This is a genomic window from Terrabacter koreensis, from assembly GCF_054783315.1.
The window spans coordinates 1524119-1753076 of record NZ_BAAGQU010000004.1 but is presented as its reverse complement, the minus strand read 5'-3'; the positions used below and the strand labels follow the sequence as shown (position 1 = coordinate 1753076).

Genomic DNA, 228958 nt, shown 5'->3' with positions numbered 1-228958 from the left:
ACGTCTCGCCGTGCCCGTCGAGCGGGCTCTCGGGCAGGTCCGACCGCTCGTCGGCGACCGACTCCTCAGCGTTGACGTTGCCCACCATCGATCCCCTTCTCGACGTGTACCGGCGGAGGGAGTCGCGCCGGCAGGGACACATCGTAAGCACGCGACGCTGTGCGGCGCCGTGACTCCCCCCAACCCGGCCCGGGTCAGCGGTCGACGGAGGCGTCGCGTCGGTTGTCGGGCGAGGACTCGCGGGCGTGGTTGAGCCGCGCGTTGCGCCGCCCGTAGGCGAAGTAGACGGTGAAGCCGAGCAGCATCCAGACGAGGAACCGCAGCCAGGTCTCGATCGAGAGGTTCGTCATGAGGTAGAGACAGGCCAGGGCGGACAGGGCAGGCACGACGGGCGAGAGCGGCACGCGGAAAGGTCGGCGCAGACCGGGCTTGGTCCGCCGGAGGATCGGCACGGCGATCGAGACGACGACGAAGGCGAACAGCGTCCCGATGCTGACGAGGTCGGCCAGCACCTTGAGCGGTAGGAAGCCGGCGAGCAGGGCGATGAGCACGACGGTGCCGATGGTGATCTTCCACGGCGTGCCCCACCGCGGGTGGACGGCGGCGACCGAGCGCGGGATGAGCCCGTCGCGGCCCATCGAGAAGCCGATGCGGCCCATGGCGACGATGTCGACGAGGATGACGGACGTGAGTCCGGCGACGGCGGCGACGGAGATGAGCGCGGCCGCCCAGCCGGCGCCGACCGCCTCGAAGGCGCTCGCGATCGGGGCACCTTCGTTGAGCTGCCCGTAGGGCACCATCCCCGTGATGACGAACGAGACGCCGACGTAGAGCAGCGTGCACACGCCCAGCGTGCCGAGCAGGCCGAGTGGGAGGTCACGGGCCGGGCGTCGGGTCTCCTCGCCGAGGTTGGCGACGGCCTCGAAGCCGGTGTAGGCGAAGAAGACCACCGCGGCGGCCGTGAGCACCCCGGCCAGGCCGAAGGCGGTCGGTTCGATGCCGAAGAGGGCCTGGCTCAGCGGCTGCTGGAGGCCCGAGGTGTCGGCGGGCACCGGCTTCGCTGCCGGGATGAAGGGGGTGAGGTTGGCGGCCTTGACGAAGAAGGCACCCACCACGACGACGAAGACGCACACGAGCACCTTGACCGCGACGAGGATGTTCGTCAGGCGCGCGCTCTCGCGGATGCCCACCACCGCCACGACGCCGAGCAGCACGACGATCGCCATGGCGCCGACGTTGACCGGCGCCGTTTCGCCGAAGAGTGAGGTGGGCAGGTCGAAGAGTTCCTGGAGGTAGCCGGACCAGCCGCGGGCCACGACGGCCGCTCCGAGGGCGAACTCGAGGATGAGGTCCCAGCCGATGATCCAGGCGAACAGCTCGCCGATGGTGGCGTACGCGTACGTGTAGGCGGAGCCCGCCGTGGGCACGGCCGACGCGAGCTCGGCGTAGCAGAGCGCGGCGAGGAGGCTGACCAGCCCGGCGACGGCGAAGGAGATGACGACGCCGGGGCCGGCGTGGTTCTTCGCCTCGATGCCCGTCAGCGTGAAGATGCCGGTGCCGATGACGATCCCGATGCCGAAGCCCATGAGGTCCCGCGCCCCGAGCCGCCGCTTGAGGCGCCCGTGACCACCACCGTCACCCGGGCTGCCCTCGCCGTCGGGCCCACCCGCCTGGGCCAGAACGTCCTCGACGGGCTTGGTGCGCAGGACTGAGTGGTCTGGAGACGTCGACATGTCGTGGGACATACCCGGCAGGCCGTGGCCGGCGATGGTGTCAGGCGTCGATGCGCTCGCGGTCGATCTCGGCCGCGGACTCGATGATGAAGTCCTTGCGCGGGGCCACCTCGTTGCCCATGAGCAGCTCGAAGACACGCTCGGCGGCCTCGAGGTCACGCATCGTGACCTTGCGCAGGGTGCGGTGGCGCGGGTCCATCGTCGTGTCGGCGAGCTGGTCGGCGTCCATCTCGCCGAGGCCCTTGTAGCGCTGCATCGGCTGCTTGATCTTCTTGCCGGACTTCTCGAGCCGCGCCACGGTGCGGCGCATCTCGTTCTCGTTGTAGGTGTAGATCAGGTCGTTCTTCTTGGCGCCCGCGTTGATCACCTCGAGGCGGTGCAGCGGCGGCATCGCCGCGTAGACGCGTCCGGCGTCGACGAGCGGACGCATGTAGCGGAAGAAGAGGGTCAGCAGCAGCGTGCGGATGTGGGCGCCGTCGACGTCGGCGTCGGTCATGATGATGACCTTGCCGTAGCGGGCCGCCGCGAGGTCGAAGCTGCGCCCCGACCCGGCACCGATCACCTGGATGATCGACGCGCACTCGGCGTTCTTGAGCATGTCGGAGACGGACGCCTTCTGGACGTTGAGGATCTTGCCGCGGATCGGCAGCAGCGCCTGGAACTCCGAGCTGCGGGCCTCCTTCGCGGTGCCCATCGCCGAGTCCCCCTCGACGATGAACAGCTCGGAGCGCTCGACGTCGGTGGTGCGGCAGTCGCGCAGCTTCGAGGGCAGCGTGGAGCTCTCGAGGGCGTTCTTGCGACGCTGGGTCTCCTTGTGCAGCCGCGCGCTGATGCGCGACTTCATCTCGGAGACGATCTTCTCGAGCAGCAGCGCGGACTGCTGCTTGTCGCCGCGCTTGGTCGACGTGAGCTGCGCGGTCAGCTCCTTCTCGACGACCTTGGCCACGATGGCGCGCACGGCGTTGGTGCCGAGGACCTCCTTCGTCTGGCCCTCGAACTGCGGCTCGGCGAGGCGCACCGTGACGACGGCGGTCATGCCGGCGAGGATGTCGTCCTTCTCCGGCTTGTCGTTGCCGACCTTGAGCCGGCGGGCGTTGACCTCGAGCTGCTTGCGGAACACCTTGAGCAGCGACTGCTCGAACCCCGCGACGTGGGTGCCGCCCTTGGGGGTGGTGATGATGTTGACGAACGACTGGAGCTTGGTGTCGTAGCCCTGGCCCCAGCGCAGCGCCACCTCGACGGCGCACTCGCGCTCGAGCTCGGTCGGGGTCATGTGGCCGTTGACGTCGAGCACCGGCACCGTCTCGGTGAAGGTGCCGGACCCCTCGAGCCGCCACACGTCGGTGATCGGGGTGTCGGGAGCGAGGAACTCGACGAAGTCGGTGATGCCGCCGTCGTGCTGGAAGACCTCCTCGACCGGGCCCTCCTCGCCGGCCGTGCCCTTGAGGCGGCGCTCGTCGCGGATGACGAGCCGCAGCCCCGGCACGAGGAACGACGTCTGGCGGGCGCGCCCGAGGATGGCGGCGTAGTCGAGCTCGGCGTCCTTGAGGAAGATCTGTCGGTCGGGCCAGAAGCGGACGCGCGAGCCGGTGACCCCGCGCTTGGCCTTGCCGACGACGGGAAGGGCGCTCTTGCGCTCGTAGGGCGTGAACGCGGCCTCCGGCGAGTGCGGCGCACCCTTGACGTCGGTGAAGGTGCCGGGCTCGCCGCGCCGGAAGCTCATGCCGTACGTCTTGCCGGCCCGGTCGACCTCGACGTCGAGGCGGGCCGAGAGGGCGTTGACGACAGAGGCGCCGACACCGTGCAGACCACCCGTGGCCGCGTAGGACGCACCACCGAACTTGCCGCCCGCGTGCAGCTTGGTGAAGACGACCTCGACACCGGAGAGGCCCGTGCGGGGCTCGATGTCGACGGGGATGCCGCGGCCGTTGTCGCGCACCTCGATCGACCCGTCGGCGGCGAGGATGACCTCGATGCCGGTGCAGACGCCCGCCAGCGCCTCGTCGACGGCGTTGTCGATGATCTCCCACAGGCAGTGCATGAGGCCGCGCTGGTCGGTCGAGCCGATGTACATGCCGGGACGCTTGCGCACGGCCTCGAGGCCCTCGAGGACCTGGAGGTGGCGGGCGGTGTAGTCGCCGTTGCCGGAGGGAGCAGGACGGGAGGCGGAGGCCACGTGTGTCGATCTCTTTCGTTCGGGTCAGCAGCCAGCGGGTCAGGCTGTGGAGGGCTGGCAGGGGCAGCCTAGTCACCCGCGCCGACGGCCCCGTGGAGGCTCGCTGGCCACGGCCACCCGCCCGGCAGGCAGGCCGAGCGGGTATGGGACTGGGTGACGACCAATCCGTATCGCGGGGGCCCGGCGAATCTCTGACACGTAACGATGTTGGTCCGAAGGCGTCTCACTTACCGAGCCTCACCATCGGGAAGCATTCCGCGTGATTCACTGTTGGAACGTCCGCGAGGCGAGAGTGGTGCACCGAGAGGACCCCTCGAGCGTCGTAGGTACATGGCAGGGTTTCCCTCCGGGGGACCCCCGAGGGAGGAAAGAGGCGAAATACGAATGACGACAGCACTGGCACCCGAACTGACCGCTGCTGACCGCTGCGACCGATGTGGGGCTCAGGCCTACATCCGCGCCCGCCTCGTTTCCGGCGGAGAGCTGCTCTTCTGCGCGCACCACGGACGGGAGCACCTCCCGGCCCTGAAGGACAAGGCGCTCGACATCCGCGACGAGACGGACCGGCTCAACGAGATCCCGGCCTCCGCCCCGGTCGACGAACGCTGAGACCAGCAGAGACACCAGACCCGGCCCTTCCTGACCCCATCTCGACCCGAACGCCGCCGACGGCACCCTCGTGATCACCGCGACGAACGTCATCGTCCTGCTCGCGATGCTCGTGGGGACCGTCGGCATCGTCGTCCCGGTGCTTCCGGGACTGTTCGTGGTCTGGGGGGCGACGCTCGTGTGGGCGTTCGAACGTCAGGACGGGCCGGGTTGGCTCGTTCTCGGCCTCGCCACCGTCGCGTATGCCGTGGGCCTCGTCGCGCAGTACCTGCTCCCGGGGCGCCGGATGAGGTCGGCGGGCGTGGAGGGCTGGATCGTGGCCGTGGCCCTGGCGGTCGCCGTCGTCGGATTCTTTGTCGTCCCGGTCGTGGGGGCGCCGATCGGCTTCGTCGTCGCCGTCTACCTGCTCGAACGGGTCAAGCACCGTGAGCACGGTGCGGCCTGGCGCGCCACGACCCAGGCGATGCGCGCGGTGGCACTCAACGTCGGCATCGAGCTGGCGACGGCGTTCGCCATCATCGCGACGTGGGCCGTCGCGGTCTACCTCACACGGCCCTAGCGGTCACAGGGTGCCGGCGCTCGCCTGTCGGCCGGTCACCACTGGTCGCGGCGACGCTTCTCCCAGCGCTCCTCGAGGCGCTCCATGAAGCTCGCCTGCTTCGCGGGGGCAGCCTTGCCCTTGCCCGCACGCGGCTTGGGGGTGCCGTCGGAACCGACCGCTGCCAGCTTGGTCTTCGAAGGCGTGATCGCGTAGACGATGCCGGCGACCATGATCGCGAAGCCCACCGCGCCGAGCCAGATGGCGCTGCTCATCGCAGAGAACACGACGAGGGCCAGTCCGGCCACGCCGGCGATGACACCGGCGACCACGCGCCCTCGACCGAGACCTCGAGACTTCGTCTTCTCGATGCGCGACGCAAAGCGCGGGTCTTCGGCGTAGAGGGCTTCCTCCATCTGCTGGAGGAGTGCTTCCTCGTGTTCCGAGAGTGCCACTCGGCACCTCCCTGGTGCGAAATCGACTGTGCCCGAATCGTATGTCGGAAACGGCCGACGCGGACTTCTTTACCTCAGGATAGGTCTCGCCGCTCACGAAAGGAACCCGAGGGTCGGTCAGGCATCAGGCTCGCCGGCCGCACGGATCCGGCCCCGAAGCGTGCGCTCGCCCGGTCGACCGCACGGTCGGCCTCGCGCCACCCGTGCTCGGGCTCGTCGAGGGTGGCCTGGATGGGTGCTACGGCCGACGGGACGAGGCCTTCCAGGCGCACCCCGACGAGCCGGATGCGGGCCCGCTGGAGGCCGAGCCGGTCGTAGAGCTCGCGGGCGGTCGCGAAGATGTCGCGTGAGACGTCGGTGTGGTGACGCAGCGTCTTGGCGCGGGTGATCGTCGTGAAGTCGGCGAACCTGACCTTGATGTTGACGGTGCGCCCCGTCATCCCGGCCGACCTGGCCCGGGCCGCGGTGCGGTCGGAGAGGCGCAGCAGCTCGCGGTGGATGCGGACCGGGTCGTCGATGTCGTGAGCGAACGTCTCGTCGGCACCGATCGACTTCTCGCGGCGCTCGGGGACGACGGGGCGCGGGTCACGCCCCCAGGCCAGGTCGTGCAGGCTGCGGCCGGCGACGTCGCCGAGAGCCCGCTGCAGGGTCTCGACGGGCGTGTGCGCGAGGTCGGCGACCGACCGCAGGCCGAGCCGGTGCAGGTGCTCCTCGGTCTTGTCGCCGACGCCCCAGATGGCACCGACGGGCAGCTGGTGCAGGAACGAGACCACCTCGTCGCGGGGCACGACGATGAGCCCGTCGGGCTTGGCGAGGTTGGAGGCGAGCTTGGCGACGAACTTCGTGGCGGCCACGCCGACCGAGCAGGTGATGCCCTGCTCGTCGGCGATGGTGTCACGCAGCTGCTCGGCGATCCGCGTGGGACGTCCGAGCCGGCGTACGGCGCCGGAGACGTCGAGGAAGGCCTCGTCGAGCGAGAGCGGCTCGACGCTGTCGGTGATCGTCGCGAAGGTCGCCATGACGGCCTCGGAGATCGCGGCGTAGCGGCGGTGGTCGGGCTCGATGATGACGGCCTGGGGGCACAGCCGCTGGGCCCGGGCCATCGGCATCGCTGAGGTGACCCCGAAGGCGCGTGCCTCGTAGGTGGCCGAGAGCACGACGGAGCGGCCGCTCGCGCCGCCGATGATGACCGGCTTGCCGCGCAGGTCGGGTCGCGAGATGAGCGACGCGGACGCGTAGAAGGCGTCCATGTCGACGTGCAGCACGGTGCAGCCGGTGTCGTCGGGCGGCTCGGAGCTGCCCCGGGTCGGGGCGGTGAACTGGCGACGGCTCATGCGGCACCCCCCGGCCCGGAGGACCGGGTGGGCCGGCCGGCCCCGATCACCGGGTCAGTCGCGGCGCGCGACGACGTGCAGGGCATTGCCGAGGGTGCGGAGGAACTCGCGCCCCGGGCCGGAGACGAGCAGGTCGTCGAGCTCGGCCAGGGCGGCGCGGTCGGCCTCGGAGTCGATGAGCGAGGCCGGCACGAGGTGTCCGAGGATGTTGGTGCCGCGCACCACCACGTCGGTGAAGCCGGCGTCGGCAAGCAGGGTCTCGAGCTGCTCGACGTCGAAGCGGCGCGGGAGCGGGTCGGTGCTCCCCCACCGGCCGGTGGGGTCGACGAGGGCTGCGCGCGCCTGGGCGAACTCACCCGCGATGGCCTTGGCGAAGACGACGGCCAGGCGTCCGGAGACGAGGAGCGAGAGCACTCCGCCCCGGCCGAGGACCTGGGCGATGGCGCGCAGCGTGGCCGCTGGGTCGTCGACGAACTCGAGGGTGCCGTGGCAGCAGGCGAGGTCGACGTGCCGGCCGGCGAGGATGCCGTCGAGGGAGTCGCCGTCGCCCTGGACGCCGGTGACGCGGTCCACGATGCCGGCCTCACGGGCCCGGCGGGCCAGCGAGGCGAGCGCGTCGGGACTGGGGTCGACGACGGTGACCCGGTGACCGGCCTCGGCGAGCGGGACGGCGACACCGCCCGTGCCGCCGCCCAGGTCGAGCACCTCGAGCGGGCGACCGAGCCGGGTGCCGCACTCGTCGGCGATGCGGCCCACGGCGGAGACGACGGCCGACGGTCGGGCCGCTCCGCGTCGCTGGCGGGGCTGGTCGTCGGGCACGGGATCCTCCGTCGGGGAGCGTGGTTCGCGCCGTCTCGCAGGTGGTGGCGCATGGGGTTCGTGTGCATGCTCACCCTAGTGCCCCGAACTTCCCGGACTGGCGTGCCACAGCTTGCGCGGCGGGCCACCGACGGTGTCGGCTGGCACGAGGGCGCTGGTGCCGCGCGCTCCCCTGACGTCGTCGCCTGCGGGCTTGATGTCGGCGTACGGCGACTGCTTGAACCCCGAGGCGTGGACGAGCACCCGGCGGCCGTCGGGGCCCTCGCCCACGCCGGCCGGCGCGCCGTCTCGACCGGCCAGGGCTCCGGCCCGCTCCCAGGCGGCCCGGTCGGCGGCGTCGAGTGCGTCGCGCACCGCGGTGATGCCGCCGGCGGTCCAGGCCTCCTGCAGACCCGAGAGCTCCCACGCTCCCGTGGCCCGGATCGAGACGCCCTTGGGGCCGGTGCGCCGCACCGTGCCACGACAGAGGAGCAGCCACGAGTGGAAGACGGTGGCTGCATACGGACCCTGGACGTCCTCGAAGAAGGTGAGGTCGGCAGGTCCGGTCGCGTCGTCGAGGGTGAGGAAGACGACGCGGCGGCCGGTGCGGATGGGCGGGGTCTGCGTGGCGACCTTGACTCCCGCGACCCACACCTCGCGGCCGCTGCGCCCCGAGAGCAGGTCGCGCGCCCGGGTGACGCCGAGGGCGTCGAGCATCGGGGCGTAGAAGTCGACGACGTGCCCGCTCGCGTCGAGGCCGAGCACCTCGAGCTCGGCACGGACCCGCTCGGGGCCGGTCATCTCGGGCAGCCCGCTCGTCGCGGTGAGGCGGGGCGTGTCGCCGAGGTCGAGCGTCAGCTGGGTCGCGACGTGCTCGGGCGCGCCGGCGGAGGCCTGCGACTGGGCGGCGGCCAGGGCCCGGATGTCACCGGTGGCCGAGACCGACGTGACGCGGCCCCGCGACGAACGGGAGCGGCTCGCGGCCGAGACCCTCGCCCGGGACGAGTGCTGCGAGGCCGACCAGCGGTCGAGCTCGGCGACGTGGAGCAGCAGGTCTCGCCGGGTGACCCGGCCCCGCCGGCCGAGACCGCTGCGGGAGCGCCCCACCACCTCGGGACCGCTCTCGCCGCGACGGGGCGGGCTGCCGAGGTCGATGTCGTGCAGGGCGTCGAAGCCACCGGCGAGCACGAGCTTCTCGGCGACGGGCCGCGACACGTGGGCCCGCTGCCAGAAGTCGGAGAGGCTGGAGTACGGCTGACCGGCGACGATCCGGGCCACCTCGGCCTCGCTGATGCCGTGGACGTCGGCGAGGGAGAGCCGGATCGCCTCGCCGCCGTCGTCGGTGCGCTCGAAGCGGTAGGCGCCGGTCGACGCGTTGACGTCGAGCCCGAGGACCGCGATGCCGAAGGAACGCGCGTCGTCGAGGATCAGCCGCTTGGGGTACATGCCGGGGTCGTGGGTCAGCACCCCGGCGAGGAAGGCGGCCGGGTGGTGCGCCTTGAGCCAGGCCGACTGGTAGGTCGGCAGCGCGAAGGCGGCCGCATGCGCCTTGCAGAACCCGAACGACGCGAAGGCCTTGAGGACCTCCCAGATCTTGTCGGCGACGTCGGGTGCGTAGCCGCGGGCCAGGGCGGCCGGGCGCCACCACCGTTCGATCTGGCGCTGGCCGTCGGGGGTGCCGAGCGCGCGGCGCACCTCGTCGGCCTGCGCGAGGGTCACGCCCGTCGTCTCGGCGACGATCATGAGGACCTGCTCGTGGAAGACGACGACGCCCTCGGTCTCCTCGAGCGCGGGGATGAGCGTCGGGTGGAGGAAGGAGGGGTCCTTCCAGCCCTGCCTCGCGTTGAGGAACGGGATGATCATGTCGCTCTTGACGGGCCCGGGACGGAAGAGCGAGATGTCGATGATGAGGTCGTCGAAGGTCTGCGGCCCGAACTTGCCGATGAGCTCGCGCTGGCCGGGACTCTCGATCTGGAAGCAGCCGAGGGTCCGGGTCGAGCGGACGAGCTCGAAGGTCTGCTCGTCGTCGAAGGGAACCTGGCTCTCGTCGTCGAGGTCGAGGGCTGTGCCGTCGACGCGCTCGACCTCGTCGACCGCGTGGGCCATCGCCGACTGCATGCGGATGCCGAGGACGTCGAGCTTGAGCAGTCCCATCTCCTCGACGTCGTCCTTGTCGAACTGGCTCATCGGGAAGCCGAGCCAGCTGGCCTCGACCGGGGTGCGGTCGAGCAGGACCGAGTCGGAGAGCACGACGCCGCACGGGTGCAGGGCGATGTGGCGGGGCAGGCCGTCGAGCCGCTCGACGATGTCGAACATCAGCTGCAGACGGGGCACGTCGAGGCCGGACGCGCGCAGCTCGGGCAGCTCGGCCAGGGCGTTGCGCACGTTGCGGGCGGCGATGTGCGGGAACGCCTTGGCCATCGCGTCGACCTCGGGCGGAGGCAGGCCGAGCGCGGCGCCGGCGTCGCGGATCGCGTGACGCACCCGGTAGGTGTCCATCATCGAGACGCAGGTGACCCGCTCGCCGCCGAAGTGGTCGAGGATGCGTTCGTAGATCTCGGTGCGCCGGGCCGACTCGACGTCGATGTCGATGTCGGGCAGCTCGGCTCGCAGCGGTGAGCAGAAGCGCTCCATGAGCAGGTTGTGACGCATCGGGTCGACCCCGGAGATGCCGAGGAGGTAGTTGACGAGGGACCCGGCCCCGGAGCCGCGGGCCGCGACCCGCACCCCCATCTCACGGATGAGGTCGCAGACCTGGGCGACGGTGAGGAAGTAGGTCGCGTAGCCGAGCGTCTCGATGACGCCGAGCTCGTCCTCGAGCCGGTCGCTGACGGCCCCGAGCTCGCTCTCGGACCGACCGGGGTAGCGGGTCGCGATGGACTCGCGGCACCGGCGGGCGAGGACGTGGTGCGGGTTGGTGCCCGGGCGGATGCCCAGCACGCCGGGCTCGGGCAGGTGGACCGAGCCGATGCCGAGGTCGGAACGGGGGTCCTGGATGCACTCGGTGGCGAGCGCCGTGGTGCGGGCGAGCAGCTCGCGCGACTGCTCGCGTGCCAGCGACCCGCCACCGACGAGCCCGGGGCCCGAGACCTGCACGACGTCGAGGGCGAGGGCCTGCATGAGCGGTGTCGGGGACAGGTGACCCGCCGTGGTGACGCGGTCGAGGTGGCGCGCGTCGAGGGCGACGAGCCGGCGCGCGGCGTCGAGGACGTCGACGATGGCGGCGTCCTGCGGGTCGGCGTGGCGCACCGCCGCCGTGATCACGCTGGGCACACCGACCTCGCGCGCGAGGGCGAGCATCCGCCCCGCCTGGCCGAGGCTGCCCGGCTGGTGCTCGGGGCCGCCGTGGCAGACGACCTCGACGACGGCCGCCCCGCGCGGCAGCAGCGCGACCCAGCGCTCCAGCGCGGCCCTGGCCCGGTCGCGTCGCTTGGCGAGCACCTCGCGCCCGACGTCGGAGTCGGGGCCGAGCAGCACGACGAGCCGGGAGGGCCCGCCGTCGTCCGCCGAGCGCGCGTGCTCGGCGACGAGGCTCGCGGTGGTGACCGGGTTGCCGCGCTCGCCACGCAGGTGGGTGGCGGTGACGAGCCGACAGAGGGCGCCCCAGCCCTCCCCGGGTGCGAGACCGGTGGCGCTCCCCCGGGCCAGCACCGTGACGCGAGGCAGTCGGGGGTCCACGAGAGCCCCACCTCGGACGGGGGTGCGCACGGGACGCTGCCGCTCGGGGCGCTCCGGCCCGAGGGCGAGGTCGACGCCGAGGATCGGGGCGATGTCGTGCTCCATGCAGGAGCGCACGAACTTCACCGCGCCGTAGAGCCCGTCGCGGTCGGTCAGCGCGAGGGCCGGCTGCCCGAAGGCCGCGGCTCGCTCGACGAGCTGGTGCGGCTTGGCCGTGCCGTAGCGCATGGAGTAGCCCGACGCGACGTGCAGGTGGACGAAGCCGTGAGTGGTGGTGGAAGAGGTGGTGGTCATGCTGCTCACGCGGTGTTCGCCCGGCTCCTCGGGACGGGGGCGGGCGAGACGGGGGTGATCGACTGCGGCAGCGGGATCGTCGCCGGGACCCCGAGGAGGTCCTGGACGATCTCGAGGAACATCTCGGCCTGGCGCAGCAGGTCGTCGGCCTCGCGGGCGCTGATGTGACCGCCACGGTCGATGACCGACCGGTGGGCCGAGCAGGCGGCGAAGAAGGCGGCCCACTCCCCCAGCTCGGGAGCCACCCCGGGCAGGACCTGCCAGACGCTGCGCGGCCGGGATCGGGGTGACGGGACGGTGCGGGCGGCGACGAGGGCAGCCGCAGCCCGCAGGGCACCGAGGTGGGAGTCGCGGTAGCGCTCGGACGCATCGCTCGTGCGGCACGCGGACTCGAGGGTCGCGCGGCCCCGCTCGAGCAGGTCGAGCACGGCGGCCGAGATGGGTGGACGTCGCAGGTCGTGGGTGGTGGTCATGGTGGTGGCTCTCCTCTCTCGTCTCATGTCGGCTCAGTCGGAGACCCGGACGAGCGACCACTGGTCGCCCAAAGGGGACTCGTCGTGGGCGAGGTCGTAGACCCCGGGGGCGAAGGACCACCCCGGGCTCGCCTCGACCCGCCAGACGTGCTGCTCGGACGCCGCAGCGACCAGCGTCTCGCCGGGCCGCACCTGCGCCTCGTCGGCCTCGAGCGCATCGCGCCACCAAGCGCGCCGCTCACGCCACTGGGCCAGGACGCTGCGCACGACGTAGAGGCGACCGCGCCAGATGAACGCCTCCGGCGCCGTCCCCGCCGGGGACCCGAGCGCCTTCGCGTCCTTCTCGCCACCCTTCTCCGGACCGACCTCGCGGGCGGTCTCCCACTCCTGCTCTCTTCTCCGGACCCTCACCTGGACGGAGTCACTGAACCTGCGCACCACGACACGTCTCCCTCGGACACGTCGGGCCGGACATCACGACCCGAGCCACCCGCGCCCCACACGAGCAGCCCGACAACCAACCGACGACTTGACTGACGAAACCAACAGAGTTCGAACACTTGTTCGATGGGAAGAGCGTAACCCCCGGCGCCGACAGCGTGTCAAGAACGACCGGAACCGCGTCACGACCACAACCGTCGCCTGCCGTTCACCCTCGCGTCGGCCGACGACCGGAACGGGCGAACAGGGTGGGTCCATGAGACTCGGACGTTTCCTCATCACCCTCACCCCGACCCTGCTCGTCACCGCCGTCCTCGCCACGACGAGCAGCCCCTCCACGGCGACCGCCCTCGAGGCCACCGGCAACCCGCACCGTGCCACCGCCCAACCCCTCGAGCGGGCCCACGCCCACAACGACTACGAGCACGCGCGCCCGCTCGCCGATGCGCTGGACCACGGCTTCACCTCCGTCGAGGCCGACGTCTGGCTCGTCGACGGTGAGCTCTACCTCGGCCACGACGGCCCCGACCTGACCCGCACCCTCCGCAGCCACTACCTCGACCCGCTCGCGAAACGGTTCCGCGCCAACGGCGGGTCGATCTACCCCGGCTGGAACGGCGACCTGCGCCTGCTCATCGACGTCAAGTCGGACGGCAGCGCCACCTGGCCGGTGATCGAGCGCCAGCTGTCGGCGTACCCCGAGCTGGTGACCGCCTTCCGCCAGGGCCGGGTGCAGCACCGGGCCGTCACCGCCGTCGTCTCCGGCAACCGCGACCTGCCCGCCATGCAGGCCGCGACGACGCGCTGGTCCTTCTACGACGGGCGTCTCAGCGACCTCGGCAAGGGCATCTCACCGACGCTCATGCCCCTCGTCAGCAACAACTGGTCGGCCGTCGGCTACACGGGCGGGCCGTTCACCGAGGCCCATCGCGCCCTCCTCCGCGCCTACGTGACCCGAGCCCACGCGGAGGGCTACGAGATCCGCTTCTGGGCGACGCCTGACACCCCGGGCGCGACGCGCGACACGGTCTGGGCCGAGGAGCTCGCGGCCGACGTCGACGCCTACAACACCGACGACCTCGCAGGCCTCCGGTCCTGGCTGCTCACCCACGACCCGCAGGAGGGCTGACCTGAGGCGCACGCCCGGCATACGGGGACGAAACGGGCGAACCTGAGTAATCGTGCTCAGGTTCGCCCGTGCGGCCCTCGGCAGAGTTGGGGACTGCGGGTCCGGTCCGCGAACGGAGGGGTGCAGGGGTCCTGTCCGCTCACGGATCGGGCCCGTTCCGCTGCCCACGCACCCACCGAAGGCCCCCACGGCGCCAGCGCGTCCCGTTGCGTGCCCTGCGGGAATACGGGAGCGTCAGTGACGTTGGACCTGAGCTCGGCCGTCCGGCCCGGGCATGGACGCACCGGCGCACCCGCGACCGGCGCACGACAGAAGGAGCGTCGTGGGCGCCGAGCTCATCCCCATGGCCTTCACCACCGGGTGGGGCAGCGGGGTCAACGCGTATGCCGTCGTGCTCGTCCTCGGACTGGCCGACAAGATCTTCAACCTCAGCCAGGTCCCGAACGCCCTGGCCCGCACCGACGTGCTCATCGGCGCCGGCATCCTCTTCGCCGTCGAGATGCTCGCCGACAAGATCCCCTACGTCGACTCGGTCTGGGACTCGGTGCACACGGTCGTCAGACCCGCCGTGGGCGCCACCATCGGCTATCTCATCGGCCACGAGACGGCCGGGCTCGACGCGGCCATCGGGGCGGCCACCGGTGGGGTCACGGCGCTGATCTCGCACGGCATCAAGGCCGGCCTGCGCGCCGCGGTCAACACCTCCCCCGAGCCGGCGAGCAACATCGTCGTCAGCACGACCGAGGACGTCACGGTCACGGGCGTCACCGCCCTCGCCATCGCGCACCCCTGGTGGGCCGCCACCATCGCGTTCGTGCTCCTCGCCCTCGGAGCCTTCCTCGTCTACAAGCTCGCGGGCCGCATCCGCCGCTACAAGCGGCGCTACGACGCCTGGGGCGAACGCGTGGGCGTCGCCCAACCGTCGGGCAGAGCCGTCGGAGCCGCCACCGACCCAGCCACCGACCAAGCCACCGACCCAGGTCCCGACCACGGTCGCCGTCGGGGATGGGGCCTCGGCCGCGCGGCCGACCCACGCCCCGAGCGCCCCGTCGACCGCCCGTTCGACCAGGAGACCTGACCCGCGCTCGTCCCACAGCAGCGCACAGCGACTCACAGCACGCGCCCACGCCGGCGAGGGCGCCGGCACAGGCCCGGCTCCGACGGTGGACCCAGCTGGCACGAGGCCAGCCCATCGAAGGAGTGGAACGCATGAAGAACAAGACCATCGCTCTGGCCGGCGCCGGCATCGTGGCCGCGTCGGCGCTCGCGCTCGGCGGGGCCGCCCTCGCGAGCGCCGACGAGACCACCGGGTCGAGCAGCAGTGTCGCCGCGAACGGCGCCGGCTACGGCCTGCTCGGCGAGGGAACGGCAGGCGCGCCGGGCGACCGCGCCAACGGCAACGGCAACACCGACCCGAGCAAGCCGATGCGCTCGGACGAGCAGCTGCTCACGGGCGACACCGCCGCGAAGGTGACAGCTGCCGCCAAGGCGAAGGAGCCGACCGCGACGATCGAGCGCGTCGAGACCGACTCCGACGGCGTCTACGAGGCGCACATGGTGCGGACCGACGGCACGCACGTCATCGTGCAGGTCGACGCCTCGTTCACCGTGACCGACGTCCAGGAGGGCGGCCAGGGGCCCGGCGGGCCGGGGGGCCGGGGCGACCACGACGGCGACGGCCCGCAGGCCCAGCCGGGCGAGGGCGGGACGCCGACCTCGCCGAACGGCGCGACGACCCCGTCGGCCACCACCTGACCGACCTCCACCGCCCCAACCGCCTCCACCGAGGGCGGTCGACCTCACCGGGGTCGGCCGTCCCGCGGTGAGCGCCTCAGAGGTTGCCGAAGACCTCGAGCGTGGCCGACGAGCGGTTCATGGTGATGAAGTGGATGCCGGGGGCTCCCTCGTCGAGGAGCCGCTGGGACGACTCTGTAGCGATGGCCAGCCCCTCGGCGCGCACCGCGTCCGCGTCGTCACCGTGCCGGTCGAGGCGGTCGGTGACGGCGGCCGGCATGGGCTGGCCGGCGAGCTGTGCCATGCGCACCACCTGGCGCGCGTTCGTGATCGGCATGATCGCCGGCACCACGGGCAGGTGCGAGCCGCGCCGCGCGAGCTCGTCGCGCAGCCGGAGGTAGTTGTCGACGTCGAAGACCATCTGGGTGATGGCGAACTGCGCCCCGGCCTGCTCCTTGCGCACGAGCGTCCGGGCGTCCTCCTCGACGCTGCGCGACTCGGGGTGGCCGTCGGGGAACGCCGCGACCCCCACGGTGAAGTCGCCCAGGCCCTTGACGAGCGAGACGAGCTCGTCGGCGTGGTCGAGGCCCTCGGGATGGGCGACCCACGGCTGGCCCAGGCCGCCCTGCGGGTCGCCGCGGAGGGCCAGGATGTTGCGGACCCCCGCGGCGGCATACGCCCCGACGATGCTGCGCAGCTCGGTGACGGAGTGACCCACGCAGGTCAGGTGCGCCATCGGCGTCAGCGAGGTCTCCTCGAGCACCCGCTGGGTGAGGCGCACCGTGCGCCCACGGGTGCTGCCGCCCGCGCCGTAGGTGATCGACACGAAGCTCGGCGAGAGCTTCTCGAGCCGGCGGATCGCGTCCCAGAGCTGCGCCTCGGCGGCGTCGTCCTTGGGCGGGAAGAACTCGAAGCTGAAGGTGGGCGTGTCGGCCTCGATCATCGCCGGGATGGACCGGGTGAACCGTTCTGCCCGTGCCATGGAGGATGCCGTGCCGTGTGCCATGCCGCACACCTTAGGCGGAGCGTGCCCGCGCTGCGTGGGCTGTTCACGCCGCGGCCGGCGCGCCGCGTAGGCTGACGACGATTCCCGCGACTCGATGGAGGACCTCGTGCAGACCCCCACCGACCTCGACGCGCTGCGCCGTCGGGTCCAGCAGGCGATCGACGGGCAGATCGCCGGGGCCACCCAGTCGCTCGCCGCGATCGGTGAGGAGACGGCGCCGCTCGTGTCCGCCGTGTCGAACCTGCTCTCCGGGGGCAAGGGCCTGCGCGCCGGCTTCCTCTACTGGGGCTACCGCGCCGCTGGTGGCGACGACTCGGACGCCCTCGTGCGCCTCGCCGCGAGCATGGAGTTCTTCCAGGGTGCGGCGCTCCTCCACGACGACGTCATGGACCGCAGCGACACCCGACGAGGTATGCCGTCGGCGCACCGGGCCGTGGCCGGCCTGCACCAGGAGCGTGGTTGGGCGGGTGACGCGGACCGTTTCGGCGAGGGCACCGCCATCCTCGCCGGTGACCTGTGCCTCACGTGGTGCGACGAGCTGTACGCGACGTGCGGCCTCCCGGGCGACGAGCTCGTGCGCGGGCGTCGTCTCTTCGACCTGATGCGCACGCAGCTGATGGGTGGCCAGTTCCTCGACCTGCTCGAGTCGGCCCGCGGCTGGCACGGCCTCGACCTCGAGGAGAGGGTGGCCTCGGCGCGCAAGGTCATCCGTTTCAAGAGCGCGAAGTACACGATCGAGCACCCGCTGCTCATCGGGGCCCTCGTCGGGGGCGCCCCGCAGGAGTCCCTCGCCCCGCTGTCCGACTACGGCCTGGCCCTCGGCGAGGCGTTCCAGCTGCGCGACGACCTGCTCGGCGTGTTCGGCGACCCCGAGGCGACCGGAAAGCCCGCCGGGGACGACCTGCGCGAGGGCAAGCGGACGGTGCTCGTCGCGTACGCCCTCGACGCGGCGTCAGCCAGCGACCGGGCGACGGTGGAGTCGCTGCTCGGCCGCGACGACCTGGAGCTCGCCGGGGTGGAGGCGATCCGGGGCGTGCTCGTCGACACGGGGGCCGTCGACCGGGTCGAGGGCCTGATCACCGCGCTCGCCGACGACGCCCGCAAGGCGGTCGAGCGGGCTCGTGAGACCGGCCACTACGACTCGCCCGCGCTCGACGTGCTCGAGGCGCTCGTCGCGGTCTCGACGGCGCGGCACTCCTGACGCACCGCGTCCAAGGCCTGCTAGAAGGCGAGCTCCTGGGCCCGCCGGCGGATCTCGGTCTTGTGCCCTGCTCGGAGGGCGTCGATGGGTGCGCCCTCGACGGGCAGGGTCGCGTCGGGGGTGAAGAGCCACTCGATGATCTCGGTGTCGTCCATGCCGCCGTCGGCCAGCACGGTGAACGTCCCGCGCAGCTCGGGCCGGGGCCCGCTCTCGTCGACGAACTTGGCGGGGATCGCCGTCACCTTGCGCTCGCCGATGCGGGCGGCGAGCACCTCTCGGTCGGCCATCATCTGGCGTACGCGCGACAGCGGCACGCCGAGCCGCTCGGCGGCGTCGGGCACGGTCAGCCACTCCCCGACCAACGTCTCGAGGTCGGTGTCGCCGGTGGTGGTCTCGTCGGGCTGCACGGGAGTGTCGCTCACGGGCACGAGTCTGCCACCCGTCAGGGTGAGGCGTGCACCCGCCGCCACCGCGCGCCTCGGAGCGTCCCGAAGGGCGTCCCTCGTCGTCCTGGTGGAGCTTCGGACGGGCGTGGGGCCATGAATTACACCGATGTATTTTTAGTTTAGTGCTCAAATGTGCGCTATCGTCACAGACGCCACAGCAACCACAGATGCCACACTGGCCCCCTCTGGCCTGACGCGCCCACCCTTCCGACGCCCCTCCACGTCTTCTGCACCGTCTCCTGCACCAGAACCGGGCTCCAGGAAAGGACTCCACCTCATGCCCTTCGCCGACGTCGCCGCACTCGCCGTGCCCGCCCACGCGGTCGTGGCTCCCGTGGCCGCCACGCCCTGGAAGACCATCACGGTCCGGCCGGGCGACACGCTCTGGCACCTCGCCATCGCCAACCACACCAGCGTGCGTGCCATCGCCCAGAAGAACCGGCTCGCGCTCGGCGGCGCGCTGATCCACCCCGGGCAGAAGCTGCTCGTCCCGGGGAAGGCCTCCCCCGCAACCGCGCAGCCGCGGTCGACCGCCGGGTCCGGCACGCGTACGGCGACGGCGGTGCGCCCCTCGTCGCGCGACGCGGTCCACGTGGTCCGCGCCGGCGACACGGTGAGCGACATCGCCGTGAAGTACCGCGTGTCGCTGACCAAGCTGCTCGCGGCGAACAGGCTCCGCAGCAGCGCCCTCATCTTCGTCGGCCAGAGGATCGTCGTGCCCGGGGCCGTGTCGGCGTCGGCGCCGGCCACCCCGGCCCCCAAGGCCGCCGCACCGAAGGGCTACTCCGTGTCGGCCAAGACGGCCAAGGCCGTCGCCGCCAGCAAGGCCAGGCTCGCCGCGGCCAAGGTGCCCACCCGCACCGAGACGTCGGCGATCATCCGGGCGACGGCGGCACGCCACGGGGTCGACCCCAAGCTCGCCCTCGCGATCGGGTGGCTGGAGTCCGGCTGGCACCAGCGGGCCGTCTCCTACACGAACGCCGTCGGGGTCATGCAGATCATGCCGACGTCGCAGACCTGGGCCTCCGAGCTGGCCGGCCGGTCGCTGGACCGTTTCGACACCCGCGACAACATCACGTCCGGCGTGCTGATCATCCGGTCCCTGCAGGCCAGCGCGGACTCGCGCGAGCAGGCCATCGCCGGGTACTACCAGGGTCTCTACTCAGTGCGCCAGAAGGGCCTCTACGAGGACACCAAGCAGTACGTCGCCAGCGTCATGGCCATCTACGACCGCCTCTGAGCGGGCCGCCGTGCGGCTGGCCTGCACGGGATGCGCCTGATCTGCCCGTAAACTTCGGTGCGTGACGTCCAGCGTGGCGGACGCCCTCGTCGGTCGGGTGATCGACGGCCGGTACCGCATCCTCTCCCACCTCGCAGACGGAGGCATGGCCTCTGTCTACGTGGCGCTGGACGCACGGCTCGACCGGGAGGTCGCACTCAAGATCATGCGCCCGGGGCTCGCGGCCGACGACGTCTTCGTCGAGCGCTTCCGCGCCGAGGCCCGCTCCGCCGCGCGGCTGAGCCACCCCAACGTGGTGGCCGTCTTCGACCAGGGTCAGGACGACGACGAGGTCTTCCTCGCGATGGAGCTCGTCGAGGGCAAGACCCTGCGTGACGTCATCCACGAAGAGGCCCCGCTCACCGCGCGCGAGGCCCTGGCCATCCTCGAGCCGATTTTGCTCGCGCTGCGCGCCGCGCACGCGGCGGGCATGATCCACCGCGACGTCAAGCCCGAGAACGTCATCGTCCGTCGCGACGGCGAGGTCAAGGTCGCCGACTTCGGGCTCGCCCGCGCGATCAGCAACCAGACCGCCACGAGCCAGACCGGCGTGCTGCTCGGCACCGTCTCGTACCTCTCGCCCGAGCAGGTCGAGAGCGGCGTGGCCGATCCCCGCAGCGACGTGTACGCCGCCGGCCTGCTGCTCTTCGAGATGCTCACCGGGCGCAAGGCGGTCACGGGCACCACGCCCATCCAGATCGCCTACAACCACGTGCACGGGTCCATCCCCGCCCCCTCGTCGGTCGTGCCGACCGTCCCGGCCGACCTCGACGCCCTCGTCGCCCGGGCCACGGCCGTCGAGCCCGACGACCGCTTCGAGTCCTCAGCAGCGTTCGTGGCCGCCGTCCGCTCGGTGCGACGTGTCCTCTCCGCCGGCGAGCTCGACCGCCGCGGCCCCGCGGCCGGCGAGGGCGCCGGGCCCGCGACCTCCGTGCTACCCGCCCTGTCGACGACCAGCCGGCTGCCCGCCGGCAGCGGCCGGGCCCCCGCGGAGGGCGCTCCCGAACGCAGCCGCACCCGTCCCACCGACGTACGCCGCTCCGGCGCCGTCGGCCTCGGCGGCCTGCCCGTGCACGACGACCCCCCGGGCCTCGAGCACACGGCCGCGATGCCCATCGACCGACGCCCGCGTCGTCGCCGGCGGTGGCCGCTCTGGGCTGCCGTCGTCCTCCTCGTGGCCGGCGTCGGCTTCGGCGGGTGGTGGTTCACCGCCGGACCGGGCGGTTCGACGACGGTCCCGGCGGTCGTGGGCCAGCAGGTCGTCCGCGCCGAGGACGCGATGACCCAGGCATCCCTGCGCATGGACACCGTCGAACAGTTCTCCGAGACGAAGGCCAAGGGCGTCGTGCTCCGGGTCGAGCCGGCGCCCGGCAGCGAGCTCGGCAAGCAGTCCGTGGTTCGCGTCACGGTCTCCAAGGGCAAGGAGCGCTACGCGGTCCCCCAGCTCGTCGGCACGAAGGTCACCGACTCCGGGCCCGCCCTCACCCCCGTCAACCTGCGCCTCGGGGCCACCCGCGAGGACTGGAGCGAGACCGTCCCCGAGGGCGTCGTCATCTCGCAGGAGCCTGCTGCGGGAGCGTCGGTGCGACGCAACGCGGAGGTGTCGGTCGTGGTCTCCAAGGGACGCGAGCCCATCAAGGTGCCGACGGTGAGCGGCGCCGGCTTCGACGCCGCATCGGCGGCGATCACGAAGGCGGGGCTCAAGGTCGCGCGCGCCGAGGACGTCAACAGCGACACCGTACCGGCGGGCCAGGTCGTCTCGCAGAAGCCCGCCAAGGGCACGCTGCACCGCGGCGACACGGTCACCGTCGTCGTGTCCAAAGGCCCGGTCATGGTGCCGGTGCCCAACGTCGTCGACCAGCAGGACACCGTCGCGGAGAAGGCCCTGACCGACCTCGGCTTCACGGTGCAGAAGCAGTACCCGTTCGGCGACCTCTTCGAGAAGAAGGTCCGCGCGCAGGACGTCCCAGCCGGCACCCCCGTGCCCAAGGGCAGCACCATCACCCTCACGATCGTCTGACACCGCCCGTGAAACCTGCGGCGCACACGCGTCTGGCCACGCTGCTGCTCGTCGCGCTGACGGCGGTCTGGGGTTCGACGTTCTTCCTCATCCGCGACCTCGTCGAGACCGTGCCGCCGGTCGACTTCCTCGCCGTCCGCTTCAGCCTCTCGGCGGTCATCATGGTCGTCGTCTTCTGGCGCCCCCTGCGTGCTCTGACGCGGCGACAGGTCCTCGTCGGGGTGGGGCTCGGCGCGCTCTACGGGCTGGCCCAGATCTTCCAGACGCAGGGCCTGTCGACCACGCCGGCCTCCGTGTCCGGCTTCATCACCGGCACCTACGTCGTGCTGACACCAGTCTTCACCGCGCTGCTCCTGCACGAGCGCGTGGCCGGGTCCACCTGGGCCGCAGTCGGTCTCGCGACGGTGGGCCTTGCGCTGCTCTCGCTCAACGGCTTCTCGGTCGGCGTCGGCGAGGCCATCACGCTGCTGGCCGCCGCCCTCTACGCCCTGCACATCGTGGGCCTGGGCCGCTACAGCGCCTCCGAGATCGCGACGGGCCTCTCGGTGGTGCAGATGGTCGTCATCGCGCTGCTCTGCGTCGTCGGCGCCGCGCCGGGCGGCATCGTGCTGCCCGACTCACCGGGCCGGTGGGCGTCGGTGCTCTACATGGTCGTCTTCGCCAGCATCCTCGCGCTGTGGGTGCAGACCTGGGCGCAGGCGCACATGCCGGCCACCCGGGCGGCCATCGTGATGACGCTCGAGCCGGTCTTCGCCGCCTTCTTCGCCGTCACGCTCGGCGACGAGACCGCGACGCTGCGCATGCTCGCCGGCGGCGCGCTCGTGCTCGCGGCCATGTATGCCGTCGAGCTCCTCGCCCGTCGACGCCCCGGGGAGCTGCCCGCCGAGGCCCTCCACCACGAGGTCTGACCTGCCAGAGGGGCGTCAGGAGGCGGGCGCGGACCGCAGGAGGGCCGTGAGCACGTCGATGGCGACGTCGGTGCCGGCGTCGTCGACGTCGAGGTGCCAGACGAGGCGCACGGCGCCCGGCCCGACGGCATACGTGCGCACACCTGCGGCGAGAGCCGCGTCGACGAAGGATGCGGACGTCCAGCCGGCGGCCGCGACGTCGACGATGACGATGTTCGTCTCGACGGTCGCGAGGTCGACCGACCCGGGTGCGGCCTCGGCCATGGCCTCGGCGGCCCGACGGGCGCGCGCGTGGTCGTCGGCGAGGCGCTCGACGTTGTGGTCGAGCGCGTAGAGGCCGGCCGCGGCGAGGATGCCGGCCTGCCGCATGCCGCCCCCGAAGCGCTTGCGCCAGATGCGCGACTCGGCCATGGCCGCGGCAGAGCCGGCGAGCACGCTGCCCACCGGCGCACCGAGGCCCTTGCTGAGGCACACCGAGACGGTGTCGAACTCGCGGCCGTAGTCGCCCACGGCGACGCCGGAGGCCACGTGGGCGTTGAAGAGCCTCGCGCCGTCGAGGTGCATGGCCACACCGCGCTCACGGGTGACGGTGCGCGCCCGGCGGATCTCGTCGAGCGACTGCACCGTTCCACCGCCGAAGTTGTGGGTGTTCTCGACGATCACCAGCGCCGTGCACACCTGGTAGGGACCGGCGCCCGTGATCATCAGCGCGCTCGCGTCGTCGGCCCGGAACCGGCCGCGCTCGGAGACCCAGGTGCGTGACGAGATGCCCGAGAGCACCGCCGCAGCACCCAGCTCGGCTCGCACCACGTGGGCCAGCGAGTCGCCGATGAGCTCCTCGCCCTGCCTGACGTGCAGGCGCACGCCGAGCTGGTTGGCCATCGAGCCCGACGGCGTGAAGAGGGCGTCCTCGTGGCCGAGCAGGTCAGCGACGCGCTCCTCGAGGGCCCGCAGGGTGGGGTCCTCACCGAAGACGTCGTCGCCGACCTCGGCGCTCGCCATGGCGGCGCGCATCGCCTCGGAGGGCTTCGTCAGGGTGTCGCTGAGCAGGTCCGCCTTGTAGGCGCTGGAGCTCGCTGGCGCCACGCTCAGGCCTGGCCGAGCATCTCGGCGACGACGAAGGCGAGCTCGAGGGACTGCTGGTGGTTCAGGCGCGGGTCGCACACGGACTCGTAGCGCTTCTCGAGGTCGGAGTCGATGATCTTCTCGGCACCGCCGAGGCACTCGGTCACGTCGTTGCCGGTGAGCTCGACGTGGATGCCGCCGGGGATCGTGCCGAGGGACTGGTGCACCTCGAAGAAGCCGCGGACCTCCTCGACGATGTCCTCGAAGTCGCGCGTCTTGTAGCCGGACGGGCTCTCGAACGTGTTGCCGTGCATGGGGTCGCAGATCCACGTCACGGTCGCACCGGACGCCGTCACCTTGTCGACGAGGGCCGGCAGGGCGTCGCGGATCGTGCCGGCGCCCATCCGCGTGATGAAGGTCAGGCGGCCCGGGGTGCGGTTCGGGTCGACCTTGTCGATGAGGCGCAGCACCTCGTCGATGTCGGCCTTGGGCCCGAGCTTGACGCCGATCGGGTTGCTGATGCGCGAGACGAAGTCGACGTGCGCCCCGTCGAGCTGACGAGTGCGCTCGCCGACCCAGACGAAGTGGCCCGAGGTGTCGTAGAGGCGGCCCGAGCGGGAGTCGATGCGGGTCAGCGGGCGCTCGTAGTCGAGCAGCAGCGCCTCGTGGGCGGCGAAGAACTCGACGGTGCGCATGGCGTCGAAGTCGGCGCCGCACGCCGCCATGAACCGCATCGCCTTGTCGATGTCCTTGGCGAGCTTCTCGTAGCGGGCGTTGGCGGAGTTGGCGACGAAGCCGCGGTTCCAGTCGTGCACGTGCCGCAGGTCGGCGAATCCGCCTGTGGTGAAAGCGCGCACGAGGTTCAGGGTGGCCGAGCTCGCGTGGTAGGCGCGGACGAGGCGCTGCGGGTCGGGGATGCGCGCGGCCTCGTGGAAGGCGAAGTCGTTGACCATGTCGCCACGGAACGCGGGCAGCGTGACGCCCTCGCGGGTCTCGACCGTCGAGCTGCGCGGCTTGGCGTACTGCCCGGCCATGCGGCCGATCTTGACGACCGGCACCGACGCGCCGTAGGTCAGCACGGCCGCCATCTGCAGGATCGTCTTGATGCGGTCGCGGATGTTGTCGGCCGTCGCGGACGCGAACGTCTCGGCGCAGTCGCCGCCCTGGAGCACGAACGCCTCGCCGACGGCGGCCTTCGCCATGCGGTCGGTGAGGATGTCGCACTCGCCGGCGAAGACGAGCGGAGGATACGAGGCGAGCGTCTCGATCACCTCGGCGAGCGCGGCGGTGTCGGGCCAGGCCGGCTGCTGCTGGGCCTCGAGCTCAGTGGCCGCAGCCGTGAGGGCGGCGAGGGCCTCGGACCCGTCAGCGGGTTCGAGACCGACATCGGCGGTGACGGTCCTCATGTTCACCCCGCAAGCGTAGACGCCGCCACGCACGCTCTTTGCACGGGTCCGCATCCCGAAACCTCCGGGCGCCCGAGAGCTCCCGTTGGCGTATGCCGTCAGGCGGGCGATGTGGGGTCGGCGAGGTCGAGGCCGCGCTCCATGGCGAAGCGGGCGAGCTCGACGCGGTTGTGCATCTGCAGCTTGCCGAAGATGTTCTGCACGTGGTTCTGGACGGTGCGGTGCGACAGGAACAGGGTGGCCGCGATCTCCTTGTAGCCCATGCCGGTCGCGACGTACTTGAGGATCTCGGTCTCGCGGTCGGTGAGCTCGGGGACAGGCCGTTCTGGTGTGCCGCCGCCGGCGGCCTTGACCCGCCGGAACTCCCCGAGCACGAGGCCGGCCAGCCCGGCGGTGAACACCGGTTCGCCGGCAGCGGTCGCCCGCACGGCGGCGAGGAACTCCTCCCGACCCGCCGACTTGACGAGGTAGCCGAGCGCTCCGGCCTTGACGGCGTCGAGGACGTCCTGGTGGTCGCCGCTCGCCGACAGGATGAGGATGCGGGTCGGCACCCCGGCCTGCGCGAGGGCCGCGCACACCTCCGCGCCGCTCAGCCCGGGCAGGTTCAGGTCGAGCACGAGCACGTCAGGCGTCGTGGCGCGGGTGCGAGCGAGGGCGGAGCGGCCGTCGTCGGCGGTGGCCAGCACCTCGAAGCCCGCGTCCACGAGGTCGCGGGCGACGGCGTCGCGCCACATCGGGTGGTCGTCGGCGACGACGACACTGATGTGTTCGGGCGGCGTGCTGCCGTCCTGGTGCATGGCGTCCTCCTGGTGCGTCACGGTGCCCCTCGTCGAGAGGGCCTGGTGTCCGGTTCGTCACCATGGTGACGGGTGGGACGTCGGTTCGTCCGGCGGTTCGGGATGCGCAGCTCGACCGTGGTGCCGCCCGCCGGCCCGGACGTGATGCTCGCGGAGCCGCCGAGGTCCGCGAGACGACCCCGGATGCTCGACGAGACACCGAGCCGGCCCTGCCCCACGGCCTCGTCGAGACGGCCCGCCGGGACACCCCGACCGGAGTCGCGGATCGTCACGGCGACGTCCTTGCCGTCGTCGTCGAGCAGCACCCACGCGCGGGCGCTCTCGCCTGCGTGCTGGCGCACGTTGTCGAGCGCGGCCTCGACGGCCGCGACGACCTCGTCGGCCACGCGGCGAGGCAGCAGCACCGCGTCGGCGGGCGCGACGAGCTGCACGCCGGCACGCTCGACGTGCCTGAGCAGGACGCGCAGGTCGGCGTCGCCACTGACCGCCCGCCCCACCTCGGCGAGATCGGTCTGGCTGACCAGCGTGCGCAGGATGGTCTCCTGCTCCCCCGCCATCGCCCCGAGGCGGGCAGCCTCGCCACCGAGTTCGGCGGCGCGGCGGTTGATGAACGCCAGCGTCTGCAGGACCCCGTCGTGCACCGTGCGCGCGAGACGGTCACGCTCGTTGCGCGCCGCGTCGAGTCGCATGGCCTCGGCCAGCGCCTCGTGGCTGGCGCGGGCCAGGTCGACGCAGTAGCCGATGCAGCCGCCGAGCAGCAGCCCGAAGATCGAGTTGGAGATGGTGTTGGCCGTCGGCTGCACGACCTCGACGAACGAGGTGGCCGCCACCAGCGACGCAGCAGCCAGACCCCCACGCCAGCCGCGCAGCACGGCGAACCCGACGACCGCAGCGGTGGGCCAGATCGACGGGATGGTCTTGGCACCTCCGGTGATGACCTCGGGATCGTCGACGAGGCGGGTCGCGAGGATCGCGCTGCAGCCGATGACGAGCTCGACGGTGTAGGCGCGCACGGTGCGCATCGGCCGCAGGGTCTGCACCGCCGTCCACGCGGCCAGGACCGCCAGCACGGCGACGGCTCCCCCGAGGCGCGCGATCTCGCCGTGGCGCCCCCACACCGCCCACGTCGCGTACGCGAGGGCGAGCCAGCGGAAGACGTCGACCGCTCGCCACAGGCCTCGGACGAGCACGTGCTCGTCATCGGCGAGGCGTGCGGGTCTCCCCCGCTCGCCCGCGGGTGAGGGGTCAAGCGACGCCGGGACGACGGCCGAGCCCGGGTCGACGGGTTCGCCACCGGCGTCGCGAGGCACGGTCATCGGCTCAGGAGGCGGCCACGACCGGCCCGTCGCCGTCGTCGTCGACGGGCTCCGAGCTCGTCGGGGTCGGGGTCGGGTCGGCGTCGGCAGACGGACGCGCCTTGCCCTCGGCAGCGTCGAGCGCCTCCTCCAGCTCCGGCGCGGCGCTCCCGGGCTTCGCAGCCTCCTGCAGCTCCCGCGCCTTGGCGCGGGCCGCCGAGACGAGACGGTCCTTCATCGACGTGGCGTACATGTCGACGTACTCCTGGCCGGAGAGCAGCATCAGCTCGTACATGATCTCGTCGGTGATCGAGCGCAGGACGAAACGGTCGTCCTCCATGCCCTCGTAGCGTGAGAAGTCGAGGGGCTTGCCCACGCGGACGCCGACCCGCATGATGCGCGGGATCACCTTGCCGGTGGGCTGCGCCTTGTCGGTGCCGATCATGGCGACGGGGATGACCGTGACCTTGCCCTCGAGCGCCATCCGGGCCACGCCGGTGCGGCCGCGGTAGAGCCGGCCGTCGGGCGAACGGGTGCCCTCGGGGTAGATGCCGAGCAGGTCGCCGCGGCGCAGGACCTTCAGGCCCGAGCTCAGCGCGGCGTTGCTCGCCTTGCCGCCCGACCGGTCGACGGGCAGCTGCCCGACACCCTTGAAGAAGGCGGCGGTCAGCCGGCCCTTGATGCCGCGACCGGTGAAGTAGTCGCTCTTCGCGAGGAACGTCACGCGCCGCGAGACGACGAGCGGCAGGAAGATCGAGTCGGAGAAGGAGAGGTGGTTGCTCGCGAAGATCGCGGCGCCCTCTTCGGGGATGTTCTCCTCCCCTTCCACCCACGGGCGGAAGAGGAGCTTGATGATCGGTCCGATGACGATCGTCTTGAGGAACCAGTAGAACAACCGCGTCCGCCTTCCATCAGTGACCGCTCGAACTCTACGACACTCGCGCACCCACATCCGCGCATGCGAGGATCGACAGGTACAGCCGATTCGTCCGAGGAGCCCCTCCGTGACCCCTGCGACGGTCCTCCCGACGCCCCGTCGGGCGCCCGCGTGCTCGCCGACGACCCCCGCCGGGAGCCGTCGTGGCTGACCGCGACCTCGACGCCGAGTTCGAGCGCATCATCGCGGGGTGGGACGACGAGGCCCCCGACCCGCAGCGCCGTGAGGCGGCGCCGTCACCCACGGATGCGACCGCGGCCGAGGCCCCGGCCGACGAGCCGTCCGACACCGCCTCCGACGGCGCCGATCCCACCGGCTCGGCCGTCGCGCTCGACCCCTCGCCGGCAGAGGCCCCGCCGTCCGCGTCACCGGACACCACCACGCCCGCAGGTGGCCGGCTCGAGCTGCCGATCGCTCCGACGACCTCGCACGCCTGGCGCGGGAGCACGCCCCGGCGCGACGACGCCGACGACCTGCTCGACGCGTCCGACGGCGACGACGACCACTTCGTGCCGCCGTCCGAGATCGACCTGCCCTCCGCCGAGACCGACCCGATGTTCTGGGCCATCGTCGGCGGACTGGTGGGTGGGCCGCTCCTGCTGCTCTACGTGCTGTTCTTCGACCGCGACGGCAGCGGCTGGTGGGTCGCGACGGCGCTCGCCATGGTCGTCGTCGGTTTCGTGCTGCTCGTGCTGCGGGGCGGTAACGAGCGCGACCCCTTCGACGACGGCACGCGGGTCTAGCCGGCCTGCTCCCGCACCGGTGCGGCCGCGAGGTCGAGGTCCACCCAGACGGGACGGTGGTCCGAGCCGCGGGCGAGGTCGCGTTCCTCGACCTCCGCAGGTTCGCTCACGGCGACCCCAAGACCCGGACTCGCGAAGACGACGTCGAGGGCGGCCGTCGGGGCCGCGGCCGGGAAGGTGGCGGTGTCACCCGACACGAGGCGCAGGCGGTCGGCTAGGACGGCGAAGGCCCGGCCGTCGCTGCCCTCGTTGAGGTCGCCCGCGACGACGACGTCGGACACCGACCCACGCGAGGACGTGTCGGACGCGTACCTCTCGAGCACCGCCGACGTATGCCGCAGCCGCTCGTCGGCGCGCAGGCCGAGGTGCACGCTGACGACCGTGACGGGTCGGCCCGTGGCCGCGCCGCCGGCGAGCTCCACGGTCGCGGCGGCATACCCTCTCGTGCGGTCGGGGAAGCGCACCGGCAGCCGTCCTCGACTACGCCCGACGAGGACCACTCGTGGACCGACGAGCACGGCCGTGCCGCCGGTGCCGAGACGCCCCCTGCCCCACGCCCTGCCCCACGCCATGCCGCACGCTTGTGCGAACCGCGGCAGCCTGACCTCGGTGGTGAGCCGGCGCGGGACCTCCTGGAGACAGAGCACGTCGGGCGCGACCGTCCGCACCACCCGCGCCGCGGCAGCGCGGTCGTCGCGCAGGTCGTGCACGTTGTAGCTCATGACCCGCAGCACGTTCCCGGGCCGGTCGCCGGGCACGGGTCAGCGGCCCGCCCGCGCCAGCTCGGCCGCCCCGATGAGGCCCGCGTCGCTGCCGAGGACGGCGCGCACGATCCTCGCCTCCGGTCGGTAGCCCCGACCTGGCAGCTGTCGCCGGAACGCCTCGCGGGCCGGGCCTATGAGCATCTCGTCGGCGGCGCTGACGCCCCCGCCGATGACGAACAGTCCGGGGTCGAAGGCCGCGGCGAGGTTGGCCAGGCCGATGCCCAGCCACCGCCCGATGTCGGCGAGCAGCTCGCGCGCGGTCGGGTCGCCGTCACGGGCGGCCTCGGTGATGAAGGGGCCGGTGAGCGCCGACCCGTCTCCACCGAGCCGCGAGAGCAGGTCGGCGACGACGGGTGATCCGGCGTCCATCATCGCGCGGGCCTCTCGGACCAGGGCGTTGCCGCTGGCGTACTGCTCCCAGCAGCCGCGGTTGCCGCACTCGCAGCGCACGCCGCCCGGCATGATCTGCATGTGGCCGAACTCGCCGGCGATGCCGTGACGGCCGCGCTGCACGTTGCCGTCGATGATGAGCGCGCCCCCGATCCCGGTGCCGAGCGTGATGACGACGACGTGCGACTCACCGCGGGCCGCGCCGAAGCACGCCTCGGCCCACGCGGCCGCGTTCGCGTCGTTGTCGACGGTGATCGGCAGCGCGATGCGCTGGGCGAGCGAGTCGCGCAGCGGCTCGTTGCGCCACGACAGGTGCGGCGCGAAGACGACCGTGGCGCGGTCCTCGGCGACGAAGCCGGCCGCACCGATGCCGACCGCCACGACGTCGTCGTCACCGACCTTCGACAGCAGCTCCTCGACCGACTCGACGATGGTGTTCTCCACGACCGAGGGCGACGTCGAGCGGTGCGGGGTGTCGCGACGGGTGCGGTGCGTGATGACACCGTTCTCGTCGACGACACCTCCGGCCACCTTGGTGCCGCCGATGTCGATGCCGATGGCCAGCCGTCTGCTCATCAGGGTCCTCCCGGCCGCGTCGTGTGGCGCTCGTCGTCGTTGCGCTCGTCGTCGTTGTGCTCGTCATCGCCATGGTCACCGCGCTCCTCGCGGCGTTCGCGCTGCGCGGTCGCCAGGTCACGCAGGGCCGTCGCCGCGAAGCCCACGAAGTCGGCGACCCGGTCGATGGTGTCGGGGTTGACCTGCTGCACGAAGGCGATCAGCTGGCAGACCGGGCAGACCCGGCACGCAGCGGGGGTCGTGCCGCCGCAGGTGCAGTCCGACCGGGCGGAGTGGCGATCGCCGGAGCCGTCAGGACGGTCGCTCGGGTCGGCGGCCGGGTGGTCGTGATGCGGCTGCTCGTGCGCTCGGTCGGCGGGGTGGCCGTTCGCGTCGGACGTGCCCGACGGCATACGCGAAGGGGCACCCCAGCCACGCTGGGAGAGCAGGTCGACGAGCAGCGCCGCCTCCTCGGCCACGGAGCCGGGGGCGCCACCGGCGCGGGATGCGTCGTTGGGCGTCACCGCGGCTCAGGCCTCGACGCGCTTCTTCAGCTCCTTGAGCGCGGTGTCGACGATGACCTTCTCCGCCTTGCGCTTGAGCAGCCCGATCATCGGGATCTTGACGTCGACCGCGAGACGGTAAGTGACCTTGGTGCCGTCGCCGTCGCTCGCCAGGGTGTAGGAGCCGTTCATCGCCTTGAGCACCTGCGCCGACACGAGCGACCAGGAGATGACTCCCGTGCCGTCCTCGACGACGTCCCACTCGTAGTCCAGGACGTAGGTGTCCTTGATCGCGCCGGCGTCGAGGGTGAACTGCACCTGGTCGGCCCAGCCGTCACCCTCCTCGGCGAGCACCGCGACGTCCTTCACCTCACCCGCCCACTCGGGGTAGGCCTCGAAGTCCGCGATGACGTCGAGCACCTCGCCCGGAGGTGCGTCGATGACGATGGAGGACTCGGTGCGATCGGCCATGCGCCGAAGGCTATCGCGTCACCTGTCGCACGACCGCCCACGCCCGGACGCCTGTCACGGCGCGTCGGCCGCGTGCGAAGATGTGGTCCGCCGGGTCCGCGAGGGCCGGCCGCGCCCCCGGATTCCGCTGTGACCTTCACGACGTGGCCCGGGCAGTTACCGCTCGGTAAGGTGCACCAGAACTTTCCCACGCGATCAGGAGTGACAGTGAAGGACAACGTCGTCGCCGCACTTGCCCCCGTCACGACGGACGGCAGCCTCGCCGACCTGCCGGCACGCAACGCCGCGGAGTCCGGGGCCGAGACGGCGTTCTCGCGCAAGACCCCCTCGGGCGGCTGGACCCACGTCACGTGGTCGCAGTTCGCCGCCGACGTCGCGGCCGTCGCCAAGGGCTTCATGGCCGAGGGCATCCAGCCCGGCGACCGCATCGCCCTCATGTCGCGCACCCGCTACGAGTGGACCCTCGTCGACTTCGCCGCCTGGAGCGCCGGCGCCGTCGTCGTCCCGATCTACGAGACCTCCTCCGCCGAGCAGGTGCAGTGGATCCTCTCCGACTCCGACGCGCACCTCGCCGTCGTCGAGACCCAGGCACACCGGTCCGTCGTCGAGCAGATCCGCGGCGACCTGCCGTCGCTGCGCGCCGTCGTCACCATCGAGGGCGGCGGGCTCGACGCCCTGCGCGAGAAGGGTGGCGAGGTCAGCGACGCCGACCTCGCCGAGCGCCGCTCGGGGCTCGACCGGCGCTCGCTCGCGACGATCATCTACACGTCCGGCACCACGGGCCGCCCCAAGGGCTGCGAGCTGACGCACGGCAACTTCCTCGACCTCGCCGAGAACGCCATCGAGAAGCTCGGGCAGGTCGTCCTCACCGACAACGCGTCGACTCTCCTCTTCCTGCCACTCGCCCACGTCTTCGCGCGGTTCATCGAGGTGCTCTGCGTGGCCGGCAAGGCGCGCATGGGTCACTCTGCCGACATCAAGACCCTCCTCGACGACTTCGCCGGGTTCCAGCCGACGTTCGTGCTCGCGGTGCCGCGCGTCTTCGAGAAGATCTTCAACTCGGCCGAGGCCAAGGCGTCCGCCGACGGCAAGGGCAAGATCTTCCTTCGCGCCGCCACCGTCGCCATCGCCTACAGCGAGGCCCTCGACGCCGGCGGCCCGGGCCTCGGGCTCCGCATCCAGCACGCGATCTTCGACCGCCTCGTCTACGGCAAGCTGCGCGCCGCCATGGGCGGCAAGGTGCGTTACGCGGTCTCGGGCGGAGCGCCCCTCGGCACCCGTCTCGGCCACTTCTACCGCGGCATCGGTGTCGTCATCCTCGAGGGCTACGGCCTCACCGAGACGACGGCCCCCGTCGCCGTGAACACCCCCGACCGCATCAAGATCGGCACGGTGGGACCGCCCCTGCCGGGCACCGGCATCCGCATCGCCGACGACGGCGAGATCCTGCTCAAGGGCGTCGGTGTCTTCGGCAGCTACCACGGCAACGCCACTGCCACGTCCGAGGCGCTCGTCGACGGCTGGTTCCACACCGGCGACCTCGGTGAGATGGACGACGACGGCTACCTGCGGATCACGGGCCGCAAGAAGGAGATCCTCGTGACGGCGGGCGGCAAGAACGTCGCCCCCGCCGTGCTGGAGGACCGCCTGCGCGCCCACCCGCTCGTGTCGCAGTGCATCGTGGTCGGCGACCAGAAGCCCTTCATCGGCGTGCTGCTGACGCTCGACGAGGAGATGTGGCCGCTCTGGGCCAAGACGCACGGGCTCGAGGACGTGACGCTCGAGCAGGCCCGCTCCCACCCCAAGGTGCTGGAGGCGCTCCAGGAGGCGGTCGACCGCGCGAACGAGGCCGTGTCGAAGGCCGAGTCCATCCGCAAGTTCACGGTGCTGCCCGGCGACTTCACCGAGGCGAACGGCTACCTCACGCCGTCGCTCAAGCTGAAGCGCAACGTCGTCATGAAGGACTTCGCCGACGACGTCGACGCGCTCTACGCCTGAACCCAAGGGTTGTTCGCAGCCGGGCGGCTCAGTGCAGCAGGCTCCGCAGCCGGGCCTGCCAGTCCTTGACGAGGCGACCTCGCGTGGTGCCCATCGTGGCCTGCAGCGCGGTGTCGACGACCGCTTCCCTGTCGTCGAGCCGGCCCGTGGGCACCGCGATACCGCCCGCCGCCGCGCGGTACAGCGCGACGACGGCCCGGGTGCCGTGCGCGTCGGCTAGCGAGCGCAGGGCCACCAGGGAGAGGCCGTATGCCGCCTGGAGCGTCTGCGTGCCCGGAGCGAAGTCGTCGTCACCCGGCAGGGCGCGCGGCATGCCACCAGCGCGCACGAGAGCGACCGCCGGACCGACCACGGCCCTTTCCGGCAGGTCGATCGGGCGGTAGGCGACGAGCTCGGCGAAGCCCTCCGAGAGCCAGACGGGCACCGCTCGGGTGGTCGAGCCGCGCACGGTGACGTGGGTCAGCTCATGGGTCATGACGACGTCGCGACCGTCGGACCGGAGCGACGTCCAGGCCCTGGGCACGAGGATGATGCGATCGGCACCCGCCGGCTCGCCCGGCGTCAACGGGCCGTCCGTGGCCGCCGCCACACCGCCGAGACCGTCGGGGCCAGCGGCGCGGCCCAGCAGCCGACCGGCGTCGGCATCGCTCGCCGGGGCGATCCACACTGCCGGCCGGGCACTCCCCCACACCGCCGCCACCCGTGAGGAAGCCGTGCGGGCACGGCGGGCGATCTCCTCGACCCGCGAGGCGCTGCCGACCGCGAGGACGAGCGCCGTCGGCGACCGCCGGACACGCAGACCGGCGAGGTCCCACGGCTGCGGACGCCCCGACGGCGCGCTCGCCGTGACCGTCAGTCGTTGCGGGACCGCCGGGTCGGCCTTGAACGTGAGGTCGAGGTCGAAGGATCGCGGCGCCGTGTCGAAGCCGCGGATCCTGTAGCTGAGGTCGACCCTGACGTCCCACTCGACCGACGTGCCGGCAGGGGCCGGCACCGGCGCGGTCGTCTCACGCAGGTCGTCCAGCTCGAGGTCTTCGACGCCGATGGCGCTCATCCGCTGGAGCACGGCCTGCTGGGTGGTGCGCAGGACGGTCCGGTTCGGGCCGCCCAGAGGCGCGAGCCAGGCGCGCTCATCGCCCCGGTGGGCGGCGGAGAGCCGGGCACGGACCAGGGCCGTGACGGCCTGCTGCCTGGCGGCCGCCCATCGTTCGGGCGGGATGTCCTCTGGGGCGCCGGGCCCAGGGGCGGCCGGGTCGGTGACAGAGACCGGGGCGGGTGGAGCGCTGCCCGGCGCGGCCGTGCCCGCCGGGGAGCCAGCCGTGCACCCGGCCAGTGCCAGGGACGCCGCGGCAGCGACGAGCGACCTGCCGAGACGCGTCCGGCTCGTGGCCGCGGTCGCTCTACGGGTCTGGCAGGGCACCGCGTCATCGTGCCACGCCCGCCCGTACCCCGTCTGACGCCGCGTGCGGGGGGGCCTGCTCAGACCGCCCAGCGGGCGCCGTGGGCCGGGGCGCGAACCCCTTCCTCGCGCTCGCGGTCGAGCTCGGCACGAGCGGCGTTCGCGGTCGCGGTCGTGACCAGGCCGGCCGCCAGGAAGGCCGACACGGCTCGCCGCTCGGCGCGGTCGAGGGGCACGGTGCCGGGCGGCGGGGCAGCAGGGTCGGCGAGCTGTGGACGCCCCGGGCCGCCGGTGCGCGCCCCCAGCTGCAGCGGGGTCTCGGCCAGCGCCGTCACCATGCAGTCAGCGCAGTGGACGTCCCGCACCGGGCAGGTCTGGCAGTCGACGAGCATCATCGTTGTTTCCACCCTTCGTCTCTCGTTGCGATCTGTCGTGAACGACGCTAGGGGCGCCCACCGACAACGCCGCTCGCGGACGAGCGGACGTCCTACCCCTCGGCGGGGGACGACGCGCCTCCGGGCCAATGTCGGCGCACCCGCCTACGGTCAGGGCATGCAGGCGATCCAGGCGACGTTCGACGACCTCGGCACCTCACTCGCCGGGGTCACCTTCGTCGTGGTCGACCTCGAGACCACCGGGGGCACGCCGGCCCAGTGCGGCATCACCGAGATCGGCGCGGTGAAGGTCCGTGGCGGCGAGGTGCTCGGCGAGTTCCAGACGCTCGTCAACCCGGCCGAGCCGATCCCGGCGTTCATCTCGGTGCTCACCGGCATCACCGACACCATGGTCCGCGACGCACCCCGCATCGAGAGCGCGCTGCCCGCCTTCCTCGAGTTCGCCGCGGGCAGCGTCCTCGTCGCCCACAACGCCGGCTTCGACATCGGCTTCCTCAGGGCCGCCGCGGCGCGGGTCGGTGCACCGTGGCCCGGGTTCGCCGTGCTCGACACGCTCCAGCTGGCTCGACAGCTCGTCGTGCGGGACGAGTCGCCCAACCACCGTCTCTCATCGCTCGCGCAGGTGTTCGGCGCCACCACCACGCCCGACCACCGCGCCCTGCACGACGCGCGCGCCACGGTCGACGTCCTCCACGGACTCATCGAGCGGGTCGGCAACCTCGGCGTCCACACGCTCGAGGAGCTCTCCAGCTACAGCTCGCGGGTCACCCCCTCGCAGCGCCGCAAGCGCTTCCTCGCCGACCCGCTGCCCAGCTCCCCCGGGGTCTACCTGTTCAAGGACGGCAACGACCGCGTCCTCTACGTCGGCACGAGCCGCGACATCCGCACCAGGGTCCGCAGCTACTTCACCGCCTCCGAGCAGCGCAGCCGCATGGCCGAGATGGTGCGCCTCGCCCACGTCGTCCACCCCATCGTCTGCCAGACCGCGCTCGAAGCCCAGGTGCGCGAGCTGCGGCTCATCGACGAGCACAAGCCGCGCTTCAACCGTCGGTCCAAGGACGGCCGCAAGGTGGTGTGGGTCAAGCTGACGCAGGAGCGCTTCCCACGCCTGTCCATCGTCAAGCAGGTGCGTGACGACGAGGCCCACTACATCGGTCCGTTCCGGTCACGGGTCACGGCTCAGGCCGCCGTCGACGCCGTCCACGAGGTGGTGCCCCTGCGGCAGTGCACCGGCAGGCTCACCGGTCGCGGCACTGCCTGCGCACTCGCCGACATGGGACGCTGCGGGGCTCCCTGCACCGGCGCCCAGTCCGAGGGCGACTACGCGGTCGTGGTGGCCGACTGCCGCGCCATCTTCACGGGCAACGCCCGTCCTGGCGCCGAGCTGCTGCGCGCACGCCTGGAGGAGCTCGCGTCGCAGGAGCGCTTCGAGGACGCTGCACGCGTGCGTGACCGGTTCCTGCAGCTCGTCCGGGGCGCTGCGCGCGCGCAGCGGCTCGCGCCGCTGACCCGCTCCCCCGAGATCGTCGCGGCCCGGCGCAGCGACGCCGGCGGTTGGGAGCTCGTCTGCATCCGGCACGGCCGGCTCGCCGGCACCGCGGTCAGTCCGCGCGGGGCCGACCCGATGCCCTACGTCGCCTCCGTGCAGGCCACGGCCGAGGTCGTGCCGCCGCCGACGTCCGAACGTCCCTCGGCCCTGACCGAGGAGACCGAGATCCTGCTGCGCTGGCTCGAGGCGCCGGGGGTGCGCATCGTCGAGCTCGACGGGCTGTGGACCTGCCCTGTCGGCGGCGCGGGGTCCGTGCGCACCGAGCTCGAGCCCGCGATCGCCTCAGCCCGCGACGTCGTCGGCTTCGACGACGACGTCGCGTCGCCAGGCGCGTCGGGACACGGCGGTCGTGTGGGTCACGGTGGTCGCGGTGGTGCTGGCGGTCGCCGCGACCGGCTGCGCCGTGCGGGATGACGGGCCCCATGACTGGCCGGGCGAGGTGCCGGGTGACGGGCCTGACCAGCGACGCGTGAGCACCGGCCGGTCGCCCGACGGCCTGCCGTGGGACCTGCCGGGTCGGGGGCTAGGGTGTGCATCGTGATCACCGCCATCGTCATGATCAGCTGCGAGGTCGACCGGATCCCCGAGGTGGCCGAAGCCGTCGCCGAGATCCCTGCCGTGTCGGAGGTCTACTCCGTGACCGGCGACGCCGACCTCATCGCCATGGTGCGGGTCAAGGCGCACGAGGAGTTCGCCGATGTCATCGCCGACCGGCTCAACAAGGTGCAGGGCATCGTCGGCACGTCGACCCACATCGCGTTCCGCACCTACTCCTCGCACGACCTCGAGGCGGCCTTCAGCCTCGGCCTCGAGGGCGAGTAGACGGACCCGCCGCCTGACGGGTCGGAGACGTCCGGCTCGGTGGGCGGCCCGGCGAGGCCGGTCGATTCCCGACGAGGCCGGTCGATTGCAGTCGAGGCCGATCGAGTCCCGGTCTAGCGGCGTGTGGCCGCCACCCAGCGATCCACGAGCGCGGCGGCCGCCCCGCTGTCGATGGCGTCCGCCGCGACGTCCATGGCCGCCCTGAGGTCCGCGTCGAAGGCTGCGGGCGAGGCGCCCGAGTCGGGACGGGTCAGCGCCAGGGCGATGCCCGCGTTGAGCAGCACCGCGTCGCGCACCGCGCCGGTGGCGCCGGCGAAGATGTCACGGACGACTCCCGCGTTGTGGACGGCGTCGCCGCCGCGCAGTGACTCGATGGGGTGCAGCTCGAGCCCGAGGCGGGCGGGGTCGACCGAGTGCTCGGTGACCGCGCCCCCGCGCACCCACCAGACGTGCGTCGTGGTGGAGACTGTGACCTCGTCGAGCCCGTCGTCGCCGCGGAACACGGCGGCGTCCTTGCCACGGTCGGCGAAGACCCCGGCGAGCAGCGGTGCCATGTGGGCGTCGGCGCAGCCCACGGCGGCATACGTCGGCTGCGCGGGGTTGGTGAGCGGCCCGAGGAAGTTGAAAGCGGTGCCGACGCCGAGGTCGCGACGCGGCACGGCGGTGTGACGGAACGACGGGTGGAAGGTCTGCGCGAAGCAGAACGTGATGCCGGCCTCTTCGGCGACCTCGACGACCCGCTCGGGGGGCAGCGACAGGTCGATGCCGAGGGCCTCGAGGACGTCGGCCGACCCGGACGACGAGGAGGCGGCCCGGTTGCCGTGCTTGACGAGGCGCACCCCGGCGGCCGCGGCGACCATCGACGACATCGTCGAGATGTTCACGGTGTGGGCGCGGTCGCCGCCCGTGCCGACGATGTCGAGGCTCGGGCCGGGCACCTCGATGCGCCGGGCGTGGGCGAGCATCTGCTCGGCCAGACCACGCATCTCGTCGATGCTCTCGCCCTTGGCCCGCAGGCCGATGAGGAAGCCCGCGACCTGCGAGGGGGTCGCCTCGCCCTCCATGATCTGGTTCATCGCCCACTCGGCCGTCGGGCGGTCGAGGTCACGACCGGCGATGAGGTCGGTGAGCAACCCGGGCCAGGAGGTGCCGTCCTGCCCCACGATCAGGCCGTGGGCACGCCCGCGCGAGCGAGCGTGGCGATGGCCGACGTCAGCGCGATCGGGTCGAGCGGGTGCGGCACGGCCAAGTCGGCCTGCGACCACGCCGCGAGCCAGCTGTCCTGCGGGCGACCCGTGAGGACGATGATGGGCGGGCACTCGAAGATCTCGTTCTTCAGCTGACGGGCCAGGCCGAGGCCGCCGACCTTGGCCGCCTCGCCGTCGAGCACGAGGATGTCGAAACGCTCGGAGTCGACCGACGAGATGACGGCGTCGGCGGTGGCGCACTCGTGCCAGCGGATCACCTCGACGTCCTTGGCGGGTCGGCGACCGACAGCGGCACGCACGGCGTCACGCGTGGTGAAGTCGTCGCTGTAGAGCAGCACGCTCACCTGGGCCACCCGCTTCGTCGACGCGGCGATCGTCGCGATCTCGGTGGGTGTTCCCTGCGCTGCACTGTCGTTCGAGGCGGTCATGCGCCCGATGCTACCGGGGACCCCACTCACCGCCGCACCGACCTCCCGGGTCTCGGACGGCGACGTGGCCCCCGCCGACGGCTGCTCGGGAGGGCGTGGGAGGGTGGCTCCCGGACGGCCCCCAGCACGGCTGTTCAGGGTTCGTGTCGGAATGGTCACGAATCCTCTACACACGCGCGAGAAACGGCCCCGTAGCGGGGGGTCCCTCGCACAGCCGGACAGGAATGTGGGAATAATGTCCAACGTGGCGACAGCATCAGCAGTTCCTTCAAGCGCAGTAGCGAGTTCGGCCCACCACGGACCGGCGACCCGCCCCAACATGGTTGCCGTCGGCACCATCGTGTGGCTCTCCTCGGAGCTCATGTTCTTCGCGGGTCTCTTCGCGGTGTACTTCCAGCTCCGATCGGTGCGCGGCGACCTCTGGGCCACGCAGACCGAGAAGCTGAACCTGCCCTTCGCGAGCGTCAACTGCCTCGTGCTCGTCATCTCCTCCGTGTGGTGCCAGCTCGGCGTCTGGAAGGCCGAGCGCGGCCAGAAGGCCCGCACCGGAAAGCTGCTCGACCTCAAGGGCTGGGGGATGCGCGAGTGGTACGTCCTCACGTACCTCTTCGGCGCGTTCTTCATCGCCGGCCAGGTCATGGAGTACGCCGAGCTCGTCCACGAGAACGTGACGCTCAGCTCCGACGCGTACGGCTCCGTCTTCTACATGGCGACCGGCTTCCACGGCCTCCACGTGACCGGCGGCCTCATCGCGTTCCTGCTCATCATCGCCCGCACGTTCACGACCCGCCGCTACACGCACGCGAACGCCACTGGCGCCGTCGTGACGTCGTACTACTGGCACTTCGTCGACGTCGTGTGGATCGCCCTCTTCGCGACCATCTACATCCTGCGCTGACCTGCGCAACCGTTTCGCCCTCATGAGCGCATCGCCTCACCCGACCACCACCACCATGGACGACAGGACCCCACAGTGAACGCCTTGGCCGCCCGACGTCGACACCCCGCCGCGATCGCGGTGCTGCTGCTGATCGGCCTTCTCGTCACCGGTGGCGCCTACTCCTTCCTGGCGCCCAAGGATGCCAACGCCGCCGCCCCGACGGCTGCCGCCGACGCGGTCTCCGAGGGCAAGGACCTCTTCGTCGCCAACTGCGCGTCGTGCCACGGCATCAACGCCCAGGGCACCAAGTCCGGCCCCTCCCTCGTCGGCGTCGGCGCCGCATCGGTCGACTTCCAGGTCGGCACCGGCCGTATGCCGCTCGCGGGCCCGAACGTCCAGGCGCCCGTCAACAAGGTGAAGTTCGACGACGAGCAGATCGCAGCCCTCGCCGCGTACGTCGCCTCGCTCGGCCCCGGCCCGTCGGTGCCCGAGAGCAAGTGGACGACCGTCCTCGAGCCCGGCACCCCCGAGAACAACAAGGCGATCGCCGAGGGCGGCGAGATCTTCCGCGTCAACTGCGCGATGTGCCACAACTTCGCCGGCGCCGGCGGCGCCCTGACGCGTGGAAAGTACGCTCCCGCGCTCGACCAGACGACGCCCAAGCACATCTACGAGGCGATGGTCAGCGGCCCCCAGTCGATGCCGGTGTTCAACGACACCAACCTGACGCCCGAGGCCAAGCAGAAGGTCATCTCCTACCTCAAGGCGCAGGAGTCGCAGACCAACGTCGGCGGCCTCACGCTGGGCAACCTCGGCCCCGTCTCCGAGGGCCTGTTCGCGTGGGTGTTCGCCCTCGGCATCCTCATCGGCTGCGCCGTCTGGCTCGGCAAGAAGGCCGCATGACCCCGCACTGCATCGTCCAGATCACGCACGACGACAGGACCACGACCCGATGAACGACCACGAGACCACGGACCACGGGACGAGCACCGCGCTCGTCCCTGCCGCCGGCGACGGGCACGACCTGCTCCCCGCGTCGATGATCCGCGACGCCGACCAGTTCGAGAACCCGGGCCTGCCGCCGCACGTCCACCGCGCCGCCGACGACCACCCCGACGCCGCCAAGCGCGCCGAGCGCCAGGTCGCGACGATGTTCGGTCTCTCGATGCTCGCGACGCTGGTCTTCCTCGTCAGCTACTTCGCGATCCCCGACGAGGCGACCTTCTTCTTCCCCGGCATCGGTGTGGCGAAGACGCAGAACGTCGTGCTCGGGCTCTCGCTCGGCTTCGCCATCTTCCTCATCGGCATCGGCGCCGTGCACTGGGCCAAGACGCTCATGTCCGACGAGGAGATCGTCGAGGAGCGCCACCTGCAGGCCTCCACCGGCGAGCAGCGCGCCAAGGCCGTCGCCATGGTCACGGCCGGCGTCGAGTCGACGCAGCTGACGCGTCGTCCCGTCCTCAAGTACACCCTCGGCGGAGCGCTCGGCCTCTTCGCCCTCCCCCTCGGCCTCCAGGTGGCCGGCTCGCTCGGCCCGGTCAACGTCGAGGAGCTCAAGCACACGATCTGGGACCCCGCCGAGAACGGCGGCAAGCCGATCCGTCTCATGCGCGACCCGGAGATGACCCCGATCCGCTTCGACGAGGTCACCAACGGCTCGGTCTTCCACGTGATGCCCGAGACCCTGCAGAAGCACATCGACGAGGGCAAGCACGTCCTCGAGGCCAAGGCCAAGGCCGCGGTCATCCTCATCCGCCTCGACCCCGACAAGATCAAGGTGCAGAAGGCCAAGGACTGGGGCGTCGACGGTGTCGTGGCCTACTCCAAGATCTGCACCCACGTCGGCTGCGCGGTCGGCCTGTACGAGCAGCAGACGCACCACCTGCTCTGCCCGTGCCACCAGTCGACCTTCGACCTCACCGAGGACTGCGCAGTCATCTTCGGCCCGGCCAAGCGGCCGCTGCCGCAACTCAAGATCACCGTGGACGACGCGGGCTACCTCGTCGCCCCCGAGGGCTTCCACGAGCCCGTCGGACCGAGCTTCTGGGAGCGTGCGCGATGAGCACCACCGACACCCGTCCCGCCGACGCCCTCCGCGCCGGCGACCGCCAGGCAGACGAACGCGCCTCCGCCACCAAGCCGCTCGGCGGCATCGCCGGCTGGGTCGACGACCGGGTCGGCGCCGCCAAGGGCGTCTCCTTCCTCGCGAAGAAGGTCTTCCCCGACCACTGGTCGTTCATGCTCGGCGAGATCGCGATGTACTCGATGATCGTCTGCCTGCTCACGGGAGCCTTCCTCACCTTCTGGTTCGTCCCGAGCGCCAGCCAGGTCGTCTATGACGGCAGCTACATCCCGCTCCAGGGCATGACCATGTCCGACGCCTACCGCTCCACGCTCGACATCTCGTTCGACATCCGCGGCGGCCTGCTCATCCGGCAGATCCACCACTGGGCCGCGCTGATCTTCGTCGTCTCGGTCTTCGTGCACATGGCCCGAGTCTTCTTCACCGGCGCCTTCCGCAAGCCGCGCGAGATCAACTGGGTCTTCGGCACCATCCTGTCGCTGCTCGCCTGCATCGAGGGCTTCGCCGGCTACTCCCTGCCCGACGACCTGCTCTCGGGCACCGGCATCCGCGCCATGAACGGCTTCATGCAGTCGGCCCCGGTCATCGGGTCCTACCTGTCCTACTTCGTCTTCGGCGGTGCGTTCCCGGGCGAGGCCATCATCCCGCGCCTCTACTCCGCGCACGTGCTGCTCATCCCGGCGATCCTCGTGGGCCTCTTCACGGCACACATCCTGCTCGTGTTCGTGCACAAGCACACCCAGTACCCCGGCCCGGGCCGCACGAACAACAACGTCGTGGGCTACCCGCTGCTGCCCGTGTACATCGCCAAGGCCGGCGGCTTCTTCTTCATCGTCTTCGGCGTGATCACGCTCATCTCGGCGGTCGTGACCATCAACCCGATCTGGGCGTACGGCCCCTATGACCCGTCGCCCATCACCGCCGGCTCCCAGCCGGACTGGTACATGGGCTTCGCCGACGGGGCGCTGCGTCTGCTCCCCGGGTTCCTCGAGTTCGAGACGTTCGGCTTCACGTGGAGCATGAACATCTTCCCGGGGTCGCTCGTCCTGCTGCCCGTGATGTGGACGATCATCGGGGCCTACCCCTTCGTCGAGGCCTGGGTCACGGGCGACAAGCGTGAGCACCACCTGCTCGACCGCCCGCGCAACGCACCGACGCGCACCGCGATCGGCGTCGCCGGCATCACGATGTACGTCGTGCTCTTCCTGGCCGCCGGCAACGACCTCATGGCCATCAAGCTGCACCTGTCGATCAACGACATCACCCAGACGCTGCGCGTGCTCTTCTTCATCGGGCCGCCCATCGCCTTCTGGATCACCAAGCGCATCTGCCTGAGCCTGCAGCGGGCCGACCGCCAGAAGGTGCTCCACGGTCGCGAGACCGGCACGATCTGGCGTCACGCCGACGGCAAGTTCGAGGAGATCCACGCGCCGCTCACGCCGCAGGAGCGCTGGGTCCTCGTCCAGCACGAGTCGCCCGAGCCGCTGCAGCTCACCGCGGGCACCGACGCCAACGGCGTCGACAGCCCGATCGCCCGCAAGGAGCGCCTGCGCGCGAAGTTCTCGAACTTCTACTTCAGGGACCGCGTCGCGCCAGCCACGCCGAGCGAGCTCGAGGCCGCGCACCACGAGCACGACGACCACGCCGCCGCCCCCTCGGGCGAGCACGAGGCCATCGAGGCCGGCGGTGCGGGCCGGGAGCGCGAGACCATCAAGGCGCGCAAGCACGACTGAGGCGCACCAGGCTCCACCTCGAAGGGGCGCGACCCGCACGGGTCGTGCCCCTTCGGCGTGTGTGAGACTGCATCCGTGGTCCAGCTCTCCGAAGCCGAGTTCGACGAGGCCGTCGGCGATGCCCTCGACTCCATCCCCCCGGGCCTGGCGCGTGCCATGGACAACGTCGTCGTGCTCGTCGAGGACGAGCCGCCGGCCGACGACCCCGACCTGCTCGGCGTCTACGACGGCACTCCCCTGACGGAGCGCGACGGCTGGTGGGCCGCTGGGGCGCTGCCCGACCGCATCACGATCTTCCGCGGGCCGCTCCAACGGATGTGCGAGACGGGCGACGAGCTGCGTGAGGAGATCGCCATCACCGTGGTGCACGAAGTGGCCCACCACTTCGGCATCGACGACGACCAGCTGCACGAGCTCGGCTGGGGCTGAGAGGGGACGGGCACAGGCCGGGCCGTTCGAGCCGGCCCCCCGTTACGCGTGCACGAGGGGTGGACAGAACCCTTTACCAGGCCTCCGAGGAGGTCTAACGTCGAGGGACACAACCGATCGGACGGAGGTGCCCTGGATGTTCACTCCCATACGATCGCACTGCGAGCCCGAAGGGCCGTGAAGAGCAGTGACGACTGAAGGGGAGGGCGCGCGCCCTCCCCTTCGTCATGTCCGGAGCCGGTGCGGGCCCTCGCACCAGGCGCGGGACCACCGGGATTTTCGATCCGACTCGCCACCATTTGCACCGAATCGTCCACAGCCACAAGGGGATCGAGGCATGGACGGTGCGCGTCCCGACCGGCAGACTGTGACTACGTAGGGGGATGGTCCACTCGGGGATCGAGAAGGATTCGCCGTGTCCCAGAAGGCTACGACCTCGCTCAACAGACGACTGCTGCCGCGTCGACGCACTGCCTCGCTCGGCTGGGCCCTCGTGGTCCTGCTCGCGCTCGCGATCCCCGTCCTGCTGCTGGAACGCACCGGGGTCCTCTCCGGCCTGCCGGTGCTGCACGTGCTGTCGCTGGCCACCGGGCTCATCGCGCTCTCCCTGCTCGTGGCGGCGTTCCTGCTGCCGTCGCGGGTGCGCACCCTGACGACGCAGCTGGGGATCGAGCGGGTGCTGCGGGCGCACCGGGCCCTGGCGATCGGCACGGGCGTCATCGTGCTCGCGCACCTCGTCTTCGCCGTGGCCCACTCCCCCAAGGGTCTCGCGCTGCTCGACCTGCGCGACGCCCCGCCGAGGGTGTGGTTCGCCCTCACCGCCACCGTCTCCCTCCTCGCCATCGTCGGGCTCGCCTGGACGCGCCGGCGTCGACGGCCGCGCTACGAGGGCTGGCGGCTCTCGCACATCATCTTGGCCAACGTCGTCGTGCTCGCGACCGCCATGCACGTGTGGCTGCTCGACGACCTCGTCAACAACGCGCTGGTCCTGCTGTGGTTCTCGGTGCTGGCCCTGGTCGTCGTGGGCCTGTGGGTCTACCGGTGGTGGTGGCGTCCGCGACGTCAGCGACAGAACGCGTACCTCATCGACGAGATCCGGCAGCACCCGGACAGCTCGGCGACGCTCGTGCTCCACGCAGACGGGCACGACGGGGTGCCGTTCCGGCCCGGCCAGTTCGCCTTCCTCAAGATCGGGTCGTCCCCGCACGTGTTCGAGGAGCACCCCTTCACGATCGCGTCCGCGGCCACCGAGCCGTGGCGCAAGGAGTTCACCATCAAGGCCCTCGGTGACTTCAGCGAGCTCGTGAGCGGCATGAGGGCGGGCCGCCGCGTCTACCTCGACGGCCCGCACGGCTCGTTCACCGTCGACGGCCTCGCCTCAGAGGCCATCGTCCTCATCGCGGGCGGGGTCGGGATCACGCCGATGCTCAGCATGGTTCGCACCCTCGCCGAGCGCCGCGACGAGCGCCCCATCGTCCTCTTCGTGGCGGGTCGTACCGCCGACGACCTGCTGCACCGGGAACGCCTCGACGGCGTCGTGCACGACCTCGACCTGCACATCGTGGAGATCCTGGAGGAGCCGCCGGAGAGGTGGGACGGCGAGGTCGGCTGGCTCAACCGCCCCATGCTGAAGCGCCACCTTCCGGCACGGCGTCGGAAGCTGCGCATCGACTACTTCATCTGCGGTCCGGGGCCCATGGTGGCCGCCGTGACCCGCACCCTGGAGGGTCTTGGGGTGCGCAACAGCCGCATCCACACGGAGCTGTTCGACGTCGTCTGACAGGGCGACCGGACGGAGAACGACAAGGGGCCCGGTCGCCGAGCGACCGGGCCCCTCCTCGACCCTGCCGGGCCGGACTGTCTTTTCAGATGGAGTACTCGCCGTGGAAGGACTCGAACACCCAGAGGCACACCGCGACGACACCGAAGAACGCGCCGATGATGAACAGCCACCAGCCGACGGCGAGACCGGCGAACATGATGGCGCCCGAGCCCGCGAGCCACAGCGGCGTCCACGAGCTCGCGACGAAGTAGCCGTAGTTGCCCTCGGCGTCCTCGATCTCACCCGACGCGTTGTCCTCGGGACGCAGCGGCAGCTTCTTGCCGGTCATCCAGAGGTAGAAGCCGCTGAGAGCGAAGAGCAGGGCGGTGAGCACCAGGGCGGTGACACCGATCGGCTCGGACCACTTGGACCAGAAACCGTAGATCAGCGTGACGGGCACGAAGAAGACGAACAGGTACAGGAAGAGCTTGGTCTCGACGCGCATCGGTCAGTCCTCACGCCTCTCGGTGCTGGTGGCCCGCTCGGAAGCCACGTCGGCCGGCCCCATCACCTGGACGAGGGTGTTGCGGTCTGCGATCGGGGCCCCACCGGCCACCGACTCGGGGTGGTGCAGGTCGAACGCCGGGCGCTCGGAACGGATGCGCGGCAGCGACGTGAAGTTGTGGCGCGGCGGCGGGCAGGACGTCGCCCACTCGAGCGAGGCGCCGTAGCCCCACGGGTCGTCGGACTTCACGAGCGGTGCCTTCTTCCACGTCTTCCACACGTTGTAGACGAACGGGATCATCGAGGCACCGAGCAGGAAGGCGCCGACGCTGGAGACGATGTTCGCCGCCTGGAAGCCTTCCTCCGGCAGGTAGTCGGCGTAGCGACGGGCCATCCCCTCGACACCGAGCCAGTGCTGGATGAGGAAGGTCATGTGGAAGCCGATGAAGAGCATCCAGAAGTGGATCTTGCCGAGCGTCTCGTCGAGCATCCGGCCGGTCAGCTTGGGCCACCAGAAGTAGTAGCCGGCGAACATCGCGAAGACCACGGTGCCGAAGACGGTGTAGTGGAAGTGCGCGACGACGAAGTAGCTGTCGGAGAGGTGGAAGTCGAGAGCCGGGCTGGACAGGATGATGCCGGTCAGGCCGCCGAAGAGGAAGGTCACGAGGAAGCCCATGGACCACAGCATCGGCGTGGCCATGACGACCTTGCCGCCCCACATCGTGCCGATCCAGTTGAAGAACTTCACACCGGTCGGCACGGCGATGAGCATCGTCATCACCGAGAAGAACGGTAGGAGCACTTGTCCGGTGACGTACATGTGGTGCGCCCAGACGCTCGCCGACAGCGCCGCGATGGCGATGGTGGCGAAGACCAGCGTCTTGTAGCCGAAGATCGGCTTGCGGGAGAAGACCGGCAGGACCTCGCTGATGATGCCGAAGAACGGCAGCGCGATGATGTAGACCTCCGGGTGGCCGAAGAACCAGAAGAGGTGCTGCCACAGCATCGCGCCGTTGTTCTCGGCGTCGAAGATGTGCATGCCGAACCGGCGGTCACCACCGAGCGCGAAGAGCGCCGCGGCGAGGATCGGGAAGACGAGGATCGCGAGCAGCGAGGTGATCAGCACCGTCCAGGTGAAGATCGGCATGCGGAACATCGTCATGCCGGGCGCACGCAGGCAGATGATCGTCGTGATGAAGTTGACGGCGCCGAGGATCGTGCCGAAACCACCCATGGCCAGACCGAAGACCCAGAGGTCACCACCGAGGCCGGGGCTGTAGCTGACGTCGGAGAGCGGCGCGTAGGCGAACCAGCCGAACGCGGCGGCACCCTGCGGCGTGAGGAAGCCGACGGACGCGATGAGGCCACCGAAGAGGTAGAGCCAGTACGCGAACATGTTGAGGCGCGGGAACGCGACGTCGGGAGCCCCGATCTGCAGCGGCATCACGGCGTTCGCGAAGCCGGCGAAGAGCGGCGTCGCGAAGAGCAGCAGCATGATCGTGCCGTGCATCGTGAAGAGCTGGTTGTACTGCTCGGGGTTGTCGACGACCTGCAGGCCCGGCGCGACGAGCTCGGCGCGGATGATCAGCGCCATGAGGCCGCCGAGCAGGAAGAAGACGAACGAGGTGATGAAGTAGAGGTTGCCGATGACCTTGTGGTCGGTCGTCGTGACCCACTTCACGAACGTCTGCCCCTTGGCCAGTCGCGGCCGGGACGCGGTGAGGGACGGGGACTGCGCCTCACGGTTGAGCGTTGCGGACGTCATCAGTTGCTCCCAGTGCGGGCGGGTGCGGGGATCTTGTCGATGTCGGACTGGACCATCTTCTCGCGGCTGACGTCGACGGGGATGAGGCCCTCCTGGCCGACGGACTTCAGACGAGCCATCTCCTGGTCGTACTCGGCCTGCGGGACGACCTTGACCATGAAGAGCATCTGCGAGTGGTAGGCGCCGCAGAGCTCGGCGCACTTGCCCTGGAAGGTGCCGGTCTGGGTGGGCGTCAGCTGGAACTTGTTGGTCTTGCCGGGCAGCATGTCCATCTTCATCATGAAGGCGGGCACCCAGAAGCTGTGGATCACGTCGCGGGCGTTGAGCACGAACTCGACGCGCTTGTTGACCGGCAGGTAGAGCACCGGCATCTGGGCGCGCTTGCCCTCGCTGCCGTCGAGCTCGGTGTGGACGCCGCTCTCGTGGACGTTCGAGTCGACGTAGTTGAAGTCCCAGCTCCACTGCTTGGCGACGACGCTGACCGTGAGGTCCTTCTTCGTGCTCGTGTCGACGAGGGCTGCCTCGTCACGCGCCGTGTAGTAGAAGAAGACGGCCACCATGAACACCGGGATGACGGTGTAGAGCAGCTCCATCGGCACGTTGTAGCGCAGCTGCACGGGCAGGGTCTCGTCGCCCTTGCGCTTGCGGTAGCGGACGGCGGCGTAGAGCATCAGGCCCCACGTGATGACACCGACGGCGAGCGTGGCGACCCAGCTGCCGATCCAGAGGTCGGTGACTCGCTGACCGCTGTCGGAAACCACCGGGGGCAGATAACCGTTGGACACCTGACCCTGGCAGCCGGCCAGGGCCAGGCTCGCGAGGGCCGCGAGTCCGGCGATGCGGACCGGCGTGCGTCGCCGCCTGGTCTCCCCTACCACTGGCGTCACCACCGGCGTCGCCGCTGGGGTGTCTTCGTGCTCAGGCACCAGGTGCACCTTTCGTTCCGTACGTGGGCGCGCGATGGGCGCGTCAAGCGTGGTTCACGTCAAACTCATAGGGCAGCCATGGCCCACTCGGGCAACCCTACCGTCCCTCTCGTCACGGTGTCCGCAGGGGGCGGCTAACGTTGCGACGTGGTCAGTCACGATCCGGGAACAAGGCCTGGACACGCTCCGGCAGACCCCGCCGCAGCGCCCGTCACACCCCCCTCGCCCCCCCGTCGACGCCTGCTCGACGCGGCTGCCGGCCCGCTGCACCCGGTCGCCCGCGACACGCTGCTGGCCGCCGTCGAGGTGGGGTGGGCCGACCCGGCGCGCCTGCACGCCGAAGGGCGGCGTGCGGCCGCCCTGCTCGACCGCGCGCGAGCCGTCGTGGCCGCGGGTCTGGGCGTGCGACCGAGCGAGGTCAGCTTCCTGCCGAGCGGCCCGACCGCCCTCTCCCGGGCCGTCGAAGGTGTGGCGTATGCCGGCCGGTGGCGTGGGGCGCGCACCGTGGCCTCCGCGGTGGAGCACTCCGCGGTGCTCGTGCCGGCCCGGGCGCGAGCCGCCGCGGCCGACGACGCCGCGCTGCTCGCCGAGGTCGCCGTCGACGCCACCGGCTGCATCGACCTCGACGCGTGGCGCGAGTCCCTCGAGGTGCCGGGCACCGTCGTCGCCGCCCTCCAGAGCGCCAACGGCGAGGTCGGCACCCGGCAGCCGCTCGGCGCCGCTCGCGAGGCCGCCGCAGCACACGGCATACCTCTGGTCGTCGATGCGATGGCCTCGCTCGGCCGCGACGACGTGCCCCACGACTGGGACGTCCTCGTCGGCGACGCCCGCTCGTGGGGTGGTCCGCCGCTCGGCGTCCTCGTCGTGAGGGAGGGCGTGCGGTGGCACTGGTCGGGGTCCCGGGCCGACGTCGAGCACGGCCGCTGGGACGTCTCCCCGTGGGTGCCGCTCGCTCTCGCTGCCGCCGAGGCGTGGCAGCAGACCGCGTCGAGTCGCCCGTCCGACGCGGCGACGGCGCGCGCGCTGGTCGACGACGTCCGCTCTGCCGCCGCCCTCGTGCCCGACACCCAGGTGGTCGGCGACGCCGAGGACCGGCTCCCCCACGTGGTGACCTTCTCGAGCCTCTACGTCGACGGCGAGGCCGTCGTCGGCGCCTTCGACGCCGCGGGCATCGCCGTTGCGAGCGGCTCCGCCTGCACGTCGAGCACCCTCGAGCCCAGCCACGTGCTCGCCGCGATGGGCGTGCTCACGCACGGCAACGTCCGCGTGACCCTTCCGCTGCCGGCCGTCTCGCCCACCCTCGCCGACGACGTCGCCACGTTCACCGAAGCACTGGCGCCGACGATCCGCTCGGTGCGCGACCAGCTGGGAGTCGGTGACCTGTGAGCCCGTCGGAAGCCCCCCACGACCGCGTGCTCGACGCGCGTGGCGAACGATGCCCCCTGCCCGTCATCCGGCTGGCACGGCTCGTCCGCGACGAGCCGGCGCTGCGGAGCGTGACGCTGCTCGCCACCGACCCGGCCGCCGCCCACGACGTGCCGGCCTGGTGCCGCATGCGGGGTCAGCGCCTGGTGGAGGCACGCGACGAGGGCGACCACACGGCATACGTGGTCGAGGTGGTCAGGCCCAGCACGCCGGCAGCGGAGCGCTGAGCACCTCCGGGAGCACCGCGAGGTACTCGTCGCGCGGGACCTCGCGCACCCCGAGCGTCGCCAGGTGCGGGGTCTGCCACTGGACGTCGACCAGCCGGCGCGGGTCGTCGTCGGCGCGCAGCAGCGAGCAGAGCCCGACGAGGGCCACCTTCGAGGCGTCGCGCGCGTGGTGGAACATCGACTCGCCCGCGAAGAGGCCGCCGATGGCGACGCCGTAGAGTCCCCCGACGAGCACACCGTCCTGCCACGTCTCCACCGAGTGCGCCCACCCGGCACGGTGCATCTCGTCGTAGGCCTCGACGATGTCGTCGGTGATCCAGCGGCCCTCGCGGTCGGGAGCCGCGCACGCCTCGACGACCGCGCGGAAGTCCGTGTCGACCCGGATCTCGAAGTGCCCCACCGCCTTGCGCAGCGAGCGGCTGACGACGAGCTCACGCGGGCGCAGGACCCCCCGCGGGTCGGGTGACCACCACCCGATGGGCGCGGCACCGTGGTCACCGATGCCCATCGGGAACACGCCGATGGAGTACGCCTCGAAGAGCGTCGCGACGTCGAGGTCGGCCCCGATGCCGATGAGGTCCTCCCCCGCCGGCACGCGGTCCAGCGCGAAGTCCCACGAGGTGGGTGGCGGAGGCGTGGGCACGGGGGCTCCCTGCTGTCGACGGGTGCGCTGTCGCGGGCGGTGGCCCGCCGGGCACCTCAGCGCCCGGGGGGCCGCCTCGTCACGGACGGGGGCAGGTGATGTGCGGGCCGATCTCGTCGGCCGACTCGCTGCCGTACGCGTCGGCGAGCCTCTCGAGGAAGCGCTCCTTGCCGAGGACGTACTCCTGCGTGCCGACCGTCTCGATGACGTAGGTCGCGAGCATCGAGCCCAGCTCGGCGCAGCGCTGGGCCGGCAGGCCGGCCGCAAGCCCCGTCAGGAAGCCTGCGCGGAAGGCGTCGCCGACACCCGTGGGGTCGGCCTTGCGCACCTCACGGGCGATGCCGACCTCGACGGTCTCGCTCTCGCCCCGCACCCGCACGGTGACGCCGTCCTTGCCCCGCGTCTTGACCTGCACCCGCACGCGGTCGGCGAGCTCGTCCTCGCTCCAGCCGGTCTTCTGGCAGGCCAGGTGGCTCTCGTACTCGTTGGTGAAGAGGTATTCGGCGCCGTCGATGAGCCGGGCGATCGTGGGCCCGTCGCAGAAGGCGAGCTGCTGCGACGGGTCGGCCGCGAACGGGATGCCGCGGGACCGGCACTCGTCGGAGTGGCGCAGCATCGCCTCGGGGTCGTTGGCGCCGACGACGACGAGGTCGAGCCCGCCGGCACGCTGGGCCACGGGCGCCAGCTCGATGTCGCGGGCCTCGGTCATGGCACCGGCGTAGAAGGTCGCGATCTGGGCCATGTCGCGGTCGGTCGTGCAGATGAAGCGGGCCGTGTGCTGCGACTCGGAGTAGTGCACCCCGCCGCAGTCGACGCCGTGGCGCTCGAGCCAGCTGCGGTAGTCGGTGAAGTCCTCGCCGACGGCGCCGACGAGCAGGGGCCGCTGCCCCAGGTTGGCCATGCCGAAGGCGATGTTGGCCGCCACGCCGCCCCGTCGCACCTGGAGGTCCTGGGTGAGGAAGGAGAGCGAGATCTTGTCGAGCTGCTCCACGACGAGCGAGTCGGCGAAGAGACCGTCGAAGGTCATCAGGTGGTCGGTGGCGATGGAACCGGTGATTGCGATCTGCACAGGCATGAACCTACCCGGCACGGCGGGTGCGCCGGTCACGGTCACCTGCTGCGGGGCAGCGCCGGGAACGGCGAAGGGCCCGACCGTGGCGGTCGGGCCCTTCGGGTGCGGCGTCGCCGGGACGCCGGACGGCTCAGCTGAAGGAGTCGCCGCAGGCGCAGCTGCTGCCCGCGTTGGGGTTGTCGATGGTGAAGCCCTGCTTCTCGATCGTGTCGGCGAAGTCGATCGTGGCGCCCTCGAGGTACGGGGAGCTCATCCGGTCGACGACGACCTCGACACCGTCGAAGTCGCGGACGAGGTCACCGTCGAGGGTGCGCTCGTCGAAGTAGAGCTGGTAGATCAGGCCGGAGCAGCCGCCCGGCTGGACGCCCACGCGCAGGCGGAGGTCGTCGCGCCCCTCCTGCTCGAGCAGGCTCTTCACCTTCGTGGCCGCGACGTCCGTCAGGACGACACCGTGGGCGGGAGCCTCGGTCTGAACCTCGGCGGGAGATGCGTTCGTCTCGACACTCATGTGTTGGTCCTTCACGTCGTGGAGCATGGGTCAGGAGTGACAACCCATGCCGTGTCGGATGTGTTCCCGACTCCCACAGGATACGTCGGGGCGCCGACGATCCGTGCATCGTGGCTCGCGTTGCGGCCCGGACGGCTCAGCACGTGGACGGGTCAGGACGTGGACGGCGACCACGTGCGCGCCACGCGCGCGGCCCGGGCGGCGAGGCGCTCGGCGGGGTCGGCGAGCGCCGCCGCGACCTGGTCGGGGCGCTCCGCCACCGCGTAGACGCCGGAGAGCCCGGCGGACATGGCCTCACGGCGACCCACGAGCGACTGGCCCGGCACCGCGACGACCGGGACGCCGACCCGTGCCGCCGCCTCGGCCACCCCCACCACGACCTTCCCGCGCAGCGACTGCCAGTCGAAGCTGCCCTCGCCCGTCACGACGAGGTCGGCACCGGCCACGAGGTCGGCGAAGCCCACGGCGTCGAGCACCGCCTCCACCCCGGAGACCCGGCGGCCGCCGAGCAGGTGGAGGGCGTAGCCGAGACCGCCCGCGGCGCCGGCGCCGGGCTCGCGCTCCGGCTTGAGCAGGGTGCCGGTCAGCAGGTCCCTGGCCGGCGGGCGCACGCGTGCGACCACGCTGGCGAAGTGGCCCAGCGCGTTCTCGAGGCGCTGCGCCTCCTCCTCGGTCGCGCCCTTCTGCGGGCCGAAGACGGCGCTCGCCCCCTTGAGACCGAGCAGGGGTGAGTCGACGTCGCTGGCGATGACGAGGTCGACGCCACGCAGGCGCGCGCGCGCCGCCTCGAGCCCGGCGACGTCGTCGGGGGTCGTCGCCTCCAGTGCCAGGCCACCGCGGCCGAGCCGTTCCGCCGGGCCGGTGCCGAGGGCCGCCAGCAGGCCGGCTCCCGCGTCGTTGGTGCCGGACCCGCCGAGGCCGACGACGATGCGGCGAGCCCCGGCGTCGAGCGCGGCGAGGACGAGGGTGCCGACGCCCAGCGTCGACGTGCGCGTGGGGTCGCGCTCGTCGGGTGCGAGCAGGTGCAGTCCCGCCGCCTGGGCGGACTCGACGTAGGCGGTGCGACCGCCCGCGCCGGTGGTCATGAGGATCGTCGCCGGCACCTCGCGCCCGAGGGGGTCGGTCGTGACGACGGCGTGAACCTCGCCGTCGAGGCTCTCGGCGAGGACGTCGACGAAGCCGGGACCGCCGTCCGAGAGGGGCACCAGCGTGAGCCGGTCGCTCGGCGCGGTGCGGGCCCAGCCCTCCGCCAGCGCCGCCGCGGCCTGGAGGGCGGTCAGGGTGCCGGTGTAGCAGTCCGGGGCGATGATCACGTGCACGAGCGGCATCCTCCCACCCCCCAACTCCCGATGCCCGGGGCTCGGGGGGGCGTATGCCGCCGGGCCGGGCCGGACGGCCCGGGCGGTGACGTCGGCTGTCCGGCGGGCGGCATACGATCTGGGCATGACGACGGCACCGGCCCCGCTCCCCCTCCTCGTGCTCGGGCAGGGCACCGACCTGCACACCGAGCGTGGGGTCGAGTGCCCCGGTGACCTCCCGGCCCCGTCCGACCCCGACCTGGTCGCCCGCGCCCGCGCCGCGAAGGCCGCGCTCGGCGACTCGGTCTTCGTGCTGGGGCACCACTACCAGCGCGACGAGGTCATCGAGTTCGCCGACGTCACCGGCGACTCCTTCAAGCTCGCGCGCGACGCCGCGGCACGGCCCGACGCCCCCTACATCGTCTTCTGCGGCGTGCACTTCATGGCCGAGTCCGCCGACATCCTGACGAGCGACGAGCAGACCGTCATCCTCCCCGACCTCGCTGCGGGCTGCTCGATGGCCGACATGGCCGCCATCGCCCAGGTCGAGGACTGCTGGGAGCAGCTGGCCGCGGCCGGCGTCGCCGAGCAGACGATCCCCGTCACCTACATGAACTCCTCGGCCGCCATCAAGGCGTTCACCGGGCGCCACGGCGGCACGATCTGCACCAGCTCCAACGCTCGCACCGCTCTTGACTGGGCCTTCGACCAGGTCGGTGGCGTCGGGCTGGACGGCACTGGCAGCGGCAAGGTGCTCTTCCTGCCCGACCAGCACCTGGGCCGCAACACCGCAGTGCGCGAGCTCGGCCTCTCGCTCGACGACTGCGTCGTCTGGGACCCGCACCGCCCGAACGGCGGCCTCACGCGCGAGCAGCTCGAGAACGCGCGGATGATCCTGTGGCGCGGGCACTGCTCGGTGCACGGCCGGTTCTCCGTCGAGGCCGTCGAGACGGCGCGCCGCGAGATCCCCGACGTCAAGGTGATCGTCCACCCCGAGTGCCGCTACGAGGTCGTCGAGCTCGCCGACGAGGTGGGCTCGACCGAGAAGATCATCCAGACGATCGCGGCCGCGCCCGACGGCACGTCATGGGTGGTCGGCACCGAGCTCAACCTCGTGCGGCGCCTTGCCACTCAGTTCCCCAACCAGCGGATCGCCTTCCTGGAGAAGAACGTCTGCTACTGCTCGACGATGAACCGCATCGACCTGCCACACCTCGTCTGGGCGCTCGAGTCGCTCGTCGAGGGCCGAGTCGTCAACCCGATCCACGTCGACCCGACGGTCGCGGCCGAGGCGCGCGCCGCGCTCGACCGGATGCTCGCCCTGCCCGGCAAGACCCACAAGGACTGAGCCGTGGCCCTGGTCCTCGACCGCATCGCCGTCATCTCCGACGTCCACGGCAACGTCACGGCCCTCGAGGCCGTCCTCGCCGACATCGAGGCGCGCGGCATCACGCGCATCCTCAACCTCGGCGACGTCGTCGGCAAGGGTCCCCGCGGCGCCGAGGCCATCAAACGCACCCGCGACACCTGCGAGGTCACGGTCCGGGGCAACTGGGACTCCCTCATCGGCGACTGGGAGGGCTTCGTCGGGCGCGGCGACGTGCCACGCTTCGAGGCCGGCCAGTGGACCCGTGACGAGCTCACCGACGAGGACGCGGCGTGGCTCGTGTCGCTGCCCAACGCGTACGACCTCGTCATGAGCGGCAAACGGATCCGGCTCTTCCACGCCTCGCAGACGAGCGAGTTCGTGCGCGTGCGCTGGGAGCACACCATGGACGAGTTCCGCGGGATGTTCACCAACACCGACTTCACCGGTCCCTGGGCACCGGCCCTCCCCGGTCACCCGTCGGACGCGTGGCCGGAGGGCACGACCCCCGACGTCGTCGGCTACGGCGACATCCACGGCGCCTACCTCGAGGCCGACGAGGGCCTCCTGCTCTTCAACGCCGGTGCCGTCGGCAACCACCTCGACGGGCCCACCGCGCCCTACTGCATCCTCGAGGGCGTCACGGACTCCCTTGTGCCGCAGAGCTTCTCGATCAACTTCGTGCGGGTCCCCTACGACATCGAGGCCGAGGTCGCCGCGGCCCGCGACCTCGGCATGCCCGATGTCGACGCGTACGCCCTCGAGCTGCGCGAGCAGCGCTACCGCGGCGCCGGCAAGCCCACCTCCTGACGAGAGGGCAGGCCTGCCGGCACACCGCGTGACTCAGGCGCGCGGCAGCGCGCCCAGGCGGGCCAGGAAGACCGCCTCGGCGACGCAGACCTTCTCGAACTCGCCCAGGTGCAGGGACTCGTTGGCACCGTGCGCGCGCGTGTCGGGGTCCTCGACGCCGGTGACGATGATCGCGGCGTCGGGGAAGCGTGCGGAGAAGTCCGAGATGAACGGGATCGACCCGCCGACACCCATGTCGACCGGCTCTGTGCCCCACGCGTCGGCGAAGGACGACCGCGCCTGGTCGTAGACGGGCCCGTCGGCGTCGGCGGCGAACCCGGAGCCGTGCTCCTCGAGCTCGATGGTGACCCGGGCACCCCACGGGGCGTTGGACTCGAGGTGCTCACGCACCCGCTCGAAGGCAGCCATGGGGTCCTGCGTGGGAGCCAGTCGCACCGAGATCTTGGCAGCGGCCTTGGCCGACAGGGTGTTCGAGGCCTTGTCGATGCTGGTGGCGTCGATGCCGATAGTCGTGATGGACGGCTTGTTCCAGAGGCGCGAGAGGATCGAGCCGGAGCCGATGAGCGAGACGCCGTCGAGCAGCCCCGACTCGTCGCGGAAACGCTTCTCGTCGTAGGGGATGTCGGCAGCCTCGCCGGCGTCGAGACCGGCGACTGCGACGTTGCCGTCGTCGTCGTGCAGGGAGGCGAGCAGCCGGACGAGCGCCGTGACGGCGTCGGGCGCGGCGCCGCCGAACATGCCCGAGTGGACCGAGTGGTCGAGGGTCTGCACCCGCACCACGACGCGGATGCCGCCGCGCAGCGTCGTCGTGAGCGCCGGGGTGCCGATGTCCCAGTTGCCGGAGTCGGCGATGACGATCGCGTCGGCAGCGAGGCGGTCGCCGTGCCTCTCGAGGATCGTGCCGAGGGAGGGGGAACCGGACTCCTCCTCCCCCTCGACGAAGACCGTCACCCCGACGGGCAGGTTGCCGGCGTGCGCCCGCAGCGCGGCGATGTGCGCCATCACGCCGGCCTTGTCGTCGGCTGCGCCTCGGCCGTAGAGCCTGCCGTCGCGCTCCTCGGGCTCGAACGGCGCGCTGTCCCAGTCGGCCTCGTCCCCAGAGGGCTGGACGTCGTGGTGCGCGTAGAGCGTGACGGTCGGGGCACCCTCGGGGCCGGCGATGTGCCCGATGACGGCCGGGCGACCGCCCTCGACGACGACCTCGACGTCGAGCCCTTCGCGGCGAAGCAGCTCGGCGACGGCGTCGGCGCTGCGCGCCACCTGGCTCTGGTCGAACGAGGACGCCGAGACGCTCGGGATGCGCACGAGCTGCTCGAGGTCGGCGCGGACCTGGGGCATGAGGTCTGCGACTCGGTCGCGCAGCTGCTGGATCTGGTCGGGGGTGAGTACGTCGGTGGTCACGAGCCCGACCCTACCGAGCCGGGTCCGTGCGGCGTCGGCCGTGGTGTGTACCTTCGCCCGATGGCAGACAACACGTTCGTGGCCGGTCAGCGCCCCTGGCTCCAACGGCTGGGCAACCTGCGCAACGTCGTCCGTCAGGAGCTGGTCACCCGGCAGCTCTCGGCCCACCTTCCCCGAGGGCCTCTCCGGGTGCTCGACGTCGGTGCCGGTCAGGGCACCCAGGCGCTGCACCTCGCGCGCCTCGGGCACGCGGTGACGGCCGTCGAGCCCGACGGCCGCATGCGGGCCGCGTTCGAGCAGGCGGCGGCCGGCCTCACCGCCGCCCAGCGGGACCACGTGACTCTCCTCGCCACCGACCTGGCCGGCCTCGCGAGCGTGACTCAGCCGACGGCGTACGACGTCGTCATGTGCCACGGCGTGCTCATGTACCTCCCCGAGAGCCGGTCGGCCATAGCCGCCCTCGCGCGCCGGGTCGCCCCCGGCGGCATCGTCTCGGTCGTGACCCGCAACGGCGACGCGATGGCCTGGCGGCCAGCCGCCCGCCACGACTGGCCCGCAGCGCTCGCCGCGCTCGACGAGACCCGCCGGGCCTCCGTGGAGGGACGAAGTGCCCGCTACCGCAACGAGATCGGCGTCGACGCCCGCGCCGACACGAGGGACTCCCTCACGGCCGACTGCGAGGCAGCAGGGCTCGAGGTCGTCGACTGGTACGGCATCCGGGTGGCCAGCGACGACGTCCCGGTCGACGAGCCCGCGCCCGAGGGGACCGACCTCGCCGCGCTCCTCGACGTCGAGGAGCGGCTCGGCTCGACCGACCCCTACCGCGCCCTCGGCACGCTCGTGCACGTCGTCGCCCGCCGGAGGGGGTGACGGTCTCGCCGGGTCGTGCTTGGCTCGGATCATGGACGCCGTCGACCGAGCCTTCGAGGCGGTGCCGCGCTCGGGCTTCCTCCCCCGACTGGCACGGTCGAGGGCGGCCCATGACGGCCCGATCCTCATCGGTCACGGCCAGACCAACTCGCAGCCGCGCACCGTCGCCGACATGCTCCGCCTCCTCGACGTCGAGCCGGGCCAGCGTGTCCTCGACGTCGGGTCCGGCTCCGGCTGGACGACGGCGCTGCTCGCCCACCTGACCGGGCCCGAGGGGTCCGTCGTCGGCGTGGAGCTGGAGCCGGACCTCGCCCGCTGGGGAGCAGCCAACGTCAGTGCCCTGCGTATGCCGTGGGCGAGCGTCCGCGAGGCCCTCCCGGACGTCCTCGGCGACCCCGAGCACGGACCCTGGGACCGCATCCTCGTGTCCGCCGAGGCCGATGAGCTGCCGCAGTCCCTCGTCGACCAGCTCGCCGACCCGGGCCGACTCGTCATCCCCGTCGCGGGCACCATGCTGCTCGTCGTCCGCACCGGCGAGACCGTGACGACGAGCCGACACGGGCGCTACCGGTTCGTCCCCCTGAGGCAGTCGCGCCGGCGCCGAACCTGAGGATCCGGTCGTCCTCGGTCGATGTATCCCCAATGGCACATTCCGGGGGAACGTGACTCTCTCCCTTCGCGACTCAACGGGGCGACACCGGGAATACCCTGAGTCCTGAGGTGCCGACACCAGAGGCTGGTCGTATGAGTGCCTTCCGGCCTCAGCCTCGAGGTGCGGACCTCCAGATGGAGGTCGGCAGGATGAACCGCATTGCTGACGCGCGAGCCACCCGACCCGCGGAGATCCTCTCGGCCGAGGACCTGCGAAAGACCTACGGGGACAGGGTGGCGCTCAAGGGCCTCACCTTCACGCTCGACGCCGGGAGGGTGCTGGGCTTCCTCGGCCCCAACGGCGCGGGCAAGACCACCTCGATCCGCATCCTCACCACCATCCTCCGGCCCACCGCCGGCCGGTTCGTCGTCGACGGCATCAGCTCCGAGCATCCCGTCGCCATCCGACGCCGCATCGGCGTCCTACCGGAGGGGCTCGGCTTCCCCAAGCAGATGACGGCCCGCGGCTACCTCGTCTACTTCGCGCAGCTCTACGGTCGGCCTTCCGCCGAGGCCCGACGGGTCGCGTCCGAGCTGCTCGAGGACGTCGGGCTGCAGAACCGGAAGGACTCGGACATCGGCTCCTTCAGCCACGGCATGCGCCAGCGGCTCGGCATCGCCCGGGCGCTCGTCAACGACCCCGCCGTGGTGTTCCTCGACGAGCCGACCCTCGGGCTCGACCCTCGCGGGCAGCGCGAGCTGCTGCAGCTCGTGCAGCGCATCGCCCGGGAGCGCAACAAGGGTGTCGTGCTGTGCAGCCACCTCCTGTCGGAGATCGAGGGTGTCTGCGACGACGTGGTCATCATGAACGCCGGGACCGTCGTCGCCAGGGGCACAGTCGCCGACGTCGTCGGGCAGGCGCACCCCGAGCTCGAGCACCTCGTGCGGGTGCGGGTGCCTCCCGACTCGGTCACCCGGGCCCGGGCCCTGCTGGAGGTGCTGCCCGGCGTCGAGGACGTTGCCCCCGCGACGGGTTCGCCGGGCTGGCTCGACGTCAGGCTGCGCGCCGACGGGGCGGGTCCGCCGGCCGGGACCAGGAACGACGTGCTCGAGACGCTCATCCGTGCCGGCGAGCCCGTCCTCGGGTTCGACAGCGGCGGCGGGCGGCTGGAGGACGTCTTCCTGCGGCTGACCGCCGAGGCCATCCGATGAGCGACCACGCCCGCACCCGCGGCACGAGCACAGCGGCGGTCGGTCGGTCGGCTCCCCCGTGGTGGCTGATCTGCAGGCAGGAGCTCGTCGAGATGTGGGCAGGAGGGCGCGTCCTCAGGTTCCTCACCCTCTACACGGTCCTCATGTCGGTGACGGCCTACCTGCTGGCGACGAACAACGACCTCAAGCTCGTGACGATGAAGGCCTCGGTCGTCGTCGCGGTCACCTCCACCATCACCTTCGGGCTGTTCATCGGCCTGGTCATCGGTGCCGAGAGCATCAGCGGGGAGCGGGAGCGCGCCACGCTCGAGCCCTGCTCCTCACGCCGTCCGGTCACCGGCAGATCGTGCTCGGGAAGTTCCTCGCCGCGCTCTCGCCCTGGCCGGCCGCCTTCGCCCTGTCCGTGCCGTACGTCGTCACGCTGTCGCACGGCGACCCCGTGGCGTGGACCGCCCTCTTCTGGAGCGCGGTGCTCGGGACCCTGCTGGCCGTCGCGTTCGTGGCGCTCGGGCTGCTGGTCAGCATCTGGTCCGACTCGAGCCGCGTCAGCCTCTTCGTGTGCCTGCTCGTCTACGCCGGGACGCTGATCCCCGCGCAGCTGCCAACCGAGTTCCTCGGCACCACAGGCGGGGTCGTGGTCTCGGCCCTCGACCCCGTGGAGTCCGCAAGCCTGCTGCTGACCAAGGTCGTCGACGAGGGCAGGTCGCTCGCCGAGGCATGGGTCTACGTGGTCGCCCCCACCGTGATGACGGTCGTCATCACGGTGGCGCTCTTCCTCCACTTCGCGCCGCGCGTTCGCCTTGCGGCGGAGTAACCAGTCCCGAGAGGCAGTGTCATGAGCGTCGCAGTCAAACAGGGCAGCGGACGGGTCGTGGTGGCGCAGCGCCGGGGCTCACTCCCCGTCTGGTGGCTCGTGCTGAGGCGCGAGTTCGTCGAACTGTGGACCGGCGGCCGCGTGCTGGTACTGCTCATCCTCTTCAGCCTCGTGATGTCGGTGACGTCGGTGCTGCGCGAGCTCGAGAGCGATCTGAGCCTGATCCCCCCGGTCGAGATGGCCTTCCTGACGATCCTCAGCGGCATCTCCTTCGGTCTCTTCGTCGGGATGGTCATCGGCGCCGACGGGGTCAGCGGTGAGCGCGAGCGCGCGACGCTGGAGCCGCTGCTGCTGACGCCTGCCGAGCCGCGGCAGATCATCCTGGGCAAGTTCCTCGCGGCCATGTCGCCGTGGCCCGTGACGTTCCTGCTGACGGTCCCCTACGTCGTGGTGCTCGCCCACGGCGACGAGAGCGTGCCGGAGGGCCTGCTGCTGGGCGCCCTCCTCGGCGGCCTGCTCGCCATCGCCTTCACCGGCTTCGGCATGCTGCTGAGCATCTGGGCGAGGTCCAACCGGGCGAGCCTGTTCGCGAGCCTCGTCGTCTACCTCGTCTTCCTCATCCCGACCCAGTGGCCCGGCAGCGCCCAGAAGGGCGACCTCGGTTACCTCATCCAGCAGTTCAACCCGCTGCAGGCCTCGAGCGAGTTCCTCGAGAAGGTGCTCGTCAACAACCGGACCGTCGCCGAGAAGATGCCCTACCTCCTGGCCGCGGTCTTCGCCGCCCTCGGGGTGCTGGCGGTGCTCTTCCTGTATGCCGCGCCGCGCGTCCGCCTGGACCGCGACGCCTCACGTCCCGGGCGCCCGAGGGCTGGGCACCTGTCGGGCGCCCTCGTCGTCGCGCTCGTCGGCGGCGTCACCCTCGCCCTCGTGGCCGGGCCGGCCCCCCGCGCGGCGGCGGCACCCGGAGCCGGCGGCCAGGGCCTGCAGATCTCGGTCGACCTGCAGTACAAGACGGTCAACGCGGGCGACGAGATCGAGTTCGACACCGTCGTGACCAACGCGGGGTCGACCGACACGGCTCCGCTCAACGTGGCGATGAACATCGTCAAGACGGGCAAGGGCGACCCGGTCGACCCGGAGGACTGGTCGCCCGAGCGCACCCAGCAGGTCGACGCCCTGGCACCGGGCGAGTCCAGCGACCAGACGTGGACGGTCGAGGCGATCCTCGAGGGCGACTACCTCGTCTACCTCACCGTCCTGCCCCAACCGAGCGGCCCGAACGCGACCTCCCAGCCCGTGTCGAGCCCCGGCATCCACCTCACGGTCAAGCCCTTCGCGACGACCAACCCGGGCGGCGTGCTGTCCGTCGCCATCGGAACGCCGGTCGCCCTGATGCTCATCACCGCCGTGCCGATGCTCCGTCGCCGACGGGCGCGGGGCCAGGCGTCCCCCGACGAGCCCTGACCGGCGTTCCGGGCACGCACCCGGCCCGCACCGCTCCTGCCAACGAGAGGAAGCGCACGATGACCACTGCAACCCGTCCGAGCCTCGTGCGGCGTCGTCGTCACCTGCTGGTGGCTGTGACCGGTTTCGCAGCCTGCAGCCTCCTCGTGGCCGCCTGCAGCGGCGGTGCGGAACCGACGGCGGCGCCCCCGGCGGATGCTTCGTCCGTCGCCTCCTCGACGTCGACGGGCCCCGACCCGGACGAGGTCGGCACCGCGACGCAGGACCCGGGCGCCACGCAGCCGGTCGCCCCGGGAACGGTCAGGGTCGAGGTCGGCTCGGCGCACGGGTCGACCGACTACCACTACGACAAGGTGCGGCTCGAGGAGCCGTCCGGCGTGAAGATCCGCCTGAAGTTCGTCAACCACACGGACGCCAAGGACGAGATCGGCCACAACTGGGTGCTGGTCAGGCCCGGCCAGGAGAACGAGGTCGTCGCGAGCGGCAAGGCAGCCGGGGACGACAAGGACTGGCTCGACGTCGACGACCCGGCGATCCTCGCCCACACCCGCCTCATCGAGGGCGGCCAGAGCAACACGGTCACCTTCCGGGCCCCGCCGGGCACGTACACCTACCTGTGCACCTTCCCCGAGCACTACGCGGGCGGCGAGAAGGGCACCCTCGTCATCAAGTAGCCGACGCACCCGGCCCGTCGCTCCCCGGGCGCGATGCGGGGCTACGCGCCGGTTCGGCTTAGAGTGGCCCCGTGTTCGGACGCAAGAAGACCCTCAACGACGAGCTCGCCAGCACGGTCGAGACCGACCCGGCCCGCCCCGGCGCCAAGAACCGGCCGACGCCGAAGCGCCGTGACCAGGAGGCCCTCAACAAGCGTCCGCTGATCGTCACCGACCGCAAGGCCGCCAGCCAGCAGGACAAGGCCGCCCGCCGCGAGGCGATGGCCAAGCAGCGCGCCGGCATGCTCGTGGGCGACGAGAAGTACCTCCCCGCACGCGACAAGGGCCCCCGCCGCCGGTTCATCCGCGACTCGGTCGACTCCCGCTGGAACATCGGCGAGTTCATGCTTCCGATCATGCTCATCGTGCTGCTGCTCAGCTTCGTGCGCACCAACTGGGCGCTGCTGCTCGTCTTCGTGCTCGTCTACGGCCTCATACTCGTGGCCATCGTCGACGCGGTGCTGATGTGGCGCCGCACCCGCCGCAAGGTCGAGGACCGGTTCGGGCAGGCCGAGAAGGGCGATGCGTGGTACGCCATCATGCGCGCCTTCCAGATGCGGCGCACGCGCATGCCGAAGCCGCAGGTCGACCGCGGCAACCCGCCGGCCTGACCGACCCGGCCACCCCGGCTCCACCGGCGGGCGGCGGGCCGGACCGCCCTGCTCGAGACCGTCAGGCCTGCAGGTCGGCGAACGCCAACGGCGCCCGCGTGACGGCATACGTCGCGAAGTAGAGCTTCTCCGCCGTGCCGTCCACTGCACGGACGACCTCGAGCACCTCGCCGCGCTCACGGCCCTCGACCGCGCGGAACCGGTCAGGCCCCTCGGCGGCATACCTCGTCTCCGACAACGGGTCGTCGTCGCTGAGACGCGACCACAGCTGCCCGCCGCGCACGAAGAAGGTCAGCGGCGCCCCCTCGGACCACCACAGTCCGAGCAGCTCGGTGAGCTGGGGCTGCTCGGCCTCGGGGACCCAGGCGCCCTGCAGCGACGGCTCGGCGTCGACGACGGCCTCGACGAGGTCGGTCGCCAGGGCCAGCGTCAGCGCTCCGGACGTCGCGTTGGCGAAGACGATCGCTCCGACCCCCTCCTTGCGCCGCACCCGCAGCCCGGTGAGGAAGCCGGGCATGGCTCCCCCGTGGCCGACGAAGACCCGGTCGCCACGACGGCCCATCCCGAAGCCCAGCCCGTAGGCGCCCGACCAGCCGTCGACGTCGGTCATGATGAGCGGCCGGCACATCTCGTCGAGGGTCTCGGGGCGCACGACGCGGTCGTCGGGAGCCGCGACGTAGGCGGCGTAGCGGGCCATGTCGGCCACCGTGGACCAGAGGCCCCCGAGGGGCGCCGTGGCGTTGAGGGTGAAGCGCGGCTCCTCGCGGGCAGTGCCGGCATACGGGTCGACCTGGTAGCCGCGGGCGCGGTCGTCGGCCGGGTCGAGTCCCGTGCGGGTCATGCCCAGGGGGTCGAGCACCCGTTCACGCACGACCGGCTCCCAGCCCTGGCCGGTGACGCGCTCGACGACCTGGCCCAGCAGGCCGTAGGCGAGGTTGGAGTAGTGGAAGGCGTGATGGGCAGGCAGCACCTGCTCGGCCTGCTCGACGCCGGCGAGAAAGGCGTCCCGCTCAGGCGCCTCGAGGGTCTCCCAGATGTTGCCGACGGGCTCGCGCTGCAGGCCGGACGCGTGGGCGAGCATCTGTCGCAAGGGGACCCGCCCGTGCCGGCTACCGGGCACGTACGCGTCGAGCGTGTCGTCGAGCGACAGCCGGCCCTCGTCGCGCAACGACATGACGGCAAGCGCCGTGAACGTCTTCGTGACCGACCCGATCATGAACTGGGTGTCGTCGTCGGCGGGGATCGACGGGGCGCCGAGACGGGCCGACCCGACGTGCGTCGACCACACGAGGGCACCGTCGCGCACGACGCCCACGCTGACGCCGGGCGCCCGCCAGGAACGCTGGGCGGCGACGACGCGACCGAGCAGCTCGCGCTCGAGGCCGGTCGACAGCCGCTCCGTCGAGGTTGCGGTCACTCGGACGCCCGCAGGCTCATCGGTCCGTAGACGACGGCGCCGTTCTCGCGCAGCGTGACGGCCTCGACGCCGCGCTCGAGCAGCTCGCGCCACGACTCGCCGAGGTAGCTCTCGGCGTCGCTCTGGGTGGGGAACCCGGTGGTCGTGAGCCCCTCCCCCTCCATCGCCTCACCGTGGGCGTCGAGGAACAGCCAGGTCCAGTCAGCGCTCATGCGGCCACCCTAGACGGCGCCGTGTTTGACGCGCGGCAGGCCACCGTGCCACGGTTCGCCTAACCGAAGGACGATGGGGCAAGCCGGTGCGACTCCGGCGCTGACCCGCAACCGTGATGCCGCTCCCGCCGCGACCAGGCGAGGGGTGACCAGCCGGAAAACCCGCGTCCCACCGGCTCCTTTGTCAGTCTGTCGTGGAATGCGGACCGGAGTCACCCGCCGGGCCGGCAGCAGCCACCAGTCCCGACACGGTGTCCGACCCGCGAGGAGGAAACGTGTCCCGTGCCCGTCGTGCCCCCCTGAGGGTCGTGCTCGCCACCCTGGTGGCGGCCTGCCTCGCCGCCCTGACCGTCGCGCCCGCGCACGCTGCCGCGTTCCGGTACTGGGGCTTCTACCAGCTCACGAACGGCGCCTGGGCCTTCGCGCAGAAGGGCTCGGACCAGACGGTCCCCAAGGACGGCAGCGTCGACGGCTGGCGCTTCGCCGTCGCCGACGAGGCCTCGACGCGCTTCCCCCGCGCGGTGCTGACCTTCGACCAGGTCTGCGGCACCACCGCGGCCGAGGCCGGCAAGAAGCGGGTCGGCGTCGTCGTCGACTTCGGCCGTCCGGCCGACTCCGCCGACAACGCGACCCCGCCCGAGCCCAAGGCGGTCTGCGCCGTCGTCGCGACCGATGCGACCAGCACGGCCGTGCTGGCCGCGGCCGGCGAGGTGCGCACCGAGAAGGGCCTGGTGTGCGGCGTGGCCGGCTACCCGGCCAAGGAGTGCGGCGCCCCCGTCCAGAACGTCACACCCGAGGCCAAGGCGGCAGACCAGCCCGTGACGATCGCCGTCCCGGCCGCGACGCCTGCAGCGGCCCCGTCCGCGGGCGCGACGGACGTGGCGGGCACCCCGCTCACCGCGTCGGACTCGGGGAGCAACGTGGCGGCATACGTCATCGCCGTGCTCGTGCTGCTCGCGCTCGCCGCCTACCTCGTCGTCCGCTCGCGCTCACGCGCCCGTCGGGGCGCCTGAGACCCGGAGGCGGACCTCGTCATGGCGCAGGCACGCGCTCGGCTCCAGCACCCCGCAGCCTGGTGGCTGTGGGGGCTGGGCCTCGCCACGGCTGCGTCACGCACGACCAACCCGGCCGTGCTCCTGCTCGTCATCGGCGCCTGCGTGGTCGTCGTGGGCGAGCGGCGCGACCCGGCCACCCCGAACCCGCTCCCGGCCTTCCTCGTCATCGGTGCGGTCGTCGTCGCCTTCCGCCTCGTGATGACCGCCGTGCTCGGCAACGGCATCGCGGGCGACACGGTGGTGGTCACCCTGCCGCGCATCCCGCTGCCGGACTGGGCGGCCAACGTGCGGCTCGGTGGCGCGGTGACGCTCGAGGCGCTGCTGTATGCCGCCTACGACGCCCTGCGCCTCGCCGCGATCCTCGCGTGCCTGGGCGCCGCCAACGCGTTGGCGAGCCCGCGGCGGCTGCTGCGCTACCTGCCCGCAACGCTCTACGACGTCGGCACCGCCGTCGTCGTCGGGCTGACGTTCGCCCCTCAGCTGCTCACCGACGCGCGCGAGGTGCGCGCGGCCCGCACGCTGCGCGGTCGCGACGGTCGCGGGCTGCGTGAGACGGCCCGACTCACCGTGCCGGTGCTCGAGACCGCCTTCGAGCGGTCCCTAGGGCTCGCCGCGTCGATGGAGTCGCGCGGCTACGGCCGGGCCGTCCGCTCGTCGGACGGCAGCCGGCGGACCGCCACCGGGCTCGCGCTCGCCGGGCTCGTCGGGGTGCTCGCCGGGCTCTACGGCCTGCTCGACGCCTCCGCGGGCGGACTGCTGGGCCTGCCGGTGCTCCTGCTCGGCGCCGTGCTCGCCGGCGCCAGCCTGCTCGTCGGCGCCTCGCGCGACGGGCGCTCCGGGCACCGCCGCGAGCGCTGGGCGTGGACCGAGACCGTGACCGTGGCTGCGGGCGCGGTGCCGGCGGCGGTCCTCGTCGTGGCCTCGGTGCAGGGCTGGGACGGTGTCGTGCCGTCGCAGCGGGCCGAGCTGCCCGCCCTGCCCCTGCTGGCGGTCGTGGCCGTCCTCGTCGCCGCAGTCCCCGCCTGGGTGACACCGCACCCCCGGGAGGCCGCGCCGTGATCACGTTCGAGCACGTGTCCGTCCAGTACGCGGGTGCCCCGGCCCCGAGCCTGCACGACGTCACGGTGGAGATACCCGAGGGCGAGCTGGTGCTCGTCGTCGGACCGACCGGCAGCGGCAAGTCGACGCTGCTGCGCACCGTCAACGGGCTCGTCCCGCACTTCAGCGGCGGCACGCTCACCGGGCGTGTCACCGTCGACGGGCTCGACACCGCCGAGCACCGGCCGCGTGACCTCGCCACCGTCGTCGGCCTCGTCGAGCAGAACCCGACCTCGACGTTCGTCACCGACGTCGTCGAGGACGAGGTCGCGTACGGCATGGAGACGATGGGGCTCGACCCGACGACGATCCGCCGCCGCGTCGAGGAGACCCTCGACCTCTTCGGCCTCACGCCGTTGCGCGGCCGGTCGCTCCGGGCTCTCTCGGGCGGCCAGCAGCAGCGCGTGGCGATCGCGGCCCTCTTCGCCGCCGGCCCGCGGGTCCTCGTCCTCGACGAGCCCACGTCCGCGCTGGATCCCGTTGCAGCGGAAGAGGTTCTCGCCTCTCTGCACCGCATCGTCCACGACCTCGGCGTCACCGTCGTGCTGGCCGAGCACCGCCTCGAACGCGTGGTCCACCACGCCGACCGGGTGCTGCTCGTCGACGAGGGGCACGTGTCCGAGCTGCTGGACCCCGCCGACGCGATGCTCCGCTCGCAGATCTACCCGCCCGTCGTCGGCCTCTCGCGGCTCGTCGGATGGTCGCCGACCCCGCTGTCGATCCGCGACGCTCGTCGCAAGGCGTCCTCCCTGCGGGAGGCGCTGGGTGGCGCGACGCCGGCCACCACCGCAGACCGGCGCGTCATCGGGCCCGGTGCCTCGGTCGTGCTCGACGGGGTGCGGGTCGCACGCGGCGGACGCACGGTGCTCGACGGCGTCGACCTCACCGTCTCGCGCGGTTCGGTCACCACCCTCATGGGGCGCAACGGCGCCGGCAAGTCGACCCTGCTCGGGGCGGTCGCGGCCCAGCACCGACTCGCCGCAGGCCGGGTCCGGCTGGGAGCCGCAGCGACCGACCCTCACGCCACGCCGGCCCGCGACCGGGTGCGCACCGTCGGGCTCGTGCCCCAGCAGCCCGAGATGCTCCTCTACTCCGACACCGTCGCCGGCGAGTGCGCCGCGGCGGACGCCGACTTCAGCGCGGCGCCGGGCACCTGCCGTGCGCTCCTCGACCGCATCTCCGGCGGCATCGACGCCGACACGCACCCCCGCGACCTGTCGGAGGGGCAGCGCCTCGAGCTCGCCCTCGCGGTCATCCTGTCCGGGTCCCCCGAGGTGCTCCTGCTCGACGAACCGACGCGGGGACTCGACTACGGCGCCAAGAAGAGGCTCGGTGAGGTGCTCGCCGGGCTCGCCTCGACCGGCACGACGGTGCTGCTCGCGACCCACGACGTCGAGCTGGCGGCCGAGATCGCCGACCGCGTCGTCATCCTCGCCGACGGTGAGGTCGTCACCGACGGTCCCGCGCGCGAGGTGCTTTCGTCGTCGCCCGCCTTCGCCCCGCAGGTGACCAAGGTGCTGCTCCCCCAGACCTGGCTCACGGTCGCCGAGGTCGCCGGCGCGCTCGCGAGGATCGCATGACCACCCGCCGCGTCATCCCGCTGCGCTGGCCGGCCGTCGTGGCGGTCGCAGTGGTGGGCATCGTCGGGCTGGTCGCGTTCACGTGGCCCTTCTTCGTCACCGGCGACTTCGCGCGCGACCACGGCAACGACGCGCCGTGGCTGTTCGCGCTGCTGCTCGCCCTCCTCGCCGTCGTCTGCCTCGCCGAGGTGACGGCCGGACGCCTCGACGCGAAGACGATCGCCGTGCTCGGGGTGGCCGCAGCGGCCGGCGGCGCCCTGCGCCTGCTCAGCGCGGGCACGGCCGGGCTCGAGCCGATGTTCTTCGTCGTCATCGTCGCGGGCTGCGTGCTGGGCCCCGGTGTCGGCTTCGTCTCCGGGGCGCTGGCGGTCACGGTCGGCGCCCTGCTGACCGGGGGCGTCGGGCCCTGGCTGCCCTTCCAGATGATCTGCGCCGGCGGCATCGGTCTCGGCGCAGGGCTGCTGCCGGTCCGCGCGGGCGGGCGCTCCGAGCGCTGGGTCGTGGCGGCGTACGCCCTGGTGACCGGGCTCGCCTACGGCGTCTTCATGAACCTCTGGTTCTGGCCGTTCCTCGGCACCGGCGCGCCGACCGGGATGGGCTTCGTGCCCGGCGCCCCGCTCGCCGAGAACCTCGGGCACTACGCGCTCTTCTACCTGACCACCTCGCTCGGCTGGGACCTGCCACGCGGCGTGCTCAACGCGGGACTCGTGCTGCTCGCCGGACCGGCGCTGCTCCGCGTGTTCCGTCGAGGCGCGCGACGCGCCGCGTTCGGGGTCCCGGTGGTCTTCGACCCTGCGGACGACAAGCACCTGCAGGGCGCCGGGGGCGCGCGATGACGGTTCCGCCGAGCCGCCGTGCCCCGACCACGACCCTCGTCACGGGGCCGGTGCGCAGCGGCAAGAGCCGGCACGCCGAGGACCTCCTGTGGCAGTCCGAGGCGGTCACCTACGTCGCCACCGGTCGCCGGGCCACGCCCGACGACCCCGAGTGGAGCCGTCGGCTGGCCGACCACCGGACCCGCAGACCGGCCTCGTGGCGCACCCTCGAGACCACGGACGTCGCCACCACGGTCGACGCCGCCACGGGGCCCGTCCTCGTGGACTGCCTCGGCACGTGGCTCACGGCGCTCGTCGACGAGACCGGCTGGGACGACCTCGTGGCCGCGGCCGACGTCGTGCGCGCAGCCGGCGAGCGGCTCGTCGGCTCACTCTGCGCTGCAACGGTGCCCGTGGTCGTCGTCACGAACGAGGTCGGCTGGTCGCTCGTGCCGACCACGGCGTCCGGACGGTTCTTCCAGGACGAGCTCGGGCGCCTCAACGCCGGGGTCGCGGCGGTATCGGCGCACGTGCACCTCGTCGTGGCGGGTCGCGTGCTCGACCTGTCGGACGCGCCGGTCGTGCCGTCGCAGCCGCGCCCCCGGACGCTCGATGCGTGACGCCTGGCGGCTCGCGCTCGGCACCTTCACCGCGCTGCGCGTCGGGGCACCGCGCCGGGTCGACGGTCGGGTGCTGGGCGGCGCCATGCTGCTCGCGCCGCTCACCGCGGCGCCCGCCGCAGTCGTCTGGGCCGGCCTCGGGCTGCTGGCCGGAGCACCGGTGCTGCCTCCAGCCGTGGCAGCCGTCCTCGCCGTCGTGGTCACCGCCCTCCTGTCCCGCGCGCTCCACCTCGACGGGCTCGCCGACCTCGCCGACGGCCTGACGTCCGGCCACGACCCGGCGCGCTCACTCGAGGTGATGCGCCGCGGCGACACCGGCCCCGCCGGAGCGGCCGCGCTGGTGCTCACGCTCCTCGTCGACGCCGCCTGTCTGGCAACGCTCCTCGCCTCAGGCGTCGGCACGTCACTGGCCGTGACCGCCCTCGTGGCGAGCAGGCTCGCGTGCGCCGTCTGCGCGAGACGCGGCACACCGGCCGCACGTCCCGAAGGCCTGGGCCGGGGCGTCGCCGGCACCGTGTCACGACCGGCACTGGCCCTCGTGCTCGGCGCCACAGCGCTGGTGGCGGCGGGCGCCGGTCAGCTCGTCGGCAACGCGGCCGCGCCGTCGCCGTATGCCGTGGCGGCAGGTCACGTGGCCGTCGTGGCGACCGCCGTCGCGGCCGCCGCGGCCGTCCGCCGTCACGCGACGCGACGGCTCGGTGGCGTCACCGGTGACGTCATCGGCGCAGCGATCGAGATCTCGCTCGCCGCCGCACTGGTCGCAGCCTCGATCGCCGCCTCCACCCTCGCCTGAGCTCTCGAGCGAAGGGGCGCGATGGCGGCCACCCGGCATACGCCCTCGAGGGGACTCAGCCCTCGCGAACCTGCACCTGGACGAACGGCGGCTTGACGACCGTCGCCTCGAGCGCACGACCACGCACGTCGATCGAGACCGTGTCGCCGTCGGCGACGTCAGGACGCAGGAGCGCCAACGCGATTCCCTGCTTCAGGGTCGGTGAGAACGTGCCCGAGGTGACCTCGCCGACGCTCTCGCCGTCGCGCGACACCGCGCAGTGGGCGCGCGGGATGCCGCGGCCCGTCACGAGCAGCCCGCGCATGAGGCGCTTGGGGTCGGCCTTCTCGGCCTCGAGCGCGGCCTTGCCCCAGAAGGTGTCCTTCTTCCAGCCGACCGCCCAGCCCGCCCGGGCCTGCACCGGGGAGATGTGGAGCGAGAGGTCCTGCCCGTGCAGGGGATAGCCCATCTCGGTGCGCAGCGTGTCACGCGCGCCGAGGCCGCACGGCTTGCCCTCGAAGGGCTCGATCGCGCCGACGAGAGCGTCCCAGAGAGCGGGCGCGTCGTCCCAGCGCGGCACGAGCTCGTAGCCGCGCTCGCCGGTGTAGCCGGTGCGGCACACGATGACCGGATGGCCCTGCCAGTCCGCCTCGACGAACGACATGTAGTCGTGGCCCGTCGGCAGTCCGAGCGACTCGAGCACCTCGTCGCTCCTGGTGCCCTGGACCGCGATGACGCCGAAGTCGTGGTGCAGGTTGGTGACCGTGATGCCCTCGGGGGCCGCTGCCTGCAGGCGCCGCACCACCTCGGCGGTGTTGGCGGCGTTGGGGATGAGGAAGACGTCGTCGTCGGACTTGAGGTAGACGATCAGGTCGTCGACCACCCCGCCCGAATCGTCGCAGCACAACGTGTACTGGGCGGAGCCCGGCTGGATGCGGCGAACGTCGTTGGTGAGGCACGCGTTGACGAAGTCGGCCGCACCGGGTCCCACCACCGACGCCTTGCCGAGGTGGCTCACGTCGAAGATGCCGACACGCTCGCGCACCGCGGTGTGCTCGGCGACGACGCCGCCGCCCGGGTACTCGATCGGCATGTCCCAGCCGCCGAAGTCAGCCATCTTCGCGCCGAGGGCGACGTGCCGGTCGTGAAGCGGGGAGGTCAGCTGGGCGCGGGCGCCCGACGTCTGTGTCGTCATGGGCGCCAACCTACCGCTCGGTGGGCGCGCCGCCCCCGCTCGTTATCATCGAACGCCGCCACCAGCGGCAGCGTGGCTGCGCCCTCCCGGGCGCCCGCGCACCCAGACTCACCCTGAGTCGCGCCGGCACCGCGCGACCTGGACGCACACCCGACGAAGGAGTCCTCGTGGCCAACCTGACCATCTCGAACCGCTCGGCCGCCGACACGCCCTGTGACGCGCTCGTCGTCGCGATCGTGCCGGGCGAGAGCGGCGCCGCCCTGGCCCCCGGGCACGGGCTGCCGCGCAAGACGGTCTCGCACCTCAAGTCGGTCGTCGCCGACCTCGAGCTCGCCGGCAAGGTTGGTGAGGTCACGACGCTCGCCGCCGTGCCCGAGGTGGCGGCCAAGCTGGTGGTGCTCGCCGGCGTGGGCGCCCTGTCGACCGAGCCGGCCGCCCTCGAGGAGGTCCGCAAGGGCCTCGGCGCGGCCATCCGCACGCTGGGCAAGAAGAAGAAGGTCGCGGTCGTCGTGCCCGGCACGTCCGTCGAGCTCGTCTCCGCCGTCGCGGAGGGCGCGGCCCTCGGGGCGTACGCCGTCTCGAAGGCGGGCACGACCAGCACCGATGCCGTCGCCGCAGTCGCGCTCGTGGGCCCGGCCGACGCGGCCTCCCGCAAGGCCGTCAAGCGCGCGGCAGCGCTCGGTGACGCCGTCGCGTACACCCGCGACCTGGTCAACCTGCCGCCCAACCTGCTCTACCCCGAGACGTTCGTCGACTCCCTCGCCGACCGCATCAAGGGCACGAAGGTCAAGCTCAAGTCCTACGACATGAAGGCGCTGCGCGCCGGCGGCTTCGGCGGCACGGTCGGCGTCGGCCAGGGCTCGGCCAACGAGCCACGCATCGCCGTGCTCAGCTACTCCCCCAGCCGCCCCAAGGCCTCCATCGCCTTCATCGGCAAGGGCATCACCTTCGACTCGGGCGGCCTGTGCATCAAGCCGGCCAACGGCATGCTCACGATGAAGTGCGACATGGCCGGCGCTGCGGCCGTCGCCGGGGCGGTCCTGGCCATCGCCGAGCTCGGCCTGCCGATCGCCGTCACCGGCTACCTCGGGCTGGCGGAGAACATGCCCAGCTCGACGGCCCAGCGCCCGAGCGACGTCGTGACGATGCGGGGCGGCAAGACGGTCGAGGTGCTCAACACCGACGCCGAGGGGCGCATGGTGCTCGGCGACTGCATCGCCCTCGCGTCCGAGACCTCGCCCGACGCGATCGTCGACGTCGCCACCCTCACCGGCGCCCAGGTCGTCGCGCTGGCCAACACGGCCGCCGTCATGTCCAACGACGACGCGTTCCGCACCCGCGTGCTCGATGCGGCGCGCACGGTCGGCGAGGCGATGTGGCCGATGCCGCTGCCGGTCGAGCTGCGCCCTGGCCTCGAGTCGATCAACGCCGACCTCGCCCACAAGGGCGGGGTCGAGGGCGGCATGCTCACGGCGGGACTGTTCCTGCAGGAGTTCGTCGGCGAGGGCATCCCCTGGAGCCACCTCGACATCGCCGGGCCGGCCTTCAACGACAAGGCTCCTGCCGGCTACTGGCCCAAGGGCGGCACCGGCTTCGGCGTGCGCACCCTCGTCGGCGTGGCCGAGTCCTACCTCTGACAGACCGCCCAACCGTCGAAGGGCCACTCGTGGCCCCCTCGTGGCCCCCTCGTGACAGTCGCGAGGCCAGGACGCGTCGCGCGTCCTGGCCTCTCGACACCGGTGAGGCAGCACGTCGTGGCCTCTCGACGGTTGGAGCCGGGGGGCTCAGCCGCCGGACTTGCGGCGGAACATCTGCTGGGCCTTGGCGGGCCCGTGCGCCCCATGCACCTTCGAACGGTCGTGGTCGTCGGAGACGTCCTTGCCGCCGTGCGCGTGCTTCTTGTCGAGCGCCGCACGGAACTTGGCCTTCATCTCTTCGCTCGGGCCGCTCTCTGAGCCGTCCTGCTTGGACATCGGTGGACCTCCTGTGTGCTGTGGCGCCGGATCCGGCACGGACTGAACGCTTTTCACCCTGTCAGGCGCGGGCGGGCGGGTCCACCCCTTTACCTCACGCGTCGCCCCGGCGGCGCCGCTTGCTCCACTCCCGCATGCGGTTGGGGTAGCCGGTCTTGTTGACGTCGTAGACGGGGACGCCGAGCTTCTGGCTGATGTCGAAGCCGTCCTTGGGCGAACCGACCGCGCGACGGGTCCACTCGCCGTCCCAGGCGATGAGCACGATGGTCGTCGTGGTGACGCTCGTGGCGGGTTCGACGTACGCCTCGACACCGCGCTTGGTCTCGACGAAGGCACGCAGATGCGCCTCGACCGCCTTGCGGTCGATCTCCATCTGCGGACCGTCGGAGCGGCCCTGACGGCCGTCGCCCTTGCGGCTGCTGCGGCGCGAGAACCAGCCCATGGCGGCACTGTACGTGGTCGCACCGTGCCTGCGAGGGGACCTCGCCGCGAGGCGTGACCTGCCTGTGACGTCCCAGTCGATCAATGACAAGATGCTGTGTGCACGCCCACCCGCACGTCCCCGGACTCCGCTGCACGACGGCCGGAACCGGCGATCCACCCGAAGGAGCCCATGCACATGTCGGCTGATGCCGCAGGCGACTACGACGTCGTCATCCTCGGTGGGGGGTCGGGCGGCTACGCCTGTGCCCTCCGGTCGGCAGAGCTGGGCCTCTCGGTGGCCCTCGTCGAGAAGGGCCGCCTCGGCGGCACCTGCCTGCACCAGGGCTGCATCCCGACGAAGGCGCTGCTGCACGCCGCAGAGGTCGCCGACGTCGCTCGTGAGGGCGCGTCGTTCGGCGTCAAGACGACGTTCGAGTCCGTCGACATGACCGGCGTCAACGCCTACAAGGACGGCGTCATCAGCCGCCTCTACAAGGGCCTGCAGGGCCTCGTGAAGGCCGCCAAGATCGAGTACGTCGAAGGCGCCGGCGTCCTCGACGGCCCGAACACCGTCGTCGTCGGCGACCGCCGCATCACCGGCCGCAACGTCGTCCTCGCGACCGGCAGCTATGCGAAGTCGCTCCCCGGCCTCGAGATCGGCGGCCGCATCATGACGAGCGAGCAGGCGCTCGCGATCGACCACGTCCCGGCCCGCGTCGTCGTGCTGGGCGGCGGCGTCATCGGCGTCGAGTTCGCCTCTGTCTTCAAGAGCTTCGGCTCCGAGGTGACGATCGTCGAGGCCCTCCCGCGACTCGTCGCCGCCGAGGACGAGACCATCAGCAAGCAACTCGAGCGGTCCTTCCGCAAGCGCAAGATCGCCTTCAAGACCGGCGTGCGGTTCGCCGGCGCCACCCAGCAGGGCGACGTCGTCACCGTCTCGCTCGAGTCGGGCGAGACGATCGAGGCCGACCTGCTGCTCGTCGCGGTCGGCCGCGGACCGGTCACCGAGGGCCTCGGCTACGAGGCCGCCGGCGTCACCGTCGACCGCGGCTTCGTGCCCACCGACGAGCGCCTCCGCACGAACGTCCCGTCGGTGTACGCCGTCGGCGACATCGTGCCCGGGCTGCAGCTCGCCCACCGCGGCTTCGCCCAGGGCATCTTCGTCGCCGAGGAGATCGCGGGCCTCTCGCCCGCCGTCATCGACGAGACCGGCATCCCGCGCGTCACCTACTGCGACCCCGAGATCGCCAGCGTCGGGCTCACCGAGGCGCAGGCCCGCGAGAAGCACGGCGACGTCGCGACCTACGAGTACAACCTCGGCGGCAACGGCAAGTCGCAGATCCTCGGCACGCAGGGCTTCGTCAAGCTCGTCCGCCAGGTCGACGGTCCGGTCGTCGGGGTCCACATGATCGGCGCCCGCATGGGCGAGCAGATCGGCGAGGCGCAGCTCATCGTGAACTGGGAGGCGCACCCCGAGGACGTCGCCGGTCTCATCCACGCGCACCCCACACAGAACGAGGCGCTCGGCGAGGCACACTTGGCCTTGGCGGGGAAGCCCCTGCACGCACACGCTTGAGCCAGACACTGGGAAGAGGAGAAAACACGTCATGTCAGAACGCGTGACCATGCCGGCCCTGGGTGAGTCAGTCACCGAGGGGACCGTCACCCGCTGGCTGAAGAGCGTCGGCGACCAGGTCGAGGTCGACGAGCCACTGCTCGAGGTCTCCACCGACAAGGTCGACACCGAGATCCCGTCCCCCGTGGCGGGCACGCTGCAGGAGATCCTGGCGCAGGAGGACGACACCGTCCCCGTGGGCGCCGACCTCGCCGTCATCGGCGACGGTGCCGCTCCCTCCGGCGGGGGCGACGCACCGGCGGCCGAGTCTGCTCCCGAGCCCGAGGCGGCCCAGGCGCCTGCGCCCGAGGCGCCGAGCACCGAGCAGGAGCCGCAGGCCGCGACGAGCGAGCCCGAGGCCGCCCAGGCCGAGCAGCCCCAGGCCGGCGCGTCGTCGTCCGAGGGCGGCGAGGGCCAGACCGTCACGATGCCCGCGCTCGGCGAGTCCGTCACCGAGGGCACCGTCACCCGCTGGCTCAAGGCCGAGGGCGACGAGGTCGCCGTCGACGAGCCGCTCCTCGAGGTCTCCACCGACAAGGTCGACACCGAGATCCCCTCCCCCGTGGCCGGCACGCTGACCAAGATCCTCGTCCAGGAGGACGACACGGTCCCGGTCGGCGCCGACCTCGCCGTCATCGGTGGCGCGCCGGCGTCCGCTCCGGCTCAGGAAGCCCCGCAGCAGGAAGCCCCGAAGGAGGAGGCTCCGCAGCAGGAAGCCCCGAAGCAGGACGCCCCGCAGCAGGACGCCCCGCAGCAGGACGCCGCGGCCCAGGCCGACGCCGCCGCCTCGCAGCCGGCCGCGTCCCCGTCTCCCGCGGCCCAGGCACCCGCCCAGGCGCAGGCCGAGTCGGGCGAGCAGCAGGCCGCAGGCCTGCCGGCCGACGCCGAGCGCCCCGCCGCTCAGCAGTCCCCCGAGGCGAGCACGACGTCGTCGGCGCCGTCACGTGACGACGCTGCCGCGTACGTCACCCCCCTCGTGCGCAAGCTGGCCTCCCAGCACGGCGTCGACCTCGGCTCGATCACGGGCACGGGCGTCGGCGGCCGCATCCGCAAGCAGGACGTGCTCGATGCCGCCGAGGCCGCCAAGGCACCGGCCGCGCCTGCCCCGGCTGCCGCTCCGGCCGCGTCGGCTCCCGCCCCGAGCGCGGCGCCGGCCCCGGCCGCAGCCGCGGTCTCGCCAAAGCGCGGCACGCGCGAGAAGATGAGCCGTCTGCGCAAGGTCATCGCCACGCGCATGGTCGAGTCGCTCCAGGTCTCGGCCCAGCTGACCACCGTCGTCGAGGTCGACCTCACGAAGGTCGCCCGGCTGCGCGCCAAGGTCAAGAACGACTTCGAGGCCCGCGAGGGCACGAAGCTCAGCTTCCTGCCGTTCCTGGCGCTGGCGGCCACCGAAGCGCTCAAGGCGCACCCGATGGTCAACGCCAGCATCGACGGCGACGAGATCGTCTACCACGGTACCGAGAACCTCTCGATCGCCGTCGACACCGAGAAGGGCCTGATCGTCCCGGTGGTCAAGAACGCCGGCGACCTCAACATCGCCGGGCTCGCCCGCGCGATCGCCGACGTTGCGGCGCGCACGCGCAGCAACAAGATCACGCCCGACGACCTCGCCGGTGGCACGTTCACCATCACCAACACCGGCAGCCGCGGTGCGCTCTTCGACACGCCGATCATCAACCAGCCTCAGGTCGCCATCCTCGGCACCGGTGCGATCGTCAAGCGCCCGGTCGTCGTCACCGACGCCGACGGCGGCGAGACCATCGCGATCCGCTCGATGATGTACCTCGCGCTGTCCTACGACCACCGCATCGTCGACGGCGCAGACGCCGCACGCTTCCTCGGCACGATGAAGGCACGTCTGGAAGAGGGGCGCTTCGAGGCCTGAGGCCCCAGCCACATGAGGAGCACGTCATGACGAGGCGCGTCGCCATCGCCGGTTCGTCCGGACTGATCGGCGGCGCGCTTCGTCGTCATCTCGAGGCGCGCGGTGACGAGGTGCTGCGCCTCGTGCGCCGCCGCGCCGACGGTCCGGGCGAGGTCGAGTGGAACCCTGCGAAGGGCGTCCTCGACGAGTCCGCGCTCGACCGCGTCGACGCGATCGTGAACCTCGCCGGGGTCGGCATCGGTGACCGTCGCTGGAACGCCGAGCACAAGCGCGAGGTCGAGCGGTCACGCACCGACGCGACCGGCACGATCGCGCGCGCCGTCGTGGCCCACCACGAGCGGACGGGCCGCGCCGTGAAGCTCGTCAACGGTTCGGCGGTGGGCTACTACGGCGACCGCGGCGACGAGGTGCTCACCGAGGACAGCCCGCCCGGCAGCGACTTCCTCGCCGGCGTGGTGACCCGGTGGGAGGGCGCTGCCCAGCCCGCTGTCGACGCCGCCCTCCCCGTGGCGTTCGTCCGCACCGGGCTCGTGATGGCTCGCGAGGGCGGCGCGTTCAAACCCGTCGTGCTGCTGGGCCGCCTGGGCCTCGGCGGGCCGATGGGCTCGGGCCGGGAGTGGTGGCCGTGGGTCACCCTCGTCGACGAGGTGCGCCTGCTGACCCACCTCGTGGACCACACCGAGCTGGTCGGGCCCTTCAACGCGGCGGCCCCGGGAGCCGCCCGGCAGAAGGAGATCGCAGCGGCGATCGGATCGGCCCTCTCGCGGCCGGCGATCCTGCCGGCGCCACAGTTCGCGCTGCGCGCCGTCATCGGCGAGTTCGCCGACTACGTGGTCGCGAGCCAGCGGATGCAGCCCGCTGCACTGCTCGCGAGCGGTTTCGAGTTCGAGCATCCCGACCTGACGAGCGCCGTCAGGTGGCTGGTGCAGTCGTGACGGCCGTGAGCCGCCAGCCCTGAGCACCCCGGGTCAGGGCGAAGTCGAGGAGCCTCCCGGTGTCGGCCGACCGCTGCGAGCGGGCGCCGTCGGCCGACACCACGACGTATGCCGTCCAGTCGACCCGGGCTCGCAGCACCGCGTGGCGGTCGTCGCCTGAGACGTGGAGCGCCTGGGCCACCTCGAGCCGCAGGCCCTCCCACCGCACTCCGGCCCGGCTCAGCCGCGCGACGAGGGCAGCATCGCTCGCCGCGCTCGCGGAACCGGGCGCGTGGACCGCGCCCAGAGCGCTGACGTCGCGGTTCACGAGCGCGGTCGCCCGACGGTCGCTCAGCGCCTGCAGGAGGTCCTCGGGTCGTCGCGCCGCACTGTCGGCGTCGAGGACGACGGGGACGAGTGCGGCCTGCCCGCCCGAGCTGGGCCGGCCGGCGTGAGCGGCGGGGCTTGCAGCGCCGGTGGGCCGTGCCAGGGTCGTCGCCACGGTTCTCGTCGCCGTCCTCGTTGCCGTGGTGGGCTCTGTCGGTGAGGGTCGGACGACCGGGGGCGCCGTCGCGACCCGCACGAGCGGGGCGCCCGGCTGCGTCTGCCGGGCCGCGAGGGCCCATCCGGCGACACCGAGCACGGGCACGGCCACGAGCGCGGCGGCGAGGACCCGCCGGCGCCAGCGGTGACCGACCGTGCTGCCCGCAGGTGGAGCGTCCCGGCCCGCCTGCGCCCGCAGCCGGTGGGTGAGGGCCGACGCCTCGTCGGCACCGACCACGACCTCGACGGGCTCGGCCGACGACGCCTCGTAGAAGCGCCGGGCCAGCTCGGCCGCTGAGGGCCGGCGCGCGGGGTCGGGGTCGATGGCCTGCGCGACGACCTCGGCGAGCTCGGGGCCGACGTGGCTCACGACGGTCTCGAGGTCGAGCCGCATCATCGTGTCGGGGGCGCCGTTGCCCGTCAGGCAGAACCACGCGACCGCGCCCAGCGCGTACACGTCGGCCGCCTCGCCGGGTGGGTCGCCGAGGAGCACCTCGGGCGCCACGAAACCCGGGGTGCCGTGGACCGCCCCGGGGTCGCGCCCGGCGACCCGAGCCGCCCCCAGGTCGAGCAGGACGGGTCGCCCCGCCCTGGTCAGCGTGATGTTGGAGGGTGAGATGTCGGCGTGCACGCCCCCGGCCGAGTGCAGGTGCGCGACCGCCTGGCTGATCGGCGTCAGCACGGTGACCACCTCGCCCGGGCGCAGGTGCCCGCGACTGGCGACCATTCCCCGCAGCACGGCGCCCCGGACGAGGTCGAAGACCAGCGCCTCGCGCCCGTCGGCGAGGGGGACGACCGACCGCAGCGTGACGAGATGGTCGTGCTGGACCGCGGTGAGGACCTGCTGCTCGACGAGCGCCTGCTGCGCATCGACCTCGTCGGGCGCCCGGTGCGGCACCTTGACCGCGACCGGCCGCCCGGTCGCGTCGACGCCCGCCCACACCACGGCTGACCCACCCGTGCCGATCACCGCGTCGAGGCGGTGCCCCGGCACGTCGGGGACCGTGTGGGGCGGGCTCTGGCTCGGCTCGTGGGTGCTGTCGGTCACCCGCCCATGCAACCAGCGCCCGCGCGACCCGCGAGCGCGTCGTCCACAGGTCCGCTCAGGGGGTCTGCCCGGGCGTGACGACGTCGACGACGCGCCGGTCGCGGGCGCTGATCCGGGCCGCGTCGATGACGGCGAGCACGTGCACGGCGTCCCGCGGGTCGACGGGCATCGTCGCCTGCGGATCGGTGCTGGCGAGGGCGGCCGCGACCGCGCGGTAGAAGTTGGCCTGGTCGGCGTCGGACACGATGGGGCCGGGCTCGCGCTCGTCGCCGCGCACGACCCAGCCCACCGCGTCACCCTGGTTGGCGAACTCGGTGAACGAGCTGACGTCGTCGAACTGCTTGCCGATGACGTAGGCACCCCCCGAGCCGTTGACGCGAGCCCGCGGACCGGGGGCGCCGTTGACCGAGCTCGAGATGACGTGGCTGACGACGCCGGACGTGTGGCGGCACGCGAGGAAGGTGTCGTCCTCGGCCGTCACCGTGCGTGCGTCGAGCTCGGCGTACACCGACTCGACCTCCCCGTGCAGCAGCACCGCCTGGTCGATGAGGTGACTGTGCAGGTCGAGCAGCAGGCCACCGCCCTCGGCCGGCCCGACGGTCTCACGCCAGCGCTGCTTCGGCACGGGCCGCCAGCGGTCCCAACGGTATTCGGCCCGCCAGATCTCGCCGACGAGCTCCTCGTCGCGCACGATGCGCAGCGCCGCGAGCTCGGGGTCGAAACGCCGGTTGTTGAAGACGGTGAGGGGCACGCCGTGGTGGGTCGCCCGGTCGACGACGTCGAGGGCGGAGCTGGCGTCGACGGCGAGCGGCTTGTCGACGACGAGGGGCAGGCCGGCCTCGATGACTTTCTCGGCCTGCTCGGCGTGCACCCCGCTCGGCGACGCGAGGACGACGAGGTCGAGCGCATCGACACCCAGCAGCGCTTCGAGGTCGGGCACGACCTCGGCGTGCGGCAGGTCCGAACGCACCTGCTCGGCGCGCGTCGCGTCGGACGTCGACACGGCTGCGACGCTCAGCCCGGCCCGCTCGATGAGGGGAGCGTGGATGCCGCGGCCGGCTGAGCCGTATCCGACGAGCCCGACACGGAGGGGGATGGACGGGGCGGCTTCGTCGGACGGCATTCCGGCATCGTATGCCGCACGGCGTACCCTGACCGCATGCGTCTCGTGCACCTCGGCCTCGACCCTGACTTCGTCGACTACGAGCAGGCCTGGCAGGTGCAGCGCGACACGCACGCGAAGGTCGTGGCCGGCGAGGAGCCCGACACGGTCTACCTGCTCGAGCACCGACCCGTCTACACGGCGGGCAAGCGCACCGAGCCGCAGGAGCGGCCCAACGACGGCACGCCCGTCATCGACGTCGACCGCGGCGGCAAGATCACGTGGCACGGTCCGGGCCAGATCACCGGCTACCCCATCGTGCGCCTCCCCGCCCCCATCGACGTCGTCGGCTACGTGCGGGCGCTCGAGGAGATGATGATCCGCGTGTGCGCCGACTTCGGCGTCGAGGCCGGGCGCGTCGAGGGCGAGAGCGGCACGTGGATCGCGGCCGACGACCGCGGGCCGCGACGCAAGATCGGCGCCATCGGCATCCGCGTGAGCCGCCAGGTGGCGATGCACGGCTTCGCGTTCAACTGCAACCCCGACCTGTCGTGGGGTGAGGTCATCATCCCGTGCGGCATCGTCGGCGCCGGCGTCACGTCGCTGTCGTTCGAGCTCGGCCGCGACGTCCCCGTGACCGAGGTGCTGCCGCACGTCGAGAAGCACCTCGCCGACATCCTGCCGACACTGCGGCCCAACCGTCGCGCACTGGCCTGACCGACCCCCTAGGGTGGCGACCACCAACCGGTCGAACCAGGGGGATCGATGGACGCTGCCGTCCGCACCGTCAACCTACGCAAGACGTACCTGAGCCGCGGCGCGCGGCGGGTCGCCGTCCAGGGCCTCAGCATGACGGTGCCGCTCGGGGGCGTCCACGGCTTCCTCGGCCCCAACGGCTCGGGCAAGACGACGACGATCCGCATGCTCCTCGGGCTCGTCCGCGCCGACTCGGGATCCGCGGAGGTCTTCGGCGAGGCGGTGCCGGGTCGCCTCCCCCACGTCATCGACCGGGTCGGGGCCATCGTCGAGTCGCCGAAGTTCTTCCCCGCGTTCACCGCCCGTCAGAACCTGGCACTGCTGGCCGGCGCCATCGGAAGCCCCCGCCACCGTGTGGACGAGGTGCTCGAGGCCACCCACCTGCAGGACCGCGGCCGCGACCGCTACGCCGGCTTCTCGCTGGGCATGAAGCAGCGTCTGGCCATCGCGGCCACCCTGCTGAAGGACCCCGATCTGCTCATCTTCGACGAGCCGACCAACGGCCTCGACCCCGCCGGCATCCGCGAGGTCCGAGACACCATGCGCTCGCTCGGCGCCGGCGGCAAGACCGTGCTCGTCAGCTCGCACATCCTCGCCGAGGTCGAGCACGTGGCCGACACGGTCTCGATCATCGGGCATGGCGCGCTGCTGGCCGAGGGCCCGGTCGCCGACATCCTCGGCGGCACCGGGGTCGCGCAGGTGCGCGTCGGCGTGGCCGCCCCCGACCGGGCCGAGCAGGTGCTCCGCGCCGAGGGATTCAGCCCGACGCGGGAGGGCGAACACCTCCTCGTCGCCGCCGACGACCCGGCGGCCGTCACGCGGGCGCTGGCCGGCCACGGCCTCTACGTCAACGAGCTCGTCCCCGTGCGCCCCGACCTCGAGTCGGCCTTCCTCGCGCTCACGGCCGACCAGGGCCTCGGCACCGATGCCGACCGGGCGGCCGGCGGCGGCGCGAAGGGGGACGCGGCATGACCGACACCCTCATCTCCCCCGACGCCCGACCGCGCAGCGAGATGCGCCCCACGGGTGCGTCGTTCGCCGGGCTCGTCGGCGTGGAGCTGAAGCGCCTCTGGTGGCGCCGCCTGACGAAGGCGGTGCTCGCCGGCATCGTGCTCTTCGTCCTCGCGATGGTCTACAACGCGTACAAGTCCTCGACGCCCGAGCGCCTCGCCCAGCAGCTCGACTCGTACACGATCATGCTCGAGGAGAACAAGCGGCAGCAGGCCGAGATGAAGGACCAGCTGCCGCAGATGCTCGAGGACTGCCGCGAGCAGCAGGCGCTCGAGCGCGAGCGGACCGGCGACCCCGGCATCGACTTCCGCTGCGACACCATCGGCACGATCCAGAACCCGACGCTCGAGGAGATGGGCATCGTCGTGCCGATCGCCGACACCATCACGCAGTCCGCGATGGAGCCGCTCGTGTCGGTGGGTGGCTTCCTCGTGCTCATCCTCATGGGCAGCTTCGTGGCCGCGGAGTTCACCACCGGCTCGATGGGCAACTGGCTCACCTTCAAGCCGCGCCGCCTGGAGGTCGCCGCGAGCAAGCTGGTCGCCGCCGCGATGGGCGCCACGGCTCTCGCCGCCGCCGCGGTCGTCCTGCTCGTCCTCGGTGCCCACATGGTCGCCACCGTGAACCGGCCGGGCTCCGACCTGCAGCTGCCCGACCCGACACCGCTCGACGAGTCCCTGGGGCAGCTCGCGCTCCGGGCCGTCGTGGTCGTCCTGCTCGCCGGGCTGCTGGGAGCCACGCTCGGGCTGCTCGTGCGGCACACCGCCGCCGTCGTCGGCTTCGTGCTCGGCTACGTCGTCCTCGTCGAGGGGTTCGCCGTGCACGCGCTGCTGCAGGGCCGCCTCACGCCCTTCGCGATCGTGCCGAACGCGTTCGCGTTCCTCGAGAAGGGCTTTCCGTACGCCGCCGAGCGGTGCACCGCCGACGGGTGCACCTTCGCCGAACAGACGATCACCTACACGCACGGCTGGGTCTACCTGCTCGTCGTGAGCGTCGTGCTCGTCGCCGCGGCCCTCGCCGCCTTCCGCCGCCGCGACGTCACGTGACGGTGCGGTGATCCGGACCTGACCTGTCGATCCGGCGCGAAGCCGTTCGTCGTACGGGTAGCCGGACACACCGGCGGACACCGAAGCAAGGAGACACCGACATGGCCAAGTACCTGGTCCTCATCTACGGCAGCGAGCAGGAGTGGGACGCCCAGACGCCCGAGGAGCTCGAGGCCAAGGAGGCGGGCCACATCGCCTTCTCGCGGGCCGCCGGCGCCGGTCGCCTCAGTGGTGAGGAGCTCGAGGCGGCGACGACGGCGACCACCCTGCGCGCCTCGGGCAACGGCACTCCGCTCGTCACCGACGGACCGTTCATGGAGACGAAGGAGGCGCTCGGCGGCTTCTACATCGTCGACGTGCCGGACCTCGACGCCGCCGTCGGGTTGGCCAGGATGCTGCCGGAGCTGCGCGAGCGGCACGGGGCCGTCGAGGTGCGCCCGATCGTCGACCACGGCTGAGCCGACACCGTGACGTCCGCGCCACCGCCCGAGGTCGCCGCCGCCGTGGCACGCGCGCACCGCGACGAGTGGGTGCGCGTGCTCGCCTCGACAGCCCGGGTCACGCGCGACCTCGACCTCGCCGAGGAGTGCACGCAGGACGCGTTCGAGCGAGCCCTCGAGCGGTGGCCGGCGGACGGCATACCCCGGCGGCCGGGCGGCTGGCTCACCACGGTCGCGGGCAACCGCGCCCGCGACGTCGTGCGTCGGGAGGCGCACGGTCGGCGCCTGCTCCCGATGCTCGTCGTCGACGAGAGCGACCCCGAGCCGTATGCCGTGGACGAGCGGGCCGTGCCCGACGACCGTCTGCGCCTCGTCTTCACCTGCTGCCACCCGGCGCTCGCGCCGGAGGCACAGGTCGCCCTCACCCTGCGGCTGGTCTGCGGCCTGTCGACCGCGGAGGTCGCACGCGCGTTCCTCGTGCAGGAGTCGACGATGGCCGCGCGGATCACCCGGGCGAAGAGGAAGATAGCGACGGCGCGCATCCCCTACCGCGTGCCGTCGCGCGACGAGCTGCCCCAGCGCCTCGGCGCGGTCACCGACGTGCTGCACCTCGTCTTCACGGCCGGGCACACGGCGCCGAGCGGGAGCGGGCTCGTGCGGCAGGACCTCGTCGACGTCGCCATCCGGATGGGCCGCATGCTGCACCGGCTGCTGCCGGATGCCAGCGGTGTCACCGGCCTGCTGGCCCTGATGCTGCTCGCCCACGCACGACGTGACACGCGGGTGGGCGAGGACGGGACACTGGTCCTGCTCGCCGACCAGGACCGCTCGCGCTGGGACCACCGGCTCATCGCCGAGGGGGCGGCGCTCGTGGGAGAGGCTCTGGGGCAGGGACCTCCTGGGCGGCACACCGTCGAGGCGGCCATCGCGGCCGTGCACGCCGAGGCGCCGAGCTGGGAGGCGGCCGACTGGGCCGAGGTCGTCGGGCTCTACGACGTGCTCCTCGACCTGTGGCCGTCGCCGGTCGTCGCCCTCGCTCGCGCGGCAGCGCTGGGCTTCCGCGACGGGCCGCGGGCGGGCCTCGCCGCGCTGGAGCCACTCCTCGCGGACCCATCCGTCGCGACGTATCCCTACGTGAGCGCCACCCGGGCCGACCTGCTGCGTCGCCTGGGCGCCTGGCCCGAGGCGGCGACCGCGTACGAGGAGGCGCTCACGCTCACCGGGAACGACGTCGAGCGGGCCTTTCTCGTGTCACGGCTCGCCGAGGCGCGAGCCAACGAGGACGCCTGAGCCCGCCCCACGGCATACGGCCGTGGTCGGGAGCGTTGTCGATGAGGCGTAACCTGTCCGGAGCAGGAAGTCCCGACCAAGGAGCCCGTGTGTCTGTCGTTCCCGACGGCCGTCGTCTGCTGCGCGTCGAGGCGCGCAACGCCGAGACCCCCATCGAGCGCAAGCCGTCCTGGATCCGGACGACCGCGAAGATGGGCCCCGAGTACACCGCGCTGCACTCGATGGTGAAGTCCGAGGGCCTGCACACGGTGTGCCAGGAGGCCGGCTGCCCCAACATCTTCGAGTGCTGGGAGGACAAGGAGGCCACCTTCCTCATCGGCGGTGACGTCTGCACCCGGCGCTGCGACTTCTGCGACATCGCGACGGGCCGACCGACCTCGCTCGACCTCGACGAGCCGCGCCGCGTCGCCGAGTCCGTGGCCCAGATGGGGCTGCGCTACTCGACCGTCACCGGCGTCGCCCGCGACGACCAGCCCGACGGCGCCGCCGGGCTCTACGCCGAGACGATCCGCCAGATCCATCTGCTCAACCCGAACACCGGCGTCGAGATCCTCCCTCCCGACTTCGGCGCCAGGCCCGAGCTCGTCGGCCAGGTCTTCGACGCCCGCCCCGAGGTGTTCGCGCACAACCTCGAGACCGTGCCGCGCATCTTCAAGCGCATCCGGCCTGCCTTCACCTACGAGAAGTCGCTCAAGGTGCTGACGATGGCCCGCGAGGCGCAGCTCGTCACGAAGTCCAACCTCATCCTCGGCATGGGCGAGACCGACACCGAGATCGAGGAGGCCATCCGCGACCTCCACGACGCCGGCTGCGACATCCTCACGATCACCCAGTACCTCCGCCCCTCGAAGCTGCACCACCCCATCGACCGGTGGGTCAAGCCGGAGGAGTTCGTGCACTGGTCCGAGGTCGCCGAGGAGATGGGCTTCAAGGGCGTCATGGCCGGCCCGCTCGTGCGCTCGTCCTACCGCGCAGGCCGCCTCTGGGCCACCGCGATGCGCAAGTGGGGTCGCGAGATCCCGGCCCACCTCGCGCACCTCGCCGAGGCCGCCGAGTCCCCCGCCCGCCAGGAGGCGGCGTCGTTGGTGGCCCGCGCACAGAGCGCCGTATCCTGAGCACCATGGCACGCAACAAGGACGGGGACGCATCGACCGGGCCCCAGGAGAAGAAGCAGGGACGGCTGTCCCAGATCCGCGACGTCTACCGGATCTCGAGGCAGGCTGACCCGCTCATCGGCTGGTACATGCTCCTGGCGTTCCTCGTGACGTTCGGCGTCCTGCTCGTCGTCGGCTTCATCGTCAAGCTGCCGTGGATCTTCGGTGCGTTCGGCGTGCTGTTCGGCATCCTCGCCGCGACGATCGTCATGAGCCGGCGCGCCGAGCGCGCCGCCTACGGCCAGATCGAGGGTCAGGCCGGTGCCGCCGGCGCTGCGCTCACCTCGATCCGCCGCGGCTGGTACACCGACCGCGAGCCGGTCGCCGCCGACGTGGCCCGTGCCGGTGACATCAGCTCGGCCGCGATGGTCTACCGCGCCCTCGGCCGCCCGGGCGTCGTGCTCGTCGGCGAGGGCCCCACGTCGCGCGTGCAGAAGCTGCTCGCCGCGGAGAAGAAGCGCGTCGAGCGCGTGGCCCCCGGCGTGCCGGTCACGACGCTCCGGGTCGGCAACGGCGAGAACGAGATCCCCCTGCCCAAGCTCGCGAGCAAGGTCCAGCGCCTCAAGCCGCAGATCACCAAGGACGAGATGGCCATGGTCAACAAGCGTCTCAAGGCGCTCGGCGGCCTGCGCGCTCCCCTGCCGCCCGGCGTCGACCCGACGCGCGCCCGCATGGACCGCAAGGCCCTGCGCGGCAAGTGACCCCCGATCGAAAGAGCAGTTCGTCCCTCGCGGACGGACTGCTCTTTCGCTGTGAGGAGGACGAACTGCTCTTTCGATCGCTGGGCGGGTCAGCGGGTGCGGACCAGGACGGTGCCCGGGACCTTGTCGTGCAGGCCCCGCCCGTCGCGGTCCCAGACGACCGCCGGGATGAAGATCGCCAGCAGGATCGTGCGCACGACCGCCTGGACCGGCATCACCCGGCCCGTGGACAGCGACCGCACCTGCAGCCCCATGATGCGGTGGCCGATGGTGTAGCCGAGCGTGCCGACGAGCAGCAGGTGCATGACGGCGAACACGCCGAGCACCACGAAGTTCTGGGCCCCGGTCGCCGGCGGCTGCGAGAACGGCAGCGGCACCGAGAAGAGACCCCTTGCGATGAGCGAGGCGATGCCCCAGTCGATGAGGACGCCGACGAGCCGGATGCCGAAGCCGCCGATCGAGCCGGGCCCCTTGTCGGGCAGGCCCAGGTCGCGTCCCCGGTACTGTCCGTCCGCGCTCGTGCGCGCTCTCGGGCCCTCGAGCCACGAGCCGAAATCCTTGCGGTCCACCACGGTGCAAGCGTAACGAGACACGGGCTGTGTGCTTTGCCCGGGCCTGTGCATCCGTAACACCCGCGAAACATCCGGGTCATGGCCGAGAAATCGCCGGTCGGTAGTGTCGTCGACGACAGCACGGGGCCGTCACTCGATCCCGGCCGCTCGACAGAGCGCCGCGACAGAGGGGCGACCTCGCCCCACATAGGAGGTTGGATGTTCAGCTCAGCTGACGAGGTCCTCACGTTCATCAAGGACGAGGACGTCAAGTTCGTCGACATTCGGTTCTGCGATCTGCCCGGTGTCATGCAGCACTTCAACGTGCCGGCTGAGTCGGTCGACGAGGACTTCTTCACCGTTGGTCAGATGTTCGACGGGTCCTCGATCCGCGGCTTCCAGGCGATCCACGAGTCCGACATGAAGCTGGTCCCGGACCCCGCCACCGCGTTCATCGACCCGTACCGCGCCGAGAAGACGCTGGTCATGAACTTCTCGATCCTCGACCCGTTCACCGACGAGCGCTACAGCCGCGACCCGCGCAACATCGCGAGCAAGGCCGAGGAGTACCTCAAGTCGACCGGCATCGCCGACACCGCCTACTTCGGCGCCGAGGCCGAGTTCTACGTCTTCGACGACGTGCGCTTCGAGACGAAGCAGAACGCCGGCTACTACTTCATCGACTCCGTCGAGGCCGCGTGGAACACCGGCCGCGAGGAGGAGGGCGGCAACAAGGGCTACAAGACCCGCTACAAGGGCGGCTACTTCCCCGTCTCGCCGGTCGACCACTTCGCCGACTTCCGCGACAAGATCTGCCTCGAGCTCAAGGAGGTCGGTCTCAACGTCGAGCGCAGCCACCACGAGGTCGGCACCGCGGGCCAGATGGAGATCAACTACCGCTTCAACACGCTGCTCCACTCGGGCGACGACCTCATGAAGTTCAAGTACGTCGTCAAGAACTCCGCGTGGGCGCAGGGCCACACCGCCACCTTCATGCCGAAGCCGCTCTTCGGCGACAACGGTTCGGGCATGCACACGCACCAGTCCCTCTGGAAGGACGGCGAGCCGCTCTTCTACGACGAGCGCGGCTACGGCGGCCTGTCGGACATCGCGCGCTGGTACATCGGCGGCCTGCTCAAGCACGCCCCCTCGCTGCTGGCGTTCACCAACCCGACGATCAACAGCTACCACCGCCTGGTCCCGGGCTACGAGGCCCCGGTCAACCTGGTCTACTCGGCCCGCAACCGCTCGGCGTGCGTGCGCATCCCGATCACGGGCACCTCGCCCAAGGCCAAGCGCATCGAGTTCCGCGTTCCCGACCCGTCGGCGAACCCGTACCTCTGCTTCGCCGCCCAGCTGATGGCCGGCCTCGACGGCATCAAGAACCGCATCGAGCCGCCGGAGCCCGTGGACAAGGACCTCTACGAGCTGCCGCCCGAGGAGCACGCGGCGATCGAGCAGGTCCCGGGCTCGCTGCCCGAGGTGCTCGCGGCGCTCGAGGCCGACCACGACTACCTCCTCGAGGGCGACGTCTTCACGGCCGACCTCATCGAGGCGTGGATCGAGTACAAGCGCAAGAACGAGGTGGACCCGATCCGCTTCCGCCCGCACCCCCACGAGTTCGAGATGTACTTCGACCTCTGAGCGGAGCGAAGCGGAGCCAGAGGTCGAACGACGGCTCAGCGACCTCTGAGCGGAGCGAAGCGGAGCCAGAGGTCGAACGACGGCTCAGCGACCTCTGAGCGGAGCGAAGCCACAGCGAGTCCGCTCGTGCTGCCAGCACCACCGCAACGGCAGCGCGGGCGGACTCGTCCGCGTTTCGAAGATCTTCGCAAAAACCGCGTCATGAACTGGGCCGTCGATCGTCTACCTGATGACGACGGACTGACAAGGCTGTCGCCACACGGAGGTTGGCTGGTTCGTGGAGGGACTGCCGCATCCGTGCCCACTCTCGAGTGGGCAGACGAACAGCCCCGCTCACCCGACGGCGAGCGGGGCTGTTTGCTGCCTGGCTCCCCTCCCACCCCGCCTACCCCGGTCGGGCCACGATGGTTCCCGCGTGCACGGAGGCCGGGTACGACGGGGGTATGAGTGACGACCCCTTCGACCTTCAGCGGTTCGTGGACGCGCAGGACCGTGGCGGTGCGTACGTCGCTGCGCTCGCCGAGCTGCGTGCGGGCCGCAAGCGCGGCCACTGGATGTGGTTCGTGCTGCCCCAGGTCGCCGGGCTCGGTCGCAGCGACATGGCGAGGGCGTATGCCGTGTCGGGCCTTCCCGAGGCACGTGCCTACCTGCACCACCCCGTCCTCGGACCCCGTCTGCGCGAGTGCGCCGGGGCCTTGGACGCGTTGAGCGAGCGTGACCCGGTCGCCGTGCTGGGAGGCATCGACGCCACGAAGCTGCGGTCGTCGATGACGCTGTTCGAGCGGGCCGCCACCGACCCGTCGGACGAGGAGCTGTTCGGCCGGGTGCTCGACCACTTCTTCGGTGGGCGCAGGGACGACGCGACGACCGGGATCCTGGGTTCGTGACGGGCGGGCCGGCGGGGTCGACGCCACGCCGAGCGACCTCCAGTGGGTGGTGTCGGGCTACGCGCTGGCCTTCGGCCTGACTCTCGTGCCGTCGGGGCGCATCGGCGACGCGCTCGGCCGGCGCACGGTCTTCGTCGTGGGCGTGGTGCTGTTCGGCCTGTCGAGCCTCGCCTGCGGGTTGGCGCCCAGTGCGGGTCTGCTCGTCGTGGCGCGGCTGGTGCAGGGCGCCGCGGGGGGCATCCTCAACCCCCAGGTCTCGGGTCTCATCCAGCAGCTGTTCCGAGGGGCCGAGCGCGGGCGTGCCTTCGGCCTGCTCGGTGCGACGATCGGGATCTCGACGGCGGTCGGTCCTGTCGTGGGTGGCGTGCTGCTCGACGCCCTCGGCGCCGACGCCGGCTGGCGGTGGATCTTCTTCGTCAACCTGCCCGTCGCGGCCGCCGCCGTCGTCCTCGCGATGCGCTGGCTCCCGGCCCCTCCGCAGCGGGCTCGCGGGCGCGGCATCGACGTCGACCCGATCGGGGTGCTGCTGCTGGGGGCGGGCGTGCTCGGCATCCTGCTGCCCGTGGTGGAGTCGGGCCGTGGCGGCTCGACCGTGCCGTGGTGGGTCGGCCTCGTGGGCCTGGCCTTCGTGGGGGCGTTCCTGGCGTGGGAACGTCGCTACACCGGCCTCGGACGAGAGCCTCTCGTCGACCTCTCGCTCTTCGGCGTGAGGGGCTACCCGTCGGGCGCGACCGTCGGCACCATCTACTTCGGCGGGTTCACCGGGATCTTCTTCGTGCTGACCATCCACGTTCAGCAGCAGCTGCACTACTCGCCGCTGCTGGCCGGTCTCACCGTCACCCCGTTCGCGCTCGGCTCCGCCGTCACGTCCGCCCTCGGCGGGCGGCTCGTGAGCCGGTACGGCCGCCTGCTCGTGACCACCGGTCTCGTCGTCGTGCTCGTCGGCGTCGTCGGCGTCGACATCACGGTCGCGGCCGCCGACGGTCCCGGCCTCGGCTGGTGGCTCGTGGCGCCGCTGCTCGTGGCCGGCATCGGCAGCGGCCTCGTCATCTCCCCCAACATCACCCTCGCGGTCGACGGCGTGCCCGTCGACCGGGCCGGCACGGCCGGCGGTCTGCTGCAGACCGGCCAGCGCATCGGGACGGCGATGGGCATCGCGCTGGTGGGCGCCGTCTTCTACGCCGGTGCCGGAGGAGCCGGAGGGCTCGACCCGAGCGGAGCGCTCAAGGTCTGCGCAGTCCTCGTCGCCGTGGCGCTCGCCGCCAGCGCGGTCGACCTGCGCAACCGGCGGCACACGCGGTAGCCGACCGGGCGGCATACGCGAGAAGGGCTGGCGCGGACGCGCGGCGAGGTCCGCGCCCTACGTCGATCGCCGTAGGCCGGGCTCGGCTGCGGACGGGTCGTCACGGTCTGCCTCGGACCGCACGATGGCGGCATGGTCGCACCTGTGGTCACCTCGCTCGGACACGCGGGCCTGCGGGTCGACGCCGCCCACGTCAGCCTCCTCTGCGACCCGTGGATGTCTCCCCAGGGCGCCTTCCTCGGCTCGTGGTTCCCCTTCCCCGACAACTCGCACCTGCTGCGGCCCGACGTGCTCGACGCCGACTGGGTGTCGATCTCGCACGAGCACCTGGACCACCTGGACCTCGACCTGCTGCGCCTGCTGCCCGAGCACGTGCGCATCGTCATCCCGCACTACCCGGCCCCCGAGATGCTCTCGCGCCTCAGGGGCGCCGGCATCCGCAACGTCGTCGTCGAGCTCGACCGGTGGGAGCGGCTCGCCCTCGACCGGCACGGCGACTGGATGACGGTGATCCAGGAGCAGTCACCGATGTGCCACGACGCGGCGGTGCTGCTGTTCGTCTCCGGTCACGCGATCCTGCACACGAACGACGCCCGGCTGACCACGGCCCAGCTGCGCCGGGCGGTCGAGGAGGTCGGTCGCCCGATCGACCTCATGGGTGTGCAGATGTCCGGGGCGTCGTGGCACCCGATCTGCTACGAGTACCCGCCCGAGGTGGTCGCCTCGATGAGCGCCGACAAGCGCCTCGGCAAGTTCAAGGCGGTCAGCCGACTGGTGCGGGCGGCGCCCCCGAAGGTCGTGCTGCCGTATGCCGGCCCGCCCTGCTTCCTGGACCCGGCCCTCGCGCACCACAACGACCGCATCGCACCGCCCGGCATCTTCCCCGACACGGCGCAGGCGGCCGCGTACCTGCGCTCACGGCTGCGCGACCAGAGGGTCGAGCGGCTGCTCCCCGGTGACCGCGTCGACGTCGGCACGGGCGTCGTCGAGCGGGACCCGCACTGGGACGGCTTCCGGCTGGCCGGCGACCGCGACACGTCCTGTCTGGCAGGGCGCCTGCCCGACGACCTCCACGACTACCTCTCCGACTACGCCGCCCGACGCACGGACGACCTCGCCGCCGTCTACGCCGCGTTCCCGGACCCGCCCCGCGGGAGCGGCCTGGACCAGCGCTTTACCCGCCACTTCGAGCAGCTCGGCGCCCTGTCCGACTACTTCCTGCACCGCATCGCGATGACGGTGCGCTTCGTCGTCGGCGGGGCCGACGGCGGCACGTGGGACGTCGAGCTCGGACCCACACGCTGCCGCGTCGACCTGACCGGCAGCACTCCGGCACCCGCCTACCGCATCACCGTCGAGGCCCGCTGGCTCGACGCGGTGCTGACCGGCCGGGTGCGCTGGGAGGACCTCTTCCTGTCGTTGCGAATCTCGTGCTGGCGCGACCCCGACCGCTACAACGACTACCTCGTCGGGCTGCTCAAGCACGCCGACGCAGCCGCCCTCGACGAGGTGGAGCGCTACGAGACCGAACGCGACCCCGAGGACACGGTGACGCTCCCCGAGCGGTGGGCGGACGGCATACGCGAGTGGGAGGTCAGCCGCTACTGCCCACACGCCGGGGAGGACCTGGCACACGGCGCGGTGCTGCGCGACGGCGTGCTGCGCTGCCTCGCGCACAACTTCGAGTTCGACCTCGGGACCGGCGAGTGCCTCAACGCCCGCTGCGACCCGCTCGTCAGCCGTCGAGCCGTGTCTCCGGCGGTCGCCCCGTGACGAGGTAGCGGGCCGTCCACCAGATGACGCGCAGCGTCGCGCCGAGCGTCGGATGACGCAGGAACGTCAGGTCGGCGGCCACCCGACGGGGCACGAGCTGCTCGGCGTACCACTGCTCCAGCACCTCGGGGTCGACCGCCGAAACGCTCGGACCGCCGGTCCCGTCGACAAAGCTGACCTCGTCACGCAGCGTGATCTGGGCCGGGCCGGTGAGCCCGGGCGTCTCGTCGAGCACCCACGCGACGTTGTCCGGATAGAGGCTCGCCAGAGCCGGTGTCTCGGGTCGCGGGCCCACCAGGGTCATCTGGCCGAGGAGGACGTTGACCAGCTGCGGCAGCTCGTCGAGGCTCGTCCTGCGCAGCAGGCGACCCGGGGCGGTGACGCGAGGGTCTCCCTTCCGGGTCACCTCAGGACCGTGCGTCCCGACGCGCATGGTGCGGAACTTGTACAAGGTGAAGGGTGCCCGGCCACGAGTGAGCCGCACCTGCCGGAAGATCACCGGTCCCGGGCTGGAGAGCCGCACCGCGACGGCAACGGCGACGAGAACGGGCGCGAGCACCAGCAGACCGGTGACGGCCACGACCAGATCGAGCGCCCTTCGCCGCACGGAGATGCGCCCCACACGCGAGTCGCCCTGTGCTGCAGTAGATCTCACGTCGTGCTGGAACCGTCCCCTGGCGGTCGGCTCAGGCACCGCCTGGCTGGTCGTCATGTCCTCACCCCGTTCCGGATGCGACGAGGACGCCGCTGAAGATCGTCACTGCAGCCGCGAGGTCCTGGTCGAGACCGACCTGCAACGACGACGGCGTCATGTGGGTCCAGAGCTCGACGCCGCGCCGGCGCCGGTCGAGCAGGGCACCGGTGAGGGCGTTCGGCGCCAGCTTCGGGTCGGTCAGCGTGAACGTGCCGCCCTTGTAGGGCTGGCTCCACGTCCAGATGTCGACCGCCTGCGCGCCGTGCGCGAGGGGCACGTCGACGTAGGTGTGCACGTCCGCTTCGGCCGACTCACGCGTGCCCCGGTAGGCGCCGTCGTGCGCGAGGGCCTTGCGCGCCTGGAGTCGCACCGTCGCGCCCCAGCGTCGGGACGCCTCGTCCCACGCGGCCGCCATCGCGGCGTCGCGCGTCGTGCCCCACGCCGCGTACTCGCTGTCCGAGCGAAGGCCGACGCTGAGGTTCACCACGTCGAGACCACCCTTCGCGACGTAGCGGTCGACGACGGAGAGCGCGACCGCCGGGTTGCGCGCTGTCTCCCCCGAGCCGCACCCGTGCCGGCTGGTCAGCGAGTCGGCCCCCACGACCGAGGCGGGCACGCCGTCCCAGCTGAGACAGCCGAGCTCGGGCACGATGAGGTCGACGACGACCTTGCGGCCGGGCAGCCGCGCGTGGAGCGAGCGCGTCGTCGCGGTGAGGAAGGCGAGGTCGTCGGCGGCGTCGGTGCCGTCCTCGTAGCCGAGCTCGTCGGCGATCTTGACGCCGGCCACGCCGGGCCGGGCGGCGAGGGCCACGACCGAGTCGAGCACCGCCGCGTAGCGCTCCGGTCCGGTGGCCCAGGCCTTGACGAGGTCGGCCTCGACCCAGGGTCGCGCGCCGTGCGCCGCGACGGCATCGGCGAGCGCGACGTACTGCGGCCGCACCAGCGCCGTCGACGCCTGCGGTCGGCTGCCCGTGGGGACCGCCGCCGACCCCGACGTGCAGGCAGCCGTGCCGAGCACCACGAGGACGACCCAGAGGCCGAGCGCTGCCGCGGACAGGCTCGTCGGTCGTGCGGGCGGCCTCGTCATGCCTGCCTCCCGGAGAGGCGGCGCCACGCAGCCACGAGGAGGACGTCGGTGACGAGGTAGGCCACCGCGCTGGCCCAGGCCGCGCCGAGGGACCCGTGGCGTGGGATGAGGACGAGGTCGAGCACGAGCGTGACCACGAAGCCTCCGCCGAGCACCAGCGAGCTGAGCCCCGGCCGTCCCGCCCCGAGGAGGTAGCCGGAGCCGACCCCGGCCGCGGGCTCGAGGACGAGGCCGAGCGAGATCCACACGGCGGGCCACACGGCGTCACGGAACAGCTCCCCGTAAGCCAGTGGCAGCAGGACGGCGGCGCTGGCCGCGACGAGGGCCGCGGACGTGACCCCGAGAGCCAGCAGCCGCCCCACGCGCAGCCACGGGTGCTCCCAGGCGGCGCCCCGCCGGGAGGCGAACCTCGGGTAGGTGACCCACGTGAGCGCCAGGCCCGGCAGGCGGAGCAGCTCGGCGTACTTCGACGCCACGACGTAGACGCCGACCTGGGCCGGGCCGGTGAGGGCGCCGAGCACGACGACGTCGAGACGCAGGTTGAGCAGGTTGAGGATGCCCCCGACCTGGCTGCGCGCCCCGAAGGCCGCCATCCGCCGGGCGAACCGGAGGTCGGGCCGCCCCGCGAGGCGACCGCCGCGCTCGCGGACGCGACGCGCGACCCGCGCCCACGCGTACGCCGCGACGACGAGGTCGGCGAGGAGCAGCGCGGCCACGAGGAGGGGGCCGCCACTCATCCCGAGGCCCCACAGCCCCAGGAACGCCGGCACGAAGACGGCCTCCTCGGCCGCTGTCACGACGTTCGACCCCCGGGAGTCGCCGAGCGCCTGGAGGCACGACTTGCCGACCGACACCGGCAGCTGGGTCGCGACGGTCGCGCCGGTCGCGATGACGACGAAGCTCGTCGTGGTGGCCATGAGGCGGTCGTGCACGAGCGGAGCCAGCAGGAGCCACCCGCCGGTGCCGAGGGCTCCCCCGACGAGCATGAGCGCGGTGGTCGTGGGCCACAGGCCGGGGTGGTCCGAGTCGGCGCCGGCGACGAAGAAGCCCATGGCGCCGGGGAGCCCGCAGGTGGCGACGACGCCCACGAGACCCGGGAGCACCCTCATGAGAGCCAGCAGGCCGACGTCGCCGGCGCCGCCGACGCGGGCCACGAGCACCGTGACGACGGCGACCGACAGCAGCGCAACCACCCGGGCGCCGACGTTGCCCAGCACCGAACGGGCGGTCTCGCCCCGGAGGACGCCGGGACGCACATCGAGGGTGCGGGCGCGGCTCATCGTCCCCACCACGTCCGCGGGGCACGCAGCAGCCGGTCCCTCGTCGCGCCTGGGTCGATGCCGGCGACGAGCCCGAGGAAGGCCCAGACGTGACGGAAGTGCAGCACCTCGTAGAACAGGGAGCCGACGGCGAGCGCGCAGCCGACACCGAGGAGCACCTCCGGTCGTGGCACGAGGTCGCGGACCCAGGCGGACTGCCGTCCGGTGACGCAGCGCCCGAGTCGCGCGGCCACGGCGAGCAGGAGCACGACGAGACCGGCCCCGCCCAGTGCGCCACGCTCGACGATCGTCGCGAGGTAGTCGTTGTGCGCCTCCTTGACGTAGGCCGCACCAGCGCCCTTGAGGGCGGCCTTCGTCTGGCCGGGTCCCACCCCGACGAGGTCTCCCCCGAGGTAGAGACCGATGGTCTCGCCCGCCAGCTCCTGCCGCGACCCGCTGGACTCCCCCGTTCGGCCCAGCGAGTCGCGGAGCACCTGGACGCTGTCGGAAGCCGTGGCCCCGACGCGGTTGAGGTCGACGTGCGGGACCACGAGCGCCACGGCGGCCGCGAGCAGCAGCGACGTCGAGACGGCGGCGAGGCCGCCGCGGCGGCGCCCCAGCCCGACGACGAGGACGACGCCCGTCATCGCCGCCAGGCCGACGGCCGCACCGTTCGAGCCCGTGAAGACCAGGGCGAGGAGGATGACGGCCGCCGCGAGCACGCGGACGCCTGCCCGGCGCACCACGGACGTGGCGAACAGCAGGCCGAGTCCGACGAGGAAGTAGTTGGCCGCGAGGTTCGGGTCGTCGAAGGTGAGGGAGGCTCGCCCCCCGTCGCGGGCCGACGTGCCCGCCATCCAGCTGATGCCGGCGATCCGTCCCGTGCTGAGCACGGCCGCCCACGCCACCGTCGACCACACCCACACGCGCAGGACGACCTCGAGCAGCCGACGGCGGCGCCGGACGGCGTTGGCCACCGCGGCGCCCCACGCGAGCAGGAACAGGTCCTGCAGGAGCGGCAGGAGCGCCGAGCCGACCCGCACGTGGTAGGCCGCGAACGCGCCGGCGACGACGAGCACGGCCATGGGGATCAGGTAGGGCACGACCACTGACGCGTGCTCCCGCTTCAGCCAGACGACGACCGCGACCACCACGACGAGGATCCCGACGTCGGCGGCGGCCGTGTTGGCCGGCCCGCTCGGCACGAGCAGCGGGAGCCCGACGACGGCGAACCCGAGCAGGTATGCCAGGTGGCGGGGCGACGCGGAGAAGTACGGGTCGTCGAGGGGGTGGCGGTCGGCCGGATGCGCCCCCCGCGCCGTGGGGTTCCTCGCGGTGACGGCCCGTGGCCCTCGGGTCAGCAGCACCGGAACAGCTCCGCCGCGAGCCGGAGGTGACGCCGGGCGAAGGCCGTTTCGTCGGCGGTGGCGGCGACCTCGACGGTGGCGAGCGCGAGCGCGTTCCGCCAGTGCCGGGGGTCCCGGCCGGTCCGGCGCAGCTCTGCGCCGACGACGGCCTCCACGGCCCGGCCCAGCCACCCGGCGCCGGAGACGGCGTAGCGGACCGGCTCCCCCCAGGAGCCGGCCACGAGGCCCGGGTGACCGCTGACCTGCCGTCCCGCCGGCGTGTGCCGGTCGAGGTAGAGCAGGTAGGCGAGCACGAAGCGGGTCACGTCGCGCAGCCCGTCCCCACCGATCTCGGCGTGCTCCCAGTCGACGACCCCGCTCACCCTGCCCGCGCTGCGCAGCACGTTCCCGCACCAGAAGTCGCCGTGCACGATCGACAGGGGCGCGCTGGGCGGCAGCGCGAGCTCGGCCGCGAGGTGCCGGGTGGCGTCACCCACGGCGTCGGCCACGGCGTCGCCGGGCCACCGTGCGCCCACCCTGGTGGCGATGTCGGTGGCGAGGCCGGCGGCGCCGGTGGGGAGGCCGGGCAGGTTCGACGGCCCACCAGGACACGCGGGCCCACGGCGCGCCACGTCGGGCACCGGAACCCGCCCGAGCTGCTGCAGCCAGGAGACCGCTGCGGCGAGGTCGTCACGAACCGCGCCGGGCCGGGCCGTGTGCCGCCAGCGGTGGTAGTCCACCGACATCGGCATCCCCGGGACGACGCTCGTCACCAGCACGCTGCTGCCGCCGTCGTGGCGACAGTCGAGGACGCGGGGCACCGTGCCGCCGACCCGGTCGGGCGCGAGCCGTGCGACGGCGGCCAGTGCCGCGGCCTCCGCCAGCACCGCCGGGACCGCCCCCGGCACCATCGCCACCTTCAGGACGAGGCGAGGTGCCGGCCCGGCCGGGCCGAAGCCGAGGACGGTCGCCTTGGGGTGCTCGTCCCTGGACAGCCCGACGACGACGAGGCGTCGCGGGCCCGGACCCAGGTGGTCACACAGCACCTCCGCCAGCAGGTCGGCCGCCCGCCCCTCGACGACCGCGGTCGTCATCTGCGCGTTCCCAGGACGACGCGGCCGGGCACGAGCGACGCCACGAGGAACCGCAGCGCGGCGGCACCGGGGCGGCTGCCGGCCGCACGCCGGGCCACGCTCGTGACGCCGTGCACGATGCGGGTGCCGCGAACGACGCCCGGCGGCGTGGTGAGGAAGCTGTCGAGCAGCCAGGAGAGCGTGCCGGCATCGTCGGTCGTGACGAACGTCGCCTGTCGCCAGCTGGGCAGGAGCACGTACTCGGCGTCGACGCGCACCCCGAGCCTGGCCGCCGCGCGACGGAGGCGCCTGCGCCCGCCGCGCCCCCCGTCGGCGAGCGCCACGACCGTCCCGGCAGGAGCGCGCTGCACGCGTACGCCGTCGGCCGGATCGGCCGGCCACGCGAGGACCGCGCCGCTGGGCACGAGGAGGGCGGCAGCCGCGGGCAGGTTCACGACGCCCGACCCAGCTCAGCCCGGACGAAGCGGTGGCTGCGGCGCGTCGGCCCCTGCGAGTAGACGTGGTCGAGCACCTCGCCCGCGGTGTGGGAGTCGTAGCGAGCGCCCAGGTGCTCGCGCGCGTGGGTGGCCCACGCCCGCGCCTCGTCGGGATGCGTCAGGGCGTGGTCGAGCGCGGCCGCGAGCAGGTCCGGTCTCGCCGGTGGCACCAGCAGGCCGGTCTCGCCGGGGACGACGACGTCGGGCACGGCATTGACCGCCGTGGCCACCACCGGGATGCCGCACTGCTGGGCCTCGACGATGACGCAGGGCAGGCCCTCGTAGCGGCTGGCGAGGGCGAAGACGTCGAAGGCCGGCAGCAGCTGCGCGACGTCGTCGCGGTTGCCCAGCAGCAGCACCCGGCCGTCGAGTCCGAGCCGCCGCACGTCCGCGGTGGTCCGTCGCGCCAGCTCGCCGTCACCGACCCACACGAGCATGGCGCGCGTCCGCATGCGGGCCACGGCCGCGAGGAGGTGCTCCGGTGCCTTCTGGTGGTCGAGGCGGCCGACGGTCCCGACGACGTGGGCCGTGGCCGGGAGTCCGAGTGCCGCCCGTGCACGAGCCCGCGTGGCCGGGGTCAGGACGACCGTCGGGTCATCGACGACCGGCCCCACGGTGTGGAGCTGCTCGGGCCGGGCCAACCCGCGCCGCAGCGCCTCGACCGCGACGCCGGTGCCGACGGCGAGGTAGACGTCGGTGATGCGGGAGAGACGGCGCTCGACGGCGACGTAGGCGGCGTGCGGCGCGGGGTTCTGGAACTCGTGGAACGGGAAGCCGTGGAGCGTGTGGACGATGAGGCCGACCCCGGCTCGGTGCGCGGCCAACCGCCCCAGCACGCCGGCCTTGGCCGAGTGGGTGTGGACGACGTGGGGTGCGTACGTGCGCACGAGGCCGAGGAGGCGGCGCAGCGCGGCCGCGTCGTCGGACGGGCTGATCTGCGGCACGAGCTCGGGCACGACCACGACCTCGACCCCGGCAGCGCGCGCCCGGTCGAGCAGCACGCCCTCGCGCGTGCCCGTGACAAGGACGCTCTCGTAGCGGTCGGGGTCCAGCGCGGTGGCGCCGCGCACGACGACGCCGCCCGCGCCCGCGATGCACCGGGTGACCACGTGCATGACCCGTCGTCTCATGGTCGCCACGCCTCCTCACCCGTCAGCACCGGCATCGCCCGCACGCGGTCGAGCAGCTCCTCGAGGGTGGTCCCCGGCCGGTTCGGCAGTCTCACTTCGTATGCCGGCAACCGCGCGGTGAGCAGCTCGGCCACCTCCGCGACCGGCGGGTGGGCCGGGCCTCGGCCGGTGGCGAGCGCCAGCGTCGCGGCGAAGGCCCAGTAGCGGCGCAGCTCGCCCGCCGCATAGGTGCCGCCGACGAGCTCGCGAGCGGCCGTCGCAGCGTCGAGGTGTCGCACGACGACGTCAGGGGTGTCACCCCGACGCAGCACGAGAAGAGTGTCCGGCGCGACGCCGTCGACGTGCCGCAGCCAGGCCGACTCCCGCCGGCCGTGCGGCATCCGTCGCCCGGTGCCGGCATCGGTGCGGGCCGGTTCGAGCAGGCTCTGCAGCCCGTTGCCGTCCGAGGTGCAGAGGTTGTCGCTGACCGGGGCGCCCGTCGCGACGTCCAGCGTGCCGATGAGGGTCGACTTGCCGACGCCGCCCGGCCCGACGAGCACGACACCGTGCCCCGAGACCATGGCGGCCGAGACGTGCAGCGGGGCCCGACCGTGGACTCCCGCCCACCACAGGGCGGGGAACTGCAGCAGGGCTGCCCGGTGCAGCAGGACCCGACGGTCCGGGGCGGCGAGCCCGAGGGCCCGGTGCCGCCAGCCCGGGGCGGGATGGGCGACCACCTGCAGCCGCGCCCCGTGCGCGTGGAGCACGAGGTCCAGCCCGCTCGAGCAGGCGTCCTGCAGGATCACCTCGTGCCCGTCGGTCCACGCCCCGCGGGTCACCAGCCGGTGTCGGGCGGAGGGATCGACCGGTTCGCCGTGCGCGACGGTGACCACGATGTCGGCGGCCCGGGCCAGGGAGGATGGTCCCGGGCCGCCGAGTCCCTGGTCGTCGAGCTCCTGGCCGGCGCAGGCCTCGCGGACGACGCGCGTCCAGCGCGCCGCGGCCGGGCCGACGGCGGACACCTCGACGGTGAGTCCCGCGGTTCGCAGCCGCACGGTCATCGGTGCAGCACCTCCCCCGGGTCCTGCGCAGCCCACGGCTCTGCCTGCTCGACGCCGTTCTGCGCCTTGGCCTGCGGCGCCGCGCCGACGGAGCCGACGGGGGCGACGGAGGCGACGGAGGCGGGGGCGACTGAAACGGCGGAGGCGACGGAAGGGACAGGGACGACGGGATCGGGCAGCCTCTTCTTCCACGGGCGGACGGGAGACGGCAGGCCGGCTGTGCCCGCCTCGTGGCGCGGCGCGGTCGCGGGCTCCGCCGCCGCGCGCCTCGCCGCCCGCCGCTGCCAGAACCACTGGCGCGGGTAGCTGATGAGCCCCACGACCGGCCAGCCCAGCGCGTCGACGAACGACATCGTGTCGACGAGGCTGCGCAGCTTGACGTGGCGTGGCGAGAGCACGACGACGACAGGCGCGTCCCCCGGCTCGGCCCAGCCCCGCCCGACGACCGAGCAGGACACCCGGTGGGGTCCCTTCTCGGGGTCTGGGCCCAGCAGGCGCGCGACGGACCGCGCGGCCGGCTCGTCGCGCGGGTCGACGAGGACGGCCAGGACGTTGCTCGCGTCGTACCGTCGCGCCAGCAGTGCCAGCCGGTCGGCGATCGGGCCGGCGGCACTCGTGGTGCGGCGGCCGACGGTGAGGCGCGGCAGGTGGCCGACGTGGGGCAGCTCCAGGGCGCGCGCGACCGAGCGTCCGGAGCGTAGGCGCGGGCGCAGGGCCTCGAGCCCCGCCGCCAGACCGCCACCGACGAGAGCCCCGATGAGCGCGGCCAGCACGGCGCGCTGCGTGTCCTGTCTCGGCAGGGCCACGCTCGGGACCCGCACCGGGTCGAGCAGCACCGCGTGGGACGGGGAGGGCGCGGCCAGGTTGAGGTCCGACATCTGTCGCTCGAGCTCGGTCTGCGCCGTCGTGAGCGAGGTCAGCTGCGCCTGGATCGCGAGTGCGGCCCCACCCTTGGGGTCGACGTTGTTCAGCTTCGCGGCGAGCCGGCTGCGCTGGCGGGCGAGGGTGTTGAGCTGACGCTGCACCCCCTGGCGTCGCTCGGTGCTGGTGGGCTGGTCACCCACGTTGGAGACCTTGATGACGTCGGCCGTGATGGACCTCGCGATCGTCGCCGCGCGCGCCGGGCTCGTGTCGGTCACCACGATCTCCATGACGGGCGAGACCCCGACGCGTCGGACGTCGATGTAGTGGGCCGCGAAGTCGTTGGCGTCCGCCCGCAACCGCGCCTTGTCGAGCGCGGAGCGCACGACACCGGGACTCGTCGCGATCCCGAGGACCCGCTGGCTCGTCGCGTCGGCCTGGACGTTGGAGGCGGCGAGCTCGGTCCCCATCTGGACCCGCGCCACCGCCTCGTACACGTCCGGCTCGCCGCGGCTCACGTTCGACATCACGACGTACGGAGCCACGATGCACAGGAGGATGACCAGCCAGTGGCCCCGGATGACCCGGCCGAACGCGTCCTCGATCGTCAAAGTCCCCACCTCGTCGTCCCCAGTTGTCGGTCCGCGCCTCGCGTGACTCCGCGGGGAGCCGTGCAGCGCTGCTGTCCTCTCGACGCTAGGAGCCTCCGTGGGGGCGGGCATCGCGTTGCAGGACGACCCCCGCCTACGTCGAACGGATGACCCCCGAGATCGGCCGTCCGAGATCCGTCTGGGATCCGTCCGCGCCGCCCGCGCCGCACTACGGGCACGAGGAGGCGACCGGGGCGACTTCCCACTGGGGGTTTGGGGAAATGGTCGTCGCCCCGGCCGCGCTGGGAGGCGCCTGGTGTCCGGGATCGTGCGCCCGGGGACCGGACCCGGCGCCCTCCGGCTGCGATGAGCCGGGTCAGTGGAGCACGGCGAACGGGCGCATGCGCGCGACCGGGCGCACGATGCGGTGCCGGGTCAGCACCGACATCGCGGCGTTGACGCCGTGGTCGTCGAGGTGCGGTGTCGACGACGGGGACTCGTCGGTGTAGCGGTAGCGGCGTGTCGAGCGGCCGGCCGCGTCGAGCGTCGACCGCCCGTCCTTCTCGAACTGCTCGATGACGGTGCCGGCGCCGTGACAGGCCGAGTGCAGGCTGTCCCCGCTCCGCTCGCCGGCGACGGCGAGGTAGGACGACGTCCGGTGCGTGCCCGGCAGGAGCACCGCCTGGCCGGTCGTCGCGAAGACCGAGCCGTCCGGCATACGCTCCGCGGGGAACGCACGACACGAGTTGTGCCGATGGACGACCGCCCGCTGCCCTGCGACGTCCTCCTCGTAGATCGAGTTGTGCGGCGAGTCGACGACCAGCCGACCGGGCTCGCCGCCGAAGGTGTCGAGAGCGATCCGGCGCAGCGCCGCGTACGTCGCGACGCGGAAGGCGTAGCCGTAGTTCATCGCCGCAGCATTGGCGAGCATCAGCCGCTGACCTTCGGTGCTGTCGAGGTCGACGGGTGCGCAGGCCCTGGCGAAGTAGAGCCGCATGCGCTCGCGGAGCTCGGCGGCGGACCGCGCCGTCGCCAGGTGGTAGAGCGGCTTCTGGACGGCCATGACCGCCTTCATCGCCCGGGCCGTGTCCTTGCGCCGCTGGAACAGGTGGCCGATCTCTCCGGTGAGCACGCCGCCGCCGGCGTGGTACTGCAGGGTCACCTGCCCGAGCCGGACACCGAGCAGGTCTGCGGCCTCGGGGTCGAGGATCTCCTCGACCTGCTGGAGCTCGACGAAATGGTTCGTCGGGCCGACCGTGCCGAAGCGGAGCCGGGCCAGCTGCCACGTGAGGGCGGGAATCTCCTTGCGCAGCCGGGCCGCCCCGCCCCACGGCTCGAGGTCCACCCGGCCGGACTCCTCGATGCGCTCGAGCTCCTCGGCCTCGACGCCCCAGCGCTCGGCGGCGAACTGCGCGCCCTCGGACGCAGCCGCGACGACCTCGCCGGCGGTCAGCTCGCGGGCGCCGCGCGTCGGGTAGGGGTACTTCTCCTTGACGGCCCGGTAGAAGGCGTCGACGGCGTGGTCGGCCGGCTTGTCGGTGCCGAGCGCGATGAGGGCCATCCCGCAGTTGACCGACGAGCTCGTGAAGGTCGGGCGGATCGTGCCACGCGTGGCGACGGCGATGCTCGACGGCATCTCCATCGCGCGCTTGTGGTGGAAGTCCGGCAGCACGACGGGCGGAGCCGCGAGGTCGAGGCCGGCCGTGCCCATCTCGAACGAGTGCAGCACCGCCTCGTCGGCCAGCAGGCCGGGCCCCTCGATGACCGTCGCGGCCCTGCCCCGACGTGTCGTCGAGCCCGCAGGTCCGGCGGTCGTCGGGACCGGTGCGTCGCAGCCGGGTGGTGCGGCCGCGGTCGCGGCGATGACGGTGAGGTCCACGGGCGTGCCTCCTACGTGGTCGTGGTGGTCGGTTCAGTAGTCGTCGGGGTACGGAGCGGCCAGGACGAACCGTGGTTCGTCGTGGGCCGGCTGGTAGGTGCACAGGAGTCGTTCGAGGGCCGACCGCACCTCGTCCACCGCGTTGCGTGACGAGGCCTCGAAGAGCGCGCCGAGGCGGTCCTCGAAATCGGGGTCGGTCGCGTCGGTCCAGGTGCTGAAGATGCGTGGGTGGCTTGTCTGCCGGCGGTCCTCCTCTGAGGAGAAGAGCGCCTCGTGCAGCTTCTCCCCCGGCCGCAGTCCCGTGTAGCGGAAGTCCGGTTCGGGCAGGCCCAGCTGTCGGCAGTAGTTGCGCGCCAGGTCGGTGATGCGCACGGGCTGGCCCATGTCGAGCACGAACGTCTCTCCGCCCCGGGCCAGGTGGGCGGCCTCCAGCACGAGGCCCACCGCCTCCTCGATCGTCATGAAGAAACGCGTCACGTCGGGATCGGTGATCGTGAACGGCTCGTCGTTGCGCACCTGCTCGGCGAGGACGTGCAGCAGCGATCCACGGCTGCCCAGCACGTTGCCGAAGCGGACCGCCGAGACGATCGTCCCGCCCGAGCGCCTCGACGCGTGACGCGTCACCCGCTCGGCCAGCTGCTTCGTGGCCCCGAGGACCGACGTCGGGTCGGCGGCCTTGTCGGTGGAGATGAGGATGAACCTGCCGACGCCGTGGTCGACGGCCGCCGTCACGACGTTGAGCGTCCCGGCGACGTTGGACTTCACGCCTTCGCACGGGTGGCGCTCGAGCATCGGAAGGTGCTTGAGCGCCGCCGCGTGGAAGACGATGTCCGGGCGAACGTCGGCGATGACCTGCCGCATCCGGGAGGCGTCACGGATGTCGGCCACGACGATGTCGTCGGAGTCGAGCAGACCCGCGCCCGTCAGCTCGAGCTGGAGCCGGTGGAGGTTCGACTCGTCGTGGTCGAGCATGACGAGCCGCTCGGGTCCGAACCCGTTGACCTGGCGGCACAGCTCACTGCCGATCGAGCCGCCGGCACCGGTGACGAGCACGCGCCGACCGGTGATGGTGGCCTGCACCTCCGGTGACACGACGTGCATCTCGGGTCGACCGATGAGCGAGCCGACCTCCAGCGAGCGCAGATCGGTGCCGACGACGTCGCGCTGCAGCATCGAGACGAAGGAGGGCAGGTGGCGCACGCTCGCCCCCACCCGGGCGGCGGTCGTGGCCAGGACGCGGACCTGCTCGGCCGGCAGTCCGGGGATGGCGAGCAGCACGACGTCGACGCGCTGCACCGTCACGACCGAGAGCAGGTCGGACAGGGCGCCGAGGACCGGCAGCCGGCGCACGACGCGCTTGCTCGTGTCGTCGTCGAGGAAACCGATCGGTGCCAGGCCGAAGTCGCGCACCCTCTCGAGGTCCCGCGCGAGCGCCCGGCCGGCCTCGCCCGCACCGATGATGAGGGTCCGCAGGCCCTTCTGGAGCGTCGGCACGAAGCCGATCTCCTCGGGCGCCCATCCGTAGGTCAGTGTCGTGGTCATTCCTGGATCCCCCTTCGTGAACAGTCGGCCAGCGCGGTGCAGACCTGGTCGACCTCTGCGTCCGTGGCGACCGCGTCCATCGGCAGCGACAGGATGCGGTCGAAGACCTGGTCGGCGCCGGGCAGTCCCTCCGCAGGGACGATGCAGTGGTCCCTGAACCAGGTGAGGTGGTGGAGCGGGATGAAGTGCACCGACGTCATCACGCCGCGGGCGCGCAGCGCGTCGATGAGCTCGTCACGCCCCATCCCGTATGCCGGCTCCACCCGGACCACGTAGAGGTGCCAGGCGTGTCGGCCCGCGAGCGCCCTTGGAGGACGGCGCAGTCCGGGGATGCCGCTGAGCCCCCCGTCGTAGCGGGCAGCCACCACGGCACGGCGCGCCTGGTCGGCGTCGAAGTGCCGCAGCTGGGCCCGCCCGATGGCCGCCTGGACGTCGGTCATGTTCGCCTTGAGCCCGTCGACGGCGACGTCGTAGCGCCAGCCCCCGCCGGGCAGGTAGCGCCGCCACGCGTCGGCCGACATGCCGTGCAGCCGGGCCTTGCGGAGGCGCCCGGCCAGCTCGGGGTCGTCGGTCGTCACCATGCCGCCCTCGCCGATCGCGAGGTTCTTGGTGGCGTAGAAGCTGAAGCACGTGGCGCGGGAGATGCTGCCGACCGGCTCGTCGCCGACGAAGGTTCCCAGCGCGTGCGCCGCGTCCTCCACGACGTGGTCGATGTCGACCCCAGCGGCCTCGGCGAGCGCTCGCACGTCGCTCGGCAGGCCTGCCAGGTGGACGACGACGAGGGCATCGACGCCGCCGCAGCCGGCGGCTGCCGCGGCCACGTTCGCGCACGAGGGCATCGCGGTGCCCGGGTCGACGTCGGCGAGGACGGGCACGTGCCCCGCGTGCCGGATGGCGGCGGCGGCACCGCAGAAGGTCACTGTCGACATGAGCACCTTCGAGCCGGGCGGCAGGTCCAGCGCTCGCAGCGCCAGCTCGATCGCCGCCGTGCACGAGCTGACGGCGACCCCGTGCTCGGCGCCGACGTACGCGGCGAGCTCGGACTCGAACTCGATCACCTGCTGTCCCGAGGTCACCCAGCCGGACTCGAGCACGTCGGCCACGGCCTGTCGGGCCTCCGGGCAGATGCGGGTCCGCGTGAAGGGCACGACGTGCGGCGCCGGGCTGGCGGCGACCGCGTACGGCGGGATCGGCCCGGCGTCCGGGTCGCCGGGCCTCGCGTGCGGTGCGGGTCGCCGGGCGATCTCAACCATGGACCTGCACCTCGTTGGTGGTCATCGCCACGGCGGCGGAGGCGGAGTGGACGTGCAGCTTGCGCAGGATGCGACGCACGTAGGTCCGGACCGTGTTGTCCGACAGCCCGAGGGTGACGCCGACGTCCCGCCTGCTCATGCCGGAGGCGAGGCAGTCGAGGACTGCGGCCTCGCGCGGTGTCAGCGCCTCGCGCGCCAGCCTGGCCGACGCGGGATGACGGGCCAGGGCGGCTGCCAGCAGGGCCCGCACCGGCTCTGCCGGCAGGTGTGCCTCGCCTCCGGCCACCTTCTCGAGGGCCTCGAGCAGCTCCCTGACCCCCGAGCTGCGCAGCACCCAGCCACCCACACCCCAGGCGAGCGCCTCGGACAGCTGCTCCTCGTCGTCCGGCTCCACGAGGACGACGACGCCCACGTCGGGGGCGGCCGCTCGCAGGCGTGCGAGGTCCGCGATGCGGTTCTCGTCGTCGAGGCCCATGGCCACCACGTCGCACCCGCGGGTCAGACCCCGCGCCACGGCGGCGTCCACCGTCAGGGCGGTCCCGACGAGTCGGAGCTGTCTCTGGGCCAGGAGGACCAAGGCGAACGCGTCGAGGAAGCCTTGGCGGGAGTCGACCAGAACGACGCTGGCATCCTGCTTCATGGCACTCAATCTGCCGTCGCCGCGTCGCCGCCGGACCCCCTGCCCGGGGGACCCTCGCCTACGTCAAACGGACTACGCCCGGACGGGCACGCGGCCGCGCGCTCCCCTGGTCAGGCTCGTCGCACGTGCGGCGGCCAGTTGATGTCCGTGCCATGGGCGGCGACGAGGGCCACCGCCTGGAGCCGGGAGTGGACGCCGATCTTCGTCAGCAGGTTCTGGACGTGTGTGCGGGCGGTGCTGCGGCGGACGTTGAGCGACGTGGCGATCTCCTCGGTGCCGAGGCCATCGGCGATGCAGCGCAGCACCTCCCACTCGCGGTCGGTGAGGAAGGTCAGCATCCAGAGCGGGTCGTCCGCGGCGTCGACCGTGCGCAGGGCAGCCTGCAGGGCGCCGGGCTCCACGGCCAGGTGCCCACCGATGGCGAGGTCGATCGACTCGATGAGGTGGAGCAGCCCCCGGTCCTTGCGGACGTAGCCGGAGGCGCCGAGGGCGATCGCGTTGCGCACCACGGAGCTGGAGTTGTCCGCGGAGAAGATGAGCACCTTGGTGCCCGGCGACACCTGCCGGATCAGCGGCAGGACGTCGAGGCCCGAGCCGTCCGGAAAGTTGACGTCGAGCAGGCAGGCGTCCGGTTGGGTGGCTCGCACGGCGTCCAGGGCTTCGGGCGGCGCGTGCGTGCTCACCACGTCGTAGCCGAGTCCCGTGAGGGCGGCGCCGAGCGTGTCGAGGATGAGCTCGTGGTCGTCGCACAGCACGAGCTTCATGGCCTGTCCATCTCAGCGGGCGACAGCATCGGACCGCGACTGGAGCGCGATGTCCGCTGTGGCCCCGCCGTCCGGCCGTGCCGCCAGCTTGAAGCGGCCGCGGCAGGCGGCCACCATCGCCCGGGTGGTCGCCAGCCCGATGGACGTGCGCGGAGCGACTCGGCCGAGGCCGGGACCGTCGTCGAGCACCCGGATGTGGAAGCCGTCGTCACAGCTGCCCACCCAGATGAGGACGTGGCCGGTCGGGCCGGCCGCTCGCACGGCGTTGTCGACGAGGCACCCGAGGGCCCGGGCCAGCGCGATCGGCCGCGCCATGACGTGCCCGTCGCCGACCACCTCGACGTCGATCGTCGTCGACGTCGACATCCGGGCCCGCGTCGCGGTCTCCTTGGCCAGCGTGCAGGCGTCGACGTCGGTCGGATGGTCTCCGGCCGCTCCGTCGAGACTCGCCGTCACGAGCGCGGCCAGCCAGGTGGCCTGCTCCTGGATGTTGCTGAGTCGCTCGCGGACGTCGCCCTGCGACGTCTCGGACAGCAACAGGATCGCCGCGAGCGGTTCACGCAGGTCGTGCAGCAGCGACCTGACGGGATCCGTGTCAGGACCTCGCCACGTCATGGTGTCATTCGGTCCGACGACGTCGTCGACCATGGTCTCTCACCCCCAGGCACGAAGCCCTCCTTGCCCGGGAGACACGCCAGTTTTTTTCGAGCGGATCTCCCCCCGCGGCCGCATCCTCGCCCCCCGAGGCATGTGCGGCCGTAACCACAGGCTACGTCCGAAGCCCCGGAACACACCGCTTTCGACCGCAACTTTCAGCCTTTTTCCATTTAGGCGCAATGGATTTCACGTTTCTGGGAAGTTGCCGCGAGTAGATGACGGACATGTCGCGACAGGTCGGTCGACCCACCCCCGGCAACCCCAGGACCCCGACCAACGCACGGCGTGTCGGTCCAACGGTTTTTTCGAAGACTGTGCAGTAACCGGACAAATGGGTTGTAATTGCCCCACCCGTGCCGCGGCCCCCTGACCGCCCCTCTCCACGCAACCGGGTTCACAACACAACACCCCTCGCGCCCTGCCACCCTGCCTCGCGCCCGGGTGGGTCTCGCACACCCTGTTTCGGAGAACTCGTCATGAACCACACAGCCCTGTCCCGACGCCGGTCCCCGCGCGGCACGCTCAGCCTGTTGCTCGCAACGCTCGTCGCGCTCGCCCTCGTCTGGTCCGTCGCGCCGGCCGCCACCGCGGGTGGCACCAGCACGCCGCCCGTCCCGGCCACGCCCACGGGCCTGCCCGCCGGCATCGAGCGGCTCTCGCCCTACGTCCCCGGGGTCGCCTGCGACATGCGCAACCGGGCCGGCACGGTCAAGCTCGCCCAGCTCATCAAGGCGACGTACGCCAACACCTACGGGCTGGTGCGGTCGTGCACCTCGGCGACGAAGCCGTCGGAGCACTACGACGGGCGCGCGGTGGACACGTTCTTCAACGTGCGCGACACGACGCAGCGCACCAACGCCAACGCCCTCATCGCGTGGCTGCTCGCGACCGACAAGGCGGGCAACCCGTACGCGAACGCCCGCCGCCTCGGGGTCATGTACATCATCTGGAACAACAAGATGTGGAGCTCCTACCGCTCCTCCGAGGGCTGGCGTCCCTACAGCTCCTGCGCGACGACGCCGACGACCGCGTACGACACCACGTGCCACCGCAACCACATCCACATCTCGCTGTCGTGGGAGGGTGCGCTGGGCCGCACCTCCTTCTGGAGCAAGCAGGTCGCCCCCGTCGACTGGGGCCCCTGCCGTCCCTCGGCGCTGAACTGGGCCTCGATCTACGTGGCCGCCAACCCTCGACGCTGCTCGACCTACCCGACCGTCGCGGCGCCCGCCGGGGCCAGCGCGCTGCTGAAGGAGATGGTGCCGCGCTCGGGGATGCTGCTCAAGCCCGGCATGACCGGGCCGGCCGTCAAGACGATCCAGAAGGCCCTCGGAGTGTCTGCCACCGGGACCTTCGCCTCCACGACCCAGACTCGCCTCAAGGCCTGGCAGTCCGCCCACCACCTCCCGGCGACCGGCGTCATGTGGCAGGCCACGTGGGTGGCCATGCTGGACGCGAACGGCATGCGCCGCTGACCCGCTGACCGTACGCGTCGGCCTCCCCGCGGCTCAGGCCGCGTGGGAGGTCGTCGGCGCGTACGCCAGGTCGACGGCCGTGCGCACGCGGCGGTGCGGCCAGGTCGCGGCGAGGAGCGCCACGAGGGCCAGGCAGACGGCGGCACAGATCGTGACGCCCCAGTACGCGTTCGTGTGCTGCCCGACCCACCCGGCGGCGAGGTAGGACGCGCCGGCCGCGGCAATGGAGACCGAGCCGGCGAGGCTGAAGATGCGACCGCGGAGCTCCGGCTCGGTGACCAGGGCGAACGTCGCCTGCAGCGGGACCATGAACGCCTGGAGCATGCCCGAGCCGAAGAACAGGATCGCCACCACCCAGATCGGTGGGCGCAGTGCGGTGGCGAGCAGCGGCAGCGGCATGCACAGCGCCAGCGGCACGATGGACCGGTTCTGCTGGTGCACGTCGCGGCGACCGATGAGCACGATGCCGACGACGGCCCCGACGATGGGGGCGGCCATGAGCACCCCACCCCAGCCGTTCTGACCGGCGATCGGGATGGCCAGCGCCTCCGGGGCCGCGATGCCGAGGCAGGCCACGGCGCTGAGCGTGACCAGCCGCGCCAGCACGGGATGCCGGGCCAGGTCGCCGGCTGCGGTGGACAGGTCGCGGGCGAAGCCACGCAGGCCCCGGCCACGCTCACCCGTGACGGGGCGCAGCTGCACGACGAAGAGGATGACGAGGGCGGCCACGACGAAGGTGAGGAGGTCGAAGAGCAGACCGGTCTCGGGGCCGACCAGGGCCACGAGGGCACCACCGACGGCCAGCCCGATGGCCTGGTTGAACTGCTCGGACATGGCGCCGAGGCCGACCGCCCTGGCGTAGAGGTGGCGGTCCTCGAACAGGTCGGTGAGCAGCACCATGTTCGAAGCGGCCGAGGCGCCCCCGATGAGCTCGAGCGCGAAGAGCACGAGGAACATCACCCACAGCGCGGACCCCTGCATGACGAGCCACATCAGGCCGAGCACGCACGTGGCTCGCAACAGGTGCGACCAGATGAGCACCCACTTGTAGGGGAACCGGTCGACGATGGGCCCGATCAGGCTGCGGCCGAAGAAGGTCGGCACGAGGCTGACCGCGAGGGTGGTCGCGGTGGCCAGCGGCGACCGGGAGCGCTCGAACACCACCGCTGCGATCGTGACGCGCGCGATGTAGTCGCCCCACATGGACAGGGCGTTCGCGAGGAAGATCGGCAGGAACCGAGGCACGCGTAGGACGGCGGCGTATGTCGGCACGACGCTGCCGGTCCCCTGACTCGAGCTCACGTGACGACGCTACCCCCAGCTGGGGTGTCGTAAAAGTTGAAATCGGTCGCGTGGCGGGCGCGCCGGGCCACACGCCGCCACAGCTCGGCGAGTCCGGCTCCTTCGCCCGCCTGGCGGCCCATGATCCGACCGATGCCGTCGAGGTCACGCACGTCGGACGGGACGCTGTCGATCGGCCTTCCCCGCCAGAGCACACCGGCGTTGCGCATCGACGAACCGAGCTGCCACGCCTCGCGCAGCGCCTTGACGTCCTCGGCGGAGACCAGGCCCTCGGTGGCCAGCGCGGACAGACCCGCCATCGTGCCGGTGACGCGCAACGCCGGGCGCTCGTGCGCGTGCTGGAGCTGGTGCAGCTGCACGACCCACTCGACGTCGCTCAGCCCGCCACGGCCGAGCTTGATGTGGGTCCGCGGGTCGGCTCCTCGGGGCAGCCGCTCGCTCTCGACTCGGGCCTTCATGGTGCGGATGTCGCGGACCTGGCTCGCGTCGATGCCGCCCTCGGGCCACCGCAGCGGGTCGATGAGCTCGAGGAACGCGTCGGCCAGCGTCTGTGGCCCGGCGATGGGGGTGGCTCGCAGCAGCGCCTGGAACTCCCAGGTGAGAGCCCAGCGCTCGTAGTAGGTGCGGAACGAGTCGACGCTGCGCACCAGCGGGCCGGCCTTGCCCTCGGGCCGCAGGTCGGGGTCGAGACCCAGGGCGGTGTCGGGTCCCGAGCCCGAGAGGAGCTTGCGCAGCTCCTGCACCACGAGGGTGGCGCGGGCCTGCACGTCCTTCTCCTCGGCGCCGGGGTGCGCCTGGTGGACGAACATGACGTCGGCGTCGGAGGCGTAGCCGAGCTCGCGGCCACCGAGGCTGCCCATGCCCACGACGAGGATGTCGCCGCCGATCGGCTCGCCCTCCCGACGCTCCACCTCCTTGACGGCGACGTCGAGCGTGACCTGGATCGTCGCCGCGGTGAGGTCGCTGAGCGCAGCACCCACACCGGGCAGGTCGACGACACCGACGAGGTCTCCCATCACGATGCGCAGCAGCTCGTGACGGCGGATGGCCCGGACGGCGGCGACGGCGTCGGCGGCCGACTCGCGGCGACCCGCGGCGGACTGCATCGTCGACGTGATCGCCTCACGCGACCGGGGCGTGAGCCCGTTGTCGTCACCGAGGATCGACACGCTCTCGGGTGAGCGCACGAGCAGGTCGGCGGCATACCTGCTGCGGGCGAGGCAGTGCGCCAGCCGGTCGGCGGCACGGCCCTCGTCACGCAGCATCTTGAGGTACCAGTGGGTGGTGCCGAGCTCGTCGGAGACGCGCCGGAACGACAGCAGCCCGGCGTCGGGGTCGGCCTCGTCGGCGAACCAGCCGAGCATGACGGGCAGCAGCGTGCGCTGGATCGAGGCTCGCCGGCTCACCCCGGTGGTCAGCGCCTCGATGTGACGGAGGGCGCCGGCGGGGTCGCGGAAGCCGAGCGCGAGGAGGCGCTGCTTGGCGGCCTCGGGGCTGAGCCGCGCCTCGGTCGGGCTGAGCTTGGCCGCCGCAGCGAGCAGCGGCCGGTAGAAGAGCCGCTCGTGCAGCCGCCGCACCTCGCGCGCGGACGCCTGGCGGTCGGCGACGACCGCGCGCTCCGGGTGCGTGCGGTGGCCCATGGCGCGTCCGAGCCGGCGCAGGTCGGCCTCCGCGACGGGCATCAGGTGGGTGCGGCGCAGTCGGTGGAGCTGGATGCGGTGCTCCAGGCAGCGCAGGTGGCGGTAGGCCCGGTCGAGGATGGCCGCGTCGTCGCGGCCGACGTAGCCACCCCGAGCGAGCGCGGACAGCGCCTCCAGAGTGGTGGCCGAGCGCAGGCTCGGGTCGGTGCGGCCGTGCACGAGCTGGAGAAGCTGGACGCTGAACTCGACGTCGCGGAGGCCGCCCGGGCCCAGCTTCAGCTGGCGCGCGGCCTCGTTGGCCGGGACGTGCTGCTCGACGCGACGCCGCATCGCCTGCACGTCCTCGACGAAGTGGTCGCGGCCGGCCGCCTCCCACACCATCGGGGCGATCTCGGCCTTGTAGCGCAGACCGATCTCCTTGTCGCCCGCGGACACCCACGCCTTGAGCAGTGCCTGGAACTCCCACGTCTTGGCCCAGCGCTCGTAGTACGCCTTGTGGCTGCGGATGGTGCGCACCAGGGGGCCCTGCTTGCCCTCCGGCCGGAGGGCCGCGTCGACGGGCCAGAGGCTGCCCTCGGGGGTCGGCGCCGAGCACGCGCGCATCGTGGCCGTGGCCAACGCGGTGCCGACCTGCAGCGCGGTCTCCTCGTCGGCGCCCTCGGCGGGCTCGGCGACGAAGATGACGTCGACGTCGCTGACGTAGTTGAGCTCGCCGCCGCCGGTCTTGCCCATGCCGATGATGGCGAGCCGGCAGGCCTCGTGGCCGTCGCCGTACTCCTCGCGGGCGATGGCGAGGGCTGCGTCCAGGGCCGCCTCGGCGAGCTCGGCCAGCGCCTCGCCGACGGCCGGCATCTCCGCGAGCGGGTCCGCGGCGGTGACGTCGAGCGCGGCGATGCGCAGCAGGCCCCTCCGGTACGCGATGCGCAGGGCGTCGAGCGGCGTGCGGTCACCGCGACCCCCGGTCACGGCGTGCACGAGGTCGTGGCGCACCTGCTCGCCGGGCCGCCGTTCGGCGTCGACGCAGTCGACCCAGTGCTCGGGATGGCGCACGAGCTCGTCGACGAGGGCCGTGGAGGCGCCGAGCACGCCGGCGACGCGCGCGCGCCCCGGACCGTCCGTCGCGAGCTCGCGGGCGAACGCGGAGATGCCCCACTCGGACGGGTCGCCTTGTGCCGCAAGCGACTCCGCCACGCGGACGAGCCCCAGCAGCCCCTGGTCGGGATCCGCCGTGTCGCCGACGACGCCGACCAGGTCGTCGAGCTGGCCGTCGGGGAACGCCGCGCGCAGCGGCAGCAGCGCGCGGTCGTCGAGCAGCCCGGCGGCACGCTTCGGGTCGGCGAAGCCGAGGCGCGCGAGGGCCCCCTCGGTGGTGCTGGTGCGTGAGGACATCGGCGTCTGGCGGGTCACAGCCTCGGCAGGTAGCGGTTCAGCTCGAACTGGCTGACCTCGTGGCGGTAGTCGAGCCACTCCTGGCGCTTGTTGCGCAGGAAGAAGTCGAAGACGTGCTCGCCGAGCACGTCGGCGACGAGCTCGCTCTCCTCCATCACCTCGAGCGCCCGGCCCAGCGACGCCGGCAGCGGCTTGATGCCCATCGCGCGACGCTCGGCGTCGGTGAGGCTCCACACGTCGTCCTCGGTCTCGGGCGGGAGGTCGTAGCCCTCCTCGATGCCCTTGAGCCCGGCACCGAGCAGCACGGCGAACGCGAGGTACGGGTTGCAGGCGGCGTCCAGCGAGCGCACCTCGACCCGCGTCGACTGGCCCTTGTTGGGCTTGTGCATCGGCACGCGGACCAGCGCCGAACGGTTGTTGTGACCCCACGTGAGATGCGCGGGCGCCTCTCCCCCACCCCAGAGCCGCTTGTAGGAGTTGACCCACTGGTTGGTCACGGCCGCGATCTCGGCGCCGTGCCGCAGCAGCCCCGCGATGAACTGACGACCGACCTTGCTCAGCTGGTAGGGGGCTCCCGCCTCGTAGAAGGCGTTGGAGTCGCCCTCGAAGAGCGAGAGGTGCGTGTGCATGCCCGAGCCGGGGTGCTCCGAGAAGGGCTTCGGCATGAACGTCGCGTAGATGCCCTGCGTCAGGGCGACCTCCTTGACGACCGTGCGGAAGGTCATGATGTTGTCGGCCGTGCTGAGGGCGTCGGCGTAGCGCAGGTCGATCTCGTTCTGGCCGGGCGCGCCCTCGTGGTGGCTGAACTCGACGGAGATGCCCATGTTCTCGAGCATGGTGATCGCGGCGCGGCGGAAGTCGTGGCCGGTGCCGTGCGGCACGTGGTCGAAGTAGCCGGCGTCGTCGACGGGCACCGGGCGACCGTCGGGCCCGCGGCCCTGCTCGAGCAGGAAGAACTCGATCTCGGGGTGGGTGTAGAAGGTGAAGCCGAGGTCGGCCGCCTTGCCGAGGGCGCGCTGCAGCACGTGGCGCGGGTCGGCGAAGCTGGGCGTGCCGTCGGGCAGCTGGAGGTCGCAGAACATGCGAGCCGTGCCGGGAGGGTCGCCGCGCCACGGCAGGATCTGGAAGGTCGAGGGGTCGGGCTTGGCGAGCATGTCGGCCTCGTAGACGCGCGCGAAGCCTTCGATGGCCGAACCGTCGAAGCCGATGCCCTCGGCGAAGGCCCCCTCGAGCTCGGCCGGCGCGACGGCGACCGACTTCAGGGTGCCGAGCACGTCGGTGAACCAGAGACGGACGAATCGGATGTCGCGCTCTTCGATCGTGCGCAGCACGAACTCTTCCTGACGGTTCATGTGTCGATCCTGCCGCATCGCTGTTTCGTGCATGTGACGTGACACGTTTTGTGGACGTGCGTTCCCGTATGCCGTCCGGAACCGAGCACTCGACGCGTGGGGCCCGTCGGGAAGTGGGCACTCGACGCGTAGGGCCCGTCGGGAACTGGGCACTCGACGGGTGGAGCCCGTCGGGAACTGGGCACTCGACGCCAGCTTCCCTCGAGTGCCCACTTTCCGACGGGGACGCGAAGGGCCCCCGGGGTTCGTCCCCGGGGGCCCTCGCGGTCATGACCCTGCGGTCACTTGAACTTGACCATGACCTGCAGCTCGTTGCCGCCGTCGGCGGTCTTCGCGACGGTCATCGTCGTGCCCGAGCCGGCCACCTTGGTGGACGCCCACGGGTTCGCGGCCGACCAGTAGCGGTTCGGGTCGCGGTCGTCGAAGGTCGGGATCGCCGGCTGCGACGGGACCGTGGTCGGGACGCCGTTGCGGTGGAACGTCACCGCGTCGGTGCGCTCCTGGCCGAAGGTGGCGTCGAACGGCTGACGACGGTTGCCCAGGCGGACGTTGCCGTCGAGCATGACCGGCGCCGGACGGGCGTCGACCGGCAGGACCTCGCCACCACCGGGGTGGTCCTTCGTGTTGTTGTCGGCGTACTCACCGTTGGCGAACCAGACGAGCATGCCGTTCTGGTACGGGAAGCGCTCCACCCAGTCGGGCTTCGTGGTGCCCCAGCCGAAGTTGTACGGGCCGGTCTGGAGCGTCTTGTCGTAGCCGCTGTAGACGCGGTTCTCGGCGAAGTAGACGTCCTGCACCTTCTTCGACGAGGTGCCGTCGATGATGCTGAAGCCGTTGGCCTTCCAGGCGCCCGCGCCCGACTCGACGTCGTCGACCGGACCGGTGACGCCGTCGGTCTTCACGGTGACGTCGTCGACGAAGGCCTCGCTGGAGACGCCGCCGTCGGTGGCGACACGGAAGCGGAACTGCACCGACTTGCCCTTGTAGGCGGACAGGTCGAAGCTCTTCTGCGCCCACGCGAAGACACCGTTGACGGGCGAGCCGACCTGGGTCCAGGTGGCACCGTTGTCGGCGGAGACCTCACCGTAGAGGTAGTCGTAGTCCACCTCGAGGTTGCCCTGCACCCACGCGTCGACCGAGGCCGACGTCGTCGCGCCGGTCAGGTCGATGGTGCGCGAGAGGGTGGCGTTGAGGTTGTCGCCGTAGCCGCTCCACCACTCACCGGAGCCGGAGTGGGGCGTGTTGCGCTTGGAGGAGACGGTGCGCTCGGGCAGCGGCACGACCAGCGCCTGGTAGTTGGTGTTGCTGGCCTTGTCGGCGGGGCCGAGCTTGACCGTCATGTCGGTGCCGTAGGGAACCGTCTTGTAGTCGAGCCAGCCGAGCTGGAGCTTCTCCCACGGGCCCATGTAGCCGGGCGTCGTGCCGATGGAGTCGGTGCCGTGGTTGAGCCACGAGCCGCCGCTCATGAGGGTCCAGAAGGCGGTGCTGTTGTCGCCGCCGTTGGTGTCGTAGAGGTCGGGCAGACCGAGGTCGTGGCCGAACTCGTGGGCGAACACGCCGAGGCCGCCGTTCTCGGGCTCGGTGGTGTAGTCGCCGATCCAGATGCCCGAGTTGCCGAGCGGCACGCCGCCGAGCTTGTTCTGCTCGGGGCCGGTCTTGCCGGCGTCGGTGGAGTAGGCGTACCAGCGGTGCGACCAGATCGCGTCGGTGCCCTGGGCACCGCCGCCGGCCTCCTCGCCCTCTCCGGCGTGGATCGCCTGGAAGTGGTCGATGTAGCCGTCGGGCTCGTTGAAGTTGCCGTCGCCGTCGTAGTCGTAGCGGTCGACCTTGTCGAACTGCTTGAGGTAGTCGGCGATCTCCGCGTCGGTCTTGCCCTTGGCCTTCTGGTCGGCGAACCAGGCGGCGGCGGTGTCCTTGACGTAGTTCCAGTAGCCGTCGGCGTTGTTCTTGGCGCCGTAGCGGGCCTCGTTGTAGGGCACCGTCACCCAGTCGGAGACGTCGCCCTTGGCGAGGAACCGGCCGTTGGACTGCTTGAGGTAGAAGTCCTTGAACGACTCGCCGTCGCCGAACATCATGTCGAGGTAGTGGTCCCGGTTGAAGTCCTTGGTCCAGTACGTCGAGTTGTCGTCGGTCGCGTTGCCGTCCCAGTTGCGGTCGGGGCTGACGATCTGGTTGTGCACCGGCCCGGGGGCCGTGCTGAAGCCGTCCTTCGTCTGCGTGCCGAAGTCCGTGAGGATCGTGAAGATGTCCTCCTCACGGCTCACGGGGTAGTCGATGTAACGCGACGTGGCTGCCTTGCCGTTCTTGGCGGTCGTCTTGACCTCGATGACGCGGTTGCCACCGATGGTCTTCGTCGTGGCCTCGCCCTTGAGGAGCTTGCGGACGGCGTCCTGGCGCTCCGCGGACTTGGCCTCGGCGAGGGGGTTGGGCAGGTTGTCGTGCTGCGAGGCCTGGATGGCAGCGGGGTCTCCGCTGACCGGGGCCTTCGCGACGGGCGTTGCCTGAGCCTGCATCGGGGCGGTCAGGCCGGTGACGACGAGCGCCCCCACGGCCAGCCCCGAGACAGCGCTCCACTGACGCTTGTTCAAGGTTTGTCCTCCTGGTCACAGACGCCGTCCATCCGGCGCCTCGGGTATGACAACACACAGAAAGGACAAAGTGGCCAGTAGCAGGACAGAAATCGAAAAAAGTTGTGCGGCAAGGCAGTTCGGGGCAAAGAACGTAAATTGTTCGTAAAGGACTCCGCCCGAACCCTTCCCAAGATGCCTCTGTCTCGGATACAGACCACATCTGTCACAGAGGCGGCCTGCTGAGCGTCCACGGGCCGCGAAGGGCTGCTCAGGGCCGCCGTTATGCTCCGGCCATGAGCACTGACGCCCCCGAGGAGCAGAGTCCCTACGGTTCGGGCAGCCGTGGCAGCGAGCCTCCCGCCACGTCGGGCGCACCCGGCGGGACCGCACCCCTCCCACGACGCGTGCGCATCCCCCATCTGCAGGCGATGAAGGCCGAGGGACGCCGCTGGGCGATGCTCACCGCATACGACATGTATGCCGCGCAGATCTTCGACGAGGCAGGCATCCCCGTGCTGCTCGTCGGCGACTCGGCCGGCAACAACGTCTACGGCTACGAGACGACAGTGCCGGTCACGCTGGACGAGATGATCCCGCTCGTGCGCGCCGTCTCCTCGGCCGCCCGTCGTGCACTCGTCGTCGCCGACCTGCCTTTCGGCTCCTACGGCGCCTCGGTCGAACAGGGCTTCGCCAGCGCCGTGCGCCTCATGAAGGAGGGGCTCGCGCACGCCGTGAAGCTCGAGGGCGGCACCGCGATGGTCCCGCTCGTCAGGGCACTCACGGGCGCCGGCATCCCGGTCATGGCGCACGTCGGCTTCACCCCGCAGAGCGAGCACCAGCTCGGCGGCTACCGCGTCCAGGGGCGCGGCGACGCGGCCGACGCCCTGGTCGACGAGGCGCGCGCGCTCCAGGAGGCGGGCGCATTCTCGGTGGTGCTCGAGATGGTCCCGTCGCCGGTCGCGGCGCGGGTGACCGAGGTGCTCGAGATCCCCACCATCGGCATCGGCGCCGGCCGCGGCACGGACGCCCAGGTGCTCGTGTGGAGCGACTTCGCGGGCCTGCGCAGCGGCAAGGCGCCCCGCTTCGTCAAGAAGTACGCCGACCTTCGCGGCACGCTGCTCGACGCCGCCCGGGCGTATGCCGCCGACGTCGAGTCGGGCGCCTTCCCCGACGCGAGCCACTCCTTCGAGTCCTGAGCTCGAGTCGCCCGCCCGGTCCGTGAGCGGGCAGGCGGGAGCCTGCTCAGGACCCGACGTCAGGACCCGACGTCAGGACGCGACGTCAGGACGAGGCGCCGTCGCCCTTGCCGGCGGCGCCGCGCTCGTTCCACTCGCGGTCCTCGGCGTCCCACTCCTCGGTCTTCTTGTGAGCCGTGTCGAGGGCGGCGCGCGCCTCGGCCTCGGACGCGTACGGGCCGAGCACCTGCTCGCCGCGGCTGCGGTTCTCGTCGGTCTCGACCTGGCCGGTGTCGACGTTGTACCAGAAGCTCACGTGCGGACTCCTTCTCCTCGAGGATCTCGTCGCGGAGGGGTGGCCGGACGAGTGGTCGAACCGGGTCCGTCTCGTGGGCGCCCGTCGTGGACGCCGTCCGCGAACGACCTAGACTCCACCGTATGCCGTTGCTCCACCCGCGGGTGTCCCCGCACGCCGTCAGTCCGCGCCGGGCAGTGCCGGCATCGATCGCGCGCCCGCACTACGTCGACGTGGTCAACCCGCGCGAGGACGGCGACGTGCACGTCAAGGACGCCGAGCTCGTGGAGAAGATGAGGGTGGCCGGACGCATCGCCGCGAACGCGATGGTCGAGGCGTCCAGGGCGATCGCCCCCGGCGTGACGACCGACGAGCTCGACGCCATCGCCCACGCCTACATGCTCGACCACGGCGCCTACCCGTCCCCGCTCGGCTACAAGGCGTTCCCGAAGTCGGTGTGCACGAGCGTCAACGAGGTCATCTGCCACGGCATCCCCGACTCACGCCCCCTCGACGACGGCGACATCGTCAACATCGACGTGACGGCATACATCGACGGGGTGCACGGCGACACCGACGCCACCTACCTCGTGGGCGACGTCGACGATGAGTCGCGCCTGCTCGTCGAGCGCACCCACGAGGCGATGATGCGAGGCATCCGGGCCGCTCGCCCGGGCCGCCAGCTCAACGTCATCGGCCGCGTCATCGAGAGCTACGCCAAGCGTTTCGGCTACGGGGTCGTGCGCGACTTCACCGGCCACGGCATCGGCCTCGAGTTCCACTCGGGCCTCATCGTCCCGCACTACGACGCAGCGCCCCACTACGACACCGTCATCGAGCCGGGCATGACGTTCACCATCGAGCCGATGCTCAACCTCGGCACCCACGAGTGGGACATGTGGGACGACAAATGGACGGTCGTCACGCGCGACGGCTCCCGTTCGGCACAGTTCGAGCACACCATCCTCATCACCGAGGACGGCAACGAGATCCTCACCCTCGCCGACGGCGCCCAGCCGTAGGCGCGGGTGCGCCACCCACCACCTCGACGAACCTCAAACGAACCTCAAACGAACCTCAACGATCACGACGTCCTCGACAAGGAAGCAGGGACCATGGCCAAGAAGGGCACGCCCCTCGGCATCGACATCGGCGGCAGCGGCATCAAGGGCGCACCCGTCGACCTCAAGAAGGGCGAGCTCGCCGGCAAGCGGCTGCGCATCGACACCCCGCAGCCGGCCACTCCCGACGCCGTGGCCGAGGTCGTCGACGAGATCGTCGACCACTTCGCCGACGTCACGGGCGACTCCCCCATCGGCGTCACCATCCCCGCCGTCGTCATCCGCGGCACCGTGCTCTCGGCCGCCAACATCGACCCCACGTGGATCGACACCGACGCCGAGGCGCTCATCCAGGAGCACACCGGCCGAGCCGTCACCGTCCTCAACGACGCCGACGCCGCAGGCCTCGCCGAGATGTACTACGGAGCCGCCAAGGGCGTGAAGGGCCTCGTCATCCTCACCACCCTCGGAACCGGCATCGGCTCCGCGCTCATCCACGACGGACGCCTCGTGCCGAACTCCGAGCTCGGCCACCTCGAGATCGACGGCTACGACGCCGAGGACCGGGCAGCCTCGTCGCGCAAGGACATCGAGGGCCTCTCCTGGGACGAGTACGTCGAGCGGCTGCAGGTCTACTACGACACGATCGAGAAGCTCTTCTCCCCCGACCTCATCGTCGTCGGCGGCGGCATCAGCAAGGACGGCGACGAGTTCATCCCGAAGCTGAAGACCCGCTGCCCGATCGTCCCGGCCCAGCTGCGCAACCAGGCCGGGATCATCGGGGCCGCGCACCTCGCGGTCGACCTGGCCTGAGCGAGGGGCGCCGCCCCACGACGGGGCGGCGCCGAACGGTCACCGCTGCCCGCGCCACACCAGCCGGTGCACCCCGAGGTGCCGGGGCAGGGTGCGCAGGCCCGGGATCCACGGGATGCAGACGAACCCGATGCTGAGCAGGATCATCAGGGCCCAGACCTGCACGTCCGCGTTCTCGGAGGTGGCGAAGGGCGGCACCTGGTACCAGAACGAGTAGAGCCAGAGCCACGGCTGGCCAGGGTAGTTGCCGGTCTCGTTCATGATGCCCCACTGGTCACCGCCGAGGTTCTGCGCCCGGGCCGCGTCCTCGAGGTACGTCCCGTCGGCGAGCAGCAGCAGGGCCCTCGTGCTGTCCACCCCGAAGAAGCTCGTCCGCGAGGTGAGCAGTCCCTCGAGGGCACCGCTCTCGGCGAGCTTCTCCTCCTCGGCGGCGATGACCGGCACCGGACCGTAGTCGCCGGTCGCCACCTTCGCGGGGTCGCCCTCCGGCGCTTGCCCGAGCGCGTCGGAGTACGCGCTCGCCCAGGCCTGCTGCTGGTCGGGGGTCGCGCCGTCCCACGCTCCGAGCGCCGCCGTCACCGCGGCGTCCCCTGTCGCCGTGCGCACCGGGTCGAGGACGAGATCCTTTGCGGCGTCGACCGGCTCGGTGACGCCGGGCAGCTTCTGCAACGACAGCGGACCGAGGACCTGCCCTTCTGACCCGGCGTTGTACGGCGGGCCGTAGCCCCCGGTCGTCGTCGTGCCTGCCAGCTCGCCGGCGGCCGTCGCCACGACGTCGGCCGGGGCTTGACGCGCCCACTGCTGCAAGGAGATCGCAGGCTCGTCCGGTGAGGAGAAGACGAGTGCTGCGACGACCGACAGCACCGTCATGACGACGAGCGCGACGACGAACTCCCGCACGAGGTCGTACCGGCGGGTCGGGAAGGCGTGGGGGTCGGGCGTCGGGCCCCAGCCACCGTTGCGGACGCTCATCTCCGGCTCCTCGTCGACGCTGGTGCGGCTACAGGAGACCGCGGCTCGGACGACGGCTCGGACGACGGCTCGGACGACGGGTCGACGGCTCCGATCGGCGGGGCGACGCCGCGCCGCCGCACGAGCAACAGGTGGACCGCCACGATGAACCCGACGACGAGCGGCAGGAGCGAGACGTGCCACAGCACCATCTGGCCGAGGTCCATGACGTTGAACCAGGCACCGATCGCCGCCGCGTTGAGACCGTCCTTGGCCTGGGTCGAGATCCACTGGGAGTCGAAGTTCGTCTGGATCAGGTAGCCGGTGAAGGCGGTGCCCAACGAGCCGAAGAAGGCGAGCGCCCCTGTCGCCCAGGTCAGTCCACGGTTGCCGCGCCACGAGGCCATGAAGAACTTGCCCCAGAGGTGGATCACCATCGTGGCGAAGAAGAGCTCGACGCTCCAGAGGTGTACCGAGTTGACGAAGTGGCCGAACGTGCTGGCGTGCCACCAGGTGACCCCACCGAGGGTGAGCACGAGCCCCGACGCGATGATGACGACGAGGCTGGCGAGGCAGGCCACTCCGAAGACGTAGATCCACGAGGCGACATAGACGGGCTGACGGTCGGGAAGCCACTGTCCGCGAGGCACCAGCCCCTCCACCCAACGGGTCAGTGCCTCGGTCCAGCTGCCGCGGCTCGTCGGTCCGGGCGTCGTGGCCGGCCCGTTCATGGCTCGTCGTCCTCGTGCGCTGAAGGGAAGGGCAGCACGAGTGCGAGCGCGAAGACGACGATCATGCCGAGGACGACGAGCAGGTTGGCGACGGTGATGGTCAGCCACCCCCACTGGACGATCGCGCCGGCGGGCACCGGCTGTGGTGCGGCGAGCAGCTGACTGGTCATCTGGACCTCCTGGACGAGGGATCGAGTGAGCTGCTCCTGTCCAGGGACCACTACTACATGCTGTAAGACTACGCTCGTGGCGTCCGTCGCACGAGCTCGGAGCCCGACGACGCCCACCGGCCCGACCGACCACGAGACCCGAACTGGCAGGATGGCGACGTGACGGAGCAGCCTGACCTCCTCATCGCCGGACGCTACCGACTGCTGGAGCGCATCGGCGCCGGCGGCATGGGACACGTCTGGCGCGGACGCGACGAACGGTTGGGGCGCACCGTCGCCGTCAAGCTGCTGCACTCACCTGTCGGCCTGCCCGAGGCCGAGGCCGACACGGCGAGGCAACGGGCCATGCGCGAGGCGCGCATCACCGCACGCCTCCAGCACCCCAACGCGGTCCCGGTCTTCGACGTGGTCGACCACGAGGGCAGGCCGTGCCTCGTCATGCAGTTCCTGCCCTCGCGCAGCCTCCAGGACGTGCTGGCCGAGGCCGGCACGCTCCCCGTCGGCGAGGTGGCTCGCCTCGGCAGCGAGGTGGCGGCCGGGCTCGCCGCAGCCCACGACGCCGGCATCGTGCACCGGGACGTCAAGCCCGGCAACATCCTCGTCGGCGACGACGGCACGGCGCGCATCACCGACTTCGGCATCTCCCACGCCCTCGGTGACGCCTCGCTGACATCGACGGGACTGGTGACCGGGACCCCCGCCTACCTGGCGCCCGAGGTCGCCCGAGGAACCGCCTCGAGCCCTGCCTCCGACGTGTTCTCCCTCGGGTCGACGCTCTTCGCGGCCCTCGAGGGCACACCGCCCTTCGGGCAGGGCGAGAACGCCATGGCCTTGCTGCACCGGGTCGCCTCCGGCAAGGCCTCGGAGCCTCGGGCGAGCGCCCTGTCGCCCGTGCTGGCGCGGATGCTCGACGCCGACCCGGCGGCGCGGCCGTCGATGAGCGAGGTGGCGCGCTCCCTGGCCGACGTGGCCGCCGGGCGCACCGTCGCGTTCGATGCGGCGCCCGCCCGCACCCAGGTCCTGCCCGTCGCTCCCCCCGCCCAGACGCCCCGGTCGACCGCAGCCCCGGTTCCCGACCCGGCAGCACCGCCTCCAGCCGTGGCGTCGCCACCGCCCGCGCGGCCCACGGGAGCGCGGGAGACCTCGACGGGCGGCCCGGCCAGCACCCGACGCTCCCGGCCATGGCTACCGGCCGCGCTCGTCCTCCTCGTGCTGGCGGCCGGGGCCATCGCCTTCCTGGCCTCGCGCAACACAGGAGCGCCTGACGGCACCGCCGCGCCGCCGGCGTCCAGCTCGCCCACCACGTCGAAGCCCTCGCCGTCGCGCACGAGCTCACCCCCGACGAGCAAGGCGGCCACCTCCACGACATCGGCGCCACGCCCGACGACGAGCAGCACCGCCGCGCCGGCGCCGGTCAGCGCGCAGGACCTCGAGCGTGCGGTTCGCGACTACTACGCGCTGCTCCCGGACAACCGCGACACCGGCTGGCAGCGGCTCTCGCCCCGCTACCAGGAGACCACGGCCACGAACCGCGAGACCTACGAGGCCTTCTGGAAGTCGGTCGACAAGGTGAGCACCCGCCAGGTGAGAGGCACCGCCCCCGACTCCGTCACCGCGACCGTGCGCTACGACTTCGCCGACGGCCGACGCGTCGAGGAGGTCACCTTCTACACCCTGGTGCGCGACGGCGACGCCCTGCTCATCGACAGCTCGACCGTCCGGTCCAGCCGGCCCGCCTGAACGCATCAATTGCCATTGATCCTCCGAGCGTTCGACATTGTGCAGATGCGTAGGACGCACGTTCTCCGCGCGCCTGAGTGCCCCGGTCCAGGGACTCGGGGCACTCAGACGTACATGTCGTGATTCGGACCTATCGGGACGAGAACGGTCTCATCGGGCGATCACGATGTTCGAGCCTCCTGACATCGGGCCGGCACCGACGCGGTTCACGGCGACGACGCCGAACCGGTATCTGCCTCCAGCAAGCGTGAGAGTCGCTGAGCGAGCCGTGGACCCCACGGTCACCACCGTTGGCGAGCCGACACGGGTGACGCCGTCAGCGGCCATTCGGAATGCCGAAACCCGATATGCCGTGATGGGCGTACCTCCGGTGACCGTGGGTGGGCTCCACCTGGCAGCGGCGTTGACCACGCCACCCGCTGTGCCTGAGCTGGCCACACCGATGAGCGGAGCGCCCGGGACAGTCATGGGTGTGACGGCAGGCGAGGCGACCGACAAGGCGCTCGCTCCGAGAGCGTTGACCGCGCGGACCCGGAAAGTATACGCGGTCCCATTCACCAGTCCCGTCACGGAGAGCGTCACCGGCGTCCCGACCGTTGCCACGGTGCGGATGACCACGCCGGCGCGCAGCACCAGCACGTCGTACCGGGTCACGGCCGAACCACCGTTGCCTGCCGGTGCGCTCCACCTCACCACGGCCGAGGCGTTCCCGGCCGCAGCCGTCACTCCGGTCGGCGTGCCGGGCAGCCCGCGCGGGGTGACGGCGGGCGCTGCGACCTGCGCACCCGAACCAGCCGCGTTGACCGCGTTGACCGACAGCGTGTAGGTCGTGCCGTTCGACAGCCCGGTCTGCGTGCTGCTCGTGGCCGTCGGGGCGATGCCCGTGACCGTGCGCACCACGGTGGCTCCGGCCCTGATCACGACGGTGTAGCTCGTGATCGGGGCGCTGCCGTTGGGAAGCGGTGCCAGCCAGCTGATCGTCGCCGCCCCGGTGGTCGTCGCACCGGAGGTGGCCGTGGCGGTCACGGTCCGAGGTGCACCGGGCACGCCACCGATCGGGGTGACCGTGTTCGAGGTCACCGCTGTCGAGGGACCGAACGCGTTCACGGCGTTGACGGTGAACGTGTGCGCCGACCCGTTGGTGAGCCCGGTGGCCGTGAAGGTCCGCACGGTCGTACCGACCGTGTTCGTGCTGACCACCGTGCCTCCGCGGTTGACCACGACCCTGTAGCCCGTGATCGCCGAGCCCCCGTCACTCGCCGGTGCGACCCAGTTGACCGTCGCCTGCGCGTTGCCGGCGGTGGCCACGACACCCGTGGGTGCCCCCGGGAGACCCCGCGGGGTGACCGCGTTCGAGGTGCCCTCGGGGCCGTTGCCGAGCGCGGTGACCGCGCTCACCGACAGGGTGACGGTGGTGCCGTTGACCAGACCGGTGACCGTGCGGCTCGTCGCCGTCGCGGGGATGGCGGTGATGGTCTGGACCACGGTGGCGCCGTCGCGCACGACCACGGTGAAGCTGGTGATCGGTGAGGCGGTGGCGGCCGGAGCCGTGAAGGTGACCGTGGCTGTGCCGGTCGTGGTGGCACCTGCGCTCGCCGTCGCCGTGACGTTCGTCGGAGCGTTCGGGACCGTGAGCGGCACCGTCTGGTCCGAGAACTTCAGCAGCTCGATGTTGCGCAGCGTGTCGACACCGTCGCTGACCTTCTGCCCGACGACGTCCGCACCGGTCTGGGTGACCCGGACGCTCGCGAGCGTCGTGCCGGAGGCGGCGACGGAGGTGATGCTGTAGTTCGACAGCGGACCGCTGAAGACTGCAGTGTCACAGTTGACCGAGGTGGCCGTCGGAGCCGGCGTCGTGGCCGAGCAGTCCGGCGCGGCCGTGCCCGCGGTGACCTCGCGCACGGTGACGAGGTTGCCCGGGTCGACGAGACCGGCGAAGACCGCCTGCTGGAGGGTCATCCCTGCCGTGCCCGCACCGAAGGTGCCGGACTTGGCGGTGTTCTCCATGAGGTCGGTGGAACCGAGCTCGGCACCCGCGGAGTTGCGGACGCTGATGCGCACCGAGAGGGCCTTGTCGCCGTCGATGATGTCGTCGGCGCCACGTCCCTCGATGGTGTCGTTGCCGGCACCTCCGAGGAGGATGTTGCCGTCGCCCCAGACGTTCGTGCCGCTGAGGACCGGGCAGTCCTTGGAGGCCGATGCCGCGATGACGCCGGCGAGCGGAGTCGCCAGGGCCGGCAACAGCTGGTTCAGGCCGGCAACGCGGTTGACGCCGTTCTGGTCCAGCACGTCACAGCCGATGAAGCCGCCCCCACCGCGCTGGCTGGGAACGATGTCGTCGCCGCGCAGCTTGTCGTCGAGGTTGGCGCCGGAGAGGGCTTCGACCTCGTTGAACTTGTCGCGGACGCCGACCTGCAGGATGTCCAGCGGCAGGATAGGCAGAGCCAGGTCAGCGTCCTGCGGCTGCGGGTCGCTCTGACCGATCTCCCAGTCGTAGCCGGAGGCTCCGGCGACCTTCTCGATGCCGGGCCCGGCGACACCGATGTCGTCGCCGCCCTCCATGTCGTAGTCGTCGTCGCCGCCCTGACCGATGAGGACATCGTGCCCAGGCTTCTGGGAGTCATCCAGGAAGAACAGGTTTCCGCTGTCTCCCTGCAGGAGGTCGGGCTGGTCGCCGCCCTCTTGCCAGTCGTCCCCACTGTCACCGAACACGGCGTCCTCACCCTGACCGGCGATCACGAAGTCGTCACCGGCTCCGGCGAACGTCTCGTTGATGTTGGCGCCGCCGTTGGTGAAGTCGTTGCCGTCGCCGCCCATGACGATGTCCAGACCGGGGCCGGCGTCGATGGCGTCGTTGCCCGGACCGCCCTTGGGCACGTCGTCACCCGCGAGGTCGGTGATGATGTCGTTGCCTTCACCACCCAACGCGATGTCGGCTCCGTCACCGCCCTCGATGATGTCGTTGCCGGCACCGCCCCAGAACGTGTCGTTGTCGTTGCCGCCGTAGATGCGGTCGACGCCGGCCGTGCCGTTGTAGACGCTCTGGCCGTTGATACCGGCCGGGTCGACGGTGTTCCGGGCGCGGTACTTGATCGTGCCGTCAGGCATGCGGATCAGCAGGTCCGTCTCGCTGCAGTCCGAGCTCGGGTCGTCCGCCACGGTTCCACCGGACGCTGCGAAGCCGGCGGCGGTGCCCGCGAGGTTCTTGAGCTCGAACTTGCAGTCCGCAGTGGCGAACGCGTCGGCCTTCAGGCTGTGCGCGTTGGTGTTGCGCATGATCAGCTCGGCGAAGGAGTTTCCTTCGAGCTGCGCCCGGAGGTTCATACCCGGCGTGCGTGCCAGGTAGTAGAGGCGGTCACCGTTCTGCAGGTCGGTCAGCTGCTTCTCGAACACGTAGTTGAACGTGCTGCCCAGCAGTCCACCGAAGAGGTTGGTCCGCTCGGCCAGGCCGCCGACCCAGAGGTCGACGTTGTCCAGGCCGGTGATCGAGCTCGTGCCGGCGTTGGCCCAGGCGCCCGTGCTGGTCATGAACGCGGCGGCGTCAGCCGGGGGGACCTCCCCCGTGTTGGGGCTGACGATGAGGCGTGCAGCCTCCCGCTTGGCCACGACGGTCGTGGCCGCCGTGATCGTCGGGTGCAGGCCGTAGGCCGCCACGAAGTTCACGAGCGACTCCGGGTGCTTCAGGTTCTCGCCGAAGTCGACCCAGTTCACGTAGGGCTGCAGCTGGCCGTCGTTCGTCGAGTTGAAGATCTCTCGGCGCAGGACGTTCAGCCGCGGGATCCCCTCGGAACGCGCCCGTGCCATGTTGATGGTGGCAAGGTCGAGAGGCAGTCCCAGCAGGTTGTTGCGGAGCGTCTCCGTGACGAACTCGTCGAGCTCGTTGCCCACCTGGTCCGACATTCCCATGATGATGCTGCCGGCGGCCTCTTCCGAGGTCAGCGGGCCCGCGGGGCCGCCGTTCGTGTACTCCGGCGGGTTGAGGAAGCCGTCGAGCAGCGAGATGTCGTTCTGGCTGCCCTTGGTGTCGTCCGAGGTGCCGAAGACGCCATCGGGGCCGACGCCGTCCTCGTTCCGGCGAGAGATCGTGTCGGTCAGCATGGAGTGGCCGAAGCGGTACACCGCGTGGGCGAACTCGGCCTTGACGGCCGGGTTCAGCTCGGTCTGGGTGAAGGCGAACGGCTGGAAGGGGTTGATCGCGGGCTGGACCTTGCGCGCGAACTCCTCGAACACGAGGTGCTGGTACTCCATCTCAGTGATGAACCGTGCGGCCTGGAAGAGGCGCTCACCGTTCCAGCCGTTGGCGCCTGCGGCCAGCCTCCACTCGGCCAGAGCAGCCACCCCGCTCGGCGTCGTGTCGTTCAGCAGGACGTTCTTGATGCTGCCGACAGCCGGGTTGGTGTCGTCGCCGACGAGCCGGTCGTGCTCCGAGTGGAAGATCTGGTGGATCGCGGTCAGACCGATGTTCTCGTTGACGCGACCGTCACCGGCGATGAAGTGCGCGTTGAGCATCTCGTCGTCGTAGGTTCCGGGTGCCTGGCTCGCGAAGTCAGCCGAAGCAGTCGTGTCGGGGTCCGGTGTCGGCGCCACCGGCGGCGTCGCCGGGTTGCGGTCGGTGTCCTGCGGGGACGGGTCGGCGTTGTGCGCGATGTCCGTCAGGAACGGCGTGTCGAAGTACCGGACGTTCGCCGGGACCAGCGTGCCGGCGCCGCCGTTGTCGGCGCGGTTCGCCTCCACCATGCCGGTGGACGTCACGAACTGTGGAAGTCCGCGCGCCGGGCCGGGGATGAACTTGCCGTAGGGGTCTGTGGCCAGCATGGGGACGTTCAGGACGTCCTTGTCCAGCAGCTGGATACCGAGCAGCGCCGAGGCCTGGGCCTTGGTCGTGGCCCAGGTCGCCATGCCGCCTGCCGTGGCTCCGGCGGGTCCGCCGAGCAGCTTGCCCGTCGAGACCGGCCTGCCGTTGGCGTTGTTGGCGTACTCACGCAGGAACACCTGGTGCGAGGCGTGCGAGGTGTAGGTCTGGCTCTGGTCGACCCAGGGCGAGTCCGTGTTGTTCGCGTCCTGGACGTCGTCGAGGCTCTCGTCGACAGGCGTGGCGGGGTTGTCTCCCAGGACACCGTCTTGTCCGGGCTGGTTCTGGGCGCGGGTCATCACCATGAAGGCCTGGCTGGCGGGCACCTCGTCGCCGCTGCTGGGCTTGCCGTCCGGACCGAGGGTTCGCAGCGGGTCGTCCGCGCGGAGCGGGACGAAGACCGTGCCACCGCCCTTGACCGTCTGGTCGACGCCGTGGTCGAAGAACTGACCGAACAGCGTGAACATCGAGTTGTAGGGCGGGGACAGCCCGACGTCCGTCGTGACGTTCGGGATGAACAAGGTGGTGTGCGACGGCACGCAGTCCGCGGGCACGCCGACCACAGGAGGCGTGGCCAGCGGATCCGGGTCGGTCGTGCACGGGACGACACCCGTAGAACCCTGCGTCCGAACCGGGTTGCCGGCCGCGGCGACGGCTGCCGGGTTGGTCGAGGTCTGGTCCACGATCAGGTTGCTGACCACACGGGGCTCGGAGTCGAAGACGTTCCCCTTCTTCTGGGCATACGTCGACGGAGTCGTCGGGCCGAAGCCGGCAGGTGAGTTCTCCGCCGCCTTGAACACCGGCGTGGCGAGGCGCGGGAACTTCTGGTCCGCGGCGCCGAACGTCTCCTGGCCCGGCTGCAGGTTGTTGCACGAGCCGTCGACGGTGCGCAGACCGAACGAAACCAGCGGACTGGCAATCTGATCGGGCCCTGTGCCGATGAGGGTGTCGCACGGGTGCGCGGGTGACAGCGTGGCCGCATGCCTCTCGGCGATCTTGATCTGCTTGAGGATGTACGCCAGGTCGGACGGCGACACCGTGAAGCCCTCGCCGACGGGTGCTACAGCGGCCTGCGCCATCAGCGCGGCCGACGGGAAGAGCATCGCGACGGGAATGGCGATCGCCGTTCCTGCGGCCACGCGCCGGAAGCGCTTGGCCTTCGTCGGATGCCACGCCGTGCCCCCATGTCGACGCACACCCCAGAGGGACCGCGTCTTCGGCACTCCGGGCGACCTGCCAGTGATCCAGTTCATGGCATCCCTATCTCGTGAGAACTGCTGGGTGAAGTTGTGAGTTGGTGACAGAAGGCGCCGGTCGGCGTCCACGGGTGAGGTGCCGGACGCGCGCAGCGCTTCGCGTCGTCACGGCGTCGGAGCGGGACAGCCCCCGCAGCAGGGCGTCGATGGTGCGCCGGGCGTCCTCGACGGACGGCCCGCCACCGGCGGGCACCGGCAGACCGGCGACGGCGGAGGCGGGTTCGCCGGTGATGGTGACGTAGAGGCAGATGACCGACTCGATGAGCAGGGCCAGGTCAGGGGCCGACTCGGACGGTCCGCCCAGCAGCCGCGTGTAGATCTCCTGCAGCCGCGGGCCGGGCTGGCAGCCGAGCTCGGCGGCGAGGTGCCGGCGACACTGCTCGTAGGAGCGCAGGCCGTCGGCGTGACGTCCCTGCACCTCTGAGCTGCGCAGCAGCACCCACCACGCGCTCTCGTCGAGCGGGTCGAGGTCGATCGCGGCGCGCGCCCACGTGGCTGCATCACCGGGCGCGACGTCGACGACCTTCTCGGCCGCGGCGACCAGCCACGCTCGCACCTGGCTACCGTGTCGCCACCGCGCGTCCTCGAGCCACGCAGCGTCACCCTCTCCCGGGAGGAACGGGCGGACGAGCTGCGCGAGGGACGGCCGGAGCTGGACGAGCGCCGCCTCGGTGTCCACCTGGGACAGGGCGCGCTCGACCACCCGACGGTGACGGTGCAGGTCGAGGTCGACGATGTCGGCGTCCAGGCGGTAGCACCCCGACCCGGTCTCGATGGGACTCCACCTCGGGGCGCCAGTAGGACGCAGGCGCTTCCGCAGCAGGCAGATGTAGGTCTCCAGCGTTGCGCCACAAGCAGATCCGCGCTCGCCGGGCCACAGCATCGAGATGAGCTCGTCCTTCGCGACAGGCATGCCGTCTGCGAAGAGCAGCGCGAGGAGCAGGTGTCGGACCTTCGTGCCGCCGATGTCCCGGGGGCCCATCTCGCGGTCGTCGACGCGCACGCTCACGCCACCCAAGAGCTGCACTGCGATCAGTTCCTGCATGTCGATCGCATCGCTCGCCACTGCGCTCATCGGCCCTCCCCGCCCATGTCGCCCGGACGGCGTCGTCCGGTCACCCCTGGGGCGTGGCCGACCTGGGTCGGCGACTCCCCCGGTCCGGGTGGCGCGTGGTGCGCCGCCGAGGACCCTCGACGGGAGGCATGCAGGGCACAGCGTCACGTGTGGCGATCGACAGTGTCAGGCACTGTCGGACCGTCGACGCATGACGCCCCGGGCTGTTCCTGGAGGAACGGCATGGCATGACCCATCGTCCGCGCGCACGTGTCTCCCCCACGGCTGCTCACGGTCTGGGCGTCGCCCCCGCGACTCGTTCCCCCAGGGAGCCCAAGGCCCCTCTGTCCCCCGGTTCCTCCCTTGTTGTTGTCTGCTCTGCAGTGTGCTCCCAGTCACATCACAGACGATGCAAAACAAGAAAATTGCTTCGCCTGATCAGCGCCGGATCGGTTGTGCGAGTGAACAATTCGGACATTCGGTGCGCGGACGCGCACGCTGCCCACGGTTGCGGGCCGGATTCAGGCGTGACGCAGCGAGGACAGCAGCTCCGGCGCCCGCCGGTCGTAGATCCGGGCCCCCGTCCTGGCGCCCAGGACGGCGGCCGCAGCCCCGACGCCGGCGCCGACCAGGGCTGCACCCCAGGCGACTCCGGCCACGCCTGACCATGCGGCCCACGCGAGGGCCAGCGCTGGGGACGACATGACCAGCGTCGCGACGCTGGCGACGGACTGGGCCGCGACCGCGATGCCGGCAGCGCCCGGCGGGGTGCCGAACGGGCTCGCCCCGGGCTCGGGCACCGGATAGGGCAGCACGACGCTCATCACGCTGGAGACCCCGAGACCGGCACCCAGCAGAGCCGCCGAGACCCCGAACGCGGCCGGCGCAAGGCCCCAGTAGCCGCTCACACCGACCCCGACCACGGTGTAGGGCGGCACGAGCGCCAGGGCGAGCAGCAGGTCGGGGAGGGCCCGCCCGCGACGGTCGTCGGTGCCGGTCGTGCCGGCCACGACGTGCAGCCACAACGCGTCGGAGTCGTAGGACACGGCGTTGTGGCCGCTCCACCCGATGAGGAAGGCGAGGAGCGGGCCCATGAGCAGCGGCGGCCACGTCAGGTCGCTCGTGAAGAAGGGGATGAGCAGTGCCAGTGGCAGCACGGGCGTCATCGCCATGCTGGTCTGGTAGCGCGGGTCGCGCCTCCAGTAGGTGAGGACCCTCGCGGCGACGGCGCCCGATGGGGTGCCGGGCAGGCGGGCGAGCAGCCCGATGTCGTCTCCGGCGGCGGCCACGGAGTCGGATCGCGACACGGCTCGGGGGTTCTCCACCTGCACCCGCAGCACGCGCGACCAGAGGACGAAGACGAGGGCGAGCAGCCCTGTGGCCAGGGCAAGTCGGACGCCGCCCAGGAGAGGCCTACCTGCCGCGACGTCACCCGGCGCGGCCCACGCCCACCCGAGCGGTGACCAGGCGACGACGCTCGCTGCTGAACGGGCAGCCGGCCCGAGCCCGCCGCCGAGGTTGGCCAGGATCGCGGTCGCGGGCGCGACGAGTGCGAAGAGGACGAGACCGAGCACGGCCACGATGTCGCGGCCGCGACGGCTCGACAGGGCGTTGGTGAGCGACGCGCAGACCCATCGGCTCGTCGTGATCGCAGTGAGGAGCCCGACTGCCGTCGACGCCACGGCCACGAGCGTGGACGCCACCGTCTGCGACCAGGCGACGACGACTCCCACCGACAGCACCATCGAGGCGATCGACGGCAGGCTCACGAGGGCCGCGAGGACCAGCCCCACGGCGAGGTCGCTCTGGGGAACGGCGAAGGTGGCGAACCGGCCGGGGTCGAGGGTTGGGTCGGAGCCGAAGGAGAACAGCGGCAGGACCGTCCAGAGGACGGTGCCGGCCGCCCCGGCGAGCGGGACCACCACCTGCGCCGCGTCGAGCGAGCTGCGGAACGAGGCGAGGATCAGCGCGAGACCCGCGACGAGGACGGAGAAGTAGACGATGCCCACGACGGCACCGATGGCCTGCGTGCGGCTGCGACGGAAGATGTTGCGCAGCAGGGTCAGCTTCAGTCGGAGGAGGTGCGCAACCACGACAGCCCCACCACCTCGGTCGAGCCGCCGACGAGGTCGACGAACCTCTCCTCCAGCGACTGGGCCCCGCGGACGTCGTCGAGCCCACCAGCTGCGAGCACGACGCCCTCGGAGATGACCGCGACGTGCGTGCAGGTGCGCTCGACGAGGTCCATGACGTGGCTGGAGAGCACGACCGTGCCGCCGGACTCGACGTAGCCGGTGAGGATGTGGCGGATCGTGGCCGCCGAGATCGGGTCGACGGCCTCGAACGGCTCGTCGAGGACCAGCACGCGCGGGCCGTGGACGAGCGCCGAGGCGAGCGTGACCTTCTTGGTCATGCCGGCCGAGTAGTCGACGACGAGCTTGCCCTGCGCGTCGGCCAGCCCCAGGGCCACGACGAGCTCGGCCGCCCGCTCCGACGCGAGCTCACGCGACAGGCCGCGGAGCAGGCCGGCATACGTGATGAGCTGGAGCCCGGTGAGGCGGTCGAAGAGCCTCAGCCCGTCGGGCAGCACGCCGAGCAGGCGCTTGGCGACGACGGGGTCGGCCCACACGTCGTGGCCCAGCACGAACGCCTCTCCCGCGTCGGGCCGCAGGAGCCCGGTCACCATGGACAGCGTCGTCGTCTTGCCCGCACCGTTGGGTCCGACCAGCCCGAAGAACGACCCACGGGGAACGTCGAGGTCGATGCCCTTGACCGCGACGACGTCACCGAACCGCTTGCCGAGGCCGCGCATGGCGATGGCTGGGCCTTCGCTCGGGCTGCCTTGCGGCGCAGGCAGATCCGACGTGTCATCCATGGGCTGTCGCGAGGGTGCCGTCAGAACGTCGCCGACTCGGCGTCGCGCAGCGGGGTGTAGGTGAGACCGTCGACCCCGGCGAACTGCTCGATGTGGCCGGAGTACATCCGGTGCCCGACGTCGCTGAGCAGCGCATCGTGGATGGGGATGAACACCTTCGGCGCGATGCGACCGACGAAGGCGATCGAGTCGCGGCTCGCCGCCCACGGGGCGTTGAGCGGGTGGGCGAGCACGTCGACGTCGCCGGGCTCGCCGTCGTAGGCGTCACCCGGGTGGAACAAGGACGGCTCGCCGTCGGCGCGCAGCACCACACCGACGTTGGGGATGCGGGGCATGTCAGGGTGGTTGAACGCGTGCAGCTCCCCCACCGGCGTCACCCGCACGTCACCGACGGCGAAGTCCTCGCCCTGCCTCGAGGGGACGACCGCGAGACCCTCGACGCGGAGCTTCTCGGCCGTCAGTGGGTCGGTGTGGACGGTGGCCGACGGGTTGGCTCGGACGAGGGCCGCCGCCCGTTCGGGGTCGAAGTGGTCGGCGTGGTTGTGCGTCACGAGGATCGCGTCGAGGTCGATGAGCTGCTCGAACCCCGTGGAGAAGCTGCCCGGGTCGATCAGCAGGCGCCGGTCTGCGATCTCGACGAGGAGACAGGCATGTCCGAGATGAGTCACGCGCATGGCTCCACCTAACCACGCACCGCCGTCATCTCGGCGGCACTGTGCTCGCGGCGGAGGTCGAAGAAGAGCAGGCCGATCCCGATCGTCGGCACCGGCACGAGGAGGGCGGTGCAGGCGGCGGCCACGACGTTGCACAGCGCGACCGGCCAACCCGTGACGAGGAGCAGCAGCCCCCCGACGACCGGCCCGCAGAGCGTCGCCGAGTAGAGCAGCACGAGCGCCAGCATCGTCGACTTGAGCCGCCGCGTCCGGGTCAGGGCGGCACTGCGGACGAACGCCGCTCGCGGACCGAGTCCTTCGATGCTGCTGGCGGCGAACGACACGGACCACAGCGACAGCAGCACGAGGCCGACGGGAGCCAGCCAGAAGCTGCTGAACAGGACGGTGACGGCGCCCGCGCCGAGCAGGTAGGTGACCGCGGGGGCGGGACGTTCCACGAGCCGACGGAGGGCGGCCTTCACGGACGGCTGGACGGCCCGCGCCCGCTGCGCCAGCAGGTCGAGCACGACCGTCACCACCACTGCCTGGACGACGAAGAGGACGAGCCACGCCCCGGTCGATGCCGGCACGGTGACCCACGCGTTGCGACTGCCGTTGACCTCGGTGATGCCGGCATCGGCGCCGGGCCTGACGGACCACTGCCGCGCGTACGAGGCGGCCACTCCCGTGACGAGCAGCGCCAGGCTCGCCGGCAGCAGCTGGCCCCGGAGGCCGACGGCGACGGCCGCACCGTCGACGAGGATCTGCCCGGTGTGCCGCTCCCGGTCCGGTTGCCGTGCGTCGCCGCCACGCCATCGGGTCGACCTCGCGAGCGCGACCAGAGCGACCACGAGCGCGAGCAGGGCCATGGCTACGAAGACCGGCCGCTCGAGGACCTCGAGCAGCACCACGGAGCCACCGGCGACGAGTGCGCAGAACCCTTCGGCGGCGAGCCCCGGCACCGGCGGCAGGGCGACGGCAGCCTCCCGCCCCTCCTGCTCGACCCACGTGACGGGAGCGGCCCACTGCTGCTTGGCCGCCGGGCCGGTCGGCCCGTTGTTGAAGCCTGGCGCCCGCTGTCCCCAGCGACCCTCGTAGGCCAGCCACGCGTACGGGTCGGAGCCGGAGCGCGGCACGTCGGTCGGCAGCAGCTCGACCGTCGGCGAGACGGCGGTCCCGGGCGCGGTCGTGTCGTCGCAGCCGAACCCGGTGGCTGCGCTGCGCCCGAACCAGACCGCCTGGGTGAAGTACGCGGCGTGCGACCCCTGCCCCGGATAGACGACGGGGTGCCCGTCGAGCAGCGCAAGGCGGTCGCGGTCGGTCCAGTCGGCCACCTCGGCACCCTCGTGCTGGGCGTATGCCGCCTGCCTGGGTGGGACGGTCAGCGCAGCGCGGGCGTCGGGCGCGTCGAAGACGAGCTGCACCATCTCCCAGTCGCCCTCGTGGCGGTCGTTCCAGTCGTTGTAGACCCACCAGAACCAGTACTGCAGGACGAGCCCGCCGGCCTGCGTCACCACGCGGGCGTAGACGATGGGTCGCTCCTGGAGGGTGCCGGCCCAGCGCTCGTAGTCGCAGCCCGGGGAGAGCACGCGACCGGGCAGGTCGAGGTTGGAGCCCGGCGGGGCGGCATACAGGTCGGCCGCCTGCGGCGCGCGCACGTCACCCCGCGGGGTGCGCAGCACGACGTCCGGTCGGCCGAGCACGGCGTCGACACGGGTGGGGAGGAAGGGCTCACCGTCGCCGCACGGTCGCGCCTGGGTGCGCACGACGACGACCGGTGCGTAGCGCTCGGCGAGCTGCTGCTCGGCGGCCTCGTCGTCGGCGACCGGCGCGAGGTGGCGTGCCGGCACCGGCGCACGGGGAGGCGCCGTCGCAGCCGCGGGCACGGTCGAGAGCAAGGCACCGAGGCACAGCAGCACGACGACGGCCGCCCTTGCGGCACGGCGCGGCCCGGCATCGCCCATGGCGACAGCAGACCACACGTTGCTGACCCTGTCGCTGCACGAGCACGGCCACGCGTGGTCGGGGTCAGGCCCCCGGAGCAGGGCCCCCACGGTGGGCCCCGCCGAGCGGCGGCCCGAGCCGAGCACCACCCGTGCGCCGCCGCGCCCGTCCGATGCGCGAGGTCCCAGCCGACCTCCGCTGCAGCTCCGCGGCGGGCCAGGTCCAGCAGGGCGCGGGGGCACCAGGTCGCCTCGGCCCGCATCCGTGATCCTGCACAGTCAGCTCCTCCCGTCGACCCCCGTTCGGCACAACGAGGCACGCGGGCCCACGGTCACGCCCCGACGGGCACGCCCGACGCGCATGCCACGTGGCGCCGACGGGCGCGTCAGTGCGGTCGACGCTCGGCCGCCTCCTCCACCGCGGCCCTGTCGAAGTCCGACATCGCTCGGGTGTCGCGAGGCTCCGCGAACGGCTCGAGGTCCTCGGGCACCCCTGCGGCGATGGCACGTCCGCGGTCGAGCTCGGCGTTGACCTCGGCGCCGAGCAGGATCGCGATGTTGGTCAGCCACAGCCAGACGAGGAAGACGACGACACCCGCGAGGGAGCCGTACGTCTTGTTGTACGAGGAGAAGTAGGCCACGTACACCGCGAAGAGTCCCGAGACGACGAGCCAGATCAGCACCGCGAGGATGCCTCCCGGGCTCACCCACTTGACGCCACCCTGCCGCGCGTTCGGGCTGGCCCAGAAGAGCACCGCGAACAGCACCGACACGAGCAGCAGCAGGACCGGCCACTTGAGCACGTTCCAGAGCATCAGGCCGGTGTCACCGGCGCCGACGAGCTGCCCGATCTGCCGGGCCACGGGGCCGCTCACGACGACGATGACGGCGCTGACCACCATGACGACGACGGCGAAGACGGTCACTCCCACGCGGATGGGGATGGTCTTCCAGATCGGCCGGCCCTCGGGGATGTCGTAGATGACGTTGGAGGCCCGCATGAACGCCGACACGTAGCCCGAGGCGGACCAGAGGGCCACGAGCAGGCCGAGAACGGCGCCGAGGCCTGCACCCGTGCGGTTCGCCTGCGCCTGCGCGATGAGGGTGCGCACGAACTCCGCGCTCGAGCCCGGCGCCACGGCCTGCACCTGGTCGACCACCTGTGCGGTGGCATCCTTGCCGAGCAGCCCGAGCGCCGCCACGAGGACGACGAGCGCAGGAGCGATCGACAGGAGCCCGTAGTAGGTCAGGGACGCAGCGAGATCGGTGAGGTTGTCGCGCTTGAACTCGCGGCGAGCCCGTTTGACGACCGCCACCAGCGACGGCTTCGACAGGTCGGTCGGTGACTCGGGTTCGGGGTGAGGCTCCGACTCGTGCCGTCGGTCGGACTCGGATCCTGGTTCGGACTCGTGTCGCGGGTCGGCATCATGTCGCGGGTCGGCCTCGTCCCGGTGGTCCGGGGCAGGCTCGGTTGCGGTCGGGGGTCGGCGGCTGTCGCCGCTGGGGGTCGGTGACATACCGGAGGCGTACCCCGTGGGACGGCACTCTCACTCGCCGGCGTCACCGGAAGGTGCAGGACGGACCTGACCGGTGGCGCGTGACCTCACGTGCGCGAGGTCAGCGCCGGTGGGTCACTGGCAGCGCCACATGCCCGACGAGCGACCCGTGTGGCTGGCCCGGTGACGCCGGCTGCGCACGGGGGCGACGACGCTCGTCGCGCAGGCCTGCGTCAGGCGCTCGAGGATCGCTGCACGCTCACTACCGGTCAGCGCCGTCACGGTGGCGTCGTCGTCGACCAGCGTCGGTGCGCTCATGCGATTCTCCTGCTCGGGTCTGCCGGCGGCCGAGGTTTCGCCGGTGCTGGTGCAAGGTGTACCAGTCGCAATCGCGAACTAGGTCGCGAATGCCCGAATTAATGCAAGAAAGTCCCAAGAAAGGTGCAAGTGACCGTAACGGGGGTTTGCGCGTTTGCCGCGCCGACACCGCGGCCGCGTGGCACCGTTGACTCTGCCTCCGCGCGCAACGGGTGTGAGGCCACCGGGCGAGGAGCGCTGCGGGCAGCGAGTGCGTCCCGCCGGTGGAGGTGGGCGCTGCCGACTCCAGGGGCAGGGAGTCGGCAGCGCTGCCCACGGCACTCATTCAGTGCTCCGGTGGTCAGGGAGCCACGACGACGTCCCCGCCGGCGACGACCGCCCTCTCGCTCCGGTCCTCGACGGTCAGGGTGGCCCTCCACGTGCCGCTGAGCGGGAAGGTGTAGCGGGCCTCCCAGAACCCGCCCCTCGCAGCCAACGCAACCGGGATCGCCCCGACCCCGCGGCTCGGGTTGGCCAGCTTCAGCGCGACCCGCCGGACGTCGGCGGGCGCGCCCGTGCCTGTCGTCACCAGGACACGCAGCGTGCTGCCCCGGGTCGTGGCGGGCAGGACGGCGAGCAGGGCGCGGCGGCCGTCGCCGAGCGGGATCGTCACCTGCCGGTTGGCGTCGGCGGTGGCCGTCACCCCCGGGCGGGGACTCCCCGTCGCGGCCGCGACAGTCGGCGGCGGCGTCGTCGTGCCGAGGACCGCGGTGACGGCCAGCACCCATACGGTCAGCAGGGCCTCGCTCCGCACCGAGAGCAGCGGGGACTCCCCGCGGCCGAGGCGCCCGCGCGACACCGCAGCGGCTACCAGGGCGGCGGCGACGAGCGCGAGCTTCGCCGACAGCAGTGCACCGTAGCGGGTGAGGAAGAGCTGCTCGACGGCTTGTACGTGCTGGAGCGAGTTGAGCAGGCCGGTCACGACCAGGGCGAGCACCGAGACCATGGCGAGCCTCGAGAAGTCGAGCAGCGCCCGCCGCTCGACGGAGCGTCCCACGAGGACGAGGACGACGAGGCCGCCGACCCACACCGCCGCGGTCAGGGCGTGCACCGCCACGACGGCGAGGTCGACAGGAGAACCCGCTGCGGCCCCGTGGCCCGACGCCGCGACCGTCACCGCCACCCCACCGACGACCCAGGGCACGACCCGACGACGCACGCGGCCGACGACCGCAGGGAGCCGCCAGGCCAGCGCCCCGAGCACGCCGTAGAGCGCCATCTTCCACACCGTCGCCAGCCCGAACGACGTGCCCAGTGTGTCCCGCACCAGCTGCGGGTCGAACAGGTCGAGGACTGGTCGGCCGGCGGCATACGGGCCCTGGGCGAGCAGGCTGACGAACGCGAAGGACGCGCCGCCCACGATGCCCGCGCGGGCCATCCGCTGCAGCGTGGGGTCGTTCCGCGCTCCCCCGGCGCACCACAGCACGAAGGCCGCGACACCCGCGAACGCGGCGAGGGAGAGGTAGCCGCCCAGCCGGGCCACGACCACGTATGCCGGTGCGGTCGAGGAGCGCCCGGACGATGCGGCCCCGACGGCGTCGGGGAGCGCTCCCGGGGCGGCGCCGACGCCGAAGGTGAAGGCCCCGTCGACCGGGTGCCCGTCAGAGGAGACGACGCGCCATGTCACCACGTAGGCGCCCTTTCTGAGGGTCGAGGGCATCGGCCACGTGACGGTGCGTCCGGCCGCGACGGGCTCGGGGGTGGCGACCCTTCCGCCGGCGCCGTCAAGCAGCCGCAGACCGCCGTCGACGAGGTCGACCGACTCGGTGAACGTCAGCTGGACCGATCGCGGCGGCGCCTCGAGGCGGGTCCCGTTCGCAGGCGTGCTGCTGACGAGCTCGGCGTGGGCCCAGGCAGGGGCGGCCAGGGCGATTCCGGAGAAGGCCAGCGCCAGGGTGGCGATGACCAGGCGCACCAGTCGTCGTGAGCGTCTCATGGACGTGTCCGCGCCGGTCAGGGCCGCGCGTCGTCCGGCGCCCGCTCCGTGGCACCGTGGGTCGGGGCTTGGGGAACCGAGGCGGCGGCCACGGGACGGCCCCGGCGCCACGCCAGGACGGCGGCGAAGACCGCGACGGCGAGCGCTGCTCCCGAGAGTGCGAGCGAGGCGGTCCCGGCCCCGTCTGCGGCGGTGGGTGCGGCAGCCGTGGCAGCCGTTGGGACGTTGGTCGCCTCGGGCGAGGCGTCCTTGCCGCTGCCGGCGCCGGCCGCGCCGGCAGCTCCGGCGGCGCCTGCGGCGCCGGTTGCGGGCGTGATCTGCAGGACGGGCGCCGGGTGCTCCGGCTCGGTGGTCTTGTCGGCGCTGACCTCGTTCCAGCTCACCGTCTCACCGCCGGAGTAGGTCTGCACGGCCGAGAAGACGAGCTCGCCCGACTGGGGCAGCGGGCCCAGGCTCAGGTTGAAGTCCTTGTACTGCCCGGGACGGATGCCCACGCCGTCGGTGGACGTCCAGGTGACCTGGGAGACGACGGTGTCGACCTTGCGGCCGAAGACGTCGATTGGCTGCGCGAGCTTGCGCGTGGCCGTGGTCGCCCGCCATCCGGGCATCTCGGTGGTGCGCACCGACCCGATCGGTGTCTCGACCGGAAGCACCAGCTTCAGCGCGGTGGTGCTGGCGTCGTCCCGCTCGTTGGGCACGCGTACGGCGATGACCGCTCCCTCGCCGCCCTCGACGGTGCCGGGTTGGATGCTGACATGGGCCGAGGCGATGCTCGGCAGCGCGAAGGCCGTCGCGAGGGCGAGACCCACGCCCGCGCCGCCGCGGATGACGTTGCGGCGCAGAGTGCGTCGTGACTTCTGGAACATGGCAAGGCTCGATTCTGACGATGGGTCCACGGGGCGTACGGCTGGATCACGTTGCGCCGCAGCCCCGTTCGACCCGCCAGAGGCGACCTGTCCAGAGGAGGTGGGCGCGGCCGTCTGTCGGTGGACCCCGGCGCGTCGCGCCGGAGCCGGCGCACCGGCTCTTCGACGGCACGGCCGCGGCGACCCGCGGTGCGGGCCGGCGTCGCGCCAGGGCGAACGTCGGGGTGAGTGGGGTCAGCAGGACGTGCAGCAGGCGCAGCCAGGCCTTCCTCGTCGAGCCGGCGGCCAGGGCCAGCACCGACCGGATGGCGCGTTCACCGGCCGCCAGCCACGCGCCGACCAGCACGGCGGCGCCGACATGGGCTCCGACCATGCGCGCGTCGCCACTCCACTCGGTCAGCGCCCTGAGGGTCGTCACGCCGGGATCGACCCCGAGGTGCGATGGGGCAGCTCGTGCCGCATGTCCGGCCATCCCGGCCGTCCCGCCGCTCGTCCCCGTCGCCGTCGCCGTCGCCGTCGCCGGCAGCAGCTGGAGCGCACCGTGCAGCGCGGTCTGTCCGGCGAGCAGCACGATCGCGGACCACCACCACGACAGGGGGCGTCGGAGCACGGCCGCCGAGGCAAGGGTCGCCAGCGCGCAGACGGGGAGCAGCATCGTCGGGTCGGGCAGCACTCCCCCGCCGGTGACGTGCGCGGCAAGAGTGCTGGCGACGACGAGCAGCGTCAGCACCGCGGCGCGCACCCAGCGCACATACGTCGGGTTCCCCACCGGCTCCACCCCCTCGAAGCGGCCCTCGACGGAGTCGACGCTACGGGTGCGACCTTGAGCCTTTCTTGAGGACAGCTGCTCGAGGACATCGGTCCGTCGGGCGGACCGATTATCACTTAACGTTTGGCGTCCTATAACGTGACGTTCGCGAAGGGAGCCGCGCTGGAGCCCCCGGCACCGCGCATGTGCCGCGCCCCGACGCACCCCGCGCCCTCGTCGGCACCGCTGCTGACGGGCAAGCCCGAGCCGTGGCTCCCGGCTGCTTCGCCCTGCCCGTGCTGCCCTGCGGGTGCTGCCCTGCCTGACCCACCCAGAAGGAACTCGCATGAACCTGTCCCGCCGGACGCTCACCGCCTCCGTCGTCGCCGTCGCCGCCCTGTCCCTCGCCGCGTGCGGCGGCGGATCCTCGACCGGCGCGGACGCCGCCGACAACCCGTACGGCCTCCAGCAGGCCGGCGTGCTGCGCGCCGGCACGCTGACCGACGCCCCGCCCAACGTCTTCCTCAAGGACGGCAAGTTCACCGGCTTCGACAACGACCTGCTGACCGCCGTGGCCGGCAAGCTCGGCCTCAAGGTCGAGTTCGTGGGCACCGAGTTCAGCTCGCTCCTCGCGCAGGTCAAGACGCGCAAGTTCGACGTCGGCTCCTCCTCGATCAGCATCACCGAGGCCCGCAAGAAGACCGTCGACTTCACCAACAAGTACGACTTCGGCTTCCTCGGCCTCGACGTGCCGAAGGGTTCGAGCATCACGTCGTTCGACCAGCTCGCGGGCAAGCGCGTCACCGTCGTCCAGGGCACGGTCCAGGACGACTACGCCACGCGTTCGAACCTCAACCCGGTGCGCGTGCCCGACTACAACGCCGCCCTCAACCAGCTCAAGACCGGCACGGCCGACGCCTGGATCACGCCCGCCGAGATCGGCGAGAAGACCGCTGCCGACTCCGGCGGCAAGGTCCTCTCGGTCGCCAAGCAGCTCGACCCGGGTGGCATGGCCTACGCGGTGGCACCGGGCAACGACAAGCTGCGCGCTGCGCTCGACAAGGCGATCGACGAGGTCGTCGCCGATGGCACCTGGGCCAAGCTCCAGCAGCAGTACTACCCGGGCCGCGAGATCCCGGCCGACTTCAAGCCGGGCAGCGGCACCTCCGCCCAGTAACCCAACCGCACCAGACACCCCGAGAGGAGGGCTGGATGGACGCCCTGAACACCGTGTGGGACACCTTCTTCGACCTCGACGCCATGAGGGCGGCGCTGCCGGACATGCTGCGCGTCGGGCTGCCCAACACGCTCGTCCTGGCCCTCTTCTCGGCCGTCATCGGCACCGTGCTCGGCATGGTGCTCGCGGTCTGCGGGCTCTCGCAGCACCGGTGGCTGCGCTGGCCGGCACGGGTCTGGACCGACGTGTTCCGCGGGCTGCCCGCCGCCGTGACGATCCTGCTCATCGGCGTGGGGCTCGCGCCGCTCGGCCTCGAGATCTGGGGGCCCAACCCCTACCCTCTCGGCATCCTGGCCCTGTCGCTCATCGCCAGCGCCTACATCGGCGAGATCTTCCGCTCGGGTATCCAGAGCGTCGACCCCGGACAGCTGGAGGCCGCGCGAGCCCTGGGCTTCAGCCGCCCGTGGGGAATGCGGCTCGTCGTCATCCCGCAGGGCGTGCGGAGGGTGCTGCCCGCCCTCGTCAACCAGTTCATCGCCCTCATCAAGGAGTCGTCACTCGTCTACTTCCTGGGGCTGCTCGCCAGTCAGCGCGACCTCTTCCGCATCGGGCAGGACGCCGCGGCCAACACCGGCAACCAGTCGGCCCTCGTGCTGGCCGGGCTCTGCTACCTGCTCATCACCGTGCCGCTGACCCACGTCGTCAACGCGATCGACCGGCGTCTGCGGGAGGGGCGCCGGGCTGACGGCGGGCCCTCCGAGACCCCCGAGGGCACAACGGATCCCGCTTCCCGCCCCGAGCTCGCCATCAGCCAGGAGCCCCGATGACTCAGCAGACCCGTTCCTCGCACACCGGTGCGCTGACCGGCGGCGTCGGCGTCGCCACCCGCGACGTCCAGCTCTCGTTCGGCTCCAACCACGTGCTGCGCGGTGTCGACCTCGAGGTCCCAGCGGCGTCCACGGCGTGCGTCATCGGCCCTTCCGGTTCCGGCAAGTCCACGCTCCTGCGCGTCGTCAACCGACTGCTGGAGCCCGACAGCGGCGACGTGCTGCTCGACGGCCGGAGCGTGCTCGGGGACGACCCCGACGTGCTGCGGCAGCGGGTCGGCATGGTCTTCCAGCACTTCAACCTCTTCCCGCACAAGACGGTTCGGGCCAACATCACCCTCGGACTGACCCGCCTCAAGGGACTGTCGAAGGACGAGGCCGCGGAGCGCGCCCTCGTCCACCTCGACCGGGTCGGCCTGGCGCACAAGGCCGACGTGCGTCCCGGCAACCTCTCCGGCGGCCAGCAGCAGCGGGTCGCCATCGCGCGAGCCCTGGCGATGGAGCCCGAGGTCATGCTCTTCGACGAGGCCACGTCGGCGCTCGACCCCGAGCTCGTCAAGGGCGTGCTGGCGACGATGGCCGACCTCGCCGCCGAGGGGATGACGATGCTCGTCGTCACCCACGAGATGGGGTTCGCGCGGTCCGTCGCCCAGCAGGTGCTGTTCATGGACCACGGCCGGGTCGTCGAGGCCGGCGAGCCCGGGCAGGTCTTCGAGGCACCCCGCACCGAGCGCCTCCAGCGCTTCCTCTCGCAGGTGCTCTGACGCCGCCGTCGCACGCCCATCGCGTATGCCGTCGGGTGCGGTCCCGTCGAAAAGTCCTTGGTGCGTCGGGCGCCTCCGGGTGAGCATGAGCGCGTGGACCTGCACGCGCGCCTGCCCCTCCAGGGCGGGCTTCCGCCGCTCGAGACTCCCGGTAGGCCAGTCCTGCCCCTCATCGAGGTGGCCTGCGACGAGTCCGGGTTCTCCGGCACCAACCTGCTCGATGCCGCCACCCCGGTGTTCACCCACGCGAGCGTCGACCTGCGCCTCGACGAGGCGGCTGACCTCGTCGACGGGCTCAAGTCCCGATCCTCTTGGCCTCCGGGCGAGTTCAAGTCGGGGCAGCTCCTGCGCGGGCCGCGTGCGCGGGAGTCGTTGGAGCCCCTGCTCGCCGCGTTGACCGACCGTGCCCACGTGCAGGTCGTCGACAAGGAGCTCTTCCTGGCCACACGAGTCGTGGACCTCCTCCTGGCCGAGCCGTCGTATGCCGCGGGGACCAGTCTCAGCGTCGACCAGCGCCCCGCTGCCCTGGCTCTCTACCGGGCGGGACGGTCGCGCGGGAACGAGTGGCACGCCTTCCTGTCGTGCTTCGTCGAGCTGGTGCGCACGAAGAAGCGGCACCCGACGGAGCGACGTCTCGTCGGCGCGTTCTTTCGGGCGCGGGACGCGCTCGCCGAGGGCCTCGCCAGCGAAGGCCCCGACGCCGACGCAGCGACCGTCCTCGCCGCCCTGACGCGGACCCGCACCCGTGCCGTCCTGGCGCGGCTCGCCGGAGACGACCCGGCCGTGCCCCCACCGCTGGAGCCGATGCTGCCCGCGCTGGCCGAGACGGTGCTCTTCTGGAGCGGTGCTCGTCGGCAGGTGCTCGTCGTGCACGACGAGCAGAGCGCTCTCACGGCCACGCGCCTCCGGCGCCTCCAGCAGGTGCTCGCCGAGGCTCCGGAGTGGGTGGGGAGGTGGTCCTCCCGCGCTCGCACTGCGCCGGCGCCCGACGGCTCGGGGAGCGAGCAGGTGTCACCGCTCGCGGGCCTGGTCACGGTCGACTCGCGGGACGACCCGCGTGTGCAGGTGGCGGACCTGCTCGCAGGCGTCGCGCGCCGGTCACCCGACATCGACCGGGACCCGTTGCTGAGGCCCTTCCTCACCTCCACCTCGCTGCGCGACCCCGCCTGTCGTGACGCCCTCGACCCCGCCGCCCTCACACTCGGCCGTGATCCCGGCTCCCCGGGGGGCGGACCTCCCTCCCGAGCAGCCACTCCTCGACCTTCTGCAGGCTGACCATCAGCACCAGGCCGACCACCGGTGTCGCAAGCGTGAGCATCGACATCTCGCTCCTTCCGTCCCGGGCGCTGCCTCACTTCGCGAGCACGCGCCAGGGTTCCTCACCCCTGACGACGCGCCGGACGGCGGTGCATGACGTGAACCGGTGACGTGAACCGGTGACGTGAACCGGTGACGTGGACCGGTGGCTTGAGCCGGTGTCGTGAGAGCGCGTCGCCCCATGTCGCACGTGTGCCCAGCGGTCAACGACTCGTCGACGCCGGCAGGACGAGGGTGAAGGTGGCTCCGCCACCGTCGGTGGGTGCGACGTCGAGGGAGCCCCCGTGGTGCCGGACGACCTGGGTGACCAGGGCGAGGCCGAGCCCGAACCGGCGTTCGGCGGTATCACGTCGGGCACGGGCGAACCGGCGGGTCAGCGCCTCCACCTCCTCCGCCGCCACCCCCGGCCCGTGGTCGACGACCTCGACACGCACCTCGCCACCGGCGCAGCGCGCGGCGACCTCGACGGACGCGCCCGGGTCGGAGTGGGCGATGGCGTTGTCCACGAGGGCCAGCACGGCGCGTCGCAGGCTCGTCGACACCCCGTCCACGACGGGGTCTCCTGAATCCACGTCCTCCTGCCAGCCCAGAGCCCGTGGGCCCGGCAGCACGCCACGCCACTCGACGGCGACACCCGACCGGGCGGCATACGGCCGCAGCGACACCACGACGTCGCGGGCCACGGCGGACACGTCGACGACCTCACGCGGGGCCTCGCCGGCATCGAGCTGCGCAGACAGGAGCAGGTCGGACAGCACCTCGCCCATCGCCCTGGTGTCGTCGACGAGCTGGTCGGCCTCGCGCACGACGTCGCCGCCCCCGCCCAGGTCTCCGGGCTCCCGGCCCGGGCTTCGTTGGCCCGCAAGGATGCTCCTGCGCAGCAGCTGGGCCCGCGTGCTGATGACCGCCAAAGGGGTGCGCAGCTCGTGGCTCGCGTCGGCGATGAACTGGCGCTGCAGCTCGAGCGCCTCGGCAAGTGGCCGCACGGCGCGCCGCCCCGCCAGCAGACCGGTGAGCGCCGACAGCACCACGCCCACGAGCCCGGCGAGGCCCATGGCGACGAGCAGGCTGCGTTCCTGGGTCGCGTGCAGACGCACGTCGTAGACGGCTGCGAAGAGGCGGTCCTCCCGCCTGACCCCGGCCGCGGGCCACTCCCTGCCCTCGGCCACGACGGTCAGCGGGATCGTCGTGCCCTGCCCCGCTGCGGCCCCCGGAGTCCCGGCGACCCCCGAGCGAAGGGCTTCCCCGGCCGCCGTGGCCACCGACGCGGGCGTGCCCGTCGTCGTCTGCACGCCGGTCGGGCCGACCTCCACGAGCCAGACGCCCGCGGGGGCGTCCACGACGTCGTCCGCCGTGGCGACCGACGCCTCGACCTGTCGTCGGACGTCCGCCGCCTGCTGCCGGTCGAAGAGCAGGCCTGCGCCCACGATGGCCACGAGCACGACGACGGCGGTCGTCGCGCCCACGCGTGCGGCTATCGAACGGGAGGCTCGCGCAAACGGGTCGCGTCGCGCCGCCGCCGGCCTCGTCACGAGGAACCCAGACGGTAGCCGACTCCGTGGACCGTCTCGACGACGGCGCGGCCCAGCTTGCGTCGCAGGTAGTAGACGTACGTGTCGACGGCGCCGAGCGTGTCGGCCCGGGTGAAGGCGGTGTCGAGCAGCTCGTCGCGCGTGAAGACGCGCGTGGGCCGCCGCGCGAGGACCTCGAGCAGGGCGGCCTCCCTCGTCGACAGCAGCACGTCCTCCCCCGGCCCGACGACGCGGTGCTCCCCCACGACGAACCGCCCGGCGCCCACCGGCAGCTCCTCGGCCAGGGAGGCGGGCGGGCGGAGCATCGCGCGCAGCCGGGCGAGCAGCTCGTCGACGTCGAACGGCTTGACGAGGTAGTCCTGGGCGCCGGCGTCGAGGCCTTCCACGCGGTCCGCCACCGTGCTTCGTGCCGTGAGGAGGAGCACCGGCGCCGCCACCCCCTTCCTGCGAAGGCGCGTGACGAGGTCGACCCCCTCGACGCCCGGAAGGCCACGGTCGACGACGAGGACGTCCCAGTCACCGACGAGGCCCTGGTGCAGCCCCTCCTGCCCGTCGCGAGCGGCGGTGACGGCGTACCCCTCCTCGGTGAGCAGCCGCGCGAGCATCGTCGACAGCTCCCGGTCGTCCTCGACGAGCAGGAGCCGCGGGGACGACGCACGCGAAGGAGACGGCCCCGCGCCGGCAGACGCATCCTCGGTCATGCCGCCACTCTCGTCCCTGCGTCTCATAAGTTTCTGAGATCCGGTGCAGATCATCAGCTGCGTGAGCAACACGATGACATCCCAGCGCCCGGCGCACCCGGGCACGAGCGAGCGCGTGCGGCGCGCCCTCGGCCGCGGCGTCGCGTTCCGACGTCGGCGACAGCGCCTCGCCGACCTGCTCGAGGCGCTCGCCCTCGCCACGCTGCTGGCCGTCGTGGCCCAGTTCCTCGTGAACGGTGGCAGCCACGACCTGCTGACCGGGGCCGCCGGCGACCGGCTCACCGCGGTCGGTCGCCTGACCGGGCTCGTCGCGATGGACCTGCTCCTCGTCCAGCTCGTCCTCGCGGCCAGGGTGCCGTGGGTCGACCGTGTCTACGGCCTGGACCGCGCGCTCAAGGCGCACCGGGTGCTCGGACGGGTCACCGTCCCGCTCGTCCTGATGCACGTCGGGACCATCGTCGTCGGTGCCGCCGTCGGCGACGGCCGCACCGGGCCGGGCGGCGCCCTGCGCGAGCTGCTCGCCATGGTCACGGGCGGCGACGACCTGCTGATGGCCGCCATCGCCACGCTCCTGCTCGTTGTCATCGCAATCACGTCGGTCCAGATCGCCCGTCGACGCCTGGGCTACGAGGCCTGGCACGTCGTCCACCTCACGGCGTACGCCGCGGTCGTCCTCTCCGTCCCGCACGAGCTGTCGCTGGGCTCGGACTTCACGGCGTCGCCGTGGACGCGCGCCTACTGGTGGTCGCTGTGGCTTCTCGTCGCGGGCAGTGTCCTGCTGTGGCGGGTCGCCCTCCCGGTCGTGCGCAGCGCGCGCCACGGTCTGCGCGTCGACCGCGTGGTGGAGGAGTCCGACGGCGTGTGGTCGGTCGTCATGAGGGGCCGGCACCTGGACCGGCTCGACGTCCGCGCCGGGCAGTTCTTCAACTGGCGCTTCGTGACACCGGGACTGCTGCTCTCGGCCCACCCGTGGTCGCTGTCGGCAGCCCCCGACGGTCGGTCCCTGCGCATCACCGTGCGCGGACTCGGTGACCACTCGGCGGCCGTCCGCCACCTCAAGCCGGGCACGTTCGTGCTCGCGGAAGGCCCCTACGGCGCCTTCACGACCCGAGCCCGCGTGCGTCGTCACGTGTTGCTCATCGCTGCCGGCATCGGCGTGACCCCGGTGCGAGCCCTGCTCGAGGAGGTCGTCCGCGAGGGCCACGCCCTTCCCGGTGACGTCCACGTGCTCTACCGCGCGGACGCGCCGGACCAGCTGCCCCTGCACGGCGAGCTCGAGAGGCTCGCCGACCTCGCCGGCCACCGGCTCCAGACCCTCGTCGGTCCGCCCGAGGTCGGGTCGCTCCTGCCGGCCGGTGCCGGCGGGGACGGGTCCGACGCGTCGCGCCTTGCCCGTCTCGTCCCGGGGCTCGCCGGGCACGAGGTCTACCTGTGCGGGCCTCCTGCCTGGATGTCGCTGGTGCACAGGGCAGTTCAGCGCGCAGGTGTCCCGAGGACCCACATCCACGACGAGAGGTTCGGCTGGTGAGGAAGGCGACATCGGTCATCATGGGCGTCGCGGGCGCCTCCGCCATCGGGGCGTCGTGGGCCGCCGGTCTCACGCCGAAGCACGACACCGTCAGCGGGGTCACGCTGTCGGCGCCACCGGCGGCAGGTCGCTCCACCGACGCATCCACAGGCCGCCGGCCGGCACGTGGGCCTGCGAGCTCACCGCAGGCGCACGAGCGTCCTGGCGCGAAGGCTTCGTCTGCCGTGCCGCGGTCGCGCACCGTCGACGGGGGCGTCGCGCACACGCAGTACGGCGACGTGCAGGTGAGCATCACCGTGGTCGGCTCGCGCATCACCGACGTCACGCCACTGCACCTGACCGACAGCTCACGCCACTCCGTGCGCATCAGCGCCCAGGCAGCGCCGGTGCTGCGCTCCGAGGCCCTACACCGGCAGTCGGCCCAGATCGACATGGTCAGTGGCGCCACCTACACGAGCGACGCCTACCGCCAGAGCCTCCAGTCGGCCATCGACGCCGCCCACGTGCCCTGACGCCAACGCTTCCCGGACCAAGGGCCCCGGCCTGTGCGTCGGGACCGCCCGGATGCTGCCGGGGGTCGAGCCGGCTCCTCACCCCGAGCGCGTAGGAACCCACTGCGCCGCGAAGGTCTGCCAGCACCGGATCCGCGGGCGCGGACGACGTCAGAGGCGCGCGTGCGTGGGTAGGAGTACGGCGTGATCGCTCGCCTCTCGCCCAGCGGCTTCGCTGCGCCGCGGCCCGGCTCGGGACGCCGGCCCTCCGACACCGACGCGGTCGATGCGGTCGACGTCGCTCCCCGCACGCTCGGGATCGTCCTCGCCGGAGCGCTGGGCACCGTCGCGGCACTCACCCGCCGCAAGCCGCTCCACGCCGTCGGCACCACGTGGGACGCGCAGCTGCGCATCGACGAGCCGCAGCCCGACCTGCGGGTCCCCGTCCTGGAGGACCGCGGTGCGCACGCGTGCACGGTCCGCGTCTCCCGAGCGCTCGGGACGCCCAGCGGCTGGTGGGACATCGGTGGCCTGGCTCTCCGGCTCCCCGGCGCCGGACCCGACTCGGGACCTGCGGACCTCCTCTTCGCGACGACAGGGACCGGCCGCGCGACCAGACACGTGCTGCGGCCAGTGCGACGCGCGACCGAGCAGGCCCTGACGACGCTGCTTCCCACGCAGGCGGGCGGACGGTCGCTCGTGCTCCTCCTGCGCCCGACGACGCGCGACGAGAGGCCTCGGCAGTACGAGCTCTCCGTGGCTGCCGACGGTGGGACGTGGCGACCGGTCGGGCTGATCGACCTGCAGCAAGAGCGCCCGGACGACGAGGTGCGCTACGACCCGCTCGTCAACGAGCTGTCCGGCACGACGCCACCCCCGTGGGTCGTCGCGCTGCGCGAGCCGGCATACCGCTGGGCTCGACGCCTGGGGACGCGGGCTCCCGCGCGCCACCACTAGCCCTCGCGACTACCCCTCCACTACCCCTCCCCCGGCGCCGGGTACCGGTGCTCGGCGAGCAGTGCGGCGAGGTGGGCGGCGTTCGCGGCCAAGGTCCTCGTCGTGCTCGTGACGGTGTCGGGGGTCTTGGGCAGGTCCTTGTAGTCGGTCCCGTGCATGGCCTCGCCGTTCCAGTAGGTGACGCCACCGGCCGGGATCGTGAAACCCACGTCGTTGAGGGCCTGGAAGCAGACCGCGCTGATGTGGTGGGCGCCGTCCTCGTTGCCGACGACCACGGCCACCGCCACCTTGCCGTACGTCTGCAGCCGGCCCTGCTCGTCCTTCTCCGACAGCTCGGCGTCGAGGCGCTCGAGGACACGCTGGCAGACGCTGCTGTGCTGTCCCAGCCACGTCGGGGTGGCGAGCACGAGGATGTCGCTCGCGATGACCTGCTCACGGATCCCGGGCCAGGCGTCCCCCTCCCCCATGTCGAGCTCGACGCCCGGGCGCACGTCGTGGTCGACGACGCGCACCATCGAACCGGTGACGTGGTGCTCGGCCAAGGCATCGAGCACCTGCTGGGCCAGCAGCTCGGTGCTCGACTCGGCCGGCGACGGGCTGAGGGTGCAGTTGAGGGCGACGGCGGTCAGGGGCATCGGAAACCTCTCGATCGGTGCTGCGTGGTCAGTGGTTGCGCAGCGCGGAGACGAGCTCCTTCTTGCTCATCTTCGACCGGCCCTTGATGCCGACGTCGCGCGCCCGCTGCATGAGCTGCTCCTTGGTCATGTCGTCGTAGTCGCCGGCACGACCGCCCTTCCGCCCCACCTTCGAGCGGGAGCTGGCGGCGGCGGCGTTCGAGATGCGGGCGGCCTTCTCCTTGCTCGCGCCGTCGTCGCGGAGCGCCTCGTACATCTTCTTGTCCTTGACCGACGGGCCGGTGTCCTTGCGTGGCATGGCGCCTCCTCGGGTTCTGACGAGCTGATCGGCTCTTACCCGACCCAAGGGCAACGCATGCAGTCCCCTGCGTCTCGAGAGCCCAGCGTCATTCGTGGTTGCGACGCGCCGCTTCGTCACCGAGGCGGGTCAGGGCGTGGACGACGCGAGAGGTGACGCGAGAGCGGGCCTGCTCGCCCTCGACCGTGCGGGCTCCGGCTCGCGGCGGTGGACCAGGGAGCAGGCGTCCCGCCAGCCCCATCACGCGCGTGGTCGTGCCCGGCGCCAGCCCACGCACCCGGATTCCCAGCCAGGCGAGGGGCGTGAGCACCACCATCGGCCGGCCGGCGAGGACTGCGTCGACGATGCGCCGCGCGGCCCGGTCCGCGTCGACCGACACGAGCGGCAACGACGCCGCCGGCGCGAACCATGAGTACTCCGCAACCGCGTCACCACCGAACCTGGCGTGCTCGTGGCCCCCCGTGCGCATCAGACCCGGGACGATGGTCGTCGCGGTGACGCCCGTTCCGCTCAGGGCGGCGGCGAGGCCGTCCGAGAAGCCGACGGCGGCGAACTTGGCCGTGGCATAGGGAAGCAGGTGGGGCGGGGACACCATGCCGCCGATGGACGTGACCGTCCCGATGCGACCCCGACCTCGCCGGCGCATGTGGGGCAGCACCGTCATCGCTGCGTTGATCGGGCCCCAGGCCATGGTGTCCATGGCGTCCTCGAACCCGTGCAGGACCAAGGACTCCGCCGGCGCTGCCTGGATGATGCCCGCGACGGTCACCAGCACCTCGATCGGGCCGAGGGTGTGCTCGACCCGCCCCACGAGCTCGCCGACGTCGTGACGGTCGCGGACGTCGCACGTCTCGCCGGTGACCTCACCTCGGTGCGCGAGGTCTGCGACGGCCTCGTCGACCTCCGCGCCGTCGCGGGCGGCGACGACGACGTGGTGACCACGGTCCACCAGCTCGCGGGCCACGAGGAAACCGAGACCGCGCGACGCCCCGAGGACGACGGCCACCGGCCCGGAGACGTGGGTGCTCGACTGCGCGTCGGTGTCGTTCGGCTGCTCGTTCATGCCTGCCTCCTCGGCGTCGATGGGTCTCGGGAGTCGCTCGAGCCTCGCGTCGTTTCCGCGCCCGCGGCCGTGGGTAGGAGGCCCGACGTGAGAGCACTGACCTGGCACGGCATCGAAGACGTCCGCGTGACCGACGTACCCGACCCACGGATCATCGACACCACCGACGCCATCGTGCGCGTCACCTCCACGGCGATCTGCGGCTCCGACCTGCACCTGTACAAGGTGCTGGCGCCCTACCTGCAGCCCGGCGATGTGCTGGGGCACGAGTTCATGGGCGTGGTGGAGGAGGTCGGGCCCGACGTCGCGACCTTGGCACCGGGTGACCGCGTCGTGGTCCCGTTCAACATCTCGTGCGGTCGGTGCTGGATGTGCCAGCGCGGCCTCTTCGCCCAGTGCGAGGTCACCCAGAACACCGAGCAGGGCAAGGGGGCGAGCCTCTTCGGCTACACGAGCCTCTACGGCGCCGTGCCGGGAGGACAGGCGCAGTACGTCCGGGTGCCGCACGCGGACTTCGGGCCGATCGAGCTGCCGGCCGAGCATCCCGACGAGCGCTTCCTCTACCTGTCGGACATCCTGCCCACGGCCTGGCAGGCGGTGGAGTACGCCGAGGTGAACGGCAATGACACGCTGGCGGTTCTGGGTCTGGGCCCTGTCGGCCAGCTGGCGGTGAGGAGCGCCCTGCATCGCGGGGTCGGGCGGGTCATCGGCGTCGACCTGGTGCAGGACCGGCTCGAGCTCGCCCGGAACACCGGCGCCGAGGTGGTCGACGCCTCCGACACCGACGTGGCGCAGGCTCTCAAGGACCTGACGGACGGCCGTGGCCCGGACGCCGTGATCGACGCCGTGGGGATGGAGTCCCATGGCAACCCCTGGTCGGAGAAGGCGATCGGGGCGACGAGCCGCATGCCCAAACCGATCGCCCGGGGTGCGATCGAGCACTTCGGCATCGACAGGCTGTCCGCGCTGCACACGGCCATCGCCTCGGTGCGCCGCGGTGGCACGCTCTCGATCAGCGGCGTCTACGGCGGCATGGCCGACCCGATGCCGATGATGGACCTCTTCGACAAGGGGCTCACCATCCGCATGGGTCAGTGCCACGTGCGCCGCTGGAGCGACGAGCTGCTCGACATCGTGCGGGGTGAGGAGGACGTCCTCGGAATGGAGTCGTTCGCGACCCACCACGCCTCGCTGGAGGATGCCCCGGAGCTGTACAAGCTCTTCCAGGAGAAGCAGGACGGCTGCCTCAAGGTCGTCCTGTCCCCCTGACCGGGAAGACCCCTCGACGGAAGGAGAACCGATGAGCGTCACGAGCTTCCAGGACCTGCCGCTGGCCGACCGCGACCGCGAGTGGGACGGCGACGCCGCCGAGAAGCGGGTCCGCAGCTGGGCGGGCGCGGAGGACGGGCCGAACGAGAAGTACCGCGATGCGCACGTCTGGTACGACGCCGAGAAGAAGGAGAACTTCACGGCGTACAAGCTCCTCATCGCCGACGTCGTCGACGGCCGGCTGCGCGCCGTCCCCCGCGGCGTCATGGCTGCAGCGGCGGTGATGCAGGGATCGCGCGGTGGCGTCGACCTTCCGGACAAGGACCGTGACCGAGTGCGCAGCCACCTGGCGAAGTACTACGCCAAGATGGACGAGGACCCCCCGTGGGAGCGGGACGACGGCTGAGCCGTTGCAGGGCAGGGGCGCCGACCACGCGGTCGGCGCCCCTGCTCGTCCTGCTGCCTCCCGCGCCGCCGCGGATCAGAACACGGCGCCACCGCCGGTGACGCCGAGCACCGTGCCCGAGACGTAGCTCGCGTCGGACGGTGAAGCCAGGAAGACGTAGGCAGGTGCGACCTCCCCGGGTTGCCCGGCGCGACCGAGCGGCGTGTCGGCACCGAACGTCTCGATCTTCTTCGCCTCCCTGGTCGCCGGCTGCAGCGGCGTCCAGATCGGACCCGGAGCCACCGCGTTGACTCGGATCCCCTTGGGACCCAGTGCCGCCGCGAGATTGACGGTGAGGTTGTTGAGAGCCGCCTTGGTCGCCGCGTAGTCGAGCAGCGCAGGCGACGGGTCGTAGGCCTGGATGGACGTCGTGTTGATGATCGACGATCCCGGCCCCAGGTGCGGCAGGGCCGCCTGACAGAGCCAGATGACGGCGTGCAGGTTCGTGCGGAGCACGCGTTCGACGTGCTCCGGCTGGAGCCCCTCGAGCCCGCTGGGCCCGCGGTCCCAGTGGTAGCCGGCGTTGTTGACCAGCACGTCGAGCCCTCCGAGACCGCGCACGGCATCGGCGACCACCTGGAGACACGCCTGCCGGTCGACCAGGTCAGCAGGCAGCAGCACGCACGACCGCCCCGCCTCCTCCACGAGGCGTGCAGTGTCCTCGGCATCGGACTGCTCGGGCGGCAGGTAGCTGATCGCGACGTCCGCGCCCTCACGGGCGTACGCGATGGAGATCGCGCGCCCGATGCCGGAGTCGCCGCCCGTCACGAGGGCACGCAGGCCCTCGAGCCTCCCGTGGCCCACGTACGTCTTCTCGCCGTGGTCGGGCACCGGGTGCATCTCGCTCGTGAGCCCGGGCGGCTCCTGCTGCTGGGCGGGAAAACCGCCCTTCTCGTCGTGGCGCACGAGCTGCTCCGCGCGGTCGGCGATCTCTGACACGGCGCGTCCTTCGTCCTGAGGTTGGGGCTCCATGCACGGTCCCGTACCCACCGCTCCGCCGGGGCAAGCGGACACCCGGACCGGCCCTCATGAGGCCACCTCCCATTGCATACGAGACGAATCCGTGCAATGGTCGAAGTGGCCGAGCGGTCCAACGACAGCGCCGACTCCGTCGCCCATTCCTTGGGAGATGTGTCATGTCGTTCTCCGAGTCAACCGACCCCGCCCAGCTTCGTCCGTCGTTCGCCGAACGTGACGCCGAGACCACCGAGCTCTTCCGACGACTCTCCGTCGCCTCGGAGCACGAGGCAGAGCACCTCGTCGAAGAGATCACCTTGCTCTACCTCGACCTGTGCACCCGCATGGCCGCCCGCTACGACGGCCGGGGCATCGAGCACGACGACCTCGTCCAGGTGGCCCGTCTGGCGCTCGTCAAGGCGATCCGCCGGTACGAGCCCGGCCACGCACCGTCGTTCGCCGCCTACGCGGTGCCGACGATCAGCGGTGAGCTGAAGCGGTGGTTCCGTGACCGCGGCTGGGTCGTGCGACCACCGCGTCGCCTCCAGGAGCTGAGGGCGAACGTCAACACGACGCGGGCCGCGCTGGAGCAGCAGTCGGGCCGGACCCCGAGCGACGCGCAGGTCGCCGACGCGCTCGGGGCGACCCTCGACGACGTGCGAGAGGTCGACGTCGCCGCCACGGGCTTCAGCCCCCTGTCGCTCGACTGCAGCCCGGCCGACGACGACCGGCCCGGGCTGGAGACCTACCTGGCCTGTGACGACCACGCCCTCGAGAGCGCAGACGACCGCGTCTGCCTCACCGAGGCACTCACCGAGCTCGACGACGAGGAGCGCGAGCTGCTCCTCATGCGCTACGTGGAGGGCATGACCCAGCGCGAGATCGGTGACGCCCGGGGCATCAGCCAGATGCAGGTCTCGCGCACCCTTCGACGCATCACCGTGCGCCTGCACGACCACCTCGTCGACGAGGATCGGGCCGTCGAGGGCCACGCCGAGGAACCCCCGCTGACGACTGCCTCCTAGCGTGGCGGCCCACGCGCCCGGTGGCAGGTGTCGTGACCTCACCTGCCTCCGACGAGCAGGAGCCTCCAGCGCCCACCAGCAAGATCCGTGGGTCAGCCGGGCTCGGCCGGGTACGAGGCCGTGGTGAGGACGACACCGATCCCGCAAGACGCACTCTCCTGCAGCGACCGTGACGAGGTCGCCCGCGCGGCGCGGCTGCTCGCCGCGGAGCGCGAGCTCACTGCCGAGCACGTGCGCGACCGGATCCGCGCGGCGGCCTCGCGTGCCGGCATACCGGCCGTCCGCTTGGCGCGCCTGGTCATCGAGGACCGCGCCGCCGCGTCTGGTCGGCTCAACGCTCGACCGGTCCACGAGCCGCCACGAGATGCGCCACGAAGGCAGCCCGTGCAGCAGCCCGGGCGCGAGAGCGCAGGCCCGCAGCCGCGTGGGTCGTCGCGGGCGCGGCGGCAGGCCTGAACGCGCCCGCGGCCGCCTCGGGCCAGTGGAGCCGCCTGCCACGCGAGACGCCCACCCGGAACCCGTGACCGAAGACGGCCTTCCCCGCCGTCTCGCACTCGCGGCAGCCCGGCAGGGCCATGCGCAAAGGGGCGACGTCCGGACACGCCGGCACCCACGAAGCGGGGCCCGTCGTCCGCTGTCGGCCGCTCATTCGTCCGCCGTCGTGACGTCGTGCGGCATCCCGACCGGCTTGGACTCGGGTGATCCCCGCTCTCGCAGGTAGATCGCGAAGACGGCCATCGAGCCGATCGCGAGCATCTCGGACTGCCAGTTCTGCAGGGTGCGTGACCAGAAGTCGGGACCGGTGACGTAGTCGCCCAGAGACACCGGGTCGAGGAGATCACGCATTCGCTGCTCGCTCTCGGCAACATGCCCCGTGACGGCCTGCGCGAGCCACGACAACACGAACACCACGGTCATGGTGATCACGAGGGAGTGCGAGTAGACGGCACGGCGCCAGCCACCGATTTGCGCCCAGCGGGGGGAGTCGGGCCTGGCGAACCGCCCGACGAGCTGCTGCTCGTCGGTCTCCCGCCCGGTGTCCCCCGGCTTCCTCGACTCGGAGGACCCCCGCTGGACGAGCCAGATCGTCAGCAGGATGTACAGCGTGAACTGGAGGTACTCCGACTGCCAGTTCTCGACGAGGTCCACCATGAACGACGAGGACCCGACGTAGCGGACGAACGAGATCTCCTGCACGCCGTCGGTCCTCGCTGTCTCGTTGTACTCGGCCGTGCCTGCGACAGCCTGCCCGAAGACGAAGAGGAGAAGCAGCACTCCGAACACGATCGTCAGGCTGTTGTGCCGCCAGGCGGCCCGTGGTCCGAGCTCGTGACGCCTGCTCATCGGCTCGCCAGCCCGACCGCGAAGGCAGCGACCAGGCCCGCTGCGATCACCAGCACGTAGGTCCAGAACATGACTTTCACGTCACGACCCCTTCACGCTGCACTGGTAGGGCACGGCGTCGTCGGCGGCGTCGCGGGTGCAGCCGGCCGCCGTGACCCTCCAGCCGGTGTCGAAGTGGGCCAGGAAGAGCACCTGGTTGTCCATGACCACCTGTGCACCGTTGATGGCCACCGAGACCGACGTGATTGTGGAGGCGGGACGGGGGGACTCCGACTGCAGTCCCTCGGCGCAGTCTCCGTCACCATCCTGGATCACCTGTTCCAGGGTGCGCGGCGCCAGCAGTGCGCAGGCGGCAGTCGGGTCGGTGCCTGCGAGTCGGGCGAACTCCGTGGCGACCCGCCGGGCCTCCGGCTCGTCGACGGACGAGCACGCCGTCAGCGCCGGTGTCACGATGAGAGCGGCAGCGACAGCCGCAGCCCTGCGGAGGGTCGTCATCACGCAGGATCGATACCCCCTCCGGACCGACCAAAACTCCGACGTGGAAGTCGCGGGATCGGCGCCCTTCCGAGGGGTCCGACCGGGGCGCGGCACGCGGCGACCAGCACACGCCCCGGCTCGTCCGTCACGTCACGTCGGCTCCCGCGCGCTCGACGAGGATCGCCAGGCGCGCCAGCGCCTCCCGGTTGCGCTGGTCGAGGGCGACGTCGCGCAGGATGCGTGGGACGAGTAGCGCCGGGCCCTTCTTGGCGTCCTCCTCCATCGTGACCTCGGTGTCATCACCCTGCTGACGGCAGGTGACCCGGACGACCCCCTCACCCGACGGCCAGGCGCGCACCGTCAGCTCGAGCAGGGTGGGCCGCTCCGAGCGGACGACCGTGGTGAGGTCGTTGATGAGGAGGGGCCACGCACCCACCGAGTGGTGGATCTCGGCGCCCTCCTCGGGCCAGTCCGGCGTGACATCACGCACGCGCGAGGCCCCGACCACCCACTGGCTGTAGCTCCACCCGTTGGCCAGGACGTCGAAGACCCGGTCGGGTGAGGCGTGGATGATGCGCTTGGTCGTGCTCACGATCGCCTCCATGGTGTGCGGATTCGGTGGTGCCACAAGGCTGCTCTCGCGGCGTTGGCGCCGCAGGCGCCGTGCACCCCGCCGCCGGGGTGTGCCGAGGCCGAGGCCAGGTAGAGGTTGCGGACGGGCGTCTCAGCCCGCCCGGAGCCGGCGACAGGACGGAAGACGAGCTGCTGGTGAAGCCCTGCCGTGCCGCCGTTGATGGCGCCCCCGACCAGGTTGCCGTCCATCGCCTCGAGCTGTCTGGGGCCCAGCACCCGTCGCGCCGTGATGCGGTCGCGGAAGCCGGGGGCCCGGCTCTCGATCCGCGCCTCGACGCGCTCGGCCATGGCCTCGAGGTCGGCGTCGTCCCAGGTGCCGCGCACGGTTGGGAGCCCGTCGCCGGCCGTGGCGGCGTCACCCCGGACGCGTTGCGGCACATGGGTGTACGCCCAGAGCGCCTCGCCACCGTGCGGCACGCGCGTGGGGTCGGCAACGCCCATCTGTCCCACGAGCAGAAAGGGCCTCTCGGGCACCAGTCCGGCTGCGACCTTGGCGCCGGTCAGTGACAGCTGGTCCAGGGAGTCGGCGATGTGCACGGTGCCCGGCACGGCGTCGGGCGCATTCTCCCAGGGGACGGGGCCGTCCAGCGCCCAGTCGACCTTCACCGTGGACGGGTCCCACTCGAACCTGTCCATGCGGTGGCGCAGCCGGGGTGGCAGGTGGTCCCACGACACGAGACCGCCGTAGAGCGCCGGCGCAGACACATCGGCGAGGACGGCGCGTCGCGCGGTGATCTCCCGCGACGGCGTGCGCACGGCGACCGCCCGTCCGCCGTCGACGCGTACGCCCGTGGCGGGCTCACACAGGCACAGCTCGCCGCCCTTCTGCTCGAGTCGGCGCACCATCGCGCCCGAGAAGCTCGCGGCACCGCCGCGGGGCACGGGGAAGCCGACGCTCTGGCCGAGCAGGACGAGGAGCAGGCCCATGGCGCCCGACCCGGGAGCCTCCAAGCCGATGTCCGCGTGCGCCGCGTTCCCGGCGACGAGCAGCCGGGCTGCCTCCCCGCCGAAGAGCGTCTCGACGAGGGTGCGTGCGGGCATGAGCATCTCGCGCACGAGCTCGAACCCTCCCGGGCGCAGGACCTGCCGGGCGACTCCCGCACCTCCTCGAACCGGGGGGAAGGGGGTCAGGAGGCACTGGATGAGGTCGTCGCCGACGCGGTCCCACGTGTCGCAGAGCTGCAGCCACGCCTCGCCGTCGCCCGGGAAGTCCGTGTCGAGGGATGTCGCGGTGTCGTGCCGGTCGCGGTGCAGGACCCCCCACCGACCGTCCGGGAAGGAGTGCCCGACGACCGACGGGGCCTGCACCCACTCCAGGCCGTGCTGCTCGAGCTCCAGTCCCGCGATCGTCGGCGAGCCTGCCGCGAGCGGGTAGAAGGAGCTGAAGGTGTCGTGCACATGACCGGATGCGACGCTGTCGTCGCTCCAGACCGCCCCGCCGGGACGATCCTGCTCCTCGAGCACGACGACCGACCAGCCCGCGTCGACGAGCAGGTTGGCGGCCACGAGTCCGTTCGGGCCGCTGCCGATCACCACGGCGTCCGTCGTCGTCACGTCGTCCTCTCACTGGCGGGGCGCTGCCGCTGGTGTCCTACCCCGGCCACCCGGCCACCAAACGCGTTAGAAGCGGGTACGCGACGGGCACGGGACAAGGGTGCAGACATCATCGGGAGGTGCGGCCCGCGGCCCCCTCGTCCTCGTGACGGGTGCCTCGAGCGGGGTGGGGCTGGCCACGGCTCTCCGTCTCGCGCGGCAGGGCCGGCGTCTTGCCCTGCTGGCGCGGGGCGAGGGACCGCTCGAGCGCGCGGCCGAGCAGTGTCGGGCCGTCGGAGCCCCATGGGTCGGCGCCCTCGCGGTCGACGTGCGCGACGACGCCGCTGTCGGCAACGCGGTACGCGAGCTCACGGCGTCGCAGGGTCCGCTCGACGCCGTCGTGTCCAGCGCGGGCGTCGTCGCCTACGGCCGGCTGGACGAGCTGCCGGCCGCTACGTTCGACGGCGTCGTCGCCACCAACCTGCTCGGCTCGGCGAACGTCCTGCGGCACACGCTGCCCGGCATGCGTGACGCGGGCGCCGGCGCCGTGGTGCTGATCGGCTCGATGATCGGCCACATCGCCGTGCCCACCATGAGCGCCTACACCGTGAGCAAGTGGGGCGTGCGAGCCCTGGCCCGCCAGGCCGCGCTCGAGAACCGCGACGTCCCCGGGCTGCACGTGTCCTACGTGTCGCTGCCGGGGGTCGACACCCCGATCTACCGGCAGGCAGCGTACGTGGGCGGCCCGGCGGGGCGTCCACCGCCCGTGGTGTGGTCGGCCGACAAGGCGGCCCGCGTCGTCGTGCGTGCGCTCGACCGATCGCGACCGGTCGTGCACGGCGGTGCGTTCGACGGCGTCACGCGTCTCGGTTTCACGCTGCTCCCCCGCGTCTACGACGCGTGGGTCGGCCCCCTCTTCGACCGCTTCGCCTCCGATCCATCGACCCACCTGCCGCCGCAGGATGGCAACGTCGAGCGCAGTGTCCCGGGGGGCAACCGCCTCGGCGGCGGCCACGGTTCCGGGCCGCGGGCGGCCTTCTCGACGGTGGCGGGCCTGCTGCGCCGCCGCGGCTGAGCCCGACCGCCGGCCGGGTGCGCGGGCGACTGGCTCGCTCAGACGACGAGCGCCTGCGTCGAGACCTCCTTGATCTTCGCGTTGGCCCACGTCATCTGCCGCTTCGTCTCGGCCTGGCACCGTGTCGCCAGCTCGACGAGCTCGTCGTGCACGATCGCCTGGGCCGCCTGGCCGACCATCTCCCAGTCGGTGAGCACGCCCGAGGCCCGTAGGTAGACGTCCTTGAGGTCTCGCACCATGACGAGCTCGGCGTCCTTGGAACGACCCGTGCGCTCCGAGGCCCAGCGCCGGGCCCGGTCGACCAGCGGCGGCGTCCCGTCGGGAGCCGGCTCGAGGTTCTCACCGAACTGCTCTGCCACGCGGGCGATCTCGCGCACGTGACGCAACGACCAGTCGGCGAGGTCATAGCCGAGGTGCTGGATCTCATGATCGACATGGTGCTCGTCGGCCAGTTGCATGAGGGTCCTCGCCAGCTCCGTCTCGTCGTGGTGCAGGTCCCGCAGGACGATCCCGATCTTCATCACTGCTCTCCTCCGGCGGAGTGGTCCACCACGGCCGCCCGCGGCGTCACGGGTGTCGACGAGAGCCCGACCGGTGCAGGGGACGGGGAACCGTCCCCGTCGGCGACCTTGCTCACCGAGCAGGCCGCCGTCTTGAAGATCGGCTGCTTGGATGCGGCATCCCAGTCCGTGAGCGTGAGCTCGTTGGCCGCCCTGCCGTGCTCTCCTGGACGCCACCCCTCGGGAGTGTCCCAGTAGCCGTAGTGGAACGGCAGGAAGACCACTCCCGGGCGTATGCCGCTGACGCGCACCTTCGCGCGGACCGCGCCTCGTGCCGTGCGCACCTCCGCGAGGTCGCCTTCCGCGATCCCGAAGGTGGTGGCGTCGTGTGCTGACAGCTCGACCCAGACCTCCGGCGCCGCGGCCTGCAGCTCGGGTGCACGGGCGGTCCGGGTCCTGGTGTGGAAGTGGTAGACGGTGCGGCCGGTGATCAGCTGGAGCGGATGGTCGTCGTCGGGCATCTCGTGCGGTGGGCGGTAGTCGGCCACCTTGATGACGGCGCGACCGAAGGGGTTGAGGGCCCGGTAGTCCTTGGCCTCCAACGGCGCCCCGGTCACGAGGTCGCGGCCGTAGCTCTCGCACTCCTCGGGTGACGCCCAGAAGACGCCACCGGCATACAACCTCTCGGTGCCGTCGGGGGCGGCCTCGGTGCAGGGCCACTGCACCCCGCCGTCTCGCAACCTGTCGTAGCTGAGGGCGCTGTAGTCGCACGGCCTGCCCCGGCTGCACTCGCGCCAGGCGTCGAAGGCCTCCTGGGGCGTGCTCCACTTGACCAGGGGGCCACCGTCCTTGTCCCGCAGGTCCATCCGGCGGGCGAAGTCGACGAAGATGTCGAGGTCCGAACGCGCCTCACCCGGAGGGGTCGACCGCCTGCTCCGAGAGGTGGACGGTCCGGTCGACGTTGGTGAACGTGCCCGTCTTCTCGCCCCACGCGGCTGCCGGGAGCACCACGTCGGCCAGCTGCGCGGTCTCGGTGAGGAAGATGTCCTGGACGACGAGGAAGAGCCGGTCCTGCGAGAGGATCTCGCGCATCCGGGCCAGCTCGGGCATCGAGACCGCCGGGTTGGTGCCCGACACCCAGAGCAGGCGGATCGAGCCGTCCTCGACGTAGCGCATGATCTGCATCGCGTGGGTCGGAGGGGTGGCGTGCGGGATCTGCTTCGGCTCGATGTTCCACACCTTCGCCAGATCGGCGACGTGGTCCGGGTTGCTCCAGTTGCGGAACCCCGCCATGTCGCCGTCCGCACCGCACTCACGGGTGTTCTGCGCCGTCGGCTGCCCGTTCATCTGGAGGATGCCGCATCCCGGGCGACCGATCATGCCGCGCACGAGGTGCACGTTGTTGACCTGCACCGCGGCGGCGGTGGCCTGGTGCGACTGGTAGAAGCCCTGCAGGACCGTGGACACGAGTGCCTCGGCTTCGGCCAGCAGACGCGCCGCCGCTCGGATCTGGTCTGCCGGCACGTCGCAGATCGCGCTCACGACCTCGGGCGTGTAGCGCTCGACGACCTTGCGGAGGCCGTCGTAGCCCACGGTGTGGCTGCTCACCCAGTCATCGTCGACCGCGCCGGTGGCGACGAGCTCGTGGAGCAGGGCGTTCATCAGCGCGACGTTGGTGCCGGGCCGCGGCGCCAGGTGGACCGTCGCGACCTGCGCCACCGGTGTCGGCCGCGGGTCGACGCACAGCAGCTTCGGGGGGTCGTCGCCCGCGAGCCGGTCGAGGATGCGCATCCAGAGCACCGTCTGCGTCTCGGCCACGTTGTGCCCGAAGAGCGCGATGACGTCGGCGTGGTCGATGTCGGTGTACGAGCCGGGCTGGCCGTCGCTGCCGAACGACTCCTTGAGTGCCTCGGCCGCCGTCGCCGTGCACAGTCGGGTGTTGCCGTCGACGTGGTTGGTGCGGATGCCGCCGTGCGCGACGAGCGCCAGCGTGTAGTACTCCTCGAGGAAGAGCTGACCGGTCGTGTAGAAGCCGACGGCGCTCGGTCCCTGTTCGTCGAGGAGCGCTCGCGTCCGCTCGACGAGGGCGCCCATGGCCTCGTCCCAGGTGGCCTCGACGAGCACGCCGTCCCGGCGCAGCAGTGGTCGAGTGAGCCGGTCGGGAGACTGGATCGCCTGCCACCCGAAGAGATCCTTCGGTCCGAGGCGGCCGTGGTTGACGCGGTCGTCGGGCCGTCCGCGGACGCCGACCATGCGGCCGTCACGGACGGCCACGTCGAAGGCGTCCCCGTTGGAGTGCAACGAGGAGGCGGTCTGCACCCACCGCTCGACGTCCTCATCGCGTATGCCGTCGGCCAGGTGCGTGTCGACGCGGACGGGCCATCGCCCGCCCCTCGCGTACGGTGTGCGCTCGCCCCAGACATCGACGATGCGGTCCTCGGTGGGCACGGGCGGTCCTCCTTGTCGGCGTCGACCCTGTGCCGTCGGCGAGCGGCCGGTCAGGTGAGGACCGCGGTCGGCCCGTCAACGCCCGCTTACCCCTCGACAGGCTCTTCGGTCGCGGGGAAGGAGGCCAGGGGACGACCGGCGAGAGGTCAGCCCTCGAGGTCCCGGGCCGTCCGAGGGAGCGCGCCCGTGCGCGCGACGTCGTCGGCGACCAGACGCAGCTTGACGTTGAGGTTCTGGCTGGCGGCCCGCAGGAGCGCGAAGGCTTCGTCCTCGGTGACCTTGTGGACGTTCATGAGGATGCCGATCGCCATCCCGATGCGTCGGTTGCTGGCGAGGGCCTCCTTGAGGTGGGCCGCCTGTTCAGCGTGGCCCGCATGCATGAGGAGCACCCGCGCGTGGTCGGCGAAGAGGGCACCGGCGATCAGCCCCTCCCCCTCGAACGCCCGGGGAGTCCCTCCGTACAGGTTGAGCGCGCTGCGTTCCGGGTCGTCGCCGAGGTGGAAGGAGAGGATCGAGCGCACTGGCGTCCGTTGGATGGTGAGGCGGCTGAAACCGGGCCACCTCTCGTCCGAGGCGAGGTCGGGGATCCGGACCGGGTCGTCCTCCTTGGCCGCGACGAGGCAGGGGCCGTCGCCGAGGGCGTACTGCAGCTCGTCGACCGTCATGGCGATGCGGTCGGTCGCGGCGAGGCTGCGCGGGTTGCGCTGCACCGGCCAGACCGTGACCCCGGCCCAGTCGCAACCGGGCACCCAGGCGACGGCGAGCTTCACGAGGCGCTCGAGGGCGTCGGCACCGTCACTGCCGTCACCGAGGTACTCGTTCAGCGCCACGAACTCCGACGCGAGATCGGCCGGCTCCGCGCGAGGGTCCATCGCCGCCCTTTCCTGGACACGAGGGCGCACTCGAGGCACCGCTGGTCTGTGGCTCCCGGTTCGAACCACCTCAACCCTAACGTGTGCCGGATGTCCTTCCCAGCCTGGCCGGGCGAGCCGGGGCGTCGGGCGGTAAGTGCGGGTCAGAGCGGGTCAGGTGCGGGTCAGTGCGGGTCGCCGTGCAGCTGGCCTCGGCGAAGGGCCTCGTCGTGCCCCGCCATCCGGCGACGGCGTCGGGGCCAGAACACACCGAGGGCGATCATCCCCAAGCCGAGCACGAGGTGCAGCCAGTCGTCCGCGGCGTTGACCGGGACGACGTTGGCGCTGGACTCCTTGTCGACGAGGAGGCCGTAGAGCCAGAGGACGAGGTAGACGGCCCCGCCGCCGACGAGATAGCGGCGCGCACCGGTCCACGACCTCGAGGCGGCCACGCCGACGACGCCGAACAGCAGGTGCACGACGTTGTGCAGCACGGAGACCTGGAAGAGTCCGATCAGCTTCGCATCCGATTGGTGGCCGGCGAGGCTCAGGTCGTTGTAGTTCGTGGTGATGCCCGGGATGAAGCCGGCGACGCCGACGAGCAGGAAGACGATGCCGACCGCGAGAGCCACGCCCTGCAGGGTGGTCCGTCCCGTACCGGTAGCCCGGGCGTGTGACGTTCGGTCCATCTGATTTCCTTTCCGGCCGTGACACGGGGGCCGCGCGACGACGGTCGCGCGGCCCCGTGCGCTTCGGTGATGCGCAGGTTGCTCCGCTCTTGGCGCCGCGCGCTCAGCCCTGGGTCTGGTCCCTGACCGAGGAGGCCGAGTCGGCGGCGCTGTCGCGCACGTCGCTGGCGGCCTGCTGGCCCTGCTGCTTCACGCCGTCAGCGGCCGAGACCGCGGTCTCCTTGACCGACTGGACCGCTTCCTGGGCGGGCTGCTTCAGGTGGTCCGCCGACTCGCTGGCGACGTCCTTGACGGTGGACTGAGCCTGCTCGAGGACCGGCTGTGCCTTCTCCTTGGCCGACTCCGCGAGCCTGCGCTCCTTCTCCGACGCGGGGAGCAGGGAGCCGACCAGCCAACCCGCCGCCAGAGCGACGAGGCCGGCGCCGATGGGGTTGCTCCGCGCCTTGCTCTGGACGCTGTGTCCCGCCTGCTGTGCCGTTTCGGCGACGCCGTGGGCGACGCCGGAGGCTTGGTCGCCCACGCCGTGGGCGACGTCGGACGCCTTGTCGCCGGCACCCGACGCACTGCCCATGACGTGATCACGCAGGCGGCTCGCCCGCCCCCTGACCTTCTCGGCCTGGCGGTGGGCGATGTGTCCCGGAGACACCGACTCGCCGAGCGCGTTGACGTCGCGGCTCAGGCCGGCGCGGGTGCGCTCGATGTCGGCCCGGATGGCGTCCGGGTCCTTCGCGGACGGTGCGTTCACCACCGGCTCGCTCACGATCGGTGCGTTCGTCACGGGGTCGTTCGTCGTCGGGTAGTCGGTGCTCATGAGGTCTCCTCGTTTCCCTTCAGCGCGTCCGGGACCCTCTTGGCGGTCTCGGTGGTGCGCGGCAGTCCCTGGATCTGCTTGCTGTTCCTTCGACCGGCGGCAGCCAGCACGGCGGCGACGATGCCCCAGACGGCCATGACGATCACTGCTGACCAGCCTCGGCTGTCGAGGGCGCTGGACAGGAACTCCCATACGGCGATGGACAGGAAGAGCAGCGTCATCCAGCCGGCGAGGGCCGCGGCGCCGAACTGTCCGGCCGCCTTGCCGGCGCGTCTGGCGGAGTCGCGCACCTCGGCCTTCGCCAGCTCGACCTCCTGGCGCATCAGCGTGCTGAGGCCCTGGGAGATGTCGCCGACGAGCTCGCCGATGGAGGCGTGCTCGGCCTTCTCGTGGGAGCTCTCACGAGCGCCCTCGTAGGGTCCGGCGTAGGAGGTGCCCTGCGTGCCGAGGCCGCCGCCGAGCTCGTCTCGGGGAACGGTGCTCATCGGCGAGCCTCGCTCTCCCCTTCGGCGTACAGGACATCGGTCTGGTCGGTGCTGTGCTCCTCCGTCACGCCGTCGGTCGCGGTGGTCATCGCGTGGGTGTCCGTGTCGCGCACCCCGACGGTGTACGGCTCGCTACGCACCGGGGACACGTCGGGCGTCAGACCCACTGTGGTCGTGGAAGGCGCTCCCGCGCCACTCGAGTAGCCGCCAGCCGGGAAGGGAGCCGCGCCACCTTGCGTGCCAGATGCGGAGCCGGCCGGACCGGAGGTCTGCTGGTCAGGACCGCTGGCGGTGAGACCACGGGTCATGCGGCCACCGAGCAGCCCGAGGGCCGCCGCACCGAGAAGGAAGGCGCCCGGACGGCGTCGTGCCATCGAGCGCACCTCGTCGAGGACGTCACCGGGCTGTTTGCCGTCCAGCCAGTCGGCGAAGGACGACGCGCGGTCGGCCGCCTGGTGAGCCGCCTCCCCCGCGATGCCTTGCTGCTGTGAGCCGGAGGCCATCTGCCGCAGCTCGTCCGCCAGGGAGCGGAGCCCACCCACGGCGCGCTGGCCCTGCGAGGATGCCTGGCCGTCGAGCTCGGATCGCAGCTGGTCGAAGAGCTGGCGGAGCTGGGTCGTGGCTTCGGAGACGACGTCCTTGGCGCCCGCAGCAGCGGTCTCGGCGACCTGCCGGCCGCTGTCGGCCGCGTCGGACGCCACCGACTTCGCCTCCTCGGCGGCGGCTGCCGCCGTTGACGACGATCCTTGGCCGCCCGTCGAAGCGGAGCCGAGCGAGGTGGTCCCGTTTCCTCCGGTCGCAAGGCCCGACGTCGTGGGGGTCCCGGAGGTCAGGTCGTCTGGAACGGTTGTCTCATAAGGTCGTTCGGTCATGGATCCTTGTCCCTTCATCGGTCGCCCTTCGCGGGCCCCGTTCTCGAGCTCGACGTGGCGGGCGTGCTGTCACGGGGTTGGGGTACCCACCGGCGTCGGGCTCAAGCCCACTTCGAACACGTGATCTGGATTCGGCGACATCGGGTACGACACACCAGTTGCGGTGTGCCCCTCCGAGACAACGGACCGGCTCGCGCGAGACATGCTCCAGTTCGCGACTTCGCCCATCTCGCAAACCGATTCACCGCCACAGCGACGGTCTGGCCGAGGGCATGCGCAGCTCCCCACCGCGCTGATGGACGCCGAGCCGCCGACCACGGCCGGCCCGTTGCCGCTGCCGGTGAGACCACCGGTCAGCGCAGGACGCCAGAGCTCGTCACAGCCTCGATGGAGAGGGTGCGGTAGCCGACGGCGTCGAAAAGGGCCGTGATGCGGTCCTCCTCGACGGCCATGACGATGCCGTCGCCCCAGTCATCGTGCGTGACGGGCGCGTCCAGCTCGAAGGGCCCGTTGCTCTCGCGCCGGGCCAGTGCCGTGCCGGCCTCGCAGCGGTCGCACCTGCCGCACGGCTCGCCCAGGTGCTCGCCGAAGTAGCCGAGCAGGAACTGGCGCCGGCAGCCGCTCGTCTCCGCGTAGCCGCGCATCATCTCGATGCGCGAGCGGATCAGCGCCTGGTGCGCCTCGGCTCGCTCCACCGCGGCAGTCACGGCCTCCGCGGTGGACACGTCGCGGGCGTGGGCAACCTTGCCGCGCCGCACCGTTCGCAGGGCGCCGACCTGTTCGAGCAGGTTGACGGCTCTCGTTCGCACGGCCCGCGAGAGCTCCGTGGCGCGATCGAGCTCGCGCGTCCCCACGGGTCCGTCAGCGTCGCGCAGCGCCTTCGAGACGCGCCTGAGGGCGTCCTCCGGTGCCCTCGCTGCCGTGAGGAAGGCGTGCAGGTGCAGGTCCTCGGGGCGGTAGAACAGCTCTGCCGCCGCCGGCTCACCGTCGCGGCCCGCCCTGCCGATCTGCGGGTAGTAGGCATCGAGCGAGTCGGGCGCCGCCGCGTGCAGCACGAAGCGCAGGTCCGGCTTGTCGATGCCCATCCCGAAGGCCGACGTCGCCACGACGACCGCCGCCTCGTCGGAGAGGAAGGCATCGTGCACCGACTCACGGCGGGCGGCCGTCATGCCGGCGTGGTAGGCGGCAGCGCGTGCACCGCGGCTCGCCAGCTCCTCCGCCAGTCGGTCGGCGTCCACCCGTCGGCTGACGTAGACGATGCCCGCGTGGCCGTCGGCGGTGAGTTCGACGGCGCGCTCGACCACCGCCTGGCGCTGCTCGTCGGCCTCCGTCAGCAAGGCGACCCGGAGCCGGAGGTTCGGGCGGTCGAAGCTCGTCACGGTCTCGGCCACCTCGCGCATCCCGAGGCGCTCGACGATGTCGTCGCGGACCGGCCGTGCTGCGGTGGCCGTCAGCGCAACGACGGGAGGGTGCCCGAGCCTCTCGACGACCGGCCGCATCCTCAGGTAGTCGGGCCGGAAGTCGTGTCCCCAGGACGAGACGCAGTGTGCCTCGTCGACGACGAAGAGCCCCGGGCGGGCGCCCGCCAGACGCTCCACGGCGTCGTCGCCGGCCAGCTGCTCGGGTGAGAGGAAGACGTAGCGGGCATCGCCCTGCGCGAGGGCGTCCCACGCTGCCCGACGCTCGCCGGCCGACTGAAGCGAGTTGACCAGGAACGCCCCGCCCACACCGGCCCGGTCCAGGGCCTCGACCTGGTCGCGTTGGAGCGCGAGGAGCGGTGACACGACGACGGCTGGGCCGTCGATGAGCAGGGCCGGGAGCTGGTAGATGGCCGACTTCCCTGCCCCAGTGGGCAGCACGGCGAGCAGGTCCCGTCCAGCGAGCACCTGCTCCATCGCGTCGAGCTGGTAGTCGTGCAGCCGTTCCCAGCCGAACGACTCGGTCGCGACGCGCTGCAGGTCTTCACGGGTTACGTGGGGCACGGGCCACTCCTACCCTCCGCGACGCTGCCGCGAGCGGCCGAGCAGCTCCACGACGGGCCAGCGTCGTGCGGGTGGGTATGGGGGCAGTGGACCCGGCAGCCGGGACCACCACCGACAGACCACCGACCCACCACTGACCGAGCACCCAGAGGAGAGCGCCATGTCCAACGACGCCATCGTCCTGTTGAAGAACGACCACCAGGAGGTGCGCAAGCAGTTCCGGGCCTTTCGCAAGGCCGACCTCACCCCGGTGCAGAAGCAGACCATCGTCGACACGATCCTCGAGCTGCTCACCGTGCACACCTACGTCGAGAACGAGGTGATGTACCCCAGGGTGCGACAGCTGCTGCCCGACCTCGAGGACGACGTGCTCGAGTCGTACGAGGAGCACCACGTGGCCGACGTGCTGTGCATGGAGCTCGCCGCCATGGACGCCACCGACGAGCGCTTCGACGCCAAGACGACCGTCCTCATCGAGAACGTGGAGCACCACATGGAGGAGGAAGAGCAGGAGTGGTTCCCCAAGGTGCGTGAGGGGCTGGGCCGCAAGCAGCTCCAGGAGCTCGGTGAGGAGCTTCTCGCAGCGCGGAAGAAGGCCCCTCGCCGGCCCGAGCAGCCGAGTGCCATGAAGAAGGCGGTCGACGCCGTCATCTCCTGACGTCGCACCGTTCGAGGACCACCCGAGGGGGTAGGGACTCGGCATGAACCCATCCCCTGGAACGACCTCGTCGAGCCCCGCGGTCGGTCTCGTCGAGCGACTGGTGGAAGGCCGCACGTCGCTCGACGCACCGGCCGACGCTCTCGCCCCCATCGCCGCTCACCTCCGTGGCACGGGCGCCTGGCGGCGCCTCGTGACGGGTGAGGCCATCGGGCACGCCGCGCACCCCTTCCTCACCGACCTGCCCATCGGCTTCTGGACCTCCGCGGCGTTGCTCGATCTCGTCGGCGGGCGCGGGGCGGCCAGCGCCTCCCGGCGCCTGGTCGCCGCCGGACTGGCCTCGGCGCCTGCCGCGGCGCTCACCGGCGTGGCCGAGTACGCCGGCATCGGCCCGAGACCCCGGCGTGTGGCCCTCGTGCACGGGGGTCTCAACGTCCTGTCGGTCGGGCTGTATGCCGCGTCGTGGGCAGCCCGGCCGCGCCACCGGAGCCGAGGAGTCGCGCTGGGACTGGCCGGTCTCACGGTGGCTGGGCTGTCGGCGTACCTCGGTGGGCATCTCGCCATCGGCGAGAAGATCGGCACGACCACGGCGGTGGCGCCCAGCCCCGACGACGTCGGCGTGCTCTGACCCGGCCGGACTCGCGGCTCACCCTCCGGGGCCGACGACGTCCTGCCCGCCGTCGTCCTGCTGGCCCTCGTACGTCGCCACCACGGCGCGGGCGAGCACCGCGAGTGGGACGCCGGCCCGCGCGGCGGCCTCGCGCAGTCGCGTCTCGGCCTCGGCGGGGTCCACGGCGCCCTGGGCGATCAGCACCCCGATGGCGACATCGATCACCCGTGCATCCCTGAGGTTGCCCACGCTCTGGGTCGCCTGGACCCTCGTCTGGAACTCCAGGTCGGCGTTGTGGACCGCGCCCTGTGGCCAGGCGCCGAAGAGCGAGGCGAGCTGCTGCACGTGCCCGTCGAACGTGCGGGCACCGGAGCCGTAGAAGTTGGCGCCGCCGGTGACGACGCCGTTGCGCATGAAGGGGAGGGAGAGGGTGCTGCGCACCCCGTAGGCCGCCGTCGCCTGCGCGAACGACCGCCAGCTCTCCTCGTCGAACAAGCCATCCGCGCTCGTCTGCACAACGGTTCCGGTCTCGGTGGCCACGGTGCACGGCCCCGCCTCGAGGTACTGCATGCCGTCGAGCACCGCCACGTCGAGGTCACTGGCGACGTAGGTGAGCACCAGACCCTCCACCAGCAGGCCCAGGCTGACGCCGACCAGCTCCGGAACGCTCCGCTTGGCCTCGTCGACGAGCTGGCGCAGGTCCTCCCGAAGGTCCATGTCGCCGTAGCTCTCGAGCTCCGCGAGTGCTTCGCCGGTCTCTCGAGTGGGCTCCATGACAGTGAACTACCCAGTGGAGCAGCGATCATGCCCGCTCGCGTCTGAGCGGGCATCGCAACGGGTACCACCCCTTGTGGAGGCTCCAGCCACGCGGCCCCCGAATGCGCCGGCGCCCCCTCACGCGGTGCGCCGTGTGCCTGCTTCGAAAGGCACCCGGTTTGAGCCCTGTCATCGCCTCCGTCCCCTCGAGCCACGTCTACGTGCGTCACCTCAGCTCGCCCGACGACATCGGCTCTGTCATCCGCCTTCCCGACCCGAAGCCCCGGGCGGATGTTCCCGATGCGCAGTGGTGGCCGCCGCGGATGCTGGAGCCGGGATGGGTAGCGAGTCATGCCGACGAGTTCGATCTCATGCACGTGCACTTCGGGTTCGATGCCGTCTCCCCCGCCGAGCTGGCCGAGCTGGTTGTCGAGCTGCGTCGGCACGGCAAGCCGCTCGTCGTCACGGTCCACGACCTGCGCAACCCGCACCACGTCGAGCCCGAGCTCCACGCGGCCCAGCTGGGCGTGCTGGTCGAGTCGGCGGACCGGGTGCTGACCCTCACGCCCGGCGCTGCCGCGGAGATCCGCGCGCGCTGGGGCCGGGAAGCCCTCGTCGTGCCACACCCCCACGTCGTGGAGCCGGAGCGTGCCGCCGTGGCGCGCGAGCCGCATGAGGGCTTCGTCATCGGCGTGCACGTCAAGAGCCTTCGAGCCGGAATGGACCCGTTGCCCGTCATCGACGAGATCGTCGCGGTCCTCGGTGAGCTGCCGGGGGCGAGACTGCGGGTCGACGCGCACACGGATGTCATGACTCCGGGCTACGACCGTCACGCTCCCGACCTCGCCGCGCACCTGCACCGGCTCGAGGCGGCGGGCCTCGTGGACCTGCACGTGCACGACTTCTTCACCGACGACGAGCTGTGGGACTACCTCCAGTCGCTCGACGTCTCCGTGCTCCCCTACCGGTTCGGCACGCACTCCGGGTGGCTCGAGGCCTGTTACGACCTCGGCACCGTCGTGGCCGCCCCCGACTGCGGCTACTACGCCGACCAGCGGCCGTGCCTGACGTATGCCGCCCAGGGCAGCGGGCGCGTCGAGTCAGGCGCGCCTGCGCTGGGGGACGTCCTGCGCCGGGCCTTCGTGGAACGCCCCCAGTGGCGTGCGGACCTTGGCGACCGCCGTCGCGAGCGGGCGGAGATCGCCAGGGTGCACGAGGAGGTCTACTCGGACGTCCTTGCGGTGGTGAGGGACAGGGGTGCTGCATGCACGTCGTGATCATCGCCTCGTCGACCTATCCGATCGCGGAGCCCTTCGCGGGCGGCCTGGAGTCGCTGACGTGGCACCTGGCCCGGGGTCTGCGCGAGCGCGACGTCGACGTCACGGTCTTCGCCGCCCCCGGTAGCGACCCCGTCCTGGACGTCACGCACCTGGACGTCCCGCCTCTCAGTCTCAGCGACGCGGCCCGTGCCGACGTCGCGATGGTGCCCGAGTCGTGGCTGCGCACCCACCACGCCTACCTGCAGGTGATGCTCTCGTTGAGGCAGCGACACGACGTCGACATCGTGCACAACAACAGCCTCCACCACCTGCCCGTGGCCATGGCTGACTCGCTGCCCATGCCGACCCTCACGACGCTCCACACGCCACCGACACCGTGGCTGGAGCCGGCAGTCGACATCGCCATGTCGAGGTCCGGGCACCCCCGGAACCACTTCACGGCGGTGAGCTCGCACACGGCCAGGTCCTGGTCGCACGTCACACCGGCGCGAGTCGTCCACAACGGCATCGACGTCCGCAGGTGGACGGCCGGCGTCGGCGGCAGCCACCTGGCCTGGGCCGGACGCATCGTCCCCGAGAAGGCCCCGCACCGCGCCATCGCGATGGCGCGGGCCTCCGGCCGTCGCCTGCTGCTCGCGGGTCCGGTCGGAGACCGCGACTACTTCGAGCTGCAGGTGGCCCCGCTCCTGGGCGGCGGTGTCGAGTACGTCGGCCACCTCGGCACCGACGAGCTCGTCACCCTGTTCGGCTCGAGCGCGGCGACGCTGGTCACCCCGGAGTGGGACGAGCCCTACGGTCTCGTCGCGGCCGAGTCCCTCTCCTGTGGCACCCCGGTGGTCGCCCTGGACCGCGGCGGCCTGCGCGAGTTCGTGCACCCGAGTGTGGGCATGCTCCTGCCACCGGACGTGTCGGACGAGACCGCCGCGCACGCGGTCGAGCGTGCCGTGCGCCTCGACCGTGCCGCCTGCCGTATGCATGCGGAGACCACCTGCTCGGTGAGCCGCATGGTCGACGACTACGTGAGCGTCTACCACGCGCTCGTGTCGCAGGTGGGAGCGGCATGATCGGCTACTACGTGCACCACCACGGCAACGGTCACCTCATGCGCTTCCTGTCCGTCGCCCGCGAGCTGCGCTCCCCGGTGACGGGGCTCGGCTCGATGCCTCGGCCGGCCTCCTGGAGTGGGCCGTGGGTCCGGCTGGAGCGCGACGACGGCGCGGGTCCCGCCGAGGTCCAGGCCCTCGACGTGACGGCCCGCGGCACGCTGCACTGGGTGCCGCGCCATGACCCGGGCCTCGCCGACCGGACGGCGCGGCTCACGTCGTGGATCGCGGACGCCCGGCCGGCTCTCATGGTCGTGGACGTCTCGGTCGAGGTGTCCGTGCTTGCCCGGCTCGCCGGCGTGCCCGTGGTGGTCGTGGCCATGCCTGGCGCCCGGTGGGACCGCCCGCACCGGCTCGCGTACGACCTCGCCGACGCACTGCTCGCTCCGTGGCCCGAAGGCGCGCACACCGCCGGCTGGCCCGACGCGTGGCGCCGCAAGCTGTGGGCCGTCGGCGGCGTCTCCCGCTTCGACGCGCGCACCGTCCCGAGCGTCGGCCCCGGCGCCCCGGTGGCCGGCCGCGACACGCCCCGCCGGGTGCTGCTCGTGTGGGGCGCCGGCGGCACCGACGTGACCGAAGCCGACGTGGCGGCGGCTCGGGCAGCCACTCCCGGCTGGCAGTGGGTCGAGCGCAGTCCGCGGTCGCCCTCCCCCGACCTCTGGTCCGACCTCCGGGCCGCCGACGTCGTCGTCACCCACGCGGGGCAGGGCGCGGTCGCCGACGTGGCGGCCGCACGCCGCCCGGCGGTCGTCGTGCCGCAGCGCCGGCCGTTCGACGAGCAGGGGGCCACCGCTGCCGCCGTGGCACGACTCCGGGCGGGTGTGGGGCTGCGGCGCTGGCCACGCGATGCCGCGGACTGGCCCGGGCTGCTGGACCACGCCCTCGCGATCAGGGGCGACGGCTGGGCCAGGTGGTCGTCGGGACACGGGGCTGCCGACGCGGCGGCCCGGCTCGATGCGATGGCCGGCACGGCCCCCTCGGACGGTGCACGGACCCCGGGGCGAGCCGTGCCCGAGACCGTGGAAGCGCGGCCTGCCCCGGCACGAGCCGCGTCGTGACGGCGAACCGGGCGGCGGTGGTGACCATCGTGCATCGCCGGCACGACCACCTCGCCAGGCTCCTGTCGGGGCTGGCGGTGCAGACACGGTCGCCCGACGTCCTCGTCGTCGTCGCCATGGACGACGACGACGTCGAACCGGTGGTGCGCCACAGCCCGCTCGCAGCGCACGTGCCCACCGTCGTGGTCCCCTCGATCGGGCGGGTCCGCGGGCGTCTGCCCCTGGCGGCTGCACGTAACCTCGGTGCGGCCAGCGCTGTGCAGCTGGGAGCCACCCGCCTCGTCGTGCTCGACGTCGACTGCATCCCGTCTCCGCGACTGGTCGAGCGGTACGGCGCCGTGATGGAGGCGGACGACGCCCGTCGACCTCTCGTCTGGGCCGGCGAGGTGGCGTACCTGCCGCCTGCCCCTGCCGGCCGCGACTACCTCGAGCTCGACCTGGACGCGCTGGCCGCCCCACACGGCGCCCGGCCTGTGCTCGCCCCGGACGAGGTGCGCGTGGCCGATGACCTGCGTCTGTTCTGGTCCCTGTCCTTCGCGACCACGGCGCGGACCTGGGCCGCGGCCGGTGGCTTCGACGAAGGGTACGTCGGCTACGGCGGCGAGGACACCGATTTCGGCCAGCGACTGGCGCACCTCGGCGGGGCGATGGTCTGGGTCGGTGGGGCCCGCGCCTACCACCAGCACCATCCGACGAATGACCCGCCCACGCAGCACCTCGACGACATCGTGGCCAACGCGAACCGTTTCGCACGGCGCTGGGGCTGGTGGCCCATGGAGGGCTGGCTCGAGGCGTTCGCAACGCTCGGCCTCGCGCGTCGCGAACCCGGCGGTCGGTGGCGCACGACCACGGGCGACACCACCTGACGCAGCCCGCGTCCAGGGCACTGACGGTGGTCTTGCCCGGGCGGGCGGCGTGGGGCGATGATGTGCGCGCCACCGCCTGTGCCACGTGGTTGGAGCCAGGCGGTGGCGCTCCTGACGCCCTACCCAGAGCGGCTCGAGTCTGACCGGCGCACCCCGCCGTGGACGTCGAGCAGGAGCCCGGTCGCTGCGTCCGGCCGCCGTATCGGGTCTTACGTCCGGGGCCTTACGTCCGGGGCCTCACGTCCGGTCAGCGTCACCCGCGGGGTCGTCGGGCGGGTCACCGCCGTCGGCAGCGGGCGGTGCGGTCGAGGAGCTGCCACGGCCCCATGACCGCTCGACCCGGAGCGGCCCGGTGTCGGTCGGCAACGAGGCGACGTCGTGCGAGAGCTGGAGCTCCCGGACCGCCCGCAGCGAGTCGCTGATGAGCGAGCCGTAGACGGGCCACGCGTCCGGATCGGGCAGGGGCGTCGTGCGCACCTCCTCGCGCAGGACCTCGAGCACGCCGAGCGCGCGCTCCGTCGCGTCCGCAAACGCTGCGTCGGCCACGTCGTCGTGCCGGCCCAGCTGCTCGACGGCCGTCGCCAGCGCGTCGAGGGCGTCGGCGTACCGGTGCAGGAAGGTCGGTGACGGCGCTGGTTGCTGGCGGTCGGCGTCGCCGGCATCGACCAGGGTGCGGGCGATGCCGGTGACCTGCCAGAGCATCCGCCGGAGGGCGTTGACGGTGTGCTCGTACCCCTCCCAGTCGACGTCGACGGGCCGCAGGTTGTCGCGCGGGTTGAGACGAGTGCTCTCGCGGCCCGTGTGGATGTCCTCGATCACCAGCGGCGCACGGTCGGCGATCGCGCTGCCGCGGCGGTACCACGCCTGCGCGCTGTCGTGGCTCCACTCGCCGCGCACGCCAGCGGCCATCTCCTCGAGCAGGTCGTGGACCTGACGGCCGAGCGCCGCGACTCGCTGACGGGGCTTGGTCAGGTGCAGGGGCGCGAACACGACGGCGTTGACCGCAACGCCGATCAGCCCGCCGACCACCGTCTCGACGATGGTGAGGTAGGTGAACTGCTCATCGGTGCCCTTCACCGTGATGAAGGAGAGCAGCACCATGGTGGGCACCTGGATGCCGTGGTCGCCGAGCCTCCCCCAGCGACCGATGACCAGCGCGAAGAGAAGGACCCCTAGCATCGACCACCAGGTGATTCCGACGAGGATGGCCACCACCCACGCCACGGCGAGACCGAGGACCACCGCCGCGATGCGTTGCACACTGGCCGCGAGCGAGCGGACCATCGTGCGGTCGACGACGAGCAGGGCCGCCATCGGGGCGTAGAACGGCGCGGAGCTGTGCAGCACGTGCAGCGCGAACTGCCAGGCCACGACCGCTGCCACGGCCGACTTGACCAGCAGCAGCAGCGCGTCGCGCTCGGGCCCGGGCTGCCTCAGCGCACGCCCGAGCGCGCGGAGGCGGGTCGTGGTGTCGTCTCGCCACGTGCTCACCATCACTCCTTGGCGAGTGGGGTGAGGGGGTGCCCCACTCCGGGGCGACGTACCCACGTCGCCACGAGCTCGGACGCCGACGGGCGTCACACGTCCCACGGCGACGTCGCGGCCGCGCGAGCACCGGCTCTTGGCCCGAGGCGGACCAGCACTCCCGCAGCGGATGACCACACTTGCGGCGCCCCTGGTGCGATGATGCAGTCATGACCGACCTGAGACAGTCGTCGGCCTACGATTTCGCCTCTCTCGCGCGCAGCCTGGTCGAGACGGATGGGTTCGATTCGACGCTGGAGACGATCGTGGGCAGTGCCGTCGAGCTCATCCCCTGCCGGTGGGCAGCCGTCGCCGTGAGCCCGCACCTGACCGACCACCCCGCCAAGCACTCGGCGAGCTCCGACGAGGCCTTCGGGGCCACCGTCGCGCGCATCGCCAGCCGCGCGGGCACGAGTCCCGGCATCGTCGCCTTCGACGATGGGGGCACCGTCCACTCCCCCGACCTGGCCTGCGACGACCGGTTCCCGGACTACCGCGACGGGATCCTGCAGGAGACTGCCGTGCGCTCGGTCCTCTCGGTGGCCATCCGCGTGCACGACACGACGGTCGGGGTGCTCACCATGTATGCCGCCGAGCCGGGTGCGTTCGACGCCGAGGCCGTCGAGCGGGCCCACCTGCTGACCGAGCACGCGGCTCTCGCCATCGCTGCCGAGATCAGTGGCGACCGCGCCGACAACCTCGAGGTGGCCCTGCGCAACAGCCGCACGATCGGCGCAGCCATCGGCATCCTGACGGAACGCCTGCGCATCCCCTCCGGTCAGGCCTTCGAACGCCTGCGGCGGGCCAGCCAGCAGAGCAACCGCAAGCTCAGCGACCTCGCGGCCGAGCTCGTCGAGACCGGAACCCTCTCCGGACCGCTGGAAGACGTGCTCACAGGGCGCTGAGTCCCCCGCATCGCCCGCACTCGACCCGCAGCATGGCTGCGGCGGCCGAGGCGGCGTCGCTCGACTGGACGGCCTCGGACACGTCGCCGTGGGCGCGCACCACCGCGGCGCCGGGTATCGCGGAGGGCAGCTCGCCGACGACGTCGCCGAGCGCGGCGAGCATCTCGTTGCCCGATGCCGCGAGCAACGTCGCGTGGAACAGCTGGTCGGCCCGCAGGTACGCCTCGAGGTCCCCGGACTTCGCGTGCACCGCCATCTGCACCACCGCCCCGACCATCGCCCCGCACTGCTCCGGGCTCGCGTGCGCCGCCGCCAGCTCGGCCGCCACCGGCTCGATCCCGCGCCGCAGGTCACCCAGCGACAGCAGCTGCTCCTCACGCCCCGGGCCGTCCAGACGCCACCGGATCACCCGCGGGTCGAACACGTTCCACGACGAGCTCGGCAGCACGCGTACGCCCAGACGCTTGCGCGCCTCGACCAGGCCCATCGAGTCGAGCACCCGCACCGCCTCACGCACGACCGACCGGGACACGCCGTGGCGCTCGTCGAGCTGGTCGATGCGCAGCACCGTCCCGGCCGGCAGGTCACCCGAGACGATCTCGCGTGCGAGCGTGTCGAGGAGCCGTGCGTGCAAGGCCCGAGACACGGGGGCTCCGATGGCGCCGGTGGTGCTCATGAGGCCTCCTGGGGCTCTGCGGGCGGACAGGGAAAAAGGACAAGGAAAGGGCCGGTGTCGCGCGGGCTGCGCGGCACCGGCCCTGTGGGGTCAGTCGACGACGGTGCCGTCGGGCTGCACGAGGTGGCCCTGCCGGGCCTTGCGCAGCTCGGTCTCGTTGCGGATCTCGCGGAAGCGCTGGTCGCTCAGCGGGTACTTCCAGAAGATCACCATCGCGATGAGAGCGACCAGGGCGGGCAGCAGGCCGATGGTGAATCGGATGGCCGTGACCGCCGACTCGGGCTGCACCGGGTTCGGCACCGCCGCGGTGGCGGAGAGGTAGCCGCCGAAGGCGAGGGCTGCGGCACCGACCGCGCCGCCGATCGACTGGGTGATCTTGCGCGTGAAGGAGAAGACCGCATACGTCGCGCCCTCGGAGCGCGTGCCCGACTTCCACTCGCCGTACTCGACCGTGTCGGCCTCGAGCCCGAACATGATCGTGTTGATCAGTGCGGCACCGATTCCCTTGATGCCGAGGAAGATCAGAGCAGGAGCGGCCGCGCCGGTCGGGGTGAAGAAGAGGGCGATGCCGCCCACGACGGTGAACAGGCCACACCACTGGAAGAGGGACTTCTTGCCGAATCGGTCGACGAGCTTCGGGATGAACGGAGCCGCGACGATGGAGATGCCGCTGTTGACGAGGGTGATCGGGCCGAGCCACTTGATGTCGCCCATGACGTACTGCGCGTAGTAGGCCGAGGCGCCACCGACGGCGAACAGCCCGATCAGGTAGAAGAAGCTCGCGGCGCACAGGTAACCGAGCGGCTTGTTGCTGCGGAGCGTGTCCCAGGTCTCGCGCAGCGACACCCGAGGCGCGGTGCGCACGACCTGCTCGCGGCAGAGGTACCAGGTGACGAGGTAGGCCAGCGAGCCGATGACGATGAAGAGCAGGGTCGTCTGGGTGAAGATCGCCTGGACCTTCTCCTGGTACTGGGCGGCGCTCAGCGTCTTCTTCTCCGACTTCAGGTCGGAGATCTTCGGCGCGATGATGTAGGTGAGGACGATGCCGCCGACGGCGCCGCCGAAGAAGCGGGACGGACCAGCTTGGCACGCTCCTTGACCGACTGCGTCATCGCCGAGGCGAGGGAGCCGTAGGGGATGTTGACGAGCGAGTACAGCAGCCCCAGAACGGCGTAGGTGACGTACGCGTACAGGAGCTTGGCGCCGTCCTCGAGCGAGCTCGGCACGTGGAACGTGAGGAAGCTGAGGAAGAGGAGCGGCACGGCGCCGAAGAGGATGAAGGGACGGAACTTGCCCATCCGCGTCATCGTCCGGTCAACGAGCCGGCCGGCGAACATGTCAGCGAAGGCGTCCCAGAGCCGCACGACGAAGAACATCGTCGCGACGGCGGCGGCCGAGAGACCCGCGACGTCGGTGTAGTAGTACAGCAGGAACGCCGTGCTCAGCGTGAAGGCCAGGTTGTTGGCGAAGTCGCCGAACCCGTAGCCGACGACCGAGCGCTTGGGCAGCCGCTCGTCGATGAACTTCTGAGCGATCTGCTCTGTGGTGATGGAGGCCATCAGCCGAACTCCTTTGTGGGCTGGGCATTTCTGCCGGGTGATGTTTCAAGTACAGGTCCGGCGGACCGCACCCGGCAATCAGTTGCCGCTTGTTGCCGGGGTGGTGGCCGACCGGCTCTGAGCGGCGTCGGTGGCGCCCGGTCCGGGCGTGGGAACGGCGAGCAGGTCGGCGGCCGCTGCGAGCTCGCGCAGTCGCCCCGCGGCCGAGTCCCGGGCCGCGCGGTACGCGGCGACGTCGGCGGCGTCGGGGACGATCGTGTCCGCCCCCAGCGGGTCGGCATCGAGCAGGCCGGGCGCCAGCGCCTCCAGGGCGGACTCGAGCGTTGGCGCCTCTCCGATCGCGTGCAGGCCCAGGGCTGCAGCGCCGAGCGCAGACCCCTCCGCGCCGGCCGTCACGAGGAGCGGGCGGCCGAGGACTCCCCCGAGCACCTCGCGCCACAGCGGTGCGCGGAAGACACCACCGGTCGCACGGATCGACGTCACCGGGCCGACGGTGTCGAGCCCGTCGAGCACCGTGGCCAGCTGGAACGCCACGCCCTCGACGGCCGCCCGCACGAAGTGGCCCCTCGTGTGGTGCTGGCGCAGCCCGAGGAAGGCTCCTCGGACGTCGGCGTCCCAGAGCGGCCCGCGTTCGGCGAGGAGGAACGGCAGCATGACGAGCCCCTCGCTGCCGGGCGGCACGCCCGCGGCAAGCGCGAGCACGTCGGCATCGCGGTCGGGGCCTTCGGGCAGGTCCGCGGCGAGCACCGAGCCTGCCCAGCGCACGACCGCTCCCCCGTTGCTGATGGGGGTGCCGACGACCCATCTGTCGTCGGTCAGGGCGTAGCAGAAGAGCCGCCCTGTCGGGTCCGCGAACGGCTCGTCCACGACGAGCCGCAGAGCGCCGCTCGTCCCCAGCGAGAGTCCGGCGACACCGCGACGCAGCGCGCCCGTGCCGAGGTTGCCGAGCGGCCCGTCACCGGCGCCCAGCACCACCGGCGTGCCGGGCGGCAGGCCGGTGCGAGCGGCAGCCGACGCCGAGAGCGGGAGGGAGCTCGTGGTCGGCAGGACCTCGGGCAGCTGGTCGCGGCGCACGCCGGCGAGCTCGAGGGCGCGAGGGTCCCAGGTGCGGTCCGCGATGGAGAGCAGGCCGGTGCCGCTGGCCGAGGACAGCTCGGTGACGACCCGTCCGGTGAGGGCGTGGACGACGAGGTCCTTGAGGCCGGCCCAGGTGGCGGCTCGGGCCGTCAGCTCCGGCTCGTGACGGGAGAACCAGCGCAGCTTCGTCAGCGGCGACATCGAGTGCACCGGCGTGCCCGACGATCGCTGCAGCTCGGCCGCCGTCGGCGTCGCGCGAAGCTCTCGTGCCTCGTCCCGGGCCCGCGCGTCGGCCCACGTCACGATCGGGGTGAGCGGCTGCTGGTCGCGGTCGAGGGCGATGACCCCGTGCATGGCGGTGCTGATCGAGACGGCCTCCACCACGGTGGTGCCCTCCAGCGCAGCGACGACGTCCGAGAGCGCGCGGTCGACGGCGCGCAGGACCGCCCCGGGGTCCTGCACCCGCCAGCCCGACCGGGGTCGGACGAGCGGGTACTCGTGGACCGCCGAGACACGTTCCACCGGCTGCCACTCCCCGATGCCGAACGCGACGGCCTTGGCGGCGGTCGTGCCGACGTCGAGACCGATCACGACGCGGGGCGCAGCGGTCATCGCGACCTGGCCTCGAGGTCGTGCACCTGCCGCGACACGACGGCGACGAGCCGCTCGTCGTCGAGGTCGAGCCACGCGAGCGTCCGGCGCGCGGCTTCCTCGACGGTGCCGGAGGCCAGCCCGGTCACCTCGCGGGCGCGCGCGTCGGTGACGGGGGCACCGAGCCCGCGCAGGTGGGCCACCCAGGCGGCGACGAGACGCGTGGCTCCGGGCGTTGCGACACCGCGGTCGAGCTCGGCGCGGATGACGGGAACCGCACGGATCGGCACCTTCTGCGAGCCGTCGGCGGCGATCTGGGCGAGCAGGTGTCGGATGCCCCGGTTGCGGTAGCGGTCGAGCAGCGCCGCACGGTAGCTCGTCACGTCGTCGGCGGGCAGGTCGAGGTGGGGTCCTGCTGCGTCCCACCACTCCTCGACCCAGGACCTGACGACGGGGTCGGCGATCGCGTCGGCCACGGTCTCGTGCCCGAGGGCCGACGCGGCATACGCCATGAGCGAGTGAGAGCCGTTGAGCAGCCACAGCTTGCGGCGTTCGAAGGGGCGCACGTCGTCGACGACCCGCGCACCGGCGGCGTCCCAGGCCGGTCGACCGCCCGGGAAGTCCCCGGCCAGCACCCACTCCGAGAACGGCTCGGTGGGCACGACGGCCGCGTCGTCGAAGCCGGTGAGCTCGCGCACCGCGGCACGGTCGTCGTCGGTGGTGCGGGGGGTGATGCGGTCGACCATCGTCGTCACGAACGAGACGTTGTCGTCGATCCAGGCAGCGAGGTCGGGGTCGACACGGACGGCCAGCTCGCCGACGACCCGGGCCACCATCTCGTCGTTGTCGGGCACGTTGTCGTTGGGGACGACGGCGAGAGCGCCTGCTCCCGCAGCGCGTCGCGCCAAGAGGCCCGCGACGAGACGACCGGGCGTCGTGGTGACGGCTCCGTCGACCGGATCGGCCTGCAGCGCAGCGATGTCCGCCGCCACGTCAGCATCAGTGACGTCGAGGCCACCGTCACCCGCGCGCTTGTAGCCGGCCTCGGTCACCGTCGTCGTCACGACGACCACAGCAGGGTCCGCCAGGTAGCGGCGAAGCGACGTGAGGTCGTTGCCTGGGTGGACCGCGCTGAGGCTCGACACCACCTCAGGGCGCGCGTCCTGCTCACCCCGGACGAGCAGCGTGTAGAGGCCGTCCTGGGCGGACAGCGCGTCGGCGACGGCGGCCGACCGCCCCGTGAAGGCGGCGATCCCCCAGTCGTCCGCGTCGGGGGCGTGCTCGGTGTACCACGCGGCGTGCGCGCGGAAGAAGTTGCCGACACCGAGGTGGACGATGCGCACGGGGGCGGCGGGACGGCCGGCGCGCCGGCGACTCAGCCGTTCCCCCGGCACGTCGCTGACGGCATACGGCGGCTTGGACGGGGTGGGGCTCGTGCGGGTGCTCACAGCTTGAACGCCTTCCTGGGGATCGACGTCACGAGGTCGACGGCCGTCTCGAGCGCCTCGTCCTCGTCGAGGCGGTGCTCGGCGACGAGCTGGGCGAGGTAGCCGCTGTCGAGGCGGCGCGACATGTCGTGGCGCGCCGGGATGGAGAGGAACGCGCGGGTGTCGTCGATGAACCCGGACGTGCGGTAGAAGCCGGCCGTCTCGGTGACCGCGCCGCGGAACCGGCGCACCGCCTCGGGGGCGTCGAGGAACCACCACGGGGCGCCGGCGTAGACGCTCGGGTAGAAGCCGGCGAGCGGCGCGATCTCCCGCGAGAACACCGTCTCGTCGAGGGTGAAGAGCACCAGCTGGAACCCGTCAGCTGTGCCGAACCGGTCGAGCAGCGGCTGCAGGCCCTTCGTGAACTCGACGGTCGTCGGGATGTCGTGGCCGGTGTCGGCGCCGAAGGCCTCGAACGTCGGTGTGTGGTGGTTGCGGTGGACGCCGGGGTGCAGCGTCATGACGAGGCCGTCCTCGGTCGCCATCCTCGCCATCTCCACGAGCATGTGGCGACGGAACGCCGTCGCGTCGCCCGGGCTCACGACCCCCCTCAGGGCGGCGTCGTAGATGCGGGCCGCGTCGGCGACATCGAGCACGAGCGTCTCGACGTCGGCGTGCGAGTGGTCCGACGACACGGCGCCGTTGGCCTTGAAGAAGCGGCGGCGCTCCTCGAGCGCGGCGATGTAGCCGGCATACGAGCCGGTGTCGACGCCGCTGGTGCGCGCCAGGTCGCTCATGAGGTCGGCGAAGCCGGCGCCAAACGGCTCGAGGTAGCGGTCGGGACGGAACGTCGGGACGACCCGCGGCGCGAAGCTCTCGTCGTCGCGCAGCACGCGGTGGTGGTGCAGGTCGTCAGCGGGGTCGTCCGTCGTGGCGAGCACCTCGATGCCGAACCGGTCCATCAGGGACCGGGGCCGGAAGTCGGGCCGCGCGATCGTCTCGGCGATGCGGTCGTAGATCGCGTCGGCCGTCTCGGGTGCGAGCCGCTCCGTCACGCCGAAGACGTCGGCGAGCACGCTGTCCATCCAGAAGCGGCTCGGCGTGCCCCGGAACGACTTCCAGTGCTCGGCGAGGATGCGGAAGGCGTTGCGGGACGCGGCGGCGTCGAGGGGCCGGCCGGCGACGCCGAGGTCGTCCAGCCGTACGCCCTGGGCGTGCAGCAGGCGGAAGACGTAGTGGTCGGGCGCGATGAGTAGCGACGTCGGGTCGGTGAACGGCACGTCGTCTGCCAGCCATGCTGGTGGCACGTGGCCGTGCGGCGAGATGATCGGCAGCGAGGCGACGGCGGCGTAGAGCCGACGGGCGATCTCGCGCGTGCCGGGGTCGACGGGCAGCAGCCGATCGGGGTCGAGGGCGAGCGGTCGGGCCGCGGCAAGGGTGGTCATGCCAACCATCGTGTGCCTCGGGTGCGTGGCCGGGCTACGGGTTGCCACCTGTTGCCCAGGGCGCTTGCCACTCCTCGGCGGCCGGGTGAGAGTGGGGCCCATGACGACGACCGCACCGAAGCCTGCCCCCGCTGGTCCTGACGCCGACGAGGCGCCAGAGATGGCTGCACGGCGGGCGGCGCGTCTCGGCGGTGCCGAGAGTCGCCTGACGGCCGACGAGGTGCGCGGCTTCATCCACGAGCAGCTGGCCGCGGCCGACGTCGACGGCAAGAGCGTGTGCATCGTCGTGCCCGACGGCACCCGCACGTGCCCGCTGCCACTGCTCGTCGGCGCGGTCCACGAGGCGCTGCACGGGCGGACCACGAGGATGACGACCCTCATCGCGCTCGGCACCCACCAGCCGATGACCGAGGACGCGCTCGCCGCGCACCTGGGCTACGAGCCGGGGCGCATCGAGGAGACCTATCCCGGCATGACCGTCATCAACCACGAGTGGTGGGACGAGACCACCTTCGCCGACCTGGGCACGATCCCCGCGACCCGACTGGCGGAGCTGTCCGAGGGCCGCCTGTCGATGGACGTGCGGGTGCTGCTCAACCGGGCCGTCGTCGAGCACGACATCGCCCTCGTCGTCGGGCCGGTGCTGCCGCACGAGGTCGTCGGCATCTCGGGCGGCAACAAGTACTTCTTCCCGGGGGTCGCCGGGCAGGACATCATCGACGTCTCGCACTGGATCGGGGCGCTCATCACGTCGGCGGAGATCATCGGGACCACCGCCGTGACGCCGGTGCGGGCGCTCATCAACGAGGGCGCGTCGCTCGTGCCGGCCGAGAAGCTCGCCTTCTGCGTCGTCGGCGAGAAGGGTTCGCACGGTGGCGAGCAGGCGCTGCACTCGATCTCGTTCGGCGACACGATCTCGTCGTGGGCCAGCGCGGCCGAGGTGTGCGCCCAGACCCACGTGACCTACCTCGACGAGCCGGTGCGTCGCGTCATCTCCGTCATCCCCGAGATGTACGACGACATCTGGACCGGCGCCAAGGGCTTCTACAAGCTCGAGCCCGCGGTGGCCGACGGCGGCGAGGTCATCCTCTACGCACCGCACATCAGCGAGATCTCGACGAGCCACCCCGAGATCAACGAGATCGGCTACCACTGCCGCGACTACTTCGTGAAGCAGTGGGATCGCTTCAAGCACATCCACTGGGGCACGCTCGCCCACTCGACGCACCTGCGGGGGGCCGGCACCTACGACGCCGACACGGGCGAGGAGCGCCTGCGCGTGCAGGTGACGCTCGCGACCCGCATCCCCGAGGACGTATGCCGTGCCGCCAACCTCGGCTACCTCGACCCCGACTCCCTCGACGTCGCCGCCGAGGCGGAGGGCGGCGCGTTCGTCGTTCCCAACGCCGGCGAGGTCCTCTTCCGGCTGCGCTGACCCGTCGAGCGGCGGGTCACGAGCCGCATCGGCATGACGATCGGCTCGCGGCTCGGCACGGCTCCCCCGACCATCGCCACGAGGTTGCGCACCCCGGTCGCGCCCATGGCATGCAGTGGTGCGGCGACGGTCGTCAGCTCAGGCTCGGTGATCTCGGCGAGGAGCGTGTTGTCGAAGCCGACGACGCTGACGTCGCCCGGCACGTCGAGCCCCAGGCGCAGCAGGCCCTTGAGCACCCCGATCGCCACGACGTCGTTGTAGGCGATGACCGCGGTGGCGCGCTGGTTCGAGATCTCGCGGGCGCGGGCGAAACCCGCCTGGATCGTCGGCGAGTTGCTGGGCCCGACCCGCTTGACCTTGAGGTCGAGCTCGTAGGCCGCCTCGCGCAGCGCCTGCCAGCGCACGCCGTCGGTCCAGCTCGACTCGGGGCCGGCGACGTAGGTGACACTCTCGTGCCCGAGCTCGGCGAGGTGCTCCACGGCGCGGCGCATCCCGCGGGCGTTGTCGACGAGGATGCTCGCCACCTCGGGCAGCCGCCGGTTGAGCACGATCAACGGCTTCTGCTTCGCCATCATGCGGATCGCCTGGTCCGACATGCGTGAGCTGGTCAGCAGCACGCCCTCGACGGCCCGCAGCTCGCGTTCGGTCCACTCCCGCTCGAGCTGCGCGTCCTCCTGGGTGTGCGAGAGGAGCACCGTGTAGCCGAGCTCGCCCGCCGCCTCGTGGGCGCCCCGGATGATGTCGGCGTAGAACGGGTTCGTGATGTCGGTGACGACGAGCGCGATCGAGCGGGTGCGGGTGGGCACGAGTCCCGCGAGCGACCCCGACCGGTAGCCGAGCTTCTGGGCCGCCTCGAAGATCCGGGCCGCCGTCTCGGCGTTGACCCGCCCGGGTCGGGCGAAGGCGCGTGACACCGTGGAGGCAGCGACGCCGGCGGCCTCGGCGACGTCGTAGATCGTCGGGCGACGCTCCATGCCGCCCACCCTAGTGACCCCGCCCCTTCATCGAGAAAGCAATCCGTCCCCCTCACCTCCCCATCGAGAACGCAATCCGTCCCCCGCCCCCATTGAGAGAGCAATCCGATCGCCGCTGTGGATGAGGCACGAGACCTGCCTCGCCGGACGACCACGATCGGGATCACGGCCACCTCGATCCCAGAACCACTCAGGCACCGCCCGTTCACCTCGGAGATCGCAACAGTGTGGCGGTTGAGCAGACGTCAGGTGCACCGTCTGAACCTGCATGCGCCCGTTCGCGGTGTCTGGTCGACAACGCCCCTCGAGTCGGTTGCTCAGCAGTGTGCGGCCGTGTCTCTCGTGGTCGAATGCCACTGCTTCTCGCACCTGACGGCGGCACGACTCCATGGCCTGCCGCTCCCGCGTTCGCTTGACGACGACGACGCGATCCACGTCATGCGGGATGCCCGCGACGGAGCGGTTCGGCGCCGCGGCGTGGTCGGGCATTGTGGCTTGTTCGCTCGCGACGTCGTGGACGTCGACGGCATACCGGTGACAAACCTGGCCGACACGTGGGTCGACATGGGAGAGCTCATCCGTCCCGGGGTTCCGCTCGGCCTCGACGACCTCGTCATCATGGGAGATGCAGTCGCGGACAGGCTGGGCTCGATCACCCCGCTCGTCGAGGCTCTGGACGCACGGAAGGCACCCAGGGGTAAGCGAACGCTTCTCGAGGCGCTGTCGTGTTTCCGGGTCGGTTCGGAGTCACCGGGCGAGACGAGGACGAGGCTGATCCTGGTTCGGGCCGGACTTCCTGAGCCGGAGCTGAACGCAACCGTGTACGCGTCAAGTGGCCGTCGTCTCGGCCGGCCCGACATGCGGTGGGTGAAGCAACGACTCTTGTTGGAGTACCAGGGCCGAGACTTCCACGACAGTGACGAGCAGCGGGCCAAGGACGAGCTGCGCTTCGCGCGGTTCGCGAAGCACGACTGGCGTGTCCTTCCTGTCTGGGACAAGAACGTGACCACCGGTGAGGCCCGAGAAGCTCTCGTTGTAGGGGTGGCGAACGAGCTCGGTCACCCGATCGAGGACCTTGACCTCACAGACATCCATCCCAGGTTCTTCAGCCTGCGCATGCTCGAGCTCGCCGAGATCCGTAGCCGGCGACTCCGGGCGCAGTTCCGGTAATCATGGTTCGAGGGAGACGCTGACTCCGGGCAGTGGCAGGGACGGACTGCTTTCTCGATCGTGATGTGGGGGGACGGATTGCTTTCTCGATGAGGAGAGCGGGAGCGGCGTGGCAACTGGTGGCAATCGCTCGCGTGGTCGTGGCGCGCGGTGGGTCAATGGGACGAGCCCCGCACCACCCATCGAAAGGCCAGCCCATGCTCCGCCCCCAGGACACGAACACCCGCGAGACGAAGCGGCTCGACGGCATCTGGTCCTTCCAGCTCGACGGCGACTCCGAGGGGCGCGACGCCCGCTGGTTCAGCGCCGACCTGCCGGCACCCCGCGACATGGCCGTCCCGGCCTCGTTCAACGACCTGACGGCCGACCCCTCGGTGCGCGACTACTTCGGCGACATCTGGTACCAGCGCACCGTGCACGTGCCGCGCGGCTGGGCCGGGCAGCGGGTCGTGCTGCACTTCGAGTCCGCGACGCACCGCGCCACGGTGTGGGTGGACGAGCACGAGGTGATGAGCCACGAGGGTGGCTACACCCCGTTCGAGGCCGACATCACCGAGTTCGTCACGCCGGGCCGGCCCGTCCGGGTCACGGCGCTCGTCAACAACACCCTGAGCTTCCAGTCCATCCCGCCGGGCGTCATCGAGGAGGGGCCGGCCGGTCGGAAGCAGATCTACTGGCACGACTTCTTCAACTTCGCCGGCATCCACCGCTCGGTGTGGCTCAGCGCGACCCCGCAGGCGCGCGTCGAGGACATCACCGTCGTCACCGGCTTCCAGGCTGACACCGGGTCGGTCGGCTACACGGTCGAGGCGGCCGACGCCGACGGGCTCGACGTGCACGTGGTGCTCCGCGACGTGGGCGGTCGCGAGGTCGCCACGGCGACCGGCGCCACCGGCACCCTCACGGTCGAGGACGTGCACCTCTGGGCGCCCGGGCACGGGTACCTGTACGACCTCGAGGTGCAGCTCGTCGACGACGCCGGCGCCGTGCTCGACAGCTACCACCAGAGCGTCGGCATCCGCACCGTCGAGGTGCGCGGCACGCAGTTCCTCATCAACGGCGATCCCTTCTACTTCAAGGGTTTCGGCATGCACGAGGACCACTCGACGATCGGCAAGGCACACAGCCCCGCCCACGTCGTGCAGGACTTCGAGCTGCTCGACTGGATCGGCGCCAACTCGTTCCGCACCTCGCACTACCCCTACTCCGAGGACGTCATCGACTACGCCGACCGCCACGGCATCGTCATCATCGACGAGACGGCGGCCGTGGGCCTCAACATGGGCCTCGGCGGCGGCATCTTCGGCGGTCAGGGCTACACGACCTTCTCCCCCGACACGATCAACGACGCGAGCCGCGAGGTGCACGCCCGGGCGATCCGCGAGCTGATCGCCCGCGACAAGAACCACCCGAGCGTCGTGCTCTGGTCGATCGCCAACGAGCCGGAGTCCGACACGGAGGGCGCCGAGGACTACTTCCGGCCGCTCTTCGACGTGGCCCGAGAGGCCGACCCGACGCGTCCGGTGGGCTTCGTCAACGTCATGCTCGCGCCGCACGGGAAGTGCCGCGTCTCGCAGTTCGCAGACGTGCTCATGCTCAACCGCTACTACGGCTGGTACGTCAACACCGGCGACCTGCCCGGTGCCGAGATCGCCTGGACCGACGAGCTGAACGGCTGGGCGTCCGAGGGAAAGCCGATCGTCATCACCGAGTACGGCGCCGACACCCTCGCCGGCAACCACTCGCTCACGCCGCAGCCGTGGAGCGAGGAGTACCAGGTCGACTACCTCGACATGAACCACCGCGTGTTCGACGCGTGCGACGCCGTCGTCGGCGAGCACGTCTGGAACTTCGCCGACTTCGCGACGACCTCCGGGATCATGCGCGTCGACGGCAACAAGAAGGGCGCCTTCACCCGCGACCGCAAGCCGAAGGCCGCGGCTTTCGCCCTGCGCCGTCGCTGGCGCAAGGACGCCTGAGCGGCTCGGGTGCCGGCGCCAACTCGCGTACCGTCGGTATCCGGGACCTCGACCGAGCGCGGTCACGTCGCCGATGACGTGGCCGCGCTCGGCCCCTCCCTCCGCCCGGCGGCATACCTCCTCGACCGCCTGTCCCAGAAGGAAACTCGAATGACAGCTCTCGCCAACATCGGTGTCGTGGGTCTTGCGGTCATGGGCAGCAACCTCGCCCGCAACCTGGCTCGTCACGACCACCGCGTCGCCCTCTACAACCGCAGCCCCGAACGCACCCGCGCGCTCGTCGCCGACCACGGCTCGGAGGGCACCTTCGTCCCGTCGGAGCAGCTCGAGGACTTCGTCGCCTCGCTGGAGCAGCCGCGGCGCATCGTCATCATGGTCAAGGCCGGCGCCGGCACCGACGCCGTCATCGACCAGCTCGTGCCCCTGCTCGACGAGGGCGACATCGTCGTCGACGGCGGCAACGCCCACTTCGAGCACACCCGCCGGCGCGAGGCGGCCCTGCGCGAGAAGGGGCTCCACTTCGTCGGCACCGGCATCTCGGGCGGTGAGGTCGGCGCGCTCGAGGGTCCGTCGATCATGCCCGGGGGCTCCCAGGAGTCGTATGCCGCCCTCGGCCCGATCCTCGAGTCGATCGCCGCCCAGGTCGACGGCGAGGCGTGCTGCGCGTGGATGGGTCCCGACGGCGCCGGCCACTTCGTGAAGATGGTCCACAACGGCATCGAGTACGCCGACATGCAGTTCATCGCGGAGGCCTACGACGTGCTCTCGGCCGCGGGGCTCTCGGCCGCCGAGATCGCCGACGTCTTCCGCGAGTGGAACACCGGCGAGCTCGACTCGTTCCTCGTCGAGATCACGGCGGAGGTGCTGTCGCAGGTGGACGCCACGAGCGGTCGCCCACTGGTCGAGCTGATCACCGACGCCGCGGAGCAGAAGGGCACCGGCCGCTGGACGGTGCAGACCGCGCTGGAGCTGGGCGTGCCGGTCTCGACCATCGCCGAGTCGGTCTTCGCCCGGTCGGCGTCGGGCGACGCCGCAGTGCGCGAGGTCACCCGCGGCGTCCTTGCCGGGCCGGATCGCACCCTCTCCGTTGACGATCGACGCCAGCTCATCGACGACGTCCGCGACGCGCTGTGGTCGTCCAAGGTCGTCGCCTACGCGCAGGGCCTCGACCAGATCCGCAAGGCCAGCGAGGAGTACGGCTGGGACGTCGACATCGCGACCGTCGCGCGCATCTGGCGCGGCGGCTGCATCATCCGCGCCCGCCTGCTCGCCCAGATCAGCGACGAGTACGCCGCCGGTGGGCTGCGCACGCTCCTGGTCGCCCCCAGCATCCTCGAGGGTCTCGCCGACCGCCAGGGCGCCTGGCGGCGAGTGGTCGGCCTCGCCACCACCGCCGGGGTGCCCGTGCCGGGCTTCTCGAGCGCACTCGGCTACTACGACACGGTGCGCGCCGAGCGCCTCCCCGCCGCCCTCGTCCAGGGGCTGCGCGACAACTTCGGCGCCCACACCTACGGCCGCACCGACCGGCCCGGCGCGTTCCACACCCTGTGGTCGGGTGACCGGAGCGAGGTCGAGGCGTGAGGATGGGGTCATGACGACCCCTTCAGCCGTGACCGGCACCGACGAGGCCGCGCGGCCGACCCTGCCTGACGACCTGGCGCCGTTGGCTGATGGCGTCACCGCGGCCCTCCGAGCCGGTATGCCGCCTGGCTCGGACGGGCGCGTCGGGGTCGCCTTCTCGGGCGGCGTGGACTCGAGCCTGCTGCTCGCGCTGGCGGTTCGCGCCCTCGGGCTCGAGAGGGTCGTCGCCGTGCTCGGCGTCTCGCCGAGCCTGGCGACCGACGAACGACGTGGCGCGCACGACGTGGCGGCGTACCTCGGCGTCGCCGTCGTCGAGGTGGCCACGCACGAGGGCGACAACCCCGCCTACCGCCGCAACGGCCCCGACCGCTGCTTCCACTGCAAGGACGAGCTCTTCACCCGTATCTCCGACGAGGTGGCCGGGCGCCACGGGCTCGTCGCCGTCGCGTACGGCGAGAACGCCGACGACGCCCGCAGACCCGACCGTCCTGGTTCCCGCGCCGCGACGAACCACCGGGTGCTGCGTCCGCTCGCCGACGCCGGCCTGACGAAGGCCGAGGTGCGTTCGCTGGCGCGCGCGCTCGCTCTGCCCAACGCCGACAAGCCCGCGGCGCCGTGCCTCGCCTCGCGCATCCCGCACTTCACCGAGGTCGACCCGGAGCGTCTCGCCCAGGTCGAGGCAGCCGAACACGCCCTGCGTGCAATGGGTTTCGCCGACAGCAGGGTCCGGCACCATGGGGATGTCGCACGCATCGAGCTGGGTGCCGACGACCTCGCCCGGGCGGTCGCGCCCGGCGTACGCGACCGGCTGGTCTCCGATGTCACTGCGGCCGGCTTCCGTTTCGTCGCGCTCGACCTGGCGGGCATCCAGTCCGGCGCCTTCACCCTGCCGCTCGTCGAGGTGACCCGTGGCTGAGTCGTCGCTCGACGGGGTCGCCGAGCTCGACCTTGCCCGCGCGACGCGACGCGGATACCCCGAGGCCGTCTACTGCGAGGGCAAGACCGCGGAGCAGGTGCGCGCCATCGCCCACCGGCTCGCGGAGGCGCACGCATCCGGCGAGACGAGCGGGGCCGCCCTCTTCACGCGGGCCTCGGGCGAGCACGCCGCCGCCGTCCTGGCCGAGCTGCCCGACGCCGTGCACGACGACGTGGCCCGACTGGTCGCGTGGCCGGCCGAACCCCCCTCTGCCACGGGCGAGCTCGTCGTCGTCCTGTGTGCCGGCACCTCCGATCTGCCTGTGGCGCAGGAGGCGGTCCTGACGGCCCGGTACCTCGGGCGGCAGGTCGAGCTCGTCGTCGATGTCGGCGTCGCGGGCATCCACCGCATCCTCGCCCGGCGCGAGCTCATCGACCGCGCGGGCGCTCTCGTGGTCGTCGCCGGGATGGACGGTGCGCTGGCCAGCGTGGTCGCCGGCCTGGCCAAGGCGCCCGTGGTGGCCGTTCCGACGTCGGTGGGCTACGGCGCGGCGTTCGGCGGGATCGCCCCGCTGCTGACGATGCTCAACGCCTGCGCGCCCGGCGTTGGCGTCGTCAACATCGACAACGGCTACGGCGGCGGCCACCTGGCAGCGCAGATCGCAGCTCGCTGAAAGCCGTCCGCCGCGTCACGCCTGCGCGCGAAGTCCTTCGGGCACAGGCGTGCCCGCGACGAGACCGGCCTCGATGGCGGCGGCCGCTGCCCGGTCCAGGACGTGCCGCAGGGGCACACCGAGCACCGATGCGGCGGCCTGGACGTCCCGGAACTCCGGCGTCGCCGTCACGACCCGACCGGCTCGATGAGCGACCTTGACGCCGACCCGACAGCCGTCGACCTCGACGTCGGCCCACCCCCGCGGCAGCGCCCATCGCCGGACCGCCGTCTCGCGGACCCCGATGGTGCTCGTGAGGGCGAGGACGAGGTCGCGAAGCCCGGCGGCGCGTGCGTGCTCCGCGAGGACAGACAGCTGGTGGGCCGGACGACCCCGCTTCATCTGGATGGGCGTGAGCCACGCGTCGGCGGCACCGCCGCTCATCAGGCTGTCGATGACGGTGGGCCACAGGCGCGGGTCGAAGTCGTCGACGTTTGCCTCGAGCACCACGAGTTCCCCGAGCTCCAGGTCGTCCCTCGGCCGCGACTCCGCGGGCGCGTCGCCGCCACCCGCTGGACCGGCGACCGCCCGACCGATGACGACCCGGACGACGTTCGCCCGGCCGGGCACGTCCTTGGTGCCGGCACCGACACCCCTGCCGGTGACGCGAAGCGACGGCACCGCCCCCTGCGTCGTGGCAAGTGCCGTCGTCAGGGCGACCCCGGTCGGCGTCGCGAGCTCGCCGTCGCCGCCCGCCGTGACCTCCCACCCGTCGACCAGCTCGAGCACCGCCGGCACCGGGACGGGGATGCGTCCGTGCGCCGCGCTGACGGTGCCTGACCCGACGGCGATGGCCGACGCGGTCACGCTGGAGATGCCGAGGGAGGTCAGGGCGGCGCAGACCCCGACCACGTCGGCGATCGAGTCCCAGGCACCGACCTCGTGGAAGTGCACCTCCTCCACGCCCAGCCCGTGCACCCGCGCCTCGGCCTCGGCCAGGGCGCCGAAGACCGCGAGCGCGCGCCGGCGGGTCGACTCGTCGAGGGCGGCCGACACGAGACCTTCACGGATGGTCGACCACGAGCGGTGGTGCTGGTCGGCGACGAGCAGCTCGACGTCCACCTTGAGCGCGCGCATCCCCGCACGCTGCACCTCGTGGGCCACGAGCCGCACGGTGCCCGGGATGACGGCGTCCACGGCGGACTGCGCGACCTCGAGGTCGGCGCCCGCGTCGACGAGGGCGGCGAGCAGCATGTCTCCCGCGACACCCGCCGACAGGTCGAGCCACGCCGCGAGCCCCGGTTCGCCTCCACGCTCCATGACCGACACCGTATGCCGCGCCGGCGCCGGAGCCGCGCGGGACCTGCCGGGCCGCGCGGAGGCGCACCTGACCTCGCAATTGGGTGGGGAAGGGCGTCGACGTTCCGCGAGACTGGCCGACGTGGACGGCATCGAGGTCGTGGTGGCGCACAGCGAGCGCGCGACGCTGCGCGTCGGGAACGTCTTCCTGAAGGTCGACGCCGACCAGGCGCGCACCGACCGCGAGGTCCAGGCGATGACGATGGCACCTGTTCCCACACCGACGATCCTCTGGCGCACACCGCCGGTGCTCGCTCTCGCCGCCCTGCTCGGCACCCCGATCGCGCGCCTGGGGCAGCCGTCCACGGCCTCGACGGCGTCGTGGAGCGCCGCCGGCGCCGCCCTTCGCCTGGTCCACGACGCGCCGCCGCCACCGTGGTCCAGCGCGAGCGTGTACGAGAAGACGGCGGACCTCGACGCCGAGTGCGCCTGGCTCATCGAGCACGACGTCCTGTCGGCCGAGCTCGTGAGGCGCAGCCGAGAGGTCGCCGAGGCGGCCTTGCGTCCCTGGCACCCGGTCTTCGTGCACGGTGACCTCCAGGTCGCCCACGTGTTCGTCGACGACGACGAGGTGACCGGCATCCTCGACTGGTCCGAGGGTGGGCGGGGCGACGCGCTCTACGACCTCGCCGTCCTGAGCCTCGGCCACCCGGAGCACCTCGACGACGTGCTGCTCGGCTACGGCGGTGACGTCGACCGCGACGTGATCCGGGGGTGGTGGTCTCTCCGCAGCCTGACGGCGATCCGCTGGCTCGTCGAGCACGGCTTCGACCCGGCAGCGCCGGGGTGCGAGATCGACGTGCTGAAGGCGCAGCTGTAGGGCTGTCGCGCGACGTCACGCAGGACTTACCGGTCGATGGTCTTTTGCTGACCGAGTCCGGGACTGATTCACAGGTGCGGGCCGTTGGGGGCGCCCAGAGATGCCCATAGTGTGACGAACGGGACAGAACGACAGTCCTGATGCAAAGGAGTCCCGGATGCCGTCACACCCTGCTCTCACCCGCGCCGCAGCGACCACGGTCCTGGCCCTGGCAGCCCCGGTCGCGCTGGCCACGACCGGGTCACCCGGCACCGGTGCGGCCACCGCGGCCCCGGCGGCGAGGCCCGGCATCGTCTCGGGGGCGGTGCCGGGCCGCGCCGCGGCACCCGTCACTCCGTCGGTGACCAAGGTGCCCATCCCCGCGGTCGCGAGCGCCCCGACGCAGCCGCCCAGCCCGGCTCGGTCGTCCGGCGCACCCGGGTCGCGCAAGGTGGTCGCCGCCGTCAGCCGCTCCGGCACGAAGTTCGACGTCGTGGGCGTGACCTACCAGGGCGCGGCTCCCGCCGGGCTCACGGTCGAGGCGCGCACCCACGCGAAGGGCGCCTGGAGCGGCTGGATCGGACTCGAGGTCGACGACGAGCATGGGCCGGACGCCGGCACCGCGGAGAGCCGCAACGCCCGGAAGGGCACCGACCCGCTCACCGCGGCCGGCTCCGACGCCGTCGAGGTCCGCGTGCTGACGGACGGCGGCGCCGCGCCCCGCAACCTCGCAGTGAGCCTGGTCGACGCGAAGACCGCGCCCTCGGACGCCGCCGTGGCCACGTCGCCGGTCGGGACCTCGACCTCCGACGGGACGGCCACGATGCCCGCGGCCACGATGCCCGCGGCCACCACCGGCACCACGGGCACCACCGGCATCACCGCGCCCGTCGGCACGAGCGGAGCCCGCACCGCCACCGCCTCGACGACGGCCACCGCCACGACCACCACTACGTCCAGCGCCACGCTCGCGTCCGTGCCGCAGCCCACCGTCGTGACCCGCGCGCAGTGGGGCGCGAACGAGAGCATGATGCCGTGCCAGCCCGACGCCGTGGGCGGGTTCAGGGCGGGGGTCGTGCACCACACCGTCAACGCGAACAACTACACGGCCGCGCAGGCGCCCGGCCTCGTCCGTGGGATCTTCGCCTACCACACGCAGAGCAACGGCTGGTGCGACATCGGCTACAACTTCCTCGTCGACCGCTTCGGGCGCATCTACGAAGGCCGCAAGGGCGGGCTCACCGGCTTCACGCAGGGCGCCCACGCCGGCGGCTTCAACGCCGAGACCTTCGGCGTCTCGGTCATCGGCACCTTCACCAGCGTGACGATGCCGAGCGCGGTGACCAGCGCGGTCAGCCGCACGATCGCGTGGCAGGCCGACCGGTCGAGCTTCGACCCCGGCTCGTCCGTCGTGCTCACCTCGGCCGGGAGCTCGCGCTACGACGCCGGGGTGCGGGTGACGAAACCCCGCGTCATGGGTCACCGCGACCTCAGCCTGACGAGCTGCCCCGGCGACGCGGCATACCCGCAGGTGCCCTCCATCAGGTCCTCGGCGGCGTCGACGTGGCGCACCTACCAGTACGTCGTGGGCCGGTCCGTCTACGTGCCGGTGACGGCGCGACGCCTGCTCGACACGCGCACGGGGCTCGGCACCAGCCAGCGCCCGCTCCCGGCCAACACCTCGCTGGTGCTCACCGTGCCGGGGCTGCCCTCGAACGCGACGGCCGTCACCCTCAACGTCACGGCGCTGAACGCGACGACGCCGACGACCGTCACGGCATACCCGGCCCACATGGCCCGCCGCTTCACGTCCAACGTCGACGTGGTGCCGGGCCGCAACGTCACCACCCAGGTGACGGTGGGCGTCGCGCCCGGCGGCAAGGTGCGCCTCTTCAACGCCAAGGGCTCGATCAACCTCATCGCCGACCTCGAGGGCTACTTCCGCACCGGCACGGGGGCCGGCTACGCGGCCTACACGCGACCCGCACGCCTCGTCGACACGCGCACCGGTGTCGGCGCCCCGCGACAGCAGGTCTCGGCCGCCCGCCCGCTCACCTTCACCATCCCCGGCCTGCTCAGCGGCACACGCGCGGTCACCTTCAACGTCACCACGCTCAACGCGACGGCCACGACGACGCTGACCGCCTACCGGGCCGGCACGGCACGACCGGCTGTCCCGACCCTCAGCGTCTCTGCGGGCACGCCCGTCGCGAACCTCATCACCATCCCGGCGGACCAGTCGGGCCGCGTGACCCTCTGGGTGGCCCAGGGGCAGGCCGACGTCGTCGTCGACGCCCTGGGCTTCTACGCCGACGGTCGCGGACTCAAGTTCGTCGCCGTCGCGCCGCGGCGGCTCGTCGACACCCGGCTCGGGTGGGGAGTGGCAGGTGGGGCACTGGGGGCGGGCCGGGCCACGACCTTCGGCGTCCCCGACACCATCTATCCCGTGTGGGGCGCGTCCCTGTCCGCCGGTGGAGCCTCGACGGCTAACGGCTGGCTCTCGCTCTACCGCTCCGGCCAGAGCCAGCCAGGCACCTCGTCGCTCTCGACGCTCGCCGGCCGCAGCGTCACCAATGCGGTGACCACGAGCACGACGACGAGCAGCCTCGTCAACGTCTACAACGCCGCCGGCTCGACCCACGTCGTCGCCGACCTCATGGGCTACTACACGCCCTGACCCCACGGCGGTGGCGGCGGATTCACCCACCGCCCGCCGTATGCCGTGCGCTCCACCGAGCATGGGAGACTCGCGTCCGTGACCGGCAGCGACGCGTGGCCCTCCGCGGCGTTCGTGCGCTTCTGGAGGGCGAGCGCGGTCTCCGGCCTCGGCTCGTACGTGACCCTCTTCGCGCTGCAGGCGCTGGTCGTCCTCGACCTGCACGGCACGGCGACGGAGGTCGGGTGGCTCAACGCCGCGCGCTGGCTGCCCTACCTCGTCCTCGGGCTGCTCGTGGGAGCGATCGTCGACGGCAGGCGCCGGCTGCCACTCATGGTGGGCACCGACCTCGCGCAGGCGTTCCTCCTCCTCACGATTCCCCTGCTCTGGTGGTTCGAGGCGCTCTCCCTGCCCGCTCTGCTGGTCGTCGTCGCGCTCTCCGGCACCGGGGCGGTCATCAACGGGGCGGCCGAGATGTCGTTTCTGCCACGGCTGCTCGAGACCAGGCACCTGCAGCCGGCGCACGCGCGCATCGACGGGACCGATGCCGCGGCCTCGACCGCGGGGCCCGCTGTGGGCGGCCTGTTGGTCAACGCGGTCGGTGCCCCGCTTGCGGTGCTGCTCGACTCCCTGACCTATGTGTACTCGGCACTGACGCTGCGCCGGATGCGGGTCGACGAGCCGCCGCCCCGCACGGGCGTCACGGTCCGCACGCTCCTGCGCGAGATCGTCGACGGCGTGCGCTGGGTCTACCGTTCGTCGGGTCTGGCCGCGATCGCGGTGGCCACCCACGCCTGGTTCGTCGGCAACGCCATCGTCGGCGTCGTGCTGGCCCCCTACGTCCTGCTCACCCTCGACCTGACGGCGTTCCAGTTCGGCATCGTCGGCGCGGCCGGCGGCGTCGGCGCCGTCGCGGGGGCCGTGCTGACGACGTGGGTCGGGCGGCGGCTGGGCACCGGCCGCACGATCATCGCCTGCCACGTCGTCACGACCGCGGGCGTGGTGGCCATGGTGCTGGCAGGGCAGGCGTCCGGCACGGCGTTCGCGGCCGTGCTCCTGGGCCAGTTCCTCTACGGCCTGGCGATGGGGATGAGCAACTCCCACGAGATGAGCTACCGGCAGCTGATGACGCCCGACTCGCTCCAGGCGCGCACCAACACGACGCTCCGTTCCTTCAACCGGGCCGTCGCCATGGTCGTGGCGCCGGCCGCCGGCGTGCTCGCCGACGGCTGGGGCATCCGGCCCACACTGCTGCTCGCGGCCGCCGTCTTCGCGCTCGTGGCCGTCGGCCTGGCCGCCACGCCGTTCCGCCACGTCCGCGCCTCCACGTAGCCGTCCGTCCCCTCGCGTCGGCACGTCCCAGCCGCCCGGGCGTACGCGTCCCGCCGGCACCACAGACGGCATGCAACCGAAACGCCCTCTGGGGGTTCGTCAGGAGTGGAAGCATCGACAGGGAAATCGGTAGGTGGCCCGCTCATGCACGAAGACGACGACGACGCGATCCGCGCGGTGTACGACCTGTCCTACCGGCGCCTCGTGACCCAGATGGTCGCCCTGTGCGGCAACCGGTCCGAGGCGGAGGACGTGGTGCAGGAGTCGTTCCTCACCGCCCTGACGCACCGTGCGGACTTCGTCGCCGCGTCGAACAAGGAGGCATGGCTGCGTACCGTGGCGCTGAACCGGCTGCGCAACCGTTGGCGCCGGGCCCGGGTGGCCGGGCGCATCCTGCCGAGGTTCCGGGCCGAGCTGAGCATCGAGCTCGGCCCCGGGGCCCCGGAGGACCACGTCGCCGTCGTGTACGCGTTGAGCCAGCTGAGCGCGCAGGTGCGGCTCACGGCGGTGCTGCACTACATCGCCGACCTCAGCGTCGCCCAGATTGCGCACGAGCTCGCTGTGCCGGAAGGGACGGTCAAGGCGCGCCTGGCCCGGGCCCGCACCCAGATGGCGGGCCATCTCAGCGACCGACAGGAGGCCGACCATGTCTGACCTTCGCAGCTTCGCCCGCGAGACCGAGCGGTCGGTCGACCAGCTCCCCTTCGAGGTCATGATCGCCGGGCAACGACGCGCCCGCCGGCGCCGCGCGCTCGTCGCCGCGGCCGCTGCCGTGGCCGCGGTGCTCGCCCTGACCCTCACCGTCGCCGGCCTGAGCCAGCTGCGCCGCCCGCCGATTCCCTCGGTGCCGGCTCCGAAGCCCCCATCCCAGCTGCTGGTCCCCACCTGGACCGCCGACGACATCGTCGGCCACCCGGCCGCGTCGATCGTCAAGCAGCTGCAGTCCCGCAGCGACTCCCGGACCCTGCTCACGGTGTGGAAGCGGTGCCCGACGCCGACGCACGACAACGACTGCCTCGGACAGGAGGCGATCGCGGTCGTGGACGGGTCGGGCCACCAGCTCGTCACCATGGGAGCCGTCACCGACACGCTCTCCCAGCCGTCGCGTACGGGGGACGGACTGCTCCGTGAGGTCGGCAACGGCCTCTGGTACTGGGCCCACGAGAACCCGGGCCCCTACCTGCTGTCCGCGACCATGAGCACCCCTGTTCCGCTCACCGTGCTGAACCGCGCCGTCACCCACAACTACGGGGTGTCGAGCATCGAGTGCGCCGACCAGGTCGGCCTGTGCTCGCTCAACGTCACCGCCCACACCCTCGAACGGCTCGCGGTGCCCGACCTGCCCGACACACGCTGGGCCACCCCGACGGCCCAAGGGTGTGGGGTGTGGGGACTGTCGGGCGCGGGGACGCGCACCAGGCTGGTCATCCAGCAGCGGGACGGCTCGTTCGCCAGCACCGACCTGCCCGCCGACCCCTACTCGACCACCATGGCCGAGGGCGGGCCCGACTGCGAGGTCGCCTACTACCAGACCGTCACCCCGGACCAGGACCAGCTCGTCGTCAGCCTCGACCAGGGCCGCACCTGGCAGATCCGCCAGACCCCGATGCCGCAGTTGGCGGGCTACTACGAGCACCAGCCCCGTGACCGGTTCCTCATCCCACCGAGATGGCAGGAGCTGCCCCCGATGGCCCACCCGCTCAGGCCACCCGGCCCGCTCACGCCGCTCTGACGCGCCCGCTCGGAGGCACGGCGGATCCCGGGCATCCCAGCACGGCGCCGGCGAGCCGGGCGACCGCCGTCACGACACGGTGGGCGGCCAGCGGTGCTCGCGCCACGCGTCCCAGGTCTCGAACCCGGCCGGTGGGTCGTCCACGGCCTCGCTGCCGTCGAGCTCGCCGGGTGTCGGCGTCTCGAAGCGGGCCGCCCAGCCGGCGAGCTCCTCGTCGGACATCGGCCACGTCGTGTGCGGTGCGTCGGCCTGGCGCTGGTCGGCTCGCCGCCGCTGCTCCTCCGGGCTGGCCTCGAAGTAGTGCAGCTCGACGGCCGCCCCGAGGTCCGCGGCCGCCTGGCGCAGCGCCGAGCGCTCGTCGCGGCTCCAGAGGCCGAAGTCGATGACGACGTCGACCCCGAGCTGCAGGACGCGCAGCCCGACCTCGACCAGCCGACCCTCGATGACGTCCTGCGCCGCGGGCGGGTTCTCGCGCCCGTGGAGGGCTTTCACCCACTCGTCCTTCGTGAGGCGCAAGGCACCCCGCTGCACCTCGAGGCGGCGAGCGGCCGTGGTCTTCCCGGTGCTCGGGAGCCCGACCGTGAGGTGCAGCGTCGGGCGTCGAGGGCTCATCGGGTGAAGGTGAGGTGCGTGACGCCGCTCGGCGTCGACACGGCCTCGACGGCATACCCGTGCTCGAGGGCTTCCAGCCCGTCCCACAGGCGCACGCCCCGGCCCAGCAGGATCGGCACCTGCACGACGTGCAGGTGGTCGACCAGCCCGGCGGCGAGGAACTCACGGAGCATGGTCGGGCCGCCCCCGAGTCGCACGTCCTGGCCCTTGGCTGCCTCACGGGCCGCGTCGAGCGCCTCTGCCGGCGACGCGTCGAGGAAGTGGAAGGTCGTGCCACCCTCCATCTCCAGCGGCCCGCGTGGGCGGTGGGTCAGAACGAACGTCGGCGTGTGGAAAGGCGGGTTGTCGCCCCACCAGCCGCGCCACTCCGGGTCGTCCTGCCAGCCGGGTGGGCCGAACTTGCCGGCGCCCATGATCTCCGCGCCGATGCCGTGCTCGTGCCGCTCCGCGAAGGCGTTGTCGGCGCCGGTGCTGCCGAAGACCCCCTCGCCGTGCTCGACGACGCCGACGGTGTGCCAGAACCGGGTGGCGGTCATCCACTCGTGGAGCCGGTGGCCCGCGTGGCCGAACGGGACCTCGGCGGAGAGCCCTTCGCCGGTCGCGAAGCCGTCCAGCGAGATGGAGAAGTTGTGGACTCTGGTGCGCGACATCTCGCTCCTCCTGGTGCAGGGTCGGTCCGGCCGGTGTCGTGACCGACCGTCGAGCAGGCACGACGCGCCCACGGCGATCCTGCACCGCGGCTCGCCCTGCGGTCCACCTCTTCGCCCTCCCGGTGACCGGCCTAGCCTTGGGCCATGGATCTAGGCCTGGACTTCGGCACCACGCACACGGTCGTCGCCCACGGCGATCGCGGCAACTACCCGGTGGTCAGCTTCCTCGACGAGGAGGGCGACGCCCGTGACCACTTCCCCTCCGTCGTCGCCGACGACGACGGGACGCTGGTCTACGGTTTCGCGGCCCTCGAGGCCGCCCGGCGAGGTATGCCGTCCTCCCGGTCGTTCAAGCGGCTGCTCGCCGAGCCTCGGGTCACTCCCGAGACGGTGATGCGCGTCGGCGATCGCGAAGTACCGCTCTTCGAGGTGATCACCGGGCTCTTCTCGGCCGTGCTGCACGCGCTCCGCAACGCGTCGAGCGTCGACGAGCGGCTGGACGGTACGGAGTCTCCGCGCACCGTGCTGGGCGTTCCCGCGCAGGCCGGCAGCGCCCAGCGCTTCCTCACCCTCGAGGCGTGCCGACGCGCTGGGTTCGACGTCGCCGGCCTCGTCAACGAGCCGTCGGCGGCGAGCTTCGAGTTCGCGCACCGGCAGGCCCGGTCGATCACCTCGAAGCGCGACCTCGTCATCGTCTACGACCTCGGCGGCGGCACGTTCGACGCCTCCCTGCTCCGGCTGTCAGGCACCCACCACGAGGTGCTCGACTCGTTCGGGGTCAACCGGCTCGGCGGCGACGACTTCGACGAGGCGCTCGCCACCACCGTCCTCGCAGCCGGTGGCCGCTCGCGCTCGGACCTGTCCGAGGCATCGTGGGCCGCGCTGCTCGAGGAGTGCCGCGAGGCGAAGGAGCGCATCGGGCCACAGTCGCGCCGCGTCGGGGTTGAGGTGCCCGACCGCGACGGCCCCGACACGACGACCGTCACGATCCCCGTCGACGAGTACTACGCGGCCGTGACGCCCCTCGTCGCCGAGACGACCGAGGCGATGGAACCGCTCGTGCAGTCGCTGCAGTCGCAGCAGCCGTCCGACGGGCCCCCCGACGAGCTCCAGGGCGTCGCCGGCATCTACATCGTCGGAGGCGCGAGCGGGCTGCCGCTGGTCCCCCGGCAGCTCCGGACCCGGTTCGGTCGCCGGGTGCACCGCTCCCCCATGCCGAGCGCGTCCACCGCGGTGGGCCTGGCCATCGCCGCCGACCCCGACGGCGGGTTCTCCCTGCGTGACCGGCTCTCGCGGGGTTTCGGCGTCTTCCGCGAGCGCGAGGGCGGCGCTGCCGTGTCCTTCGACCCCGTGCTGGACCGGTCGCTCCGCACCGCCGACCCGCTGGACGACGACGGGTCCGCGCAGCCCGTCGTGGTGACCCGCCGCTACCAGGCGGCCCACAACATCGGCTGGTTCCGCTTCGTCGAGTACTCGTCCGTCGACGACCAGGGCGAGCCCCGCGGTGACCTCGCGCCGGTGGCCCAGATCGTCTTTCCGTTCGACCCGGAGCTCCAGCAGACGCTGGGCGAGGCCGAGGGCGGCGACGCGGACCGGGCCGCGCTGCTGCGCGAGCTGCCGATCGTGCGCATCGGGTCGGGCCCGTTGCTCGAGGAGCGCTACACCGTCGACTCCGCGGGCATCATCGAGCTGTCTCTCACCGACCTGACGACCGGCTATCGCCAGGAGCACGTGCTCCAGGCCTGAGCCGGGCGCAGGACGGCTCGGCGGGGGTCGAGTTCATGCACCCGGCCGTATGCCGTGTCGCTCGGCGGCGGGTCAGCCGTCCTGCCGCGCCCGCTGGCTGCCCGGGCGACGGGCGGGGTCGAGCAGCTGCGCGAGGTGGAGGCTGTCGCGGTCGCGAAGGTCCGCGACCTGCGTGCGGCACGAGAAGCCGTCGGCGAGCACGACCGCATCGGGCTTCGCGTCGAGGGCCGGGAGCAGGTTCTGGTCCGCGACAGCCAGCGACACGTCGTAGTGGCCGATCTCGACACCGAAGTTGCCGGCGAGACCGCAGCACCCCGCGAGCGTCTCGACGGCCGCACCGGTGGCCCTCAGCAGGTCGGCGTCGGCCTTCCAGCCGAGCACGGCGTGGTGGTGGCAGTGCGGCTGGGCGACGACCGTCGTGCCGGTGAGGTCGGGTGCGGTCCACCCGGGGGTCTCGGCGAGCAGCTCGGCGAGGGTGCGCACCCGCGACGAGACCAGCGCGGCATCCTCGTCGCCGGGAAGCAGCTCGTGCACGTCGGAGCGCAGCACCGCCGTGCAGGACGGCTCGATGCCGACGATGGGCACGCCGGCGCGCGCGTCGTCGGCGAGCGCCGCGACCGTGCGGCGCAGGATGCTCTTGGCCGAGTCGAGCTGCCCGGTGGTGATCCACGTGAGGCCGCAGCACACGGAACCGCTCGGCAGGCGCGGCTCGTAGCCGGCGTCGCGCAGGACGCGCACCGTCGCCTCCGCCACCGCCGGAGAGAACGCGTCGGTGAACGAGTCGGCAAACAGCACGACGGGTTTCAGGTCGGAGGTTGCGGGTCGGAAGGTGCGGCGGAACGGACGCCGGGCGAACGCCGGGATGGAGCGCCGCTTGTCGACGCCGGCGAGCCACAGTGACAGCGCACCGACGAGCGGCAGCGTGAGCGCCCGGTTGGCCAGCCCGGGCACGCGCCCGCCCAGACGGGCCCACATCGGCAGCCTGCCGAGCGTGTAGTGCGACCGGGGCCGGAGGCGGCGCCGGTACGTCTGGTGCAGCACCTCGGACTTGTAGGTCGCCATGTCGATGCCGGTCGGGCAGTCCGAGGCGCAGCCCTTGCACGAGAGGCAGAGGTCCATCGCGTCGTGCACCGCCGGGTCGGACCACGGCAGCTCGCCGCGGACGACCTCCTGCAGCACCCGGGCCCGGCCTCGGGTGGAGTCCTTCTCCTCGCGGGTGGCGAGGTAGGAGGGGCACATGACGCCACCGGCGGCCGAGTTGTCGGCGCGGCACTTGCCCACGCCGGTGCAGCGGTGCACCGCCTGGGAGAGGTCGCCGCCGTCGTGCGGGTAGGCCATCGCGAGGTTGCGCACCGGGAAGTGCCCGGCCGGTCGCACGTCGGCGTCCACGGGGTCGGGGTCGACCAGCACCCCCGGGTTGAGCAGGTTGTCGGGGTCGAAGGCGTGCTTGATCCCGCCGAAGAGGGCGATGGCGTCGGCGGAGTACATGTGCGGCAGCAGCTCGGACCGTGCCCGACCGTCACCGTGCTCGCCGGAGAGGGAGCCGCCGAAGCCTCCCACGAGGCGTGCCGACTCGGTGAGGAACTCGCGCATGACGCTGGTGCCGTCGGGCCGGTCGAGCGGCAGGTCGAGCCGCACGTGCATGCACCCGTCGCCGAAGTGCCCGAACGGCGCCGACGTCATACCGTAGGAGCTCACGAGGTCGTCGAAGGCCTGCAGGTACTCCCCCAGACGCGCGGGCGGCACGGCGGCGTCCTCCCAGCCGGGCCAGGCCGGCTTGCCCGAGGGCGCGCGACCGGCCAGCCCGGCGCCGTCCTCACGGATCCGCCACAAACGGGCCTGCACGGCCGGTTCGACGACGACCTCGGCGTCCACGGCCAGGCCCTCCCCCACGAGCGCCCGCGCTCGCGCTGTGACCTCGTCGACGTCCTCACCGGCGAACTCGACGAAGAGCCAGGCACGCCCGGTCGGCAGCGGCGGGATGGCGTCGGCGCCTCGGCGTGCGCGCAGCACGTCGATGAGGCGCGAGTCGAGGCCTTCGCAGGACGTCGGCCCGTGCGCGACGACGGCCGGGGCCGCCCGGCCAGCGGCGACGATGTCGTCGAACCCGAGCACGACGACGACGCGCACCGTGGCGTCGACGACGAGCTTGACCGTCGCGCCCGTGATGACGCCGAGCGTGCCCTCGGACCCGACGAGCGCCTGGGTGAGGTCGAAGCGCTCCGGCAGCAGGTGGTGCGCGGCGTAGCCGGACACCTGCCGACCGAACCGGTCGAACTCGGTGCGAGCCGTCGAGAGGTGGCCCGACATGACCGAACGGACGCCCGAGAGCACGTCGTCGGCGCCTCTCGCGAACGGCGTGCCGTCGGCGTCGTAGCCGGTCACGAGCGTCGTGCCTGCGGCGGTGAGCAGCTCGAGCCCCGCGACGTTGTCGGAGGTGCGTCCGTAGGCGAGCGACCGCGAGCCGCAGGCGTTGTTGCCGATCATCCCGCCGATCGTGCAGCGCGGGTGGGTCGACGGGTCGGGCCCGAAGCGTATGCCGTGGGGTGCGGCCGCCTTCTGCAGCACCGCGTGCACGGTGCCGGGCTCGATGACGGCGGTGCGACTCTCTGGGTCGACCGAGAGGACGCGGTTCAGGTGGCGCGAGAAGTCCAGGACGATCCCGCGTCCCACCGCGTTGCCCGCCACGGACGTGCCGGCCCCCCGAGCGGTGATCGGGACGCCGGTCTCACGAGCCACCGCGAGCGTCGCGGCGACCTCGTCGACGCTGCGGGGACGGACGACGGCGAGCGGGAGGATGCGGTAGAGCGAGGCGTCCGACGCGTACATGCTGCGGGTGCCGGCGTCGGCCCGCACCTCGAGTCCGGCGCCGACCAACGCGCGGGCCACGTCGGTGGTGAGCTCAGGCATGGGTAACATGTTACTCATGGTTCAGCTCGTGCTCCCCCACGACGCCCCGTCCCTCGCGGACGCGGTCGTCGATGCGGTGCGCACGGGCGTGGCCGCCGGCGAGCTCGTCCCCGACGACACGTACTCCGTCTACCAGCTGGCCGACCTGCTCGGCGTCTCGCGCAGCCCTGTGCGTGAGGCCCTGCTGCGCCTATCCGAGGCCGGCCTGGTGCGCATCGACCGCAACCGGGGCTTCCGCGTGCTGACCCCGAGCGCCCACGACATCGAGGAGATCATCGAGATCCGCCTCGCCCTCGAGCCGGGCACCGCCCGCCGGGTCGCCGAGGAGGCCACCGACGAGCAGCACGCCGCCATCCGCGACACCCTGGCGGCGATGGACGCGGCGCTCGACGACGAGGAGAGCTTCTGGGCCGCCGACCACGCGCTCCACGACCTGCTCATGCGTGCCGGCGGCAACCAGCGCGCGGCCACGATCATCGACCGGCTCCGCGCGACCACGGCGCTGCTCGGGCCGCCCACCACGACCGCGGGGCGCACGCTGCGCGAGATCCGCGACGAGCACGAGCCGATCGTGACCGCCATCCTGCGCCGTGACGGCGCCGGGGCGGAGCGGGCGATGCGCCACCACCTCGAGCACACCGGACGGCTGCTGGTCCGGAGCCTCGCCCGTGTGGCGACGGTGGAGGCCTGATGACCGAGACCACCCGCACCGTCTCACCCAGCGCACCGCACTGCGGCTGCACCGCCGTTGGGGGCACGCTTGAGCCCCGACACCACCACGACCGACAGCAATCACGAGATCGGGACCCGGGCACCGTCCGGAAGTCCCTAGGGAGAAGAGCGTGAAGGTACTCCTGCTGGAGAACGTCCACCCCGTCGCCGCGGACACGTTCCGTCGCAACGGATTCGAGGTCGAGGTCCGCCCTGGATCGCTGGGCGAGGCCGACCTCGTCGAGGCCCTCGCGGGCGTGTCCGTCCTCGGCATCCGGTCCAACACCAAGGTCACCCAGGCCGTCCTCGACGCGGCGCCCGACCTGCGCGCGATCGGTTGTTTCTGCATCGGCACCAACCAGGTCGACCTCACCCACGCGACCCAGCTGGGCCTCGGCGTCTTCAACGCGCCGTTCTCCAACACCCGCAGCGTCGTCGAGCTCGTCATCGGCGAGATCCTCGCCCTCGCGCGCCGCCTCCCGGAGAAGACGCAGCGTATGCACGACGGCGTCTGGGACAAGTCCGCCAAGGGCGCCTACGAGACCCGCGGCCGCACGCTGGGCATCGTCGGCTACGGCAACATCGGCACCCAGCTGTCCAACATGGCCGAGGCCATCGGCATGCGTGTCGCCTTCTTCGACACGGCAGATCGCCTCGCCCACGGCAACGCCCAGCGCATGGGCTCGCTCGAGGAGCTGCTCGAGGAGTCCGACGTCGTCAGCCTCCACGTCGACGGGCGGCCCGGCAACGCAGGCCTGTTCGGCGCGGAGCAGTTCGCCAGGATGAAGCCCGGGTCGGTCTTCATCAACGCCTCCCGCGGCATGGTCGTCGACGACCTCGCCCTGCGCGAGCACATCCTCAGCGGGCACCTGTCGGGCGCCGCCATCGACGTGTTCCCCGTCGAGCCCAAGGCCCAGGGCGACCTCTTCGAGTCCCCGCTCCGCGGCCTCGACAACGTCATCCTCACCCCCCACGTCGGCGGCTCGACCGAGGAGGCCCAGGAGGAGATCGGCACGTTCGTCTCGAGCAAGCTGACGGCATACATGCTGAGCGGCGCGACGTCGCTGTCGGTCAACCTGCCCGACGTCGCCCCCGCACCCCGCGACGGCTCGTACCGGATGGCGCTGCTGCACCGCAACGTCCCCGGCGTGCTGGCGTCGATCAACCGGACGCTCGCCGAGGCCGGCGCCAATGTCGTCGGGCAGTCGCTCGCGACCCGCGGCGAGCTCGGCTACGTCGTCACCGACACCGACGTGCCCATGTCGCCCGAGACGCTCGCCTCCCTGCGCCACGTCGCGGAGGCCGTGCACCTGGAGACGTGGTCCGAGGACGCCGCCGACTGAGGGCGCAGCGGTCCGCGGGTCGTGGGTATGTGACGCGCGTGACCGAAGTCCTGCCAGTGCCGCACGCCCGTCGAGGCGGTTCGTGCTGAGCGCCGCCGTCCGACTGCGGGACGGCTCCGACGAGCGACGACTGCTGCTCGACGGGCTCGCGCGCGACGCCGGCGAGCTGACCGACCCCCTCGGGGCGATCGCTCTGCTCGACCGCCATCCGGAGGCGTTCCCGCACCCGGGTTCGGGCGACACGCTCTCGTTGTGGGAGTCGCTCGCCACGGTCGCGGCCGTCAGCCTGACGGCCGCGCGCTCGATCGAGCCGCACCTCGATGCGCTCGCGATCCTCGACGAGGCGCGCAGCGGCGGCCACGAGGTGCCATCCGTCCCCGACGGATCCACGTGGGGCGTCTTCGCCGCGGAGGGACCAGGGCCACGCCTGACCGCGGAGCGCTCCGGGACCGCGGTGCGGCTCACCGGCGAGAAGCCCTGGTGCTCCCTGGCCGACCGGTTGAGCCACGCTCTCGTCACGGCGTGGGACAGCGACTCGACCCGACGCCTGTATGCCGTCGCGCTGGGCGAGGCGAACCACGTGTCCGTCCGTGCGACGACGTGGGCCGCGCGCGGTCTGACGGACGTGCCCAGTGGCCCCGTCGACTTCCAGGGTGCCCCGGCAGAACCGGTCGGGCCTTCTGGCTGGTATCTCGACAGACCCGGATTCGCTTGGGGCGGAATGGGAGTCGCTGCCATCTGGTTCGGCGGGGCAGTCGGCGTCGCCCGACGTCTAGTCAGCGGCGGCCGCGAGCCCGACCAGGTGGCGCTCATGCACGTCGGCGCCGTCGACACGTCGCTGTGGGCGGCTCGCGCCGTCCTGGCCGACGCCGCCTCCGTGGTGGACGGGGGTCGCGCCGACGGCACCGACGGCGCCGTGCTGGCCCTCCGCGTACGCCGGGTCGTCGCCGCTGCGGCGGAGGACGTGCTCGCTCGTGTGGCCCACGCGACCGGCCCCGCCCCCTTGGCGCTGGAGGAGGAGCACGCACGTCGCGTCGCCGACCTCCAGCTGTACGTGCGGCAGGAGCACGCGGAGCGGGACGCGGCCAACCTCGGCCGCACGCTGCTGCGGCACGACGACGTGACGAGGCCACCGTGGTGAGCGTCGCTCGGCCGGTCTTTGCGCACACCGACCCGGGCACCCCCGAGGAGGCCTGGCGAGCCCGCCCTGAATGGGGGTCGGCGCGCCCGTTGGCGCTGCCCGACCACGTGCGCCGCGTCGTCGTGGTGGCCCCCCACCCTGACGACGAGACGCTGGCAGCCGGCGGGCTGATGGCCACGGCGCACGAGGCCGGTGTCGCGGTCGACGTCTTGCTGCTCACCGACGGCGAGCAGTCGCACCCTCGCTCGGTGACGGTGACGCCGCTCGAGCTCGCCGCACGGCGCGTCGAGGAGTCACGCGCGGCACTGTCGGTGCTCGCTCCCGGCGCTCGGCTGCACCGGGTCGGGCTGCCCGACGGAGCGCTCGACGAGCACGCCGAGGCGATGGTCGCCGAGGTCGTCCGCGTCGTCGGTGAGGCAGGCCAGGAGACGCTGCTGGTCGCCCCGTGGCGACGGGACGGGCACTCCGACCACGACGCGGCCGGGCTCGCGGCCGGGATCGCCGCCCGGCGCACCGACGCGACACTGTGGGAGTACCCGGTGTGGCTGTGGCAGTGGTGCGACCCGGCCGACGCGCCGTGGCCCAGCCTGCGCGTCCTGCCCCTGGGCGAGGAGGTTCGGCGGGCCAAGGCGCGGGCGGTGGCGCTGCACCGCACCCAGCTCGAGCCCCTCTCGCCGTCGCCGGGTGACGAGGCCCTGCTGCACGACGGGTTCATCGCGCACTTCGAACGCGCGACGGAGACCTTCGTGCTCGCGGGACTGCCGCTCGACCACGCCCTCGACCGCGTCCACGAGGACTCCGAGGACCCCTGGCAGGTCCGCTCGAGCTGGTACGAGGAGCGCAAGCGGGCCGTGACGCTGGCCGCGCTGCCGCGTCGTTCGTTCGGCCGTGGCCTGGAGATCGGTGGGTCGGTGGGCGCCCTGGCGGACGCCCTGGCTGCACGGTGCCGTGAGCTCGTCGTCGTCGACGAGAGCCGCGCGGCGGTGCACGCCGCGCGCGAAGCCCTGGACGCCCACGACCACGTGGCCGTGCTGCGCCACAGCGTGCCCGAGGAGTGGCCCCCCGGGCTCTTCGACGTGGTCGTCGTCTCGGAGGTCGGCTACTTCCTCGGCCCCGTGCGACTGCGCCGCCTCGCCCGCCAGGTCGAGGCGTGCCTGGCCGAGGAGGGCGTCGTCGTGCTCTGCCACTGGCGCCACCACGCCGTGGGGTGGCCGCTCGACGGCGACCGCGTCCACGAGATCTGGCGGTCGGAGTCGACGCTCCCCGTTGCCGTCTCACACGTCGAGGAGGACTTCCGCCTCGAGGTCCTCACCAGCACGAAGGCCCACCGGCAGGCCGACGCGTGACGCCGGCACCCGTGCTCGTGACGCACGTGCACGTCGTCGTCCCGGTCCATGACGAGGAGGAGCTGCTCCCCCGCGCCCTCGCCGCGCTCGACGAAGCCGTCGGGCGCCTCGCCCTCACCCACCCGCACGTCTCCGTCGACGTCACCGTGGTGCTCGACGACTGCCGTGACGGCACGGAGGCCGTGGTCGCGCGCCACGCGTGGGTGCAGCACGTCGCCGTCGGGCGGAACAACGTCGGAGCCGCGCGACGGGCGGGCGTCGCCCACGCGACCGCGGACGCGCCACAGGCGCGACGCCACGAGCACTGGATCGCCAGCACCGACGCGGACTGCGTCGTCGGACTGGAGTGGCTCGCCGACCACGTGCGCCTCGCCGACGCCGGGGCCGACCTCGTCACCGGCACCGTCGAGCCCCTCCGCGGCGATCTCGACGACACGACGACGCGGCGCTGGTGGGCCACCCACGAGGTGCGTGAAGGGCATCCCCACGTGCACGGCGCCAACCTCGGGGTGCGGCTGACCGCGTACGACGACGTCGGCGGCTTCGAGGAGGTGCGCACCCACGAGGACGTCGGGCTCGTCGAGCGCGTCCGCGCCGGCGGGTGGGCCTGCGTGGCGAGCGCCGCGGTGCACATCGGCACCTCCGGCCGACTCGTGGGTCGTGCGCCGCACGGCTTCGCCGCCTTCCTCGCCGCTCTCGCCGCGCCGACGCCCGCGGTGTGACTCGTGGACGAGATGGCCCAGAGAGCCGTGGTCGTGCTGCCGTCGACGCACTCGCGGGTCGAACGCTTCCGGGGCGGCTTCGACCCGCTGGCGAGCGCGATTCCCGCGCACGTCACCCTCGTCTACCCGACGACGATCCGCTTCGCGCCTGCTCGTGAAGCGATGCACCGAAGTGCCCGTCGACCCTCCTTCACGTACGCCTTCTCCGGTGCTGCCGTGGTCGAGGACGAGTACCTCTTCCTGCTCGCCGACCGGGGCGCCGACGAGATCCGTGACCTGCACGTGGAGCTGTACCGGCAACTGGGCCTTTCGCTGCCAGCGGTCTTCGAGCCCCACGTGACGATCGCCCGGACGACCGATGCTGCACGGTTGGGGACGGCCCGCGCCACAGCCCTCGCCCAGGGGCTGCGCATCGACGGCACCGCGACCGAGCTGTGCCTCTACCGGATCGACGCGACCGGGCAGCTGGTGCTCGAGGAGGTCGTGCCGCTCACGCCGACCGGCTGAGGCCCGGGCCGAAGAACCCGTTCGACGGAGCCAAAGACCGCACGTGGGTCGGGCCGAGGACGAGAATGGAGGTAGCCCTCGCATCCGCGGGTCGGATCGCAGGGCGACGGTCAGGCTCCTCGATGACGTGGCCCAGCGACCTTTCAACGACAGCGCCCACGATGTCCCTCGACTGTTGTCGACACCCCGCGCGCGGGACCGGAGGGAACGCCATGTGCGGCATTGCCGGGTACTACGGGTTCGACGGCGACGCGGCCCTCCTCGAGCGGATGGCGCTCGAGCAGCACCATCGCGGGCCCGACGACGCGCGGACCTTCATCGACAACCCGGTCGGGCTCGCGCACCAGCGCCTCGTCATCCTCGACCGCGAGGGTGGCGCCCAACCGATGACCTCGGCCGACGGGCGCTACGTCCTCGCCTACAACGGCGAGGTGTACAACTACCGCGAGCTCCGGGCCGAGCTCGCCGAGCTCTCCCGGACCTTCGCCACGCAGAGCGACACCGAGGTCGTGCTCCAGTCCTTCGCCGAGTGGGGGTCAGCGGCGTTCGCACGGTTCAACGGGATGTTCGCCCTGGCCGTGTGGGACCGGCACGCCCGCACCCTGACCCTGGCGCGCGACGAGTTCGGCATCAAGCCGCTGCACCTGTGCCGGGTGCCTGCCCTGCCGCGCGGCGGTGCGGCGGACGCGGGCGACGCCTGGCTCTTCTCGAGCGAGATCAAGCCACTCCTGGCCAGCGGCCTCGTCGAGCCCCGGCCGAACGACCGCACCGTCTACCGGTACCTGCGCTACCGCGTGCACGACGACGGTGCCGAGACCTTCTTCGACGAAATCGAGCGGGTCATGCCCGGTGAGGTGGTCACGCTCTCGACGGACGGCATACGGCGGCACATGTTCAGTCGGCTGCGTGACGACCTCCTCGACGCGACGGCTCCCCGAAGGGGCTACGACGCCGCCGTCGCCGACGACTTCCGGCAGCGGCTGACGCGCGCCGTGGCGCTGCGGCTGCGCTCGGACGTGCCGGTGGGCACGTCGCTCTCCGGCGGCCTCGACAGCTCGGCCATCACCGTGGCGATCGACCACCTCCTCGGCGACCGCGACGCGACGGCCGCGGTCGGCACCCGCCAGCGCACGTTCTCGGCCGTCTTCCCGGGCTACCGCAACGACGAGGAGCGCTACGTCGACGCCGCGGTCAGCGCCTGCACGCACGGCGTCATGTCGCACAAGACCCGACCCACGTCAGCCGAGTTCCTTCGCGACGTCACCGACTTCGTGCGTGCCCAGGAGGAGCCGGTCATCTCGACCGGCCCCTACGCGCAGTACCGGGTCATGAAGGAAGCGAGCGCGTACGTCACGGTGATGCTCGACGGGCAAGGAGCGGACGAGGTGCTCGCCGGCTACGTGCCACAGCTCGTCGTCCACCTGAAGGACCTGCTGACCCGGAGCCGCCGCTCCGCCGTGCGCGAGCTCGTCGCCTCGCGTGACGTCCTCGGGCACCTCGCCGCCGTGCGTGCCCGCACCCTCCTCCCCCACCGGAACACGACGCCCGACCTGCTCCGGCCCGAGTTCCGCGCGGCCCACGCCACGGAGGCATATGCCGTCCCCACCCACGACCTGCGGACGCGCCTCGTGCACGACCTGTTCGTCGGGTCGCTCCCAGCCCTGCTGCGCTACGAGGACCGCAACAGCATGCGCTTCTCCGTCGAGGGACGCGTGCCCTTCCTCGACCCCGACCTCGTCCGCACCGTGTTCAGGCTCGGCGACGAGGCCATCATCAAAGGCGGCTGGAACAAACGGGTGCTGCGCGACGCCACAGACGCGCTGCTGCCGCCCTCCATCAGCCGCCGCCGCAACAAGATCGGGTTCACCACCCCCCAGAACGACTGGTTCCACGAGCAGAGCGACTTCGCCTACGACATCTTCCGGTCGGCGTCGTTCAGGGAGCGTCCCTACTTCGACTCCGCGGCGACGCTGACGGCGTTCGAGCGCTGGCTCGCCGGCGCCGGCGACCTCGACTCCATGGTGTTCTGGCGCCTCATCAACGTCGAGCTGTGGCTGCGCGAGTTCGTCGACGGCGTGCACACCCTGCACGGGACGTCGACGGTCGCCGCTGCGTGACGCGTCACGCCGCGATGCGACGTGACCCTGGTCACGTCGCGGCGCCCCGCGACGCACGGACGGCCGCTGTTCCCGCGATCTTCACAGGCTGGTCGTCGAGACTGGTCCCTTTGCCCTTCCACCGCACGACAAGGATCTCGTGGATCGACCAGCTCACGAACACCCCGCGCCGACGCACCGCCCCGCGCAAACGCACCGCCCCGCGCAAACGGGCTGCGCCTCGGCGGCAGGACGTCGGTCGCGGCGCACGTTGCGCGAGCGGCTCGTCCTCGCCGGCGCGGTGCTGCTGACCTTGGTCGCCGGTGCGGCGCCGGCGGTGGCACAGTCGGTCAGCGACGGGGTGCCGGTGGACGTCGTGGGGCCGCAGGCGACGGTGCTGAGCGCCGACGCGGGCGGACAGGGCCGGATCGTCGAGGCGTTCGGGGACGTGCGACGCGCCCGCAACATCGCCGTCATCGTGCCGGGCGTGGGCTGGAACGCCGAGCTGCTCCGCGACGAGCAGGGCGCGGGGCGACGGCACCCCGCCGTGCAGGCACGCAGCCTCCTCGCCGAGATGCGGCGCTCGTCCCCGCAGACTCCGGCCGCGGTCGTGGTCTGGCTCGACTACGACCCACCGGCCGGCATCGACCCGGATGCCGCACGGTCGGATCGTGCGGTGGAGGGCGCTCCCCGGCTGGTCTCCTTCATCGACCGCCTCCCTCGCTCGGGCAGGGTGAGCGTGGTCTGCCACAGCTACGGCTCGGTCGTGTGCGCGCACGCCGCGCCGCAGCTGCGGGTCAGCGACCTCGTGGCCGTCGGCTCTCCCGGCATGGACGTGTGGAGCCGGTCGGCGCTGCGGACGAGGGCCGAGGTCTGGGCCGGCATCGCCCCCGACGACCCGATCGCCCTCGTCCCCCACACCCGCGTCGAGGGCTTCGGCCATGCTTCGGACCCGACGTCAGCGGCCTTCGGCGCCCACTCCCTGCCGGTCGGGGGTGCCCACGGGCACAACGGCTATCTCGTCGCCGGCACCGACTCCCTGCGAGCGATCGCCTCGCTGGCGACGGGTGGCCGGCCGCGCTGACCGTCGCGTGGGTACCGCCAGTTCAGCTGCGGGGCAGTCCTCCTCGGCGGCAACGGGGCACGCCGACGCGTCGAGTCTCATGGCCTACTGCTCGGGTTCCTCTGTCTCCAAAGGCAGATCATGGCGGTTTCTCGCCGCGCTCCATCGGGCTGGCCCCATCCCGGCGCAACGCGTACCGCCCCGACCATGAAGTCATCAAGAGGCCACGTCCGTGGCCACTCGTGGCCATCGGTGACCGACACCGGTTCGCAGAGGAGGTACTCATGAAGTCCCACGACACCAACGTCCACCTGGCGACCTGGTCGGTCGCATCGGGCCTACCCCTGATGGCGGCAGTCCTCTCCACGGAGCGCAGCATGCCTCGCACCTCGGGGCGTGAGAAGCTCCGGCGATGGTGGGTGACCCGCAAGGCTCGCGCTCGAGTCTGACGGGGGTCGCTTCCCCCGCTCGGCGCCTCGCGCGCCTGCCGACACCGCCGTGTGCCGCTGACGACCAGCGGCACACGGCGGTCTGGCGTGCGCCTTCGAGCGTGTGGAGGTGGCCGCGGCGCGACCCCCTCCCTGCGGATGGCCGCAACCTTCGAGGTGGGTAGCCACCCGGACGGGGGGCAGGAGCCCTCTCCCCGCCTGCCGAGAGGGGCCATACGCTCACCACATGGCTCTTCGTGTCGTGTTCGCCGAGGACAACTACCTCGTGCGCCAAGGAACCGCAGCCCTGCTCGGCACTGTCGAGGACATCGAGGTGGTCGCCGTGGCGCAGGACGTGGACGAGCTCATGCGTTCCGTCGACGAGCTTCGACCCGACGCCGTACTCACGGACGTGCGGATGCCCCCCACCTTCACGAACGAGGGGATCGATGCCGCCAAGCGCATCCGCGCCGCTCAGCCCTCGGTCGGCGTCGTCGTGCTCTCGCAGTACGTCGAGCCCGACTTCGTCTACGAGCTCCTCGAAGACGGCGTCGAGGGCCTCGGCTACCTGCTCAAGGAACGCGTGTCCGACATCGGCGAGCTGGTGCGCGCCCTCCGCGAGGTCGCAGGCGGCGGGTCGGCACTGGACCCCAAAGTGGTGGAGCGGCTCCTGCAGCGCACCAGGGCCGAGAAGTCGGTGCTCTCGGACCTCACCGAGCGGGAGACGGAGGTGCTCCGGGCGATGGCCACGGGACGCAGCAACGCGGCTATCGCCAAGACGATCTTCATGAGTGAACGCGCCGTCGAGAAACACATCACGTCGCTGTTCCAGAAGCTGTCACTGAGCGAGGAGGGCGACCTCAACCGCCGAGTCGCCGCAGTTCTCACCTTCATCCAGGCCGGGGGCCACGCCGGCAGCCGCTGATCTCCTCGTCGCGCACTTGTCCGCCCCGCCCCGTCCATCGGCACCGCTCCGGGGTGCGGACAGCCGCCCCGCCTGGGGGCGGCTAACCCCCTGACGCGCTCTCGGGCGCTCCGTCATGATGAGGCTCATGGCCTCGGCGTCCGCGCGACCGTCGCCTCGCCCTGGTCGCGCGCCCCTGGTGAACCTGTCACGGGAGCTCGTCGCGAGCTGGCTCGCGACAGGAGCCCTCGTGCTGCTCGTCTACCTGACGATCGTGGCGGGTGGAACCTGGCTGCTCGGCGGCGGCCCAACACCCCGCCTGGCCTTGTCACTGCTCGCGACCGTGCTGGTGGCTGTGGGCATCGAGCCACTGCACCGTCGCCTCCACTCGGCGACTGCCAGGCGCCTGGCCCGGCCCACCACCGAACCCTACGAGGTGCTCTCGACGTTCCACGACCGGCTGGCCGGCGCCGAGTCCGTCGACGACATGACCGCCCGCATGGCTCAGACGCTCGGAACCGGCATCGCTGCGGCGTGGGTGCAGGTCTGGCTCATGGTCCGCGACGAGCTGCAGCTCGTCGCGGCATGGCCACCAGACACAGCCACCGATCCCGTCCCCCCTCCGGCAGCTGCGATGTCCGAACACGGTGTCCACAGCCTGCCCGTCGGTCACGGCAGCGAGATCCTCGGCGTGCTGCGCGTACGGGAACAGGAAGGTCGCGTCTTCTCGGGGGCCGAGCAGCGCCTCTTCGCGGGGTTGGCCGGCCAGGCCGGGCTGCTGCTGGCCAACGCCCGGCTCCGGCTCGATCTGCAGGAGCAGGTGCAACGGCTTTCCGCCAGGACACGTCAGCTGCGTTCGGCGAGGGCCGAGCTCGTCACGGCAGCCGACGTCGAGCGACGGCGCCTCGAGCGGAACCTGCACGACGGCGCCCAGCAGGAGCTGGTGGCGCTGAGCATCAACCTCGGCCTCGCTCGGGCGGTTGTCGGCAGCGATTCAGAGTTCGGGCGCCGGCTGCTTCTCGAGCAGGCGGATGCCGCTCATGCCGCGATCGAGACGTTGACGACGTTGGCTCGCGGACTCGGACCGACCACGCTCATCACCGACGGTCTTGCCGCAGCCTTGAGCGAGATGGCCCGCACCATCCCCTTGGCCACGCACGTCGAGGCGCCAGACTCCAGGTACGCCCCGGAGACCGAGGCCGCGCTGTACTACTGCGCGTCCGAGGCGGTCCAGAACGCGGTGAAACACTCCGGCGGCACGCGTATCTCCATCGTCGTGGAGCAGGGCGCGGCCACCCTGGTGCTCACTGTCACCGACAACGGCTCGGGGGTGGGGTCGGTCCCGGCCGGCGCGGGAACCGGGATACGGGGCATGCAGGAGCGTGCTTCGCAGGTGGGGGGCTCCGTGCTCGTGGGGCAGGCACGATCGCACGCCGGATCGGGCACATCCGTGACGGTCTCGGTGCCCCTCGACCACGCCTTGGAACCGGGCGCATGAGCAGGCGTCTCGCGTGGGTGCTCGCCGCTCTCACCTTCGTGCTCGCGCTGGCTCGGACGGTGCTCCTCGTCCTCTCTGGCCGACTCTGGACCAGCGAAGCGCTCACAGCCGGATTCCCGCTGATCGACCTCGGGGCCGTAGGTGGAGCGATCGTCGGTGCGCTGATCCTGTCCCGGCAGCCCCGGCACCCCATCGGCTGGCTGTTCGTCCTCGGCCAGCTCGCCACCCAGTTCGGCGTCACGGCTCACGCCTACGGCGTGGCGGCCCTGCGCGGCGACCTGCCCGGTGCGCCGGGAGGAGCAGCCGCGATCTCGGCCGGGCTGCAGTTCGGGGCGTTCCCCACGCTCGCCCTGCTCGCGCTGCTGTTCCTGCTGGCGCCGGACGGGCGGTGGACGGAGGGTCGCTGGGCTTGGGGGGTCTGGGTCACCGGCCTCGGCGCCGTCCTGCACGCGGCAGGGCTGTCACAGGTGCGCACCGACCGCCTCGACGAGGCAGGACAGGTGGCCGCGTCCGGCAACGGCGTGGCGCAGGGGCTGTTGCTGGCAGCGTACGCGCTCATCGCCGTCGGCGTCCTCGCCGGCGCGACCGCCCTGCTGAGCCGGTTGCGCCGCAGCCACGGCCCTCAGCGCGAACAGCTGATGTGGATCACCCTTGCAGCCGTGCTGCTGGCATCGGCCGCGGTCTTCACGCTCGTGGCTGTGGAGTGGCTCGACCTCCCCGCGTGGTTGTCCGTGCTGCCCTTGATGGCCGCCTACGCGTGCGTCCCCGTGCTCACCGGGGTCGGAATCCTGCGCCACCACCTCTTCGGGGTCGACGTCGCGCTCAACCGGGCGATCGTGCTGACGCTGCTCAGCGGGACAGCCACAGCCCTCTACGTCGGGGTCGTCGTCCTGGTGAGCCTGCCTGCGCCCGCGTCCATGCGTGATCTGGGGCTGTTGGGGTCGATGGCGTTGACGGCCTTCGTCGCGGTGCTGTTGCAGCCCGTGCGTGGGTGGACCACCCGCTTCGCTGCCCGGCTCGTGTACGGAGCACAAGCCCGGCCCTACGAGTCGCTCGCCGACTTCACCCGCGAACTTCAGGACCTGCCGCACCCTCGGCGCATGCTGACCGCAGTCGCCGAGGCCGTCGGACGGGCGGTGGGCGCGGTTGTGGTGGAGGTCGAGGTCAGCACCTCCCAGCCACTGGACAGCGCTCCGACGAGCGTCTCCTGGGAGCGCCCCGGCGGCGTGCACTCCGGGTCAGGTGCCGACTGGAGCGCGCCGCTGCTCGCGGACGCCGGTCGAGTGGTCGGCAGACTGTCCGTCAGGATGCCTCCCGGACGCGGTCTTCGTGACCTCGAACGCCAGCTGCTCGTGGACTTCTCCACCCAGATCGGCCACGTCATCAGCAACCTGCGGCTGGGGGCGGAGCTGTCCCGGCGCGCGGTCGAGCTCGCCGACACCACCGAGGAGCTCGAAGCCTCGAGGCGGCGCCTGCACGCTGCACAGAACCGCGAGCGCGCCCAGTTCGAGGCGGCGATCCGGCACGTCGTGCTCCCGCACCTGGACCGGCTGCCCGAGCACCTCGCCCGGCTGGCCGCCCAGGTAGGCGTCGAACCGAGCCTCCGGGTCGGGCTGCTCATCGACGGACTCATCCGCGAGACGGACCAGGCGGTCGAGGCACTACGGACGGTCACTCGCGGCGTCTTCCCGGCTCAGCTGGCCCGCCGGGGGGTGGCTGCGGCACTCCTCAGCCACCTGGCTGAGACGCACCCCGGTGTGCAGCCGGACGTGGACCACTGGTGGACCGGGCGCCGTCTCGAGCCGAAGCTCGAGTCGACGCTCTACTTCGCGGCGGTGGAGCTGTTGACCCGCATTACCGACGTCGAGGCGATGGTCCTGACAGCCACGGGCGACCGACGCGCGGCCCGTCTGCAGGTGCACAGCAGAAGTGGCACGACCGTCCGCGGGCTGCAGGGCGTCATGGACCGCCTGGCCGCCTTCGACGGTCGGCTCCACTCGACGAGATCTCCGGGTTCGGGGCGCGTGTACACGCTGGAACTGCCGGTGGAACGCCTGAGCTCACTGCTCGAGACCGAGCCAGGCCTCGCGCAACGCGTCACCGTCGAATGAGGCCTTGCTGAGGAAGCCGGCAGCACCGCACGCGCTGATGTCGTCGGCGACGTCGCTCGCGTCGTACGTGGACACGAGCAGGACCCGGACGTCGGCCATGCCCGGGTACGAGGTGATGCGGCGGGTCGCTTCCGGGCCACTGATCCCGCCGAGCGTCACATCCATGAGGATGAGGTCCGGCCTGAGAGTCACGGCGGCTGTCACGGCCTCCTCGCCGCTGTCCACTGCTCCCACCAGCTCGAAGCCCGACATCATGCCCACCAACGCGCTGGCGGCGAGCCGGAACGGGGCTTGGTCGTCGACGACCAGAACCCTGACATTGCCCATCGGCTTCACCTCCGTTGGGGAAGCGTGTCTCATCCGCCCAGACGTCGCCATGTGGTCATCCCCCGAAACTCTCGGGGGATGACCACACGTCGGCCCGGTCAGACGTCGCGTCGGCGGACCAGCCGGACCCCGAGGGCGAGGGCGATCGCGCACCACACCACGGTGACCGGAGCGGCCCCGCTCGGTGGGAGCGACGCCCCGCTCGCGTCGGCCCCCATGAGGGCGGAGGCCGCTTCGCCCGGCAGGAACGGGACCAGGTCGTTGGAGACGGCCTCGGGCAGCAGCAGGCTGACGAGCGACCCGAGCACACCGAGCAGCCCGAGCAGACTGAACGCCGCCCCGACGGTGCTGCGCACCAGCCAGCCGAACGTCTGCCCGAAGACGCCCACGGCGACCGCGTACCCAGCCGATCCGACGATCGCCTGGAGGGCGTCCAGCGACAGCAGCGGCGCGTGCATGCCCTGCGTGGACAGGATGGTCTGGGACACAGCCACGGTCACGACGGCGGTGACGGCCACGACGGGCGCCACCAAGAGCGCCATCGCGACCGCTTTGGCCACGACGACGCGGCCCCGGCGTGGAACGGTTGCGAAGGTGCTCCGGCCGAGCCCCGTGGTGAGCTCTCCGGTGACCTGCAGGACGCCGAGGACCCCGACGAGGAATGCCATGGTGCTGACTCCGTTGACCGAGACGGCCATGGCGTCGAACCCCGGGGCCGGGACCGGTTCGGCGCCGGCGCGATAGATCAGGGTGGCGGCTTGCGAGACACCCGAGAGCACGGTGAAAGCTGCTCCCGCCGCGAGGAGCCCCCAGGTCGACCGCAGGCTGGTCAGCTTGACGAGCTCGGAGCGTGCGATGAGCGGCAGCGACTGTCGGGCGGTAGGTGCTTGCGTGCGCGTGTCGGCGGCAGTGGTGGTCACGGTGGTTCCGTCCTTCGATGTGGGTGGAGGTGCTGAGGCGGTGAAGGCCCGGCTCTAGGCACCGGTTCGGGAAGAGGAGAGGCTGGGGTTCTGGCTGGGCGGCGACTGGCCGTATTCGACAGCGTCTGCAGTCAGCTCCATGAAGGCGTCCTCCAGGGACTGTCGGGTGCTTCCCAGCTCGGTGACGAGGATGCGGTGCTCCATCGCCAGGTTCGCGACCACGTCGGTGTCCAGGTGACGCACCGTGAGCTCGCCGTCGACCGAACGCTGCACGTCAGCACCCTTGGAGGTGAGGATGGAGTGCAGCCGATCCGCCTGCGCCGTGCGGACCCGGACCGCCGGTTCGGTGCTCGCCAGCATGTCCGCGGTCGACATGTCGGCGATGAGCCTTCCCTTCCCGATGACGATGAGGTGGTCGGCGGTCTGGGACATCTCGCTCATGAGGTGCGACGAGAGGAAGACGGTGCGACCCTCCTGCGCGAACGTGCGCAGGAAGAGCCGGATCCAGCGAACACCGTCCGGGTCCAGGCCGTTGACCGGCTCGTCGAGGATGAGGACGTCGGGGTCTCCGAGGAGCGCACCGGCGAGGCCCAGTCGCTGGCTCATCCCGAGGGAGAAGTTCCCGGCGCGCTCGTCGGCCACTTCGGACAGCCCCACCTGACGCAGCACCGCGTCCACCCGGGCGGATCCTTCACCGATGGTGTGAGCCAGTGCTGCCAGGTGCTTGCGCGCCGTGCGGTTCGGATGGAATGCCTTCGGGTCCAGGACCGCTCCGACGGTCCTGAGCGGCCAAGGGTGGGCTGACGCTGGCTGGCCGTGGATGGTGGCGGTGCCTTCGGTGGGTCGGTCGAGCCCGAGGATGGCGCGCATGGTGGTTGACTTGCCCGCGCCGTTGGGGCCAAGGAAGCCGGTAACGCGTCCGGGCTGGACGGTGAAGGTGAGGTCGTCGACGGCGGTACGAGTGCCGTACCGCTTCGTGAGGTGGTGGACTTCGATCACGGTGAGCCTTCCGTATGAGTGATGAGCGAGTTGGTCAGCGGCGGCGATGTCTACACCGCTGGGTCGAGTACACGCGAGCGGCTCTCAGGACGGGATGGGGTGGGCCGCCCCCTGAGGGGGACCTCCCGCCGGTGCATCCTCGGGTTGCTCGCCCTCCGATGTCCGGACTGTCCGAGCGGGCCCGGTGCCGTCTTTGCGG

The 228958-nt window shown here is 72.0% G+C and carries 210 protein-coding genes and 1 riboswitch (2 of these 211 cut by a window edge); of the genes, 99 read left to right on the top strand and 111 right to left on the bottom strand.

All coding sequences use genetic code 11. The features are described 5' to 3' along the window. The 3 genes from ACYVNR_RS10915 to ACYVNR_RS10905 form a co-directional block, all read right to left on the bottom strand. Window positions 1-88, bottom strand: the start of a protein-coding gene (locus tag ACYVNR_RS10915; protein ID WP_461048081.1) for an AAA family ATPase. Its footprint begins 1136 nt before the window's first position; only the first 88 of its 1224 coding nucleotides appear in the window; it begins with the start codon at window positions 86-88; its stop codon lies beyond the left edge, outside the window. A 106-nt stretch (window positions 89-194) separates the two neighbouring features. Then, window positions 195-1733, bottom strand: coding sequence for an amino acid permease (locus ACYVNR_RS10910; protein WP_461048080.1), 1539 nt, complete (start codon window positions 1731-1733; stop codon window positions 195-197). A gap of 40 nt (window positions 1734-1773) precedes the next feature. Continuing rightward, window positions 1774-3909, bottom strand: a complete 2136-nt coding sequence (locus ACYVNR_RS10905; protein ID WP_045192517.1) for a DNA gyrase/topoisomerase IV subunit B — start codon at window positions 3907-3909, stop codon at window positions 1774-1776. Window positions 3910-4293: 384 nt separating this feature from the next. Between ACYVNR_RS10905 and ACYVNR_RS10900 the strand changes: the two genes are divergently transcribed. Beyond that, window positions 4294-4518, top strand: coding sequence for a DUF7455 domain-containing protein (locus ACYVNR_RS10900; RefSeq protein WP_045192518.1), 225 nt, complete (start codon window positions 4294-4296; stop codon window positions 4516-4518). A gap of 70 nt (window positions 4519-4588) precedes the next feature. After that, the gene (locus ACYVNR_RS10895; protein WP_461048078.1) at window positions 4589-5077 is read left to right on the top strand and encodes a DUF456 domain-containing protein; all 489 of its coding nucleotides are present in this window, start codon (window positions 4589-4591) and stop codon (window positions 5075-5077) included. A gap of 35 nt (window positions 5078-5112) precedes the next feature. Here the strand turns inward: ACYVNR_RS10895 and ACYVNR_RS10890 are convergent, their stop codons facing one another. The 6 genes from ACYVNR_RS10890 to ACYVNR_RS10865 all read right to left on the bottom strand — a co-directional run bounded on the left by ACYVNR_RS10890 (window position 5113) and on the right by ACYVNR_RS10865 (window position 12526). Continuing rightward, window positions 5113-5511, bottom strand: a complete 399-nt coding sequence (locus ACYVNR_RS10890; RefSeq protein ID WP_045192519.1) for a DUF3040 domain-containing protein — start codon at window positions 5509-5511, stop codon at window positions 5113-5115. A 74-nt stretch (window positions 5512-5585) separates the two neighbouring features. Further along, window positions 5586-6845, bottom strand: a complete 1260-nt coding sequence (gene dinB / locus ACYVNR_RS10885) for a DNA polymerase IV (protein ID WP_461048076.1) — start codon at window positions 6843-6845, stop codon at window positions 5586-5588. A 54-nt stretch (window positions 6846-6899) separates the two neighbouring features. Continuing rightward, a complete protein-coding gene (locus ACYVNR_RS10880) occupies window positions 6900-7664 on the bottom strand; it encodes a class I SAM-dependent methyltransferase (protein WP_461048074.1) in 765 nt (254 codons plus the stop codon). 75 nt (window positions 7665-7739) lie between these two features. Beyond that, the gene (locus tag ACYVNR_RS10875; RefSeq protein ID WP_461048073.1) at window positions 7740-11615 is read right to left on the bottom strand and encodes a DNA polymerase III subunit alpha; all 3876 of its coding nucleotides are present in this window, start codon (window positions 11613-11615) and stop codon (window positions 7740-7742) included. 5 nt (window positions 11616-11620) lie between these two features. Continuing rightward, a complete protein-coding gene (locus ACYVNR_RS10870) occupies window positions 11621-12088 on the bottom strand; it encodes an SAV_6107 family HEPN domain-containing protein (protein ID WP_052677453.1) in 468 nt (155 codons plus the stop codon). A 33-nt stretch (window positions 12089-12121) separates the two neighbouring features. Beyond that, the gene (locus tag ACYVNR_RS10865; RefSeq protein ID WP_461048071.1) at window positions 12122-12526 is read right to left on the bottom strand and encodes a DUF6504 family protein; all 405 of its coding nucleotides are present in this window, start codon (window positions 12524-12526) and stop codon (window positions 12122-12124) included. 259 nt (window positions 12527-12785) lie between these two features. Between ACYVNR_RS10865 and ACYVNR_RS10860 the strand changes: the two genes are divergently transcribed. The 3 genes from ACYVNR_RS10860 to ACYVNR_RS10850 all read left to right on the top strand — a co-directional run bounded on the left by ACYVNR_RS10860 (window position 12786) and on the right by ACYVNR_RS10850 (window position 15413). Then, complete coding sequence (locus ACYVNR_RS10860; protein WP_461048070.1) at window positions 12786-13658, top strand: phosphatidylinositol-specific phospholipase C/glycerophosphodiester phosphodiesterase family protein; 873 nt, start codon at window positions 12786-12788, stop codon at window positions 13656-13658. A 322-nt stretch (window positions 13659-13980) separates the two neighbouring features. Next, window positions 13981-14736 carry a DUF4126 domain-containing protein gene (locus tag ACYVNR_RS10855; protein ID WP_461048068.1) on the top strand — a complete coding sequence of 252 codons (756 nt, stop codon included), beginning with the start codon at window positions 13981-13983 and terminating at the stop codon, window positions 14734-14736. A gap of 131 nt (window positions 14737-14867) precedes the next feature. Further along, complete coding sequence (locus tag ACYVNR_RS10850) at window positions 14868-15413, top strand: hypothetical protein (RefSeq protein WP_461048067.1); 546 nt, start codon at window positions 14868-14870, stop codon at window positions 15411-15413. 76 nt (window positions 15414-15489) lie between these two features. On the opposite strand, the gene metF is transcribed toward ACYVNR_RS10850, so the two are convergent. Next, a complete protein-coding gene (gene metF / locus ACYVNR_RS10845) occupies window positions 15490-16398 on the bottom strand; it encodes a methylenetetrahydrofolate reductase [NAD(P)H] (protein ID WP_045192523.1) in 909 nt (302 codons plus the stop codon). 94 nt (window positions 16399-16492) lie between these two features. Between metF and ACYVNR_RS10840 the strand changes: the two genes are divergently transcribed. Continuing rightward, window positions 16493-17599 (top strand): polyprenyl synthetase family protein, encoded by a 1107-nt coding sequence (locus ACYVNR_RS10840; protein WP_045192524.1) that lies wholly within the window; start codon window positions 16493-16495, stop codon window positions 17597-17599. A 20-nt stretch (window positions 17600-17619) separates the two neighbouring features. Here the strand turns inward: ACYVNR_RS10840 and ACYVNR_RS10835 are convergent, their stop codons facing one another. Continuing rightward, window positions 17620-18021 (bottom strand): helix-turn-helix domain-containing protein, encoded by a 402-nt coding sequence (locus ACYVNR_RS10835; protein WP_045192681.1) that lies wholly within the window; start codon window positions 18019-18021, stop codon window positions 17620-17622. 301 nt (window positions 18022-18322) lie between these two features. Between ACYVNR_RS10835 and ACYVNR_RS10830 the strand changes: the two genes are divergently transcribed. From ACYVNR_RS10830 to ACYVNR_RS10820, 3 genes are all read left to right on the top strand, one after another. Further along, a complete protein-coding gene (locus ACYVNR_RS10830) occupies window positions 18323-19285 on the top strand; it encodes a lytic transglycosylase domain-containing protein (protein ID WP_052677455.1) in 963 nt (320 codons plus the stop codon). A gap of 61 nt (window positions 19286-19346) precedes the next feature. Further along, entirely contained in the window at window positions 19347-21344 is a 1998-nt protein-coding gene (pknB, locus tag ACYVNR_RS10825; protein WP_045192525.1) for a Stk1 family PASTA domain-containing Ser/Thr kinase, read from the top strand. A gap of 8 nt (window positions 21345-21352) precedes the next feature. After that, window positions 21353-22252, top strand: coding sequence for a DMT family transporter (locus tag ACYVNR_RS10820; RefSeq protein ID WP_045192526.1), 900 nt, complete (start codon window positions 21353-21355; stop codon window positions 22250-22252). A gap of 15 nt (window positions 22253-22267) precedes the next feature. Here ACYVNR_RS10820 and ACYVNR_RS10815 read toward each other — a convergent pair whose 3' ends face one another. From ACYVNR_RS10815 to ACYVNR_RS10795, 5 genes are all read right to left on the bottom strand, one after another. Continuing rightward, complete coding sequence (locus ACYVNR_RS10815; protein ID WP_461048064.1) at window positions 22268-23338, bottom strand: threonine aldolase family protein; 1071 nt, start codon at window positions 23336-23338, stop codon at window positions 22268-22270. Window positions 23339-23340: 2 nt separating this feature from the next. Next, window positions 23341-24723 (bottom strand): class II 3-deoxy-7-phosphoheptulonate synthase, encoded by a 1383-nt coding sequence (locus tag ACYVNR_RS10810; RefSeq protein ID WP_082081094.1) that lies wholly within the window; start codon window positions 24721-24723, stop codon window positions 23341-23343. 98 nt (window positions 24724-24821) lie between these two features. After that, a complete protein-coding gene (locus tag ACYVNR_RS10805) occupies window positions 24822-25520 on the bottom strand; it encodes a response regulator (protein WP_045192685.1) in 699 nt (232 codons plus the stop codon). 17 nt (window positions 25521-25537) lie between these two features. Further along, complete coding sequence (macS, locus tag ACYVNR_RS10800) at window positions 25538-26836, bottom strand: MacS family sensor histidine kinase (protein WP_461048062.1); 1299 nt, start codon at window positions 26834-26836, stop codon at window positions 25538-25540. 4 nt (window positions 26837-26840) lie between these two features. Next, window positions 26841-27710, bottom strand: coding sequence for a lysophospholipid acyltransferase family protein (locus tag ACYVNR_RS10795; protein WP_461048060.1), 870 nt, complete (start codon window positions 27708-27710; stop codon window positions 26841-26843). A 185-nt stretch (window positions 27711-27895) separates the two neighbouring features. Between ACYVNR_RS10795 and ACYVNR_RS10790 the strand changes: the two genes are divergently transcribed. Next, a complete protein-coding gene (locus tag ACYVNR_RS10790) occupies window positions 27896-28495 on the top strand; it encodes a hypothetical protein (protein WP_461048058.1) in 600 nt (199 codons plus the stop codon). Here ACYVNR_RS10790 and ACYVNR_RS10785 read toward each other — a convergent pair. From ACYVNR_RS10785 to ACYVNR_RS10770, 4 genes are read right to left on the bottom strand one after another with little or no spacing between them, the layout of a single operon-like run. Next, entirely contained in the window at window positions 28492-29217 is a 726-nt protein-coding gene (locus ACYVNR_RS10785; protein ID WP_461048057.1) for an endonuclease/exonuclease/phosphatase family protein, read from the bottom strand. The two genes, ACYVNR_RS10790 and ACYVNR_RS10785, sit on opposite strands and share 4 nt — an antisense overlap. Before the next feature lie 39 nt (window positions 29218-29256). Further along, window positions 29257-30225 carry an ROK family glucokinase gene (locus ACYVNR_RS10780; protein ID WP_045192530.1) on the bottom strand — a complete coding sequence of 323 codons (969 nt, stop codon included), beginning with the start codon at window positions 30223-30225 and terminating at the stop codon, window positions 29257-29259. Next, window positions 30225-30728 (bottom strand): hypothetical protein, encoded by a 504-nt coding sequence (locus ACYVNR_RS10775; protein WP_461048055.1) that lies wholly within the window; start codon window positions 30726-30728, stop codon window positions 30225-30227. The genes ACYVNR_RS10780 and ACYVNR_RS10775 overlap by 1 nt, the downstream gene beginning before the upstream one ends. A gap of 6 nt (window positions 30729-30734) precedes the next feature. Continuing rightward, the gene (locus tag ACYVNR_RS10770) at window positions 30735-31178 is read right to left on the bottom strand and encodes an SRPBCC family protein (RefSeq protein ID WP_461048054.1); all 444 of its coding nucleotides are present in this window, start codon (window positions 31176-31178) and stop codon (window positions 30735-30737) included. A gap of 207 nt (window positions 31179-31385) precedes the next feature. On the opposite strand from ACYVNR_RS10770, the gene ACYVNR_RS10765 reads away from it, so the two are divergent. Beyond that, window positions 31386-33176, top strand: a complete 1791-nt coding sequence (locus ACYVNR_RS10765) for an AMP-dependent synthetase/ligase (RefSeq protein ID WP_461048052.1) — start codon at window positions 31386-31388, stop codon at window positions 33174-33176. A 28-nt stretch (window positions 33177-33204) separates the two neighbouring features. Here ACYVNR_RS10765 and ACYVNR_RS10760 read toward each other — a convergent pair whose 3' ends face one another. Together ACYVNR_RS10760 and ACYVNR_RS10755 are read right to left on the bottom strand one after the other, a co-directional pair. Beyond that, window positions 33205-34596 (bottom strand): hypothetical protein, encoded by a 1392-nt coding sequence (locus ACYVNR_RS10760; RefSeq protein ID WP_461048050.1) that lies wholly within the window; start codon window positions 34594-34596, stop codon window positions 33205-33207. A gap of 59 nt (window positions 34597-34655) precedes the next feature. After that, entirely contained in the window at window positions 34656-34982 is a 327-nt protein-coding gene (locus ACYVNR_RS10755) for a hypothetical protein (protein WP_458800391.1), read from the bottom strand. Between the two features lie 145 nt (window positions 34983-35127). Between ACYVNR_RS10755 and ACYVNR_RS10750 the strand changes: the two genes are divergently transcribed. Both ACYVNR_RS10750 and ACYVNR_RS10745 read left to right on the top strand, forming a co-directional pair. After that, window positions 35128-36933 carry a DEDD exonuclease domain-containing protein gene (locus ACYVNR_RS10750; RefSeq protein ID WP_458800389.1) on the top strand — a complete coding sequence of 602 codons (1806 nt, stop codon included), beginning with the start codon at window positions 35128-35130 and terminating at the stop codon, window positions 36931-36933. A gap of 123 nt (window positions 36934-37056) precedes the next feature. Beyond that, on the top strand, window positions 37057-37341 hold the full coding sequence (locus ACYVNR_RS10745) for an Lrp/AsnC family transcriptional regulator (protein WP_045192538.1): 285 nt from the start codon (window positions 37057-37059) through the stop codon (window positions 37339-37341). Between the two features lie 113 nt (window positions 37342-37454). Here the strand turns inward: ACYVNR_RS10745 and trpD are convergent, their stop codons facing one another. After that, the gene (gene trpD / locus ACYVNR_RS10740; RefSeq protein WP_082081096.1) at window positions 37455-38504 is read right to left on the bottom strand and encodes an anthranilate phosphoribosyltransferase; all 1050 of its coding nucleotides are present in this window, start codon (window positions 38502-38504) and stop codon (window positions 37455-37457) included. A 2-nt stretch (window positions 38505-38506) separates the two neighbouring features. Next, window positions 38507-38977 (bottom strand): PleD family two-component system response regulator, encoded by a 471-nt coding sequence (locus ACYVNR_RS10735; protein WP_045192539.1) that lies wholly within the window; start codon window positions 38975-38977, stop codon window positions 38507-38509. 235 nt (window positions 38978-39212) lie between these two features. On the opposite strand from ACYVNR_RS10735, the gene ctaE reads away from it, so the two are divergent. The 6 genes from ctaE to ACYVNR_RS10705 all read left to right on the top strand — a co-directional run bounded on the left by ctaE (window position 39213) and on the right by ACYVNR_RS10705 (window position 45882). Continuing rightward, window positions 39213-39875 (top strand): aa3-type cytochrome oxidase subunit III, encoded by a 663-nt coding sequence (ctaE, locus tag ACYVNR_RS10730; protein ID WP_082081097.1) that lies wholly within the window; start codon window positions 39213-39215, stop codon window positions 39873-39875. 75 nt (window positions 39876-39950) lie between these two features. Next, a complete protein-coding gene (gene qcrC, locus ACYVNR_RS10725) occupies window positions 39951-40760 on the top strand; it encodes a cytochrome bc1 complex diheme cytochrome c subunit (protein ID WP_045192541.1) in 810 nt (269 codons plus the stop codon). A gap of 49 nt (window positions 40761-40809) precedes the next feature. Beyond that, the gene (qcrA, locus tag ACYVNR_RS10720) at window positions 40810-41919 is read left to right on the top strand and encodes a cytochrome bc1 complex Rieske iron-sulfur subunit (RefSeq protein ID WP_045192543.1); all 1110 of its coding nucleotides are present in this window, start codon (window positions 40810-40812) and stop codon (window positions 41917-41919) included. After that, window positions 41916-43673, top strand: a complete 1758-nt coding sequence (gene qcrB / locus ACYVNR_RS10715) for a cytochrome bc1 complex cytochrome b subunit (protein ID WP_045192544.1) — start codon at window positions 41916-41918, stop codon at window positions 43671-43673. The genes qcrA and qcrB overlap by 4 nt, the downstream gene beginning before the upstream one ends. Window positions 43674-43748: 75 nt before the next feature. Further along, window positions 43749-44102 (top strand): metallopeptidase family protein, encoded by a 354-nt coding sequence (locus tag ACYVNR_RS10710; protein WP_045192546.1) that lies wholly within the window; start codon window positions 43749-43751, stop codon window positions 44100-44102. A 415-nt stretch (window positions 44103-44517) separates the two neighbouring features. After that, complete coding sequence (locus ACYVNR_RS10705) at window positions 44518-45882, top strand: ferredoxin reductase family protein (protein ID WP_045192548.1); 1365 nt, start codon at window positions 44518-44520, stop codon at window positions 45880-45882. Between the two features lie 85 nt (window positions 45883-45967). Here ACYVNR_RS10705 and ACYVNR_RS10700 read toward each other — a convergent pair whose 3' ends face one another. Genes ACYVNR_RS10700 through ctaC form a run of 3 tightly spaced genes read right to left on the bottom strand, consistent with a single transcriptional unit; the run spans window position 45968 to window position 49068 of the window. Then, window positions 45968-46369 (bottom strand): cytochrome c oxidase subunit 4, encoded by a 402-nt coding sequence (locus ACYVNR_RS10700; protein ID WP_045192549.1) that lies wholly within the window; start codon window positions 46367-46369, stop codon window positions 45968-45970. Window positions 46370-46372: 3 nt separating this feature from the next. Further along, a complete protein-coding gene (ctaD, locus tag ACYVNR_RS10695) occupies window positions 46373-48133 on the bottom strand; it encodes an aa3-type cytochrome oxidase subunit I (RefSeq protein WP_045192550.1) in 1761 nt (586 codons plus the stop codon). Continuing rightward, on the bottom strand, window positions 48133-49068 hold the full coding sequence (gene ctaC, locus ACYVNR_RS10690) for an aa3-type cytochrome oxidase subunit II (RefSeq protein WP_458800374.1): 936 nt from the start codon (window positions 49066-49068) through the stop codon (window positions 48133-48135). The genes ctaD and ctaC overlap by 1 nt, the downstream gene beginning before the upstream one ends. A gap of 138 nt (window positions 49069-49206) precedes the next feature. Here ctaC and ACYVNR_RS10685 point away from each other — a divergent pair, with 138 nt between their 5' ends. Further along, window positions 49207-50445, top strand: coding sequence for an aminotransferase class V-fold PLP-dependent enzyme (locus ACYVNR_RS10685; protein ID WP_461048046.1), 1239 nt, complete (start codon window positions 49207-49209; stop codon window positions 50443-50445). Further along, window positions 50442-50711 carry a sulfurtransferase TusA family protein gene (locus ACYVNR_RS10680; protein WP_045192551.1) on the top strand — a complete coding sequence of 90 codons (270 nt, stop codon included), beginning with the start codon at window positions 50442-50444 and terminating at the stop codon, window positions 50709-50711. The genes ACYVNR_RS10685 and ACYVNR_RS10680 overlap by 4 nt, the downstream gene beginning before the upstream one ends. Here ACYVNR_RS10680 and aat read toward each other — a convergent pair. The 4 genes from aat to ACYVNR_RS10660 all read right to left on the bottom strand — a co-directional run bounded on the left by aat (window position 50680) and on the right by ACYVNR_RS10660 (window position 54253). Further along, window positions 50680-51354, bottom strand: coding sequence for a leucyl/phenylalanyl-tRNA--protein transferase (gene aat / locus ACYVNR_RS10675; RefSeq protein WP_461048044.1), 675 nt, complete (start codon window positions 51352-51354; stop codon window positions 50680-50682). The two genes, ACYVNR_RS10680 and aat, sit on opposite strands and share 32 nt — an antisense overlap. A gap of 79 nt (window positions 51355-51433) precedes the next feature. Further along, window positions 51434-52423, bottom strand: coding sequence for a carbohydrate kinase family protein (locus ACYVNR_RS10670; protein ID WP_045192554.1), 990 nt, complete (start codon window positions 52421-52423; stop codon window positions 51434-51436). Between the two features lie 133 nt (window positions 52424-52556). Further along, the gene (erpA, locus tag ACYVNR_RS10665; RefSeq protein WP_045192555.1) at window positions 52557-52934 is read right to left on the bottom strand and encodes an iron-sulfur cluster insertion protein ErpA; all 378 of its coding nucleotides are present in this window, start codon (window positions 52932-52934) and stop codon (window positions 52557-52559) included. A 152-nt stretch (window positions 52935-53086) separates the two neighbouring features. Further along, window positions 53087-54253, bottom strand: coding sequence for a glycerate kinase family protein (locus ACYVNR_RS10660; RefSeq protein ID WP_458800369.1), 1167 nt, complete (start codon window positions 54251-54253; stop codon window positions 53087-53089). 124 nt (window positions 54254-54377) lie between these two features. Here ACYVNR_RS10660 and nadA point away from each other — a divergent pair, with 124 nt between their 5' ends. Further along, a complete protein-coding gene (nadA, locus tag ACYVNR_RS10655) occupies window positions 54378-55580 on the top strand; it encodes a quinolinate synthase NadA (protein ID WP_461048043.1) in 1203 nt (400 codons plus the stop codon). 3 nt (window positions 55581-55583) lie between these two features. Continuing rightward, window positions 55584-56408, top strand: a complete 825-nt coding sequence (locus ACYVNR_RS10650) for a metallophosphoesterase family protein (protein ID WP_461048041.1) — start codon at window positions 55584-55586, stop codon at window positions 56406-56408. A gap of 33 nt (window positions 56409-56441) precedes the next feature. Here ACYVNR_RS10650 and ACYVNR_RS10645 read toward each other — a convergent pair whose 3' ends face one another. Further along, window positions 56442-57809 (bottom strand): M20/M25/M40 family metallo-hydrolase, encoded by a 1368-nt coding sequence (locus ACYVNR_RS10645; RefSeq protein ID WP_461048039.1) that lies wholly within the window; start codon window positions 57807-57809, stop codon window positions 56442-56444. A gap of 60 nt (window positions 57810-57869) precedes the next feature. Between ACYVNR_RS10645 and ACYVNR_RS10640 the strand changes: the two genes are divergently transcribed. From ACYVNR_RS10640 to ACYVNR_RS10630, 3 genes are all read left to right on the top strand, one after another. Then, window positions 57870-58679, top strand: a complete 810-nt coding sequence (locus tag ACYVNR_RS10640) for a methyltransferase domain-containing protein (RefSeq protein ID WP_461048037.1) — start codon at window positions 57870-57872, stop codon at window positions 58677-58679. 31 nt (window positions 58680-58710) lie between these two features. Continuing rightward, window positions 58711-59289: a protein-L-isoaspartate O-methyltransferase family protein gene (locus ACYVNR_RS10635; protein WP_458800361.1), complete on the top strand. Its 579-nt coding sequence runs from the start codon at window positions 58711-58713 to the stop codon at window positions 59287-59289. 191 nt (window positions 59290-59480) lie between these two features. Further along, window positions 59481-60482, top strand: a complete 1002-nt coding sequence (locus ACYVNR_RS10630) for an ABC transporter ATP-binding protein (RefSeq protein ID WP_461048036.1) — start codon at window positions 59481-59483, stop codon at window positions 60480-60482. A 157-nt stretch (window positions 60483-60639) separates the two neighbouring features. Here ACYVNR_RS10630 and ACYVNR_RS10625 read toward each other — a convergent pair whose 3' ends face one another. Next, a complete protein-coding gene (locus ACYVNR_RS10625; RefSeq protein WP_461048035.1) occupies window positions 60640-60819 on the bottom strand; it encodes a hypothetical protein in 180 nt (59 codons plus the stop codon). 9 nt (window positions 60820-60828) lie between these two features. Between ACYVNR_RS10625 and ACYVNR_RS10620 the strand changes: the two genes are divergently transcribed. The 4 genes from ACYVNR_RS10620 (at window position 60829) to ACYVNR_RS10605 (ending at window position 64084) form a co-directional block, all read left to right on the top strand. Continuing rightward, window positions 60829-61296: a hypothetical protein gene (locus ACYVNR_RS10620; RefSeq protein WP_461048034.1), complete on the top strand. Its 468-nt coding sequence runs from the start codon at window positions 60829-60831 to the stop codon at window positions 61294-61296. Window positions 61297-61317: 21 nt separating this feature from the next. Continuing rightward, window positions 61318-62760, top strand: a complete 1443-nt coding sequence (locus tag ACYVNR_RS10615; protein ID WP_461048033.1) for an ABC transporter permease subunit — start codon at window positions 61318-61320, stop codon at window positions 62758-62760. A gap of 59 nt (window positions 62761-62819) precedes the next feature. Beyond that, window positions 62820-63434, top strand: coding sequence for a plastocyanin/azurin family copper-binding protein (locus ACYVNR_RS10610; protein ID WP_461048032.1), 615 nt, complete (start codon window positions 62820-62822; stop codon window positions 63432-63434). A 71-nt stretch (window positions 63435-63505) separates the two neighbouring features. Then, the gene (locus ACYVNR_RS10605) at window positions 63506-64084 is read left to right on the top strand and encodes a DUF3043 domain-containing protein (RefSeq protein WP_045192560.1); all 579 of its coding nucleotides are present in this window, start codon (window positions 63506-63508) and stop codon (window positions 64082-64084) included. A 61-nt stretch (window positions 64085-64145) separates the two neighbouring features. Here ACYVNR_RS10605 and ACYVNR_RS10600 read toward each other — a convergent pair whose 3' ends face one another. Further along, window positions 64146-65501 carry a serine hydrolase domain-containing protein gene (locus tag ACYVNR_RS10600; RefSeq protein ID WP_052677459.1) on the bottom strand — a complete coding sequence of 452 codons (1356 nt, stop codon included), beginning with the start codon at window positions 65499-65501 and terminating at the stop codon, window positions 64146-64148. Beyond that, complete coding sequence (locus ACYVNR_RS10595) at window positions 65498-65713, bottom strand: hypothetical protein (RefSeq protein WP_045192561.1); 216 nt, start codon at window positions 65711-65713, stop codon at window positions 65498-65500. The genes ACYVNR_RS10600 and ACYVNR_RS10595 overlap by 4 nt, the downstream gene beginning before the upstream one ends. A gap of 51 nt (window positions 65714-65764) precedes the next feature. After that, window positions 65765-65869: riboswitch (cobalamin riboswitch) on the top strand. A 119-nt stretch (window positions 65870-65988) separates the two neighbouring features. Here ACYVNR_RS10595 and ACYVNR_RS10590 point away from each other — a divergent pair. Genes ACYVNR_RS10590 through ACYVNR_RS10565 form a run of 6 tightly spaced genes read left to right on the top strand, consistent with a single transcriptional unit; the run spans window position 65989 to window position 71674 of the window. Then, a complete protein-coding gene (locus ACYVNR_RS10590) occupies window positions 65989-66726 on the top strand; it encodes an SCO2322 family protein (protein WP_461048031.1) in 738 nt (245 codons plus the stop codon). A gap of 21 nt (window positions 66727-66747) precedes the next feature. Next, window positions 66748-67827, top strand: a complete 1080-nt coding sequence (locus ACYVNR_RS10585; protein WP_458800347.1) for an energy-coupling factor transporter transmembrane component T — start codon at window positions 66748-66750, stop codon at window positions 67825-67827. Further along, on the top strand, window positions 67824-69446 hold the full coding sequence (locus ACYVNR_RS10580) for an ABC transporter ATP-binding protein (protein WP_461048029.1): 1623 nt from the start codon (window positions 67824-67826) through the stop codon (window positions 69444-69446). The genes ACYVNR_RS10585 and ACYVNR_RS10580 overlap by 4 nt, the downstream gene beginning before the upstream one ends. Next, complete coding sequence (locus ACYVNR_RS10575; RefSeq protein WP_461048028.1) at window positions 69443-70282, top strand: ECF transporter S component; 840 nt, start codon at window positions 69443-69445, stop codon at window positions 70280-70282. The genes ACYVNR_RS10580 and ACYVNR_RS10575 overlap by 4 nt, the downstream gene beginning before the upstream one ends. Then, window positions 70279-70881, top strand: a complete 603-nt coding sequence (locus ACYVNR_RS10570) for a bifunctional adenosylcobinamide kinase/adenosylcobinamide-phosphate guanylyltransferase (RefSeq protein ID WP_045192567.1) — start codon at window positions 70279-70281, stop codon at window positions 70879-70881. The genes ACYVNR_RS10575 and ACYVNR_RS10570 overlap by 4 nt, the downstream gene beginning before the upstream one ends. Beyond that, complete coding sequence (locus tag ACYVNR_RS10565; protein ID WP_045192568.1) at window positions 70874-71674, top strand: adenosylcobinamide-GDP ribazoletransferase; 801 nt, start codon at window positions 70874-70876, stop codon at window positions 71672-71674. Before ACYVNR_RS10570 ends, ACYVNR_RS10565 begins: the two co-directional genes overlap by 8 nt. Before the next feature lie 55 nt (window positions 71675-71729). On the opposite strand, the gene gcvT is transcribed toward ACYVNR_RS10565, so the two are convergent. Continuing rightward, window positions 71730-72848: a glycine cleavage system aminomethyltransferase GcvT gene (gene gcvT / locus ACYVNR_RS10560; protein ID WP_461048027.1), complete on the bottom strand. Its 1119-nt coding sequence runs from the start codon at window positions 72846-72848 to the stop codon at window positions 71730-71732. Window positions 72849-73015: 167 nt separating this feature from the next. Between gcvT and ACYVNR_RS10555 the strand changes: the two genes are divergently transcribed. Beyond that, a complete protein-coding gene (locus ACYVNR_RS10555) occupies window positions 73016-74485 on the top strand; it encodes a leucyl aminopeptidase (protein ID WP_458800338.1) in 1470 nt (489 codons plus the stop codon). Window positions 74486-74632: 147 nt separating this feature from the next. On the opposite strand, the gene ACYVNR_RS10550 is transcribed toward ACYVNR_RS10555, so the two are convergent. Continuing rightward, on the bottom strand, window positions 74633-74821 hold the full coding sequence (locus ACYVNR_RS10550) for a DUF5302 domain-containing protein (RefSeq protein WP_045192573.1): 189 nt from the start codon (window positions 74819-74821) through the stop codon (window positions 74633-74635). A 94-nt stretch (window positions 74822-74915) separates the two neighbouring features. Beyond that, window positions 74916-75263, bottom strand: a complete 348-nt coding sequence (locus ACYVNR_RS10545) for a hypothetical protein (RefSeq protein ID WP_045192574.1) — start codon at window positions 75261-75263, stop codon at window positions 74916-74918. 171 nt (window positions 75264-75434) lie between these two features. On the opposite strand from ACYVNR_RS10545, the gene lpdA reads away from it, so the two are divergent. From lpdA to ACYVNR_RS10530, 3 genes are read left to right on the top strand one after another with little or no spacing between them, the layout of a single operon-like run. After that, window positions 75435-76820, top strand: coding sequence for a dihydrolipoyl dehydrogenase (gene lpdA, locus ACYVNR_RS10540; RefSeq protein ID WP_458800335.1), 1386 nt, complete (start codon window positions 75435-75437; stop codon window positions 76818-76820). Window positions 76821-76851: 31 nt separating this feature from the next. Further along, complete coding sequence (sucB, locus tag ACYVNR_RS10535) at window positions 76852-78744, top strand: 2-oxoglutarate dehydrogenase, E2 component, dihydrolipoamide succinyltransferase (protein WP_461048025.1); 1893 nt, start codon at window positions 76852-76854, stop codon at window positions 78742-78744. A gap of 26 nt (window positions 78745-78770) precedes the next feature. After that, window positions 78771-79679 (top strand): TIGR01777 family oxidoreductase, encoded by a 909-nt coding sequence (locus tag ACYVNR_RS10530; protein ID WP_461048023.1) that lies wholly within the window; start codon window positions 78771-78773, stop codon window positions 79677-79679. Here the strand turns inward: ACYVNR_RS10530 and ACYVNR_RS10525 are convergent. Together ACYVNR_RS10525 and ACYVNR_RS10520 are read right to left on the bottom strand one after the other, a co-directional pair. Continuing rightward, entirely contained in the window at window positions 79657-81249 is a 1593-nt protein-coding gene (locus tag ACYVNR_RS10525; protein WP_461048022.1) for a serine/threonine-protein kinase, read from the bottom strand. The two genes, ACYVNR_RS10530 and ACYVNR_RS10525, sit on opposite strands and share 23 nt — an antisense overlap. Window positions 81250-81304: 55 nt before the next feature. After that, window positions 81305-82372 (bottom strand): Gfo/Idh/MocA family protein, encoded by a 1068-nt coding sequence (locus ACYVNR_RS10520; RefSeq protein WP_461048020.1) that lies wholly within the window; start codon window positions 82370-82372, stop codon window positions 81305-81307. Between the two features lie 36 nt (window positions 82373-82408). On the opposite strand from ACYVNR_RS10520, the gene lipB reads away from it, so the two are divergent. The 7 genes from lipB (at window position 82409) to ACYVNR_RS10485 (ending at window position 88749) form a co-directional block, all read left to right on the top strand. Further along, window positions 82409-83068: a lipoyl(octanoyl) transferase LipB gene (gene lipB, locus ACYVNR_RS10515; RefSeq protein WP_458800326.1), complete on the top strand. Its 660-nt coding sequence runs from the start codon at window positions 82409-82411 to the stop codon at window positions 83066-83068. Between the two features lie 48 nt (window positions 83069-83116). Further along, window positions 83117-84079, top strand: a complete 963-nt coding sequence (locus ACYVNR_RS10510) for an ABC transporter ATP-binding protein (protein WP_045192582.1) — start codon at window positions 83117-83119, stop codon at window positions 84077-84079. Then, the gene (locus tag ACYVNR_RS10505; protein WP_461048019.1) at window positions 84076-85164 is read left to right on the top strand and encodes a hypothetical protein; all 1089 of its coding nucleotides are present in this window, start codon (window positions 84076-84078) and stop codon (window positions 85162-85164) included. The genes ACYVNR_RS10510 and ACYVNR_RS10505 overlap by 4 nt, the downstream gene beginning before the upstream one ends. 101 nt (window positions 85165-85265) lie before the next feature. Continuing rightward, window positions 85266-85622 carry a YciI family protein gene (locus ACYVNR_RS10500; protein WP_045192586.1) on the top strand — a complete coding sequence of 119 codons (357 nt, stop codon included), beginning with the start codon at window positions 85266-85268 and terminating at the stop codon, window positions 85620-85622. Window positions 85623-85631: 9 nt separating this feature from the next. Then, entirely contained in the window at window positions 85632-86894 is a 1263-nt protein-coding gene (locus ACYVNR_RS10495; RefSeq protein WP_461048017.1) for an RNA polymerase sigma factor, read from the top strand. Between the two features lie 89 nt (window positions 86895-86983). Beyond that, a complete protein-coding gene (gene lipA / locus ACYVNR_RS10490) occupies window positions 86984-88009 on the top strand; it encodes a lipoyl synthase (RefSeq protein WP_045192588.1) in 1026 nt (341 codons plus the stop codon). 5 nt (window positions 88010-88014) lie between these two features. Next, entirely contained in the window at window positions 88015-88749 is a 735-nt protein-coding gene (locus ACYVNR_RS10485; protein WP_461048015.1) for a DUF4191 domain-containing protein, read from the top strand. Between the two features lie 89 nt (window positions 88750-88838). Here ACYVNR_RS10485 and ACYVNR_RS10480 read toward each other — a convergent pair whose 3' ends face one another. Further along, entirely contained in the window at window positions 88839-89321 is a 483-nt protein-coding gene (locus ACYVNR_RS10480) for an RDD family protein (RefSeq protein WP_461048014.1), read from the bottom strand. A gap of 198 nt (window positions 89322-89519) precedes the next feature. Here ACYVNR_RS10480 and glnA (ACYVNR_RS10475) point away from each other — a divergent pair, with 198 nt between their 5' ends. The 4 genes from glnA (ACYVNR_RS10475) to ACYVNR_RS10460 all read left to right on the top strand — a co-directional run bounded on the left by glnA (ACYVNR_RS10475) (window position 89520) and on the right by ACYVNR_RS10460 (window position 94907). Beyond that, complete coding sequence (glnA, locus tag ACYVNR_RS10475) at window positions 89520-90944, top strand: type I glutamate--ammonia ligase (RefSeq protein WP_458800316.1); 1425 nt, start codon at window positions 89520-89522, stop codon at window positions 90942-90944. 443 nt (window positions 90945-91387) lie between these two features. Beyond that, the gene (locus ACYVNR_RS10470; protein WP_045192593.1) at window positions 91388-91831 is read left to right on the top strand and encodes a DUF1810 domain-containing protein; all 444 of its coding nucleotides are present in this window, start codon (window positions 91388-91390) and stop codon (window positions 91829-91831) included. Further along, entirely contained in the window at window positions 91788-93134 is a 1347-nt protein-coding gene (locus ACYVNR_RS10465; RefSeq protein ID WP_461048012.1) for an MFS transporter, read from the top strand. The genes ACYVNR_RS10470 and ACYVNR_RS10465 overlap by 44 nt, the downstream gene beginning before the upstream one ends. A gap of 132 nt (window positions 93135-93266) precedes the next feature. After that, entirely contained in the window at window positions 93267-94907 is a 1641-nt protein-coding gene (locus ACYVNR_RS10460) for a Rieske 2Fe-2S domain-containing protein (RefSeq protein WP_461048011.1), read from the top strand. Here ACYVNR_RS10460 and ACYVNR_RS10455 read toward each other — a convergent pair. The 15 genes from ACYVNR_RS10455 to ACYVNR_RS10385 form a co-directional block, all read right to left on the bottom strand. Further along, on the bottom strand, window positions 94870-95619 hold the full coding sequence (locus tag ACYVNR_RS10455; protein WP_461048010.1) for a sugar transferase: 750 nt from the start codon (window positions 95617-95619) through the stop codon (window positions 94870-94872). The genes ACYVNR_RS10460 and ACYVNR_RS10455 overlap by 38 nt on opposite strands. Before the next feature lie 4 nt (window positions 95620-95623). Continuing rightward, a complete protein-coding gene (locus tag ACYVNR_RS10450) occupies window positions 95624-96688 on the bottom strand; it encodes a hypothetical protein (protein ID WP_461048009.1) in 1065 nt (354 codons plus the stop codon). Further along, window positions 96685-97968 (bottom strand): lipopolysaccharide biosynthesis protein, encoded by a 1284-nt coding sequence (locus tag ACYVNR_RS10445; RefSeq protein WP_461048007.1) that lies wholly within the window; start codon window positions 97966-97968, stop codon window positions 96685-96687. The genes ACYVNR_RS10450 and ACYVNR_RS10445 overlap by 4 nt, the downstream gene beginning before the upstream one ends. Next, window positions 97965-99314 carry an O-antigen ligase family protein gene (locus ACYVNR_RS10440; protein WP_461048006.1) on the bottom strand — a complete coding sequence of 450 codons (1350 nt, stop codon included), beginning with the start codon at window positions 99312-99314 and terminating at the stop codon, window positions 97965-97967. The genes ACYVNR_RS10445 and ACYVNR_RS10440 overlap by 4 nt, the downstream gene beginning before the upstream one ends. Next, on the bottom strand, window positions 99305-100387 hold the full coding sequence (locus ACYVNR_RS10435) for a phosphotransferase family protein (protein ID WP_461048004.1): 1083 nt from the start codon (window positions 100385-100387) through the stop codon (window positions 99305-99307). Before ACYVNR_RS10435 ends, ACYVNR_RS10440 begins: the two co-directional genes overlap by 10 nt. Continuing rightward, window positions 100384-100821, bottom strand: a complete 438-nt coding sequence (locus ACYVNR_RS10430) for a hypothetical protein (RefSeq protein WP_461048003.1) — start codon at window positions 100819-100821, stop codon at window positions 100384-100386. The genes ACYVNR_RS10435 and ACYVNR_RS10430 overlap by 4 nt, the downstream gene beginning before the upstream one ends. After that, window positions 100818-101993 (bottom strand): glycosyltransferase, encoded by a 1176-nt coding sequence (locus ACYVNR_RS10425; RefSeq protein WP_461048002.1) that lies wholly within the window; start codon window positions 101991-101993, stop codon window positions 100818-100820. The genes ACYVNR_RS10430 and ACYVNR_RS10425 overlap by 4 nt, the downstream gene beginning before the upstream one ends. Further along, window positions 101990-103033, bottom strand: coding sequence for a hypothetical protein (locus ACYVNR_RS10420; protein ID WP_461048001.1), 1044 nt, complete (start codon window positions 103031-103033; stop codon window positions 101990-101992). The genes ACYVNR_RS10425 and ACYVNR_RS10420 overlap by 4 nt, the downstream gene beginning before the upstream one ends. Then, complete coding sequence (locus ACYVNR_RS10415) at window positions 103030-104505, bottom strand: YveK family protein (RefSeq protein ID WP_461047999.1); 1476 nt, start codon at window positions 104503-104505, stop codon at window positions 103030-103032. The genes ACYVNR_RS10420 and ACYVNR_RS10415 overlap by 4 nt, the downstream gene beginning before the upstream one ends. Window positions 104506-104860: 355 nt before the next feature. After that, on the bottom strand, window positions 104861-106363 hold the full coding sequence (locus tag ACYVNR_RS10410; RefSeq protein WP_461047997.1) for an RtcB family protein: 1503 nt from the start codon (window positions 106361-106363) through the stop codon (window positions 104861-104863). A gap of 33 nt (window positions 106364-106396) precedes the next feature. Further along, entirely contained in the window at window positions 106397-107905 is a 1509-nt protein-coding gene (locus ACYVNR_RS10405) for a polysaccharide biosynthesis protein (RefSeq protein WP_461047996.1), read from the bottom strand. Further along, window positions 107902-109158: a DegT/DnrJ/EryC1/StrS family aminotransferase gene (locus ACYVNR_RS10400; protein WP_461047995.1), complete on the bottom strand. Its 1257-nt coding sequence runs from the start codon at window positions 109156-109158 to the stop codon at window positions 107902-107904. The genes ACYVNR_RS10405 and ACYVNR_RS10400 overlap by 4 nt, the downstream gene beginning before the upstream one ends. Next, complete coding sequence (locus tag ACYVNR_RS10395; protein WP_461047993.1) at window positions 109151-109798, bottom strand: LuxR C-terminal-related transcriptional regulator; 648 nt, start codon at window positions 109796-109798, stop codon at window positions 109151-109153. The genes ACYVNR_RS10400 and ACYVNR_RS10395 overlap by 8 nt, the downstream gene beginning before the upstream one ends. A 110-nt stretch (window positions 109799-109908) precedes the next feature. Then, window positions 109909-110562, bottom strand: a complete 654-nt coding sequence (locus ACYVNR_RS10390) for a response regulator (RefSeq protein WP_045192610.1) — start codon at window positions 110560-110562, stop codon at window positions 109909-109911. Window positions 110563-110574: 12 nt separating this feature from the next. Next, window positions 110575-111177, bottom strand: coding sequence for a sensor histidine kinase (locus ACYVNR_RS10385; protein WP_461047992.1), 603 nt, complete (start codon window positions 111175-111177; stop codon window positions 110575-110577). Between the two features lie 518 nt (window positions 111178-111695). Here ACYVNR_RS10385 and ACYVNR_RS10380 point away from each other — a divergent pair. Further along, window positions 111696-112694 (top strand): peptidoglycan-binding domain-containing protein, encoded by a 999-nt coding sequence (locus ACYVNR_RS10380; RefSeq protein WP_461047991.1) that lies wholly within the window; start codon window positions 111696-111698, stop codon window positions 112692-112694. A gap of 33 nt (window positions 112695-112727) precedes the next feature. On the opposite strand, the gene ACYVNR_RS10375 is transcribed toward ACYVNR_RS10380, so the two are convergent. The 4 genes from ACYVNR_RS10375 to ACYVNR_RS10360 form a co-directional block, all read right to left on the bottom strand. Further along, on the bottom strand, window positions 112728-113996 hold the full coding sequence (locus ACYVNR_RS10375) for an MFS transporter (RefSeq protein WP_461047989.1): 1269 nt from the start codon (window positions 113994-113996) through the stop codon (window positions 112728-112730). Beyond that, a complete protein-coding gene (locus ACYVNR_RS10370; protein ID WP_461047988.1) occupies window positions 113993-117025 on the bottom strand; it encodes a bifunctional [glutamine synthetase] adenylyltransferase/[glutamine synthetase]-adenylyl-L-tyrosine phosphorylase in 3033 nt (1010 codons plus the stop codon). The genes ACYVNR_RS10375 and ACYVNR_RS10370 overlap by 4 nt, the downstream gene beginning before the upstream one ends. A 14-nt stretch (window positions 117026-117039) precedes the next feature. After that, window positions 117040-118377, bottom strand: a complete 1338-nt coding sequence (gene glnA, locus ACYVNR_RS10365) for a type I glutamate--ammonia ligase (RefSeq protein WP_045192615.1) — start codon at window positions 118375-118377, stop codon at window positions 117040-117042. Between the two features lie 281 nt (window positions 118378-118658). Further along, window positions 118659-120965: an immune inhibitor A domain-containing protein gene (locus ACYVNR_RS10360; protein ID WP_461047987.1), complete on the bottom strand. Its 2307-nt coding sequence runs from the start codon at window positions 120963-120965 to the stop codon at window positions 118659-118661. 275 nt (window positions 120966-121240) lie between these two features. Between ACYVNR_RS10360 and panB the strand changes: the two genes are divergently transcribed. Continuing rightward, a complete protein-coding gene (gene panB / locus ACYVNR_RS10355) occupies window positions 121241-122143 on the top strand; it encodes a 3-methyl-2-oxobutanoate hydroxymethyltransferase (protein WP_461047986.1) in 903 nt (300 codons plus the stop codon). An 85-nt stretch (window positions 122144-122228) separates the two neighbouring features. Here panB and ACYVNR_RS10350 read toward each other — a convergent pair whose 3' ends face one another. Further along, a complete protein-coding gene (locus ACYVNR_RS10350; protein WP_045192617.1) occupies window positions 122229-122438 on the bottom strand; it encodes a methionine aminopeptidase in 210 nt (69 codons plus the stop codon). Between the two features lie 122 nt (window positions 122439-122560). On the opposite strand from ACYVNR_RS10350, the gene map reads away from it, so the two are divergent. Together map and ppgK are read left to right on the top strand one after the other, a co-directional pair. After that, window positions 122561-123439, top strand: a complete 879-nt coding sequence (gene map / locus ACYVNR_RS10345) for a type I methionyl aminopeptidase (protein ID WP_461047985.1) — start codon at window positions 122561-122563, stop codon at window positions 123437-123439. A gap of 93 nt (window positions 123440-123532) precedes the next feature. Continuing rightward, window positions 123533-124291: a polyphosphate--glucose phosphotransferase gene (gene ppgK / locus ACYVNR_RS10340; protein ID WP_045192619.1), complete on the top strand. Its 759-nt coding sequence runs from the start codon at window positions 123533-123535 to the stop codon at window positions 124289-124291. A 39-nt stretch (window positions 124292-124330) separates the two neighbouring features. Here the strand turns inward: ppgK and ACYVNR_RS10335 are convergent, their stop codons facing one another. Genes ACYVNR_RS10335 through ACYVNR_RS10325 form a run of 3 tightly spaced genes read right to left on the bottom strand, consistent with a single transcriptional unit; the run spans window position 124331 to window position 126143 of the window. Continuing rightward, the gene (locus tag ACYVNR_RS10335; protein WP_461047984.1) at window positions 124331-125263 is read right to left on the bottom strand and encodes a hypothetical protein; all 933 of its coding nucleotides are present in this window, start codon (window positions 125261-125263) and stop codon (window positions 124331-124333) included. After that, a complete protein-coding gene (locus ACYVNR_RS10330; protein WP_461047983.1) occupies window positions 125260-125973 on the bottom strand; it encodes a cytochrome b N-terminal domain-containing protein in 714 nt (237 codons plus the stop codon). The genes ACYVNR_RS10335 and ACYVNR_RS10330 overlap by 4 nt, the downstream gene beginning before the upstream one ends. Beyond that, window positions 125970-126143, bottom strand: coding sequence for a hypothetical protein (locus ACYVNR_RS10325; RefSeq protein ID WP_461047982.1), 174 nt, complete (start codon window positions 126141-126143; stop codon window positions 125970-125972). The genes ACYVNR_RS10330 and ACYVNR_RS10325 overlap by 4 nt, the downstream gene beginning before the upstream one ends. Before the next feature lie 159 nt (window positions 126144-126302). On the opposite strand from ACYVNR_RS10325, the gene ACYVNR_RS10320 reads away from it, so the two are divergent. Further along, entirely contained in the window at window positions 126303-127883 is a 1581-nt protein-coding gene (locus ACYVNR_RS10320) for a serine/threonine-protein kinase (protein ID WP_461047981.1), read from the top strand. 150 nt (window positions 127884-128033) lie between these two features. On the opposite strand, the gene ACYVNR_RS10315 is transcribed toward ACYVNR_RS10320, so the two are convergent. The 11 genes from ACYVNR_RS10315 to ACYVNR_RS10265 form a co-directional block, all read right to left on the bottom strand. Then, window positions 128034-133874 carry a peroxidase family protein gene (locus tag ACYVNR_RS10315; protein WP_461047980.1) on the bottom strand — a complete coding sequence of 1947 codons (5841 nt, stop codon included), beginning with the start codon at window positions 133872-133874 and terminating at the stop codon, window positions 128034-128036. Between the two features lie 121 nt (window positions 133875-133995). Continuing rightward, on the bottom strand, window positions 133996-135066 hold the full coding sequence (locus tag ACYVNR_RS10310) for an AfsR/SARP family transcriptional regulator (protein ID WP_461047978.1): 1071 nt from the start codon (window positions 135064-135066) through the stop codon (window positions 133996-133998). 500 nt (window positions 135067-135566) lie between these two features. Beyond that, complete coding sequence (locus ACYVNR_RS10305; RefSeq protein WP_461047977.1) at window positions 135567-137138, bottom strand: hypothetical protein; 1572 nt, start codon at window positions 137136-137138, stop codon at window positions 135567-135569. Beyond that, window positions 137114-137920, bottom strand: coding sequence for an ABC transporter ATP-binding protein (locus ACYVNR_RS10300; protein WP_461047976.1), 807 nt, complete (start codon window positions 137918-137920; stop codon window positions 137114-137116). Before ACYVNR_RS10300 ends, ACYVNR_RS10305 begins: the two co-directional genes overlap by 25 nt. A 20-nt stretch (window positions 137921-137940) precedes the next feature. Next, window positions 137941-138594 carry an MBL fold metallo-hydrolase gene (locus tag ACYVNR_RS10295; protein ID WP_461047975.1) on the bottom strand — a complete coding sequence of 218 codons (654 nt, stop codon included), beginning with the start codon at window positions 138592-138594 and terminating at the stop codon, window positions 137941-137943. Between the two features lie 8 nt (window positions 138595-138602). Then, the gene (locus ACYVNR_RS10290; RefSeq protein ID WP_461047974.1) at window positions 138603-140555 is read right to left on the bottom strand and encodes a hypothetical protein; all 1953 of its coding nucleotides are present in this window, start codon (window positions 140553-140555) and stop codon (window positions 138603-138605) included. A 347-nt stretch (window positions 140556-140902) separates the two neighbouring features. Then, a complete protein-coding gene (locus ACYVNR_RS10285; RefSeq protein ID WP_458800256.1) occupies window positions 140903-141832 on the bottom strand; it encodes a YihY/virulence factor BrkB family protein in 930 nt (309 codons plus the stop codon). A 315-nt stretch (window positions 141833-142147) separates the two neighbouring features. Continuing rightward, entirely contained in the window at window positions 142148-142330 is a 183-nt protein-coding gene (locus ACYVNR_RS10280) for a hypothetical protein (protein ID WP_458800254.1), read from the bottom strand. 340 nt (window positions 142331-142670) lie between these two features. Beyond that, window positions 142671-144305, bottom strand: a complete 1635-nt coding sequence (locus ACYVNR_RS10275; protein WP_461047972.1) for a copper resistance CopC/CopD family protein — start codon at window positions 144303-144305, stop codon at window positions 142671-142673. Window positions 144306-144322: 17 nt separating this feature from the next. Continuing rightward, window positions 144323-145171: a YcnI family copper-binding membrane protein gene (locus ACYVNR_RS10270; protein ID WP_461047970.1), complete on the bottom strand. Its 849-nt coding sequence runs from the start codon at window positions 145169-145171 to the stop codon at window positions 144323-144325. A gap of 46 nt (window positions 145172-145217) precedes the next feature. Further along, a complete protein-coding gene (locus ACYVNR_RS10265) occupies window positions 145218-145940 on the bottom strand; it encodes a hypothetical protein (protein ID WP_461047969.1) in 723 nt (240 codons plus the stop codon). A 325-nt stretch (window positions 145941-146265) separates the two neighbouring features. On the opposite strand from ACYVNR_RS10265, the gene ACYVNR_RS10260 reads away from it, so the two are divergent. From ACYVNR_RS10260 to ACYVNR_RS10245, 4 genes are all read left to right on the top strand, one after another. Further along, entirely contained in the window at window positions 146266-147096 is an 831-nt protein-coding gene (locus tag ACYVNR_RS10260; RefSeq protein WP_045192632.1) for an ABC transporter substrate-binding protein, read from the top strand. Window positions 147097-147131: 35 nt separating this feature from the next. Continuing rightward, window positions 147132-147923: an amino acid ABC transporter permease gene (locus tag ACYVNR_RS10255; RefSeq protein WP_045192633.1), complete on the top strand. Its 792-nt coding sequence runs from the start codon at window positions 147132-147134 to the stop codon at window positions 147921-147923. Continuing rightward, window positions 147920-148687 (top strand): amino acid ABC transporter ATP-binding protein, encoded by a 768-nt coding sequence (locus ACYVNR_RS10250; protein ID WP_458800242.1) that lies wholly within the window; start codon window positions 147920-147922, stop codon window positions 148685-148687. Before ACYVNR_RS10255 ends, ACYVNR_RS10250 begins: the two co-directional genes overlap by 4 nt. A 93-nt stretch (window positions 148688-148780) precedes the next feature. Further along, on the top strand, window positions 148781-149962 hold the full coding sequence (locus ACYVNR_RS10245) for a DUF3800 domain-containing protein (protein ID WP_461047967.1): 1182 nt from the start codon (window positions 148781-148783) through the stop codon (window positions 149960-149962). A 245-nt stretch (window positions 149963-150207) separates the two neighbouring features. On the opposite strand, the gene ACYVNR_RS10240 is transcribed toward ACYVNR_RS10245, so the two are convergent. Together ACYVNR_RS10240 and ACYVNR_RS10235 are read right to left on the bottom strand one after the other, a co-directional pair. After that, complete coding sequence (locus ACYVNR_RS10240) at window positions 150208-151470, bottom strand: sensor histidine kinase (RefSeq protein WP_461047966.1); 1263 nt, start codon at window positions 151468-151470, stop codon at window positions 150208-150210. Window positions 151471-151532: 62 nt separating this feature from the next. After that, window positions 151533-152237 carry a response regulator transcription factor gene (locus tag ACYVNR_RS10235; RefSeq protein ID WP_461047964.1) on the bottom strand — a complete coding sequence of 235 codons (705 nt, stop codon included), beginning with the start codon at window positions 152235-152237 and terminating at the stop codon, window positions 151533-151535. A gap of 61 nt (window positions 152238-152298) precedes the next feature. Here ACYVNR_RS10235 and ACYVNR_RS10230 point away from each other — a divergent pair, with 61 nt between their 5' ends. From ACYVNR_RS10230 to ACYVNR_RS10220, 3 genes are all read left to right on the top strand, one after another. Beyond that, on the top strand, window positions 152299-153765 hold the full coding sequence (locus ACYVNR_RS10230; RefSeq protein ID WP_461047963.1) for a ferredoxin reductase family protein: 1467 nt from the start codon (window positions 152299-152301) through the stop codon (window positions 153763-153765). After that, window positions 153762-154277, top strand: coding sequence for an FMN-binding protein (locus ACYVNR_RS10225; protein WP_461047962.1), 516 nt, complete (start codon window positions 153762-153764; stop codon window positions 154275-154277). Before ACYVNR_RS10230 ends, ACYVNR_RS10225 begins: the two co-directional genes overlap by 4 nt. 183 nt (window positions 154278-154460) lie before the next feature. Next, window positions 154461-155213, top strand: coding sequence for a phosphodiesterase (locus ACYVNR_RS10220; protein ID WP_461047960.1), 753 nt, complete (start codon window positions 154461-154463; stop codon window positions 155211-155213). 20 nt (window positions 155214-155233) lie between these two features. On the opposite strand, the gene ACYVNR_RS10215 is transcribed toward ACYVNR_RS10220, so the two are convergent. The 3 genes from ACYVNR_RS10215 to ACYVNR_RS10205 form a co-directional block, all read right to left on the bottom strand. Further along, window positions 155234-155848, bottom strand: a complete 615-nt coding sequence (locus ACYVNR_RS10215) for a flavodoxin family protein (protein WP_461047959.1) — start codon at window positions 155846-155848, stop codon at window positions 155234-155236. A 28-nt stretch (window positions 155849-155876) separates the two neighbouring features. Further along, a complete protein-coding gene (locus tag ACYVNR_RS10210; RefSeq protein ID WP_045192639.1) occupies window positions 155877-156146 on the bottom strand; it encodes a DUF7218 family protein in 270 nt (89 codons plus the stop codon). 88 nt (window positions 156147-156234) lie between these two features. Then, entirely contained in the window at window positions 156235-157209 is a 975-nt protein-coding gene (locus ACYVNR_RS10205) for an SDR family NAD(P)-dependent oxidoreductase (protein ID WP_461047957.1), read from the bottom strand. An 87-nt stretch (window positions 157210-157296) separates the two neighbouring features. On the opposite strand from ACYVNR_RS10205, the gene ACYVNR_RS10200 reads away from it, so the two are divergent. Next, entirely contained in the window at window positions 157297-158478 is a 1182-nt protein-coding gene (locus ACYVNR_RS10200) for a zinc-dependent alcohol dehydrogenase (RefSeq protein WP_458800222.1), read from the top strand. A gap of 31 nt (window positions 158479-158509) precedes the next feature. Further along, the gene (locus tag ACYVNR_RS10195) at window positions 158510-158884 is read left to right on the top strand and encodes a hypothetical protein (RefSeq protein ID WP_045192642.1); all 375 of its coding nucleotides are present in this window, start codon (window positions 158510-158512) and stop codon (window positions 158882-158884) included. Between the two features lie 75 nt (window positions 158885-158959). Here ACYVNR_RS10195 and ACYVNR_RS10190 read toward each other — a convergent pair whose 3' ends face one another. Beyond that, window positions 158960-159895, bottom strand: coding sequence for an SDR family oxidoreductase (locus ACYVNR_RS10190; RefSeq protein ID WP_461047955.1), 936 nt, complete (start codon window positions 159893-159895; stop codon window positions 158960-158962). A 164-nt stretch (window positions 159896-160059) separates the two neighbouring features. On the opposite strand from ACYVNR_RS10190, the gene ACYVNR_RS10185 reads away from it, so the two are divergent. Further along, window positions 160060-160905 (top strand): sigma-70 family RNA polymerase sigma factor, encoded by an 846-nt coding sequence (locus tag ACYVNR_RS10185; RefSeq protein ID WP_045192644.1) that lies wholly within the window; start codon window positions 160060-160062, stop codon window positions 160903-160905. A gap of 123 nt (window positions 160906-161028) precedes the next feature. Beyond that, a complete protein-coding gene (locus ACYVNR_RS10180; protein ID WP_461047954.1) occupies window positions 161029-161361 on the top strand; it encodes a hypothetical protein in 333 nt (110 codons plus the stop codon). A gap of 189 nt (window positions 161362-161550) precedes the next feature. Here the strand turns inward: ACYVNR_RS10180 and ACYVNR_RS10175 are convergent, their stop codons facing one another. The 4 genes from ACYVNR_RS10175 to ACYVNR_RS10160 form a co-directional block, all read right to left on the bottom strand. Next, complete coding sequence (locus tag ACYVNR_RS10175) at window positions 161551-162249, bottom strand: DUF6766 family protein (protein ID WP_461047953.1); 699 nt, start codon at window positions 162247-162249, stop codon at window positions 161551-161553. An 81-nt stretch (window positions 162250-162330) separates the two neighbouring features. After that, window positions 162331-162747, bottom strand: coding sequence for a hypothetical protein (locus ACYVNR_RS10170; protein ID WP_461047952.1), 417 nt, complete (start codon window positions 162745-162747; stop codon window positions 162331-162333). Window positions 162748-162871: 124 nt separating this feature from the next. Further along, complete coding sequence (locus ACYVNR_RS10165) at window positions 162872-163318, bottom strand: SRPBCC family protein (RefSeq protein ID WP_458800207.1); 447 nt, start codon at window positions 163316-163318, stop codon at window positions 162872-162874. After that, window positions 163315-164913, bottom strand: coding sequence for a phytoene desaturase family protein (locus ACYVNR_RS10160; protein ID WP_461047951.1), 1599 nt, complete (start codon window positions 164911-164913; stop codon window positions 163315-163317). Before ACYVNR_RS10160 ends, ACYVNR_RS10165 begins: the two co-directional genes overlap by 4 nt. Window positions 164914-165013: 100 nt before the next feature. On the opposite strand from ACYVNR_RS10160, the gene ACYVNR_RS10155 reads away from it, so the two are divergent. Further along, window positions 165014-165967: an SDR family NAD(P)-dependent oxidoreductase gene (locus ACYVNR_RS10155; RefSeq protein ID WP_461047949.1), complete on the top strand. Its 954-nt coding sequence runs from the start codon at window positions 165014-165016 to the stop codon at window positions 165965-165967. A gap of 38 nt (window positions 165968-166005) precedes the next feature. Here the strand turns inward: ACYVNR_RS10155 and ACYVNR_RS10150 are convergent, their stop codons facing one another. The 9 genes from ACYVNR_RS10150 to ACYVNR_RS10110 form a co-directional block, all read right to left on the bottom strand. Next, window positions 166006-166488: a hypothetical protein gene (locus tag ACYVNR_RS10150; RefSeq protein WP_045192649.1), complete on the bottom strand. Its 483-nt coding sequence runs from the start codon at window positions 166486-166488 to the stop codon at window positions 166006-166008. Then, window positions 166488-167333, bottom strand: a complete 846-nt coding sequence (locus ACYVNR_RS10145; RefSeq protein WP_461047947.1) for a molybdopterin oxidoreductase family protein — start codon at window positions 167331-167333, stop codon at window positions 166488-166490. The genes ACYVNR_RS10150 and ACYVNR_RS10145 overlap by 1 nt, the downstream gene beginning before the upstream one ends. A gap of 43 nt (window positions 167334-167376) precedes the next feature. Beyond that, on the bottom strand, window positions 167377-168915 hold the full coding sequence (locus tag ACYVNR_RS10140; protein ID WP_461047946.1) for a molybdopterin-dependent oxidoreductase: 1539 nt from the start codon (window positions 168913-168915) through the stop codon (window positions 167377-167379). A gap of 146 nt (window positions 168916-169061) precedes the next feature. Further along, window positions 169062-169787, bottom strand: coding sequence for an ANTAR domain-containing protein (locus ACYVNR_RS10135; RefSeq protein ID WP_458800198.1), 726 nt, complete (start codon window positions 169785-169787; stop codon window positions 169062-169064). Window positions 169788-169951: 164 nt separating this feature from the next. Further along, complete coding sequence (locus ACYVNR_RS10130) at window positions 169952-170455, bottom strand: DUF4383 domain-containing protein (protein WP_461047945.1); 504 nt, start codon at window positions 170453-170455, stop codon at window positions 169952-169954. Window positions 170456-170558: 103 nt separating this feature from the next. After that, window positions 170559-171266: a DUF3618 domain-containing protein gene (locus tag ACYVNR_RS10125; RefSeq protein ID WP_461047943.1), complete on the bottom strand. Its 708-nt coding sequence runs from the start codon at window positions 171264-171266 to the stop codon at window positions 170559-170561. Further along, window positions 171263-171751, bottom strand: coding sequence for a phage holin family protein (locus ACYVNR_RS10120; protein ID WP_082081111.1), 489 nt, complete (start codon window positions 171749-171751; stop codon window positions 171263-171265). Before ACYVNR_RS10120 ends, ACYVNR_RS10125 begins: the two co-directional genes overlap by 4 nt. Beyond that, window positions 171748-172452 (bottom strand): hypothetical protein, encoded by a 705-nt coding sequence (locus tag ACYVNR_RS10115; protein WP_461047941.1) that lies wholly within the window; start codon window positions 172450-172452, stop codon window positions 171748-171750. The genes ACYVNR_RS10120 and ACYVNR_RS10115 overlap by 4 nt, the downstream gene beginning before the upstream one ends. Before the next feature lie 524 nt (window positions 172453-172976). After that, entirely contained in the window at window positions 172977-174605 is a 1629-nt protein-coding gene (locus tag ACYVNR_RS10110) for a RecQ family ATP-dependent DNA helicase (protein WP_461047939.1), read from the bottom strand. Between the two features lie 160 nt (window positions 174606-174765). Between ACYVNR_RS10110 and ACYVNR_RS10105 the strand changes: the two genes are divergently transcribed. Continuing rightward, window positions 174766-175263, top strand: coding sequence for a hemerythrin domain-containing protein (locus tag ACYVNR_RS10105; RefSeq protein ID WP_045192654.1), 498 nt, complete (start codon window positions 174766-174768; stop codon window positions 175261-175263). A gap of 43 nt (window positions 175264-175306) precedes the next feature. Next, entirely contained in the window at window positions 175307-175891 is a 585-nt protein-coding gene (locus ACYVNR_RS10100; RefSeq protein ID WP_461047938.1) for a DUF2231 domain-containing protein, read from the top strand. 18 nt (window positions 175892-175909) lie between these two features. On the opposite strand, the gene ACYVNR_RS10095 is transcribed toward ACYVNR_RS10100, so the two are convergent. Then, entirely contained in the window at window positions 175910-176647 is a 738-nt protein-coding gene (locus ACYVNR_RS10095) for an ANTAR domain-containing protein (protein WP_461047936.1), read from the bottom strand. 161 nt (window positions 176648-176808) lie between these two features. On the opposite strand from ACYVNR_RS10095, the gene ACYVNR_RS10090 reads away from it, so the two are divergent. The 4 genes from ACYVNR_RS10090 to ACYVNR_RS10075 are packed head-to-tail and all read left to right on the top strand — an operon-like array spanning window position 176809 to window position 180936. Continuing rightward, entirely contained in the window at window positions 176809-177906 is a 1098-nt protein-coding gene (locus ACYVNR_RS10090) for a glycosyltransferase family protein (RefSeq protein ID WP_052677473.1), read from the top strand. Then, window positions 177894-178973 (top strand): glycosyltransferase, encoded by a 1080-nt coding sequence (locus ACYVNR_RS10085; protein ID WP_458800182.1) that lies wholly within the window; start codon window positions 177894-177896, stop codon window positions 178971-178973. Before ACYVNR_RS10090 ends, ACYVNR_RS10085 begins: the two co-directional genes overlap by 13 nt. Next, a complete protein-coding gene (locus ACYVNR_RS10080) occupies window positions 178970-180070 on the top strand; it encodes a glycosyltransferase (RefSeq protein ID WP_461047934.1) in 1101 nt (366 codons plus the stop codon). Before ACYVNR_RS10085 ends, ACYVNR_RS10080 begins: the two co-directional genes overlap by 4 nt. Next, window positions 180067-180936, top strand: coding sequence for a glycosyltransferase family 2 protein (locus tag ACYVNR_RS10075; protein WP_461047933.1), 870 nt, complete (start codon window positions 180067-180069; stop codon window positions 180934-180936). Before ACYVNR_RS10080 ends, ACYVNR_RS10075 begins: the two co-directional genes overlap by 4 nt. Window positions 180937-181173: 237 nt before the next feature. Here ACYVNR_RS10075 and ACYVNR_RS10070 read toward each other — a convergent pair whose 3' ends face one another. After that, window positions 181174-182427 carry an FUSC family protein gene (locus ACYVNR_RS10070; protein WP_461047931.1) on the bottom strand — a complete coding sequence of 418 codons (1254 nt, stop codon included), beginning with the start codon at window positions 182425-182427 and terminating at the stop codon, window positions 181174-181176. Window positions 182428-182630: 203 nt separating this feature from the next. Between ACYVNR_RS10070 and ACYVNR_RS10065 the strand changes: the two genes are divergently transcribed. Beyond that, window positions 182631-183365 (top strand): GAF and ANTAR domain-containing protein, encoded by a 735-nt coding sequence (locus ACYVNR_RS10065; RefSeq protein WP_461047929.1) that lies wholly within the window; start codon window positions 182631-182633, stop codon window positions 183363-183365. On the opposite strand, the gene ACYVNR_RS10060 is transcribed toward ACYVNR_RS10065, so the two are convergent. From ACYVNR_RS10060 to uxaC, 6 genes are all read right to left on the bottom strand, one after another. Continuing rightward, complete coding sequence (locus ACYVNR_RS10060) at window positions 183352-184041, bottom strand: FadR/GntR family transcriptional regulator (RefSeq protein ID WP_461047928.1); 690 nt, start codon at window positions 184039-184041, stop codon at window positions 183352-183354. The two genes, ACYVNR_RS10065 and ACYVNR_RS10060, sit on opposite strands and share 14 nt — an antisense overlap. Window positions 184042-184131: 90 nt before the next feature. Continuing rightward, entirely contained in the window at window positions 184132-185055 is a 924-nt protein-coding gene (locus tag ACYVNR_RS10055; protein ID WP_461048304.1) for an MFS transporter, read from the bottom strand. Then, window positions 185043-185600: an MFS transporter gene (locus ACYVNR_RS10050; protein ID WP_461047926.1), complete on the bottom strand. Its 558-nt coding sequence runs from the start codon at window positions 185598-185600 to the stop codon at window positions 185043-185045. The genes ACYVNR_RS10055 and ACYVNR_RS10050 overlap by 13 nt, the downstream gene beginning before the upstream one ends. Before the next feature lie 78 nt (window positions 185601-185678). Beyond that, entirely contained in the window at window positions 185679-187289 is a 1611-nt protein-coding gene (locus tag ACYVNR_RS10045) for a gluconokinase (protein ID WP_461047925.1), read from the bottom strand. Beyond that, window positions 187286-188716, bottom strand: a complete 1431-nt coding sequence (locus tag ACYVNR_RS10040) for a mannitol dehydrogenase family protein (RefSeq protein ID WP_461047924.1) — start codon at window positions 188714-188716, stop codon at window positions 187286-187288. Before ACYVNR_RS10040 ends, ACYVNR_RS10045 begins: the two co-directional genes overlap by 4 nt. Continuing rightward, complete coding sequence (uxaC, locus tag ACYVNR_RS10035) at window positions 188713-190140, bottom strand: glucuronate isomerase (RefSeq protein WP_461047923.1); 1428 nt, start codon at window positions 190138-190140, stop codon at window positions 188713-188715. The genes ACYVNR_RS10040 and uxaC overlap by 4 nt, the downstream gene beginning before the upstream one ends. Window positions 190141-190240: 100 nt before the next feature. Here uxaC and ACYVNR_RS10030 point away from each other — a divergent pair, with 100 nt between their 5' ends. Beyond that, window positions 190241-191575, top strand: coding sequence for a lactate racemase domain-containing protein (locus ACYVNR_RS10030; protein WP_461047922.1), 1335 nt, complete (start codon window positions 190241-190243; stop codon window positions 191573-191575). Here the strand turns inward: ACYVNR_RS10030 and ACYVNR_RS10025 are convergent. Continuing rightward, entirely contained in the window at window positions 191479-192549 is a 1071-nt protein-coding gene (locus ACYVNR_RS10025) for a LacI family DNA-binding transcriptional regulator (protein WP_045186656.1), read from the bottom strand. The genes ACYVNR_RS10030 and ACYVNR_RS10025 overlap by 97 nt on opposite strands. Window positions 192550-192882: 333 nt before the next feature. Between ACYVNR_RS10025 and ACYVNR_RS10020 the strand changes: the two genes are divergently transcribed. From ACYVNR_RS10020 to larB, 5 genes are all read left to right on the top strand, one after another. Further along, window positions 192883-193719, top strand: coding sequence for a hypothetical protein (locus ACYVNR_RS10020; protein ID WP_461047921.1), 837 nt, complete (start codon window positions 192883-192885; stop codon window positions 193717-193719). 197 nt (window positions 193720-193916) lie between these two features. Continuing rightward, window positions 193917-195698, top strand: coding sequence for a beta-glucuronidase (uidA, locus tag ACYVNR_RS10015; RefSeq protein ID WP_461047920.1), 1782 nt, complete (start codon window positions 193917-193919; stop codon window positions 195696-195698). Between the two features lie 150 nt (window positions 195699-195848). Further along, on the top strand, window positions 195849-197279 hold the full coding sequence (gene gndA, locus ACYVNR_RS10010) for an NADP-dependent phosphogluconate dehydrogenase (protein ID WP_045186647.1): 1431 nt from the start codon (window positions 195849-195851) through the stop codon (window positions 197277-197279). A 10-nt stretch (window positions 197280-197289) separates the two neighbouring features. Further along, window positions 197290-198195: an ATP-dependent sacrificial sulfur transferase LarE gene (larE, locus tag ACYVNR_RS10005; protein ID WP_461047919.1), complete on the top strand. Its 906-nt coding sequence runs from the start codon at window positions 197290-197292 to the stop codon at window positions 198193-198195. Next, complete coding sequence (gene larB / locus ACYVNR_RS10000; RefSeq protein ID WP_461047918.1) at window positions 198188-198868, top strand: nickel pincer cofactor biosynthesis protein LarB; 681 nt, start codon at window positions 198188-198190, stop codon at window positions 198866-198868. The genes larE and larB overlap by 8 nt, the downstream gene beginning before the upstream one ends. 15 nt (window positions 198869-198883) lie before the next feature. Here larB and larC read toward each other — a convergent pair whose 3' ends face one another. Further along, window positions 198884-200167, bottom strand: a complete 1284-nt coding sequence (gene larC, locus ACYVNR_RS09995) for a nickel pincer cofactor biosynthesis protein LarC (protein WP_461047917.1) — start codon at window positions 200165-200167, stop codon at window positions 198884-198886. A 121-nt stretch (window positions 200168-200288) separates the two neighbouring features. On the opposite strand from larC, the gene ACYVNR_RS09990 reads away from it, so the two are divergent. From ACYVNR_RS09990 to ACYVNR_RS09970, 5 genes are all read left to right on the top strand, one after another. Beyond that, entirely contained in the window at window positions 200289-201026 is a 738-nt protein-coding gene (locus ACYVNR_RS09990) for a phosphotransferase (protein WP_461047916.1), read from the top strand. Between the two features lie 157 nt (window positions 201027-201183). Beyond that, window positions 201184-203682 carry a peptidoglycan recognition protein family protein gene (locus ACYVNR_RS09985; RefSeq protein ID WP_461047915.1) on the top strand — a complete coding sequence of 833 codons (2499 nt, stop codon included), beginning with the start codon at window positions 201184-201186 and terminating at the stop codon, window positions 203680-203682. A 78-nt stretch (window positions 203683-203760) separates the two neighbouring features. Beyond that, entirely contained in the window at window positions 203761-204993 is a 1233-nt protein-coding gene (locus tag ACYVNR_RS09980) for an MFS transporter (RefSeq protein ID WP_045186635.1), read from the top strand. A 144-nt stretch (window positions 204994-205137) separates the two neighbouring features. After that, a complete protein-coding gene (locus tag ACYVNR_RS09975) occupies window positions 205138-205647 on the top strand; it encodes an RNA polymerase sigma factor (RefSeq protein ID WP_458800157.1) in 510 nt (169 codons plus the stop codon). Further along, window positions 205640-206725 (top strand): hypothetical protein, encoded by a 1086-nt coding sequence (locus tag ACYVNR_RS09970; protein ID WP_461047914.1) that lies wholly within the window; start codon window positions 205640-205642, stop codon window positions 206723-206725. The genes ACYVNR_RS09975 and ACYVNR_RS09970 overlap by 8 nt, the downstream gene beginning before the upstream one ends. 69 nt (window positions 206726-206794) lie before the next feature. On the opposite strand, the gene ACYVNR_RS09965 is transcribed toward ACYVNR_RS09970, so the two are convergent. Then, window positions 206795-207337, bottom strand: a complete 543-nt coding sequence (locus ACYVNR_RS09965; protein ID WP_045186625.1) for a P-loop nucleotide/nucleoside kinase family protein — start codon at window positions 207335-207337, stop codon at window positions 206795-206797. Beyond that, window positions 207334-207987 carry a dihydrofolate reductase family protein gene (locus tag ACYVNR_RS09960; protein WP_461047913.1) on the bottom strand — a complete coding sequence of 218 codons (654 nt, stop codon included), beginning with the start codon at window positions 207985-207987 and terminating at the stop codon, window positions 207334-207336. The genes ACYVNR_RS09965 and ACYVNR_RS09960 overlap by 4 nt, the downstream gene beginning before the upstream one ends. Window positions 207988-208131: 144 nt before the next feature. Here ACYVNR_RS09960 and ACYVNR_RS09955 point away from each other — a divergent pair, with 144 nt between their 5' ends. After that, window positions 208132-209733: an Hsp70 family protein gene (locus tag ACYVNR_RS09955; RefSeq protein WP_461047912.1), complete on the top strand. Its 1602-nt coding sequence runs from the start codon at window positions 208132-208134 to the stop codon at window positions 209731-209733. A 72-nt stretch (window positions 209734-209805) separates the two neighbouring features. Here ACYVNR_RS09955 and ACYVNR_RS09950 read toward each other — a convergent pair whose 3' ends face one another. Further along, window positions 209806-212643 (bottom strand): FAD-binding and (Fe-S)-binding domain-containing protein, encoded by a 2838-nt coding sequence (locus ACYVNR_RS09950; protein ID WP_461047911.1) that lies wholly within the window; start codon window positions 212641-212643, stop codon window positions 209806-209808. Between the two features lie 16 nt (window positions 212644-212659). Here ACYVNR_RS09950 and ACYVNR_RS09945 point away from each other — a divergent pair, with 16 nt between their 5' ends. From ACYVNR_RS09945 to ACYVNR_RS09890, 12 genes are all read left to right on the top strand, one after another. Beyond that, window positions 212660-213334, top strand: coding sequence for a GntR family transcriptional regulator (locus tag ACYVNR_RS09945; protein ID WP_461047910.1), 675 nt, complete (start codon window positions 212660-212662; stop codon window positions 213332-213334). A 151-nt stretch (window positions 213335-213485) separates the two neighbouring features. After that, a complete protein-coding gene (gene serA / locus ACYVNR_RS09940; RefSeq protein WP_461047909.1) occupies window positions 213486-214697 on the top strand; it encodes a phosphoglycerate dehydrogenase in 1212 nt (403 codons plus the stop codon). Window positions 214698-214779: 82 nt separating this feature from the next. Next, a complete protein-coding gene (locus ACYVNR_RS09935; protein WP_461047908.1) occupies window positions 214780-215838 on the top strand; it encodes an acyl-CoA dehydrogenase in 1059 nt (352 codons plus the stop codon). Further along, on the top strand, window positions 215832-217184 hold the full coding sequence (locus ACYVNR_RS09930) for a bifunctional PIG-L family deacetylase/class I SAM-dependent methyltransferase (protein ID WP_461047907.1): 1353 nt from the start codon (window positions 215832-215834) through the stop codon (window positions 217182-217184). Before ACYVNR_RS09935 ends, ACYVNR_RS09930 begins: the two co-directional genes overlap by 7 nt. Continuing rightward, on the top strand, window positions 217181-217906 hold the full coding sequence (locus ACYVNR_RS09925) for a glycosyltransferase family 2 protein (protein ID WP_052677011.1): 726 nt from the start codon (window positions 217181-217183) through the stop codon (window positions 217904-217906). The genes ACYVNR_RS09930 and ACYVNR_RS09925 overlap by 4 nt, the downstream gene beginning before the upstream one ends. A gap of 12 nt (window positions 217907-217918) precedes the next feature. Next, complete coding sequence (locus tag ACYVNR_RS09920) at window positions 217919-218413, top strand: 2'-5' RNA ligase family protein (RefSeq protein ID WP_461048303.1); 495 nt, start codon at window positions 217919-217921, stop codon at window positions 218411-218413. A gap of 212 nt (window positions 218414-218625) precedes the next feature. Beyond that, the gene (gene asnB / locus ACYVNR_RS09915; RefSeq protein ID WP_461047906.1) at window positions 218626-220530 is read left to right on the top strand and encodes an asparagine synthase (glutamine-hydrolyzing); all 1905 of its coding nucleotides are present in this window, start codon (window positions 218626-218628) and stop codon (window positions 220528-220530) included. Window positions 220531-220780: 250 nt separating this feature from the next. Continuing rightward, window positions 220781-221593 (top strand): alpha/beta hydrolase, encoded by an 813-nt coding sequence (locus tag ACYVNR_RS09910; RefSeq protein WP_461047905.1) that lies wholly within the window; start codon window positions 220781-220783, stop codon window positions 221591-221593. A 263-nt stretch (window positions 221594-221856) separates the two neighbouring features. Beyond that, window positions 221857-222021, top strand: coding sequence for a hypothetical protein (locus ACYVNR_RS09905; protein WP_458800135.1), 165 nt, complete (start codon window positions 221857-221859; stop codon window positions 222019-222021). A gap of 226 nt (window positions 222022-222247) precedes the next feature. After that, complete coding sequence (locus ACYVNR_RS09900; RefSeq protein ID WP_461047904.1) at window positions 222248-222925, top strand: response regulator; 678 nt, start codon at window positions 222248-222250, stop codon at window positions 222923-222925. A gap of 178 nt (window positions 222926-223103) precedes the next feature. Continuing rightward, window positions 223104-224402 (top strand): GAF domain-containing sensor histidine kinase, encoded by a 1299-nt coding sequence (locus ACYVNR_RS09895; protein WP_461047903.1) that lies wholly within the window; start codon window positions 223104-223106, stop codon window positions 224400-224402. Continuing rightward, on the top strand, window positions 224399-226513 hold the full coding sequence (locus tag ACYVNR_RS09890; protein ID WP_461047902.1) for a sensor histidine kinase: 2115 nt from the start codon (window positions 224399-224401) through the stop codon (window positions 226511-226513). Before ACYVNR_RS09895 ends, ACYVNR_RS09890 begins: the two co-directional genes overlap by 4 nt. Here ACYVNR_RS09890 and ACYVNR_RS09885 read toward each other — a convergent pair. The 4 genes from ACYVNR_RS09885 to ACYVNR_RS09870 form a co-directional block, all read right to left on the bottom strand. Beyond that, window positions 226463-226840, bottom strand: a complete 378-nt coding sequence (locus ACYVNR_RS09885) for a response regulator (protein WP_458800127.1) — start codon at window positions 226838-226840, stop codon at window positions 226463-226465. The genes ACYVNR_RS09890 and ACYVNR_RS09885 overlap by 51 nt on opposite strands. Window positions 226841-226938: 98 nt before the next feature. Next, window positions 226939-227760: a hypothetical protein gene (locus tag ACYVNR_RS09880; protein WP_461047901.1), complete on the bottom strand. Its 822-nt coding sequence runs from the start codon at window positions 227758-227760 to the stop codon at window positions 226939-226941. A gap of 54 nt (window positions 227761-227814) precedes the next feature. Continuing rightward, window positions 227815-228759 carry an ABC transporter ATP-binding protein gene (locus ACYVNR_RS09875; RefSeq protein ID WP_461047900.1) on the bottom strand — a complete coding sequence of 315 codons (945 nt, stop codon included), beginning with the start codon at window positions 228757-228759 and terminating at the stop codon, window positions 227815-227817. Between the two features lie 84 nt (window positions 228760-228843). After that, window positions 228844-228958 carry the final stretch of a quinone oxidoreductase family protein gene (locus ACYVNR_RS09870; RefSeq protein WP_461047899.1) on the bottom strand. Its footprint extends 995 nt past the window's final position, so only the last 115 of its 1110 coding nucleotides appear in the window; its start codon lies off the right edge, out of view; it ends in the stop codon at window positions 228844-228846.

Bases quoted from the DNA above. Each gene is read 5' to 3' on its own strand.
- ACYVNR_RS10910 (WP_461048080.1), bottom strand. From the start codon at position 1,733: ATGTCGACGTCTCCAGACCACTCAGTCCTGCGCACCAAGCCCGTCGAG.
- ACYVNR_RS10900 (WP_045192518.1), top strand. From the start codon at position 4,294: ATGACGACAGCACTGGCACCCGAACTGACCGCTGCTGACCGCTGCGAC.
- dinB (WP_461048076.1), bottom strand. From the start codon at position 6,845: ATGAGCCGTCGCCAGTTCACCGCCCCGACCCGGGGCAGCTCCGAGCCG.
- ACYVNR_RS10875 (WP_461048073.1), bottom strand. From the start codon at position 11,615: ATGACCACCACCTCTTCCACCACCACTCACGGCTTCGTCCACCTGCAC.
- ACYVNR_RS10870 (WP_052677453.1), bottom strand. From the start codon at position 12,088: ATGACCACCACCCACGACCTGCGACGTCCACCCATCTCGGCCGCCGTG.
- ACYVNR_RS10860 (WP_461048070.1), top strand. From the start codon at position 12,786: ATGAGACTCGGACGTTTCCTCATCACCCTCACCCCGACCCTGCTCGTC.
- ACYVNR_RS10850 (WP_461048067.1), top strand. From the start codon at position 14,868: ATGAAGAACAAGACCATCGCTCTGGCCGGCGCCGGCATCGTGGCCGCG.
- metF (WP_045192523.1), bottom strand. From the start codon at position 16,398: ATGGCACACGGCACGGCATCCTCCATGGCACGGGCAGAACGGTTCACC.
- ACYVNR_RS10840 (WP_045192524.1), top strand. From the start codon at position 16,493: ATGGAGGACCTCGTGCAGACCCCCACCGACCTCGACGCGCTGCGCCGT.
- ACYVNR_RS10830 (WP_052677455.1), top strand. From the start codon at position 18,323: ATGCCCTTCGCCGACGTCGCCGCACTCGCCGTGCCCGCCCACGCGGTC.
- ACYVNR_RS10810 (WP_082081094.1), bottom strand. From the start codon at position 24,723: ATGAGGACCGTCACCGCCGATGTCGGTCTCGAACCCGCTGACGGGTCC.
- ACYVNR_RS10805 (WP_045192685.1), bottom strand. From the start codon at position 25,520: ATGCACCAGGACGGCAGCACGCCGCCCGAACACATCAGTGTCGTCGTC.
- macS (WP_461048062.1), bottom strand. From the start codon at position 26,836: ATGACCGTGCCTCGCGACGCCGGTGGCGAACCCGTCGACCCGGGCTCG.
- ACYVNR_RS10785 (WP_461048057.1), bottom strand. From the start codon at position 29,217: ATGAGCTACAACGTGCACGACCTGCGCGACGACCGCGCTGCCGCGGCG.
- ACYVNR_RS10780 (WP_045192530.1), bottom strand. From the start codon at position 30,225: ATGAGCAGACGGCTGGCCATCGGCATCGACATCGGCGGCACCAAGGTG.
- ACYVNR_RS10770 (WP_461048054.1), bottom strand. From the start codon at position 31,178: ATGGCCGATCGCACCGAGTCCTCCATCGTCATCGACGCACCTCCGGGC.
- ACYVNR_RS10750 (WP_458800389.1), top strand. From the start codon at position 35,128: ATGCAGGCGATCCAGGCGACGTTCGACGACCTCGGCACCTCACTCGCC.
- ACYVNR_RS10735 (WP_045192539.1), bottom strand. From the start codon at position 38,977: ATGACCGCCTCGAACGACAGTGCAGCGCAGGGAACACCCACCGAGATC.
- ctaE (WP_082081097.1), top strand. From the start codon at position 39,213: ATGTCCAACGTGGCGACAGCATCAGCAGTTCCTTCAAGCGCAGTAGCG.
- qcrA (WP_045192543.1), top strand. From the start codon at position 40,810: ATGAACGACCACGAGACCACGGACCACGGGACGAGCACCGCGCTCGTC.
- qcrB (WP_045192544.1), top strand. From the start codon at position 41,916: ATGAGCACCACCGACACCCGTCCCGCCGACGCCCTCCGCGCCGGCGAC.
- ACYVNR_RS10700 (WP_045192549.1), bottom strand. From the start codon at position 46,369: ATGCGCGTCGAGACCAAGCTCTTCCTGTACCTGTTCGTCTTCTTCGTG.
- ctaD (WP_045192550.1), bottom strand. From the start codon at position 48,133: ATGACGTCCGCAACGCTCAACCGTGAGGCGCAGTCCCCGTCCCTCACC.
- erpA (WP_045192555.1), bottom strand. From the start codon at position 52,934: ATGAGTGTCGAGACGAACGCATCTCCCGCCGAGGTTCAGACCGAGGCT.
- nadA (WP_461048043.1), top strand. From the start codon at position 54,378: ATGACGACGGCACCGGCCCCGCTCCCCCTCCTCGTGCTCGGGCAGGGC.
- ACYVNR_RS10640 (WP_461048037.1), top strand. From the start codon at position 57,870: ATGGCAGACAACACGTTCGTGGCCGGTCAGCGCCCCTGGCTCCAACGG.
- ACYVNR_RS10635 (WP_458800361.1), top strand. From the start codon at position 58,711: ATGGACGCCGTCGACCGAGCCTTCGAGGCGGTGCCGCGCTCGGGCTTC.
- ACYVNR_RS10630 (WP_461048036.1), top strand. From the start codon at position 59,481: ATGAACCGCATTGCTGACGCGCGAGCCACCCGACCCGCGGAGATCCTC.
- ACYVNR_RS10615 (WP_461048033.1), top strand. From the start codon at position 61,318: ATGAGCGTCGCAGTCAAACAGGGCAGCGGACGGGTCGTGGTGGCGCAG.
- ACYVNR_RS10610 (WP_461048032.1), top strand. From the start codon at position 62,820: ATGACCACTGCAACCCGTCCGAGCCTCGTGCGGCGTCGTCGTCACCTG.
- ACYVNR_RS10595 (WP_045192561.1), bottom strand. From the start codon at position 65,713: ATGAGCGCTGACTGGACCTGGCTGTTCCTCGACGCCCACGGTGAGGCG.
- ACYVNR_RS10585 (WP_458800347.1), top strand. From the start codon at position 66,748: ATGGCGCAGGCACGCGCTCGGCTCCAGCACCCCGCAGCCTGGTGGCTG.
- ACYVNR_RS10575 (WP_461048028.1), top strand. From the start codon at position 69,443: ATGACCACCCGCCGCGTCATCCCGCTGCGCTGGCCGGCCGTCGTGGCG.
- ACYVNR_RS10570 (WP_045192567.1), top strand. From the start codon at position 70,279: ATGACGGTTCCGCCGAGCCGCCGTGCCCCGACCACGACCCTCGTCACG.
- ACYVNR_RS10565 (WP_045192568.1), top strand. From the start codon at position 70,874: ATGCGTGACGCCTGGCGGCTCGCGCTCGGCACCTTCACCGCGCTGCGC.
- gcvT (WP_461048027.1), bottom strand. From the start codon at position 72,848: ATGACGACACAGACGTCGGGCGCCCGCGCCCAGCTGACCTCCCCGCTT.
- ACYVNR_RS10550 (WP_045192573.1), bottom strand. From the start codon at position 74,821: ATGTCCAAGCAGGACGGCTCAGAGAGCGGCCCGAGCGAAGAGATGAAG.
- ACYVNR_RS10545 (WP_045192574.1), bottom strand. From the start codon at position 75,263: ATGGGCTGGTTCTCGCGCCGCAGCAGCCGCAAGGGCGACGGCCGTCAG.
- lpdA (WP_458800335.1), top strand. From the start codon at position 75,435: ATGCACATGTCGGCTGATGCCGCAGGCGACTACGACGTCGTCATCCTC.
- sucB (WP_461048025.1), top strand. From the start codon at position 76,852: ATGTCAGAACGCGTGACCATGCCGGCCCTGGGTGAGTCAGTCACCGAG.
- ACYVNR_RS10530 (WP_461048023.1), top strand. From the start codon at position 78,771: ATGACGAGGCGCGTCGCCATCGCCGGTTCGTCCGGACTGATCGGCGGC.
- ACYVNR_RS10520 (WP_461048020.1), bottom strand. From the start codon at position 82,372: ATGCCGTCCGACGAAGCCGCCCCGTCCATCCCCCTCCGTGTCGGGCTC.
- lipB (WP_458800326.1), top strand. From the start codon at position 82,409: ATGCGTCTCGTGCACCTCGGCCTCGACCCTGACTTCGTCGACTACGAG.
- ACYVNR_RS10510 (WP_045192582.1), top strand. From the start codon at position 83,117: ATGGACGCTGCCGTCCGCACCGTCAACCTACGCAAGACGTACCTGAGC.
- ACYVNR_RS10505 (WP_461048019.1), top strand. From the start codon at position 84,076: ATGACCGACACCCTCATCTCCCCCGACGCCCGACCGCGCAGCGAGATG.
- ACYVNR_RS10500 (WP_045192586.1), top strand. From the start codon at position 85,266: ATGGCCAAGTACCTGGTCCTCATCTACGGCAGCGAGCAGGAGTGGGAC.
- ACYVNR_RS10485 (WP_461048015.1), top strand. From the start codon at position 88,015: ATGGCACGCAACAAGGACGGGGACGCATCGACCGGGCCCCAGGAGAAG.
- glnA (WP_458800316.1), top strand. From the start codon at position 89,520: ATGTTCAGCTCAGCTGACGAGGTCCTCACGTTCATCAAGGACGAGGAC.
- ACYVNR_RS10470 (WP_045192593.1), top strand. From the start codon at position 91,388: ATGAGTGACGACCCCTTCGACCTTCAGCGGTTCGTGGACGCGCAGGAC.
- ACYVNR_RS10460 (WP_461048011.1), top strand. From the start codon at position 93,267: ATGGTCGCACCTGTGGTCACCTCGCTCGGACACGCGGGCCTGCGGGTC.
- ACYVNR_RS10455 (WP_461048010.1), bottom strand. From the start codon at position 95,619: ATGACGACCAGCCAGGCGGTGCCTGAGCCGACCGCCAGGGGACGGTTC.
- ACYVNR_RS10450 (WP_461048009.1), bottom strand. From the start codon at position 96,688: ATGACGAGGCCGCCCGCACGACCGACGAGCCTGTCCGCGGCAGCGCTC.
- ACYVNR_RS10445 (WP_461048007.1), bottom strand. From the start codon at position 97,968: ATGAGCCGCGCCCGCACCCTCGATGTGCGTCCCGGCGTCCTCCGGGGC.
- ACYVNR_RS10435 (WP_461048004.1), bottom strand. From the start codon at position 100,387: ATGACGACCGCGGTCGTCGAGGGGCGGGCGGCCGACCTGCTGGCGGAG.
- ACYVNR_RS10425 (WP_461048002.1), bottom strand. From the start codon at position 101,993: ATGAGACGACGGGTCATGCACGTGGTCACCCGGTGCATCGCGGGCGCG.
- ACYVNR_RS10420 (WP_461048001.1), bottom strand. From the start codon at position 103,033: ATGACCGTGCGGCTGCGAACCGCGGGACTCACCGTCGAGGTGTCCGCC.
- ACYVNR_RS10405 (WP_461047996.1), bottom strand. From the start codon at position 107,905: ATGACCACGACACTGACCTACGGATGGGCGCCCGAGGAGATCGGCTTC.
- ACYVNR_RS10400 (WP_461047995.1), bottom strand. From the start codon at position 109,158: ATGGTTGAGATCGCCCGGCGACCCGCACCGCACGCGAGGCCCGGCGAC.
- ACYVNR_RS10395 (WP_461047993.1), bottom strand. From the start codon at position 109,798: ATGAAGCAGGATGCCAGCGTCGTTCTGGTCGACTCCCGCCAAGGCTTC.
- ACYVNR_RS10390 (WP_045192610.1), bottom strand. From the start codon at position 110,562: ATGAAGCTCGTGCTGTGCGACGACCACGAGCTCATCCTCGACACGCTC.
- ACYVNR_RS10385 (WP_461047992.1), bottom strand. From the start codon at position 111,177: ATGACGTGGCGAGGTCCTGACACGGATCCCGTCAGGTCGCTGCTGCAC.
- ACYVNR_RS10380 (WP_461047991.1), top strand. From the start codon at position 111,696: ATGAACCACACAGCCCTGTCCCGACGCCGGTCCCCGCGCGGCACGCTC.
- ACYVNR_RS10370 (WP_461047988.1), bottom strand. From the start codon at position 117,025: ATGTCCTCACGCACCAGCACCACCGAGGGGGCCCTCGCGCGCCTCGGC.
- glnA (WP_045192615.1), bottom strand. From the start codon at position 118,377: ATGAACCGTCAGGAAGAGTTCGTGCTGCGCACGATCGAAGAGCGCGAC.
- panB (WP_461047986.1), top strand. From the start codon at position 121,241: ATGAGCACTGACGCCCCCGAGGAGCAGAGTCCCTACGGTTCGGGCAGC.
- map (WP_461047985.1), top strand. From the start codon at position 122,561: ATGCCGTTGCTCCACCCGCGGGTGTCCCCGCACGCCGTCAGTCCGCGC.
- ppgK (WP_045192619.1), top strand. From the start codon at position 123,533: ATGGCCAAGAAGGGCACGCCCCTCGGCATCGACATCGGCGGCAGCGGC.
- ACYVNR_RS10335 (WP_461047984.1), bottom strand. From the start codon at position 125,263: ATGAGCGTCCGCAACGGTGGCTGGGGCCCGACGCCCGACCCCCACGCC.
- ACYVNR_RS10330 (WP_461047983.1), bottom strand. From the start codon at position 125,973: ATGAACGGGCCGGCCACGACGCCCGGACCGACGAGCCGCGGCAGCTGG.
- ACYVNR_RS10325 (WP_461047982.1), bottom strand. From the start codon at position 126,143: ATGACCAGTCAGCTGCTCGCCGCACCACAGCCGGTGCCCGCCGGCGCG.
- ACYVNR_RS10310 (WP_461047978.1), bottom strand. From the start codon at position 135,066: ATGAGCGCAGTGGCGAGCGATGCGATCGACATGCAGGAACTGATCGCA.
- ACYVNR_RS10300 (WP_461047976.1), bottom strand. From the start codon at position 137,920: ATGGATGACACGTCGGATCTGCCTGCGCCGCAAGGCAGCCCGAGCGAA.
- ACYVNR_RS10295 (WP_461047975.1), bottom strand. From the start codon at position 138,594: ATGCGCGTGACTCATCTCGGACATGCCTGTCTCCTCGTCGAGATCGCA.
- ACYVNR_RS10280 (WP_458800254.1), bottom strand. From the start codon at position 142,330: ATGAGCGCACCGACGCTGGTCGACGACGACGCCACCGTGACGGCGCTG.
- ACYVNR_RS10275 (WP_461047972.1), bottom strand. From the start codon at position 144,305: ATGAGACGCTCACGACGACTGGTGCGCCTGGTCATCGCCACCCTGGCG.
- ACYVNR_RS10270 (WP_461047970.1), bottom strand. From the start codon at position 145,171: ATGTTCCAGAAGTCACGACGCACTCTGCGCCGCAACGTCATCCGCGGC.
- ACYVNR_RS10260 (WP_045192632.1), top strand. From the start codon at position 146,266: ATGAACCTGTCCCGCCGGACGCTCACCGCCTCCGTCGTCGCCGTCGCC.
- ACYVNR_RS10255 (WP_045192633.1), top strand. From the start codon at position 147,132: ATGGACGCCCTGAACACCGTGTGGGACACCTTCTTCGACCTCGACGCC.
- ACYVNR_RS10250 (WP_458800242.1), top strand. From the start codon at position 147,920: ATGACTCAGCAGACCCGTTCCTCGCACACCGGTGCGCTGACCGGCGGC.
- ACYVNR_RS10235 (WP_461047964.1), bottom strand. From the start codon at position 152,237: ATGACCGAGGATGCGTCTGCCGGCGCGGGGCCGTCTCCTTCGCGTGCG.
- ACYVNR_RS10215 (WP_461047959.1), bottom strand. From the start codon at position 155,848: ATGCCCCTGACCGCCGTCGCCCTCAACTGCACCCTCAGCCCGTCGCCG.
- ACYVNR_RS10210 (WP_045192639.1), bottom strand. From the start codon at position 156,146: ATGCCACGCAAGGACACCGGCCCGTCGGTCAAGGACAAGAAGATGTAC.
- ACYVNR_RS10205 (WP_461047957.1), bottom strand. From the start codon at position 157,209: ATGAACGAGCAGCCGAACGACACCGACGCGCAGTCGAGCACCCACGTC.
- ACYVNR_RS10195 (WP_045192642.1), top strand. From the start codon at position 158,510: ATGAGCGTCACGAGCTTCCAGGACCTGCCGCTGGCCGACCGCGACCGC.
- ACYVNR_RS10190 (WP_461047955.1), bottom strand. From the start codon at position 159,895: ATGGAGCCCCAACCTCAGGACGAAGGACGCGCCGTGTCAGAGATCGCC.
- ACYVNR_RS10185 (WP_045192644.1), top strand. From the start codon at position 160,060: ATGTCGTTCTCCGAGTCAACCGACCCCGCCCAGCTTCGTCCGTCGTTC.
- ACYVNR_RS10175 (WP_461047953.1), bottom strand. From the start codon at position 162,249: ATGAGCAGGCGTCACGAGCTCGGACCACGGGCCGCCTGGCGGCACAAC.
- ACYVNR_RS10150 (WP_045192649.1), bottom strand. From the start codon at position 166,488: ATGAAGATCGGGATCGTCCTGCGGGACCTGCACCACGACGAGACGGAG.
- ACYVNR_RS10145 (WP_461047947.1), bottom strand. From the start codon at position 167,333: ATGGACCTGCGGGACAAGGACGGTGGCCCCCTGGTCAAGTGGAGCACG.
- ACYVNR_RS10135 (WP_458800198.1), bottom strand. From the start codon at position 169,787: ATGGACCCTCGCGCGGAGCCGGCCGATCTCGCGTCGGAGTTCGTGGCG.
- ACYVNR_RS10130 (WP_461047945.1), bottom strand. From the start codon at position 170,455: ATGGACCGAACGTCACACGCCCGGGCTACCGGTACGGGACGGACCACC.
- ACYVNR_RS10125 (WP_461047943.1), bottom strand. From the start codon at position 171,266: ATGAGCACCGACTACCCGACGACGAACGACCCCGTGACGAACGCACCG.
- ACYVNR_RS10120 (WP_082081111.1), bottom strand. From the start codon at position 171,751: ATGAGCACCGTTCCCCGAGACGAGCTCGGCGGCGGCCTCGGCACGCAG.
- ACYVNR_RS10105 (WP_045192654.1), top strand. From the start codon at position 174,766: ATGTCCAACGACGCCATCGTCCTGTTGAAGAACGACCACCAGGAGGTG.
- ACYVNR_RS10100 (WP_461047938.1), top strand. From the start codon at position 175,307: ATGAACCCATCCCCTGGAACGACCTCGTCGAGCCCCGCGGTCGGTCTC.
- ACYVNR_RS10095 (WP_461047936.1), bottom strand. From the start codon at position 176,647: ATGGAGCCCACTCGAGAGACCGGCGAAGCACTCGCGGAGCTCGAGAGC.
- ACYVNR_RS10085 (WP_458800182.1), top strand. From the start codon at position 177,894: ATGCACGTCGTGATCATCGCCTCGTCGACCTATCCGATCGCGGAGCCC.
- ACYVNR_RS10080 (WP_461047934.1), top strand. From the start codon at position 178,970: ATGATCGGCTACTACGTGCACCACCACGGCAACGGTCACCTCATGCGC.
- ACYVNR_RS10065 (WP_461047929.1), top strand. From the start codon at position 182,631: ATGACCGACCTGAGACAGTCGTCGGCCTACGATTTCGCCTCTCTCGCG.
- ACYVNR_RS10060 (WP_461047928.1), bottom strand. From the start codon at position 184,041: ATGAGCACCACCGGCGCCATCGGAGCCCCCGTGTCTCGGGCCTTGCAC.
- ACYVNR_RS10050 (WP_461047926.1), bottom strand. From the start codon at position 185,600: ATGGCCTCCATCACCACAGAGCAGATCGCTCAGAAGTTCATCGACGAG.
- ACYVNR_RS10045 (WP_461047925.1), bottom strand. From the start codon at position 187,289: ATGACCGCTGCGCCCCGCGTCGTGATCGGTCTCGACGTCGGCACGACC.
- uxaC (WP_461047923.1), bottom strand. From the start codon at position 190,140: ATGACCACCCTTGCCGCGGCCCGACCGCTCGCCCTCGACCCCGATCGG.
- ACYVNR_RS10030 (WP_461047922.1), top strand. From the start codon at position 190,241: ATGACGACGACCGCACCGAAGCCTGCCCCCGCTGGTCCTGACGCCGAC.
- ACYVNR_RS10025 (WP_045186656.1), bottom strand. From the start codon at position 192,549: ATGGAGCGTCGCCCGACGATCTACGACGTCGCCGAGGCCGCCGGCGTC.
- uidA (WP_461047920.1), top strand. From the start codon at position 193,917: ATGCTCCGCCCCCAGGACACGAACACCCGCGAGACGAAGCGGCTCGAC.
- gndA (WP_045186647.1), top strand. From the start codon at position 195,849: ATGACAGCTCTCGCCAACATCGGTGTCGTGGGTCTTGCGGTCATGGGC.
- larE (WP_461047919.1), top strand. From the start codon at position 197,290: ATGACGACCCCTTCAGCCGTGACCGGCACCGACGAGGCCGCGCGGCCG.
- larC (WP_461047917.1), bottom strand. From the start codon at position 200,167: ATGGAGCGTGGAGGCGAACCGGGGCTCGCGGCGTGGCTCGACCTGTCG.
- ACYVNR_RS09985 (WP_461047915.1), top strand. From the start codon at position 201,184: ATGCCGTCACACCCTGCTCTCACCCGCGCCGCAGCGACCACGGTCCTG.
- ACYVNR_RS09975 (WP_458800157.1), top strand. From the start codon at position 205,138: ATGCACGAAGACGACGACGACGCGATCCGCGCGGTGTACGACCTGTCC.
- ACYVNR_RS09970 (WP_461047914.1), top strand. From the start codon at position 205,640: ATGTCTGACCTTCGCAGCTTCGCCCGCGAGACCGAGCGGTCGGTCGAC.
- ACYVNR_RS09965 (WP_045186625.1), bottom strand. From the start codon at position 207,337: ATGAGCCCTCGACGCCCGACGCTGCACCTCACGGTCGGGCTCCCGAGC.
- ACYVNR_RS09960 (WP_461047913.1), bottom strand. From the start codon at position 207,987: ATGTCGCGCACCAGAGTCCACAACTTCTCCATCTCGCTGGACGGCTTC.
- ACYVNR_RS09955 (WP_461047912.1), top strand. From the start codon at position 208,132: ATGGATCTAGGCCTGGACTTCGGCACCACGCACACGGTCGTCGCCCAC.
- ACYVNR_RS09950 (WP_461047911.1), bottom strand. From the start codon at position 212,643: ATGCCTGAGCTCACCACCGACGTGGCCCGCGCGTTGGTCGGCGCCGGA.
- ACYVNR_RS09945 (WP_461047910.1), top strand. From the start codon at position 212,660: ATGGTTCAGCTCGTGCTCCCCCACGACGCCCCGTCCCTCGCGGACGCG.
- ACYVNR_RS09920 (WP_461048303.1), top strand. From the start codon at position 217,919: ATGGCCCAGAGAGCCGTGGTCGTGCTGCCGTCGACGCACTCGCGGGTC.
- asnB (WP_461047906.1), top strand. From the start codon at position 218,626: ATGTGCGGCATTGCCGGGTACTACGGGTTCGACGGCGACGCGGCCCTC.
- ACYVNR_RS09905 (WP_458800135.1), top strand. From the start codon at position 221,857: ATGAAGTCCCACGACACCAACGTCCACCTGGCGACCTGGTCGGTCGCA.
- ACYVNR_RS09900 (WP_461047904.1), top strand. From the start codon at position 222,248: ATGGCTCTTCGTGTCGTGTTCGCCGAGGACAACTACCTCGTGCGCCAA.
- ACYVNR_RS09890 (WP_461047902.1), top strand. From the start codon at position 224,399: ATGAGCAGGCGTCTCGCGTGGGTGCTCGCCGCTCTCACCTTCGTGCTC.
- ACYVNR_RS09885 (WP_458800127.1), bottom strand. From the start codon at position 226,840: ATGGGCAATGTCAGGGTTCTGGTCGTCGACGACCAAGCCCCGTTCCGG.